Genomic DNA, 230,686 nt, shown 5'->3' with positions numbered 1-230,686 from the left:
TTCAGCTATGACTAATGATATTAGAGTAGTGAAAGGTGGTTCTTGGCAGGATACGGCTTATTGGCTGGATCCGGGACAAAGAAGATACAAGAGCCAGGATAAAGCTTACGGATGGATAGGATTCCGTGTTGCTCAGGATGCAAGAGCAAGCGAAAAAGGTAGAACAAGAAGATAATATTTATCAAAATAATTTCAAAAACCTTCCAGTATTCTGGAAGGTTTTTTTATTTTTGAACTATGAATATAGAACAGTTTTATCCTTTGTTTTTACAATCTGAAAAGATAACTATTGATAGCAGAAAAATAGGAAAGAATGATATTTTCTTTGCATTTTCCGGAGAGAATTTCAATGCAGCGACATTAGCCGAAAAAGCTATTGAAAATGGAGCCCTAGCTGTCATTGTTGAGCAGGAAGATTTTGAAAATAAAGATAATAATATTTTTTATGTTCCTTCAACCTTAGATTTTTTACAGGAATTAGCAATTCATCACAGAAACCAATTGCAGATTCCCATCATCGGGCTTACGGGAAGCAACGGTAAAACAACAACGAAAGAGATAATTCATGCTGTTCTTTCTGAGAAATTCAATGTTCAATATACTTTTGGAAATTTAAATAATCATATTGGTGTTCCTTTGACAATTCTTTCCATTAAACCTGAGCATGAGATGGCTGTTATTGAAATGGGAGCCAATCATCAAAAAGAAATCGAGCTTCTTTGCACTATTTCCCTGCCGGATTATGGATATATTACCAACTTTGGGAAGGCTCATTTAGAAGGTTTCGGAGGATTTGAAGGGGTGATTAAAGGTAAATCAGAGCTATATGATTATCTTAAAAAGAATCAGAAAACAATTATTGTTAACGAAAATGATCCTATTCAGGTCGAAAAAACTGAAAATTATATTCCCAAAATCACTTTCGGAAAAAATAATTCTGATTATCAGTTTGAATTATTCTCAGAAGGGAATTTTGTTGGCTTACAATATAAGGAAGTAAAAGCTGTTTCAAAACTCACCGGAGAATATAATTTCACGAATCTTTGTGCAGCAGCAAGCCTTGGACTTCATTTCGGAATTAATTTTGAAAAAATTAAGCACGCTATAGAAAATTATACCCCTACCAATATGCGTTCCCAGGTGGTAAAAAAAGAAGGGAAAACTTTAGTTTTGGATACTTACAATGCCAATCCAAGTTCTATGACTGCTTCTTTACACAACTTTATCACGTTTGAAGGTTCAAAAACAATCATAATTGGTGATATGCTTGAGCTGGGAGAAGAGAGCGAAAAAGAACATCAAAACATCTTAAAGCTGGCTCAGGAATTAGGCTTTAATGAAATTATTACAGTCGGAAGAAACTTTAAAAGTGTTAATTTTTCATCAGAATCGTTTGAAAATACGGCAGAATTAATAGAATATTTAAAGCTGAACAAAATCCAGTCGGAAAATATTTTATTAAAAGGCTCAAGAGGAGTGGCATTAGAGAAGTCGATCGAATTTATTTAGTCTTTGTATCCCAGAATTCTTTTACAATTAATTTGATATTTTTGAAGGTGCTTGGGAAAACTTCTTCTTCAATTTGGGTGGTGTTTTTCCAGGCAACTTCAGTGATTCCTTCTTCACTTTGTGGTTTTGAAGTGTCTTCACCATCGAAATTCATTTCAAACCAGTGTGTGCATTTCAATACTTTATCACCGTTTCTTTCTACATAAATGTGATACGTGGTATTGATAAATTGTACCAATTCAACATCTTTCAGGCCGGTTTCTTCCTCAATTTCCCGTACGGCAGACTCTTCACGCGATTCGCCTTTCTCCATTTTACCCTTCGGAAGATCCCATTTTCCTAATCTTTTGATAAAAAGAATATCACCCTCAGGATTATTTACCAATCCTCCGGCAGCTTCAATGATCCTAAAAAGTTTTTGGAATTCTGCCCAAATCTCTTCAATATTTTCACCAAAAACATTCAATTCCCTTACAGATGTATTTTCCAGAAGATCCAAAGCGATCTCCAGGGTTGTGACGTTTTCATAGCCAAGCGTTTTCTCGAGGTTTTCGGATTGCTTAGACAGTAATAATTTTTTTTCGTTCACAAAAACTTTATACATATATTTGTAAGAATTAAGAATTTAAATACAAAAATAAAGAAATGAATTTAGAAGGACGAAAGATTATTGTCAATAAATCATCTAAAGAGTTGTCAGAAATACTAAAATCGCCGGAAAATTACAAAGATTTTATGCCGGATGGTCTTCAAAAGTTTGAAACGAGAGAAGATGGATTTAAATTCGGGCTGCAGGGAATGCCGGAAATTGCTTTAAAAATTGATGAAGTGAACGATCAGAAAGCAGTTTTAAAGTCTGCAAGCTCAAGTTTAGACTTTTCATTAACAGCAACTTTGAACCCAATTAATGAAAATCAGACAGAAGTTCAGATGCTTTTTGAAGGTAAATTCAATCCTTTCATAAAAATGATGGTAGAAAAACCTTTGCAAAACTTCATTAATACGCTTACAGATAAAATCGAAGCTTACAAATAAAAAGAAATACTGCTTGAAAAAAGCGGTATTTTTTTTAGCATGTCTTTAGTCTTTCTATTTATTTGGTTTCTATTTTTCGTTAGCTTTATAGTGAATAAAAACGTATTAACTATAATAATAAAACAATTACCATGAAAACCAATCCTATTTCTGAAAGATTTACTATAATATTGCTGATATTAGCCTTATTAATGACCACGAACTTTTATTCGCAGGAAAATAAGGTGGTAAAGAATGTAATACTTGTCCACGGTGCGTTTGTAGATGGCTCCGGATGGCAGGGAATTTATGATATTTTGGTTAAAAAAGGCTACCATGTTGCTGTTACACAACATACATTAATGTCACTTGATGAGGATGTAAAGGCCGTTAATCGGATTATTGATCAACAGGATGGACCCTGCATCTTAGTTGGACACAGCTATGGAGGAGCGGTTATTACTAAATCAGGAAATAATCCTAAAGTTGTTGGTTTGGTGTATGTTGCAGCGCATGCACCCGATGAAGGAGAAACGGAAGCAGATAATGGAAAAGCATTTCCACCAGCTTACAAATCTTTGATAAAAGGTGAAGATGGGTTGGATTATATTGATCCAAACAAATTTCCAGGTGATTTTGCAGGTGGAGTGAAGCTGGAACAGGCAAATTTTATGGCTATTTCACAGACACCAACGGCAGATGTTGCTTTTCATGCTATCATAAAAAATCCGGCCTGGAAAACAAAACCAAGTTGGTATGTCGTAGCAAAATCAGATAGAATTATCAATCCTGATCTCGAAAGAATGTACGCAAAAAGAGCAAAAAGTACGACGATAGAAATTGAAGGAGCAAGCCATTGTGTATTCATGACACATCCCAAAGTGGTTGCAGATTTAATTATTTCGGCGTCTAAAATGAGCAAATAAAATTATACAATAATTCCTGAGCTGTGATCGTGAGAGCTTCCTGTTGCCGAAGAAAGGACATTAATTTCATTATTAAGCCTTAAAACTCCCATAAAAGCAAAAATCAGCGCTTCTTTATAATCAATGATTTCTCTTTCCGGAATAATAATTTCGGCGGTTGTTTTTCCTTTAATTTTTTGAATTAAATAATTATTATAAGTTCCGCCACCGGTAAATAGTATATTTTTCAGCTGATGTTCATTAATAACGGCCGAAATTTGCTGAGCAATATGTTCTGTGAAGGTTGCGAGAAGATCAATAGCTTCAATATTTTTAAATTCAAGAAAAATAAATTCGTTGCACCATTCAATTCCCAGAGATTTTGGATGCGACTGTTTGTAAAAGTCTAATGAATTAAGTTTAAATAATAAATCCTCGTCAACTTTTCCTGTTTTCGCCAAATCTCCGTTTTCGTCGAAGTTTTTATTAAATTTCTCAACTAATTTATTTAAGACAATATTGACAGGAGCAATATCGAAAGCTATTCTTTTATCATTAATTTTTAATGAAATATTGGAAAATCCACCCAGATTAAGGCATGCGTCATACTCGGAAAACAACAATTCATCACCGATAGGAACTAGTGGAGCACCGTTTCCGTCCATTAAGACGTCCTGGCTTCTAAAATCATAGATAACAGGTAAGTTGTTTTCTATTTTAATGGCTCGTCCGTCGCCAATCTGTAAAGTGAATTTTTTTTGAGGCTGATGAAAAACCGTATGTCCGTGAGATGCAATAAGATCTATATTGTCCAGTTGGTGTTTTTCAATGAAATTTCTGACTGATTTTCCTAAATAGAAACCATATTCAGAATGTAATTCTAATAATTTTTCTGCAGAAAGATGGATTGAATTTCTTAATTTTTCTTCCCAGTTTTTAGGATAGGGAATTGTTTCTGCCCGTAAGATGTCGAAATTCCAGAACTCTTTTTTTTCGAATCTTGCAAAACAAATATCCAAGCCGTCTAAGCTTGTTCCGGACATCAATCCTATCGCATGCAAAATCATGAGTTATTTTTGTTTTTCAGATAATTTGGAGGTAGTGAAGTCTCCGGAATTCTGGTAAAAAACATATTCCGAGAAGTCATCTTTTGCGGTCATTCCGTTGGCTCCTACCAATGTAGAACCGTCTTCCATTGTTACATAAACTGTATCGCGGGTGTAGATTCTTTTCTTTCTCTGATCCCAAAAAATGCTTTGCATTGCAAATTTCTGGCCTTCATTAGTGGTAATTCTTACGTTCCCCTTGGCCTCGTAGAATTTCTTATATTCGAAAATTCTGGCGTATTTGGCTTTTATTGTTCCTGGAACTTTTGGTTTTTTCTTATCAAAAAACTGAATGTCAATTCCTTTTCTAGCCACAGTATACGGGCTGTCTATCAATTCATATTTCTCAATAATCGGAGCTTTTGCCCTCATGGTCACAAACCCGGAATCTCTCTGGATGATATTCGCATTATTGATGATCTGCGACGGGAAATTTTTACTTTGTTTTCCTCCGGCTTTCGTAAGGTCTTCTTCACAGGAACTCATCACAAAAAATATAGCACAACTAAAAAGGTATGCTATATTTTTTTTATATGATATGTTTCTAAAAAACTTCATTTTAGTTGTATAGAGTCTTTCTGAACCATTTATCGGCAAAATTGAAACCAAGTTTCAGATTTATATAATTTTGGTTGATCAGATTATTTTTAAGTGTTCCTCTTTTTCCAACCTCAAGACCAATTTCCAGACCACTCATTCTCGTTATGCTGCTGGTTTTGAATGGAAGAAGCACCCCTGCAGAAACCCCAAATTTATTAATATCCTGTCCCGCGATTTTAAGATTTCCTTTTTCATAAAAAGCACCATATCTGTAAACAATCCTTGAGAAATAACTTCTGAAGTTGTTATAATTCGGTAAATACCAACCTCCGGCTGAAATTCTGTAAGAATCCTGAAGGTCTAAAGATGTCCCGAAATAAGCAATGCTTTCTCCTCTTTTATAGTCTCCCTGTAAAGATAAAAACCATTTGTTTTCCTCACCATAACCTACACCAAGGGATGCCTGTAGAGGTAAAAGGTTTTTAGAGCTTATACTTTTTCTTTCAATAATGGTTTCATTACTTTTTACTGATTTTGAAGCATCGGTATAAAAATAAGTACTGTTTGTATAATCAGTGGTCATGTTACTTGTGTTTCCAAAAGTAGTGGTAGCACCCACTGTCAATTTTCTGTCTGTACTTGTATTTAAATTTTGATAGCTTGCTCCCAGAGTAAAATTAAAGTTTCTGACATTATTTTTAGTCTCGTATCCGTTTACCAGTTCAGCATTAGACTGTGACAATTCATTAAGATCGTAAAGGTTTCCGAAATAATAATTAGCTCTTACTCCAACTGCAAATTTATCATTTACCTTGTAGCCTAAAGCAATTTGAGCCGTATTTAATGTTCCGCTTCCTTTAAATTCATTACGTCTGATATTTCCGTCTTCCAGATTTTCGTCATGAACAATCTCATAACTCTTTGAGCTGTAAGGCTGATAAGAAAGCCCCATTTTCAACTTTGGTGACAAAGGAAAAGCTATCGAAATATTTGATAAATACGTAGAATGTTTTGTAGACTTCGTATTGTTATAATTAGTTTTGAAGTAATTGTTTTCGTTGGTAGCTTCCAGTTTTATACTTGTAAGCTCGAAATTAGCGTTGTTCGCAGGGTTTGCGAAGTTGAAGCTGCTGGTAAAATCACTTATGTATGCTGTTGATATACCTCCCATAGAGGAAGTTTCAATCGTATTATCATATTTTACATCTCCAATTCCGTATGTTGCGTAAGGGGAGTTGCTTAAACTCTGCGCATTTAGGAAATATCCAACCGATATAAATGATAGTACAAAGATTTTTTTCATTCTTTATTTTTAAAACAATGCGCAAATATCTTAAATATTAATGAATTGTAAAAATTATATGAGGTTAAAGTTTGTTAAGGAGGATTAATAGTGAATTTTGCTTCGCTATGTATGATCAATTCACTTTGTTGTCGATTTTTGTAAGTTTAGAAATTCACAATTGATTTACGAACCAAAATTCACAATTGACAAATCACCCGTTCCAAATTTTCTTTATCTTTGAGCCATGAATTGGGAGAACATTGCCGGACAGGAAAGTCTGAAAAAGCTTCTTAGAGACAGTATCACCGAAAACAGAGTGAGCCACGCCCAGCTTTTCGTCGGAAAAGAAGGATATGGAACATTGCCGATGGTTTTGGCGTATGCAAAAGAAGTTTTGAGTCGGGAAAATGAGCACGCAGCTTCGAAAGTTGAGCATTTGAATCACCTTGATCTGCATTTCAGTTTTCCGGTTTTTACGGATAACAAAAATTCTTTAAGTAAAAATAAATTTGAAGAATTCAGAGAAATGATCCTCAATTCTCCCTATTCCAGCTATGATGACTGGACGGCTTTTCTGGAATCCGAAAACAAGCAGCTTTTCATTTCTGCGGATGAAATTGACGACCAGAATCAGAAATTTTCATTAAAAAGCTTTGAAGGCGGAACCAAAATCCTGATTGTCTGGAGAGCCGATAAAATGAATATTGCCGCTTCCAACAAATTCCTGAAATTTTTAGAAGAACCGCCTGCAAAAACGGTTATTTTACTCACTGCAGAGTCTGTCAACGATATTTTGCCAACAATTCTTTCCAGGACACAGATTGTGGAAGTTCCGAGAATTAATGATGAAGATCTGGAAGATTATCTGAAACGGAATTATACTATTTCGGAGGAAAAAATAAAGGAAATTATTCATCAGGCTCAGGGAGATCTCAATGATGCCGTAAAACTTTTGCAAACGGGCAACAAAAGCGATGAATTTGAAAAACTCTTTGTTCAATGGGTTCGCGATGCTTTTATGGTAAAAAAGAAACCTGAATTTTTAAAAAGTATCATTCTTTGGGCAAGAGAAATTGCTGGCTGGAACCGTGAAAAACAGAAGAATTTTTTAAATTACTGTTCTGAGATTTTCAGATTGGCTTTACTTCAGAATTACCAGTCGGAAAGTCTGGTGTACAAAAAAATTGATGCTAATGGATTCAACTGGATTGGGTTTTCAAAATTCATCAGCGGCGCCAATATTGAAAGTATTTTAGAAGAAATCAGCACCGCAGATCTACACCTTACCCGAAACGGGAATCCTAAAATTGTCTGGACAGATTTAGGAATAAAATTATCAAGATATATTCATAAGAACTCATAAAAAAACTCCGGCAAAAATGTCGGAGTTTTATTTTTAATTATTTAATTGAGTCTGAAATTCCTGCAATTCTTTTTCCATAAAGTCATGTTTATTAAGCTGAATTCTCATGGATTGAATATTTTTTACAGTAGTTTCCAGGGCTGTTTTAAACCACGGAAATTCCTGACTCAGCGAAGTAAGTTTTGCTAAAGCTCTTAGCGCCTCATTCGATTGTGAAAGCTTTACAGCATGCTCATATCTGAAAAGAGGACAATGATAATATTCTTCTGAGAGAATTTCCCATTGATCTAGACCTGCTTCTGCTGTTATTAAATAAGACATAGCAAAAACAGAAGAGTCAACATAGCCTTCAGAAAACAAGAAGCACTCAAAAACACTTTCCGTATCTTCTTTTTTAATTTTTTTATCTAAAACTTCGTGAAAGATCTTATGAGATTTTTCCTTCTCATCATGATTTTTTGACAAATGTAAAACCGTTGCATATTCCACTTTTACAATGTCTTCATCAGGAAAATCCTGATAGGCTGTTTCGATGTATTTCCGGGCCTCATCATCCTTTAATAAAGACCGATACATTTTTGAAATAGCCACAAGTTCTTTAGCGCTAAAATTTTCTTTTTTGTTCCGCTGTTCTTCAAAATATTTTAAAGAAAGAGTAGGATATCTGTCTTTTACATACCGTTCGATAATTTGCCAATCTTCCGGTTTTTGCACTTGAGAATCATCCCAAAATCTGTAAAGCAATGACATTCTGTCCCATTTAGACTGAATTCCCAACCATTCTGCAAACAGTTTTTCATAGACCATATGAGCCGGATAGATATTTCCTTTATCATCTTTTACCTCAATTTCAATACTTACATCAGGATCGGAGTAATATCTTTGAAAGGCTTCAATTATTTCATGATCAAACCTTTTTCCTGCTTCCATTAATGAAGCTATCTGCTCCTCATTTATGTTTGATTTGGTTTGATTTTTTGATTGCGACTGATTTTTTTTCTTTCCCCAAAAGAAATTTAGGAGGCCCATATTTATTTTTTTGGTAAATATAATATTAAAATTAAATTAAAAAATCAATCAATCGTTTGATTTGTAAAAAATCCGTTGTACATTTGCACCTTCAAAATGAGAGAATAAATGATTTCAAAAGAAGAAAATATATTATTTGCTGCAGAAATACTTTTTGCTGAAAAGGGTTTCGAAGGGACTTCCACACGGGAGATTGCAAAAGCAGCAAACGTGAATATTTCTATGATCTCATATTATTTCGGTTCAAAAGAAAAGCTTTATGAAAAATTGGTAGAATACAGGATGAATGAAGGGCAATTCTTTTCTAAAGATATTCTGGAAAGAACCGATATTAATGAATGGGAAAAAATAGAAAAGATCGTTGATCAGTTTTCAGGAAAGGTAAGGCATCATAAATGTTTTTACAGAATCATGCAGCGAGAGCAGCTCCACACGCAAAATCCTCACATTGTAGAATTCCTGAAACAGACGAAAATGGGATTCATTGCCATGTATTCAAAAATATTGGAAAGCGGTCTAAAAAAAGGAATTTTCACAAAAAATCCTCCGATTTATTTACTTCACTCCACCGTAAGCGGAACTTTATTTTATGCATCAAATGCTAAAGAAATGTATAAAGAATTCCTGAATAATACGGAAGATGAAGAAATTTTTGATGATAAATATTACACAGAACTTAACACTCATATTAAATATTTACTAAAAGACCTTTTAGGTTATGAAGAGAATAAATAACTCAGTTATTGCATTGGCCCTGTTTGTAGGGGTTGCAAATGCAAATGCTCAGGAGAAAAAAACACTCACTCTCGATGAAGCTGTACAGTTGGGTATCCAAAACAGCAAGAATCTGAAGATTGATGCCGCAAAAATCGAAGAAGCTACTGCAGACCTTCTGGAAGCCAAAAACAGACAGCTTCCGGAATTGAAAGTTTCAGGAAGCTATATGTATCTTCCGATAAAACCTACTATTGATCTTAAACTTCCTGGCGTTTCTGCCGAGGGAGGCCCGGAAGTACATCAGGTGCTTTACGGATCGGCCAATCTTAGTGTTCCCATTTACAGTGGTGGAAGGATTAAATACGGAATCCAGTCGGCAAAATATCTGGTGGAAGCATCAAAATTAAGCACAGAAAACGATAAAATTGCGATCGCTTACAATGTGGCTCAGGCTTATAATAATTTATTTAAAGCAAATCAATCCATTAAAGTTTTAGAAGAAAACCTTTCTGCTTCTCAAAAAAGAGACGAAACTTTTCTTAAACTTGAAAATAACGGAGTCATTGCAAGAAACGACAGGTTGAAAGCAAACCTTCAGACTTCAAACATCGAATTACAATTACTGGAAGCCAAAAACAACTATAATATTGCCAATATCAATATGGATTTGCTGTTAGGCCTTCCGGAAACTACAGAAATTGAAGTTGACCAAAATTATATTGAAGAAGCAGATGATGTAAAACCTGTTGATTTCTATGTAAATGCAGCAAAAGAAAATCGTAAAGATTTACAGGCGTTGGATATGCAGAGAAAAGCGGCAGAATTAGGAACAAAATCGGCAAAAGCAGAAAATTATCCTTCAATAGCATTTACGGGAGGATATGTTGCGGCGGATATTCCGAAGTTTTTAACAATATATAATGCTGTAAACGTAGGAGTTGGGATTTCATATAATCTATCAAATCTTTGGAAGCAAAATTCATCATTGAAGCAGTCAAAAGCGAGAGAAATGCAGTTGTCAGCAACCAACGAACTGTTAAATGACAATATTAAATTAGACGTCAACAGAGAATATCAAAACACAGATTACTCCAAAAAAAGAATCGCCGTTTTCGAAAAATCTGCTGAACAGGCTAATGAAAACTACAGAATTACAAAAAATAAATACGACAACGGCCTTGCAACCATGACAGAATTACTGGATGCAGACGCAGCCCAAATCGCAGCAAACGTTGGCGTAATCAATGCAAAAGCAGACGCAGCACTGGCGTACAGAAAATTATTACAAACTACTGGAACTTTAACAATTAAATAAAATAAGAACGATACCAACAATGGAAAATAATAATACAAAAGCGACTGAACCTAAAAAGAAAAAAAGTTTAGTTTTCCCTATCATTTTAGCGGTTGTATTAATCGGTGGAGGAATTTACGGGTACAAAACCTATTCTTACGGGCAGGTACACGAGGAAACCGACGATGCGCAGATTGCTTCAAACCTGGCTCCGGTGATTTCTAAAATTTCAGGATACGTGACCGAAGTAAAAGTAAAAGATAACGAGTTCGTAAAAAAAGGAGACACATTGGTTATTTTGGACAACAGAGACCAGAAAATGGCTCTTCAACAGGCTGAAGCCGCTCTGACAACAGCAAAAAGCAATATTTCAAACGCACAGGCTACAACCACAGCGACTTCAAAGAATATCGGTTCGTCCCAAGCTGCGGTAACCACGGCAAATGCACAGATAGAAGCAGCAAAAGTAAACGTTTGGAAAACTTCTCAGGACTTAAAAAGATATGCCAATCTTGTGAAAGACCACTCCATTACAGAACAGCAATATGAGCAGGCTTTGGCTGCAAAACAAACGGCTGACAGACAATTACAGGTATTAGTAGATCAAAGAAACCAGATTGCCCAACAAACCAACATCGCATCTTCTCAGACGGCGGCAAGCTCGCAGCAAATTAGCGTTGCAGGTTCCGTAGCTAAACAAAGAGAAGTTGATGTAGAAAATGCAAAATTAAACTTATCATACACGGTAATTACTGCTCCGGAAGACGGATATGTTGGGAAAGTTCCAATCCAGGCGGGACAGTATCTTCAGGCTGGTTCTCAGTTGTTTTCTTTGGTTAAAAACGATCAAAAATGGGTAGTGGCCAACTTCAAGGAAACTCAGGTTGATAAAATGGTGGAAGGGCAGAAAGTGAAAATCGAAATTGATGCTTTCCCTGATAAAGACTTTGAAGGAGTCGTAAGTTCATTCTCTCCAGCTACAGGTGCCACATTCTCTATTCTTCCTCCAGATAACGCGAGCGGAAACTTCGTAAAAGTAGTTCAGAGACTGCCGGTAAAAATTGATTTTGTAAATCTTGATAAGAATATTGCAAAAAAATTAAGAACCGGGATGAACGTAAAAGCAGAGGTTTCATTGAAATAAAATATAAGTGAATTGTCAATTTTTGCTGAAGCAAGTCAATTGTGAAATGTAAAAAGGAGTAGTAAAATTGATTATGAAATAGATGCCGGTTTTGTAGATGGGGTCAAAAACGATGTGGAAATGAAGATAATTTGACCATGAAGTTGAGCCGGTTTGCAGATGAACATCAAGAATGTTGTGGAATTGAAGTAGTAAAATTGATTATGAAGTTGACCATTGACAGTTCACTTTTTTAAATTAAGATTTTAGAGATTCGGAAAATAATCTGTATTGACAATTGATTTCATTATTTAGCATTAAAATGTGGATAATAAATCGACGGGTGAATAAGTTTTTTAACCTTAATCTTAGCCTAAATACAGACCAATCAAGAATAAGTTAGTTCGTAAAAAATATATTTTGATTTCCTAATTTCTGAATCTCGATTTCTTAATTCTAATACACTAAAAACAAACATGCAAGATTCATTAGTAGAATATGGAGCCCGAAGGGTAATCATCACGATTACGGCGATCCTTTGTGCGCTGCTTGAAATTGTGGATTCCACGATTGTAAATGTTGCCCTGAACGAGATGAAAGGTAACCTGGGAGCCACGCTTTCCGAAGTAGGTTGGGTGATTACGGCGTACGCAATCGGGAATGTTATTGTTGTTCCGATGACGAGCTGGCTTTCACAACAATTTGGACGGAGGAATTACTTTGCGGCTTCCATCATTATATTTACCGTATTTTCATTTTTATGTGGAAACGCGACCAACATCTGGGAATTGGTATTTTTCCGTCTGATGCAGGGAATCGGTGGGGGAGCCTTACTGGTAACTTCACAGACGATCATCACGGAATCTTACCCTGTTGAAAAAAGAAGTATGGCTCAGGCAATCTATGGTCTAGGGGTAATTATCGGTCCTACATTAGGTCCGCCTCTTGGAGGATATATTGTTGATAATTTCAGCTGGCCGTATATTTTCTATATTAACATTCCTATTGGTATTGCAGCAACTTTAATGACGCTTCAATTCGTGAAGAGCCCGAAATATTCAGAAAAACGTAAAGTTTCGGATGTGGATTGGATCGGGATTGCTTTACTGGCGCTTACCGTTGGTTCTTTACAGTTTATTCTGGAAAGAGGTCACGAAGAAGACTGGTTTGAAAGCGGAATGATCGTAACCTTCACCACCACAGCAGTTTTAGGATTCATCCTATTCCTTTGGCGAGAACTCACCTTCAAATATCCAATTGTTGAGCTTCGGGTTTTAAAGAACGGAAACTTAAGGATCGGAACCGTCATGTCCTTTGTCCTAGGGTTTGGTTTGTATGGTTCTACCTTTATCGTTCCGTTGTATACACAGAGTATTTTGGGCTGGACGGCGCTTCAGTCGGGAGCTTTGATGATTCCGGCAGCGTTGACAACTGCCTTCATGATGCCTATTATCGGTAGATTATTATCAAAAGGTGCGAAACAGCAGATTTTGGTTTCCCTGGGATTATTTATCTTCTTCGTTTACAGTTTCTGGGGCTATAAAATTTTAACTCCGGACACCAGCAAAGACGCCTTTTTCTGGATGCTGATTGTAAGAGGAGCAGGTTTAGGACTGTTGTTTATCCCGATTACTTCATTGTCATTAAGTACATTAAAAGGTCAGGAAATCGGTCAGGGCGCAGCTTTCACGGGGATGATGAGGCAGCTTGGAGGTTCTTTCGGGATTGCGGCGATTACTACGTTTATTGCTAATGCCGGACAGAAATACAGGTTGAATTTAATCTCCCATCTCGATGAAAATGATTTTGCTGTCCAGCAAAGATTACAGGCTCTGAAAGGCAGTTTTATGGCAAAAGGAATGACTCCAGATGCCGCAATGAATGCAGCCTACAAAATGCTAGATCTTACAGTAACAAAACAGGCAACGGTACTTTCTTATATGGATGTTTTCCTTTATTTAGGGGTTGTATTCCTGGTATGTATTCCGTTTATCCTGTTTATTAAGGAAAGAAAAAGCAAACAAAAAATAGATTTGAGTGAGGCAATGCACTAGATTTTATTTAAATTAATATAAACCTTCGATGATTCTCGGAGGTTTTTTTGTTTTTATTTCATAATTTATTTATTATTAATGAAGTATGTGAAAAACTTAAACAAATCCTCAAAAAAGCCTGCTTAAAATGAACAGGCCTGCAATAACCTAACTAAAATTAAGGAACCATTAACAAGGAAAAGTCCTGAATAATATTATATTGACATTTGTATTTTTAAAGCAATGAACCTGGGAAAAATTTCATTATAGGCTTTTATTAACCTCCCAATTGGGTAATTGTAAATAAAGCTCCGGCAGGAACCGTATAAGTAACCGGGCCCGAAGTACAGGATACAAGACAATGTACTGAACCCAGTTTTACAGTCTGGCCGGCTTCCAGATGCAGTGTAATGGTGTTGCCTCTAAAAGTTGTAGCCACTGTAATATTACTTAAGCTGAATACGAGATTCCTTTTTTCAGTAGTTCCGGTGTACACAAAAATACACCAGTTTACATTATTACTCGCGATATTGGCTCCTACAGCAGCTCCTATGGATATTTGATAATATCCTGTATAAGGTACTATATAAGCAGATGTCGCAGCATCCCAACTCCCGTCAAGCACATTGACATTATCAAAATTCCAGGCGTGAGTGTCACTTGTATCGGTTGTGAATGACTCTGGCGTAGTTTTTCTTCCTGAAGCCACTACCTTAGGGATAAAATCATTAAGGGAATTTCCCACCAGTTGAAGCCAGTTTACTCCATCACTATAATACATGCTGTTATTATACTTCATGGCTCCGGCTCCGGCTGCTGATGCTGTCTGAGTGGTATTTCCAAAAGCAATAGCTGAATTCCCTGTGGCAGATCTTGCATCCAGATGCACTGTTGGTGTTGCTGTATTTATTCCCACCTGCCCCGTCTGCCCCAAAAAGCTCCCGAAAATAAAAATTGAAAAAACTAAAATAAATATGTTTTTCATGATCTAAAATTTAAATGTTAAAACTATTTTTTAGTTTCCCAGCTGAGTAATTGAGAAAACAGCACCCGGAGCAACAGTATATAACCTGGTTCCGCATCCCACACAATGGGCAGAGCCTAGTTTTACTACCTGACCGGTATTGAGATATATCGTGAAAGAACCTCCTCTTACCCCTTGAGATATAGCAGGCAGATTTTGTGCGGTATAAACAAAGTAAATATTGTCCGTTGTGGTAGAGCCGGAATTCGGGTAGACAAAAACGGCCCAGCTTGAGGAATTTGAAACAGCATTTACCGTTATGTCTCCTCCTAACGAAATTTGATAGAAACCGGAGCTGGGAACTGTGTAGCTATTGGTGGCTGAGTCCCAGTTTCCATCATTCACCGATATTGTCTGAAAAGCCCATATCTGTGGGATGTTATTATTTGATGTGATGGCCTGGTCTGTATTTTTAAGACCTGCAGCGACAACTCTTGGTATAAAAACACCGGCTACTTTTTCCAGCATTGGCACCCAGATTATTCCGTTACTGTAATACAACTGCCCGTTATCATACTTCATGGCTCCGCTTCCGGCAGCGGCAGCCGTTTGGTTGGTATTCCCGAAAGCGATAGCAGAATTTCCTGTGACAGATCTTGCGTCAAGATTTACGACTGGGTTTGCGTTTCCGATTCCCACCTGAGCGGAAAAAATACCGGCGAGGAGAAGAGATAGAATTAAAGAGATTTTTTTCATTGGTTTTAAGGTATTATGCGTGACGTTATTTGTTTTAATAAGTATTTAGAAGTTTTATTTTGAAAAAGAAATAGCATTTTCGTTTTCGAAAAATAGAAATGATTTATTTTTTTAAATATTGAATTTTAATGTGTTAAAGAATTAATTGAAAAAAGATTTAAAAGAGTACCCTTAAAAAGGATACTCATTAAATAAACAGCTGACAATGATTATAAATCTTATCATTTTAATACAATGTTTTCATCCTTACTGTGGGGAACAATGGATTTGAAAACATGTCGTTATTGTATAGCATTCGTGTTATTAGAATCAGTCACCTATTCTTGTTATGATAAATTGAGTTCCGTTACCGAAAAGTGTCATTCCCGGTCCGCTGCAGTTGCCGGATACTCCTCTTCCTAAATTGATCAGGATTTGTTTTCCCGCCGGAAGTGAAGCTGAAGTATACGTAATGGTCCCGGTGTGTCTTGACCCGGCACCTGTGCCAGTAAGATGATCGGAGGTACTGTGTACCCTGCTGAAAGAAGAAGGAAGAGGGAAGTCATAAAAATATGAGCTAAGCGTGCATCCTCCATGGCTGGCTGCATATATTAAAGTAAACTGATATGTACCGGCAGGGAGTGTTACGAAATGAGTGGTAGGGTTATAAGTTAAACCTTCTATTGCATTTTTTGTCAGGGTCATTGGTATTTCCTGAGCTCCTCCTGCGCTTACTCCATTCAGAAAATTGGTAACATCAGTATTCAGGGCTAGCATTGTAGATTTTGGTATATCCAGCTCGTTGATGGATTGTTCTCTTTTTAAATATGAATATCCCGGATTCGGGCGGATAGCACCCAGCAAATCAATGTCTTCCGGATTTGGTGCGGGAAGTACGCCGTCAATCCTTACGTTATCACCACCGGTTGTGGCAAAAAATAAATACAGCTTGCTTCTTGCGGATCCAATACCAAAATGCGGACCTATATTCATGCTTCCGTCTGTATCTATCATGAAATCATCAAAAACCTGGGGCAGGGAAGGTAATCCGCCTGTAGCAGGGTTGTTTCCTCGGGTATCAAGATGGAAAGGACCTTGCGGATTGGAAGTTTTGATTCCTATTTTCTGGCTGAATAGTATATTAATACAGATTATGGAGGATAGTAGTAGTAATTTTTTCATCTCAATATAGATTATTAGTTAAAAATTAAGCTATTATTAAGCTCCCATTCTGTATATCATCAAATGTGTAGAATTTTTTAATAGTGTCATCCCTGGCCCGGTGCAGTTGCCTGCCTGTCCTCGTCCCAGCCTGATAATGAAATTATTGGTAGGATTTACGAGTTTCGCAGAATAGCTTATGGTTCCGCCATGATTAGATGCACCGCCTTCTAAATGTGAAGCATTACTCTGAACCCTTACTGCTGTTCCGTCATTAGGGAAGTCAACAAAATAAGAGCTTAAAGTACAGCCTGTGTTGTTGTGAACTCCTTCATAAACAAATGTGAACTGGTAAGTTCCCGCCGGAAGTGAAATCTGCCGAATGGTGTTGTCAAAAGTAAGGCCTGGAATCGAATTTTTTATCATAGCCATATTCACCACCTGATTACTACCGGGAGCTATGCCATTGAGGAAATTATTCACATCAGTACCCAATACGAAAAGTGCAGGTCTGGGAATAGAAAGACTCTCCACAGATCCTATTGACCGTATTAGACCTCCGGAAGTTATTCCCAGCAAAAAATCCTGTTGTGGATCACCTGCAAGCAGTCCACCGATTTGTGCCGGATCATTTACGCCGTCACCGACAACGTGTAGTTTTCTTGCGGGATTTGTAGTTCCAACCCCTACATAGCCGTTAGGGGCAGTGATGACAAAATCGTTGGCCTGTTGTGTAGTATTGGGTGCACCCGTCGCAGGATTATCTTTTCCGGCGTCGACATGGAACATACCTTGTGGATTATTTGTGTGAACGCCTACCTGTGCCTGCGACCATAATGTGAAGAATAAACCAATTGGTAATAATAGTTTTTTTTTCATGTTTAAGTTATTTTTGTTATGCGTGACATTGTTTTACAAAGGTATCTAGAGGAACCTTTTGATGAAAGAAATACACTTTTCATTTTCGGAAAACGGAAAGTTTTTTGTTTTTAACTAATTGATTTTTAATAGTTTTAATTTTTGATAATAACAAATAATAAATCTGTTTTTGGTGAAAAATTGTTCTGATTAAAAGTGTATTTAGTAATGAAAATTTTAAAAATGGCTTATTAAAACAACCTCTGCCTAAAAAAAGAATGCGAGATGATCCCGCATTCCTCCAAACTGACGATGGTTGATCAACTATTACAACAGTTGTCTATTAAGCTATTAATCCAACAGATGATACTTAAAACATGTATAAATCCTGTCACGGCTTACATCTTATTGGAAAACCGCCATGTGCTAGCTTTAATATTCCATTTACAGCCGGATATTTATTTTAATATTTAAAGTATTCAGAATGTTTCACAAAGGTATTTGCAGGTTTTGCTTAAATAAAGAAATACCCTTTTTGTTTTCGAAAAACAGACAGCTCTTAATGGATGACAAATAAAAAATGTCTGCACCTCAAAGGAGATGCAGACATGTGTAAATAATTAATAATTGTCTCGAGATTATTTTTTATTCTTCTTTATTTCTTCCTGCTCAATAAAAGAAATAAAAGTAGAAGGAGAGATTCCTGTAATGGATTTAAAAATTGTGGTGAATTTACTGTGTGAAGAAAAACCGCATTCTTCGGCCAATGCTCCCAGTTTATATTTTCTGTATTTCTCGGAAGTGTTAAGCTTATGGATGATATAGTTGATCCTCAGTTTATTGATATAGCTTTTGAAATCAGCATTTTTATATTTTTTTATGACATAAGAAATATACCGGATATTGGTGTTGAATTCTGTCGCAAGATATGAAAGAGAAACATTACTGTTGTTGAACATTTGTTCTTTTTCGAATTGATCAAGATCAGCCAGGATTTTAGCTTCTGTTTCTTTGTTGATGGCAATTTCAGTGTGTTTATTTTCCGATTCAATTTCTTTGGAAATGGTTTCTTCCTCATTTTCAGCTTCTTCAATATCAGAGGTTATTACTTTGGATTCCAAAACATATTCCTCTTTTTCTTTATAATGATCGATAATGCTTCTGAACCTTTGATACTCTGCTTTCTGCTTCTTTTTATTAATGATGAAAATAATAATCAGAATTAAAATTAATAGAGAAGCAATTCCAATAACAATATTTTTTATTTTGTTCCAACTTACATATTGATCTTTTTCTTTTTCAATTTTATTATTGTCTTTTGAAACATAATATGATATACCACCTGCGAGTTTTGCATTGGTTTTAGCATTTATTTTTCTGTAAAAACTTGCTTTTTGATATTGCTTGGTCTCATCATATAAATCGGCAAGGCATTGTGCTGCGAGATTTTTCATCCCTGCATTTTGTGATTTTTCGGCAAATTCTATTGTTTTTAAAAAAATCTTTTCCGCTTCGGTATAATTTTTTTCTTCAAGCAAGACCTCTCCGAGTCCATTATTAGCAAAAGCTGCGGCAGTGGTGGATTCCGGAAGAATTTTTATTGCCTTGAGATAGTATTCTTTGGCAAGTTTATAATTATGAATATTATTAAAATACAACTGACCGATCTCCAGATAATGATGCCCGATATTAAGGCTGTCTGCAGGTATCTTTGAAAGATATTCTAACGCTTCAAAATGGTATGCTATAGCCTTATCATTTTTGCCAAGACTCTGTGCCCATCCGGATAATGCGGTACAAAAACGGGATTTTACCAGTGCCTTTTTTATAGGATCTTTTATTTTACCGGCAGTTTTGAGACCTTCATTCAGATATTTTTCAGCTTTTTGATCTAACTTTAAAGTACCGTAGGTTTCGGCTAAAAGTCCAAGAGTTTTTGCCTGCAGTTCATAATTATCGGTATTGCTGAGAATATCTTTTGCCTTTTCACCATATTTTACAGATTTTTCAAGTTTATATTGCATTCTATAAATATTGGCTGTCAAAAGATAACCCCTGCCTTTTAGTTCAGGTGTTTTTGCTGTTTTCGTAAGCGAGTCTGCTATTTTTAAAGCAAGTGAAGGGTTTTGAGATGCAGTTTCATTAATCGTTTTTGCGTATATATCTTCAACAGGATCTTTAGATTTTTGAGCCCACATAACAGTGGAATATAGAAAAATGAAAAGAAGTAAATTTTTAGCCATAAATTGATTTAATATTTAAAATTTTATCGTTTGAGTTGATTTTAACAAATATAAATTAAAAATATAGCATTATGTTTAAACTATTTATTAAATGTGGTATGCTCTGAAAATGAATTTATTACTATTAAAAAAATACCTTTTTATCAAAATAAATCAAGACTGCTGACAGGCATTTGTCACAAAATACACGTATGTTTGGGCAAAATTTCGAAAATGAGTTATTGTTCAGCAATAGAAAGAATGCAGCCTGAAAGCAGGAAAGAACTTCATAAAAACTACCACGACAATCATTATGGTTTCCCGATTCATGATGATAATGAATTGTTTGGAAGGTTGATTATGGAAATCAATCAGGCCGGACTAAGCTGGGAAACGATCTTAAAAAAAGAACAAAGCTTCAGATTGGCTTACGATAATTTTGATATTCAAAAAGTGGCGGCTTATACAGAAACCGACCGCGAAAGATTATTAAGTGATCCCGGAATTATAAGAAATAAATTAAAGGTAAATGCAGCCATCGAAAACGCAAAAACCATCATCGGATTACAAAAAGAATTCGGTTCTTTTGAAAAATGGCTGGAACATCATCACCCCAAAACATTACAGGAATGGATGAAAATATTCAAAAAAACTTTCAAGTTTACAGGCGGCGAAATTGTGAATGAGTTTCTGATGAGTATTGGTTATTTGAAGGGTTCTCATGATGAAAGTTGTTCTGTTTATGATGAGGTTTTGAAGCATGAGCCGATGTGGAGGAAAGGGTAATTTTGTAAATCTTAAGAAAAAATCTATCAATATATATGAGATGCTTTGACTTCGCTCAGCATGACATTGCTACAACAGCAGTTAGTATTAGCGATGTCATGCTGAGCGAAGTCGAAGCATCTTAAACAGCTTAATATTTCACGCTTGTCAAAATCAATTTAATCTTAATTACAATAGTTACCCCACCGTCTTCGTATCTTCCTCCTTCAAAATCTTCTTCTCCTTCATTGAAAGCATCATCCTTTCACACTTATATTTTTCCCAGTCAAAATTATTCAGAAAGTCAAGGGCTGCAGAAAAACCGCGGTTAAAAAGCTCTTCTTTTTCCTCTCTTTTCATGAAGAAATTCAGCCAGTTGCTCGTCCCGCAATTCACGGTTTGGATGCTGAATAAATGATAAAAAGTATGTTTGGTTAGGAATGTTTTATCATTAAATCCTTTTAGCGTGCTGATAATATTTCCGGTGTAGGAGAGAGGTGATTTTAAAATTTCCTCGCTCGTTTTTCCTTTTTCAGATAAAATATCGGAATCGCTGGTCAATTGTACCCCAAACAAAGGCAGTCTCGGATAAAAAATATCCGCAGAATGAAACAGATCGATCGGGAAATTTGAAATACTGCCTCCATCGATGAAAACACCAACAGGATTGATGTCTTCCTGTTTCGTATTCATCCAGAATTTCCAGGCATACTTCACGGAATCATCATTTTTATCAATCCTTTTCTGCATCGGTTCAAAAAAGAAAGGAACCGACATTGAAGCACGTACAAATTCTGCCGGACTTACGTGTTTCAATTCCTCTTCAGACCAATACAGATTGGCCATTGATGGCAACTCAACCTTTATTTTAGCGTTAATATCCGTTGTGATTACGGTATATTCGGATTTTAATAAATAGAAAGGATCTTTTTTATAATATTCATTGTTTACGGCGCTTTCGTAGAATATTTTGTAGCGGATTTCGTCGATATGCTTTTGATTATTTACTTTGATTTCTTCAATGCTGTTTAACGCGATGGCGTAATATTCCATACCGTTTCCATAGCGGTAATTGAGGTTTAAATCCTTGCCACGCTGCACAAATTTTTCGTTTAGAGCAGCAACTGTTCTTATTCCGAAACCTTCCAGCACTTCTTTCATTTGATTCAGAAAAGTATTTCCCGGATTAAGCCCGGAATTTCTCTTTTTCAAATCAGAATAAAGCTTTGCGAGACATAAAGCCATGATAATAACGAGCAGCAACGGAATAGAGAAAAGAATTTTCGTTTCCCAGGTTGTCTGAGTAGGTAAAACGAAAGCCAGAACTCCAAAAAACGCAAGAACTACAACTATAATATAAATGTTGATTTTCAGGAAGTTTTTATTGTTCAGCATCGCATGAATGGTAGTTTTTACATACGGTTTCCCGTCCATAAAATCAGCGAAGTTCCAGTTGAAGAGGATGTCTTTGATGACTTCACTTTTGGCTTCTTCTTTGGTTTTGCAGGCTGCAATAAGCATTGTGTTGATGGCACCCGCACTGGTTCCAGCAACTTTCAGGAAACGGATCCCGAAAATTTCCAGTCCGTACAGATAGCCTACCAGTGCGCTTCCCCAAACTCCGCCTCCTTCTTGCACAAATTCCACATATTGGTTGCCTTCCGCATCCAGAATGTCAGAAAATTCTTTCGGCGAAATATTATTATGCAGCGCTGCCAATTTTTCTTTGGAAGCTTTTGAAAGAACATTTTCTTCCAGAATTTTTTGTAGGGTTTCGGGTTTCATGGCGGTTATTTTTTTAACACTGATAACACGAATTTTTTCGCTGATGACACTAAGCTTTTTAGTGTTTATATATGAAAAATATTAGTGTATTTTGTGTTTAATCTTATATAAAAATACAACGATTCATTAATTAATTTCACTATTTAAAATTAATTATATTTAAAATATTAACCAACCGTGTTTTTACTATATCTATAAGGGAAAATTACCACTGTTTTCTTCTGGCATAGATAAATGTGCAGATAACAACCAATGCCATAAGTCCCAACGTGAAAAAGTATCCATATTTATGGTGTAGTTCCGGCATATTGTCGAAGTTCATCCCATAAACTCCCGCGATGAATGTGATCGGTAAAAAATAAACCGAATAGATGGCCAGTACTTTCATTACCTGGTTCGCTTTCTGGTCTGAAAGTGCCAGGAACATGGAGATAAGGTTGGTAATCTGAATGTTCAGATGATCAAAATCCGCAACAACATCTTTGTGTTTATCTTTTAAATCAAAAACTTCGGAATCCGGTAATCCGAGAAGCTTAAACTTATCGACAGCATCAGTGGAGATGCTCAAAACCCTGGAATTTAATCCTGATTTTCTTTTTAATTTATATAATCTCTTGATTTGATTGGTATGGTTGGTATTTTTCAGGAAGATTTCGTTTTCGATGTTGTCCATTGTTTCGAGGAGGTTCACAGATTCATCATCGAAGCTTTTCATGATTAATAAAGCGATCCTTAAAGCAATATGTTCCGGTGTGATATCCTGAAGGGCTGAGATTTGCTTTTTTGTTTCGGAAATACTTTTGGTTCTCATTCGATGAATGGTAATAATGGTCTGCCCGAAAAGGAAAATCCCGATTTTTGTACTGATATCGCTGATGGTATTGAGGTTTTTGCGTTCAAGCTCAGTGCTTTCGCGCAGGAGGAAAAATTTTATATTCTCGTCTTCCTCATATTTCGGAAGGTGATTGGGGTCTAAAGTGTCTTCTAAAAGGAGATTGTTGATCTCATATCTTTCATGAAGAAATTTTAAATCTTCTGCAGTAGGTGCTTCTACGTCTACCCATTCGCATTGGGAATTTCTGTATATCGTGTCAATTGGCATAAAGTAAAAATACTAATATTTGAAAAAGTATGTATTAAATAAATTCTATATTTGTCAAAATTAAAAAACTATATGATTAAAAGTACAATAAAAGGAATCGGATTTCATGTTCCGGATAACGTTGTTACGAATGATGATTTAGCAAAATTAATGACCACCAATGATGATTGGATTACGGAAAGGACAGGCATCAAAGAAAGAAGACACAGAAAAAACAGGAATGATTCTCAGGAAACTACTGCTTATCTTGCCTTTAAGGCTTCGGAAAAAGCTATTGCCGGTGCGGGATTAACGGCTAAAGATATTGATTATATTGTTTTTGCAACCCTTTCACCGGATTATTATTTTCCGGGTTGTGGCGTTTTGCTTCAGGATATGTTGGGTTGTGATACTATCGGGGCTTTGGATGTGAGAAACCAGTGTTCAGGATTTGTGTATGCGATGAGCGTTGCCAATGCTTTTATCAAATCTGGGACGTATAAAAATATTCTGGTTGTGGGCGCTGAGGTTCATTCTTTCGGGCTTGATTTTTCTGATGAAGGAAGAGGCGTTTCCGTGATTTTCGGAGATGGGGCAGGAGCGGTTGTACTTTCTGCTACGGAAGATGAAAATGCGGGTGATATTTTAGCTGTAAACATGCATTCTGAAGGGAAATATGCTGATGAGCTTTGTACACAGTTTCCGGGTTCTAAATACGGATGGAGTGACAGAATGAGAAAAGAGCCTGAAAATGTGACAAATAAGGAAGTTTACCCAATTATGAACGGAAATTTTGTGTTCAAGCATGCAGTAACAAGATTCCCTGAAACGATGCAGGAAGCTTTAGATAAAGCAGGAAAAACCATTGAAGATGTTGATATGTTTATTCCGCATCAGGCGAATTTGAGAATTGCCCAGTTTGTTCAACAAAAATTTGGCTTGCCGGATGAAAAAGTATTCAATAATATTCAAAAATACGGTAATACAACGGCGGCTTCCATTCCGATTGCATTGAATGAAGCCATTGAAAAGGGAAAAATCAAAAGAGGGGATTTGGTCCTGCTTTCCGCTTTTGGAAGTGGTTTTACATGGGGAAGCGTTTTATTTGAATATTAATAAAATTCACTTAAATATTAAAATTCGCTTAAAATATTGTGGTTTAGGATATATTATGTAAATTTGCGCTATAAAATACAAACACATACATGATGAAAAAAACACTATTAACAAGTGTATTCTTATTTCCGTTATTTGCGTACGCACAAGTCGGAATCAACACAAACACTCCCCAAAAAACTTTACACGTCAACGGATCATTGCAAATTACTAATGAGCTGAACGTAGGTGGAAATGCTACAACAGCAGGAAACGCTGGAACTACAGGACAGGTTCTTTCATCGAGCGGTGCGGGCGCGGCTCCTACCTGGAAATCGATTAATTTTCTAAGCGGTACCATTTCGAATGCATACTATGTACAGGGAACCACCGCGGTAGATATTCCTCAGGGGGCTACAGCGGATGTACCGGGGGTAACAATAACACTGACGGTTCCTGCGGGGCTTACGCAAACTTTCCTGTTTACTATTTTAGGATATGCAACCCTAAATCCGGCTAATGGAACTGCTTCACAGGGAGTTTTCAGCCTGGTACAAAACGGGACAAAAATATCATCAGCTTATACATCTAAAGTGGGGAATGCCAGTGGACTAATTGACTTGCCTATTCCTGTAACTTTTCTGAAGGCAGTGACACTACCGGCGGGAACTTATACTTTTAAAGTTCAGTATAAATCCTGGTTCGGTGCTCACAGAGTAAATCATAATCCATCTAACTATGGCGGATATGACGGCGATTCTGAAGCAATGCTTACAAAGATGCAGGTATTGGTGTATAATAATTAAGTTTAATTAGTTTTCCTTTATATAAAGGAATTCAGGTATTGAAAATATAATGTTGCATTACAGATGCAGCATTTTTTATTTTTGGATATTTAAATTATTCTTAAGTAAAAGATAGTGAATATAGGAGAAAATGCAATAAAAGTAGGAAAAATCAATCCAATTGAGCTTAGCATTTTAATGGTTTTCAGCAGAAATTAATGGGTTAACCATTAAAATTATAAACGTCTTTTTTTTACAGACGTTTATTAACTATACCAAATTCTTAGTCAAATATTCATTTATTTATCAATTTCCGTTAAAAGTCTTTTTAGGAAATTTTCTATAATAATTTTAACCATAAAACCAATATGATAGAATAATTCCAATTTATGTGGAAATTTTAGTTTAATTATTAAATCAAAAATGATTAATCGTTTAATTATAGACAAGAATACTATAAATCTTATTAAATGTTAAATTATCAATATGATAAAAATCATAAAGCATGGCTTTAGAAGGTGCAATTCCCTTTAAACAGGGAGGAAAAGCAACTATGAGTAGCGAGCTAGGGTTCTAATATTATGTTAAAAATGCTTAAAGCAGCTTAAATGATTTGTTTCCCTAAGTATTTTTTTTATAATTTTGAGCCCGAAAACAACAAACAATAAAATGATGAAAAAATCTTTATCTGCCGCTATAATGCTGGCGGCTGCCACTTTTGGCTACGCGCAAGTTGGTATCAATACTAGTACTCCTTCTTCCACATTAGATATTACTGCTAAAAATTCAACTGGTACTTCCAAAAATGTTGATGGTTTGTTAGTTCCCAGAGTTGACAGAGAAAGAGCACAATCTATGTCTTCTATTCCTACCTCTACTTTGATTTACGTAAACAGCATAAATAAGGGAACACAGACAGGAAATGCAGTAAATGTAGATGCAGTAGGATACTATTATTTTGATGGAAACGTATGGGTAAAACTGAACGCTGGTTCGGGATCGGGAGCTTCTGTGAATATCTATAATTCAGACGGAACCCTTACAGCAAACAGAACAGTAACCCAAGGAGATAAAACTTTAACTTTTAATGGAACTGTTACCAATGCATTCTCAGTAGATGACAATACATTTTCAGTAGATGCTGCAAACGATAGAGTTGGGGTTGGAACAAATGCACCACAACATAAATTCCATGTAGTAGCAAACACATCAAATCTTAACAGGTTTTCATTAATCGATGCGCCGAGTTCTACTAATGGACATCCTATTCTAGCTTTAAGAAACACTTCACCATCTGCAACCGGAAACTTCTCTTTATTAGGATTCACGAATAGCGGACCTACTTCAGGTGGGGCAAACTGGGGAATCGGAAGTGTTTTAAGAGAAGATAGAAAAGAAGATTTCTTTTTTGGAAATTCTTTAGGTGCGGGATATCTTGAAAGAATGAGAATCAGTGCTGAAGGAAAAATAGGGATTGGTACTACTGCACCTACAAACACTCTTCATGTAAAAGCAGCAACTGATCCTTTAAAACTTGAAGGTATACAAAAAGGTAGCGGGACAACTTTGGTAATTGATGAAAATGGGGTAGTAAAGAAAGAAAATGTAGTAACCTCAAAAATGGTATTAGTAGTTAAACGAAATACAGATTTTAATGGTGCTGCAGGGGCTGCTAATGCTGTTCCATGGGATGGAGAAGTTTATGACCCGGAAAATGCTTTTACTCCAAGTGCTAGTGCAACTACTTATACAGTAACAAAAGCAGGTCTACACCAAATATACCTTAATATTACAGCTAAAGGTGATAGTTCATTTGCTCAGGGCGACCCTTGGTTTGCCAGAATTTGGAAAAATGGAGCCGTTATTGCAGCATCTGATGCCACAAAAGCTTTTGGAGCATCTACAGTAGTGGTTGCAGTAGATACTTTTGCAGCAGGAGATCAAATTGCAGTGGATTTTGGAAATAAACCTAATGGAGTTGTAAAAGATTTGACAAAATTATCAATTTTCAGATTTGAATAAGAATAATCTATTATAGAGAATAAAAATAAAGACTGTCTTTTGACAGTCTTTATTTTTTTATTTATATTAAAGCTCTTTCAACAGCTTTTCGGTATCAGTAGCATCCTGGCCTGTTTTTTTAGCCAGCTCGATAGACTTTTCAGCCCAAAGCTTTGCATTCTTTTTGTCCCCGATTTTGTTGTAAAGATTTGCCAGTGTATCTGTATTGGCGTAGTTCTCATCTTTCTTTACGGATTCCTGTGCCCATGTTACAGCTTTTTCAAGAGAAGATTTTGTATTTACATTTTCAAAGAAATTCCATGCTATTGAATTCAGTTCTTCAGAATTGGCAGCAGAAGTATCTTTATAAAGCTCAAGACTCAGTTTTTCATAAGTCGGGATATCTTTATCCTTCAAAGCTCTGCCTGCCTTTGCTCTTTTAAGTATTTTTTCAGCTTCATTTTTCGTCATGAATTTCTGAGCTTCAGTCATGAAATAACTGTCATTCCAAACTTTTGTATCCGTATTATAAGACTTTTTGAAAATAGTATTGATTTTGATATTTTTATCAAATGCATCATATCTTTCAGTAGAAAAAACTTTTGTGATTTCTGCTTTCTTAGACTGGAAAATTTTATACATCGGACTTTCTGTACCCTGGTTCTGAACGGCCATAAGCAACATCTGTACATCATCTTTATCCAATTCCGTTTTTCCACTGAAGTAGCGTTCCAAAACTCGTCCTGCAAATTCTGCATCATTGTAAACTGTAAGTTCGGCAAGGTTTTTCAGGAATTCGGTATTCTTTTCACCATTTTCGAATTTTTGCTTTAATGCTGTTAATCTTTTATTAGGATCTCCGGCATCTTTTGCAAACTGGATAAAATCGTTTTCTTCAACATATCCTAAAGTCCTGTGAACAATCTCACCGTTACCATCCACAAAAAGATAAGTAGGAAAGGCTTTTACATTATATTTTTTGGCGATTTCAATACCTTCACCTTTTTCCATATCTATTTTTGCATTCACAAAATGAGCATTGTAATAATCTCCAACTGCTTTTTGCGGGAAAACGTTTTTTACCATCAGCTTACAAGGCCCACACCACGTAGTGTATGCATCAATGAATACAAGCTTATTTTCTTTTTTGGCTTTTGCCAGAATAGTAGTGAAGTTGGTGTCTTCAAATTTGATTCCCTGTGCGAAGACCACTGCTCCGATGAAAAGGGAAGAAAGTATTGCTATTTTTTTCATAAAAACTTTTATTGATTGCAAATGTAATAATTAGTTGATATTATAGAATTGATAAAATAAAAAAGTTATCGTATGATTGGATAAATTTTTAAGAAATAAGTTAAATAGAAAAAAATATTTCCGCAACTAAGTTGAAATTCGGTAGATTTTGAAACATTTCAATGACAAAACCGCAGTAATACCGCGGTTTTACGAGTTGTTAGCGTTTTGAGACTGCTATTTATCTTTTAAGGTATCGTTTTTCATTTTTATGCTGTCTGCAGTTGCAGATTCAGAGTGTGCTGCAGCGCTATCTCCCATGCTGTTTCTTAAATATTCCTTATCTCTTTCGTCCTTAAATTCTTCTCTTTTTTCTTTATTTTGAGCGCAGCTTCCTAAAAATAGCAAACCCAATACAGCTCCTGCAAATAATTTTTTCATAGTAATTTTTCTTTTAATGTTTAGTATTAATCAAATATAATGATATTAGATAAAAGATAAAAGAAAATCTTAGATACAAAAAATCCGCAAAAAATAATTCTGTGGAAAATAATTTATGATTGATAAAGTTTATTTAAGGGTATTCAAAAAATTCTGAACTTCAGATACATATTCAGGAGCTTGGCTTTTTGCTGATTCGATGGCTTTTTCAGCAGATGCTTTGGCATTAGCTTTATCACCTGTTTTGTTATAAAGCTTTGCTAAAGTGAAATCATTCATAAAAACATTCAATTTACTATTAGATTCTTTTGCCCAAAGAATTGCTTTTTCAAGAGTTGATTTAGTGGTAATTTGACTATCTGCAACCATGTTTGCAATATATCCTAATGTCGAAGAATTAACACTTTTATAATCTTTATATTTTTCAAGGATTAATTTCTCAAAAGTTGGATAATCTTTTGTTTCGTACGCAATATCTATTTTTAAGCCTAGCAGTTGTTCATTTGCATTTTCTTTTCCCACAACTTTCTGCATTTCATCCAGATAATATTTTTCGTCTAAGGTGTTAGAAGCTTTGTTATACGCCTTTTTATAAATCTCTCTTATTTTGATATTTTTATTAAGTTCTTCATATTCTTTTTCAGAAATAGCCTTTAAAAACAATGGCTTTTTACTTTGGAAAAACTTATAAACAGGGTCTTCAGTACTAACGATACCCATTGCCATACTCATTGCTTCGCCTCTAGTCATAGTAGGGTAAACTGTATAATAGCGATCCCATATTTTCTGTAATAAAGCCCTGTCATTTACAGCCAGATCTGCAAGATTTCTTAAAAATTCCGGGTCTTTTTCTCCTTTTTCAAATCTCTTCTTAAGTGCAGCAATTTGTTTGCTAGGATCCTGCGCATCTTTCCCGAATTGGATGAAATCTTTTTCTTCCAGATAAAAATTGGCTGTGTGTACTACGTTCCCGTCACCATCAAGAAACAAATAAGTAGGATATCTGCTGATCTTGTATTTTTTAGCGATCGCAATTCCTTCTCCTTTTTCCATATTAAATTTTGCATTGATAAAGTTGGAATTGTAATAATCTCCAACTGTCTGAAGCGGAAATATGTTTTTTACCATAAGTTTGCAGGGAGCACACCACGAGGTGTAACCGTCAATAAAAACAAGCTTTTTTTCCTGTTTGGCTTTAGCAAGAATGTCTGAGAATTTTCCTTCTTCGAATTTGATTCCTTGTGCGGATAGAACTGTGCTAACGATAACTGTAGCAGTTAATAAGATTTTTTTTATCATTATGTGTGTTTATTATTGTTGCAAAGATAAATAGAATATTAATCAAAATATTAGATTGGATAAAAAAAATCCACAGAGCTTTCATCTGTGGATTTTCCATTTTAAGTTAAACGTTATATTTACTTAACAGGTGTTGTGGTTGCAGAATCCACTCTAGTCCTGACAGTGTCAGGAGTTGTCGTTGTTGTAGTCATGGTATCTGTCGTTGTAGGCGATACACTTTGTGTAGTTGTATTGTCTACTGCTGTCGAATCTGTACTACTTTTAGACATTGAGGATTCTTTTGTTCCGCAACTTACCGTGAATATTCCTAAACCAACGGCAATTATCAAAAACTTTTTCATAATAATATTTTGTTTTGGTGTATAAGAATAAAATCAATTATTATTCCGAATAAGGGTTAATAATTATTAAAGTATCAGCTAATTAGCTTAAAATTTTGTTAAGAAATAACATTTGAGATTAAGATTAAGTTAAGGCTGGCCTTTCAGATAAAATTCAGAATTAACAATTAAAATAAAAGCCCCGAAACCGAAATTCCGAGGCTGTATCAATCATTTATCAATGATCAATTATCATTTATTATCCCAGATACGGATACTTATAATCTTTTGGAGAAACAAAGGTTTCCTTGATGCTTCTTACAGACGTCCATCTCAGTAAGTTCATTTTAGAACCTGCCTTATCATTGGTTCCGGAAGCTCTACCACCACCGAAAGGCTGCTGACCAACAACTGCACCTGTCGGCTTGTCATTGATGTAAAAGTTTCCTGAAGCGTTTTCTAATGCTTTGAAAGCTTCATTGATCGCATAACGATCTTGTGCAAAAACAGAACCCGTCAATGAATAAGGAGAAGTAGAATCTACCAATTTCAAAGTTTCTTTCCAGTCCTGATCTTCGTAAACATATACAGATAAGATCGGCCCGAAAATTTCTTCTACCATGCTTTCATAATGAGGATTTGTTGTTTCGATAACAGTTGGATGTACAAACCATCCTTTAGAATCATCACATTTTCCGCCAATTGCAACCTCTGCTTCACCTGATGCATTAGCTCTGTCGATATATCCTTTACATTTTTCGAAAGAATTTTTATCGATTACAGCATTTACAAAGTTTGAAGGATCTTCAGGAGAACCAATTTTAATTGAATTAAGCTGAGTTTCCATTACTTTTTTCACATCAGCCCAAAGAGATTTCGGAACGTAAGCTCTTGAAGCCGCAGAACATTTTTGTCCCTGATATTCAAAAGCACCTCTTACCAAAGCGGTTGCCACAGCTTCTACGTTTGCAGAAGGATGAGCAATGACGAAGTCTTTACCACCGGTTTCACCAACGATTCTTGGATATGTTCTGTAGTTATGAATATTATCACCGATCATTTTCCACATTCCCTGGAAAACCTTTGTAGAACCTGTAAAATGAAGTCCTGCAAAATCCCTGTGTGCTAAAACTTTCTCAGCAGTTTCTTTTCCGTCCGTGAAAATCATATTGATAACACCTGCAGGAAGCCCAGCTTCTGTTAAAACATCCATGATCACTTTTGCAGAATAGATTTGCTTATCAGATGGCTTCCAAACCACTACATTTCCAAGCATTGCCATACAAGTAGGCAAGTTTCCTGAAATCGCTGTAAAGTTGAACGGAGTTACCGCAAAACAAAATCCTTCCAATGGTCTGTATTCTACACGATTCCAGATTCCTGAATCAGAAACTGGCTGCTCAGAATACATTTCCGTCATGAATTCTACATTGAATCTCAAGAAATCAATAAATTCACAAGCTGCATCAATTTCAGCCTGATGAACGTTCTTAGACTGTCCGATCATGGTAGCCGCGTTGATTACATCTCTATAAGGTCCCGCTAAAAGATCAGCTGCTTTTAAGAAAATCGCTGCACGATGTTCCCAGCCAAGCTCGTTCCATTCTTTTTTAGCCGCCAATGCCGCGTTGATAGCATCATCTACATGCTGCATGGTGCCTTTATGATAAAACCCGAAATCATGAGCATGATCCTGAGGCGACTGAAGCTGAACCGTATCACCAGTTTTTACTTCTTTACCATTGATAACCATGGGAATTTCTATCTTTTCAGCCCACATTTTCTTGTATTGAGCGATAAGGCTTTTTACTTCCGGAGTTCCCGGTGCATAAGAGTTTACCGGTTCGTTTACTGCAAATGGTACTTGCGAAATTGCTTTTGACATATTATGTTGTATTGTATTATTTTAATTTAAATGAATACAAATTTACAACAATTAATTTGGACAAAAAATCGATAGAGGCTATTTGCATTTTAGAATGCTTATATTTGATACATACTAAACTTAGAAAAAATGAAAAAGATATTTTTAGTCTTTTTGTTGTTATCACAAACCATTTTTGCACAACATAAAAAGAAAGTGGTGAAAGAAATTCCTTTAGCTCCACAAATCGAAGCATATAAAATTCCTGAAGATCAATTGTTGAATGGGACTTTAAAAGGCTCAAAATGGTATTTCGATCTAAAAAGTTATGAAGAAAAAGAGCTTTTTTTAGATAAAGACAAAACGAAACCTGATGTTTTATACTTTGTTGATGCTAACAAATTTCAGATGAATATCAATCAGAAGAATTGTAAAAGTTTAATAAAAGGCACCTATCAAATCATGAAAATGAATGATGGAAGTACAACTGTACAAAAGGGACATCAACCTTTTAAAATTACATCACCATATCAAAAATGTATTGCAAAATTATCCGGATTTTTATCAGGAGCGCTTGATATTTCTCTTAACGAAACCGGAGAAGTTATGGATATAAAAGAAGGTGAGTCTGAGCCTGCCATAACTCTTCCTGGGTTTTAATTCACATCAAAACTACATTTTCTCGTTTTCCAAAATTTTCAATACCAGTTTTTCTTCCTGAGTAAGGCCTGCTTTGCCATCATTTTCCTCTATTTTTTCTAATTCATCAAGATATTTTTTGATAGAATTATTTTCATAGAGATTAATAACTAAAGGATGCACGTAATATTTTCTGCAGACCGTGCTGGTATTTCCGAGATGGGAAGCAACAATTTCCAGTGCTTCTTTTACCTTTTTCTTATATTCCGTATGGGTTTCCGCATAGCCGATTTCTTTAAAAGCGATTAAAGCACTTACCGTTCCGGACCACGTCCTGAAATCTTTGGCCGTAAAATCTTCCCCGCTTATTTCCTTAATATATTCATTCACCATCCCGGAATCTACCGAATGACGGTTCCCTTCATCATCATAATATTGGAAAAGCTCTTTTCCGGGAATATCCTTACATTTTTGCACCAGTCTGGACAGTCTTTTACTTTTAAGATCAATATCATGCATGATTCCTTTTTTACCTTTAAAATGAAAAGTAATTTTCTGTCCGTTGATTTTTACATGCTTATCCTTTAAAGTGGTTAATCCAAAAGAACCGTACAATTTTTCGTAAGCGTTATTTCCGATTCTGATATTGGTTCTTTGCATTAAACTGACAATTAAGGCTAAAATTTTTCTCTTTTCGAAATTTCTTAAGGCAAGATCTTGTTCTATCTGAAGCCGGATATTGGGAAGTGCATACCCGAACTGAAGCATTCTGTAGAATTTTGTGTGATTTCTCAAAGCACTCCATAGAGGATGATACCGGTACTGTTTTCTTTTTTTAAGGTCAAATCCTGTGGCCTGAAGATGTCCATTATCCAAAGCGCATATCCATACGTTTTCCCAAGCCGGCGGAATGACCAGTTTGTTGATTCTTGCGATCTCGTCTTTGTCTTTGATTTTTTTGCCGTCTTTGTAATAAGAATACTTTTTTCCGGTTTTCTTACGAGTGATACCGGCCGTTTCTGCATCGGAGGTATAAATAAGATGTACCGCCTTTGCAGAAGCCTCCGGATCTTTCATAATCTTGACAATCTTTGAAGGTTTCAGATGGGAAATAATTTCTAAGTCTGAATTTTCCATAAAGATTTTTGGTTAAGAGTTCTTACCCCTTGAAAATAGCCATAAAATGATAGCTATTACGCCTACAACTAATATAATTCCCCACCACATCCCTGCTTGAAAGATTGTCTCTACTGCTTCACAACTCGTAAGTGTTAATAAACTTAATATCGTCACACTGAATAAGCTCCATTTTTTCATAATAATTATTTTTTAGGTGTTTATTATTCTAAATTCTCTGATGGTCGCTTCGCCAGTTTTTGATGGATTTTTTTATTTCATTCCCTGAAATATCTTCATGAAGTGCTTTGTACAACAATTCCTTGAATTCATCATCGTAAGCGAACCTCAACGCTGCAATCTGGTCAAATCTCAGTTTCTCTTCAGCTTCATCAGACCTCTGACCGAAAATTTCAAAATACCTTTGCTTAAATTCAAGTCTTACCAAACGGTTTTGAAGTCCCAAAGCATAATGCTGTCTGACCATAATTGACAAATATAAAAGCAGAAAAATAACAATTGAAAATAAAATCCAAATCAGTTGGTTCTGTTCATCATTAAAGATTTTCCAGATTCCGAGAACTTCCAGCACTATTAATAATGGAAGATAAATAAAATGATGCGGAGGATAAAATTTCCTGTGATTTTTATAATTCTGGCTTTCCATATAGTATAATATAGCAAGAACCTTTCCAATTTGTTAAATTTTTAATAATAATTGATCTTTGTGGTATTTAATTATTGCTGTTTTCCGTTAAATACTTAAAATTTTTCAATATTTATAATAGAAGGAGGTATATACTAAACAAATGATAATCATCCGTTTGTCATCCTGAAATATGGTATTTTTACTTTAAAACCATCTTTAAAAATACTTCGGAGAATTAAATATTATTTAAATATTCAAATTTTAAAAACAACAAGAAAATACGCCTTCAAATCTCAAAAATTCGTAACTTCCCGTCTCTAAAATATTAAAAAATGACTTCAAAGGAAAAAGTAGCTGCGCTTCGTGAAGAAATGCAGAAAAATAATGTTGATGCCTTTATAGTATATTCTGCCGATCCGCACATGAGTGAATATCTGCCCGAAGAATGGCAGGAAAGATCTTGGCTGTCGGGTTTTTTAGGTTCTGCAGGTTTTGTGGTTATTACTAAAGATAAAGCCGGACTTTGGACGGATGGAAGATATTACACCCAGGCTGCAACCGAACTGGACGGCTCAGGAATTGACCTTTTCAAAGACGGACTGGAAGATACTCCCAACTATATCGACTGGATCATTTCCGAAATTCCTGCAAACGGAAAAGTAGCGGTAAATGCGCTGGCAACTTCTCATGCCAATTGGGAACTTTTGACTCAAAAATTAAATTCAAAAAATATTACACTGGTTGACCTTCCTCTTTTAAAGGAAATTTGGAAAGACAGAGGAGCACCTTCAAAAAATCCAATCTTCGTGCATCCTGTGGAAAGAGCAGGAAAATCCGTAGCAGAAAAAATTGCGGCGATCCGTCAGAAAATGGAAGACCAGGAAGCAACCGTTCATATCATTTCAAGTCTGGATGATGTGGCATGGACATTGAATTTAAGAGGAAGCGATGTAGAAAGTAATCCTGTATTTTTAGGATATATTGTTATTACTAAAAACGATGCAATTCTTTTCACGGATCTTGAAAAAATGCAGGTAGAATCCAGAAAACAAATGGATGAGGCCTGGGTAAAAATGAAACCTTACGAAGAGTTTTATAATTGCCTGAAAGAATATAAAAACGAAAAAGTATTAGTTTCTCCAAACAGCAACCAATCTATTTTTGAAGCTTTAAAATCTGAAAATCAGTTTATTAAAGCTGCTGTTCCGGGCAATTTAATGAAAGCCCAGAAAAATGAAACCGAACTGGAAGGTTTTAGAAAAGTAATGGTAAGGGATGGCGTTGCAATGGTGAAATTCCTGTATTGGCTCACTCACAGTGCCGGAAAAGAAGCCATGAACGAATATTCCATCGGTGAAAAACTGAGAAACTTCCGTGCTGAAGGTGAGAATTTTGTAGGCGAAAGCTTCAACAGCATCATTGGATATAAAGGAAATGGAGCCGTAATTCACTACTCCGCAAAAAGCGAAGGAAGCAAGGAAGTTACCAATGACGGCAGTATTTTGGTAGATTCAGGAGGTCAGTATCTTGAAGGAACGACGGACATTACAAGAACATTGGCTTTGGGAGCGGTTTCGGAAGAGTTCAAAGTAAATTCCACTTTGGTTTTACAGGGGATGATCCGTTTATCAATGGTAAAATTCCCGAAAGGAACGCGGGGAGTACAGCTGGACGTTCTAGCAAGGCTTCCGCTGTGGATGAACGGGAAAGATTACAACCACGGAACAGGCCACGGTGTGGGAAGTTTCATGAATGTACATGAAGGTCCGCAAAATATCAGAAAAGATATGAACCCGCAGGAACTTTTGGTTGGAATGGTTTGCTCAAACGAGCCGGGCTATTATGTCGAAGGAGAATACGGAATCCGTCACGAAAACCTTATTGCTGTAAAAGAAGCGGAAACAACAGTTTCAGGTACTTTTTATGAGTTTGAAACACTGACGTATTGCCCTTTCTTTAAAGATACGATTGTAAAAAATATCCTTTCGGAAGAAGAAATAGCATGGCTAAACAATTATCATAAAACCTGCGAAGAAAAGATCGCTCCGTATCTGGAAGGAGAGGTTAAAGACTGGTTTATGGAGTTGGTAAGCCCACTATAAAGTGAATAATTAAAGGTTAATGTCAATTTTTATTATTGAGCAAAAACCTTGAAATTTTAAATAAAGTAAAAGCCTCGTGATGAAAGTTACGAGGCTTTTTTTATTTTATACAACCGTATTTTCACGGATAAAGTTCCAGGGATTCCCCTGAATGGTTAATATATGAGGCGATCTATCTTTGTGTCAACAAAAAGACATCATTTCATATCTTTATATACATTTAGTAAATTCAAAAGCGGTAAAATCACTTCATTTCTGAGGTGATTTTATTTTTTTTGAAGCTTTTTCCTGCTATCCACTCATACTCCTCACGCCAACGCTTTCCAACTCCTTTTCCCTACAGCTCTCCAACACATGTTCCGGGGTAACCGTTTCTATCAGGGCTAGGACGGCAGGACTAGTGGCTTCGGTGCCTCAGCCACCATTGAAACGACAGCCTTTCATCAAATGACCAAATTTGCTGCATGGAAATTCCCCTCCTCTGAAGGGGTGGCGAAAATTCGTAAGAATTTTTGACGGGGTGGCCTGAGACGGATAAATGCAGCCAGTTTATAAAACTTCCCCTAGATTCCTATGGAATGACAAACAGATGCTAAACTTTGAATAAAGACCGACAGTGATTGGTGGCTGAGGCACTCGAAGCCACCACCCCTGAAACCCTAGCCCCGATTGCAACGACATCCTTTTTTGCGATGGCAAAAGAGGCGGGGAAAAAGATATAGTGGAAAGCGGGAAACAGCTCCCAATAAAAATCACGACAATAGAAAAACGGTATGGTTCTTTGCCATTAAAAACCGTAAATTTGCAGCATGAATAACGATACCATTTGTGCGCTGGCTACGGCCAATGGGGTAGGAGCTTTGGGGATAATCCGGGTTTCCGGAAATGAAGCTTTGCCGATAGTTCAGAAGAGTTTTCCGGGAAAAAACCTGGAAAAGCAGAAATCACATACCATTCATTACGGATATTTCATGGATGGCGAAGAAGCGATTGATGAGGTAATGCTTTCGATTTTTCTGGCTCCGAAAAGCTTTACGACGGAAAATTCTGTTGAAATTGCTTTTCACGGTTCGCCACACATTGGAAAACGTATTCTTGAGACCTTAATAAAAAATGGCGCAAGAATGGCAAAGGCAGGAGAATTTACACTTCGTGCTTTTATTAACGGAAGAATTGACCTCTCCCAGGCTGAGGCCATTGCTGATGTGATTGCGTCTGAAAATGAAGCTTCGAGAAAAGTGGCTATCAGTCAGCTGAAAGGAGGAATCACCAATGAGATTTCATTGTTAAGAACAGATTTGCTGAATTTTGTATCGTTAATAGAGCTGGAACTGGATTTTGCTGAAGAAGATGTAGAATTTGCAGACAGAACAGCATTGAATCAACTGCTGAATAAAATCGAATTAAAATTAAATTCCCTGATCGAAAGTTTCCAGTACGGAAATGCAATCAAAAACGGAACCGCCGTTGCCATTATCGGGAAACCGAATGCCGGGAAATCGACTCTTCTGAATGCTTTATTAAAGGAAGAAAGGGCGATTGTAAGCAATATTGCAGGAACGACGAGGGATACGATAGAGGAGATCTTACATATTAAAGGTCATGCTTTCCGCCTGATTGATACAGCAGGATTGCGCGAAACGATGGATGAAATTGAAGCCATCGGGGTGAAAAAAGCCAAAGAAAAAGTGGAAAATGCCAATATTCTTGTTTATCTGGCCGATGCGGGGACCAAAGATTTTTCCGAAGATATTGAAATGATAAAATCGTTATTAAGAGAGGATTTGAAGCTGATTATCTGTGCCACGAAAATTGACGAAGTTATCCCTACTCAATATGAAAAAGCGGAAGAGATTTTCCGAAGTGAAATTGCACAAGATTTTGATTTTATAAAAATTTCAGCTGTTGAAAACCAAAATATTCAGGATCTGAAAAATGAACTGTCATCTTATGTTGAACAGTTAAAAGCCGCTGAAAATAATGTGGTCATTACCAATCAGCGCCATTTCGAAGCGTTGCAAAAGTCTTTGGATGCTGTGAATAAGGTGAAAGAAGCGATTACTTTCCAGATTTCTACTGAACTTTTAGCTTATGAATTAAGAAATGCCCTTGAACATCTCGGAGAAATTTCCGGTGAGGTGACCAATGATGAAGTGTTGGGGAATATTTTTTCTAAGTTTTGTATCGGGAAGTAATCTTTAAATTCAAACCACCATAATTCTACTTGAAAAGTGTGATTAACAAAGGATCTTCTGTGTTTCAATAGATAACTTTATTTACTCTTATTTACCATTTTTTTGTTACTAATTGTGATACTAAGTTTTCCAAAAATGGATTTTCTAAGGATTTTATGTTACTACAATTTGTAAACCCTTATTAATAAAGGGAAATTATTTTCTTATTTTTTTTATATAGATATATTATTGATATTTAGTGTAGTAATTAAAAATCAATAATGAGTTATCTAACTATTAAAACAAAATGTGTGGTATGTAATGAAGAATTTACAGCAAAAAGTAGTAAAGGTATCTATTGTTCTAAAAAATGTTTTAAAAGGAATTACAGACGATTACAAAAACTTAATTCTATCATTATTCCAAAGGTAAAACAAATCATTACTAAAGATGATTTACAAAATAAGAATTATCTCTCTGTAAAGGAATCCGTTATCTACTTTGAAATTTCCGAAGTAACATTAAGAAGAAAAATCAAAGAAAATAATCTAAATTATGTATGTATTAAAAATCGGTTTTTATTTTTAAAAAAGGATTTAAATAAGATTTTAACTACTTAAAATCTTTGTATTTTTCATAATTTTCAGGATTACCCCAAAAATCAAAAAGTATATCCCTTTGTTTTTCGTAAAACACCTTGGGATTCATGTAATCGTAAAATAAATGTTTTCTTTTTAAAATATTATAAAATCCTTTGGATGGTAGGTGAGTTTCATGTGGGTAATCTTTTTTTGACAATACGATTACAGTTAAATATGGACGATTGCATTTAATTTCATAGTTTAATATTGCAGATAATTCTCCTCTAAATTTATCATAATCTTCCTGTATATTAAAATCATAATTCAATCCTAATTTTATATTTAATTCATTATAGAATATCGTCTTATTATTTCTAGCTAAATCAATTAAAAATTCTCTAATACCTTTTACTTTTCGAGTCATAAAATTTCAAAATTCCTTTTTATTACATTCAAAAATCAGTTCTTTATTCAAAGATAATAAAAACTACATTTTAAAAATTTGAATATTGTAGAACATTGTTTAAAACTAATTTAGTAGATTTTGTAATATTCAATTTTAGAAGTTTTCCTCCTCTTCATCATCAAAATTTTCATCATCGTAGTAATCATAATCCTCCTCCTCCTCCTCCTCATAATTATATTTTTCTCTCTTTTTATTGATGTTCAAATCGGAATATTTTTGTAATCCTCCCAAAGGTTCAATTTTATATTCATCTTCTTGATTATTGAATATTTTTTCAGTAATTCCCTGTGTATCTTCCTTTTCAATATTTTTAATAGTTTCATCGAAGAAATCCACATCACTTAAATCTTTTGTTCTCATTATTCTATACTTAACTCCCGTACGTGGATCAAATTTTATTTGATATTCTATTAATGATTCACCACGTAATTCGTTAGTCCAGTTGGTAATCGTATCTTTAGATACATTAAACCTTAATTTAGCAGTTATCCTTTGTTGATAATACCCATCTTTATTTTCACTAAATGAATTAACATCTCCCCAAAAGAGTTTGGCTCCTTCTGTTAAATTAGGATGGTTGTAGATTTCAAAAGGTAAAATCAGTTTTCTACTGTCGGTTTTACCTTTAATCAATGGTAGTTTTACTGTTTTTAGTTTTTCGGATATTAGAATATATTTTCTATTATCAGTTGAATCTTTTTCCAAATATCCTTTTTCAATCAACGATTTTCTGTTTTTACTAATTGTATTTTGATGTAGATTCAGTAATTTTCCTACCCATTTATTACTTAGGTAGGTGTAACCTTTTTTACTGTTATACGAATAATCCAAGGCTAAAAGTAGTTTTTCACTTATAGATAATTCTTTGTTTGTATAGATTTCAGGGGGAACAGTTATATTGATTTCTCTTTTTTTATTGTCGATTTCTTCCATAATTTAAATAATTATTTTAAATTTGATTTTTAACCATTGTAATTAAACTACTATATTTAACCAGTACAATCAAAATATAAAATCACTTTTTTTCATTTTGCTTATTACTTAATTTCATTTTTATTATTACAAAATTTCATTTCAAAGATTAACTGATTTCATTTTCAATATTACGAAAATTCGGCGTATAATTAGATATAAATTAATAATAGAATTAAAGATTAAAATAAAAAGATAATAGAACAACTAAAGTTGTTTTTTCATTTTTGAAGTTACAGATTCTTTTTCCTTGAAAATTCGTTATTAATCATAGTTTATGAATATCCTTTGAATACTACCATAGTAGTAATAATTTAACTACTACTAACTATTGTAATATCCTCTACTACTAAAAATATCCTCTGTAAAATAACTAAAACTACTTTTATCCTTTGAAATTAAAATGAAAATTGAATTACCATAAGTCTCTACTACTCTTATTACCCAACTAATAACAGTAGTAGAGACTTATACTAATTAATAATTTGAAAAAATAATAGTAAGATTTTCCTTTGAATCAAAAAACAGAATGTTGTACATCGTAAAATTTTGTTTTGGTAGTAATTATCGTTTGAAGATAAAAAGTTGATGTAACTTAAAAAAAATGATGTTACATTAAATTATCCTGTTGGAAATCTTATTGAATTTTTATAGAATCAATTATGTTGATATTTTTATTATACAATTAAGATAAAAAGTAACTTTTGAATACAAAAAGTAATTTTAGGTTTGTTCATCAGGGATTTCTGTTGTTTTGTGTTACTAATTAGGGGGAATGTTACACCATAATTAGTAACACGAAAAAGAGAAAACGATGAAAGTTTACTTAATGAAAAGAAAAGGACAGATTTCCAAGAAGAATGTAGAAAAAGGGAAATCCCGAATGAATAGTTTGTATTTGATGTATTACGATGAGGATACTAAACAAAGAAGTAGGGAATGGTTAAGTCTTTATTTATATGATAAACCAAAGAATTTTTTAGAAAAGGAACATAATAAAGAAACCGAATTGTTAGCTGAAGCTATTAAAGCTCAAAAGGTTTTAGATTTCCAAAATAAAAAGAATGGTTTTGTGAGTAGTGTAAGTGGGAAAATTGGTTTCTTGGAATATTTTAAATCGTTGGTAGTTAAGAAATACGAAAGTAATGGTAATTATGGAAATTGGTATAGTACACACAAACATTTAAAAAACTTTTTGAAAGGAAAAGATATACAGATTTCTAAGGTAGATGAATTGTTTTTGGAGAATTTTAAAATATATTTATTGACTTCCAAAATATCCAATAGAAATGGAATGCTATCACAAAATTCTGCTTTATCCTACTTTAATAAAGTAAGAACCGCTTTGAAAGAGGCGTATTATAATAAGATGATTGTAGAGAATCCTACCAATAGAGTAAAAGGGATAAAAGAAAAGGAAACCGACCGACAGTATTTAACTTTTGAAGAATTACAAAAATTGGTTAAAACAGATTGTGATTATCCTACAATGAAAGATGCGTTTATTTTTAGTTGTTTAACGGGGTTAAGGTTTTCTGATGTTAAATCTTTACAATGGAAGAATATTTATTATGATAAGGAGAATGGATATTTAATAAAGTTTATTCAACAGAAAACTAAAGGAGTGGAATATCTACCAATAAACGAACAGGCTGTGGATATTTTAGGAGAAAGAAAAAATGATGATGATTTAATTTTTGAAAATCTGGTTTATAGTGCATACCACAACAAAATATTAAGAAAATGGGTAGAAAATGCTGGAATTGAAAAACATATAACCTACCATAGTTCACGACATACCTTTGCTACATTACATTTAACAATGAACACCGATATTTACACTGTAAGTAAACTTTTGGGACATCGATATTTGAAAACTACGGAGATATACGCAAAGGTTATTGATAAAAAGAAGATAGAAGCGGTTACCAAAATTCCAAAATTGGATTTATAGACTGTAAAAATCGTTGAATAGTACCAAAGTTTCATAATTACCATTGAATTATGAAATGTAATCGAAGAATCGAAATTGATTAACATTTTAAATTGAATGGTTATGAGTGTACAAAATATTTCCGTTGAGGAAACGATAAACCTTGTGAAAACAAGAGGTTTCGCCAATACTGTAGAAGCGTCGTTATATTTGAGTTTGAGTATTCATTATGTAAGAAAATTAGCGAGAGAGAAAGAAATTCCTTCCTCTAAACCAAATGGAAAATGTATGTATTTTAAAGTAGAAGATTTAGATAATTTCATTATGAATAATAAAAGATTATCAAACGAAAAAATAATGGAGAAAGCCACTAAATATCTATTTAAAGGATAACGAAGAAAATGGTGCTTTGGTAGATATTTTTGTATAGCACAATTTTTAACAAAGTAGATAGATTTTAAATCACTTTTGGTGTCAAATATCCAAATTGAAATTAAAAACGTTTTTTGAACGGAGAATACGGGTTAAATCAAATATTATCTCCTTTTGAGATGAGATAACTCAAATAAATATACAAACAATAGTAAAACAAACACAACATAAAAAAGTTGTATAAAATAATCAAAATATGTAGTTTTACTGGAAATAAAACAGTTAATAAAAAATATAAGAATAAAAAACAATTAGAAATTAATTAAAATAACGATATACCGCATTTAGCGAAACTATTTTCTGTCCTTGAAAAGTCGAAATTTATAGGTAACACAGAAAGAGTTTAGCAAATGCTCAGGTTAAGGCTTGAGCGTTGCTTTACTTTGTGTTACAGGGCTTCGACTCCCTCAAGGACAGGTAAAGACAAACGTCTCAAGCCTGTTTTTTTGTTTTCATACATCATTACGGGTTTCCATAAGGAATATTGAAGAATGAATTATAATATTAACCCAAATAAATTATGAAAACAAAATTAGGATTGATAGGTTTATTAATGATTTTTAACATTTTTATTGTTAATGGACAAACTTTAAGCAAAGAAGTTAGAAATGATTTCTGTATTAATGCGAAGTATAATTATTTTTATGGAGCAAATAGTTTCTTTGGATTGATGAATCTTACTTTGAAAAGAATTGGAATTAGTGATCCTTATAAAATGGATGAAGCAGTAAAAAATATTTGTAATAATGAATCATTACAAAATTCTTTTTTTGAAAGTGTTCACAATATTAGCAGAGGTTTGGATAAACAACAATATTTGAGTATGGGAATGAAATATAGTAACGTGGAAAAACTGACTGACTATATAATTTCGAAGAACAACTTAAAAAAACAAATTGATTTACCAAAAAATCCTGTATTTGAAGATGATTTAGTGAACGAATCTAATGTTATAAATAAGAAACAGTTACTACAATCCATATATCCTAAATCAATACTTCTTAATGATAGTACAGTTTTAAGAAAAGAAATCTTTGATGCAATAGGAGGTAGAGATAAAGAAATTGAATTTAAAACGACCATAGCAAAAGAGTACTCTTATACTGATGAAAAAAAAGAGGAAGACAGGGTTAAAATAATTTTGTATTCCACCAATGAAAAAGAAATAGTATTCTTTGATATTCTTATTATGTTGGATTTAGGAGAAAAAGGTTATCAAAGTATTGAAAATATGAGTTTTCTACACAGAAGACTATATCTCGATAAATCTAAAAGAAACATTAATGAATTTAAAACCGTAAAAGAAAACGGAAGAACATTTTTTGTTATAAACTACACAGATGAAAACAATAAAAGAAAATCCGATTTCTATACAATTGATTTAAAACTCATAAAAACTTTGATGAAAAATGAAGATGTAAAGACGGATTCAAATTCATCAAAAAGAAGTGAAACAAAAGAGTTTCCAGTATTTACTTACAACAAATTAATAGATAAATATGACTATGAAGACGGTGAAAGTATGTCTTCACAAATAGTGAAAGAATATGAGTTTTTATATGGTGTTGTAAAAAAAGTAATAAATAATAACGGAGATAATAATTACAAAATTCACATAATTAAAACTACTAAAGAATTTGATGATTTACACAGTGATATGCCTTCTTTTGTAAACAAAGATATTATAGTTAATTTAGAACCAGATGATTTGTATAATAAAAGTGGAAAGATAAAGGATGGATGGAAAGGAAGATTTGATTTAAGTTTCGATGATTACAAAAAACTAAAGAGTTTATTGGTGGAAGGAAGAAAAATTAAATTTTCTTATGTTGAAGGGGGAGCTGGTTCACTTGGAACCGCTACTTCTGGATTATTCTTTTTTAATTATATTGAAGAGATAGATTAAAAATTATATTGATTCTAAATGTAGAACATCTCCTAAAGTTAGTTATAAAATAAATATGTGTTTGTTAATTATCAGTGAAAAATAACGTTGTAGAATTTATTGATTTTATGATAATTATTGAAAGTCTTCTTTTGAAAAGAGGACTTTTTTAGTTAATTTTGGTAAAATTCAAAATATGACTATTAAACACTATTATGATGATTTAAAATCTTCTGACGATTTAATGAGTAGTAACTTACATCATAAGCTATCATCCGTATTAAGATATATAATTCCTTTGGTTAAAGATCCGGAACAAAAGAAGGAGTTAAATGACTTCTATAAAAAATGTGAAGAGTTTCCTTTTGCTAATAAAGGTAGTGAAGAATATATTGTAGTAAGTAGACTATCTTATGAAGTTTTGGAATATATAGAAGAAAATTTATTAAATTAATTATTTCTACGGAAAACCGTAATATTTATTTTAGTAATTAAGTTATAATTGTGATAAGTATATTTTTTTGATTTTAAAAACTATTTAATGAGTACAGATGCTACACCCAGTTGGTCTGGTTACATATTTCAAGGGGAAGTAGCTTTATGTAAGGCTATTGAAACTATAACTGCGTTAGGAGAAAATATTCCTGATAATTATTATTTAAAATTGGAACAGGATGAAGATTTTTCTTTAAAAACAAATTCTATTGAAGTTTTCCAAGTTAAGGCTTATTTAAGCAAAGATTCTGATAAAATAAGTAAGTATAAAGGTGTAATTGAAGAGTTAATTAATAAATATTACTACTCAAAAACAGTTGAAGTAGATCCCAATGATGGAAGAAAAAGAATAAAAACTTATTCTGATAAAGTTAGAAAAAAACCGATAAAATGTAGTTTAATTACCGATAAAAAAATAGTTGATTACCCCACAAATTTATCCACTTTTGATGATAGATTTAAGTTAGATACAAATTATTTTGATTCGGTACAAGGGATATATACTTTAGATAGCATCAATAGCAGACTTAAAGATGCAATTAGAAATTATCTAAATAATCCTAATTTAGTTGATCAGGATTTAGAGGATAAAGTTAGTTATTGTAGTAAAAAAATTTGTGACATAGTAAAAAAAAGACACTCTACTAAAGAAAAAGAATCAATCCCACTAAATACAATAAAAAAATGGATTGAAGATTCCTCTGTTTCTTTTACGGAAGAAATTTGTTGGTATGAGATTACTAAAATATTTTTAAATTCTATCGCAGATGGCATAGATGATTATGATTTAACTGATGGAGAAGAATTAGAAATTTATAACAAAATACAACAAAGTTTGTTTGAATTTGAGAATCTCAGTAATGTTGATATAGTAAATCTTTTAAAATTATATTTATCTCCACATAAAAAATTAGATAATAATAATTTAAGAAATTCCTACGGAAGTTTTATTGATGATATTACTGTTAGAAATATTATACTAAAAGGAATAAAAAAGATTAAGATTAGTCCTATATTTAAAAAGTTACAATATATAAAAACTATTGAAGGGAAGGTAAATCGTTATCAATTATTAATACATAATGAAGAATTTGATAATGATACCGCAGGTAAGAAAAAATTTCAAAAACATTGCGAAATGATATATCAAAATCCTTATACAAAAGATATCGACTACTTTGTTACAAAAGGTTTAAATAAAGAAAAAGATGAAGTTAAATCAAGATTGTTAGAAATTAAAGATATAGGTGATGATTTGGTTGATGATTCAAACTATTTTGGTTTTAAAACAATTGATATATCAATAAATGAATTAAATGATGAAAACAATAATTAGTAAAATAATTGAAGAAAGTGATTTAAAGACAATCTCAGTGAATGCAAATGTTGATTTTACTTATTATGATGATGGAAAAGATGATTTTTTCTTATTTCTGTTTTACAATCAAAATGAGCTGATAGAACTAAATAATAATGAAGTTGTAGATTTAGAATATACTATAAATAGAATCATTGTTGATTTAAAAAATAATGAGAATATCTCTAAATTTAAAGAAAGGAATATTGATCATAATTTATCTCTTATTCTTTTATTGGAGTTAGAAGAAGATGATAATATTGAGTTACGGAGAGAGTTAAATAAAGTTGAAGAGAACAGCTTGAACGCAAAAAAATATGTATTCCCGTATTTCAAAAACGATATTGAAAACTTACTACAGAAAATTGATGAAAAAAGTAACGTTGTAAATCTACTAAATGAAATAGCTGTAGATAATAGTAATTTACTAGATAAAGTTGATGAAAGATGGTATAAAACTTTAATGGGTTTCTTTATAAAAATTCCGTTTTTGAATTATCAATCAACAGAAGATAATCAATCATTAGAAAATTTATCATTAACAATTGAGGAGTCATTATCTTATAGAGAAAAACAACTTTTATCTGTAATAAGTGAGAATAATTTTGATAGTTTTTCAAATATCGAAGATTTTATAACTCAATTTAATTTAACTATTGAAACTAACGATGAAATATAGAATTTCAGAATTAAAAATTAAAAACTTTAAATGTTTTACTGATGTAAACTTTGATTTTGGTGGTGATAATTTAGTTGTATTTGATGGTCCAAATGGATATGGAAAAACGACTTCATTTGAAGCTCTTGAAATTCTATTAACTAAAGCTCCGCGAAAGATAGGTAAAGCAAAGTTAGATAAAAGATATACTTACGAAAATAGCCCAATACATAAATTTGAGGATAAGGAGATAGAGATTTCAGTACAATTAGTATCTTCTGATAGTAATCATATCAAAGTAAAAAGAGTTTTTCCAGCTGCAACCAATGGAAAGTCAAAGAAAAATAATATAAGTCAGATATATTCTGATTCTAAATTATTTATCAATGATGAGGAAGTTAGCTCGGAAAGTAGTTTAGAAGATGTTTTAGATTACAAAAATGTATACAACTTATTTAATGTATTAAACTATGTTGAACAGGATGAGAATACATATTTTTTAAAAGAAGATCCAAAAGAAAGGTATAAAGCATTAGTATCTCTTTTAGGAGGTGATGAAGAAAGGATATTATTAGAAAAAGTTGAAAGTTTTCATTTAAAACTGAAACTAAAAGTCGAACAAATTCAATCTTCGATTAATGATTTAAAACAGAATAATTCAGATTTATTAAAAAATCAGTTTGACGAAATTTCTTATAAAAAACTAATTGATAATAGTCTGAATGATTTTGTGTGGGATAATGAAGTTATTAAAAATACTGATATTAATCTTCATAATTCATATTTGAACGAAATAAATAAAATTGAGAACCTATTTAATAATAGACAAATTGTTGGAGAAATAGTTTTATTAGATAAAATAAATAAATATAGAAACGATATTGTTTTTATAGATTCATTTATTAATAGTTATTGGAGTGTACAGAACTATAATATTTTAGAGGATGAGAATAATAGAAAAAACAATAATAAAAAAACTATTGAAACTAATAATAAAATTCTTCAGTATATAGATAGTAATGATTATAATCAATTATTAAGTGGAGAAAATATTTTGTTTTTATCTGAAAAGGAGAAAATAAAAAATGAAGTGGAGGTTTTTAAGGTTAGTTTAAAACTACTTTTAACATTACGTGAGAGTTTATCACTTCAGAATCAAATATTATCTGACTTAAAGGATAAAAGAGAATCTTTGATTATTTTAAATAGAAACCATAAAGATTTTATCGATTTAAAAGAGGGAGAATGTCCTGTTTGCGGATATGATTGGCAAAGTAATGAGAAATTGATACAACAGATAGAAGAAACAGAATCAAAAATATTTAAACAATATAATGAAGATAACTCTAAGTTTGAAAAACAGAAAGAGGATTTGAATAAAAGATATTTAGAAAGTTTTAAAACGTTCATTATTGAAGAGAATGAATCTTTAGAAACCGAATTATCAAAATTAGTAGATTTTGATTTTTTCTCACGTTTAAAGGATCTTTATACCTCTTACAAAAGTCGTTTTGAAACTTTTTTATCATTGTTTAATGAGGAAGTGAGGAAACAAATAAATTCAATGGTTAATTTAAGGAACATTGAAAACAAAAATTTGATTAAAAACAATATTTTAGAGTTAATAGATAAAGAAAAACCCGTAGTTGAAACTGATTTAAGCTTTGATGAAATTATTACGGATTTTAATCTTTATTTCAATAACGATGCGGAAAAGCTGAATAAGTTATCTTTAGAAGAAATAAAACAAAAAAGAAATTATATTGAATACCAATATTTTAATTCTGTAAATGTGGGTATTAATAATTTAGAAGAAAGAAAACTAAAATTATATGGATTACAACAGGAATATGACGAAGTAAGAAAAAAGTTAGATGAAAAAATTAAGAATTATACAAAAAGTATCATTGAAAAAATTAGTATTCCTTTTTACATCTATACAGGAAAAATATTACAAAATCATAGTTTAGGCTCAGGGTTAGTAATAGATTTTGAAATGAAAAGAGGAGATTCTCAAATTTATATAAGACCAACACATAGAGATCAAGAGGTAACTTATACATTAAGTTCAGGACAATTGTCTGCAACAGTTATATCATTGATGTTGGTATTAAATAAAGTATTTAATCATTCTAAATTTGGAACGTTATTAATTGATGATCCATTACAAACTTTAGATGAAATTAATTCACATTCACTGGTAGAGTTGTTAAAACATAATTTTTCAGAACAACAAATTATCATCTCTACTCACGAAGACAGATATTCAAAATTTATTCGATATAAATATGATAAATTTAATTTATATAGCAGAAGTATAAGGATGAAAGAAGTAATATAGAGTAAAATTGCAGTCTATTTTAATTTAAGAAATAACATTTGAGTTTAATGAAAGTAGAAAAATTTATCAAATCTGTATTTTTTTTCTTTTTAGGAGTGGTTTTATTAATTGTGTTTATTCCTTTAATAGAATCAACCTTTAATGAATTTATTGAGAAAACCAATTTAGGATTAATAGGGAGTTCGTTTTATTTAGATATTTTCTTAATATTAGTACTATGGTTGTATTTTTCAATAAATATTAATGAATGTAAAACAGAAACTCCTAACAAAAAAGTTACATTTTTTTTATTATTAATATTAGCGATTTATATTTACGAAAGATGGTTCAACCATAATTATGATTTTACAACTTTTAAATTTTACAATAAGTTGGCATATTTTGATATGATATTTATTGTATTAACGTTTATTGATTTAGGAAGATATATAAAATTTTTAGCTGTAAAAGAATCTAAAATAAAATTAGAAAACATATTAGAAGAAGATTCTCCGATTGAAGATAAAAATGATGATGAATTAGAAGGATTATTCTCTAAAACAGTGAATAAGATTAAGAATACTATTGAGAGAAATAGTTTTAAAACATCTTATACAATCGGAATTAATAGTGAATGGGGAGATGGTAAATCTACCATTTTAAACATTTTAAAAAATAGTTTAAAAAATGATGAAGACAAGATATTAATAGACTTTAATCCGTGGATGGGATTTGATAAAAAAGTATTAATTAAAGATTTTTTTAATTCTATCTCCGAAGTATTAACAGAAAATAGTATTTCCAACGACATAAATGAGTATTCTAAGGAATTAATTAATGAAATTGACAATCCTATAATAAAGTTTATAAAATCGATAATTTACAAAGAAAAATCGCTTGAAACACATTTCAATGATATTAATAGTAAAATAAAACTGTTAAATAAAAAAATAGTAATTTTTGTTGATGATGTTGATAGATTAGATAATGAAGAAATTTTTCAACTATTAAAATTAATAAGAAATACTGCTAATTTTAGTAATACTTTTTTTGTAATTGCTTATGATAGAGATTACGTAATTAACAGTATAAGTAGTATTAATGATTATTCTGCTATTAATTATTTAGATAAAATAATTAATACGGAAATTACTTTACCATATTTTGATAGAAGTATTTTAAAAGAAATATTTAGAAGAAAATTGATAGATAAAATAGGAGTAAAATATGCTGAAAAAATTGATTATACGTTAAATGTAGAAATGGATAATCCCAATTTATTTAGCAATGCTGAAAATATATCAAATGACTTTACAGATTGGATTTCAAATATTAGACAAATTAAAAAGTTAACTAATTCTATTTGTATAAATTTTAACGGGTTATTTGATGAGATCAATTTTACAGATTTAATTTACATTGAATTGTTAAAACTTAAATATCCAACAATTTATAGATTGATTTATACACAAAAAAATAAAATTTTTAAAGAAGTTAAGGGAGAGCTATATATTTTAAGGATAAATGAAAAAAGTACTTTAGATGTTATTGTAGAAAAGGATATACAGAAAATAAATAAATTTGAAAGAGATGACACTATTGATAAAACAGTTTTTGGAGAGTTATTAATAGAATATTGTGAACAGTCGAAAATATCTGATTTAGAAAGAAGTAAAATATATAATCTATTTTTAAATTTATTTTCTATATATAATGATAGTGGAATAATGTTTACTAACATTGGTGGTAAGAAAGATGAACAATTATCCATTAGTTATTCATCTAAATTTGAAAGATATTTTGCGCAATCTATATTTAGAGGGAATATATCAGAGAAAGAATTTAATGAGTTTTTAAATTCCAATGATGAAGAAAGAAATAATGTAATTTATAAGTGGATTAATGAGAGAAAAGAAAAAGATTTAGTTTTTCGTTTATTGACTATTAAAGAATATGAAAATAAACATCAGTATGAATCTGTACTTAAAACTATTTTAAAAATAGAGAATATGGATTCAAAGACTAAAAAAGACATGAAAATAGGATTTGACGTTAATAATTTTAGAAGTAAGATACAATTTTTTAGTGGAGATGAAAGTATAGAAAGTTTATATGTTTCAGAAGAAAAATTTAAACAGTTTATTAAAAGCTTATTTACTAAAGCTAATTATCCATTTATATTTGAATCAGATGTATTGTCGATGATCCGTAAAAGTCGTTTTTCAGAAGCTAAATTTGCATTAACTAATGAAGAAATGAATGAAATTCTAAAAGGATATTTTTTAAATTATTTAGATTCAAAAGAGGAGTTTGATAATCACTTTTGGAGAATGTATAATAGTTGTAAAAAAATAAATAATGTGGATAGTAAAAATATATTTGTTGTAGATGAGGAGGTAAAGAAAAAAATTATTGAAAAGTTAAAAATAGATAAGAACTGTTATTTCCTTATGAAGTCACTTATTGACAAAATAATGAGTGCTGATATAGCTTCAATTAGAATAGAAACTATTAATGATATTTTTGATAATACAGATAATTTTGAAAATCTAATATTAAGTACAATAGATGAAAACACAGATGATTTTAGGAGTGAGTTTAAAAAATTCTATACATTAGTGAAAAACAATAATTGGGAGGAGATTTCCTTTGAATTTAAGAACTTTAAGTTTGAAGAAATATACTATACAAAACAATAGATTTTTACTAATTGGGATACTAATTCCGTAAAACATCACTAAATATGGTGTGAAATACTTTCTGTATCGGGAAATAATATACTTTCTTTAATTTTATTTTTTATTTTTTGACTATCAGATGATTAAATTATTTTAGCTTTTCTTTAACTAGATCTGAAAATTAATCTAAGAGGATATATGATAAGCCAAATGACGTAGGAAATATAAACCTAATTGCTAAATCGACGGTCATGCAATTGGTCTATTGTGTTTTGTTCCATTCTGTTCATATGTGAGCATGTATGATCTGCCTTCGGATCAATATTTTGTTCGGAAAGAAAATTATAAATTGAACAACTTAACTAATCCTATTTTTTACCATATGGTAATTTGGTGCTTTGCGCCATAGATTATCTTTACGTAATGGAAGCGATGATAAATCTTATCCTGCAATTTGGTGACCTGAACAAACAGCAGATCGAATTTTTAGTGAGCAAGGTTGAAATGCTCGAACTCAAAAAACATGATTACCTGTCGGAAGCCGGAAAGGTTCCCCGTTATGTGGCGTTCGTGCTGGAAGGCGTGTTTCGTTTTTGTTATTATAACAACAAGAGTGAAGAGATTACCAATTATTTTGTGGACGAAGGCAATTTTGTAGTCGATAACGAAAAGTTCGAATCACAGATCGCGGCCTCGGAATATGTGCAGGCTGTTACCGACTGCAAAGTACTTGTTTTTAATAAAAAGGATTGGGATGAAATTTCTAACACCATTGTTGGCTGGGAAATGATGAAGGCAAAGATGGTCAAAAAATGCCTTACGCTGGCCATGGAGCGGCGCAGCCCACTGGTTTCAGAAGATGCCACGACGCGTTACCTGTCGTTCATCAAAGCTTTTCCCAACCTCATCAACCGTATCCCGCTTTCCTACGTGGCCTCTTACCTGGGAGTCACCCAGCAGTCGTTAAGTCGTATACGCCGTAGTATCCATTAAAGGTATTTTTTACCATTTGGTAAATGTTTTTGTGTCACTATTTTCAATATTTGCATATTCATTAAATAATAATAAAGATGAGCAAAAAAATTGTACTGATAACCGGAACAAATAGTGGTTTTGGCTGGCTTACCGCCCACAGCGTAGCTGCCTTAGGGAACAAAGTATACGCCACGATGCGCAACACCCAGGGCCGTAATGCCGATAAAGCAGCTGCTCTTGCGGCAGTGGAGAACGTGACCGTTTTAGATGTTACTCTGACCGACGATGAGAGTGTGAAGCAGGCCGTTGACACCATTTTGGAAAAAGAAGGCACTATTGATGTGCTGGTGAACAATGCCGGTTATGGGATGACCGGTGTAGCCGAGAGCTTTACTACGGCCGATGTGCACACCACCTTTGATATCAACGTTTATGCCCCTTGGCGACTAATGAAACAGGTGTTACCTACCATGCGAAAACAGGCTGATGGGCTTATCATTAACGTAACCAGTGGCTTTGGGCGGGTATCGTTCCCTTTCGCCACCATGTATGCAGCCTCCAAATTTGCACTGGAAGGAATAAGTGAAGGTCTGCATTACGAGGTAAAGCGCTTAGGCATTGACGTGGCTATTGTAGAGCCGGGCGCTTTCCCTACCGAAATGCAGCAAAAGAACAACCCTGCATCTGATCAGGGAGTATTTGATGGATATAGCGCCATTGCCGATATTCCCAACAAAATGGTAACCGCATTGGGTGGAGAGATGCAGGCCAAGAACCCTAACCCGCAGGATGTTGCCGACACCATTGTAAAACTGATCGGTACCCCAAAAGGCACCCGACCGCTACGCACCGTAGTTGATCCCATAACAGGCCAATACATAGAAGCCGCCAATCAGGCTGTAGCCGAACAGTTTGCGAAAGGGCTGACGGTATTCGGGATGGGTGAGTTATTGTAAGACAAGATTAAACTATAACTTAAGCGTATTTTTGAGAAATCAATAATTTTAATTGAGTAAGAAACCCATAGTTTATTAATTTTATAATACACTAAGAATTTAGCAAGATTAACAGTAAAAACCTCCTAATTTTAGGAGGTTTAATGGGAACAAAAGTTTGTTTTGTAACGAACTGTGTTTTTAGAATCGTTAATGTGTATGATTTATCGTTGACCAGTATCTGGTATCCACCCTATTTCCAATGAAGGAAGAAGTTTTAAAAGCCAGTAATCTCCGGATCCTGCCGCATAATTGGTATCGGTTACACTAAAGTTGTTGGAAGATGCGGAATCACTTAACAATATGAATCCTCCGTCAGATTCCTGTAAGATATAAGAACCTGTGGACCCATTATTGCCTGTGGCTTTATGCCCGACTGCTTGTAGAATAAAAATTATGGATATATCATAATTATTTGTTGTTGACGTTTGCTTTTCCAGCATTTTGTAAGCTCTAATTTTGATTTGTGCTCCTTTAAAGCAGAAGATTTTGTATAAAATCATTTTCCGAAAAAACTGACTTTGAACGAAGCTCCAGCTAGTTCCAAAATCTTACAACCTATTACTCAAAATCATTTTTTTCTTGTAATATTCTTATTAGAATAGAATAGGTCTTCATTTGTTCAAGATCGTTCAATAAATACAGTATGAATTAGAATTTACTATTCAATCAGTTGAAAATCAATAACATTATAAACTAAAATAACTATCCGTTTTCAGGAAAATGACAAGGTATTAGCTTTCTGCATAACATTATGAAAACTACTTTTGTGGTCTTTAGCAGAAATCTTTCAAAATGAATTACAAATTTATTCATATCAAATCTAGTTTTTTGTTTGCTATCCATCCTTTAGAAGCTTATTAATCTGATTTTCGCAACAAATAAAATTTCAGCTTAATATAAATAAGAGTATAATTAATTAGTTTTTAAAATTATTATGAAAAACAACATCCTCCTTTTAATGTTTCTGATTGCAGGAAATGCGTTTGTAACAGGTCAGGTTGGTATTCTGACTTCCAACCCACAAGGCCCTTTACACATCGATGGTGCAAAAGATAATCCTACTACAGGAACTCCAACGGCCATTCAGCAGACAAATGATGTAATAATAACTCCTGAAGGACGTTTAGGTGTAGGTACTATTGCTCCGGATTCCTCATCTTCTGTTGAGGTTAATACAACCAGCAAGGGATTTCTTCCTCCACGTATGACTAATACACAAAGAGATGCTATCGCTTTACCGGCAACGGGATTAATGATTTATTCTATTACCAGCAAATGTCTGCAGACAAATATTGGAACCCCTGCCGCTCCAAATTGGGGATGTGTAGCAGTACAAGGCAGTACGGGTGCTGCGGTTGTACAGGTAAATTCTTATACTCCTAATACACCAGCTGGATCTGCAGCAAGCGAAACCTGTCTTGGGAGTATCTGTGTAAGACACAATGGTACCGTAAATGAGGGAAGTATTTTGCTAAGAAGTAATACAGGTGCCTCAATTCCTAATTCAAGTGTAGCAGGATTTCAAGTTGCTACCAGCGGGATCAATCAAGGTGATACTGAAATTGTAAATTTGACTACAACCTATACCCAATTCTATAGGGGAGGCGCCAGTGCTGGTGAATTTATCAACTATCAGGTATGCACAGGTACTGGTGAAAATTATAGGATTTTTTTGACAATGGTGGCATCGGTATTTAATCCAGGTGCAGGAAACGGAATGTATCTTTTAAATCTTGAAAGAATTAGATAGTACAACAAAAATATTAAATCATTAAAGAGTTCTCCGGAATAATGATATAATTTGAAAAGAAGATGTAAGAGGAGAATTAAAATAATAGAGCTTATACTGTAAGCTCTATTATTTTTTTAATGAAATATTCAGATATTTATATGCTCAGAACGTACGTATAGATATGGTTTTAACTTAAATCAAACCTATTTATATAAAAATTAATTAACTTAGGTACATGAAATATCTGATGTGTCTTTTCATAGCTATCGTGTTGAATATAAATGCTTTTGCACAGTCAAATCTCTCCGCAGAAGCAGAGCTTGCAAGAGCAAGCCTGTACCATCTTCAAAAAGATTATGGCAAGGCGATCCCGAGCTACGAAGCGGCCTTTAAAGTCAGAACTCCGGATGCATCTAATGCCTATAAAGCAGCGGGAGTTTATGCTCTCAGTGGAAATGCAAAAAGATCGGGATATTACCTACAATTAGCCTTAGATAATGGCTGGACAGAATCTCTTTGGTTAATGATTGATCCTTATTTTGAGTACATAAAAAATTCAGATCCGTTAATGTGGAATACACTTGTGGCAAAAGCCGTAAAGAAAGAAAGGGAGTATGAAAAGAAACTTAAAAATCCTGCCTTGAGGCGAAAAATAAACCTGATGGTAATTTCAGACCAACAGCTTCGGTATAAGAAAGTACAGACTAAAGATGCAAAAGAATTAGAGAAAATTGATCAGGATATTAGAGAATCGGATCAAAAAAACTGGCTTGAAGCAAAAAATATCGTCGGAACTTATGGATGGCCAAAGCTTTCAGACATAGGTAAGGACGGGCAGAATAATCTTTGGCTCATTGTGCAGCATGCAGACCATGATGTTTCCTTTCAAAGGAAAGTCCTGGAAAAAATGAAACCCTTGATCGAAAGCAAAGAAGTAAATCTGGAAAACTACGCATTTCTTTCTGACAGGGTTCTTTGCAATCTGAATTATTTACAAGAATATGGCACGCAGGTAAACTGGACTTCAAATGGAATGGCGAGTAGCTTTCGTGATATTAATCAGGAGTGGAATACGAATCAGGAAAGGAAAAAAATTGGATTGCCAAGCTTAGAAATTTATGCTCTTAGCTACGGTTTTGCCTACAAGACGCCGACAAAGCAGGAATATATTCAGGCTCGTAAACAGATAAAGGACACTGTAAAGGCATTGATTAATACAGCAAAAGCAGCCTATAAAGCTGGCGATTTTCAACGCACTTATGATAGCTATAACTCAGCTTCAACTTTTGCTGACGGCATGACCGACGAGGAAAGCCTGGAAGCAGCTAAACTTTTTTCTAGAATAGCCACAAAAGTTAAGGATAACCAGAAGTATAAAGATATTTCGTTGGATTTTCTGAATCTGCTTAATTTAAGAAACAAACTTGATAAAATATCTCTTCAAAAGATGCCTGAATTCGAAGTAATTCATCAGGATTCAAGATGGATGATGCTCTTTGAGACTAAATAGGGGATTGCAGAATCCTTTAATTTAGAATTTTGCTGTGATGCTGAGTTTATAAAACTTTTATGCTAAATTAATGAAGAAAGATAAAGAGACAAGCACTAAAAAAAGCCCGACACAGAATGCCGGGCTTAAAAATGTAAATTAATATAATTATTGAATAAAGCTTACATCTCCTTGATAATTTTGTGTTCCACTGCAATTGGTCAACTTTAATTTCCACATATATACTCCCGGAATATTAACGTAGGGGCCAGGATTGCCATTCGCATCAGGCGTGTATCTGCCGTCCCATCTGATCTGCCCATTATAAAACCCTAAACATGTTGTTTCATACTTGTAATAAACACGGGTTCCCCAACGATCATATACACTAAGCTCGTAGGCATAAGCATTGTACGCAGGAACAGCATATTGATTCATTAATGTATTATAAATTACAAACGGATTGCTAACAGTCATTCCAGTAGGTATAAATAAACCTGGAAAGGCTCCGGTAAAAACAGGTGGTTTCACTGTTGCAGTTTGGCTTCCACAAACACTGGTTACTGTCACGGTATAAGTATTGTTTCCAGTAACGGAAGAAGTATCGGATGTGCTGCCTGTACTCCAGGAATACTGAATGCTGTTGACAGCTTGTTGCATATGGAAGCTGTAATCTGAACCAAGCTCAGCTTCACTGCCGCAAAGCTTGATCCATGGATCAAACCTAACCGTGCCTGATCCCGTACAATTATTATAGGTTACACAGGCGAAAGCTCCCCTTACATTTTGAATAGCAGTAACATAAACCCATTGCTGGTTTTTGCAGCCATTATATTCATACACAATACGGTACTTTGTACTCCTTGTAGGAGTTACTGAAATCGTGTTAGTAGAAATGAACGGACCACCTATAGTTGATCCAGACCACGAGATAGTCCCATTACCGATAAAATTGCCGGTTTCATCATACCATTTATAGTTGGTTGCTGTACCATTGCCTGCAAAGGTAACGTTAGCTTTTAATGCAACGCTTGATCCGCAACAGATAACTTTATTGCTCGTATTGATGGGAGGATAATCAATTTTAACGATTTTATAGGTTTCTACCCAATTGCTGCCACAATTACGAACCTTAAGTGTAACTTTATAATAATGACCATTCTGTAAATTAGGTATAGCGGATTGTAGGTTAAAACTACCAACGAGTCCGGTTTGTATTATTGCCAAAGGAGGACTTCCAATCGGGTTACCGGAAGCATCACATTCCTGGGCCATCCAAAAATATTGAGTTTCATTTACAGTCCTGCTGCCACTAAAAAGAATCTGGTCATCAATATTGCAGACCACAGAAGGTCCGGTGATAACAGGTGTGGGAGGAACCGGTTTACAAAGCGCATCAATATAAGCATAACCAAAATGGCCACCATCTGTACAATCAGCCGTTGCAAAGTAGATGGTAAGTTGCTGTCCGATATATTGAGAAGGGATGTTAACGCACTGTGTTTGCCATTCCTTATAAGAAAGGTTATCTCCCATATAAGTCATTGACCGAAGAAAAGGATCAAATATGTTATTATTGCCGTTAACTTTGTAAGGAGTTCCTATCAGATTGCCTGGTGCTGTACTGCTGGCAAGATCATTAGTTGTACTGATCCAAAAACTAAAAAAACCATTAATTGAAGATTCAGAATGAGCACCTTGTAAAACTAAAGCATACATAAAGGATAAAGAACTTCCAGCTGTAAAAGTATATGACATAATTTCTGCCCCTCTTTGAGCTGTCGTGTTTCCCAGTTTGAAAGAATAGTTACCTTCTCCCACCATTGGGATGGCCGCTCCAACTACCGGATCATTACCAGCAGTCACAACTGCATGTTGAACAGGGGATAAACCAGCGGTAAAAGTTGACAAATTCAGTGTACCGGTTGTATTGTTGCCAACATAAGTCTGCCAGTTGCTCAAATTGTTTAATTCTGCATCACCATTTGGGCACTGTGCATTAATATATGTTAAGCCTAATAATATATAGGATAAAAGTAAAATTAATTTTCTCATGATTTTCAGGATTTATTGAACAATTAGTTTTTGAGTAACGGGTGACTGCCCTTGTACATTGAACTGAAGCAGATAGTTACCGGCAGGAAGATTGATATTATGCTGAACTGTGTGTTTTCCGCTTCCGACCTGTTTATTACGGAACACAGTATCTGCAATACGGCCATTCATATCCATAATCTGCAGGCTTGCTTCACCATTTTTTTCAACCTGATACGTAATGCTGATCATATGTCTAGCCGGATTAGGCGCCACAACCATCGGGAAAGCAGCGGACTGCTTTTCTACGGTCACGATTTTATATTCAGATTTCAAAAATCCGATGGTTCTGTCGATATAGTATACTGTAGCAACGTTGTTGCCCTGTTCATCACGAAAAAGATAATATGTATTGTCATAAAGGTAATCACTGTCTATATTCTTATCCCGCAATGTGTATCGGTCGAGGATCTCATAAACAGTAAGATTGTCACGTGTAAGCCCATCAAGAAGAATCTTTTTATTATCATAACGGGTGACCTGAGTATTGTGCCCTGTTGGAGCTTTTCTTGTAAGGTTATCATTTAGAAAAAGATCCGCAGAAAAATAATCCTGGTTGGCCATTACCGCTTTTACTTCATTGGCGTGAAGGTCAATCATAACTGAACTGGATGATTGATTCTTAGTAAAATTAGAAATATCACTTCGTTCCTTACTATACAAAGAGGTGATTACGTTTGAGGGTGTCTCATGTGAAGGCTCGACGGTTTTTACCTGCGCTTTTGCATGAGAATAAAATAAAGTGATGGCAGTGACGAGAAAAGACCGAGTAATTTTTTTTAAACATCTCTGTTTACCACCCATGGATAAACGGAAAGTTTCATCTGTTGCAGCTGAATCCAATAAAACAAAATGTTTTATAATAATTTCACAGTTGTTTGTTTTCATAGTATTAAATAATTTGTGAAATTAAATGTATCAAACAATTAAGCTGTGCACCAGTATAAACGATTAAATGGTGCCTCTCAGCTAGTAAATGCATTGTTTTTTCTCATAAGTGTGATTAAGTCACAGGTGTTTTTAAAGTTTAGAACTGCAATTTGTTGAATGTTATTTAGCATTGGAAACCATGATAGTACAAACCAGCAAGTGTTTACTTTCGGCGCGTAAGTGTAAAAATCCAGTAATAAGTGTCTGGTTAGTCCCGGTATTCTATCCGGAGCAGGAAATCGTTCTTTTTTCGCACAGATACTTCCAAAACAGAATTATCCGTCATCACCACCTGGCCGCCTTTTCCTTTCATATACTCTTTTAGATGAGAAAGATTAATTAAATGCTTATGATGGATCCTGAAAAAATTATATTCCAGAAGATGTTTTTCAAAATCAGAAAGTGTCTTGGATATCAGAATTTTTGTTTTATTATTAAGATGAAAAATTGTGTAGTTGGAATCTGCTTCACAATGAACAATATCAGCAATATCAATTAATGTAAAGCCCTGAGCAGTCGGTAAGGCAATTTTATTCTGTCCCGGATTGTTTATTAAAGCTTTTGTTTTTTTGATATTCTCCAATGCCTTGTTGACGGCAGTTACGAAATCTATTTTTTTAATAGGCTTTAAAAGATAGTCTGTCGCTCCGTTTTTAATCGCCTGAATGGCAAAGTTTTCAAAAGCGGTAATGAAAATAATTTCAGACTGAATCTCTTTAAATTTCGAAAGAAGGTCAAAGGCGTTACCATCCTTCAGCTGAATATCCAGAAAAAGAATATCGGGTGAATTTTTGGTGAGGAATATATACGCATCTTCCACACTTGCCGCCTGGAAGGCTATTTGGATCTCCGGAAACTCATTTTGCAGTAAGAGGGAAATGTAATCTCTGCCGTCCTGTTCGTCATCAATGATGCAGGCCTGTATTTTTGTTCTCATAGGGTGAAATGTATAGTTTTATCTGTGTTCCATGTGTTTTTTCAGAAAGGCTGTTGATTTCCAGAACAACGTTGGTATCAAAGAGCTGTTTGAAAGTATCGATCCTTTTTTGGGAAAGCTTAACCCCGAATGAATTATTTTTCGCCAGTGTTTCCTGTTTATTTTGAATTCCCACACCATTATCCTCAATAGCAATGGAAAGTGTAGAATCTGAGTAATCAAAATAAATATCAATTTTTCCTTTTCGGTCTTTAAGGCTGGGAATACCGTGTTTTATGGCATTTTCTACGAACGGCTGCACAAGCAGGGAAGGTATCTGCCATTCCGGATTTACACTTTCCGAAATGGTAATTGTATATTCGAGCTGATCTTTTAAGCGTAATTTTTCCATGTTCAGGTAAAGGGAAAGATATTCTGTCTCTTCTTTCACCGACATAAATGTTTTTTCGGAATAATGTAAAGTTTTCCTGATCATTTGAGAAAAAATATCCAGATAGTTTTCCGTTTCTTTATAATCTTTTTTATAGAGGAGAAACTGGATAGAATTGAGGCAGTTATAGATAAAATGTGGATTTATTTGTGCTTTAATGGCCTGCAGCTCAAGTTCTGCTATTTTCTTTTCGTGGATGATTTTCTTTAATTTTTTGTCCCGTTGTTTTTGAAGCGATATATTTATTAAAAATACTATTGGTAGAATCATCAGCAAAGCAGCCAATACCTTAAACCACCATGTCTGCCAGAAACGGGGCTTAATCTCGATAGGAACTGAGCTATACGTATACGATTGTTTTCCGCCATGACCTAATCCGAAAACTTTAAAAATATATTTCCCCGGAGGTAAAGAATTATATATAATTTCTGAAGAATTACTGATGTTCCAGTTGTCATTAAGGCCTTCCATTTTGTATCTGTAGGTTATTTTTCCCTGAGAAGTAAAATCCGGAAAGCTCAGATTAAATATAATATCATTATGCGGAGTCTCGGTTATCAGATTTTTGGTGATATCAAAATATTCCCGGGCTCCCATGATTACGGAATTGATGATTACTTTTTTATTAATAAACTTTTGCTGGGTCAATAGTTCTTTAATTGATAAAATGCCCAATCCATTGGATGTTCCTATATACAAAGTATCTTTTTTGATCACGCATCCGGCTACTTTATCAGATGGGAGGCCGTCTGTTTGGGTAAACAGGTTGATTTTAGGTTTATTTTTTGTGAGTTCGATCCTTATCAGTCCGGTATTGGTACTGGCCCAGAGTATATTAGGTTTTTCAAGATCTATTTTTTTTATTTGGTTTGTGGCCAATCCGTCTGCTTGAGTTATCTGCTGAAGGATTTTATGGTTATTGAATATTACAATTCCGTGGAGGTTGGTAGCGCCGGCGTATAAATTGTCTTTCAATTTTTTTAGATCGGTGAAATAATAGCCTTCCAGGAACAATTTCTTTTGCTTATTTTTTGCATTTACCTTATACAAATCTTTGAAAGTTCCTACAAACAGGCTGTCAGTCTGATAAGGCAATGCAGTGTAGCATCTTTCATTAAACAGGGTTCCGACAATTTGTTTCGATTGAAAATTATAGCGGCTTAGATTAGAATTGTTGCAGATAAGCACCTCATTATTGAGATAGGGGACAATATTTTTAATATTAAAAATTTGTAAAGTTTTGGGCGCAAATGATTTAAAACTAGAAAGATCCATTTGAGATACCCTTTGGGTCTGTCCAAAAAGAACAGTTTTGTTATTGGCATAGATTGCTCTGTGTTCATTTTTTTGAGAATGGTCCAAGACAAATTCTGTATATTTTTTATTTGGAGAATAGATGGCTGCTTTGGAGATGTTATAGCCAAGAAATACCGAATTGGAATTTGCAGCAATGCTCGTGATATTGGCAGTATTTTTTATATCAGAAAAATAGTTGATATAATTGGCGAAAAATTTTTGAGAAATAAAAAACAGACCGTTATCCCGGGAGGAAAACCACATGTTTTTGTCCGTGTCTATTAAAATATCATTGATTACATAGTCCTGAAGAAACAAATAAGGTTTCTTTGAGGGAGAAAAATTTGAAATCGGCTGATTAAAAAATAATATACCACCACTGTTTAAGCCTACTAAAAGCCTTTCATCATCATCAATATAAATACTGTGAACATTATTCTCTTTTTTTAGTTCTATGGTATGTATTTTCCTGAAAGTATTAGCCTCGAGGCGATATAAAAAAATCCTATTCCCCTTTTTGTTTACCGAAATGAGAATATTTTTTTCCATCTGGATGGGCCATTCTTCTTTGTCTGTGTCGATATTAAAAATTTGCTCTTTTTTTGTTAGAATATTATAAGAGAAAATTTTATTGTTATTATCTCTTAAAATTAGCTCTTGAGAGTTTATATCAAAATTAATGAGACGAAGCTGGTCTTTTGGAGAATTGAAATACAAAGGAATTGATTGTACCTTATCATTTTTATATTTGTAAATACGGCTAAAATCGGTAGTATTAAAAATAAAAGATTCATCTCTTTTCTTATTGTAAAAAGCATCAAAACCGCCGGCTCCGGTTTTTATTTTACGCAGCTCCGGATCTGTGTTTGTATTATAAATCACTCCTTTTTCTAAGTAAGCAATATTATTAAGGAAAGGAATTATGAAAATTTTGTTTTTTAATGGTAAAACGCTTAATACTTCTATATTTTTCAGTCCCTGTTTAGCATTATAATTTTTAAATTCAACCCCATCAAATCTGAAAAAACCATTATCACTGCCTATCCAGATAAATCCATCATCATCCTGGACCATACAATAGGTAACCGCACAATTCAGCCCATCTTCCTGATTATAGTTGATCATTCCCGGAATCTGAGAAAAGTACAACGGTTGGAAGAAAATTATAAATAAAATAATAGTGAAATGGCGAATATTTTTCATATTTGATGTTACAATAATAATCTTTTTTACATTAATAATTCTGTTTGATGTGATATAAAACTTAATTGATTTAAATATACTAGACTTTCTTTATGAATTGTACCTATTGTTTCATCTTTTTACCCCGAAAAATTGATGAGCCTTTCTGAAAAATATTAATTAAAAATAATAGAATGTTTAAAAATTTTTGTATCCGCTGAAGTTATTGATATAGGTCATCGTTTTCAATGATGGATTAGCCGAAATTAGCTTAAAAATAAAATATGGCTGATATCATACAATTAATGGAAAAAAATTTGGTCGAAGTATGGAACCAAAGAGACCCTGCGCTGCGATTGGAAGCAATAAAGTCTTTATACACAGAAAATGCAGTTTTGAATGAAATGGGGCAGGAAATAATTGGATATGAAGCAATTAACAGGCAGGTTGACAATCTCTTAAAAAGTTTCCCAGAAGAATTCAAATTTACACTACAGAATCCTGTGAGCTATAATAAGGATATGGGGAGACTTTCCTGGACGCTTGGAGAAAAGGGAAAAGATGCAGTTCAAAATGGGATGGATATAGCAATTTTTGAAGGTAACCGTATCAAATCTCTGTATGTTTTTCTGGAAAAGAAGGAATAGAGTAGAACGGGTATAATTTTTAGGTTAAATTAATGAAAATTAATCCAGATAATCCTGAGGATAAATAGTTTGATGATATTCTTCGTCCAGTTGTTTTAGAAGTGCTTTCCGTTCATCTGTCATTTCAGGGATAGGTGGAAATTCTCCCATTACTGTTGGTGTGCCTATTGTTTCGAACAATTTTTCAAGTCCGGCCGGCATTACTGTACAAAGCAGTTTTACGATGGATTGGGAATTATTTTTAAAACAGTGGACGGCACCACCCAAAGGAATATTTACAAAACCTCCCTTACCTATAACTTTTTTACCTGCTTCTGTCTTAAATTCTATTTCTCCCTCCACAACATAAAAAGTTTCCTGTATAAACGGGTGGGAATGAGGTGGCGGACCGCCTCCGGGAGGAACAATCATCTCAATCACGGCAAAATTATTGTCTGTTTCTTCACCTCGAACAACAATTCGATAGTTTCCTCCCGCAACACCCAAAAACTGCCCTTCCTGACCAGTATGTATTTTTATATCTTTTTCCATAATATGTAATGTTTCCAGGTTTTACTGCCGAACTGAAAGATGACAAGCCTTGCTCTGATATATAGGCCAGATCAAATATGAGAATTAAAATTAAATTTTTATCACTTTTTTATAAAGCTTTAATACTTTTTTTATTCTGCGTTTTACAAGCATTCGTTGGGTTGCCTGATTTATTTTTTCTAAGCAATATTCTGCGGAAGCTCCTTCCAATGAAGCATATTCGGTAGCGATAGTTTTGATTATTTCCGGATCATTGGTCAGTCTTGCAAAATTTTTAAGGCGTTTGTCTAGTTCAATCTTTTCATAAAAATTCATTCTGTTGAGATCAACCAGGTAGATACAATAATCATCGCCTTCTTTTTTTATTAAAAAATTACCCGGAGAATTGTCAAGAAATACAATGCCGTTGTTGTGCAGGCGGTGCATCATTGCGGTATATTCTTTAATAATTCTTTCCCGGTCTGAAAACGAATTATCAGCGAGAATATCAGCCAAGGTGCGTGAGTTTTCTAATTGTTCGCTTATGTAATAACTGGAGGTTAAGCCAATAAAATCATGATTTTCAATGTAAGCAATGGGTTTTGGAGTGTAAAAATTCTTGCTTATCAACATGTGAGCATACTCAAAAGACCTTCTGGCTTTAGACTTCCGGTAAAACTTGTAAACATGCCTGTTGATAATATTATGCTGTTTAAATGATTTAAAATTTACTTTAAAACCATCAAGATCAAAAAATTTAATAATATTTCTGGTGCCATTTCCTATCAATGTACCGTCATTTTTAAATTTGTTTAAAATCAGTATTATATCATCTTTGTATTGCGACAAACCATCAGCAAAGGTCAGTTTCATATTAATTATTTAAAATGTAAGGTTGTTTCAAATTCTCACGGATCAGGCTCATAATGCCCTCATTATCTACCTTTTGAGTATTGACGGAAAAGCTCCTGTTGTTGTAGGGTCTGTATTCATTTTCATTTGTCACCGAAAACAGGCCGATAGTGGGGGTTCCCGAGGCGCTCGCAAGGTGCATGACACCATTGTCTGCAGAAATAAACAGCACGGAACCGGCAATAAACCCGCCCATTTCACGGATATCAGTACTGTAAAATGACGGAATTGTAAAATTTAATTTTGAGATATTCTCTACCGGCAAAAGCTCAATAATATTGTAATCCGGAAAAGTCTGTTCCAATTTCTTGTAAAATTCCATCCACCATTCTTCAGAATAGCATTTATCGCCTGTGGCATTGGTATAAAGACAAATTGTTTCTTTATCATTTTTTACAAGATCGGCCAATTTCTTTTTGCCGTCTTCGAGTTCTGCTTTATCTAATTTAAGATCCAGAGACGGGACTTTAGCTGTGTTTTCAGACATTCCGAGTTTTGTGAGATATTCTCTCAGGTTGTAAATGGAATTTTTCGCATTATGCTGATAATCTGTATGTTTTGAAGCCGTATTTTCATCAAAATCTCCAAACATTTTGTATTTTGAATTCGCGAAAAGGGTTGATAATCTGCCGGATGAAGATCCATAACTGGCGTTAATCACCAGGTCGTATTTTTTTGTTTTAATAATTCCCCAGCCTTGTATGTATTTAAATAAATTTTTAAATGGCTTTTTAGGAAGCTGAATGGTCCGGTCGATATTCGTGTAGTTTTTGAAAATTGTAGGCGTTATTCCGCCTTTTACAAATAGGTCAATTTTACTATCCGGAAAAGTGGCGATTACTTCCTGAACCAGGGGAGTGAGTAATAATAAGTTACCTAATCTGTGATTGGGCCTGGAAATCAGTATTTTCTTTATTACCAGATCTTTCTGGTGATCTACTTCTGCATCTGATTTTCCAATGTTTTTAGTCAGATTTCGCATGATAGATCTTCTGACACTATTTATACTCTTATGAATTTTCATGAATTGTATATTTTCAAAGCTTACAATCCATAAAAGTATTCTATATCACTGAATTTTATTCTGTTTTTTAATCATAACTGTTTATTATTTTCATAGATAAAAGTAATGAAAATGATGCACGACATATCGTATTATTAACCGATTTTATTGCAAATCATGGATTGTTAAAAGAATAGTAGAACCTGTTTTTTATTCTGAGATTAAATCTTAATCAATTATTCTGAAGCGGATCTCTTCTCAGTTCCCGATCGACATCACTGATTTCCGGAAGATCGACCTCATAGCTTTCTTTGATGTATTGTGAAATCACCTTATCAGTCTGATCATTAAGTTTCCGTATGAAAAGCTGATTGTTGTTTTTCAGATATTCAATAAACACTTCCGGGTTTTGTCTGGCGTCGGCAACCGCTCTTTTGTCATCATTTACGATAATATCAGAAAAGCTGGTATTCATCAAAACCGTCTGGAAAAAAGAGTCTCCGGGTAAATATGTGTGGAGATAAAAGTCTTCAAAAATCGCCACTTTATCATTACGGCACAGAAAAGTACAGGTTTCACGGGTGAAAATCAGCCACTTGCCTCCGATATAGGGAGTCACATCCTTCATAAAATCCCTTTTGTAGATCAGGGAAGAAATTTTATAGGCCAATTCCGTGAAATGATTTTGGATCCTGCGGAGAGTGTCCGGTCTGTAAAACTTCTGGTCGTAATAGAACAGGTAATTTTTATTTTTGTTCTTTGAGAGAAACTTACGGATGATATTTTGAGATTTCAAAGGGTAATCTTCACCGCTCAGATTAATGAAAAAATCCCATTTTGAGCTTACTTTCAACAGAAATTCCATAGCGTTGATTTCAGCCTGTATGATGCTGAAACCTGCAGAATTGATATTCATACTATCCAATATAAAAGCGTTGGGAAACTGAATGATGAATTGTTGTATTTCTTCGGTAAATTCAGCTGTTGCCTTCCTGTCGATATGGATGAGGTAAAATTGGTCACGGGTATAGATTTTAGAGAAAAGCTCCTTAAACCTCTCCGGATAATCGTGTACCATAATAAAGTACGCAATTCGTATGATTGAGCCTTGAGAAGTTTCGGATAAACTCGTTTGAGGCTGTGTTTCGGGAGTGTAAGTCATTATTGAAGCTTTAAAATCATTCACTAAAATGCCAATAATTTAATTATGGTTAGAAATTTACATAGATATTTTTGAAAATCAATTAATTAAATAGTAGTAATTTAAATTTTTTAAAAATCAGATAATGAAAATGAGAGCAGATGATCCACTCTCATTTCATTTAAATTCTTAAACCGGTATCTACCCTTCGGCATGTTTTTTAACAGCCTCCGCCGTCATTGGAGTGAACAGATTTACTAAGTTACCGTCAGGATCTCGGAATAACAGCGATTTATTTCCCCACGGCATTGTTGTAGGCTTCTGAACAATATAAGGTTCCAGGTAATCTGCCAGTCTTTGATAGTCATTTTCTACATCATCCACCCTGAATTCGATGATGGCAGTATGATTTTCAGCAGCCCGGGCAACACTTTCGCCTCCAAAAAACTGCAGCGTTCTTGTACTGCCGATAGCCAGTGTGGCGCCATCTGTTTTTAGTTCGGCAAAATCAGGAGTGTACTGTATCATTTGATTACCGGTGATGTGTTCGTAAAATTTGATTAAAACATCAATATTTGAAGTGATAATACGAATGGAAGTTAGGTTCATTTTTGTTATTGTTTTAAAATTGTCCTCAAAAGTAAGTCTCAGCTATGACAAGGGTGTGTCAGTTGGGTAACAAAAGTTTTTGCTTATATTTGACTACGGCCGGTGGAAATCCGGTACTTGACCTTTCTTACAAAGTGAATTCAATGGTTACCGATTATAAAAAAATTGATTTATTTGGCAAAACATTCATTCAAAAAGTAGACTTAAAATCGCCTTTTGAATTTTCTTTTCCTGTTTCGGAGCAGGCTTGCTTTTTATATATGCTAAAAGGTGAGATGGACTATCAGTACGATGATGCACACATCAATATTCCTACCGATCATTCTTTGTTATTAAGCTGTATAGATTCCGGCAAGAAAATACAAAATGTGGGCAGTTACGATGGAGAAATGGTAATTGTTACCTTCCATCCCGATATTTTAAAGAAAGTCTACGAAAGAGAACTTCCTTTGATTCTTCAGCCCAATAATAAGGTGACCAACCAGTCCAGCGAGAAAATAAATAACGATTTTCTGATTCAGAAGTATATTGAAGGTCTTCTCTTTTATTTTGAAAATCCCTCTTTGGTTAATGATGATATTTTGATTTTAAAGCTTAAAGAAATTATCCTTTTACTTTCCCAGACCGAGAAATCCGAAACGGTCCAGGTAATATTATCTCAACTTTTTTCACCGGCCGCCTACACATTCCGGCAGATTATTGAAGCTCATCTTTTTTTTCAGGTCAATATTGAGGAGCTTGCCCGGAAAACTAATCTGAGTGTTTCTTCTTTTAAGAGGGAATTCCGGAAAGTATACAATGATTCCCCGGCGAATTATATTAAAAACAAAAGACTCGAAAAGGCCGCCGAATTGCTTACAATCTCCAGCGAACGTATTACAGACATCGCGTTTGATTGCGGTTTTAATGATTTGGCTAATTTCACTAAAAGTTTTCACGAAAAATATCATGTTACGCCTACAAATTACCGTCTTAAAACCAAGCAGTAATCAATAATTTTCTAAATCTAATTCTAAATCTTCCCTATAAAAATTACTAGTTCCCCGACACCTAAGTGAACCAAATTACCAAATAATTGGACGAATCCGCAAACTTATTCTTTATGAACTAGCGCAAATTTGCAGTATTCATTTAAAGAAATTAAAATTTAAAGTAATGGGATTATCAATTTTAGGTATTTTTCATACCGTTATAGGTATTATTGCAATTGTTGCGGCAGTTATTGGTTTCATCAAAAATGGTAAAATTGACCTCAGTCGGCTGACCGGGAAAATTTATTTTTATCTTACACTCGTTACCTCGCTTACGGCGTTGGGATTATCGAAGCACGGAGGTTTTAATGCCGGGCATATTTTTGCTCTTTTTATTGTGGTTTTAATTTTGACAGCGTATTTTCTTTATTTTAAAAAGAAAGGAAATAACAGGGCCCGTTTTTTTGAAAACATTCTTCTTTCCTTCAGTTTTTTCCTGTCATTGGTTCCCACGGTTAATGAGACTTTTACCCGTGTTCCGGTAGGGCATCCTCTGGCGAAAGCACCTACAGATCCTATTATCGGGCAGACCCTTCTTGTGCTTTTCGTATTGTTTATTGTGGGTTCTGTATTTCAGTTTAGGATGCAGAGAAAAATTAATAAATTAAATCAGAATATCATAAGTGTAGATTAATGATAAATTTTAGAGATATTTTAATCAATTTTAATTTAATAAAAATTTCCTAAGTCTTGATTCTGCAATAGTATAAAATTAAGAAAAATAGGCATAAAATATGCTTTGTATTTCTAAAATACACTATTATGGCGGCAAAAACAACTAAAAAAAATGAGCCGCAGAAAAAGCTTCAAACCGAGATCGGCAAAGAAGCAGTGGCTCATGACAAAACATCGCAAAACGAGATCAGCTCACTTTTAAAAAAAGCGAAAAAGGCAGCCTGGCCGGCAGATATCTCCCCAATGCTGGCAACTCTTGTGGACGAGCCGTTCAGTGATCCGGATTGGGTTTATGAAGTAAAATGGGATGGTTACAGAACCATCGCATATATTGATAACGGTAAGGTAGACCTGAGATCGCGGAACAATAAAATATTCACAGACAAATACTATTCAATAACAGAAATTTTCAAAAACTGGAATATAAAAGCGGTTATTGACGGGGAAATTACAGTCATCAATAAAAACGGTGTTTCCGATTTTGCAAGCCTTCAAAACTGGCGGAGCGAAACAGACGGAGAGCTGATATTTTACGCATTCGACCTGCTTTGGTACGATGGTAAAGACCTTACACAGTTGCCGCTATTGGAAAGACATGCCATCCTTAATCATATTTTCAGCCAGAATAATGATGACAGAATCAGAATCAGCACGATATTTAATACCGATGGAATAGAGTTTTTTGAAGCCGCTCAAAAGCTGGGGCTGGAAGGTATTATGGCAAAGAAAGCCAATGGTACGTATGATATTGGCGCTCGGTCCAAAGACTGGCTTAAAATTAAAACTGATAAAAGACAGGAAGTTGTAATCGGTGGTTTCACGAATAATGAAGGCTCTTCAAAAATTTTCAGTTCTTTGCTGTTAGGAGTGTATCAGGGGAAAGAATTTCATTACGTAGGAAAAGTGGGGACAGGTTTTTCCTCAAAAAAACAAAAAGAAATGATGGAAGAATTTAAGCCTTTGATTACGAAAAAAAATCCTTTTAATACAGAACCGGACATTAATAAACCTTCCCGCTTCCGCCCCAATCCTCCGAAAGCTACGGCAACCTGGCTCAAACCAGAGCTTGTATGTGAAGTAAGCTATGCCGAGATCACTGACGACGGAGTTTTTCGTCATCCTTCATTTAAAGGAATGAGATCTGATAAAAAAGCCAAAGAAGTACATCTGGAAGTAGAAAAAAATACGGAAAACATCATTGCAGATACCGGAAATACTCAATCTGAAGAAAAAAAAGACCATATTGTAAAAGCTTCAGAAAATAAAAGTGTAAAAACTTTGCTTAATCCAACTGAAAAAACACAGGTAAAAAAAGTAAAAGGCCACGAGCTGAAGTTCACCAATCTCGATAAAATTTTCTGGCCGGATGAGAAATTAAGGAAAAGAGATCTCATCAATTATTATTTTCAGGTTGCACCTTATATTCTTCCATACCTTAAAGACCGTCCGCAAAGCATGAACCGTTTCCCAAATGGGATCAACGGGAAAAGCTTTTATTTTAAAGATGTCACAGGCAAAGCCCCGGATTGGGTGAAAACCTTTTTATACCACAGTGAAACTGATGACCGCGACCGTCATTACCTCGTGGGAGACGATGAAGCGACCTTGTTATATATGGCTAATCTTGGATGTATCGAGATGAATCCATGGAGTAGTACCATACAAAAGCCGGATCATCCTTCATTCTGTATCATCGACCTTGATCCGGATAAGAATTCTTTTGATCAGGTTATAGAAGCGGCGCAGGTCACCAAACAGATTTTGGATGATTTGGGAATTCCTTCTTATTGTAAAACCAGCGGCTCGACCGGGCTGCATATCTATATTCCGTTGGGAAATAAATATACTTATGAGCAGTCCAAAGAGTTTGCCCGGGTGATTGTAACCTTGGTTCACAATGAGTTATCAGAATTTACAAGTATCGAACGTGCCATCAAAGACCGAAAAGGTAAAATGTATCTTGATTTTTTACAAAACAGGCCCCACGCGACAATTGCTGCAGCGTATTCTGTACGTCCAAAGCCCGGCGCGACAGTCTCTATGCCGCTGCATTGGGATGAGGTAAAGAAAGGTTTGAAGATGAGCGATTTCACGATTTTAAATGCTGTTGAACGTTTGGAAAGCGAAGGTGATATTTTTCAACCAGTTTTAGGAAAAGGAATTGATCTTGTCAATGTTATTAAAAAATTTTCTGAAGGATTTTAAATATTAATAAAATTTCCGGTGCTTTATTTTCTTTTAAACAAAGTTTTTTGGTTTATACCAGTTGTTATTCATTTTTTTGTTGTATGTTTGCATCAATTATAAAAACAGGTTACTGCCTTTGCTATTCTGTAATAGTCTAAATTTCAATTTTTTCTTTCAGTTTCGCTTTTTCAGCTACCAATTTCTACCCTCTTTCACTTGTGAAAAATGTTAGGATATTAAGAACCTTTTTTACAATGAGAGCGTACGTCATTGCAGGCTAATCAATATTATTTCAATGTGAATATCTATTGTCATAGTTTAAGCAAGCAAAATGATGAATAAAAAAGATCATTCTTTACTTGTTTATCCTTTACAATACACCAATTCAAATTCCTATAAAATGGATTTGCCACAAAATACCGGGGAGACCGGAAACTTTTATAATGAGTTTTAAAAATTTAAATTTAATCAATCCCATCATTCGTGCTGTCACCGAAGCCGGATATTCTAAGCCTACGGAAATACAGTATTCTGCGATTCCGCATATCTTGGCGGGAAATGATATTATAGCTTGTGCAAAAACAGGCACCGGAAAAACGGCTGCATTTGCCATGCCTATTCTGCAATTACTTAAAAAACATACCCCAGAACATAAGGAAATCCGAACGTTGATACTCACCCCAACACGTGAATTAGCGATACAAATCGAAGAAAATCTTGGTATTTACAGCAAATATTTACCATTATCACAGCTTTCCATTTTTGGTGGTGTTTTGGCAGGAGGCCAGCTTGCTGCTTTAAGAAAAAGAGTGGATATCCTGGTGGCAACTCCGGGAAGACTATTGGATTTGGTGAATCAGAGACATATTGATCTTTCCAAATTAGAAATACTGGTATTGGATGAGGCAGACAGAATGCTGGAAATGGAGTGTGTAAATGATGTAAAAAAGATTTTAAAACTTGTTCCTCAAAAAAGACAGACTTTATTTTTTTCTGCAACGATGTCTCCGGATATCAGAAAGTTTGCTGAAAGTATATTGAATAACCCTGTTGAGGTGACTGGCAATTCGGTATCGTCAAAATCACAAAGAACAGGAGCCGAAGGAATTGCAGTTTCGTTTGGTGACGGTGAAGAACTGACAGATTTAAAGAAAATTCAGAATCTGATAGGACTTAAGATGGCTGTTGCTCAACAAAAAACAACATTAATTTAAGTAACTAATACCAATAACTTTTATAAATACAGAATTAAAAAACAAGTTTAGTTTTCAATATTTCTGAGTTATAAAAAACAAACATTAATAACTTGGGTAATAAGCCCAAAAATAATAATTTTAATAACAATTACAATGCAACAAGGCACAGTAAAATTTTTCAATGAAGCAAAAGGCTTCGGATTTATTTCTCCTTCAGATGGGAGCAAAGACGTTTTTGTACACTCTTCAGGATTAATTTCAAGATCAATTCGTGAAAACGACGTGGTAACTTTTGAAGTACAAAAAGGAGAAAAAGGTTTAAATGCAGTTAACGTAAAGTTAGCATAATTTAAATCTTACAACTGTAATGATTTAATTAATTATAGTTGGAAACACTTCAAAACGTAAGCTACTTATTATAGTTATACGTTTTGTACAGACTTAGAAAATATAATTTTCTTTATATAGCACTCTTCATTGAGTGCTTTTTTTTGTTTCTTTAATTCTAATTAATAATATTACTTTTTCTTCCGTAAAGCAAAATTCTTTTAAAAGAATAAATAGCAGGAAGCGTTGGGAAACTCTTTGCAATACGCTGTTTGAATTCTGATGTAAATGTATTTTGCTGCTCCTCATTCAATCTTTCCAGATACGGAATCAGTGCCGATCCTGAAATAAAGTTGAATAAAGTTTCATGATCTTCCGCGATAATAGGGTATACTTTTTGTGAAATATCAAGGTTTTCAATACCGTTATAAAAGAGAATTTGCGCATATTCATCAACGGTTAATACTGCAGAAGGGCGGTTCCAACCGTTTAGGTGTGTACGGAAAGGCTCTTCATTGGCCATTTCAAAAAGGATTTTATTAAGAATATTTCCTGGTTGATATGGCATTTGTACCGCCAACTGACCATTACTTTTCAGTTTTGAAATCAGTTTTGGGAACAAATTCTGATGATCGTCAGACCATTGTAAAGCTGCATTGCTGAAAATAAGATCCCAGTTTTCGTCGCGGTCTAAAATCTCTTCAGTAGTCGCTTTCCGGAAATGAAGGCGATCATTTTCAAGAGCTTTTGATTTTTCAAGCATTTCAGCAGAAGAATCAACACCGAGAAATGTAGCCAGCGGGAATTTTTCCGCTAAAATTGCAGTCTGTTCGCCCGTTCCACAACCGAAATCAACCACTTTCATTTGTTTTTCATCTTTAATAAGATCGGCGATATCAAAAAAAGGTTTGAAGCGGATATTCTTGAATTGATTATAAATATCAGGATTCCAAGGCATAATTTTGTATTTTAATGACTCAATTTACTCATTTCAAATTGGAAAATATAAGTTTTTAACATTAAAAAAGACTTAAAATATTATTAAACAAATCAATAATATTAGAAATAATCATTCTCTTTGTCATCCTGAAAGGTTCTATACAAAGTTTTAGAATTACGTTGTTGAGATCCTTTCAGGATGACAAAGAGACGCGACAATCATTCGCTGAGCGAACGAAAAAATATCTACAATAATTTAAACAAAAACCTAGCGAACTCCACTTTTAAATTAAAATCAAAGAATCTGCGAGCTCTCCTTAATACTATTCATCACAAAAATGCTTTTTGTCTGCCCAATTCCTTCAATTTCAGATAATTTATTCACGAAAAACTCATGAAATTCATCCATATTCGGGGCCAGAATCTTGAGCATAAAGTCAAAATCTCCGCTGATATTATAAAATTCTACCACTTCTTTCAACTTTCCGACTTCTTCAATGAAGCGTCCTGCCGTTTTTTTATTATGGACATTCAGTGCGATCATACAGACCACCATCATTCCTTTATTCACCTTTTTCCGGTCTACAACCGCAGTATATTCCTTGATGACACCCAATTTTTCCATCCGTTTGATTCGTTCGTGAGTTGGAGTTGAGCTTAAGTTAATTTTTGCTGCAACATCCCGGACACTCAACTTCGCATCTTTCTGTAAAATGCGGAGGATAGAGAGATCTTTTTCGTCAAGACTATAATTTTCTGCTGCCATTTGTCCTGTTTTTTTAGGTTAATTTTTAAATAAAAGAATATTTGTCCTTTTAATTTTAAATTGGATGCAAATATGTTCCAAATTTAATATATAATTTTAATATATGTTCTATTAATTTTAATTTTGCAGCATAATTGAACTATATGGAAAGAAAGAATTTAATATTAATTTTAGCATCGGTGGGAACATTTGTGGAGGCTTTGGATATTGCGATTATTAATTTGACGATTCCTTCCATTCAGGAACAATTCGGTATCGGAGCGGAGACGGTTCAGTGGTTGCAGACGTTGTATGTGCTATTTTTTGGTGGTTTTCTGATTATTGGAGGAAAACTTTCAGATCAGATCGGTCGTAGGAAGATTTTTCTTTTAGGATCATTGATTTTTATGCTCACTTCTTTAGGTGCGGGATTGTCAACCAGCTTTGAAACATTGGCTGTTTTCCGGGCTTTACAGGGATTGGGAGCGGCTTTCATCATGCCTTCTGCGATGTCAATTGTGACCAATACTTTTAAAGAAGATCAGGAGAGAAACAGGGCGATCGGGATTTTCAGTTCGTTTGCAGCGATTGGTTCGGGAAGTGGGCTTTCACTGGGCGGAATTATCAGTACATATCTAAGCTGGCATTGGGTTTTTCTTATCAATGTTCCGGTTCTTTTAATTACGTTAGTTTTTGCTTTTCAATATCTTCCGAAGGATGAAACATCAGGAAAATCTCAGAAAACTGACGTTGCTTCGGGAATTTTACTGGTCTTGGGATTGCTTAGCTTGACTTACGGAACACACGAATTGATTCACATTAAGGAAAAAACTTTTATGGTCGTTTCTTCTTTAATTGTAGCTGTTTTGTTACTGTCAATGGTATTTTATCGCTTAAAATCTGTGTCTCAGCCTTTGATTGATTTAAAATTATTTAAACATAAATCGTTGAAGGTTTCCAATCTTACTTTTGTTGCGTTGGGAGCTTTTTTCATCGGATTTTTGTTCCTGATTTCATTGATGCTGCAAAAAGATATGAATCACAGCGCGGCTTCCGCGGGATTGATGTTGGTTCCGTTCAGTGTGATGTCTGCTTTGGTGGCCAAATTTGTTTTACCTCATATCTCTAAAAGATTAAATTCTTCCCAAATGGGAGTTTTCGGGTGGATTTTCATGCTATCAGGAGCTTTAATTTTACTGTTTTCGGTATATTTTGGTCACTCATTACCGTTGGTTTTATTGGGAGCGGCTTGTATTTCAGGGATAGGAATGACCTTTTGTTTTACGGCTTTGTCAGTGTTGGGAATTCAGGATGTGAATGCCTCAAGTTATGGTGTGGCTTCAAGCTTGGGGTCTACCAGTTACTTTTTGGGAGCGGGAATCGGGTTGTCTTTCATGACTTTAATGAGCCAGGTTTTCCCATCAACATTGGCGGTCGGGAATTTAAGTTTAATTATTCTCGTGGGATATGCCGTGTTTGCATTGGGAATGTTAGTGTACTTTATTTTAAAGAGTATTAAAATTAAGGAAGCAGAAATGGTTGTTTCAAATAATTAAGAATTCATAATATATAAAGAGGAATCGGTGTAATGTGCCGGTTCTTTTTTATTTTAGCTAAATGAAAATACAAATCATCAGCGACCTGCATCAGGAGTTTGGATATACTGATTTATCTTTTGATAATGCAGATCTTGTTGTTTTGGCTGGAGATGTGAATCTGGGGACAAAAGGAATTGAATGGATTAAAACAAAAATCCCCAATAAACCGGTGATTTATGTTCTTGGAAACCATGAATATTACAAAGGTTCTTATCCTAAAACTTTAAATAAAATAAAAGAATTGGCGCAGGATTCAAATGTTTTTCTGTTGGAAGATTCTTTTGTGGATATTGATGGAATTCGTTTTCATGGAGCAACTTTATGGACGGATTTTTCCATCTTCGGAGATCCGAGATATTATGGATTTGTATGTCAAAACGGAATGAATGATTATAAACAAATCAGGAGCGATCCTTCTTATTCAAAAATGAGGTCGGTTGATATTTTTAAAATTCATCAATTTTCAAAGGCCTGGCTTCAAGAGAGTTTGGAAAATTCAAAAGATCTCAAAAATATTGTTGTGACTCATCACGCACCAAGTATAAAATCGGTTCCCGAGCATTTCAAAGAAGATCCATTAACGTCGGCTTATGCTTCTAATCTTGAGGATTTTATTCTTGAACATCAGCCTTTGTATTGGATCCACGGACATATTCATACACCTTCAAGATACAAAATCGGAGAAACGGAAATTATCTGTAATCCTCATGGATATGTCGTAGAGAAATATAATGGCTATGAGAAAGAGTTGATTATTGAAGTTTAAATTTCAAGATTTTAACCTCTAAAAAAATATTTTTTCATTTTTTTTACGATTTAATGTAACATTATTCAACATTTGGTGTCTTATAGAAAAACGTAATAACTAATGAAAAGATTATTTTCATCAATCGCTTTACTGACGAACCTTTTGGTATTTGCTCAGGAGAAAAAAGATACCATAAAAAAGGAAAAGGAAATTGAGGCTGTTACGTTAACGGGCAGAAAACCAACGGTAGAATCCAAAATTGACCGCACTGTTTTTAATGTTGCCAACAGTTCTATTTTAGCCGGAAATACAACCTGGGATGTTTTGAGAATGACCCCTTTGCTGAGTATTGATAACAATGATGCCATAAAAGCGGAAGGAGAATCGGTAACGGTCTATATTAATGACCGAAAATCTGTTTTTACAGGCAAGGAATTAAAGGAGTATTTAAAAACAATTCCTGCCGATAATCTCATGAAAATCGAGGTGATTACAAGTCCGTCTTCAAGATATGAAACGGCCGGATCTGTCATTAATATCGTGTTGAAAAAGAGAGATGATGAAGGAATAAAAGGAAGCATAACCCTGAACAACAGACAACAGGCGAAGAATTCACAGTACACGAATCTTAATCTTAATTATCATAAGAAGAATTTTACCCAGACCTTTATCGGAAGCTACAGCGATAATACCTATCTTCAGAAAAGTGCCCTTCTGAGCGAGGTGTATGCGGATAATTCTGCCACGCAAATCAATACTGAAAGCACAGGCAGAAGCAAGAGCCCTTCTGTTTCTTCCACTTCAGAATTTGAGCTGAATGATAAGAATACAATGGGACTTATTTTGGAGTACTATCAGGGGAAGTCGATGAATTCTGCAGATGCAACCGGAATAACGCACGTCAATGATGTTTTTAATAATTCTTATTCTCAGAATCAATGGGCGTCGGGGCTTAGCCGTACTTTGGGAACCAATATTTTTTATAAATTTTATGATAAAGAAAAAAACAGGATTTTAGATATTAATGTAGGTTCCAATTACTACGGGCAATCCGAGGATAACAATTTTGTGAATAACAGAGTAGTTCTTACCAATCCTCCCACCATGAACGAGACCCGTGTTCTATCGGACAGCGAAAACAGAAATTATTATGTTAAAGTCGATTATACTCAGCCTTTAGGAAAAGAATGGGGTACGCTGGAAGTGGGTGGTAAAATGGATTTTAATAATAATGTTGTTCCTAATGATTTGTTTGCCACTCAAATTAACGGGCTTAGCGGCCATGATGTTTTTCATTATGAGGATAATATTAATTCATTGTATGCGAATTATAGTAAAACTTTCTTTAAAAAATTAGAGGCCAGATTTGGGATCCGTTATGAACATATCGATTATAAAATGCGTCAGGATGTAGCCGGTACAAGCAGAAAAGATTCTTACGGAACCTTTTTGCCCAATTTACTGTTAAAGTATTCTTTTTCTGATAAATATGATCTGAGTTTTACTTATAACAGAAGCCTGTGGCGCCCCTGGTACGCGGAATTTAATCCTTTTATGACTCCCAACGACAACGGATTTTTTAGCCGCGGAAATATGGAGCTGGAGCCGAATCCGAACCACAGATTATACATGAAACTGGGGCTTTTTAAGAAATATTTTATTTCAGCAAGATACATGTATACGGATCAGGATTACTGGACGAGCTATATTTTTGAAACCGATCCTGCAAATCCGGGGAAAAACAGAACAATTACCCAGCCGGATAATTTTAAAGGAAGAGTCGAGAAATATTATCTTTTTGCCAATACCAATCAAACATTTTTAAAAAATAAAATGAGCGTAAATGTCGGATTCGGATGGTATTATCTGGATAACAGCGATTTTAATCTAAAAAATAATCTGGAAGCAAAAGATTATATAAGTTATTGGGGAGGCTCTACAAATATTTCGTATACCAACCTTTTTAATAAAAATATTAATGTAAGCGCATGGGTAGAAATAGCCAATCAGAATAACGGGAATTCTTACGCCAACAAAACCAATTTTTTCCATAATATCTCTGTAACCAAAATTTTCCCGAAAACCCAGATGGAAGCCAGTTTACAGCTGATGAATATTTTCCAGAGACCTAATTTTGATGCGACAACATATAACCAGACCGGAACCATCAGAAATTCTATGAAATGGGATTGGTACGGTGTTTCGCTTTCATTTGTAAAACGTTTTGGAAATCAGAAGGTAAAAGAAAATACCAAAACGGATGTTGAGAAAAATGCGGGAGGAGCAAAGTAAATAAACTTAATTTTAATTAAATCAAAGTGTCTGAAACTTCAGATGCTTTTTTGTTAAGTTTAAAATCAATATCTTTTTTGATACTATCAAATGATATTTTGAAACCACCTTATACTTATTACAGACAAAATATTAGAATTAATTGCTCTGCACCTACAGCAAGCAGGGATTTGAAATGGGCTGTTGAAAATAAAATTTTAAATAAATCCGGTGAACAGAGGTTGAACGAATATCAATTTAATTAAAAAATGCCCAAATAAAAATCCGGGCATTCATTTAGAAATATAAATAAGTAAAATTACTTCAGTGTAAACTTCACCTTCGTCTTAATGGCGTCTGATGAATTCCCGATCAGTGCTTCAAAATCTCCAGGTTCTGCAACCCAGTCGTGCTTGTCGGCATCGAAGAAACTTAGAGCTGTTTTATCAATCGTAAAAGTCACTTCTTTTTCTTCTCCCGGATTTAAAAATACTTTTTCAAAACCTTTCAGTTCCTTTGCAGGACGCTGAACAGAAGATTTCAAATCGCTGATATACAGCTGGGCAACTTCCGCGCCGGCTCTTTTTCCTGTATTTTTAACCTTAACGGTAAATGTAATTTTATCGTCCTGAGAAATCGTTGTTTTGTCAGCTTTTGCCTTCCCGAATTCAAAAGTGGTATAGCTCAAACCATGTCCAAAACTGAATAATGGTTTAATTTTTTTCGTGTCATGCCAACGGTAACCTACCAAAATCCCTTCGTTATAGGTAATATTGATTGGATTATTCTGGTCTTTTCCTTTTCCAGCAGCCAATTCCTCTTTATTTCCGGGATATTCTCCCATTTGGTGGGCGGAATTATCTTCCAGTTTTACAGGGAAAGTAAACGGCAGTTTTCCTGACGGATTCGCATCTCCCGCCAATACGGAAGCGATCGAATTTCCGGCTTCAGAACCTAGATACCAAGCCTGAACAATCGTAGGAACTTCTTTTATCCAAGGCATTGCAACCGCGTTTCCTGAAACCAAAACTACCGCAAGATTTTTGTTTGCTTTTGCCAGCGCAGAAATCACATTGTCTTGATTATAAGGCAGTCCGTAGCTTTTTCTGTCATTTCCTTCACTGTCCTGGAAATCAGCTTTATTCAATCCACCCACGAAAATTACATAATCGGAATTTTTTGCTAATTCTACGGCTTCATTCAGCAATTCCTGTGGAGAACGCTCGTCTTTCAGGTTTTGACCCGATTTTACACCGTTGTACTCTCCGCCAATATCTCCAACATAACCTCTCGCATACTGTACATCTGCCTGTTTCCCGAATCTGGTTTTAATTCCGGCTAGAGGAAGGGTTTCGTATTTCACTTTTAAAGATGAAGAACCACCACCGACCGTCATGATTTTAATGGCATTTTCACCGATAACGGCAATTTTTTTAGCTTTATTAAGATCAATCGGAAGCACATTTCCCTGATTTTTCAACAAGACAATTCCTTCTTCACCGATTTCTTTGGCAACCGCTTTATGCTCTTCGGAAGCAATATTTCCGAAGGGTTTGTTCCTGTTCATCGTCGTTTTATAAGCCAGGCGAAGCAATCTTGTTACTTTATCGTCGAGCTCTTCGGTTCCCACTTTTCCTTCTTTAATTAATTTTAAATAAGGTTTAGCTAAATAATAATTGTCATAAGCATTAGAATTTCCCTCCGAAAGCCCGTTTGTCCAGCTTCCGAATTCAAGGTCTAATCCGTTGTGGATGGCCTGTTCCGTATTGTTTACAGCGCCCCAGTCGGAAACCACCACGCCTTTATAATTCCATTCTTTTTTAAGAATATCATTTAATAAATATTGATTCTGGCTCGCGTATTGCCCTTTGTACATGTCGTAAGCACCCATGATCGTCCAGGAATCACCTTCCGTCACCGCCGCTTTGAAGGGCGGAAGATAAATTTCATACAACGTCCTGTCGTCTACGTTCACATTGCTTGTATGACGGAACATTTCCTGATTGTTTAAAGCATAATGCTTCACCGAAGTTGCCACACCATTTGACTGCACTCCTTTGATATAGGGAACCACCATTTTTGATGTTAAAAAAGGATCTTCTCCCATGTATTCGAAGTTTCTTCCGTTCAGTGGAGTTCTGTAAATATTCACTCCGGGGCCCAGAAGAATGTCTTTTTTCCTGTATCGGGCTTCCTCTCCAAGGGCTTTACCGTAATTCCATGACATATTTTTGTTCCATGTTGCGGAAAGTGCCGTTAAAGCAGGGTAGGCAATGATAGAGTCGTTCGTCCATCCTGCCTGGTTCCATTCGTCCCACATTACTTCGGGGCGAACACCGTGCGGGCCGTCAGTGGTCCAGAATTCCGGAATTCCCAGCCTTGGAACTCCAGGTGAACTGAATTTTGACTGTGCATGGATCATAGCAATTTTTTCTTCCAGCGTCATTCTGGAAAGTGCATCCTGAATGCGTTGCTCAACAGGTTTTGAATCGTCTAAATAAACGGGTAAAGCAGTAGTATTTTGAGCCATATACGAAGCAGAAATAAGGGTAAATAAACTTACGATGGCGGTTTTCTTGAACATAAAAAGCCTTTTTTGATTGAAAACAAAAATAGCAAAAATATTTATTATCTCAAATTGAGAAAATGAAAAATTATACAAATGGTTATTAATAACCAATTTGTTACTGTTGAAAATTGGTTTAAACAGAAAAGGCACCATCTCAATCATTGAAATGATGTCTTTTTATGTTAATTGTCAATAGCCAATTATGTGAAAAGTCAATATACATGATGTTGGAAAATTCACTATTCATAATTGACTTTCTGACCCTTCACTTTTCTCAGTTCCAGCCTTTAATAGCGCCGCCTTTGAAAATTTCCTCCGCTTTTTTCGCTACTTCATCGGACTCATAAGCTTTTACAAAGTTTTTCACCTTTTCGGAGGTTTTATTGTCGTGTCTGGCAACAATTACATTAACGTAAGGTGAGTCTTTGTCTTCCTTAAGAATGCCCTGTTTATTGGCATCTAATCCGGCCTGAGCGGCAAAATTATTATTAATTATAGCTAAAGCAACTTCTTTGTCATCCAACACTCTGGGCAGTTGGGGAGCTTCAATTTCAAGGATTTTCAACTGTTTCGGATTGTCGGCGATGTCGGTTACTTTTGGTAATAATCCGATTCCTTCTTTTAATTTTAATAATCCGTTTTTCTGTAAAAGAAGTAAAGAGCGACCTCCGTTTGTAGGGTCGTTTGGAATGACAATTGTGCTTCCGTTTTGAAGCTCGCTGATATTTTTTATCTTTTTTGAATAGGCTACAATCGGGTATACAAAAGTATTTCCGACAACCGCTAATTTATAGCCTCTCTGTTTGGCCTGCTCGTTTAAATAAGGAACATGCTGAAACGCATTGGCATCGATATCTCCGTTATTCAAAGCTTCATTCGGCACGACATAATCATTGAATGCAACAAGCTCTACTTCAAGATTGTACTTTTCTTTCGCTACCTTTTTTGCTGTTTCTGCGATTTCCTGCTCCGGCCCGGAAGTGATCCCGATTTTAATATAATTAGGATCATCTTTTTTCGTTGAATTACAAGCTGTAAATAACAACAGGATTGCCGACAATAAACCTAAAGTCTTTATTTTTTTCATTGTAAATTATTTAAGTAAAAATTTTTTAAAACGATAAAAGGCTGATAAGCTAATTGCAAATAAGCCCTTTATCTGCACTATTTCACATTCACACTATATTCAAAAGTCAAAACGCTCACACGCTAAAACTCTCATATGCTCACACTCTCAAATTCTCTCACTCTCCAACAATTAACGATGATCAAACCTCTTCGCCAATCTGTCACCCGAAAACTGGATAATAAAAACAATAGCAACCAATAAACCCAATACAAGATTCATAATCACTGCATCATACCCGATGTAACCGTACTGATAGCCGATCTGCCCTAATCCTCCGGCTCCCACAGCACCACCCATCGCCGAATATCCGACCAGAGTGATTAATGTAATCGTGGCATTATTGATCAAAGAAGGAAGTGCTTCCGGCAACAGAACTTTCCGGATAATCTGAAACGGACTGGCTCCCAAAGCTCTCGCAGTTTCAATTAACCCATAAGGAATTTCCAGCAGGCTGTTTTCAACCAATCTGGCTATAAAAGGTGCTGCACCGATGCTTAATGGAACTAGCGCGGCATTCATTCCAATTGATGTTCCAACAAGGCTCCTCGTAAAAGGAATCATCCAGACGATCAAAATAATAAAGGGAATAGATCGAAAAATATTAACCAAAACAGACAAAACCCTGTTATAAATTACATTTTCCAAAAGTTGTCCTTTTCTCGTGAGAAATAATAGAATTCCCACAGGTAATCCCAAAACAAATCCGAAAAATCCTGAAACAAATGTCATAAAAACCGTCTCCCAAACTCCCTTCGATAAAAGGGAAATCACCGTATCACTAAGCATATCCTCTTACCGTATTTTGAATTTTATTCTGATTAAAATAATAAATGGCCTGCTGATTTTCTTCATCTTCACCCTGAAGCTGCAGCAGCAGTTTTCCGAAATTGGCTTCTCCAAGATATTCTACATCTGCTTTCAAAATCTTGTAAGGAATTTTATATTTATCATAAACTATGGAAAGTAAGTCTTCAACAGATAAATTTTCATTAAGTTCAACTTCGATAAGTGGAAATAATCCGTCTTGTGGTTCTTTTTGTAGTTTTTTATTCAGTTCCTGCGGTATAGTCATAACACGTGAGTTTAAAAATTGTTTGATGATTGGGTGGTCTTTATTTGAAATAATATCACTTAAAGTTCCTTTAATTAAAAGCTTTCCTTTATCGATCACAGCGACGTGATTACAAATGGATTTGATAACTTCCATTTCATGGGTAATAAGCAAAATTGTAATGCCCAGCTTTTGGTTGATATCCCTCAGTAATTGTAAAATTGATTGTGTGGTGGCGGGATCAAGCGCACTTGTCGCTTCGTCACAGAGTAGGAGATAAGGGTCATTTGCCAGAGCTCTTGCAATCGCAACTCTTTGTTTTTGCCCTCCCGAAAGGCTTCTCGGATAATCATTGGCCTTTTCTTCCAGTCCTACAATTTTCAGTAATTCATTAACTTTTTTGTTGATTTCACTTTTATTGGTATTATCTAATTCCAGTGGAAGCGCTATATTTTCAAAAACCGTTCTTGAAGAAAGAAGGTTAAAATGCTGGAAAATCATTCCAATCTTTTTTCTTTCTTTGGCTAATTGTTTAGTATTTAATTTCGTGAAATCTTTACCATTAATAATGATTTCGCCGGAATCCGGTTTTTCAAGAAGATTTACCGTCCGGATTAATGTACTTTTTCCCGCTCCGGAAAACCCGATGATTCCTACAATGTCACCCTGCTCAACATTCAGGGTTACATTGTCCAGTGCTTTAAAAGACTGTTTATTTTGATGAAAAGTTTTTGAAATATTCTTTATCTCTATCATTTTGATGGAATTCTATTAAACAAAAAAAGGCTCTACAACGTGGTAAAGCCTTTAAAAATATGTATATAAAAGTAAGGTCAACCACAGCAATATTGGAATTCAGGCATACAGCAATGCATCATCATTGTATTGATGCTGTATTTCCTCATTGAATTATTTTTAAAATCTACTTTCATTTTTTGTATATCTTGAATACGGTTGCAAATATAAAGCATAATTTTTTATTAGTCCACTGAAAAAGTAGACTTTTTAAAAATTAATTTAAATATTTTGATTAAATTATTGATTTTTAGACAGTTAATTTAATATGGTTAATTCAGGAAAAAAATAATAAGTTTCCGCCGAAATTATCATAGATCATTCGGTAGTTTTAATATAGATTATAAATTTGCTTAAAATAAATAACAAAAAATATGGAAAGAACAGAAGTGGTTTTAGCAAACGTAAGAGGTGAAGTTCAACTTTTCTCGGACGATAACAAAGCTGGTAAAATGGATATTTCAGTAATCGGAAAAAAATTAACTGTTTACCACACAGAAGTTAATCCTGAATACGAAGGCAGAGGTTTCGCGAAATTATTACTGGAAAGACTGGTTTCCTACGCAAGAGAAAACGACTTGAAAATTGTACCGTTGTGTCCATATGTTCACGCACAATTCAAGCGTCATCCGGAAGAATTTAATGATGTTTGGTTGAAAGAAGGAGAATAAGAATTATTTTGATGTAAATTAAAATCATCATTAATAAATTCATATCTTCCACACAATCAGCGATAGCCTGCAACGTTCAACTTAATTTGCATTAAGTCAAAAAAAATCCCGAATTTTGCAGCCCTCTCAATAATTCGAATTCATGAAACTTTGTATTGCCGAAAAACCCAGTGTTGCCAGAGATATCGCCAAAGTTTTGGGTGCTACCACGCCGAAACAGGGCTATATGGAAGGAAACGGCTATTGTGTGACATGGACTTTCGGACATCTCTGCACTCTCAAAGAACCTCATGATTACGGGCCTCAGTACAAATCCTGGAATCTGTTTTTACTGCCAATTATTCCCGCCAATTTCGGAATCAAATTAATTCCCAATAAAGGTGTTGAAAATCAATTTAAAGTCATCGAAAGATTGGTCGGAGAATGTGATGAGGTCATCAACTGCGGGGATGCTGGACAGGAGGGAGAACTCATTCAGAGATGGGTTTTACAAAAAGCAAAATGCAACAAACCGATTCAGCGATTGTGGATTTCGTCCCTTACCGAAGAGGCAATCAAAGAAGGTTTTGCGAATTTAAAACCCGCCGAAGACTATAAAAATCTATACCTCGCAGGAAATGCAAGAGCAATCGGGGATTGGCTGCTGGGAATCAATGCAACAAGACTTTTCACGAAAAAATTTGGAGGAAATAAAGCCGTTTTGTCTATCGGAAGGGTACAGACTCCAACTTTGGCGATGTTGGTTCAGCGTCAGAAAGAAATTGATGCTTTTACGGTTGAAGAATATTGGGAACTCAAAACAAAATACCGCGATGTAATTTTCAATGCGGCAATTGATCGTTTAAAAACGTTAGACCGTGCCGAAAAAGGCCTGGAATATTTAAAGGAAAACCTTTTTGAGATTGTTTCTTTTGAAATTAAAGAAGGAAAAGAGAAAAATCCGAGGCTTTTTGACCTGACCGGTCTTCAGGTAGAAGCCAACAAAAAATATGGTTATTCTGCGGAAAATACATTGAATTATATCCAAAGTCTTTACGAAAAAAAGCACGTGACTTATCCTCGTGTTGATACCACTTATTTATCGGAAAGTTTATATCCGAAAATAGGAGGAATCCTCAGGAAAATGACGTTTTATCAGGAGTTGGTTGCCCCTTTATTACAAGCACCGATTCCGAAGTCAAAAGCGGTTTTTGATGATACAAAAGTAACTGATCACCACGCGATTATTCCAACCGAAGTTCCACCTTCTCAAAATCTGAGCAGGGAAGAGAAATTGATCTATGATTTAATTGCAAAACGTTTTATTTCAGTCTTTTACCCCGAATGTAAAATTTCAAATACTTTGGTTGAAGCAAAAGTGGGAACTATTCCCTTCAAAACCAGCGGAAGACAGATTTTAGAACCTGGTTGGAGAGCCGTTTATGCCAAAGAACCAAAGGAAGAGCCGACCGATAAAGAAAAAGACAAGGAGGAAGAACAGACAATTCCGGAATTTAAGGTTGGCGAAACCGGACCGCACGATCCGATGATTCATCAGGGAAAAACTTCAGCCCCAAAACCTTACACGGAAGCTACACTTCTGAGGGCTATGGAAACTGCCGGAAAACAGGTGGAAGATGATGAGCTTCGGGAGTTATTAAAAAACAACGGAATCGGAAGGCCATCAACCCGCGCCAATATTATCGAAACTCTTTTCAAAAGAAAATATATTGAGAAGAAAAGGAAAAACCTGATCGCAACTCAAACCGGAATTCAATTAATTGACACCATTGAAGACGAACTGCTCAAAAGTCCGGAACTGACGGGTGAATGGGAATCTAAACTCCGTAAAATTGAAAAAGGCGAATATGAAGCCAATCAGTTTAAAGAAGAATTGATTCAAATGGTAACGGAGCTCACCAAAAAAGTTGTTGACGGTAAAGGAAAAGTGATCACATTGCAGGAAGAAGAAAAAGTGGTTGAAAAGAAAAAACGCGAGCCGGCCGTCAAAAAAGAACTTCAATCCTGGAAAGAAACGCAGTGCCCGAAATGCAAAAAACACAATTTAATGAAAGGAAAAACCGCTGTTGGATGTTCTGATTTTAAAAATTGTGGTTTTAAAGTTGGCTTCGAGATTTTCGGGAAAAAGATTTCGGATAAACAGTTGATGGACTTGGTTTTAAAAGGAAAAACTTCAAAATTAAAAGGCTTTAATGCACATCCTGACGGTTTGACGGAAGGGATTGTGTCTTTGGATGAGAGTTTTACTTTAGTTCTTAATTGATTTTATTACCATTAAATACTCTAATATAAATTGTATAAACAAGCATACAGATTCATGTTATCTGTGAAAAAATTCGTGCCCATTAGTGTTTAAAAATTAAATTTGTATTAAAGTAAAAATAATGACCCCAGAAAAAAAACAACTCATAATCGACAGCTTCAACCGTTCCGAAACCTTACAATTCTACAAAGCGGAACTATTGCAGGTGGAAAAAGATTTCATCTCCATGAAAATTCCGAAAATGGATTTAATGACCAGAAAAGCCGGAATGTTCAATGGGGCTATGATCGCTTCTTTGGTCGATGTTTCTTCAGGGTATGCTGCTGTAAGTCATTATGAAGAAGACTGTTATGTGGTAACTGTTGAATTAAAAGTGAATTATTTAAGACCAGCCATCGGCGATGCATTGATTTCAAAATCTTATGTTGTGAAAGGCGGCGCAAAAATCAGCGTAATAAGAACGGAAATCTATACTGTCGACGAAAAAGGAGAATCGGAAAGTCATGTGGCCACATCGCTGGTGACCATGATGAAAATAAAATAGACGAAAATCAAATGAAATTTCTCCGCAATGGAATAAGTTTTGCACAACAGTAGCTATAACATTAAAATTATAAACTATGAACTTAATTATTCGGCTACTCGTAACCGCAATTGTTGCGTATCTTTTAACGAAAATTTTACCGGGTGTACATTTTGAAGGTTTTTCAGGAGCCATTATTTTTGCTATTGTTTTAGCACTTTTAAACCTGATTGTTAAGCCTGTTCTAAGCCTTTTTGGATTACCGTTAACCATTATCACGTTAGGATTATTCGCTTTGGTAATCAATGCGTTAATTATTCTGATTGCAGATTATTTCATCGACAGTATGGTGGTAGACGGCTTCTGGTGGGCGCTGATTTTCAGTATCTTACTGTCAATTATTACATCTCTCGCCAATTCGATGTTCTCGGATAAAGATTGAAAAAATTAAAAAGTTAAATTCATATATGTTCAATTCGCCAGTCAGTTTGATTGGCGAATTTTTTTTGGAGCTTTTTCCAGCTTTCCGCTACAATCTTTTTTTTCAAAAAAGGATTTCCACTGCAATCTGGGCTAGGGTCTTTGTCGTTACTTCAATTTATCTCATCAATACAACCCTCTGTTTGTCATCCAGAAAGGATCTCAACAGCCTAATTTACGATGTCCAGATCCTTTCTGGATAACAAAAGAGTGGGAAATATCTATAACAGAAAAAAATCTTACAATCATATCATCTGCAAAAACATTTATCCTATTTCTATCCAAAAAATAAAACTTAAATATTAACTTTGGCAATCTTTGAATTAATATCAACATATGAAACTTAAGTACAGTCTGCTGGCTTTGGCAGCTCCGCTCTTAATGAATGCACAACAAGTAATGACGCCTGAAATTCTTTGGACTTTGAAAAAAGTGGGAGTACAGGCAGTTTCACCGGATCAGTCTTCGCTTATTTATAAAATAGGACAGGTAGATCTTAAAACAGAAAAAACAAAAAACGAGAACTATTTATTAAATGTTCTGAATAATCAATCCACAAAAATAGACTTTGGTAAAAAAGCTCTTATTCAGTGGGATAAAAATGGAATTTACGCTCAGGAAGGCGACAAAATTTTCCTTTCCAAAGACAGCGGAAAAACATGGGCAGAATTTTATACCATCGGTGAGGCTGACAATGTGGTAATTTCTCCGGACGGTAAAAAAATCGCTTTCAGCAAGCAGGTTTTGGTGGAAAAAGTAATGGGAAAAGACAAATATTCCGATACTCCGAAAACCACCGCACAAGTATATACAGACCTGAATCACAGACACTGGGATTATTTTAATGAAGGAAAATACAACCATGTTTTTGTGGTAAATACGTCAGATAAAGTAGATACTGCAAAAGATCTATTGGAAGGAAAAATGTGGGATTCTCCGCAAAGACCTTTTGGTGGCGCAGAAGATTTCATCTGGAGCCCGGATTCTTCACAGCTTTTATATGTCACAAAACCAAAAAGCGGTAAAGAATACGCAACCAGCACCAATACAGATATTTTCGCTTACGATTTAGCTTCTGGACAGACAAAAAACCTGACGGAAACGAATAAAGGTTACGATGTAAATCCAAAATTCAGTCCGGATGGAAAATCTCTGATCTGGCAAAGCATGGCTAGAGACGGCTATGAAGCAGATAAAAATGACATCAAAATCTTAGATTGGAAATCAGGAAAAACTTCAAATCTTACAAATGGTTGGGACGAAAGTGTTTCAGGAGATGTTTTCTGGGGCGGTGATTCAAAAACAATTTATTTTACGGCGGCTTTCAGAGGAACAAAACAATTATTTTCTTTAGATCCGAAAAATGCTAAAGTTCAGCAGATCACAAGAGGTGATTTTGACGTGAATGAAATTTTTACAGATAATAAGAATTCGCTTTTAGTAGGAAGAACTGATGTAAACCATGCCACAGATCTGTTCTCTGTAAACTTGAAAAACGGAGAAATGAAGCAGGTTACCGAAGCTAATAAAGAAACCTACGCCAAATTATCGCAAGGAAAATCTGAGCTTAAAATGGTAAAAACTTCGGACGGAAAAGAAATGGGCGTGTGGTTTCACTATCCTCCAAACTTCGACCCGAACAAAAAATATCCCACTTTAGTATATTGTCAGGGAGGTCCGCAATCTGCTTTGACTCAATTCTTTAGCACAAGATGGAACTTTGCGTTAATGGCAGCAAACGGCTACATCGTTGTAGCTCCAAACCGTCGCGGAATGCCGGGTTGGGGAACAAAATGGAACGAAGAAATTTCAAAAGACTGGGGCGGACAACCGATGAGAGATTATCTGGAGGCAACGGATTATGCGAAAACTTTACCGTATGTTGACGGAGAAAGAGTAGCGGCTGTTGGTGCAAGCTACGGTGGTTACAGCGTATTTATGCTGGCCGGAATTCACGAAAACAGATTCAAAACATTCATCGCCCACGATGGATTATTTGATATGAAATCATGGTATCTGACAACGGAAGAGCTTTGGTTTGCGAACTGGGATTTAGGCTCACCATGGGAAAAGCCGCTGCCAAAGGCTTATACAGAATTTAATCCAAGTAATTTTGTTGATAAATGGAACAAACCAATCATGATTGTTCAGGGCGGAATTGATTTCCGTGTACCTTACGAACAAGGTCAGGAAGCTTTCCAGGCAGCAAAATTAAAAGGTCTGAAAACAAAATTCGTCTATTTTCCGAATGAAAATCACTGGGTTCTCCACCCACAAAACGGTTTGGTTTGGCAAAGAGAATTCTTTGACTGGCTAAAAGAAACATTGTAAAAATCCCCTTTCTCTGGGGGTGGTTAACATAATCATCGACAATAAAAATATCAATAGGAGCGGGCTTTAGCCCGCTTTTTGTTTTATAGTAATACAGTGGCTTTAGCCAAAATTCATATATTTGAAACATGCAAAACAGGATTTCCTCATTTCCTCCAATTATTGACGAAGATTCTAGAATATTAATTTTAGGATCAATTCCAGGTGTAAAATCTTTGGAAAAGCAACAATATTATGGTCACCCACAAAACAAATTCTGGAAAATTATTTTTGAATTATGTAATGAAAAATTTACAGAAGATTATACTGAAAGGATTAAAATTTTAAAGAAACACCATATTGCACTTTGGGATGTTATTGATTCCTGTGAACGGAAAGGAAGCCTTGATTCTGAGATTAAAAATGAAGAAGCCAACCAGATTGATAAGTTACTGGAAGAGTATCAAAACATTAAAGCTATTTTCTGTAACGGAGGAAAATCGTTTAAAAACCTGCAAAAGATTTTAGGAAAAAATTATAAAATTCCTGTATTTTTGTTGCCTTCAACAAGTCCGCTTCATACGGTTTCTTTTGAGAAGAAATTAGAAGAATGGAAAATAATTAAAACGCATTTATGAAAAAATTAATTCTATTTTTTTTAGCTTTTACTTTTAGTAATATTTTTTCTCAGCAATATCATTTTGATTATTTTATAGAAAAGCAAATAAACAAAGTCAAACCTGATAAAGAAAGAATTATTTCTAACTCTTTTTATGATTCCAATAATAAATTTAAATTAACTTTAGATACTTATAATGAAATAACAAGAGGATTTATATTTGATAAAAATACAAATCTAAGACATTGTTTTAAAGTAAGAAGGGATAATGGCTCGGTGAGTTTTCAATATGTTCACACGAATGATTTTAGCAATAAAAAAAACAATAAAGATTATTCTAAAGATGATATTTTAGAAATAAAGAGAATTGATTCTTTACAATATTCAATTATTGTATTCAAGAATGAGAAAAGGAAGAGAAAAAGATTTACAGCAGTAGTTAATTTGGAAAAATCAGATTTTAATAATCTTGATATACAGGCAGATTATAACAGATGTGACGAAATAGGTAAAGAGATAGGTAAACTTTTAGATCAAAGATTTAATTATAATATAAAAAAGCTTCAAATAAATTATTCATCAGGATATATTTTTGAGACAACAATATCAAGAATACAAAAAGTTGATCTGTCATTAAAACTTCCTGAAAAATTAATAATAAAAGAATTTGATTTTTTTGGGGAATTTCAAGACTGATCTATTCCCCAAAAAATATTGTTAACTATTTCTCCACCGTATAAACCTCCTCATAAGGCTGTATCAACACCCATCCATTCCCGGAAAATTTCATCTGGAATTCTTCACCGCTTCCTCTCCCGATCAGGCTTTTAAATGACACGTTGGTCTTCAGTTCAGGGCTAAGGTTTCCGGACCATGCTACTGTAGCATTTGGGTCTGTAAAAACAGGTGCGTCAGGAGTTACCATTAACGTCAATGGCTCTCCGTGGGTAGTAATAGCGATATGTCCCGTACCGGAAAGTTTTACCTGGAAAAGGCCTCCGGACATTACTCCGGCAATACTTTTTAGCATGGTAATATCACTTTTTACACTTTGTTCGTGCGCCAGGACATCATTTCCGTTTACACAAACTGTTTCATTATTTAGATATAAAATACGGACTTTCTTTCCTTCATCTGCAACATACAATTTCCCCGTTCCTTCGGCTTTCATTAGTTTTGAACCTTCACCACTAAGGGCTTTTTTCAATAAATTCCCGATACCTCCGGAAAGCATTCCCTGTCTTTCAAAATTGATGTTTCCAATGTAGCCTACCATGCTTCCGGCTTTGGTCCACACAGATTGATTGTTCAGGTTGATCTCCAGAAGCGCAGGCTTTTCCAGCTCGAAATAATCTCTCTCCTGAGGATTTTCTTTCGTCTCGTTTACGAAAGCTTCAATTGAATATTTGCTCATAGTATATTTTTAACTTGCAAAATACAATTTTTTGTCTTTAAATATTGCCGTAATATCACGGTTTTTTATTTCATTTAAAATTAATTTCACATCAATGTAAATAATACTTGACAAAGGGGTTGCAGATATCGTATATTTGCAGTCCTAAAATTACCTTGTAATTTTAATAATTTTTAAACCGTAATTTAAAAAAATGAAAACATCAGATTTTAATTTTGATCTTCCTGCGGAATTATTAGCAGAACACCCATCAGAACACAGAGACGAAGCGAGATTAATGGTTTTGGACAGAAAAACCCAGACCATCGAGCACAAACTGTTTAAAGATGTGGTAGATTATTTCAATGAAGAAGATCTTTTTATCTTTAATAATACGAAGGTTTTTCCAGCCCGTCTATATGGGAACAAGGAAAAGACAGGTGCTAAAATTGAAGTATTCCTTTTAAGAGAGCTGGATAAAGAAACCCGTGTTTGGGACGTATTGGTAGATCCTGCAAGAAAAATCAGAATCGGGAACAAGTTATTTTTCACTGAGGATGAATCTTTGGTAGCGGAAGTTATCGATAATACAACTTCAAGAGGAAGAACATTGAGATTCTTATTCGATGGTTCTTACGAAGAATTCAGAGCTAAATTAAAAGAATTGGGCGAAACTCCGCTTCCCAAATATATCAAAAGAGCCGTAGAGCCGGAAGATGCTGAAAGGTATCAGACGATTTATGCTAAAATAGAAGGAGCTGTAGCTGCGCCTACTGCCGGACTTCACTTTTCAAGACATTTGATGAAAAGATTGGAGATCAAAGGAATCAACTTCGCAGAAATTACCCTTCACGTTGGTTTAGGAACCTTCAACCCGATTGAAGTGGAAGATCTTTCTAAACATAAAATGGAATCAGAAGAAGTTGTAATCGACGAGAAAAATGCAGATATCATCAACAGAGCGGTGGATCAGCACAGAAGAGTTTGCGCGGTAGGAACCACTACAATGAGAGCGTTGGAAACTTCAGTTTCTTCAAACAAAAAAATCTCTGCATTCCACGGTTGGACAAACAAATTTATTTATCCGCCTCACGATTTCGGAGTGGCTAACTGTATGATCACAAACTTCCACACGCCAAAATCTACATTAATCATGATGATTGCAGCGTTTGCAGGGAGAGATTTCATAATGCAGGCATATGAAGAAGCCGTAAAAGAGAAGTATAAATTCTACTCTTACGGAGATGCAATGTTAATTCTCTAAAGATATTAGATAAAAGGCAGCAGGTCGCAGTTTAGCGCCTGCTACCTATTATCTGCAACCTATTACCTATAATGAAAGATATTCGTACTTTATCACTAGACCAGCTCAAAGACTATTTTCTTACTTTGGGGGAAAAGCCGTTTCGTGCTAAGCAGGTTTACGACTGGTTGTGGAGTAAAAATCTCCATTCTATTGATGAAATGACGAATCTTTCGAAAACTCTTCGCGAGAGAATTGCCGAAGAGTATACCATTAATCCTGTTTCTGTTGACCAACTTCAAAAAAGTACGGACGGAACCATCAAAAACGGAGTGAAGCTTCATGACGGCCTATTGGTGGAATCTGTATTAATTCCTACAGAAACAAGAACTACAGCCTGTGTTTCATCGCAGGTAGGATGTTCATTAAACTGCGAATTCTGCGCAACAGCGAGACTCAAAAGAATGAGGAATCTTGAAGTTGCAGAGATCGTGGATCAGGTAGCTTTGATTGACAGCCAGAGTAAAATGTATTTCGACAGACCGCTTTCCAATATCGTTTTTATGGGAATGGGAGAGCCGATGATGAATTACAAAAATGTAGTTGAAGCCATCAGAAAAATTACCCAGCCGGAAGGTTTGGGGATGTCTCCGAGAAGAATCACTGTTTCCACTTCCGGAATTCCCAAAATGATCAAAATGCTGGCTGATGAAGATTTAAGAGTGAAACTGGCCCTGTCGCTTCATTCTGCCATCGAATCAAAGCGTAACGAGATCATGCCTTTCTCAGATAAATTTCCTTTAACGGAAATTATGGAGTCCCTCCAATATTGGTACAAAAAAACAGGCTCTGTCATCACTTTCGAATATTGTGTCTGGAAAGATATTAATGATAAAGATGAAGATATTAAAGCCTTAATTAAATATTGCAAGCAGGTTCCTTCTAAAGTTAATTTAATTCAATACAATCCTATTGGCGACGGAAAATATGACCGATGCAACAAAAAGGCAGAAGAAGACTACATCCGTCAGCTTGAAAATGCAGGAATCGTCTGTGTCGTTAGAAAAAGCCGTGGTGGAGATATTGATGCCGCCTGCGGACAGCTAGCCAATAAAACCGCAGATTAAAATTTCATTAAAAAAAATCAAAAAAATATTTTTCAGGTTTTCTTAAATCCTAACTTTGTGTAAAACTAGTAATAATGACAGATTACTTTTTAGGCGAAGATGGATTAGAAAATATTTACGCCTGGTCTATTCCTGTTCATGCCATAATCATCTTAGCTGAAATGATTTACAGCCATATTTCTGAGGCTAAATTATATAACGGAAAAGACGTAGCCACCAGTATTTACCTTGCGTTGCTGAACTTCGGATTAGATTTTATAATGAAGGTTTTTGCAATGGGAGTGATGTTTTTCTTTTACAATCACAGCTTTTTTTCCTGGGAATTTACGGTTTGGTATTGGCTCATCTGTTTTATCATTACAGATTTTGCATATTATGTCTTACACTATGTGGATCATCATTCCAGGGCATTCTGGGCGGTACATATTACCCATCATAATTCCGAATATTTCAATTTGACAACAGGTTTCAGAAGTCCTGTTCTACAACCTCTTTACAGGTATTAATATAAATCGCACTAATCTTTTTGAAAAAATAGTCACGAAATAAACTTTGTTTTTACAAATATTTGTGGATATTAGTGAAAAAATTAGTGTTGTCCGTGTTTAAATATATCTAATTTTACTCAATGAAAAAGTTTTTTCTAATTTTCTCAATATTCATTTCCATACTTTCTTTTTCCCAAAAAACAGAGATTTTTAAGATCAGAAAATACAGAATCAATTACTTAAATGATAAAATTCAGGAGACTTCCGGCTTGAATATTCTTAATGGAAAACTTTACACTTTCAACGATGGTGGAAACGCTGCCGAGCTTTTTGAGCTGGATAAAACTACGGGAGAAATTATCCGTACCTTTAAGACTAATTTAATTAATACCGACTGGGAAGCATTGACCAGCGACGGTGAAAATTTTTATATCGGAGATTTCGGGAATAATTCAGGAAACAGAAAAAATTTGTTGATTTATAAAGTCCCTTATGAAAATCTTAATGATGTTAATATTCACAAGTTTCCTGCCTCTGAAAGGGCTATGGATGGAGTTTCTATCAAATTTTATTATCCGGAACAAAAAGATTTTACAGCAAAAAATCTTGATACCGATTTTGATGCGGAAGCAATGATTTATTTAAACGGAAACATCCATTTTTTTACGAAAGAATGGTCTTCAAAATCAACGGTACATTATAGCATCAATCCTGAAATTTCAGAACAGCAGGAAGCAAAGAAAATAGAATCTTACAAGACAAACTTTATCGTTACAGATGCTTCTTATTTTGATAAAAAGCTATATTTAATAGGCTATACAAAGAAAACGGAAGTATTTTTGGATATCTTTAACGAAGCCGGGCCGGGAATCTTCTTTAAAGAAAAACCTAAGCATTATTATTTAGGAAGTACTTTGTCACTCGGACAAATTGAAGGAATAGCCGTTGACCATACCGGGATTTATATTTCAGGGGAAACATTCAATTCGCCATTGGGAAGTACAAAAGCGAGCCTTTATTTTATTCCAAAAGAAAAACTCAAAGATTAATTTCTCTTAAAATTGCCCGAAAAAAATTATCTTTGTGGGAATTAATAATTTATCCATCATCCATAGATTGTGGCGAATACTGTAGAAGAAATCAAGCAACCGATCAATGAAGAAATGAAGCTTTTCGAACAAAAGTTTTATGAATCCATGCAGAGTAAAGTACCTTTATTAGATAAAGTCACGCGGTTTATCGTTACTACAAAGGGAAAACAGATGCGTCCCATGTTTGTATTTCTTTGTGCAAAGCTTATCGGGAATGTCAACGAAAAGACTTATCGCGGGGCTTCAATGATTGAGCTTATTCACACAGCGACGTTGGTACATGATGATGTGGTGGATGAAAGTTTTAAAAGACGAAATTTTTTCTCTATTAATGCATTATGGAAGAATAAGATTGCTGTTTTGGTAGGGGATTATCTGCTGTCGAAATCGGTTTTATTATCTACTGACCATAAAGATTATGACCTGTTGGGTGTGATTTCCAGAACAATCCGTGAGATGTCCGAAGGCGAGCTTCTTCAGTTGGAAAAAGCCAGAAAACTGGATATTACAGAAGATGTTTACTACGAAATTATCCGTCAGAAAACGGCAACTTTAATTGCTGCCTGCTGTGAAATCGGGGTTTTATCAAATAATGCCGATGAAGCCTTGGCAAAAAAAATGATGGATTTCGGGACTTTTACAGGAATGGCTTTCCAGATTAAAGATGATTTGTTTGATTATTTAACTTCAAATGTGATCGGAAAACCGGTAGGAATTGATATTAAAGAGCAAAAAATGACACTGCCATTAATTCATACCTTAAAAATCGCCAGCGAAAAAGATAAAAAATACTATTTCAACACAATAAAGCGGTACAATAACGATCAAAAACGTGTAAAAGAGTTAATTAATTTCGTTAAAACTTCCGGCGGACTGGATTACGCCATTAAAATCATGAAAGAATTTCAGCAGAAAGCCAAAGATATTCTTAATGAATTTCCTGATTCTGATGCCAAAAGATCTTTACTTATTATGCTGGATTACGTAATTGAGCGAAAATTTTAAATTAAATAATTTTTATCGTTACAATAATAACGGCCAACACGATGCAAAATAAAGCGGTTAAAAATAAATAATCCGCAATTTTCTCAAACTTCTCGGAACGCTCTTCACTTTTTGTTCTTATTGCAAGAAAAGATAAAAAACAACTGATCGCAAAACCCAGGCAGGAAATTCCCGCAAACTCGTCCAAATGCGTACTCTGACTAATTTTAGAGATTTTCAATGAAGTAATAATTACTAATGAAAATCCTAAAAGATTGCTCGATGCATTAAGAATATGCGTAGATTTATTTCCCATGATTACAAATTTATTCTAAAATAAGCACTATTTTTTTTATTATCAAATTTTTAAAAAAGATTATTAAAAATTAAAATTAATTTAAAAAGTGTATATTAGCAAAATACTTCAAGAACAAAAAATTTTTTTATTAGGCTATGCAAACAACCTATATTGAAACACAGCAAATTTCTTTTCAAGATTTTAAAAATCAGATACTTGAAGACTATAAGCTGGGAAGGATTTCTCGCGAAATGTCTTATCTGGGGAGAAGAGAAGTATTGACAGGAAAAGCTAAATTCGGAATTTTTGGGGATGGCAAAGAGCTTCCTCAATTAGCTATGGCGAAGGTTTTCAAGAATGGAGACTTCCGTTCAGGATATTACAGGGACCAGACCTTTTCATTGGCTGTAGATGCGTTATCCGTTGAAAGTTTCTTTGCACAGCTGTACGCAGATACCAGCGTTGAAAGAGAGCCTGCATCGGCCGGAAGACAGATGAACGGCCACTTTGCCACAAGAAGTTTAAATGAAGACGGAAGCTGGAAGGATTTAACAGCTCAAAAAAATATTTCTTCAGATATTTCCCCTACAGCAGGGCAAATGCCGAGATTATTAGGATTAGCACAAGCTTCAAAAATATATAAAACCGTAAAATTCGAAGGCTCTGAGAAATTCTCAAAAGAGGGTAACGAAATCGCTTTCGGGACAATTGGGGATGCCTCCACAGCGGAAGGTCATTTTTGGGAAACTTTAAATGCTGCCTGTGCGCTTCAGGTTCCTATGATTGTTTCAATCTGGGATGATGGCTATGGAATTTCGGTTCCTACGATGAAGCAGAGGGCGAAAGCGGATATTGCTGAAATGTTGAGTGGTTTCCAGAGAAAAGAGGGCGAATTTCAGGGATGTGAAATTATTCAGGTAAAAGCTTGGGATTATCCTTCATTATTGGATGCTTACGCAAGAGCAGAGCAGTTTGCAAGAGTTGAAAGTGTTCCTGTAGTGGTACATGTCATTGAAGTTACACAACCTCAGGGTCACTCGACTTCCGGATCTCACGAAAGATATAAAAACGAAGAACGTCTGGCTTGGGAAGCTCAGTTTGACGGGTTGGTGAAATTCAGAGAATGGATTTTAAATTATTCAATCGAAATTGACGGAAAAGAAGAAATTATTGCTTCTATTGAGGAGCTTGACGCTATCGATGAAGAAGCGAAAAAGACGGTAAAAGCTGGACAGAAAAATGCCTGGGAAAATTACCAGAAAACAATTACGGATTTAATTCATTCGGTATTACCTTTAGTTGAAAATCTTAAAGGTCAAAATGCTGAAATTGAAAATTATATTAATCAATTCAATAAATTAGTTTCAAAAGCTAAGAAAGATGTTTTCCATGTGGTAAGAAAATCTTTACTGGCAACCAGAGGAACAAATTCTGCAGAAAGAAATCAACTGATGCAGAAATACAACGAAATTTTTGAGGTTGAAAAAGACAATTACTCTTCTCATTTATATTCTCAGTCTCAATGGAAGGCTGAAAATGTAAAGGAAGTAAAGCCTGTTTTTTCTGAAAATTCAGAAGAAGTTGACGGAAGAGTAGTGGTAAGAAATAATTTCGATAAAATTTTTGAAAAATATCCTCAGACTTTGGTTTTTGGTGAAGATGCCGGAAATATCGGTGACGTAAACCAGGGATTGGAAGGCATGCAGGAAAAATATGGCGAAGTTCGTGTTGCAGATACGGGAATCCGTGAAGCTACGATCTTGGGTCAGGGTATTGGGATGGCAATGAGAGGGTTGAGACCGATCGCTGAAATCCAGTATTTAGATTATATTTTATATTGTTTACAGGGAATGAGTGATGATCTGGCAACGGTTCATTACAGAACAAAAGGTGGTCAGAAAGCTCCTGTAATCATCAGAACGAGAGGCCACAGACTGGAAGGAATCTGGCATTCGGGTTCTCCGATGGCTGGGATTCTGAACCTTTCAAAAGGTATTCTGGTGTTGGTTCCAAGAAACTTAACGATCGCTGCAGGATTCTACAATACGATGCTTCAGGCAGATGAGCCGGCTGTTATTGTTGAATGTCTGAACGGATACAGATTAAAAGAAAAACAACCTGACAACTTAGGTGAATTCACTGTTCCTGTCGGGAAAATAGAAGTGACGAGAGAAGGGAAAGACGTTACGTTGGTTACTTACGGATCAACCTGGAGAATCGTAATGGAAGCAGCTAGCGAATTGGAAAAATTAGGAATTTCTGCGGAAGTTATTGATGTTCAGTCATTAATTCCTTTCGATTTATCTCACGACATTGCAGAAAGTGTGAAGAAAACCAACAGATTAGTTGTAATCGACGAAGATGTGGAAGGAGGAACTTCGGCGTTTATTTTGCAACAGATTTTAGAGAAACAAAAAGCTTTCAGATATTTGGATTCTGATCCATTGACAATCGCTGCCAACGACCACAGACCTGCGTATGCAAGCGACGGAGACTATTTCAGCAAGCCATCTGTAGATGATATGGTGGAAAGAATTTACGCACTGTTTAATGAAACAAATCCTCAGAAATATCCTGCGATATTTTAATTGGGATTTTAGATATTTTAAAACCGCTTTCTTTTTGGAGGCGGTTTTTTGTTTATACATAATTTGTATATTTAGATTAATTAAAATAAACTATTTAAATGATACAAGATCAAATCTTCTTAGAAGACCGCCACAAAAATTTTGTAAAAAAAGTTTCAGAAAATGAAATTGTTTATGCCTTGAAAAATGATGACGGTTTTGCTACGTCTGTATCCAATGAAATAGAAGATGAAGAAGGAAATCCTAATGAAATCATTTGCTTTTGGTCCGATAAAGCTAGGGCAAAGTCCTGTATAAAAGATAATGGAGTGAATATGAAATTAAAGAATTACATTTATCCGAGTTTTTAGAAAATTGGTGTATTGGGATGCATAATGACGGATTGTTAGTAGGAATGGATTTTGACCACAATTTGTTTGGTTATGAAATTGAGCCTTTAGATTTAACCTTAGAAATCATAATTAGATTGAACTTATATAATAAACAAGTTATGTTTAAAAAATTTGATAGAATTGAAAATTTGGAAATTCAGATTAGGAATATTCTTGAAAATTAAAGCCATCAAACAACAACCTTTTTTATCTTCTTACTTTCCAAAATCGTTTTACAATCCTTTTGTTTCTCCGGATCATAAACATGATATTTCGTCTCCCATTCTTCCAACTGATACAAAATCGGCAACAGCGCCAATCCCTTTTCTGTCAGTGAATATTCCACTCTTGGAGGGATTTCCTTAAACTCTTCGCGGATTACCAATCCATCGGCTTGCATTTCCCGCAATTGATCGGTCAGAACCTTTCTGGAAATAACATTGATGCGAACGGCAAGCTCTCCGAAACGTAGTTTTCGGTCCTTAATTACCAATACAATAATGGGTTTCCATTTGCTTCCCAGCGCAGACATTGCTTTGCCTAGAGGACAGCTGTATTCCATTAATTCATTCTTTTTCATACGTTACTTTTACGTTACTAATGTAAGTTACTGTAAAGTTACCACTTTTTTTCTACATAAGATACAAATACGAACTATTATTAGTTACTTTGTGTAACAATTATAAAAATAAATTTAAAAATGAGTACAGAATCATTATTTAAACCGTTTCAATACAAGAATTTACAGCTTAAAAATAGAATAGTAATGGCTCCAATGACAAGAGCCCAATCTGACAACGGAGTTCCGACTCAGAAAATTGCAGATTATTATGCAAGAAGAGCAGCTTCGGAAGTAGGTTTGATCCTTTCTGAAGGAACCGTGATCAACAGACCGGCATCAAAAAATATGCAGAATATTCCTGATTTCTACGGAACAGAAGCATTAAACGGATGGAGAAACGTAATCGATGCCGTTCATGAAAACGGCGGTAAAATGGGCCCTCAGATCTGGCATGTTGGTGACACGAGAAGTTCCGCAGATTATCCTTTAATTGACATGGAAAAAGCTTCTACAATGACGTTGGAAGATATTCAGGATACGATTGCGCAGTTTGCGGCTTCTGCAAAATCTGCAAAAGACTTAGGATTTGATGTTATTGAAATTCACGGAGCTCACGGATATCTGATCGACCAGTTTTTCTGGGAAGTTACCAATACAAGAACGGATGAATATGGCGGTAAAAATATCAAGGAAAGGAGCCGTTTTGCGGTTGATGTGGTAAAAGCAATCAGGGCTGCGGTAGGAGAGGATTTCACTATTATTATTCGCCTTTCTCAATGGAAACAACAGGATTATTCATCAAAATTGGCGAGTAATCCGCAAGAAATGGAAGATTGGTTGTTGCCTTTAAAAGAAGCGGGAGTAGACATTTTCCACTGTTCACAAAGACGTTTCTGGGAATCTGAATTTGAAGGTTCCGACCTGAATTTTGCAGGTTGGGTAAAGAAAATTACCGGGCAGCCAACCATTACAGTAGGTTCCGTAGGTTTGCAAGGTGATGTGATGGGAGCTTTCGCCGGGCAGGGAAGTGAAAAAGCAGATTTAACCGAGCTGACAAGAAGAATGGAAAGAGGAGATTTTGACCTTGTTGCGGTTGGTCGTGCATTATTACAAGATCCGCTTTGGGCGAAAAAAATTAAAGAACAAAATACAGAAGCAATTTTAGATTTTTCAGCAGAAAGTTTGGGAGTGCTTTATTAAAAAAGTAATTGTTAATGGTGAATCTGCTTCGTCGTCAATTTGATTTACAACTTTTTTAAATTGGCATCAACTATTCACTTACGAGGTAAAATTCACTATTGACAATTTCATATATCTTGATTTACCTATTTAAATTTTTAAACGAAACCGCCTTAAGAAATATCTTAAGGCGGTTTTTTTAACAGATTTAAATATCTAATTTGTCATCATCTAATGACAAGTGTGATCTTTACAGGCCAATACTTTTGGTTGGCTTCAATTGCTTTTTGATGCTTTTCGGAAGAGCATCTTTATGGACCAAAATGGCGGTTGATTTGTATTCAATATAAGGTTTTGTGGCATATAGATAACCTTCGAAATCGTTGGTCACACCCCAGGAATTTTTCACCATATAATATTCTTTTCCTGTCTGATCTTTTGCCAGTCCTACGATATGCATTCCGTGATCATCCGTTGTAGAAAGGTTGTTAAGCGCTTTCTGACGCATATCTTCTGTAATCGTTTTATCTTTTTTCGGTTCTGTGAATAAAGTTCCTTGGTTTTCTGCATTGATTTGGTCTAAATCCATATCAGGAACATAAGCCACCCCGTTTTTATAAGAAAAATACGGTTCGGAAACGTCTGTTGCCCAACCCACCGAATATCCTTTGTTTACAGCATTATCAATGATTGTCGTCAAATCTTTCATCGGAACGTTCCAGTCGGAATCATGGCTCCAGTTATCAGGAATCGGAACTACAAATTTTTGATAGTATGGATAATCTTTATAAGAGGAAATTTCTACATAATCTTCAGCGTTAATCCCTACAACTTCCTTAGCAAATGTGTGAGGAGTGTAATTTTTTCCTCCATAAGTAAAATTAGAAGGAACTTTTCCTAAATATTCATCTAAAATTGCATCTACGGCAGACATCCAATTATCAGACAGTTTGCCTTTTTGAGAGGCCTGAACCAAGCTGTCTAAAACAGGCTTTAATTTACCCTGCATTTCAGAGAAATTATTGATGGTCTGTCCTTGTTTCAACCCTGTGTAAGCGTCTTGAGGAACTGCTCCGTATTTTTTGTACATATTGATGACGTCATGCAATTCACCTCCATCTCCCCAGTTGATCGCTCCATTATTCAGCACATACAATTTTGCTTTATCGTGATAAGAATATCTTGCAGTGAAAATTTCTGCCAAGTCTACAGGCTTTTTTCCCATTCTCTGCATTTCAGATTCAAGGAAAGAATTCCCGGAATAGCTCCAGCAAGTTCCTGAAGAACCCTGGTTTTTCACAGAAGTTGCCCCTACATCTTTCAACGTGGTAAACTGGAAATTAGCATTTTGAGATTGATTGTTTTTTAACTTGTTGATTAAGTCATCCTGAGCAAACATCATACTTCCTGCAGACAAAACAAAAAGTAATGACGCAATTTTAGTTTTTTTCATTACTATAAAGATTATTTAAATGAATAGTCGTTATTATTACAGATGTGTTACAAAAAGGAAAGTTAAATTTAATATTCGGTTTTTTTTAAGCTTTAGAAAGCGGAGAAGATGCCGAGAAAGCTGGCTCTAAAAGGTTTTTACGCTTATTTATTGGTTGTTTTTTAAATTATTTTAAAAAAAATCAGATTTCTATCCAACCTTTCTTTAAATTTCCGCATCTATATATGTATAATGCCTGATTATGGAAATAGAGCTACTGTTAGAATGTCAACGTAACGACCGCAATGCCCAGCGGAAGGTTTACGAAAAGATGGCGGGAAAACTGTATTCGGTCTGCAAACGGTATCTGAAAAATGATGAAGATATTGAAGAAGCCCTGGCTGATAGTTTTTACAAAATTTTCACAAAGATCCATCAGCTTCAGAATCCTGATATTTTTGAGGCTTGGGCGAGGAAAATTGCTGTCAATGAATGTTTACAAAAATTAAGAGCCAATAAAGCACTTCATATTTCCCTGGAGGAATATCATCTGGAAAATTCCGATTTTACATTGGAAAATGCGTCGTTTGAAAAAGATATTTTAAGCCTGCTAAACTTTCTTCCAGAAGGTTGCCGGGCGATATTTAATCTGTTTGCGATTGAAGGCTATCCTCATAAGGAAATTGCCCTGATGCTTTCTATCAGCGAAGGAACATCGAAATCCCAGCTCAATTTTGCCAGAAAAAAACTTCAGGAACTTTTGGTACATCAAAATATTTAAACTTTAAACAATGGAAAATAATCACGATATAGATAAAACTTTCAATGAGGCTTCTAAAACGGAAGAACCTGCGACTTTTCCTGGGTTTGAAAAAGTTTGGAATACTATTGAAGAAAAATTAGATAAAAAAAAGGAGAAGAAAAAAATTCTTCCGGTATGGCTTCCTTACGGAATTGCTGCCAGTTTACTTATTGGATCCGGAATTTTTTACTTTAATAATAAGGAAGAAAATACAGGAATTGTAAAGCCTGCTATCGCTGAAACTAAGTTTGAACCTAACTTACCGACAGTTTCAGTTCCTTCAGATATTCAAAAAGTTGATAGTATGGTGAAGGCTAATATTCAAAATGAAACGTTACCACCACCTGTAAAAATAGCTTATCATCATGTTCCAAAGTCTTATGAGTTACCTAAGCCGGCTTATGAAATGCAGATTCAGGAATCCCGCGAAGATGCAGCACCGGTTGTGGAAAGTAAAATGATGGATACATTGAAGAGGCAAAATATCGAAGAAGTAATAACAACGGGAATCAGGAAAGAAAAAGCATCCATGGTAGCAAGTTCAGAGACAATAGCTTCTTCGGCAATAAGGAAGAAAGGTTCTGCTCTGAGTGGTGTTGCTGACACCGCTGAAGTCACCTATCCGAATAATGTATTTGACATAAAAAATCAAGCGCGTGAACTGGAAATCCTGGCTTATAATAAGGCATACAAAGCAAAACAGGCAATACCTACCTCAAATATTGGTAATAAAATAGGAAACAATGCGTATATAAATTCAGTTCGTGGAGCGGTTCCGGGGGTGGCTGTCAATTCAATTTCAGGGTCGGGTTCCGGAAAAGCTGATATTTTCAACAGTTCTCAAAAGCCAGGAATGGATCCTTTGATTGTTATTAATGGAGTTGTGGCTGATATGGAAACTTTTAGAAAGCTGGATTCAAAAAAGATTAAAAATATTTCTGTTATTAGTAAAGAAAAAGCTTCCGGTCTCTTTTCCGGAAAGGCTCAAAACGGAGTTGTTGTTGTAGAAACCAAAGGCATTTCAAAAGAAGAAAAAAGAAAAATGGAAATCCTTCTTAAAAATGAATCCCCAAAATAATAATTTGAATTACGAGAAAATTAAATAAGATCTATAAATTACTTTAAAAAAACAGCAGGCATTCCTTTGAATGTCTGCTGTTGTATGATGAAGCTTATTAAAGTAAATTAATTTAAAATGAAATAAAAACCCCTCCTTTAGCGGGAACTATCTTCTCTTTCATCACCTGCAAGGTTTTGCCTTGACTTAAATAAGGGAGAAAGGAGGGGAAATAATTTACAATAATCTTAGTTTTGGAATTTCACAAAATCCAGATAAAAGGCAGGATTTCCAATATTAAATCCAGTCGGTACAGTAGCATTAGTTTTTACAGCTACAACCGAATAAGTACCTGGAGTAGAAAAATAAAGTACTCGGTTTTGATCTCTCGGAGACATCATCTGAACATCTGCAACGTTACAGTAAGTTCTCCAAATTTCACCTACTCCGTCAATATAAAACCCATAATCATTACAGTTTGATTGTATTGTCACCCCACAACGGAAAAAATACCATCCTTTTGCAGGAATTGTCACTGAAATTCCTGTCTGAAGAAGGCCTCCCGGACTTGCAGTAAAAGGATTGACCAAAGTACCTGTGTAGGAAGTCCAGCTATTGGCAAATGCTGTTGTCGTTGTGGATGACCATGTAGCCAAACCGTTAGCATCACTCGTCAAAACGTAACCCAATTGCTGTGTTCCGTCTTTGATTTGTAAAGCACCGCTTGTAGTTCCGTTGTCAATAACGATTTTTGCATTTGATGCTCCTGTAGGAACTGTGTTGGTCCCTACTAAAACTTTTCCTGTACCGTTGATGCTTAAATTATTTCCTGCAGTAGCAATGTTGGTTGGCTGGGATAGTGTACCTCCCAACCTCACATCCGTACCGGAGAGTGTAAGGCCGTTGCTGGCTGTTATTGAAGAACCTAGTGGCATTATTTCCCACGTAGGATTAGCTCCCGTAAGACCAGTGTTAATTACCTGTATGCTCTGATTGGCAGGAACTAAAACACTTGCGTTTCCATTGATTGTTTCCGGTGCTGCAGAATTTACCGTTATAGTGAAATTTGTGTTATTCTTAATCGTATACATACGGCCCTTGAAGTTTCCAACCCCGCTGATAGCCGAAGGAAGATTGAATACAGCGTTGGAAGTACCGTTATATGAGACATGAAAATCTGTTGCCGTTAAATTATAATTAGTACTGGTTACTGCATTGTATTTTGCAGCTACAGACCCGTTGATATCCATTGTCGATCCCGGATTTGGAGTATTTACCCCGATATTTCCGGTTTGAGCAAAGGCAATGCAAGAACTTAGCAATGCTATGGACTGCCATACTTTTGTAAAATTTTTAGACATTTATTTTTGTTTTTAATAGCTTAGATTCTTTCAATTCAAATTAATAATGATCTGAAATGATGCAAAAGTTTAGGTTATTAGTTTATAATTAATATTGAATTTTATTGTCAATTTGTTATTATATTAACAAATATTAATAATTGTTTATTAATCATAATGTAAAATTATAGAATCTGGTTTAGAAAAAACAATCTATCTTGTAGAAAAAAATAATATGCATTGTAGAAAAAATTCTACAAAATGTGAATTATTATATTTTTGTTAATTAAGCTATATAAGTCTGGTAAAGCTTGATGAGATCTGCTATGTTATTAGTTTTTAGTTTTTTATGAATTCTTTTTTTGTAGGTGCTGATGGTGGGCATCTGGATATTCATCTTATTTGAAATTTCCAAATTGCCGTTTCCTTCCACCATGAGGATGAAAATTTCGTATTCCCTTTCGGATAAATTTTTAATAGAATCCAGCGGCGATTCGTTGAGGAGCTGATTAATAATACCGGATGGATAGTAGTATCCGTCTGATAAAATTTTATTCACCGCATCTGATATTTCATCGGATTTGCTTAGCTTGCTGATGTATCCATTGGCTCCTTCTTTGAGGTATTGTACTGCTATTTCTTCTTCATAAGCCGAGAAAATCAATATTTTGATATCAGGATCAAGCATTTTGATTTCGGAAATCATTTTTTTGTTTTTACTTTCGGGCATGTTAATGTCCAGGATGACAAGGTCGTACTTTTGTCTGGAGATTTTCTCCAGTGTTTTCGGATAATCTTCGGCCTGGTCTATGGATACATTTTGAATTCTGGACTCTAAAATAATACTCGTCCCCACCAGTACTATATCATGATCGTCAGCAATAAGAATTTTTCTAAGCATTTTTTTTATTTATTAAAATCAATTTGAAAGAAGTTCCCTGTAATTTGTTTTTTTCGAAGATAATTTTCCCATCGATCATTTGCAGCAGCTGCAATACGAGATGTAAGCCCATGCCGTATTTTTGCAATAATAACTTTTCGTTTTCGATATTATCCTGCAGTCTTGTATAATATTCTATTTTCTTTTGTTCCATGCCGATGCCGGTGTCTGTGATCAGTAAAGAAATATGTTCATCTTCATTGGTGCTTTCAATGGTAATAGTTCCGTTTTTTGTGTACTTCACAGAATTGTCAATTAAATTATGAACAATTGCAGACAGTATATTTTTACTGATCCATATCGATAAAGCTTTATCTACATTGTTGATGATGACCGTACCGTTGTTTTTTGCTATTTCATCAAAAAGTATTTTTTTATCTTCAATAAGCTGATGTAATGAATAAAGTTCAGAATCATCCAGTCTGTGATGAGTGTAGATATCGGCATATTCTTTTAAGGTCATCGTAAAATTGTACAATTGATCAGATGATTTATGAATGGAATTAAGAATTTTCCCCGTGAGCTGTTCATTAAAATTCTCCGCATCCAATACTTCTTTTGCTGTAAGTGCAATGAATTTGATGGGCGTTGTGATGTCGTGGGTAATGGTACCGATAAGCTTTTTCTGCTGTTCAACTTCTTTATGGAGTTTTGCCTTGGTTATTTCTAATTTTTCTACTGTATCGGAAAGACTTTTGGTGCGGGAGGCAATCGTTTTTTCCAATTCCTGGTTTTTCTTTTTCAAAAAATTAATTCTCCATTTTACCAGGAAATACAATAACAATAATAATAAGGAAGAGGTTACTATTTTAAACCATAATGTCTGATAAAAATATGGTGGAACAATAATATTTATTTTTTTATAGATAAATTTCCCTTCATCAGAAACGAGCATTTTTACCATTAAAGAATGATTGCCATACCCGAGACTTGAGATAGAAAATTTCCTGTCTTTTCCTATCGGCTCCCATTTTGCATTGGGTGAATTGCCTAATTTTGCTTCTATTACTACATTATCCAGGTTGGAATAATACGGAACATCAATGAAAATATCTATACGATTAACATCCTGATCCAGAGACAGATTATTTTTAAAATATTGCTCCTTATTATTGACAACGGCCCTTTCTATATAAAGGTTTTCAGGATAATACGACTTTACTTTTAAGGGATTAAAAAAAACAAGCCCATTCAGGGAAGGAAGTACAAAATCACCATTCTCTAATATATTGCCACAAATATTACTGCCTCCATTGAATTCGTTAATATTAAAACCTGCATCCTTGGAATACTTGTAATAATACACCTTGGATCTCTTATTCTCAGCATATTCCAGCAACTGGCTTTCAAGAATTTTGTACAAACCGTTGTTGGTGGAAATCCAAAAAAAGCCATTTTTATCCTCTAAAATTGTATGTGGGGAAGAAATATTATTGTCCGGATCATAAGGCATTTTGATAAGACGATTATTCTTCAGCAAATACAAGCCTTTTCCTAAAGTCAATACCCAGAAATTGCCATCTTTTGACCGGATAATATTTCGGATAAATAATTGTTGCTTGCCAATTAGATTATAAATTTTATTAGTCGTTAATGATATTTTATATAAATTTTTTACAGTTCCGACCAGCAGATGATATTTATCAAATTTTATAAATTTTGTAGGTTCGTTTTGGAAAAATATTTTCTTTTCCAGAGATTGCAAAGATTTGTCCTTATATACAGCCAATATCCCGTTGACTACCATAGCTTTTTCATTTCTTATGTCTTTAAGCAAAGCATAATATTTTTGGCCGTCGGAAAAAAGATCTTTTATAATAAGATTCTTTTTGGTGATAATATCTTTATAAAAGGTTGATTTTTGATAAACTTTCAGGTTATTTCCACTTAATGTAATAATATTTCCGTCAGCATCATAATCTAGAAAATAAGAAGAAGCATCTTTAAACTTTTTATCTTCCACAAGTCCGTTTCGGTTATAAATTTCTCCAAAAGTGGTAATTACGGAAGAATTGCCGTAGGGAATGGTGGAATAAAAAACAGATTCCGGCTTTGAAGGCGGCCTTTTTATACAGGTAAAGTCGGGAAAACTAATAACCTGCAATCCATTGATACTGCTTCCCAGATAAATTTTATTATATTTTTTATCGTAATAAATACTGACAAAATTTTCGTCTTTTACATTATTCAGGCGAATTAGTTTTGTTGTTTTCAATTGTCCGTTCTCATAATTGCAGGTGTAGATTGTACTGTTATTCACGATAAAGACCTGATTGTTGATCTGGCTCCATAAAATCCTGCTTTTGGGGTCGGTGAGTAGCGGATTATGATGAGAATTTACAATTTTACCTTTTTTTATTCCCAAAACGGTCTTTGACTGATAGTCTGTATAAAACAGCATTTCATCAATCGCGAAAACCCTGGGAACATTTTCGTATATAGTTTTAACATCTAAGTTTTGTTCAACCTTTGAAGTAAAATCTTTGTATGTCAAAGAATTTTTATGGATATAATACCTGCCTTCTTTAAAATTCATATAAAAACTTGTTCCGGTCGCAGCATAGGTGAAGTTGGAGCAATATAGAAGATAGTTTGTATTATTTTTAAGGATAAATATTGGATAATTTCTTAAAACATTTGAGACTTTAGGATTTTTTCCGTGAATCAGCAGGTTTTGTTTAAATTCTGTTTTTACGAAAATGCTGTCTTTTTCAACATTACCGTAGAAATAAAGAAACCGCTGGGTATTTAATGGAAAATTTTTATAAACCAGAAAGCTGTTGCCATCGTACCTTGCAATGCCGTTTTCTGTGCTCAGCCATATAAAACCGTATTTATCTTTCGTGATATCTTTCAGGCTATTTTGCGGAAGCCCGTTATCAGTATTGTAAAACTGAATGCTGGATTTCTGACTGTCAATAGGAATAAAAAGTAATAAGAAAAATATAAAAAGTATATTATTTTTCAAGTCTGGTTATTTTGATGATACCGCAAAAGCATTTAAGATTATAAAACTAATATATTCGTCTTGAATCTGCAAGGAAATAATGCCTAGAATAAAAATAAATTTAACGTAATTTAATTATTTATAGAATAATTTTCAAATAAGGAATAAGGTATTTCACAATTAAATAAAAATAAACTTTCAAATATTATTGAAAGTTCAAAAATTATGATTACATTTGTATAAGAAATTAAAAGAAGATAAAATGAAACTTTCAGAAGCAAAAGAAAAATACATTCAGACCTGGGGAACATTTGCTACCAATTGGGGGATCAATCGTACGATGGCGCAGGTTCATGCATTGCTTTTGGTGAGTGGCAAGCCGCTTTCTACGGATGAGGTGATGGAGCAGCTGGAAATTTCAAGAGGAAATGCCAATATGAATTTGCGCGCGCTGATGGATTGGGGGATTGTAAAAAAAGAATTCGTAAAAGGGGAGAGAAAAGAATATTTTGTAGCTGAAAAAGATGTGTGGTATTTATTCAAACAGATTACCAAAGAACGCAGGAAAAGAGAGATTGAGCCGGTAATTTCTTTCCTTGAAGAATTAAAAAATATTGAAGATAAAGATTCTGACGAGGCCAAAGAATTTATAAAATTAATGGACGATTTCAGCTCTGTCACAGGAAAAATCAACAATATTATGGATCTGGCGATAAAGAGTGATGATCACTGGCTGGTCGGTAAAATAACCAACTTATTAAAATAAAGGACTTGAAAATCCTTTTTTATTTCAAATAAACTTTCAAAAATTATTGAAAATATAATAATTATGAAAAATTTAATCATTCATTTATTTCTGATTTTTTATTTCGGAGGAAAAACTAAAAGAATAAACTTTTAAAATTTATTGCTATGGAAAATTTTGCTAAAAATGACTTTTATTTTCAAGTGACGATTTTTGTGATTATTTCAATGATTGTTTTAATTGCATTTATTGTAGGAAACGAAAAAATGATTTGGCTTTTTTATTTTGGAGTGGGAGTTTCTCAATCAGTGAGTTATTTAATAAGATGTTCTTACGAATATAAAAAATCTTTATTATTTAAAATTTATGGATTTTTTATTATACCAATTTATCTTTCTTTAATAGGAATGATAATTTTTGCAGAAATGCAATTTATGTCTTTTCTAATTGTGATTCCAATGTTAGCATTGTATTATAGTCCATTTATGGCGCTAATATTTGTTTATGATAATTATAAAACTTACAAATCTTTAAAAATAAACAAATGAAAACCCTCAAAAACCACACCCTCATCTACGACAACGAATGCCCAATGTGCAACATCTATTCTAAGGGTTTTATAAAATCCGGAATGTTGGAAGAAAATGGGAGAGAAGCCTTTACGGAACTGAGTTTTAAGAATAAAAACCTTATAAATTTCAACCGGGCAAAAAACGAAATTGCATTGGTGGATCATGCTAAAAATCAAGTTATTTATGGGGTGGACAGCCTGCTTTTGATTATCGGGAATTCCTTTCCATTGTTGGAGAAAGTTGCCAGAATTCAACCTCTGTATTGGTTTTTCAAAAAGCTGTATTCTTTTGTTTCTTATAACCGGAAACAGATTATTCCATCAGGAAAAGATTACACAGAACAGTCTTGTGTTCCTGATTTTAATTTGAAATACAGGCTTACTTACATTGCGTTTGTCGTACTTTTTTCATCTTATATTTTGAGTTTGTTTACGGCAAAATTAGATTTGAATTTAAGTCAGAATTTTCTTAGAGAATTTATGATTTGCATAGGCCAGATAGTATGGCAGACGATATTTTTAAAAGTATATTTAAAAGAAAAAATCTGGGATTATCTTGGAAATATGATGACGGTTTCTTTGATTGGAACATTCCTTTTAATCCCTGCATTATTTTTAAATATAAGTTCAATTTTTTCAGTTATTTATTTTGGAATCGTTGTATTCATCATGTTTTTAGAGCATTTGAGAAGATGCGGAATTTTGAAATTGAATTTTCTTCCGACCATAAGCTGGATCACGTACAGAACCTTAGTTTTAATCCTGTTAATATATCTTTATGTCTAAAATTTTTATAAAAACAACAATAGAAGCGGATATCAAGACGGTATTCGACTTAGCAAGAAATATTGATTTACATCAGGAATCAACTTCAAAAACCAATGAAAAAGCAATTGCTGGAAGGGTTTCAGGCTTAATTGAGGAAGGAGAAACAGTGACCTGGAGAGCAAAACATTTAGGTTTTTATCAAACTCATACATCAAAAATCGTAAGCATGGAAAAGCCACACCAGTTCACGGATGTTATGTTGAAAGGAACTTTTAAATCATTCAAAATCAGCATACTTTCACACAAGAAGGCAAAAACACGGTAATGACAGATATTCTGGAATTTGAATCTCCATTTGGAATCATTGGAAAAGTTTTTAATAAGCTTTTTCTTAAAAATTATCTTATAAGATTTCTCTTGAAGCGAAATAATTTAATTAAAACAACCGCAGAAAGTTAATTTAACAGTTAGTATTCGCAATCTCATGTTGAGCCTGTCGAAGCATCTCAACATTCAATCAATTTGCAATAATCAACAAAAAACCAAACAAATGAAAATAATTATCGCAGCCGGAACCGGTTTCCTCGGACAAAACCTGGAAAAATATTTTACTAAAAAAGGAAATGAAGTTTATATTTTAACCCGCAATCCAAAAAGTAGAAACGAAATTTTTTGGAATGCAAAAACTTTAGGGGAATGGAAAGATTTGCTTGAAAACGCTGATGTTTTAATCAACCTCACAGGAAAATCAGTTGATTGCAGATACATTGAGAAAAATAAAAAAGAAATTTATTCTTCAAGAATTGAAAGCACAAAAGTTCTTCAACAAGCTGTTGATAACTGTATTAATAAGCCAAAAGTTTGGTTGAATGCAAGCTCAGCAACCATTTATGTTCATTCAGAAATACATCTAAACACAGAAGAAAACGGAATTATCGGCGATGATTTTTCAATGAATATCTGTAAAAGCTGGGAAAAAGAATTTTTTACTATTAAAAATGAAAATGTGCGGAAAGTTGCTTTGCGAACTTCAATCGTTTTGGGCAATAACGGAGGAGCTTTTCCGAAATTAAAATTGATAACAATATTAGGTCTGGGTGGGAAGCAGGGAAGAGGAAATCAAAATGTAAGCTGGATTCATATTGATGATTTTTGTAAAGCTGTTGAATATATTATCAATCATGAAAATATTGTTGGAGCAATCAATATAACAGCTCCAAATCCTTTATCTAATGAAGAATTCATGAGAAAATTGAGACAACAAATGAAAGCTCCTTTCGGGTTAAATGCTCCGGTTTGGCAACTGGAAATCGCTTCAATATTTCTAAAAACAGAAACAGAATTACTATTAAAAAGCAGAAATGTCTATCCCGAAAAATTAATGAAAAGTGGATTTGAATTTTCTTATCCAAATATCGAATCTACATTTAAAAATTTAACTTAAACTAAACCTCATTCTCAATCTAAAATTTTTGTTCTTTTTGTGGTTAAATAAATGATGATTAAATTAGCGAAAACTAAACTTAATGTTCATCAGACAAAAAACTAAAATCATATTCCTGTCATCACTTTTACTTTCTTCAACATTTTTTTCGCAGGCTCACAATGTTTCAGAAGGCTATCAAAAACCGACGGATCCGCTTGTTATTCAGAATCTTGAGAATTGGCAGGATTTAAAATTCGGACTGTTTATGCATTGGGGAACGTACAGCCAGTGGGGGATTGTTGAAAGTTGGAGCTTATGTCCTGAAGACGAATCCTGGACACAGCGTAAACCCGAGTACGGAAAATCTTACACTGAATATGTAAAAAATTACGAAAATCTTCAGACAACTTTCAATCCGACACAATTTAATCCACAAAAATGGGCTGATGCAACGAAAAAAGCAGGAATGAAATATGTGGTGTTCACAACAAAGCATCACGATGGTCTTGCGATGTTTGATACACAACAGTCTGATTATAAGATTACTTCCTCAAAAACACCTTTTTCCAAAAATCCGAAAGCGGATGTTACGAAGGAAATTTTCAATACATTCAGAAAAGACGGCTTCAAAATCGGAGCCTATTTCTCAAAACCAGATTGGCATTCTGATGATTATTGGTGGCCGTATTTCCCACCAAAAGACAGAAATGTAAATTATGATCCGAAAAAATACCCTGAAAGGTGGGAAAATTTCAAGAAATTCACATTTAATCAATTAAATGAAATCACTTCAAACTACGGTAAAATCGATATTCTTTGGTTGGATGGAGGTTGGGTTCGACCTTTCAATACAATTGATCCAAAGGTAGAATGGCAGCGAACCATCAAGGTCGAACAGGACATTGATATGGATAAAGTCGGGACAATGGCCCGCAAAAATCAACCTGGAATTATCATCGTAGACCGTACTGTTCCTGGAAAATGGGAAAATTATGTGACACCCGAACAGGCCGTTCCGGAGCATGCGCTTCCGATTCCGTGGGAAAGTTGCATCACAATGGGAGATTCGTTTTCTTATGTTCCTAATGACAATTATAAATCGTCTCAGAAAATCATTGAAACGTTAATTAAAATCATTTCAAGAGGCGGAAATTACCTGATGAACATCGCTCCCGGGCCAAACGGGGACTATGATGCCGTGGTTTACGAAAGATTAAAAGAAATTTCGGGCTGGATGGATAATAATCAATCGGCGGTTTTCGCAACAAGAGCAATTGCTCCTTATCACGATGGGAGTTTTTATTATACTCAAAGCAAAAATGGGAAAACGATTAATATTTTTCACTTGGATGAAAAAACAAATTATCAAGCTCCATCAACGTTAAGTTTTATAATTCCTGGCAATTTTAAACCAAAATCATTAAAAGTCTTAGGAATCTCAAGTAAAATTCAATGGAAAAAATCTGGGAATTCAATTGAAATTAATTTACCAAAAGAGAGAAGTCAATTAAAATATTCAACAGTAATTCAAATAACGCAATAATGAAATTGAGATTAAAATTAATTGGAATTTCATTGTTGAGTTCGGTTTTTATTTCTGCTCAAAAACCTTTGTATAAAGACCCAAAACAGCCTGTTGAAGCCAGAGTACAGGATTTATTGAAAAGAATGACGCCCGAAGAAAAATTCTGGCAGTGCTTCATGATTCCCGGAGATTTGGATAATGTTCCGAAAGGTCAGTATTCACACGGAATCTTTGGATTGCAGGTCAGCGCAGGAAATCACGGAGACGGAGCAGCGGGACAACTATTAAAATATAATGCGAATGAAGACGCGGAAAGATTAGCCAAAAAAATCAATGCGATTCAAAAATATTTTGTGGAAGAATCTCGATTGGGAATTCCAATTATCCCTTTTGATGAGGCTTTACACGGATTAATGCGTGAAGGTGCAACTGCTTTTCCACAAGCAATCGGTTTGTCGGCAACTTTCAATCCTGAATTGATGAAAGAAGTTTCGACAGCGATTGCAAGGGAATCGAGATTGAGAGGAATTCGTCAGATTTTGACGCCCGTTGTCAATTTGGCCAGCGACGTTCGATGGGGTAGAACGGAGGAAACTTACGGAGAAGATCCGTTTTTGACTTCCGTGATGGGCGTAAATTTCGTTAGTTCTTTTGAAAATCAGGGAATTATCACCACTCCGAAACACTTTTTAGCGAATGTTGGAGAAGGTGGAAGAGACTCATATCCAATTCATTGGAGTAAAAGATATTTGGAAGAAACGCATTTGATTCCTTTTCAAAAAGCCTTTAGACAAGGCAAAAGCAGGTCGGTAATGACTTCATACAATCTGCTTGACGGTAGACCTTCAACGGCAAATCAGTGGTTATTGACAGAAAAATTAAAAAAAGAATGGAATTTCAAAGGTTTTGTGATCAGTGATGCAAGTGCGGTTGGCGGAGCGAATGTGTTGCATTTTACGGCAAAAGATTATGATGATGCTTCTGCACAGGCGATCAATGCAGGTCTTGACGTGATTTTCCAGACAGAATATAAGCATTACAAATTGTTTATTCCGCCGTTTTTGGATGGAAGAATTTCACAGGAAAGAATTGATGATGCGGTTTCGAGAGTGTTGAGAGCGAAATTTGAACTAGGTTTGTTTGAAAATCCTTACGTTTCCGATGCAGCTATTTTGGAATTGAAGAAATTAAATCACAAGCCTTTAGCTGAAAAAACAGCCATTGAATCTTTTGTTTTGCTTCAAAATAACAATCAAACGCTTCCGATTTCGGGAAATATTAAAAAGATTTTGGTTGTCGGAACAGATGCTGTTGATGCAAGATTAGGTGGTTATTCCGGACCGGGAAATAAGAAAGTAAGTATTTTGGATGGAATTAAAAATTTCATTAAAAATAAAGATATTGAAGTAAATTATTCAAAAGGAATTGATTGGAATTTGAAAAATTTTACGACAATTCCAAGTGAATTTCTATCTTCTGAAAATCAAAAAGGTTTAAAAGGAAATTATTTTTCCAATTCTGATTTAAAAGGAAATCCAGCTTTTGAAAAACAGGACGAACAATTAAATTTCAAATGGACATTATATTCCCCAAATCCCGAAAAACTGCAACCCGACAATTACAGCGTTCGATGGACGGGAAAATTGGAAGCTCCAAATTCAGGAAAATATCAACTTGGTTTAAGAGGAAATGATGGCTTCAGATTGTATTTAAATGGAAAATTATTGATTGACAATTGGGAAAAACTGAGTTATTCAACGAAAACGGTTGACATAAATTTTGTGAAAGGACAAAAATCTGATATCGTTGTTGAATTCCATGAAAATAGGGGTGAGGCAAATATTGAATTAATATGGAATTATGGCTTAAATGACTATCAAAAAGATTGTAATGATGCTTTAAAACAAGCTCAAAATGTAGATTATATTATCGTTACAGCCGGAATTCATGAAGGTGAATTTCAGGACCGTTCGTCCTTAAGTCTGCCTGGAAATCAGGAACAATTTATTCATGAAGTTTCAAAATTAAATAAACCGGTAACAGTTGTTTTAGTCGGTGGTTCTGCCATAAAAACTACAAATTGGAAAGATGAAGTCGGAGCAATTTTAGATGTTTGGTATCCCGGAGAAGAAGGTGGAAATGCGGTTGCAAAGGTGCTTTTCGGGGCTGAAAATCCTTCAGGAAAACTACCAATTACGTTCCCAGTTGAAGAAGGGCAATTACCTTTAACGTATAATCATCATCCGACAGGACGTGGAAATGATTATCATGATTTGAGTGGCGAACCGTTGTATCCGTTTGGTTTTGGATTGAGTTATACGACTTTTGAAATTTCTGATTTACAATTAAATAAAAACAAATATTCTGAAAATGACACCATTATTGCAAAAGTAAATGTGAGAAATACAGGTTCAAAAGCTGGAAGCGAAGTTGTTCAGTTATATGTAAAAGATTTGCTGGCTTCAGTTTCAAGACCGATTATTGAGTTGAAAGGTTTTCAAAAGGTACATTTAAAACCTAATGAATCCAAACAAGTTACAGTTGAAGTTCCTGTAAGAGAATTGCAGTTTTTAGATGAGAAGATGAACTGGATCGTAGAAAAAGGAGCTTACAGAATTATGGTCGGAAATTCATCTAAAAATTTACCTTTGAAACAGAATATTGAGGTTGAATGATTTAAATTTATTGTATTAAAAATATTAAAAAACTTGTTTAACTGTGTGTTTAAGGCAAATCCAATCTTGGTATGATATATGTAATATTAACACTGAACTAGAATGAGTTGAAACTGAACAGTCATTCAAAAAAGTAAATGTTATGAAAAAGTTATTTATATCAACGATTTTATTAGTGGTGTTATCAACGAGCGCATTTGCCCAGAAACATCCGCCTCGTCCACCAGCTCCGCCACATCCGTCGAAGAGCGAATTGTATAACAGCAAAGCCCGAGAATTGGACAAAAAGTACAATACTGAAAAGAAAATGATCATGAATCATCCGCTGGCAACCAAAAGAATGAAAAGTGATCAGCTAAAAGCTTTAAATGCAAGATATCAGAACGAGAAAAAATTGCTTAGAGCTACTAAATAGAATGAAAAATTATTGTTAAAATCAAAATTCACAAATCTGTTTAGTTTTGCGAAATATTTAAAATAAGTTAATATCTATTAAAAGAGAATGCATTTTGTGTTCTCTTTTTTATTTAAAATAGAACGAAATCCACATAATCATGCATTCTCAGATGAATTACCAGAAAAGTGTTTCATCCAATATTTTTCCTTAAATTCGCATAAAAATTTTAAACTAATGAACTACGATATTATTGTCATCGGAAGTGGTCCTGGTGGATATGTTACAGCGATTAGAGCGGCACAATTGGGTTTTAAAACTGCAATTATCGAGAAAGAAAATTTGGGAGGAATCTGCCTGAACTGGGGATGTATTCCGACTAAAGCTTTGTTAAAGTCCGCTCAGGTTTTTCATTATATTAATCATGCTGAAGATTATGGTTTGAATAAAGTGGAAGCAAGTTTTGAATTCCCGAACGTAATCCAGAGAAGCCGTGGCGTTGCCAACAAAATGAGCAAAGGAATTGAATTCCTGATGAAAAAGAACAAAATCGATGTGATTTTAGGGACTGCGAAAGTTCAGAAAGATAAAAAAGTTTCTGTTACAGATAAAGATGGAAAAGTAACTGAATATACAGGAACTCACATCATTATCGCAACAGGAGCTCGTTCAAGAGAATTACCGAACTTACCTCAGGATGGTAAAAAAGTAATCGGATACAGACAGGCATTGTCTCTTCCTGAGCAGCCAAAATCTATGATTGTTGTAGGTTCCGGAGCGATCGGGGTGGAGTTTGCCGATTTCTATAATACGATGGGAACGAAAGTAACTGTTGTTGAATTTATGCCAAATATCGTTCCTGTAGAAGACGAAGAAATTTCTAAACACTTAGAAAAATCTTTGAAAAAGACAGGTATCGAGATCATGACAAACGCTTCTGTAGAAAGCGTTGACACAAGCGGAGAAGGCGTAAAAGCTACTGTAAAAACTGCGAAAGGAAACATCACTCTTGAAGCTGATATTTTATTGTCTGCTGTTGGGATCGCTGCCAATATCGAGAATATTGGTCTTGAAGAAGTTGGAATTCAGACAGATAAAGGTAGAGTTTTAGTAAACGAATGGTACGAAACTTCAGTTCCTGGCTACTACGCGATCGGAGATATTATCCCGACTCAGGCTTTAGCACACGTTGCTTCTGCGGAAGGGATTACTTGTGTTGAGAAAATCAAAGGAATGCATGTTGAAAAAATCGACTATGGAAATATCCCTGGATGTACGTACTGTCACCCGGAAGTTGCTTCTGTTGGTCTTACTGAAAAGCAGGCTAAGGAAAAAGGCTACGAAATCAAAGTGGGTAAATTCCCTCTTTCCGCAAGTGGAAAAGCGACTGCAAACGGAAATACGGATGGTTTCATCAAAGTTATTTTCGATGCTAAATATGGTGAATGGTTAGGTTGCCACATGATTGGTGAAGGGGTTACAGATATGGTTGCTGAAGCTGTTGTTGCCAGAAAATTGGAAACTACAGGTCACGAAATCATCAAATCAATCCACCCGCATCCAACGGTTTCTGAGGCTATTATGGAAGCTGCAGCTGCTGCTTACGGTGAAGTGATTCACATTTAATTTCAAATAAAATATAGATATAAAGGCTCAGATTTTTCTGAGCTTTTTTATTAAAATTATTTTAAAATTCAACATATTTATAAAAATTAATCTATTTCTTTCATTCTGTTTGCTTAAATTTATTCTATGGATTTTGGAAAAGTTGGTCTTGTTTTATCTGGCGGTGGCACAAAAGGAATTGCACATGCCGGAGTTTTAAAATTCTTAAATGAAAAGGATATTAAAATAGACGTTCTGTCATGTTGCAGTGCAGGTTCTATTGTAGGTTGTCTGTATGCAGTCGGAAAAACTCCTCAAGAAATCTTAGAATTCTTCAATTCGGTGTATTTTTTCAACTGGAAACATTTTGCTTTCAATCAACCGGGATTGGTTTCTTCAGTGATTTTCAGGAATTATCTGCATCCTATTTTTGGTGATATGAAATTAGGCGATTTGGATAAAGAAGTGAAAATTGTTGCCACTGAACTGGTGGGCGGAACAGAAAAAATATTTGACAAAGATTTCAAAGTGGTAGATGCAATTATTGCTTCCTGCTCAATTCCCGGAATCACAACACCTTATATTATCGGCGATGAAATGTACTGTGACGGCGGGGTTTTGAATAACTTTCCGGCAGATATTATCAGGGAAGATTGCGACAAATTGATAGGTGTTTTCGTTTCTCCGCCGCATGATATCAGTATTAATGACCTGAAGTCTATCAAAGCCATCGTTTCCCGCTCATACGACTTGCTTTCTTACAGGGTTGAAAAAATTAAGTTTGAATATTGCGACTGGTTCATTTCTTCCCAAGAATTGTCTATTTATGGAACTTTTGAAAGAAGAAAAGATCGTTTGGAGCAAATTTTTAATATTGGTTATAATGCAGCTAAAGATAGCTTTGACGAAAGCAGTTTTTACTTAAAACAATTAGGAACATAAAAAAACTCCCAATTTCCTGAGAGTTTTTATTTTATTTTTTTACAACCTGTCCGTCCTGATTTACAATCGTTTTCCCAGTCTGGTCACTCACCATCAATGTATAAGGTGGCATCGTTCCTTCTGTTAGGTAATTCCTCCAAACCTGGTAGGTATAGCCTTTATTGGTAAATTGGTAATAATAATTACCACCGCTACCGTCCGGAATCAATTCCCCATTACTGATAATCATACTGGGCTTTGACGTGATTTTTGCGTTTGCAGACCATGATTGGTAAAGATACTTTCCGTTGGGCTGCTGGTCAATTCTTATCTTAAACTTTTTAGTTTTAATAATAACCGTTTTCGGCACTTTCTGATAGAGTTCTATACCACTATTTAGTGTATAGACTGGGTTTTTATCAATATTATTGGCGTAAATCAAAGAAATTTGTGCAATACAAAATGTCCCGAATAAAATTTTTTTAATCATTTTTTCTAATGCTTATTGTTGATGCTTTCATCTCATCAAATTTAAAGCCATTATTGATTAATTCCCGTAACTTCAGTTTGAGTGTAGTTTGTAAATGCTTCTTCCAGGCTCCCGAATTTCCCTTTAAATTCATCAATTGGGCAATCCTGAAGAATATTTCCTTTGTGAATAAGAATCACGCGTGAGCAAAGCGCCTCAACTTCCTGCATGATGTGGGTAGAAAGTAAAACCGTTTTTTGCTGCCCAATTTCTTTTATCACATTTCTGATTTCTATGATTTGATTAGGGTCAAGGCCGTTTGTAGGCTCATCCAGAATCAATAAATCCGGTTGATGAATAATGGCCTGAGCAAGACCAACTCTTTGCTTGTATCCTTTGGAAAGCTGTCCGATTTTTTTAGATTTTTCAGGAGTAATTCCCACCAGATCAATCACTTCATCTACTCTTGAATCCGGAATTTTATGAATATTGGCCACAAATTGCAAGTATTCTTTTACGTACATTTCCAGATATAGCGGATTGTTTTCAGGAAGAAAGCCTATTTTTTTCTTAGCTTCAATCTGGTGTTCCGTGATATTTTTTTCATTAAAAATAATTTCCCCTTCATCAATTTTCAAAGCACCGACAATAGATTTCATTAAAGTAGATTTTCCGGCTCCGTTAGGGCCAAGAAGACCGATAATTTCGTTTTTTTCAATAGAAATATTAATATTGTTCAGTGCGGTTTGTTCACCAAATTTTTTGGTTAAATTATTTATTTGAAGAGACATATTTATAAGTTCTTTTTGCAAAAATAAAAATAAAAAAACTCATTCGGCTGAATGAGTTTAGTTAATATTTTAAAAATAAATTATTTTCTTGATTTTTTGTCCTTATTGGCAGAAGGAGACGCCGTTGAAGCTGTGCTTGATGATTTTGCGCCATTGACGTTATTCATGGTTGCAGGTTTATCATACAAGGCAGATTTTCCGTTTGACTTTCCAAAAATCTTATCAACCTGTTTTTTATTCAAAAACTGTGATTTCCCAACATATTTTTTGTTTTTATTGATATATTGGATAAACTGTACTGTCGGCTGGCCGAAGTTTTTTTCATAATGCAATTCGACGATATCATTGGGAAGCTCCAAGACGATATTGCTGTCTGGAGTATCAATAAAACCGTTTGTAATAAGCTGATATAAGCCGGAAACATCTCCGTTTAAATTCTGGAAAGAAAAGGATCTGAACGTGTTAAGATTTGCCGTGTTAAGATCCTGATAATTGATAGTGAATTTATCTTCTTTTTTATATAAACCTACGGAATTATCTTTACCAATTTCCACTAAACTTTCGTTTTTCAACACTTTGATCTGTGAGAAAACCGACATACCGAACATGCAAGTAAATAGTAGAATTATTTTTCTCATTTGATTGAATTTTAATTGGTGCATCTAAAATTAGTAATAAAATATGACAAAACAATTTTATTCGTAGAGCAAAAGTAACACTTTTTTTTAATATTTATCCATGTTAGAAATCCGATGTTATGCATTCCATTCTAATCAAATCTTGTTTAAATATTTGATTTTTATGGTTTTATAATAATATTTAATGAAAAAGAGGATAAATTATTTCCATAAACATTAAGTTTCTTGTAATCGTATTGAAAATCAATATGATAAAGGGAAATTCTCTAGGGAATAAAAGGAAATTTAAAGTAAATGTTAATTTTATTTCAATAATTTCAGAGCACCTAATTTATTTTAGATTACCTGAATTAAAGATTTGAAAACCAGCGATCTCTTCTTGGAGAGCTGTAGAACATCATAAACACTATAGATTAATAGTTTTTTCATTATTTGTGCGTTAAAATTAGAGGTCAAAGGTATCAAAAAATAATTATTATTAATTTAATATTAAACAAAAATATTTTACAAAAAAAACGGGAACCGGCTGTAAGCCAATTCCCGAATTCATCGTGTTTTTAGAATCTTTATAATCCTGAGGGTGGTGCTGTTGCTGTTTTTACTTTATTTCCTTCCATATCTTCATATACACCTGGAAGTGTCTGAATAATACTTTTATTAATGACAAGACAGCTGATTGTCCATGTTCCGTTTTTTCCTGATAATGGCATAGAACCATAGTAATCTGCACTGATGTGCCACGTTCCGCCCGATGAAACTGCTGATATATTAAGTGGACTAAAACCCATCTGACCTTTTACTCCCAAAAAAGTTCCGCTTGGTTCACTAGGGTCAATAAAAGAGCTTCCAATCACTGCAACAGTATAATCACTGGAATTTATTTTGGTGTTATAATCCTTCACCCAGTCACCATCTACATTTTTTAATTCAAAAGTGATATAGCTTATAGGAAATGTGTTTCCGGTAGATGATTGAGCTATCTTCAATTCACCGGTTGAGTTATCTCTCACGATTGTAGAATAAGAGCCGTTTTGGCCTGTTGCTGAAGCTTGACCTAATATCATATTTCCATTAACGTCCAGCGCAGCTTTAGGGGCAATGGTCCGAATGCCAACCCTGTTATTGGCGGCATCTACGGAAAGTGTTGTATCATCCACGGAAAATCCATTAACAATATCGGATTTGAAGTTCAATGTTTTGTCACCCTGCGTTACTGTTCTGTTGCTTTTTAAAGTGCCGTCTGCATTATAGATATTTGTGTTTGATCCACCATTGCCCGTCAATTTTACCCAAGCCGAGCCATCGAAATAATAATATCCTACCGTATCAATATTTATTGCATTTCCATTTTGAGATCCGCTGGAAACATTGTTGATATAAATAAGGGTAGAAGTTTCAATATTCTTCATACTTTGAGCCCTTTGCCTGTCTACCCGGGGAATAAGGAGACCATCAGTATTAGGTGATGTGCCTTTCGGATTTTTTGCAGTTACATCAAGAGTTGCAGCAGGAGATTGTGTATTGATCCCAACCTGTGCGTTTGTAAAACTATTGCACCCACAGATTGCAATAATTATAAAAAAAATTTTTTTCATTCGATTTTATTTAATTGTGAACCAACAACTTCTAAAACTGTGCCGTTTAATGTAAGTGATTGTTTTTTAATGGGTTAAAGGTTGTTAATTGTGATATTTTATATTAAAAAATTTACCAATAATACACTTTTGTGTGATAATTATAAAAAGAAACAGCAAATTATAAGAAATTCTCTATTGTGTGAATCCTTGCTTATTTTTCAGAAAATTTAAACGGCAATCCATTCAAAGAGAAAGGTCTTAAAATAAGTACTTATCTTTACCCACATGTCAATTAGCAAAAACATCTCGCCTATTATTATTTACTTCAATCCAAAGGTTAGATTATAATGAGATAATTTATTTTATATTTATGTTAACTTTGAAAATTGCATACTGAAAGCGACAATATTTACCTTTGCATTTTAATTTTATAAATGAATAAAATACTCATCATTGACGACGAAGAAAAAATCAGAACACTTCTTTCAAGGATAATCAGCCTGGAAGGATTTGAAGTTTTTCAATCTTCCGACCTGAAGAATGCAAAAAAAAGGCTTGAAGCTTCTGAGATTGATGTAGTTATCAGTGATGTAAAACTTCCGGATGGCAGCGGTGTAGAATTTTCTAAAACGATTAAAGAAAAATATCCTTCCACAGAAGTCATTCTTCTGACGGCATACGGAAATATTCCAGACGGTGTTCAGGCGATCAAAAACGGAGCATTCGATTATATTACCAAAGGTGATGACAACAATAAAATAATCCCGCTTGTTTACAAAGCCGTTGCTAAGGTTGCTCTAAATAAAAGGCTTTATCAGTTGGAAAAACAACTGGATGATAAGCAGTCTTTTGAAAATATCATTGGCAAATCCAAGCTTATAGAATCTGCAATTAATTCTGCAAAAAAAGTTGCTGTAACCGATGCTACCGTACTTTTAACCGGAGAAACAGGTACAGGAAAAGAAGTTTTTGCACAGGCAATTCATAATGCAAGCAATCGGAGCAAACAAAATTTTGTAGCTGTAAACTGCTCTGCTTTCAGCAAAGAATTATTGGAAAATGAATTATTCGGGCATAAAGCCGGAGCTTTTACCGGTGCCATGAAAGATTCTAAAGGGATCTTCGAAGAAGCCAATAACGGGACCGTTTTTCTGGATGAGATCGGGGAAATGCCTTTGGATCTGCAGGCAAAATTACTGCGTGTCCTGGAGTCGGGGGAATTTCTGAAGGTTGGTGACAGCAAACCCACGAAGGCGAATGTAAGAATAATTGCGGCCACAAACAGAGACTTGCAACAAGAAATTGATAATGGAAGCTTCCGGGAAGATCTATATTACAGGATCAATATTTTTACTATTATGCTTCCTTCGCTTAGGGAAAGGATTGCTGATATTGAAGATCTGGCCTACAGTTTTCTCAAAAAATATACCTCAAAAATCGGAAAAAAAATTTCATTAATTTCTTCTGATTACTTAAATATTTTAAAGCAGCATTCCTGGAAGGGCAATATCCGTGAACTTCGGAATATTATTGAAAGAAGCGTAATTCTGGAAGATAGTTTGGAATTGACGGTCGATAGCTTACCATTCGATTTACAACAGATTTCTACAGCTCAGCCTTCATCGGATAAAGCTTTTTCGGCATTTTCGATGGCAAGTGCGGAAAAAATCCATATTCAGAAAATCCTGAATTATACCAAAGGAAATAAAGCAGAAGCCGCCCGATTACTGGAAATAGGAATTGCCACGCTCTACCGTAAGATCGAAGAATACAAAATCTCATAAAACTATTATCATATTGATAATGAGCCTATCAAAATGATAGGCTTTTTTATTGCTTAAAAATTTAAACCAAAACATAACGTTCTGATTATTAATTTTCTCGCTGGTTTTATCCTTAAAAGGAACATAAATTGGCATTAGTGATTCAAAACAATTATAAAATGAATCACACAGAAGCAATACAGGAAATCATCAAGGTGGTCCCTGAATCGGAAGAAGAATTCAAAGAAACTTACAAGACCGGCAATTCTTTTATGGTCATTAATGTTTTCACCAAACAAATCCGCAGGTTGATCCGTAACGAAGACAAAAACACACTGGTAAGCTGTCTCAAAAAAATGAATGAGATCTACGCAAAAGGTGATCAGACCCTGAAAAATGCCGTAGAATCTATTTTTGTCTATTCTTTGGACAGCCTCACTTTTACCTGTAATAAGACATACAAAAATTTAATTTTCAAAAAAATCCCTGCGGATCTGCAAAAAGCTTATTTGCGCCAGGTGTATAAATCAGGAATGTAATCGTATGAAAATCAGAAAACAAGGTAGCTGGAAGCAGTGGAAATCCTCCCGAACTAGGCATAATCTCGAGATTTTAGCAATCAATCTGGCTGTAATTGTAGCCGTATTTGCCTTTGCAGCAATCATCCAACTCAAATAAAGCTTTAAAAAATGACAACAATAGTAATCATGACAGGAGTAGCTCTGTTTGTACTCTTTTTTCTCACCGTAAAATACTTTGAAAAAATATGACAGCATTATTCATCATCGCCATCGCTGTATTTGCATACATGTGTTATGTGCTCATAAAACCGGAAAAATTTTAATCTAAATTAATAATTAAATGAATTCAGAGATTTTAGGAATATTATTGATGTTCTTTCTGGCCGTATTTCTTGCAATACCGTTGGGAAGATACATCGGCAGAATATTTAGTAACGAAAAAACTTGGCTTGATAGTATTTTCAACCCTGTTGATAAAATATTTTTTAAACTGGCAGGAATCAATCCTGATACGGAAATGAGCTGGAAACAGCATCTTATTGCTTTGCTGACCATTAATCTCGTCTGGTTTCTTACAGCCATGTTTGTACTGACCAATATGGGCTGGCTCCCCTTGAATCCCGACAGCAACCCGTCGATGAGCGGAGATCTTGCATTTAATACAGCAGTAAGCTTTGTCACCAATACCAATCTTCAGCACTATTCCGGGGAAACGGGAATGTCTTATCTGGGGCAGCTTACCTTAATGCTTTGGCAGTTTATCAGTGCCGGTTGCGGAATTGCCATTGCTGCAGTCGTATTTTTTGCAATGAAGGAAAGAAGTACGGAAAAGCTTGGTAATTTTTACTTCTTTTTTGTGAGAAGCTGTACCAGAATTCTGTTGCCGATTGCAGTCGTGGTTGCCTCATTGCTGGTATTCAACGGAACTCCAATGACTTTTGAAGGTAAAGATTCAATAACTAATTTACAGGGAGATAAAGTTGAGGTAAGCCGGGGACCCGTTGCGGCATTTGTAGCCATAAAACACTTAGGAACAAACGGCGGTGGATTTTTTGGTCCGAACTCTGCTCACCCTCTTGAAAATCCAAATTATTTTACCAATATCATCGAAATGACAACCCAGATGCTTATTCCGCTGGCTATGGTGTTTGCAATGGGATATATCGTTAAAAGAAGAAAGCTTGCATGGACGGTTTTTGGAGTTATGACGATAGGTTTTCTCCTTCTTACAATCCCTACAATTATTTCTGAAGTAAACGGAAATCCCAACATTTCAAACATGGGAATCTCACAGACCATGGGTAATATGGAAGGAAAAGAAGTTCGTTTCGGTTCTGTAGCATCTGCATATTGGAGCATCGCAACAACGGTTATTTCTACGGGAAGCATCAATGCTATGCATGACAGCTTCATGCCTCTGAGCGGGATGAACCAATTGCTGGGAATGATGGTAAACTGCTTCTACGGCGGTGTCGGAGTCGGTTTTCTGAATTTCTATATCTTCATTATTCTGGCAGTATTCATCAGTGGACTGATGGTGGGAAGAACACCGGAATTTTTAGGCAAAAAAATTGAAGCCAGAGAAATGAAAATTGCAATGATCATCGCACTTCTGCATCCATTTTTAATTCTTACAGGAACAGCCATTGCAAGCTACACTTATTCTCAAGATCCGGAAACGTATGCAGGATGGCTCAATAATCCGGGATTTCATGGCTTTAGTGAAATGCTGTATGAGTTCACCTCATCCAGTGCCAATAACGGAAGCGGTTTTGAAGGATTGGGAGACAACACGCCCTTCTGGAATATTGCCTGTGGAATCGTAATGCTTATGGCAAGATATTTACCAATAATTGGTCCGGTTGCTATTGCAGGAAGTCTGGCAGCAAAAAAATACATTCCCGAAAGTGCCGGAACCTTAAAAACTGATACTCCGACTTTTGGATTAATGGTCTTCGCGGTCATTGCCATTGTAGCGGCATTGTCTTTCTTTCCGGCATTGGCATTAGGTCCCATCGCTGAATATTTTTCACTTTAATTTTTATTGATAATGAAAGGAAATAATAATAATTTGTTTCAGGCAGAACTCGTAAACGAGGCATTGAAACAATCTTTTATAAAACTAAATCCGGCCAAAATGTTTCGTAATCCGGTAATGTTCATGGTCTGGATAGGAACTCTTGTGATGGCCGGTGTCTGCATTTGGATTGCAGCAGGAGAGGGAAGTCAGGGAAGTTTAATCTATAATATTATAGTAACGGCAGTTCTGTTTATCACATTGCTTTTTGCAAATTTTGCAGAAGCCATTGCAGAAGCGAGAGGAAAAGCACAGGCAGATTCTTTAAGGAAAACAAGAGAAGAAACCCCCGCCAAATGGATTAAATCTATTGACGAAATTATCACTGTTCCTTCTTCCCAGCTTAAAAAAGGAGATGTATTTTTTTGTGAAACGGGAGATATCATTCCGTCAGACGGAGAAATTATTGAAGGACTGGCAACCATAGACGAAAGCGCAATCACCGGCGAAAGTGCCCCAGTAATCCGTGAAGCCGGAGGTGATAAAAGCAGTGTAACAGGAGGTACAAAAGTACTTTCAGACATGATAAAAGTAAAAGTCACAACAGAACCTGGGGAAAGCTTTCTTGATAAAATGATCGCACTGGTTGAAGGCGCTTCAAGGCAAAAAACTCCGAATGAAATTGCTTTAACCATACTTTTGGCAGGATTTACACTGGTGTTTATCATTGTTACGGTGACTTTGAAACCGTTTGGAGATTATGCTCATACACCGATTACAATTGCCGCTTTTATCTCATTATTTGTTTGTTTAATTCCTACTACCATCGGAGGATTATTATCAGCGATCGGAATTGCCGGGATGGACAGGGCTTTAAGAGCAAACGTCATCACCAAAAGCGGTAAAGCGGTAGAAACAGCAGGAGACGTGGATGTTCTTTTATTAGATAAAACCGGAACCATCACGATCGGAAACAGAAAAGCCACTCATTTTCATCCCGCAAACGGAATTGATGAAAAACATTTTACAAAAGCAGTGGTTCTGGGCTCAATGGCAGATGAAACACCGGAAGGAAAATCAATCATTGAACTGGCGGGTATTAATCCGTTAAGCTTTGAAATTAATAATCCTGAATTCATAAACTTTACTGCAGAAACAAGAAGTTCCGGAATCAATTATGAAAATATCAGGATCCGTAAAGGCGCTTCCGATTCTATTAGAAATCTTGTTGAAAGAGCCGGGAATTTATTTCCGAAAGAAACTGAAGAAACGGTAAGAAATATTGCAAGTAACGGCGGAACGCCTTTAGTGGTTTCCGAGAACGAAAAAGTATTGGGTGTTGTGGAGCTGCAGGACATCATCAAACCCGGAATCCAGGAACGTTTTAAGCGTTTGAGAAAAATGGGTATCAAAACTGTAATGGTTACCGGTGATAATCCTCTGACGGCAAAATATATTGCAGAAAAAGCAGGCGTAGATGATTTTATCGCCGAAGCAAAACCTGAAGACAAAATGAATTATATTAAAAAAGAACAGGCTGAAGGAAGGCTTGTCGCCATGATGGGTGACGGCACCAATGATGCTCCGGCTCTCGCGCAGGCCGATGTGGGCGTGGCCATGAACAGCGGAACACAGGCGGCAAAAGAAGCTGGAAATATGGTGGATTTGGACAATGATCCTACTAAATTGATTGAGGTGGTAGAAATCGGGAAACAATTATTAATGACAAGAGGAACGCTCACTACGTTCAGTATTGCGAATGATGTTGCCAAGTATTTTGCTATTGTTCCGGCCTTGTTTATTGCGTCTATTCCGGCCTTGCAGGGATTGAATATTATGAATCTGCATTCACCCGAAAGTGCCATTCTTTCAGCTGTAATCTTCAATGCTATTATTATTCCGATGCTGATTCCTTTAGCTTTAAAAGGGGTTGCTTACAAGCCAATCGGGGCAAGCGCACTGCTTAGAAGAAACCTTTTGATTTATGGTTTGGGAGGAGTTTTAATTCCTTTCATCGGTATCAAAATTATTGATTTAATCGTGTCATTGTTTATTTAAAATCAACAAAAAATGAAACAGAATATTTTTCTTGCGATAAGACTTACGTTAGTTTGTTTATTATTCTTTTCGGGAATTTATACCTTACTGATCTTAGGAATTGCACAATTCTCTCCAAACCGTGGGAAAGGTGAAATCCTTACATTTAATAATAAAAAATATTATGCCAATATCGGGCAAAAATTCGCTGAGGACCGTTATTTCTGGTCGCGTCCTTCTGCAGTAGAGTACAATGCAGCCGGAGCGGCGGGCAGCAATAAAGGTCCCACAAATCCTGATTACCTGAAAACCGTTCAGGAGAGAATTGATCATTTTGTAAAACATAATCCTGAGGTGCAGAAGTCTCAGATTCCTTCTGATCTGGTAACGGCAAGCGGAAGCGGACTTGATCCCAATATCTCGGTTCAGGCAGCGAATGTTCAGGTGAAAAGAATTGCCAGAATCAGAAATATTAATGAAAATAAAATTCAGGATTTAATAATATCCAATACTGAAAAACCATTTTTAGGATTATTCGGAACACAAAAAATCAATGTCCTGAAACTTAATATTGCCCTTGACAACCTGAAATAATTATAAAAAAAATTAATTTTAAAGAATGAAACCAATCATATTAACAATAATTTTGATGTTAGGAACATCCGGCCTTTTATTTGCGCAGGAAGAGACCCAAAAGCCATTAAAAATATCGGGTTATGCAGAAATATATTATCAGTATGATGCAAATAATCCCGAAAACAATTCTCGTCCTTCATTCGTTTACAGCCACAACCGTAACAACGAAGTGAATCTGAATCTGGGATTTGTAAAAGCCAACTATGAAACCGAAAAATTCAGGGCAAATGTCGCATTGGCAGCGGGAACTTATATGAATGCCAATTATGCAGCGGAGTCCGGAGTTTTGAAAAATATCTATGAAGCCAATGTTGGTGTGAAAATTTCAAAAACTAAAAATTTGTGGATAGATGCAGGAATAATGCCTTCCCACATTGGTTTTGAAAGTGCCATAAGCAAAGACTGCTGGACTCTGACAAGAAGCATTCTTGCCGAAAATTCTCCTTACTTTGAAAGTGGGGCTAAAATTTCCTACACCAGCAACAATGGGAAGTGGCTTGTAAGTGGTTTGGTTCTTAACGGATGGCAGAGGATTCAGCGCGTAGATGGAAATTCAACCGTTGCTTTCGGGCATCAGCTGACCTATAAGCCAAGTGAAAAAATTACCTTGAACAGCAGCTCTTTTATCGGAAACGATAAACCGGACAGCATCAGACAGATGCGTTATTTCCACAATCTGTATGGTGTTTTCCAGTTTTCCAATAAGTTTGGATTAACCGCCGGATTCGATATCGGAGCCGAACAGAAAGCAAAAGGAAGCGAGCAGTACAACGTCTGGTATTCCCCGGTGATTATTGCAAAATACAGCCCAACAGAAAAACTGAGTTTTGCCGCAAGAGGAGAGTATTATAGTGATAAAAACGGAGTTATCATCACAACAGAAACTCCACACGGCTTTCAGACTTTCGGGTATTCCCTGAATGCGGATTATCATATTCTTCCCAATCTTATCTGGTGCGCAGAGATTAAGAATCTGAGCAGTAAGGACAATATTTTTATTAATAGAGATAATGATTTCCGGAGAAGTAATTTCTCTGCGGTAACATCACTTGCCGTTAATTTTTAATTGTTCCATATATATTCGAATCCCTTACATAAAATTTGGTAGGGGATTTATTAACTTTGACTCAGATAATCTGTTATGGATGAAAGAAAATCTGCACAGGACTTCCTTAATTTAATCAAAAAATCAAGGCGGGGAAAATTCAAAATCTACATCGGGATGAGTGCCGGTGTAGGAAAAACATACCGTATGCTTCAGGAAGCGCATTCTCTTTTTTCAAATGGAATTGATGTGAAAATCGGCTATATAGAAACTCACAACAGAAAAGAAACCCAGGCTTTACTGGAAGGGCTGCCAATCATCCCGAGAAGAAAATTATTTTATAAAGGAAAAGAACTGGATGACCTGGATGTTCAGGCAGTGATCAGTCTACGTCCGGAAGTGGTTATTATTGATGAGCTGGCTCACACCAATATCGAAGGAAGTAAAAATGAAAAACGATGGCAGGATGTTCTGGAGATTCTGGAATCGGGGATTAATGTGATCAGTGCCGTGAATATTCAGCATATCGAAAGCCTTAATGATGATATAAAAAATATTACCAATATTGAAGTAAAGGAAAGAATTCCCGATAGCGTATTGGCCCAGGCTGATGAGGTGGTGAATATCGACCTTACGGCGGAAGAATTGATTGACAGGCTGAAGGTGGGGAAAATCTATGACCAGTCAAAAATAAACGCAGCGCTCAATAATTTTTTCAAGAGTGAAAATATCCTTCAGCTTCGGGAGCTTGCCCTGAAGGAAGTCGCTTCCCAGGTGCAGCGAAAAGTGGAAACCGAAGTTTCACAGATTAAAAATATCAGAAAGGAAAAGTTTCTGGCCTGTATCAGCTCCAATGAAAAAACAGCTAAAAATGTGATCCGGAAAACGGCAAGGCTCGCCAATTACTACAACAGTCAGTGGTATTTGCTTTATGTGCAGACTCCCAGAGAAAGTGCAGATAAAATCGCATTGGATAAGCAGAGATATCTTATTAATAATTTTAAATTAGCAACAGAATTGGGAGCAGAAATCATAAAAGTAGAAGGGACAAATGTTGCTCAAACTATCATGGAACAATGCGAGGCACGGAAAATCACCACCGTCTGTATCGGGAAACCACATCTTAACCTCTGGAAAATAATTATGGCTACAGACACATTCAATACACTTCTGAACAGGCTGTCAAAAGAAAATTTAGACTTAGTAATATTGTCGTAAATGAAAATTAAAGCTAAACTTAATATCGGGGTAGGTCTTTTGTTCCTGATGATCATTGTATTGTCGGTTCTCAGTGGATTATACATCAATCAATTAAAAAAAGATACCCATAATATTCTGGTTGCCAACTACAACACCCTGGAATATTCCAGAAATATGCTGTTGGCCTTGGAAGATATTGATACTGATCCGGTTGCCTATCAAACCTTCAAACAACACCTTGTCAAACAGCAAAATAACGTAACTGAAATAGGTGAAAAAGAAGCTACAGAAAATGTCGCGAAGCATTTTGAACTTTTAAAAAAGGAACCGCAAAATAAAACCGCTTTATCCTCACTTAGAAAAGATATTGCTGAACTTATGCGTCTGAATATGGTGGCTATACAGTATAAAAGCAATCTGGCGGATACGACCGCTCAAAAAGCCATTGTTGTCATATCCGTCGCCGGAACACTCTGTTTCCTGATTGCCTTCATATTAATGGTAAATCTGCCCTCCAACATTGCAGATCCCATTCGGCAGCTTACGGCGAGTATCAGGCAAATCGCGGATCAGAATTATAAGGAAAGAGTACATTTTGAAAGTCACAGCGAATTCGGGGAATTGGCCAGATCCTTTAATACTATGGCTGAAAAGCTTCAGGAATACTCAGAGAGTAAGCTGGATAAAATCATTAAAGGAAAAAAAAGGGTAGAAACCCTCATCGACAATATGCATGATCCTGTGATAGGAATTGATGAGAATAATAAAGTACTTTTTGTAAATGATGAGGCCCTGAAAATTACAAATCTTAGAAAAGAGAATTTTGTAGGAAAACTGATACAGGATGTTGCTGTAACCAATGATTTGGTACGGGAGGTCATCAGGCAAATTATTCAGCCTGAAATTGCGGATTCTGAGAAAAAAACAATAAAAATTTATGCTGATGGAAAAGAAAGTTATTTCGAAAAAGAGATCATAGACATTAATATTTTTCCGACGGGAGAAGAACAAAGTCAATTCATCGGTAAGGTTATAATGCTTAGAAATATCACCCCTTTTAAAGAGCTTGATTTGGCCAAAACCAATTTCCTGGGAACAGTTTCCCATGAATTCAAAACGCCTATTTCATCCATACAAATGGGGCTCCAGCTTCTTGAAAATGAGAAAATAGGAAATCTTAATGATGAGCAGAAAAATCTGATAACCGGAATTAAAGAAGATTCTGACCGTCTTTTGAAAATTACAGGAGAATTACTAAATATTACCCAGCTTGAAAGCGGCTCTATCCAACTTAATATACAATCCTCAGACATTCGGAATATCATAGAATATGCCGTAAATGCTAATAAAACAACATTAGATCAAAAACAGATTCAACTTAAAATAAATATAGAAGAAGGGCTTACCACAGTTCTTGCAGACAGTGAAAAAACATCCTGGGTTCTTAATAATTTATTGTCAAATGCCATTCGGTACTCTTATGAAAATTCAGATATTGAGATCGATGTCCAAAATGAAAATGACAGGGTAAGATTTTCCGTAAAAGACTATGGATGCGGAATAGACAAGAAATATATTGAAAAAGTTTTTGACAGATATTTTAAAATTCCTGGTTCAAAAAAAGAGGGGACTGGCTTGGGACTAAGCATCAGTCAGCAATTTATAAAAGCTCAGGGTGGCGAAATTTTGGTGGAAAGTGAATTGGGATTTGGTTCTAGCTTTTCCTTTATTTTAAAAAGTGAGTGATCTATAATTAAACATGAATCGAAGTTGAAATAGTTGATCTTTACTTCGGTTGTCTTTTACCTTCACAAGATTTTACAAATAATATAATAGAATGTTTGGAGTAGCTAAGTGCTTTTTCTTTTAAGGTTGAAAGAAAAACGAATTACTTATATTTGCCCCGCAAAGCAAATTCAAATGTTCAAAAAAGTATTCATTGTATTTATCCTTGGCTTTTATGCGGTTTTTTGTTCGGCTCAACAGGTTCGGCCCACAAAATCATCTGAAATTTATCGCGAACTCAAAACCCTCAAAAATATTCCGAAAGTTTTATACCTTGCGGCTCATCCCGATGATGAAAATACAGGATTACTCTCCTGGTTAATCAATGACCAAAATGTAGAAACAGGCTATTTATCTTTAACCAGAGGTGATGGTGGTCAGAATTTATTAGGGACAGAACAAGGTGCTGCATTAGGTTTAATCAGAACACATGAGCTTTTAGAGGCAAGAAAATTAGACGGTGCTCAACAGTTTTTTACCCGGGCGATTGATTTCGGGTTCTCTAAAAATACCACCGATACCTTTAAACAATGGAATGCAGACAGTATTACAGCTGATGTAGTTTGGGTAATCCGTAAATTCCGTCCTGATGTGATCATTTGTCGTTTTCCTCCTACTGCTGCGGCAGGACACGGACAACATGCGGCTTCGGCTGTGGTTGCGGAAAAAGCTTTTAAGCTGGCAGGTGATAAAACGGCTTTTCCAGATCAACTAAAGTATGTTAATGTATGGCAGCCAAAACGCGTGTTATGGAATACTTTCCGATTTGGTGGAGTTAATACGACAGCGGAAAATCAATTGAAAGTTACCGTTGGGCAATATGATGCGCAACTGGGAATGGGCTATGGTGAATTGGCAGGATTAAGCAGAAGTTTACATAAAAGCCAGGGTGCGGGAACACAGTCTGTAGCCGGGATACGAACTGAATATTTTGCCCACGTTATTGGCGAGCCTGCCAAAGCAACACTTTTTGATGGAGTAGTTAAAACATGGACTGCAAAAGGAAACGCTGATATCGACCAGTCATTGGATAAAATTATTTCCGCTTTCAATTTCAATAATCCAGACCATAGCTTACCTGCTTTGCTCGTTTTGCGAAAAAAGATAATGGCGTTAAAAGATACAGACCTGAAAAGGGATAAAATTAAATCTCTTGACAATATCATTTTAAGCTGTGCCGGGTTTATGGGCGAGGCAGTTACCAATCAGGCTGAAGCTGTTGCCGGGGATCATTACAATTTCAGGTTAAATCTGGTCTCCAGAGCTACAGATCCTGTCGTTTTAGAAAATGTAAACTGGTTAAGCAAGTCAGAAAACTTCAACAGAAAACTATCAAAAGATTCTTTAATTACCATTCAGCATGACATTCAGATTCCTGCTGATGCACTCACAGAACCTTACTGGTTAGCAAAGCCAGCCACGAATGCAGCAACTTTTTCTGTTCCAAATGATACTTTAGTCGGTTTGCCTGAGGCAGAATCACCACTGAATGTTTTGCTTGGCTTAAGAATCGGTTCAGAGAAGTTTCAGGTTAAACTTCCTTTATCTTTCAAGAAATTAGATCCTGTGCGTGGTGATGTGGTCGAAGCCTTGCGCATTGTTCCTGCATTGGAACTGAAATTTACACAGCCTCTTTATTTAGTTAAAGAAAATGCAGATTTACATTTGAGTTTAAATTTTAAGATTAATTCCAACAAACAGTTCAGTAATGGTAAAGTAAATCTGATGTATAACGGAGAACAATTAGGCGGCGCTGATTTAAATTCGATCAGTGGAAAAGATTTTACCATCGATTATGTTATTCCAAAAACTAAGCTTGCCTCAATACATTCTGCTCGTTTGCAATTGGATGCAAATTATGTTGCAGATGGAGTAACTTATAATAAAAAACAGGTATTAATTCAGTACCCGCATTTACCTTCCTTACAATATTTTGCGCCTGCAACGGTAACCGTAATGAAAGGTGATATTCAGGCAAAGGTTAAAAAAGTAGGTTACATACAAGGTGCGGGCGATTTCATTCCCGAGTTCTTACGCATTGCAGGTATTCAGGTAGATGTCCTGAAAGACGAGGATTTTTATGGCAACTTAGATGAATCCGGCGCAAACGGTAGTCAGAATAAGCTATCGCAATATGATGCCATCGTGCTTGGTGTTCGTGCCAATAACACAGAGAAAAAGTTAGGACGCTGGATGCCCTTTTTATGGTCTTATGTAAAAGGCGGTGGTAATCTGGTGATGCAGTATAACACCAATCAGGATACAACAGTTGACCAATTGGGGATGTACAATTTCAGTATTGCCAATAAACGCGTTACCGAAGAAAATGCTGAGGTTAAATTTTTAAATCCAAATCATAAATTACTGAATTTTCCAAATAAAATTACCGCAAATGATTTTAACGGTTGGGTACAGGAGCGTGGCGCCTATTTTCCTGATCAATGGGATGCAGCGTATGAGCCGCTTTTTGAAATGCACGATACGGATGAAGCGCCTCTGCAGGGATCAACTTTATATGCCCAATACGGGAAGGGTAATTTTATTTATACACCGTTGGCATTTTTCAGACAGCTGCCTGCGGGAAATGTTGGGGCTGCACGTTTATTTTTAAACTTTTTATCTGCACAAAAAAACTGATGAACAAACAACTTAAAAATTGGAATACCTGGTACATACTATTGGCAGTTGCATTAGTATTGCAGATCGTATTTTATTATTTGTTTACTAAATTCTGGGCATGAGTACAATAGATTGGACAGTTCTTATTTTTACATTGGTTGCTGTGGTTGTTTACGGCGTATTTATCGGTCGTGGTCAAAAAAGCAACGAAACCTACCTGAAAGCAGATAATAAAATGCCTTGGTACATCGTACTTATAGGCATTATGGCAACGCAGGCAAGTGCTATTACGTTTCTTTCGGCGCCGGGTCAGGCTTACACAGACGGGATGCGTTTTGTGCAGTATTACTTTGGTTTGCCGTTGGCGATGATTGTTATCTGTATTACTTTCATCCCGATCTTTCAACGCTTAAATGTCTACACCGCCTATGAATATTTAGAAAACCGTTTTGATAAAAAAACAAGGGTACTCACTTCACTGCTTTTTCTTTTTTCCAGAGGCTTATCGACAGGAATCAGCATTTATGCTCCGAGTATCATCTTATCAAGCGTTTTAAACTGGAATATTTATTTAACTAATGTTTTAACAGGTGGCATTCTATTGATTTACACCTATATCGGCGGTGCAAAAGCGATCGCTCACACCCAAAAACTACAGTTTCTTATTATTCTGGGAACCATGGCTTTTGCAGGGTATCTGCTTATTCAAAATATGCCGAATGGAATTGGTTTTAAGGATGCGCTTTATCTGGCGGGGAAATCCGGAAAGCTTAATGTAATCACCACAGAATTTGACTGGAAAGATAAATACAATATTTGGAGCGGGTTAATTGGTGGTTTTTTCCTTGCACTTTCTTATTTCGGTACCGACCAAAGTCAGGTCGGGAGGTATATTACTGCGAAAGACAATACCAATGCAAAAATGGGCTTGCTGTTGAACGGCTTGGTTAAAATTCCGATGCAGTTTGCTATCCTCCTGATCGGTGCTTTGCTTTTCGCTTTTTTTTCTCTAAAACCGGCTCCGATTTATTTTAACGAACGCTCTTATCAGCATTTAAAGGAAACAAAACCCGAACAGGCTGCGGTTTTTGAAAAAGAGCATCAGAATTTACAAATGAAATTTAATGCAGAATCGAAAGAAATTCTACAATTGAAAGAAACTCAATCTCCTCAACTCACAAAAACTATTCAGGATTTTAAAAACACACAAGCTCAGGTAAAGGCACTTCACGGTAGGGTAGAAGAGGCGATCAATCATTCAAACTACAATGCGGAGAAAACGGATACTAATTATATTTTTCTGTATTTCGTGAAAAATACCTTGCCGGTAGGAATGATCGGCTTACTGTTTGCCGTCATTTTTCTGGCCAGCTGGGGCTCAATTTCCGCAGCTTTAAATTCCCTCGCGGCCTGTTCACTAAAAGATGTTCATCTGATATTCAAAAAAGAAACTCCTGATGATGCAACCGAATTGAGATACAGTCGCTTACATACTTTAGCCTGGGGGATATTCTCAATTGGCGTAGCCATGTTTGCCACTCAAATGGGTTCCCTTATTGAAGCGGTTAATATATTAGGTTCTCTTTTCTACGGCCCGATATTGGGGATTTTCCTTGTCGCCTTTTACTTTAAAAAAATTAATGGTTCAAATGTATTTATTTCTGCAATTTTATCAGAAATTACGGTTATTGCCGTTTATCAATTCGATATCGTTTCTTTCCTTTGGCTCAACGTAATCGGGGCAGCGGCAGTCATTATATTTTCTACAATAGGATTGATTTTTTATAAGCCGAAAGCATTATCTTCGTAAAAGAATTAAAAATAAAAATTTATGAAAGCAATAATTAAATCTGCTGCTATGGTTGTAGTTGCAATGACAATTTCAGTCAATGCATTTGCACAGGAAGCTAAAAAACCTGCGAGCCCTGCGGCTACTGCAACTGGGAAAATTAAGGATGCAACTATTACCATAGCCTATAACAGTCCTTCAGTTAAGGAACGTACAATCTGGGGCGATTTGGTAGCATATAACAAAGTTTGGCGTGCGGGTGCCAATGAAGCAACTACTTTTCAAACCGATAAAGACATTACCGTTCAGGGTAAATCATTGCCTGCTGGTAAATACAGCTTTTTCTTAATCCCTAAAGAAAGCGGAACATGGACTGCGATTTTTAACAAAGAGTCAAAACAATGGGGTGCATATAAATATGAGGAATCTAAGGATGCTTTGCGTGTTGATGTAAAAACAAAAGCTTTACCGGCAAAACAGGAAACTTTAATGTATAAAGTAAACAGCAATGGATTCACGATGGATTGGGATAAAATCTCAGTTCCCGTAGAGATAAAATAATTTGAATATGAGAAATTAAAATCCCGTTGATTCGGGATTTTTTTTTGTTTAAAATTGATATCCGCTTACAGGCAAATTTGCTTTTAGATTATTACTTTTAAAATTGAACATCAACCGATTAATTATTTAAAATTTGACGATAAAGAATTGTCCTGTTTTAATTTTGCCATAAAAATTTACCAAGAGATGATTCTGAATAATTCTTAATCCATAACATACTTCTATTTCTGCCATTATCAGATCAGAAAGCTCATTGTTTTCCAATGATGAAAGGTCTTCTTCCGGCGTTGTAAAGGACATGATATTAAACAGTATTAATCTTGTGCAAATCTATATCAATTATCCGCAAGAAAAGGAAAGTGTTTGTACATATTAATTTACATTGAATGTCAATATTTATGTATAATCCCTTTTTTAGAGCATTATATTATTACAATATAAGTATCTACTATTATTAAAATTGAGTTTTTTAAGGGAAAAGTAATATTTGCAAATAATTTATAATCAATTAATTATGGTTTTATTGTGATGCTGTTTCTATTATTAATATTAACTAATTATGACTTATTTGTTAATAAAAAATAGTTCATAAGCAGTTTTTAATTAATTTTTTTAATCCATATTGAAATTATGTAAATTATAATTTGAAATAAAGTGTATTTTTGGAAAAAATTATTCACATATTGTTGAATAAATAAATCATAGTATTTAAATGAAAATTACTTTAAAAGAAAATAAACAAGATAGCAAGAATATTTACCGAGTTTTCAAATTCCTATATTTTGACTTTTGGCCTACTTAAGTTTTCAGGTATGAGAAAAAACTATTTCAAGTCCAAAAACTATAATTAAAATATTAATCATGATTATTCAAAAAAAAGAAATATTAGATGCATATATGCATTCAGTAGCCGAAAAAGCATCCTTTTCAATAGGTTACCCTTTTGCAACAGACTTCAATTATGAAGAACTTCACAGTTTACTCCGCTATCCTCTTTTTAATTTGGGAGATCCTTTTATGGAAAGTAATTATGGGGTAAACTCATTTACGATGGAGAGAGAGGTTATAGGTTTTTTTGCGGATCTGTTCCAGGCTCCTAAGGATAATTACTCAGGATATATTACCAGTGGGGGAAGTGAAAGTAATCTTTATGGTTTATACATGGCCAGAGAATTATATCCTGATGCCATTGTATATTATTCATCTGAATCTCATTACAGCATACCAAAATCCATCCGTTTGCTAAGTATGAAATCTATTGAAATTGGTTCTAACCAAAATGGAGAGATCAATTATCACGATTTATTTTCAGCTATTGAACAAAACCGCCATCTTCCTGCTATAATTGTTGCGAATATTGGAAGTACCATGACGGAGGCTAAAGATGATATTTCCAAGATCAAAAACATTGTACAAAGCTTGCTTGTGGAGTCACATTATATCCATTGTGATGCAGCATTAGCAGGAGCTTATCTTCCTTTGTTAGAGGGAGCTCCAAAATTTGATTTTTCAGCTGGTGCAGATAGTATAGCTTGCAGCGGGCATAAATTTATAGGATCTCCGATTCCCTGCGGAGTCATAGTTGTTAAAAAAGACAATAAAGAGCGTTTATCTCATTATATTTCTTATATCGAATCCATAGATTCTACTATTACAGGAACCCGGAATGGACTTAGTTCGGTATTTCTCTGGTACGCTATTAAGCATTTTGGAAAAGAGGGATTGCTGAAAAGAGCATCGGAATGTATCTCTTTGGCAAAATACACTCATCAAACGCTCCTTGAGAACAATATTGACAGTTATTATAACGAGAATGCAATTACCGTGTTGTTCGAAAAGCCGTCTGGAGTATTATGTCAAAAATGGCAGCTGGCGACAAAATCAGGATACTGTCACTTAATTTGTATGCCTGGAATTTCGAAAGGCCAAATTGATGCTTTTCTTGAAGACTTCCTGAATGAAAGAAAAAGCAATAAGGCTAACTCTTAATTTTCAATTTTCAATTTTAAAACAAAATTCATTTATAATCTTAACACAATTTATTAATTATGCAAAACGCAACAGAACAATTATCTACAAAAGTACAACATGCAGACCCTATTATCATTACTAAACCGGAGCCATGGCAATGGGATATCTTAGCAAAAGCTTTTCTTAATGATCCTACTTTAAATTTTTGGCTTGGTGAAAAGACTAGTGAACAAACCCTCAGTGATTATTTTGAAGCCATGATCAAAGATACCTTGGTTTCCGGCGGGGCAGTATTTGCAAGTCCTGACCAAAAAGCTGTTCTAATCTGGACTTGGCTTGGGCGTGATCCTGAGGATAGCAATGAGTTTAAAAAGAAATGGCAGGATGTGCTTGATCCGGACGGGGTGAAGCGATATTATTGGCTTTATGACGAAGGCGAATTAGATCTTGATCCAGATACGCTTGAAAGAAGTTTTGAGCCTGCATACATGGGTGTTCATCCTGATTCACAAGGAAAAGGATATGGTGGCCATCTTTTAAAATCGAGTCTTAACTATTTTGAAGAAAGAGGCTATGAAGCACCTTACATCCTGGCAAGCACAAGACGGTCTGCTAAATTGTATTGTCCTCTGGTTGGGTTTCATCATCATAAAGAAGTATTTGCTGCAGAATCAGATTCGGAACCTGTAGCAGTGTATTTAAAGAGAAACAAATAAGAGAATTATATTGTCATCAAGAATTTTCAATATTTAAAGAAGGAAGCTGTTTCGAGAGAAGCAGCTTCTTTTATTTGTAATTTTATTAATCTTGGAAAAATTATACCAAATAGTTCATCTGTCATCACCTCCAAGGTTTGAAAATAACGAAGGAATAATTACTAAAATTGGAATTAACAGAATGATAAAAATGGTGTAAGCAAGATATACATCAAATTGAGTATGTATTGGATAGAAACAAGAATGACTTGAGTGAAGTAGAGAAACAATTGTTGTTTAAAGAGTTGCAAAAAATAATACGGTAAATCTCAAAAAACGATTAAAATAAATTTTATTTGCAACAGGAATCGCTGTATGTAAGTTTACTTATCGTTTTAACGTAATGTGTAAATTTGAAAATTAGAAAGAATTCAAAAAAAGTTTTTATGAAATTCACGATTGAAAACGGAAACAATATATGCTCTATTGGAATGAGTAATATTGGTAGCTATATAAGATTTAATTATCCGCTGACTGTAGTCTGGCACGACTGCCGGGGTTCTGTTGGAAAGTATTTTTGCGTTTTACCCTATAATGAAGAATATCGGAATACGGTCAGGGAGAAAATCCATGAAAATTTAAATCAGGATTTTACAAATAACATCCAGGGCTTGTGTAAAATTTTAAAACCTTTGTTTCCAATATTTAAGAATGGAAATTACATCTTACAATTTTATAATAACAAAGAAAAAGAATTTTTTGAATACAAATCTTCAATTGACAATTTTGAAAAATCAAGATACGAAGATTTGGAGGTTGTATTTCCAAATGAAATAACAGATATTACAAAAGCAAACGATGTAATTAAAAATCACAAACAATTTTTAAAAGAGGTTAAAATATCAAAAGAGTTTTATCCTTCTAATTTATTAGAATATTCAACAAGTGGCATCTATGAAGGTTTTGAATCTTTGTACGCTACGCAACCTCAACAAGATATTGACGGAGACAGAGTTAAATATTTTGAAAATATAATTAAAAATGGAGAAAGACCATTTGCAATAATATTTAATGCTTATTTTGAGGTAAATGATTACTATTCATCAAATTTTATTTTGGATGGACATCATAAATTATTAGCTTATAAAAAGTTAGGAATATATCCACCACTAGCAACGATTACCTATAGCCCTGAAAATGTTGACGAAGTTGAATTCGATGCTAGAAAACTGGCCGAGTCGCTTTATCCGTGGCAAACTAAGCACATAATGGAACATTGGGAAGATAAAGATTTTTTAGATGAAGGTGCTGCGCAAGACGGTTTGGCAAAAAGTGAAATTATTATTAAAGCAAGTTCAAAAAGCAAAAACAGTAGTTTTTTAGATTGGCTTAATAATATATTTGAATAAAGCATTTCTAACTTAAATTAATGACTGAAAGGCTCAAAAAACGATTCAAAATACATATTTTAGTGCGGTAAAATTGCTTATGACAGACCAAGAACTTGAGGTGTTATTAACAGAAAGAGTTAAGATGTTTGACTTGAAAAAGACTGCATTTATAACTCTAAACAAAATATTCTCTGACAACTCAGAGGACAAGGATTTTTTCAATGGTTTTATTCAAGACGAAATTATTACAAAGTTTGATGGTTTTGAATATGTAATTGACAGAAGACATGGAGATTCTATTATCAGAACTAGAATAGGTCTTTACGTTGAAAGTCAAGATTGGCTTGACAGTATAGAACCAATAGGCTATTACGAACTTGAAACGAATCTGAATGGAGATGTAATAGATGACTGGTTTGTAATTGAAAAAGAAAAATACTTGAAGGACATCGGAATAATTTCGCACTTTCAAATGATGAATGAAAATCTGCCAATTGAGTATTTAAGAAGAAATCATATTCAATACGAATTTGTTTCTTATATTTCTATGGTCGGGACACTATTTGTAAGTAAGCAATACGAAGGTGCTGGAAGATTCATTATGAGAGCATATAGCAATCTAGCAGCTGTTGACTGTGCGAAATTTGAGAAGGACTATTTAAAGAAAGCAAAAGTATTTTTGAAAATGATAAGTGGTTATTTAGTAAAAAATAACTTATTGACAGACAGCTTGAAAAAAGAGTTAAGCGAAATAAAAAAATAACTAACATAAGTTTTGTATTATGACGACTGAAGTGCTTCTATGAAATATTTATACAAACTTCAATGGAGTATTGATTGCGCTTTGAATATTGGTTTTCCACTCATCATCAGTAATAGAATTTTGAATATGAACCAATGATTAAAATAGAATATCCCGATTAGCATCATTACAGGCACTGCAGTAACTTAACCTTTTTATTTTCCAACCAAAAAAGATAGAATAGCATCTATAACATTAAAAAAACAACAAAAATAAATTGCGACATGTTCTGTCGTCAGGCAGCAGTATCTTTGCTTCAGGATGATTTGGACGGATGAAAAAATATCTGAATCTGATAACATTCATATTAAATCTCTGTAATAAATCATTATAATGTGATGTAAAAGAGATACTTTTGCAAAGATTTAAAAAAATAAGCTATTAACCATAATAAACACGGGAATGAAGAAATTCTATACAGGTGCATTTTTCCTATGCACAGTCTTGGGTCTAAGTGCCCAGGAAGTTCTCTGGCAGAAAGACATCAAATCTTCGACACAGGATTTTTTAAGCCAGGTAACCACCACCATTGACCAGCAGTATTTAATTACAGGAAGCTCAATTCAGAGCGATAAGCTTCAAGCTTCAGGCAGTAAGCAGAATAACGGGTACGACTATCATTTGATAAAATTAAACCAACAGGGTGAAGAAGTCTGGGAAAAGTATTTCTCAGGTGGGAATCATGATTTCTTATCAGCAACAGTCAATACTCAGGATGGTGGCTTTTTAGCAGCAGGAACTTCGTATTCTTCAAAAGGGCTAGACAAAAAAGAAGAATCCAAAGGCGGTTCAGATATTTGGCTGATTAGACTCAATGAATTCGGTGATGAATTATGGCAGAAAACCATTGGCTCAGCTTCAGATGAAGAAGCAAGAGCTGTAATTCAGGCAACTGACTTTGGATTTTTTGTTGCGGGTAATGTTCAGAATTCGGCAAAAGGTTACGGTTCAAAAGATGTTTTAATTGTAAGACTGGATAAAAACGGAGGCATAACCTCTCAAATTATATTAGGTGGAAAAGGACTTGATGAAGTAGAGAAAATGATTCCTACCAAAGATGGCGGAGCTTTATTGGGAGTTTATTCCAGGAGTACAATTGGAGGATCCAAGAAAACTGAAAACTTCGGTGAAGGAGATTACTGGATTATTAAGCTTAATAAAGACGGAAAGGTAGAATGGGAAAAGAACTATGGAGGAAAAGGTGATGATCATCTAAGAACACTCGCTTTAACATCTACAGGCTTTTTAGTCGGAGGAGAATCGAGATCGGAGAGATCAGGAAATAAAACCGTGGGAATTGAAGAAGGAACAGACCTTTGGCTTATTTCACTTAATGAAAAAGGTGAAGAAATCTGGCAGAAATCTTACAATTTCAAAAACAGGGATGTTTTGATGGGAATGAGTGTAATTACAAAGAGCCAGGAACAAAGAGAAAAGAATCAAGACATTACCACAGGGATATTGCTTGGCGGTTACACCCAGGCAGAAGGAAGAATAGAGAATGAAGATGAAACATTTTGGATGCTGTATATGGACCAGAATGGAAATGAACAGTGGAGAAAGCATGTAAAAGGAGAATCCAGAAAAAAGGAGGAAAGGTTATCTGATATTAAACTCAATAGAGACGGTTCCATTATTCTGGCAGGAACAAGCGCAGAAGAGCTTGGAAAAGAAAACTGGAAGATTGTAAAGCTTGGAGATAAGCAGATTGACCAGCTGATCGAAAAGCAGGATATTAAGATTTATCCAAATCCTGTATCGGATTACACTTATGTAGAAATTGGTTTTGATTTTAAGGAAGCAGATATTTTGCTGTATGATATGTCCGGAAGACAGTTGCAAAGTTTGAAAACCAAAAACAAGGTAACGAAGATAAATACCCAGCCTTTAATCCAGGGAGCTTATCTGATTACTATAAAAACAGATACCAATAAAACAGCGAGTGCTAAATTGATTAAGAAATAAACAAGATGAAGAAACTCTTATCTATAGCGATTTTGATTGTCGCTATTGCAAATTATAAATCACAAAATGGACAAGGAAGCTATACTTTTCAGTTAGCTTCAAGTATAAAAGCCCCTCAAACTTCTGATTTTATAAGACACGGTAATATACCTGTTAATAAATTTGTAGGAGAGCCCAATCTTGATATTCCTTTATTTAATCTGAAAGCTAATCAATTGGGAGACAATCTCTCTGTTTCAATAGGGTATAACTTCTCGGGATTTATTCCAAGCAAAAGACCAGATATTGCGGGATTGAATTGGTTTCTTAATGTAGGCGGAGTTATCACTAGGCAGGTAAATTCAATTCCTGATGATCAAAAAGGTGAAAGTGCAACCAATGGACCTTTTCATGGTATGAACAAAGATGGCTTAATAGTGGGACTTCGAAGTAAAAATAATTGTTTACCATTACACCCTAACATTGGTATTTTTAGTTTTAGTTCTTCTGTAGGAGGATTCAATGTTATGGATTTAGACTATAAGTTAAACGGGTGCGATATATATACAGCGTACGAGGGTGATGCGGATACATTTTCATTTAATTTTGGAGGTTATTCAGGAAAATTTTTCTTAGGGAATGATAACCAGATTAAAATCATTGGTGAAAGCGTTAAAGGATTCAAAATTGACATTTCTAATGTAGCTACACAGCCTTATACTAACATATGTAAACCATTATCTTCAGAAATTAAAATAACAGATGATAAAGGAAATGAATATTTTTTTGGTGGATTATCAAAAAATTTAGAATACAACGTACCGTTAAGACATGTCATTAATGAACCTGAGACTAAAGCTGGTCTACCGGTAATTAATGCTTGGTATCTTAGACAGATCCAATATAGTAACGGGGAAACTGTCAACTTTAATTATAAAGATGATTCTATACTAAGTAACGGGTTCTGTAATGGTTCATCAAATACTATTGATTGGCATGGAATAGTTACTAATCCGACAATTCAAGAAAGAAGAAAATTTGTAATTTATAATAAATCTTATAATCAAGATGTATCATGCGTTTCCAATCCTGGAGCGACGGGAGATTTAAATTATAGTACTTGTGGGGGAAGTGAAGTCGTATACTCTGTTACCAAAAAAGCAATTTTAGAAAATATAGGCACGAGTAATTATAATATAAATTTGAAATATTCTTTACAACCATATATTTTTAATAATGAACAATCTGATGTAAGCTATTTCCAACAAATTAAAAATATTAAGTTAGATTCTATAAGCCTTTATAGCGCTGCAGGTAGATTCATTAATAAGTTTGAATTGGATTATCAGTTGTTTGGAGGCAATACAAATGCTGGATCATATCCAAGATTATTTTTGAAAAGTATAAAAGAAAGTAATAAACCTCCGTATACTTTTAATTATAATATTTCTAATGAAAATTTACCCAAAGCAACTTCAAAGCAAATTGATCACTGGGGGTTTTATAATGGAAATACAGGAAATGAATATCTCCCCTATCCTGTACCGAATCAGGTCACAGATCAATTAGGGGATTATTATTTTACCAATGATGTAAGGTATCCAGATTTTAATTTTTCATCTAAAGGAATCCTTACCGAAATCACATATCCTACCAAAGGATCAACGGTTTTTGAATTTGAAGCCCCGACCTATGATTATAGAATTGAAAGAAAAAGAATTAATGGTTTCCTTCCTTCTCTTCTTAATTATTCTGGCACCGCAGGGGGAGTAAGAGTAAAAAAAGTAAGTGATTACACAAACGGCGTCTTAGCTAAAGAAAAATTATATCAGTATTCTAACGGAATTCTTTTGCAATGGCCACGATATGTGATGTTATTATATAATGGAGTTAACTCCTTTGTTTGGATGAGATCGTCTTCTATGAATTTAAATACCCTAGAGTCATCTATTATAAATTATGGAAGAGTAGATGAAATTGAAACAAATAAAGGTATGATAGTTCAGACTATTCAAATTATCAAAGTCATCCTGATAGAAATGATTTTAATATTGTTGTAAATTCCAATAATCCATTATCTGTTGCTACTAATGTAGATTTAGCCAAAAATTATATTGGCTTATACTATAATGATTTAAGTTTAGAAAGAGGTAAGTTATTATATGAATCTGTTTATGATAATTTAGGAAGAGTTCTTAGACAAACATCGTTGACATATAATATGAATCCAAACAGATTTGAGGAATATTCTTCAGTGGTTCATTTATCTGGTCCTGCAGCCCAGGCTAACAAAAAATATTTTTATCAGACGAATCTTACTAAAAAGGAAACTCACGATTATTTTTATGATAGCGGGCAGCCAAGAGAAACAGTTACTACAGAAAACTTTACCTACAGCGGAACACCGGATTTTCAATTGACCAATAAACAAACGATTTCTTCCAATGGCTCGGTAAATGTACAGCAAATTAAATATGCTGTCCAAGATGGAAATTCTTTAATGATCAGTAAAAATATGATTTCCCTTCCCATAGAAAATACGTTGATAAATAAGAAAGATATAAATGATGCTGGTAAGATCATCTCTCGCCATAAGAATGTTTATCCAGCTTCACTTCCTACATCCCAAACAGGGAATTTGGTATTGCCAACTTCTGTATTATCTTATGATCTTCAGAATATTAATACTACAGTTACCGATATTTCTTATGACAAATATGATTCAAGAGGTAACTTACAACAGTACACCACCAAAGACGGGATTCCCACAACTATCATCTGGGGTTACAACCAAACACAGCCAATTGTTAAAATAGAAGGTGCAAAGTTATCAGATATCCCACAATCAATGATTGATACTATTATTAATGCCTCCAACACGGATGCTTCAGCGGGAAGAAACAATGACGAAACAGCATTATTAACAGTATTAGATTCATTCAGGAACAATACGGCTTTATCAGGTTACCAAATAACTACCTACACTTATGATCCGTTGATAGGGGTAAGAAGTATAACTCCTCCATCAGGAATAAGAGAAGTTTACCTCTATGATACCGCCAACAGGCTTATGGAAATCAGAGAAGGAAACCAGACAGGCAAGCTATTAAAAGAATTCAAATACAATTATAAAAACTAATAAACTGATGAAAAAAATCTTAATTCCTATAGGAACTTTATTGGTATCAGGTTTTGCTTATGCCCAAAACCAGTCAAGTTCCACGGAAAATTACGTTTATTCAAAAACCTATTTAGATTATAACGGAACCACGCCTACCAAAACTTCAGAAACCGTACAGTATTTCGATGGTTTAGGAAGACCCAAACAAGTGGTTAATATCAAAGCATCACCACTGGGGAAAGACGTTGTCAGTCCAATTATTTATGATGGATTTGGGCGTCAGACCAGAGATTATCTTCCCGTACCACAGCAGGGAACAAATAATGGAGCAATATATTCTCAAACACAGGGTTTAGTAGATTTTCCTATTGGAGATCCCACCAATACCTATATCAATGAAAAAGCATTTTCCGAGAAAGTATTGGAAAACTCACCTCTGGATAGGGTTTTGCAACAGAAACAAGTTGGATCGGCATGGCAAACCAAACCTGTACAATTTGGCTACGATGCTAATATTGATGGTGAAGTAAAGAAATATATAGCAACATTTAATTATACTACATTTACATCAAGCCTTAGCCTTTCTTCAACAGGATATGCAGCAGGCCAGTTGTATAAAAACACGGTTACAGACGAAGATGGCAACCAGACTATAGAATTCAAAAACGGACGGGGACAGGTTTTGCTGGTAAGGAAAGTGAACGGAACAGAAAATGTTGACACTTATTACGTTTATAACGATTACAATCAATTGGCGTTTGTAATTCCGCCGTTGGCTACTTTAGCAGCAGATCCTAATACGGTGCTTAATGATTTGTGCTATCAGTATATATATGACGGCAGGAACAGATTGGTTGAAAAGAAGCTTCCGGGCAAAGGCTGGGAATATATGGTGTATAACAAGGCTGATCAATTAGTGATGAATCAGGACACAAACCTTAAATCTCAAGGCAAGTGGCTGTTTACAAAATATGACCAGTTCGGGAGAATTATTTATACGGGAATTACCAATAATACAAGCTCAAGGCAAACTCTGCAAACCGTTGTTACAGCTGCTATTTATACATTTGAAATTCGTAGTGCCGGTTCTTTTACCATAAGCGGAATGCCAATTTATTATACGAACCATGCTCTTCCAGGAAGTTTGTCACAGGTTTTAAGCATCAATTATTACGATTCTTATCCAGCATATACTTTTAATCCTTCTTTCCCAACGGATATTTTAGGAGAACCTACTTTAACAGGTACTCCTACAACGGAAGGATTAAGCACCAAAAGCCTTCCAGTGATGAGTCTGGTAAAGAATATCGAAGATGATAACTGGACGAAGAATTACACCTATTACGATAAAAAAGGAAGAGCTATTGGGTCTTATTCCATTAACCACCTGGGAGGTTACACAAAAATGGAATCAAAACTTGATTTTGCAGGAGTTGTTTTAAATACAAATACTTATCACCTGAGAAAACAAGGTGAAATCGGAGTAACAGTAAAAGAACGTTTTGTATATGACAATGGAAACAGATTGACACAGCATTACCATCAGGTTGACAGTAAACCCGAAGTTCTTTTAACAGAAAATTCTTATAATGAACTTTCCCAGCTTATCAATAAAAAAGTGGGGAACAATCTTCAAAGTATTGATTATGCCTACAATATCCGTGGCTGGATGACCGATATTAATAAGGCCCAGATGAGCCTGCCTGATTTGGGAGGTAAATTATTTTCCTATAAGATCAGGTACAATGAAAAAGTGGGAATTACCAATCCGGATCCTGCTCAATTTACAGGAAAAGATGTTGTAGCGAGATATAACGGAAATATTGCAGAAGTAGACTGGAGAACCTCAGAGTTCAATTCATCGCTGACACCAAAAAGATATGGTTATGTTTATGACAAATTGAACAGGCTAACTGCAGGATATTATCAAAACCCGGATAATCCCTACAACAAAGAAAGCACGGAATCTCTGTCCTATGACCTGAATGGTAATATCTCGAGTCTTTACAGAACCTCAATTCCTGAATTTGGCAATACTACATCTACGGTAATTGATAATCTGGAATATGTTTATAATGAGGGGAACAAAGTTTCAATGATCAATGATCACTCACAAAACCCTTCAGGCTATGAAGGCGGCGGAGGCAGTATTCATTATGATTTGAACGGGAATATGGATATCATGCCGGATAAGAATATTAATAAGATCACTTACAACTTTTTGAATCTTCCTAAAAAGGTAGAATACACAGGAGCAACAGTTGGGATCGATTACCTGTACAATGCCGCAGGTATCAAGCTTCAGAAAAAATCACCAAGGACAGAATGTGGCATAGTGAACTGTAACAGCTGGATTGATGTTACGGATTACCTTGACGGTTTTCATTATTTATCTGCTTTAGGTTCAGGAACCGGTGGCGGAGGGGGTGGCTCCAGCGATATGCGTTCTTTTTCAGAACAGACATCAAGGGCAATGGAAATGCAGGCATATACTGTGGATCAGTTAAATACCACCAATACGGTAACCACATTAGCTCAAACACCTGATCTTCAGTTTTTCCCGACAGCAGAAGGATTTTACGATTATAAAAAAGATCTGTATATTTACCAGTATAAAGATCACCTAGGTAATGTAAGGGTAAGTTTTACAAAAACCGGGACAGGGCTTTTACAAGTGGTGGACAATAATGATTATTATCCATTCGGGATGAACCATTTTGGAACCGGAAGTGCAATGTTTGGGCCGGGAAGTTATAACAATTACAAGTACAATGGCAAAGAATTGCAAGAGACGGGAATGTATGATTATGGAGCAAGATTTTATATGCCGGACTTGGGTAGATGGGGTGTCGTAGATCCATTGGCGGAAACTTCTCGTCGTTGGTCGACTTATACTTATGCGTTTAATAATCCTATAAGGTTTATTGATCCGGATGGAAGACAAGGAGAAGATTGGGTAAAAAGAACAGGTCAAAGTAATTGGGAATACAATAGCGATATAACTTCTGCACAGCAAGCTAGTGATGCTGGATATGTTGCTTATGCTGATGGTCGTGGAGATACTAATAGTAGCTATACGACGACATTGTCTAGAAATGGAGCTGATACAGGTGTGAAACAAGAAGTTGTTTTAGGTGAGGGTGGAAATTATACAGTAAACGGGGAGTCTTTTATTGCAAAAGATAATGCACCTTATGTAAGTTCAAGCGAAGTAGATAAATTAGGAAAAGTCCTTTCTGCCCAGTTATATATCCCTGCATTTATTATGTCGGGAGGAACCGGATCTGCAGTAGGAGATTATCTTATAGCAGCTGGACAACGAGGATTAACAGATCTTTCTACACAAACCTATTTCAAAGGTGGTATAAAAAATGTTGATGGAAGACAATTACTTATAAATACTTTAGTAGGAGGAAATGGAAGTGAAAGTCTTCAAGTCGCAGGTAAGATTGGATTAGCAAATTTCTCCCTTAATATGACTAATAATTTTGGAACTTCTTTGTATAATGGTACATTCAAACAAGATGCAACGATAAATACTGCAAAAATATTTACTGGAACATTGGGGACTGCTGCCGGAATAGTAGGAGGAAATACTTTCACTAATACTTTGCTACCAAGCATTTATATGAATGGGACAGATAAATTATTAAATGATGCAAATGAGACATATAATAAAAATCGTTAGGCTGCTAAAAAATAATTATCATATAATTCTTGCGTTTGCTACATTATTATTTATTATTATAGCATTCTTTTTATCTCATTTTAATCTAAAGGATGCAAAAAAAAATTCAAAATATACTGTTGCTTATATAACAAGTGACTGGCATCAAAAAAATAATAATGGTGTTGGTACAGATTTTTCGTATTATATAGATGGAAAAAGAATTGACAGAACTTGTGCTAGTAGTTTAAAAAAAGGAACCAAGTATATTTTGTTATATGATTCTATACACCCTAAAAATTATATAATGCTTTATAATCATAAATTACCTAATAATATAAAAGCCCCCTCAAATGGATGGAAATTTAAAGATCTTCCTATTAAAATTGACTCTAATGAATTAAAGGCTTATTTTAAAGAATTAGATATTCCATAATATAAAAAGAAACTGTCTCAAAATGAGACAGTTTCTTTTTATTATTTGGTAGTGTCTATTATTTATTCAGAAATATATAATCTCCTCTTAAAAGAGCCTTTACATATCCTTCTAAATTTTTCTGCATTAGTGAATTGGTAATAATAAATTTTGTTGAAGCAAGATTTTCTTTATCATTTAATATTTTGAATACATTGATTATACTTTTTAAATCCTCTTTAGTATTACGTGCAAAATTATTATAAATAGTATCTGTAAACTGACTAAAATGTATACTTTTCATAATCTCCTGCTTTTTCTTATCGTCCCAGTTATTTTCTTTAGCGGTTTGTTCTACTTTATTTTTACAATAGCTATTAAAATAATTTTCGAATTCGGTTACTTTAATAAGTTCATCAATCAAAATTTTATTGTCCTCTGTAGGCATCGACGGCGGTGGCGGAGCTTGTGCAAGAGCAAATGAGGCAACAAAAAAGGTTAATAGTAATAAAATATTTTTCATAGTTATATATTGGAAAATGTTTTTCTTGTTTTGCAATCACGAATGTACGTATCAATCAAATCGTAGAACGTTTGTTTTTTACTCTCTTCAAGCTGTTCCAAATCTTTTATTCTGTCTACCGTTCTTTTATCAAAAGAAACCTGGTTGGTTCCACCGACCAAATAATCCAAACTTACACCAAGAGCGTCTGCAATCTTTTTGGCAGCATCAACAGAAGGAATCGCTTCACCTCTTTCATACTTACCAATCATTACACGAGACACTTCACTTTTATCTGCCAAATCGCTTTGTGAAAAGCCGTTTTTGTCTCTTAATGCAGTTATAACACTTCCTATATTCATCTCTAAAAAGATATAAAAGTTCTTAATAATTAAATATTATGTCAAAAATATGAAATTAAAGGATATAAAAAAACCTGATAAGATTTTGTAGATTGAAAACAAAAAGATGCTTTTGTATCTGATAGTAACATTAAAAAAAATAAAATATTTTTCATTTATGGAAATCTCCGCAATCAAAGAACGTTTAAGTTTATCCGAAGTCCTGAAGCATTACAATCTTGCGCCAAAAAACAAGCAATTCATTTACGGTATCGAGTCGAAAGAAAATCCATTTCAAAAGAGATCAAGTTAATTAATGAAAAGTTGCCAATGCAACAGATAATATCTCGCGATAAGCTAGATGAAGATGACTACAAAGAGATTAAAATGTTCACAAAAAATCGAACAGTTAGAATTGGAGCTTCAGCAAATCGTCTCCGAAACCAAATAACTTGATATCAAGACAAAAATAGAAAATGCGTTAGATTCGATGGAAAACCTTTCAAACCTTTACCAGCAGGGCGATCTGCTAATAAAAAGAACGATTGGGTGTTTGATATTTCCCCAAAAAGTCGAATTTGACGGGAAAAATTTTCAAACACCTAAAATGAATATTGTCGCTCAGTGTATCTGTCAGTATAACAATGGATTAGGAAATAAAAAAAACCGACACCGAAGAGTAAAATCTTCAAATGTCGGTCTTGTGACCTCGACAGGATTCAAACCTGTAACCTTCTGAGCCGTAATCAGATGCGCTATTCAGTTGCGCCACGAGGCCGTTATTTCCTTGGTGTTTTAAGGTTTGCAAATATAGCACTTTTTTACTTTCTTTGAAAGATGAAACCAAGAATTTTAATATTAATCGCGTTTTTAAGCCTAATTTCCTGTAAAAGAGAGCAAAAAAATTCATCCTCACAATCAGTTTCAATATCCAAACTGGTCCGGTATGAAGATCAAAATAATATTTTCCGTTTAAAATCGGGGAATTTCACTTATGATTTTAAGAAAAATCAAATTCCATTCAAGAAAATTATTATCCTGAATGCAAGTATGATGGGATATATTTCAGAGCTGAATGCTGAAAATCTCGTGATCGGGGTTTCAAGTCCGGAGTATATTTATTCAGAACGAATTCATAATTTATTACTACGAGGTAAAATTCAAAACGTAGGAAATGAACAGAAATATGATGTTGAAAAAATTATTTCTTTAAAACCAGATGCTATTTTCACCAATTATATTGCGAGCTTTGATAATACCTATCAGTTATTGAAAAACAACGGAATCCAGGTCATCTTTCTTGATGAATATATGGAACAGAAGCCACTGGAAAAAACCGCCTATATTAAGCTTTTTGGTAAGCTTTTCGGAAAAGATAAGCAAGCAGAAAGTAAATATCAGGAAGTTGAGAAAAATTATAACGAATTAAAGGCGTTAGCTTTAAAATCGAAAGAAAAACCAACAATTTTAGCAAATGAAATGTATGGAAGTGTTTGGTATCTCCCGGGTGGGAAAACTTCTGTGGCCAACTATATTGTTGATGCAAATGGTGATTATGTCTTAAAAAATAATTCGGATGAAAAAGCCGTAACCATGAGTTTTGAAGAGGTTTTTGCTAAATCAGACGACGTCAAATATTGGATTAATGCAGGAAATCACACGTCAAAAAAGGAAATGTTGAACATGAATCCTTATTATGGAAAATTAAATGTTTTTAATAAAGGAAAAATTTATGTCTTGACAGGAAAAGCAAAAGAAAAAGCCAACGATTTTTTTGAAAGCGGAGTTGTAAGATCTGATCTTGTTTTGAAAGATTATATTAAAATTTTTCACCCCGAGCTTTTACCGGATTATCAGTTAACTTATATGAAAGAACTGCAATAACTCAGACTAATTGCTTATTTTTGCCATTCCTTTGATAAAATTATGTGGAAAAAGATTAAACAATTTATATTCATTGTTCTGATTCTGAACGTTATATTTATTATTTGGGGGAGATTTTTCAATCCGCCAATCACCATTACGCAAATCGGAGGTTTGTTTGAATACGGAAGGCTTCAAAGAGACTATATTTCCTATGAAGAGATGGGAAGTAATGTTAAAAAAGCTGTCATTGCCTCTGAAGATCAGAAGTTTTTCACCCACAACGGCTTCGATTATACAGCAATCGAAAAAGCAATGAAAAACAATGAGAAGGGGAAAAAATTGAGAGGTGGAAGTACGATTTCTCAGCAGACTGCAAAAAATATTTTCCTTTGGCAAGGAAGAAGCTGGCTTAGAAAGGGGTTAGAGGCGGTCTATACTTTTATTATTGAGAAAGTCTGGAGTAAAGATATTATCCTTGAAAGATACCTGAATTCTATTGAAATGGGGCAGGGTGTTTTCGGCGTTGAAGCGGCCTCACAGTATTATTTTGGTAAGTCATCTAAAAATCTCACCACTTCCGAAGCGGCCTGGATTGCGACAGTTTTGCCGAACCCGAAGAAGTATGATCCCAAAAATCCATCATCTTATCTGAGAAAGAAGCACAACTGGATCATGAGACAAATGAGGAATGTGAGTTTGAAATAGTATCTTTGTACTAATGAAACTCTTTAATTCCGGTACAAATTTTGAGTCTGTTCTTAAAAAATATTTTTCTTTTAAGAATGAAACCCTTGCTTTAGATCCCTTTGCTGAATTTCTGGAAAGTGTAAAAAGAGCAGATTTTACTGATGTGCTTAATTTTTTTCGCAACAATTCTCAGTTAACTGAAAATTTTAAATATTATCTTGATAATATTTTCAATGAAAAGCCATTTAATTTATCGCTGACTGAAGCCAATATTTTGTCTGAAAATGCCTTTATTCCTGAGCTTAAAAAAAGAATTCTTAATAAAGTTTTACCTCCTGTCGTCAATGAAAAAACCATTTGGTTTATGATTGACAATGTGAGTTTAAGACCAAAAAAAGATTTAGAGTTTTTCCATAATCTCCCGGAAAACGAAATTGATGATTTTTTTACTCTTCTCGGAATTTCTGATTTTATTATAAGACCAAACGTAAAAAAGGAAATGCTTTTCGCTATGAATATCCTTTCATGGCGGGTTACCGGAGCAGCAATGGAAGTAGAAGTAGTCAGAATGGCTCCCGAATATCGGAATTTTGACAATCCCTTTTTGGCGCTACAAAATGAGCTTGAAGACCTTGCTGAAGAACTGGAAAAGAATCCTGAGCTTCAATTAGATTCAAAAGACAGCCGGTACAAGCAGATTAAAATCTATGTTGAGCAGTGTTTGGAATTTGTCAGCATTGCCTTTAAAAATTCCTCTAAATATGGTATTTCAGGGAAAATTAATCAATCTCTTTTAAAGATTCGCCAGCAGGTTCAAAGGATTTATGAAATTGTTCAATTACTGGTTATTGATAATGAAAGAGATGTTTTAATTAATTCCAAACAGTTGGTTTTTAATATTTTAAGATATAAATCGCATAAAAATAATATCTCAGATCTTATCAACGACAGTACGAGAATGATTTCCCATCTCATCACCAATCATACTGCAGAAACAGGTGCGCATTATATTACTTCTACCCGGAAAGAATATATGACAATGTTTTACAAAGCCAGTGGTGGAGGGATAATTGTTGGTGCACTTTGTGTTTTAAAACTACTTTACGGATACATTCCCGGAAGTGATTTTTCCCATGCATTTTTGTATTCGATGAATTATGCGATGGGATTCATAATGATCTACCTGATGGGATTCACGCTGGCAACAAAACAGCCTGCAATGACTGCTGCAACTATGACCAAAGTACTGGCAGAAGAAGGAAATAACAAAAGCAACCATACCGAATTTGCGCATTTGGTCTCAAAATTATTCCGCAGTCAGTTTATTGCGTTTGTAGGGAATGTTTTACTATCTTTTCCTATTGCTTTATTAATAATTTACGGGTTGGATGTATTTTTCTCACATAATTTAGCGGTAGAAAAATCGGATAAATTGTTAAAAGATTTAGATCCATTTAAGTCAAAAGCGATTCTCCATGCAAGTATTGCTGGGTTTTATCTTTTTATATCGGGGATTATTTCAGGAAATATTGGAAATAACTCTGTTTTTTATCAAATTCCAGAGAGGATAGCAAAAAATCTTTCTATCAGAGAATTATTCGGAAAAAAATTCGCAAAAGGTTTATCAAAATATTATGCTAAAAACTGGCCGGGAATTGTTTCTAACTTTTGGTTCGGGGTTTTTCTGGGTGCAACGGCTCCTGTTGGATTATTTTTTGGATTAGATTTAGATATCCGTCACATTACTTTTGCCGCCGGGAATTTTGCAATCGGGCTTTATGGTAAGGATTTTTCTGTTGACTCTTATACTTTTTGGATCTCTTTTATTACCGTTTTTTTGATTGGTTTCTTTAACTTTTTAGTGAGTTTTAGCTTATCAATGTTTTTAGCTTTCAGATCCAGAAAACTGAACTTTGGACAAGTAAGCGAGATTTATAAAGAAATTTTTAAATACATGATTAGAAATCCATTGAAGTTTTTCTTCCCATTACGTTCCCGATTGGACAAAAAAGCGGATGATCTGATGAATACAATTTCTACAAAATCTGAAGATCATTAAAAAAAGTTACATTTTTGAATAATACTATTTCTTTGATCAGACGATCTTAAGATCATTACATTTATCAGTACCGAACTTATCTTGAAATTTCTTCAGATAAAAGCTTTTACGCATCTGGAAATCATGCTTTAATAGGGGAGATTTAATTTCAATAATAACACAATCATTCTCAATATTTACACTTTTGATTTCACAAAAAAGACTTTCGTCGAGATATTCTTCAAGGAAATCTTTTATTTCAAATGCTATCAATTTATCTTCAAAACCATAGATTCTTGCAAAAGATTTTACAAGTTCGGAGGATTGGTATTCGCGTTTTTTCTTCTTCATATTAAATTTCAAAAATTATGCTTTCCTCATTAATTTTTTTCACAACACTTTCTGTGCGTTCTCTATGCGTATCCGTAATAAAAATCTGTCCAAAGTTTTCCTGATTTACCAGTTCGATTAATTGTGAAACACGGTTGTCATCCAACTTATCAAAAATATCGTCCAACAAAAGAATAGGAGTTTTCTTGGTTAGCTCTTTTATCAAACTCATTTGAGCTAATTTTAATGATATTAAAAAGGATTTTTGCTGTCCTTGTGAACCGATTTTTTTTATTAAAACAGAATCCATTTCAAAAAGAAGATCATCCTTGTGAATGCCTTTTGAAGTATAAGTGAGCATCCTGTCTTTGTCTAGGCTTTCTTTTAAAAGATCCTTAAACTTCCTGTCAGGATGGGTAGAATCAAAATCTTCCAGCAAATGTGATTCATACAGAACGGAAACTTTTTCTTTTCCACCGGAAATTATCTGATAGAAATTCTTAACGATAGGATTTAATTTTTCAACAAAATCTCTTCTTTTAATGAAAATTTTTGTTCCGAATTTAGTGATTGGATCATCATAAATTTCCAGTGAATCTTTATCCCAAACCCGGTTTTTAGCGAAATATTTTAATAAAGCATTCCTTTGCTGAACGGTTTTTTGATATTGTATTAAATCAAAAAGATACTCAGAATCTGTTTGAGAAATCATGGAATCCAGGAATTTTCTTCTGCTTTCCCCGGAATCGGAAATCAGATTTGAATCATAAGGTGAAATCATCACACTTGGCAGATAACCAATATGATCCGCTAATCTGTCATAGCTTTTATCATTTTTCTTAATGATCTTTTTTGATTCTTTCGGTTGTGAAATTTTAATAATATCTTCACTGTCATCATTCTGAATTTCAGCATCAATGGTGAAAAAGTCTTCTTCACTTTTTATATTATTAAAATCCGTATTTCCCAAAAAACTTTTACCTACCGACAAATAATGAAGTGCATCCAGAATATTGGTTTTCCCCGCGCCGTTATTCCCTACGAAACAATTGATCTGTGGAGAAAATTCAAATCTTTTTTCAGAATGGTTCTTAAAATTATACAGGGAAAGTTTCTTAATAATCATTCGTCAAAAATACTTTATTATTAATAAAAATAAAAAAGGAAGTGCAGAACAGGTTTCTACGCCAAATGAAAAATATGCATCATTTCTTTCGTTTTCAGAAAAATAAATCAAAATATTTGTAATAATACTTGAAATAAAAAACGAAATAGAATAATTTAAACCCAAATAAAGAATAGATAGAATATTACTCACAAAAATAAGCGTATAAGCAATATATTTTGTATTCTGAACGCCAATTAATTTTGGAAAAGTTTTCACCGTATCGCTTTTCATATCACGAATATCGAAAGGTAATACCAAGGCTGTTATGAAAAAAAAGCTTATCAAAAATATAGGAAAATTAAATTCAGGTAAGGTAAGCCAGCAATTGACCAAGGCCCAAACCAAACCGACGTAAAATACTTTCAGTAAAGGAATCTTCCGTATATAAACATCAAGAAAAAAACTGTTGTAAAGTAATCCCAACACTACAATAATAAACCATTTTATCAATCGTATACCATTATGATTGTGAATTATTAAAAATGCACAAATTACACCTGCAACTACATTTAAGATTAAAATTTTAAAGAAATGCCGGGTGTGTTGATATTTCGTATATAGGTAACCACTAAAATAAGTTATGAAAATAAGCAGAACTGTGGGATAACGGAACGTATTTTGCTCCTCCATGAAAAATACTGCAAACAGAGTCCCCATTAAAGATACGTAAAGTTGACTGTCAATAACGGATTTTTTCAGTATTTTTAATGAATTCATTTATCAAAAATAACACATATGAAAAGATTTTCCAAGATTTTTGTGCTTTTGCTTCTGTTGCTTAATTTTTCGGCTGTTTGGGCTCAGAAATATTATGATGAACAATGGAAAAAAGTAGTCGAAAATACTCAGAAAGGTGCTTATAAATCTAATCTTCCAATCATTTTAGATATACAACAACAAGCGATGAAAGAAAATAATACGTTGCAGCTTATCAGGTCTCTGAAAGCAGAATTCACCATTGTGAACCGGACTAGAGATGATGAAAAAAACAATCCTGTATCGCTGTTTTTCAGTAAACTGCAGGATAAGGAAAAGCAATTGAAAGGTGAAGAAAAAATTGTATATAAGGTTTTGGTAAATAATTTTTTTATAGATTATTACAACCAGAATTCATGGAAAATCAACGGGAGGACAAATCTGAATTCTCAGGATGTTTTGCAGATTGAGACCTGGAGCAAGCTGGATTTCAAAAATTATTTAGCGAAAAATTTTCAAGAGCTGGATCAGCAAAAAACTGAAATGGGAAAAGTTTCTTTAATCAAATACAAGGAACTTTTTACCAATATAAAGGATATTAGTTATTTTCCTACGCTGGCAGATTGGTATGCCCTTAAAAAAGTTGATTTTTTATCAAATAACGGGCTTTTTACAAAAAATGAATTAACAGAAAACAGAAAACAGATTAACAGTATTTTTGATGACTTGATTGCTCAAAATAATGGTAATTCCAAATTATATTTTCAACATGAAAAACTTCAGGAAAACTGTGATTTTAATCAATGCAAAGATAAGCTGGAGCAGCTTGAAAATCTTTTAAAATCTAATACGGAAGGCGATTACAAAGTATTGATCATGTCTGAAATGATGGATGAACTTATCGCCAAGAAAAAGGAAAAAGAAGCATTGGAAATCGCCGGCCAGGCAAAAAATCAATACCCAAAATCTTCTTTTATTGAGAATATTAAAAACAAAGAAGAGCAGATTAAAATGTCTTCTTTAAATATCACTTACGAACAACAGACTCAGAATAATCTGCCTATCCACTTTAGTGCACAATACAAAAATCTTTCGGAGTTTACTTTGAATATTTATGAAGTAAAAGAAGATTATAAATCATTTTTGCAATATTCCAGGAATTCTTACGCTGATATGTTCGGTAAAATGAAAAAGAATTTGGTAAGAAAGGAAACCTATCAGCTTTCGGATCCGCGAGATTATCAGATACACAGAACTTCATTGGAAATAAAGCCACTTCCGTCCGGAATTTATGTTGTTGAATACCTCACGAATGAAGGTGATAACGATAAATATCAGAACTTTTATTTCTTTGTTTCAAACAATAAAATTATCTATAAATCAAAAGTTGACAGAGATTATTCACAAAATGAATTGAAACTGGTGAATAATGAAAATGGAAAACCTGTTGCTAATGAAAATCTTGTGTTTTATGAATTTGTACAAAACAATACGCTCAACAAAACAGAAGGAAAAACAGATGAAAAAGGAGTTTTTAAATTTCCATCAACATCAACTAAAGAATATTACAGGACTTATTTAATTCAACAGCCTAAAACCCATGACTTCCAAATCATGCAGGTTTACGGTGAGAATTATGATGCTGAATACAACCCGAACAAAGAAACACGAACCAAAGCTCAAATCTTTACAGACAGAGCCATTTATCGTCCCGGACAAACGGTTTATTTCAAAGTAATCAATACAAGAATCAACAAAGATGTAGAATCCGTAGCCTCAGGCTTAAAACAAAAAATTACTTTGACGGATACAAACGGGCAGGAAGTTTCGTCTCAAAGCTTTACAACCAATGAATTTGGTTCTTATCACGGGAGTTTTATCCTTCCAAAAGGAAAGTTGAACGGTGTTTTTTATTTTAATACGGATGGCGATACTCAAGGCTATAAAGATATCAGGGTAGAAGAATATAAAAGACCAAAATTTGAGGTCACTTTTGAGCCTGTAAAAGATGAATATAAATATGGTCAAACCATTGAGCTGAAAGGAAAAGCTACCATGTTTTCCGGCGTTGCACTGAGCAATACCAAAGTGAATTATGAAATTAAAAAACATAATATCAGATGGAAATATTTCTGGTGGTATCCGCAGCAGGATGATAATGAAAATTCTATTTTAGGGGAAGCTCAGACAAATGAAAAAGGAGAATTTGTGATCCGTTTAGATCTTAAAAAAGATGAGAAACTGGAAGGAATCCAGATTGATAATTATGAGATTAATGCTTCCGTTACAGACATCAACGGCGAAACCCAATCAGCGCAAACTCAGTTGAAAGTGGCTTCTGTAACTCATTACATAAAAGCTGATGAAATCAACAATGTTTTTTCCGATGAAAATATAAAATTAAAGGTTGAAACTAAAAATTATAACGAACAGAATCTTAAGAAATCCTATCAGGCAAAACTTTCAAAACTGGAAGCGCCGAACAGGATTTTCAGGAATAACTTCAAAACGGTAATTCAGGATTTGTCGAAATTTTCAAAAGAAGAGTTTATCAATAAATTCCCGCATGATTTTTATGACAAAAATGATGAGATCAAAAACTGGAAATCTACAGTAATTTCATCAAAAACAGAGCAGTCTGAGAGTTTGGACTTAGGTAAGTTGTCAGCAGGTGATTACCAGCTCGAATTGTATAATATTGAAGGAAAAGACACTATAAAAACTACCCAGAATTTCAGTGTTTGGGATAAAAAATCATTACAGCCGGATCAGAAAACTTTCCTTACGGTTTTGGAGCCTAAAAATGAATTTTCAAGAGGTGAAAAAGCGAAAATATATGTTTATTCCGCAATTCCTGATGCGTTGGTGAATGTTTTCGTTCAAGACGGTTCGGGAAAAACGGTTTCAGAAGTTCATAAGTTTAAAAATGGAGTTTTGGAATACAGTGTTGATATTCCGAAGGAAAAAGCTGTCACAACTTTAAATGTTCAGTTCCAATTGGTTGCCTATAATGATATCCAGACCAAAACCGTTAATTTAAAAATTAAAAATACAGAACAGCCTTTAAAAATTGAAACCATTACTTTCAGGGATAAGCTTGAGCCTAATTCGAAAGAAAAATGGTCTGTAAAGGTTTTAGGAGGTGAAAAAGAGAAGGTAAATGCGGAGGTTTTAGCGAATATGTATGACATGTCTCTGAACCAGTTTGCGGTGAACAGTTTTAGTTGGCAAAACTTATATGTTCCATATTCATTGGTAACTTCTTATGATGTGAGACAGAATCTTTTATCTAAATATTACCAGAAAAGAATAAAATATTCTAATGGAAATTATGTTGAAGTTCCGAATTTTAACTGGTTTGATGAAAATGGACTAATCGTATTACAAGGGGCTGCAGCAGGAATCAAAATCCGTGGTGTACGTACTGAGAACGCTGCTCCTGCACCTATGGCTATGGCTGATCAGGCTGTAGAAGAAGTTGTAATGGTTGGGTATAAAACAAAAAAAGTATCAGCAGTAACAGCAGCAAATAGGGTTGATGTAGATGAAGAGAAAGATAAATCTCTAGAAAAAGTCCTTGTCCGTCAGAACCTCAACGAAACCGCATTCTTTTATCCGGACTTAAAAACTGATGCAGAAGGAAACGTAAACTTCGAATTCACTTCTCCGGAAGCTTTGACAAAATGGAAATTAATGTTCCTTGCTCACACAAAAGACGCAAGAGCAGCTACATTGGAAAAAGAAGTGGTAACGCAGAAAGAATTTTCCGTAACACCGAATTATCCGAGATTTTTAAGAGAAGGCGATGAGCTGAATCTTCAATCGAAACTATCAAATTTAACGGATAAAAAACTAAACGGTTCGGCAAGTTTACAGATATTGGATGCTTTTACCAATGAGGATATTTCTTCAAAATTTGGCTTAAGCTCAAGCACTCAGAATTTTAATTTGAATGAAAACGGAAACTCTGCATTAACATGGAAAATAAAGGTTCCTGATAATGTTTCATCCATAATTTTAAAAGTTGTTGCCAAGGCCGGAAACTATTCGGATGGTGAGCAGCAGGCGGTTGCAGTGCTTCCGAACAGAATGTTAGTGACGGATGCGGTTCCTGTTTTTGTAAAAGAAGGTGAAACAAAAACTTTTGTTTTAGATAATCTTAAAAATACCAATTCAACAACAGTTTCTAATGTTTCCAATACTTTAGAATTGACAACCAACCCGATTTGGGAGATCATGTTTGCGCTTCCAAGCCTTAAAAATGATCAGAACAATTCTGCCGATGTGATCTTTAATAAATGGTTTGCCGATGTTTTAGCTTCCGAAATTTTTAAAGCTAATCCGAAAATGAAAACTGTCTTTGAAGAATATCAAAGCAAAGGATTATTAACTTCAAATCTTGAGAAAAACCAAGAACTAAAACAATTGTTGTTGGAAGAAACACCGTGGGTTCTGGAAAGTAAAAATGAAGAAGAGCAAATGGCAAAACTAGCACTGCTATTTGACGCCAATACAATGAAAAATTCCATTAACCAGGATTGGGATGATTTCAAAAAACTGCAAAATCCGGACGGTGGATTCTCGTGGTATTCCGGCTATCCAAGCTCTTACGGCACATCTTTATACATTCTTAAAAATTTAGGAAAAATCAATTCCTGGTTGAAGGGTAATGTAAATGATTATCAAAGTTCAGTGCAAAAAGAATTGGTGAAAAAACTAATTCAGTATGTTGACAATGAAATCGACAAATATTATGATGTAAAAAAAGAAAATGTCTGGACCAACTGGGCGCTGGATTATCTTGACACCCGAAATTACTGGGAAAAAGAATATCCGTTAAAAGGAAAAGGTGCAACGTTGAAAAGTTTGGTAAAACAAAAAGCAAAAACGGCAAAACTTACCGATTTCACATTCTTCGGATTACATCGTGCAGCTTTATTGATGAGCAATTATGGTTTGAAAGATGTTTCCGATAAATTAATGAATTACTTAAAAGAAACTTCAACAGACACAAAAACCCAAGGCGTTTATTGGAAGCAGAACCTTAATGACTGGGGTTGGTTCAGTTCGAAAGTCGTGAATCAAGCGGGAGCTTTGGAAGCTTTCAACATATTAAAACCAAACGATCAGAAATTCCTTGAAGACATGAAAATCTGGCTGATAACACAAAAAGAAGTCAATTCATGGGGAAGTTCAAGAGGAACGGCGGAAGTGATTTTCACGATCCTAAACTCAGGAAAATCATGGACAAGCACTGAAAGTGACAAAGCAACGATTATCTGGGGCGGGAAAGAACTGCAGCCACAGACTCAGGCAACAGGTTATGTAAAATCTACCGTAAAAACCGATATTTTGGATAAAAATCTTTCGACGGTTACTGTTACAAAACCAGGTCCGGGAGTGATTCAGGGTGGCTTATTCTGGCAATATTATGAAGATCTTGATAAAATAAAATCTTCCGAAAATTACATATCCATCACCAAAGAATTGTACAAAAAGATCAAAACGGTGAACGGTGAAGAATTACAAAAAATATCACCTGAAACGCCATTAAAAGTTGGAGATAAAGTAACCGTAAGAATGATCCTGAACACCGACAGAGCAATGGAATTTATCCACATCAAAGACATGAGAGCCGCCGGATTCGAGCCTGTGGATGTGCTTTCCGGTTATCAGTGGAAAAATAATTTAGGATATTATCAATCCACAAAAGATGCGTCTACCAATTTCTATATCCAGTACATGCCAAAAGGAAAATATGTATTTGAATATGATTATGTGACCAACGCATCCGGAAAATTCTCAAACGGTATCACCACGATGCAGAACTATTACGCACCGCAGATGAACGCCCACACGAAAGGAACGAATGTTCAGATTTCGGAATAAAATTTAATTTATTATAATGAAAAACTCCTCACGGCTTGTGGGGAGTTTTTGTTTTAAGATTGCCAGGAAGACACGGTTTTTATCAGCCATCCATCCGGGATGCGCTTAATCAGATAAGTATAACCCATCCAGATATTATCAACAATAAACAAATAAGAATCTTCTTTATCCTGACATTTGAATAGTTTACTATAGTGGGGCATATATCTATTCATAAAATTAATCTTCATATAAGCTGCAAATTCTTGTGAAGTAAGAACTATAATTTTATTACCGACAGGAGTGATTTGTTTAAGATATCCATTGTCGGTAATCATTACTCTAAAATCAAATGAATCTGAAAATTTTTTTTCTTTTTCAAAAAAATATAACGAAGGATTTTTAAAGTCTTTTTCAAACGTTTTGAAGTTTATAATGAATTCAGATTCTCTAATATCTGAACCTTCAGTTACAGGATAATCTCCATATAAAATTCCTTGTAAAAGTCTTGTGAAGTCATTGTTAGCTTCTTTATATTTAGGATTTTTATCTTCATAATCATAAATTCCATCATTGTCCGTATCATACGATAGGGGATTTGTAAAAAGTTCCAGATTTTCTTCCAAATCATTAAAGCCGTCCTTGTCAGAATCCTTTATGATTTCATTCAAATTGATACTTATGAGAGCATTGTTTTTTACAGTTTCATATTTTTCTTGTGGACCTGGAAAGTTCATAGGTTCTGCCATTCGAACAATATCTGCCTCTATCTGAATATGATATTTATCTTTCCATAAAGGGAATTGAGAATTATTTTTAAAAACATAATTAAAATTTTTAATGAGACCGGTATAAAAGTTTTTCCATGTTTTACCTTCATCATTTGAAATGGCTATATAATATTTGCTTTTATAATAATCTTCTGTTTGATAAAGAACAGCAATAGAATGATCAAGCTTTCCTGATTTAATAATTAGCGGCTCAGGGATATTACCAATTGTTTTTAAAAATTCAATTTTTTTGATTGAATCTTTCGCTTTATATTGCTTATAATCATCTTCAATTTTGTTACTTTTAAAAAAACTCTCTACTTTAATTTCTAAAGCATCAACAATGTTTTTTGAGTCTGCATATTTTTTTAAATATTTAATAGAAATAAAATCAAATGGAGGTTTTGTTGCAGCTCTCTTTGAAATAGGTTTAAATCTATATTTTGAATAAGAATCTTTGATACTGTCGTTAGATTTTTTCAAAAGATCACATTTACAAACTTCCGTTTTTTGAGCTTTTGAAAAAGCAAATAGGCAAATTAATAAAAAAAAAAGTTGATTTTTCAAGGTCTAAGTTTTGTTTTAAACGAATTCTAGTTGGTTTTATTATAATCGTTTCTAATAGAGACAATCAATGAAAAATAAATTTCCAATTCACAATCTTAAAAACAATCATTACACAATTCACCATCGCAACAGCAATAATTAAATCCATAATAAATTGATATTTAGTTAATTAAATTCTTTTTAACAAATGATAGGAAATCATTAAAAAAAACTAATATATTTGTTTTTTAACAATTAAATAAACTATGGAAAACGTTTTCGACGCTAAAGATGCTCAGAATTACATTGATAGGATAAATAACCTGACACCGGAAACTCAGGGATTATGGGGCAAAATGACGGTTGATCAGATGTTGGCGCACTGCAATGTATCTTATGAGATGGTTTATGAGCCGGAAAAACATAAAAAACCGGGTGCAATCGCAAAATTTATTTTAAAAACATTTGTGAAATCCAAAGTAGTTGGGGACAAAGCTTATCCACAGAATGGTCCTACTGCACCTCAGTTTATTGTCGCAGACAGAAAAGATTTCGAAGAAGAAAGGAAAAGACTTATTGGATTTATTCAGAAAACACAACAATTGGGAGCTTCTGCTTTTGATGGTAAAGAATCTTTTTCTTTCGGGAAACTTAAAGCTCAGGAATGGAATAATATGTTTGCAAAACACTTAAACCATCATCTGGCACAATTTGGAGTTTAAAAAACTTTTACATTAAAAATAAAACAAATATGAATAAAATTTTGTTGTTCCTCATTTTCCTGTCAAATTTTGCTTTCGCGCAAATGCCCAATATTTCAACGGTCTGGCTAAATAACAGCAAGCCGTACATCGGAACAATTGGAAGCAGAAACCAGGAAATTAAACTTAAAATCAATATTTCAGAGCAGAATAAAAAAAATGATCAGGAGTATTTTGTTTCGGGATATACGCTTGTAGATAAAAATTACACCAAATTTGAAGGGAAATTAACTATTACCAAATACAAAGACGGCAAGAAAAAAAGTAGTGTTTTCGGGGAATATGAATTGGCTGAAGAAAACAAAGGAAAACATTCCGGGATTTTTAAAGGCAAATTTGTCTATACCTTCAAATGGAACAAAGACACCGAAAAAATTGATGCCCAATCTATTGAGTTCATTGGTAATTGGAAAAGCTATGATGGAACTTTAGATTTTAAGACCCGTATTAAAAATTAATAACATGATAAGGAGAATCTCGGCTGTTGTCGGTGGTCTTGTCGCCGGCTCCATCTGCGTGGGTGCCGTAGAATGGCTTGGTCATAAACTGTACCCGCTTCCGGCAGGCATAAAACCTGATGATGTGGAAGCTTTCAAAGAATATGTGGCAACGGCCCCTTTTATGGCTTTGCTTTTTGTAATTCTGGCTTATGCTGTTGGGGCTTTGGTTGCAGGTTTTATCTCAACCAAAATTGCAAACGACGGCAAAAGCAGATCTGCTGTTATTTGTGGCGCTTTATTTTTAGCGGCAACAATTTACAATATGGTTGTTTTACCAACACCTATCTGGTTCTGGGTACTGGGAATCGCGGTTTGGGGATTAGTTTGGGTAGGATATAAACTGGCATTAAATAAGACAAGAGTATGAAATTAGGTGCATTTTCAATCAGTTTAAGTGTAAAGGACCTTCAGAAATCAAAGGATTTTTATGAAAAATTAGGGTTCAGCACGATGGGAGGAAATATGGAGCATAATTATCTTATCATGAAAAATGGAGATCATATTATCGGTCTTTTTCAGGCGATGTTTGATGGGAATATGCTTACTTTCAATCCGGGATGGGATCAGAATGCTCAAAACCTTGATTCTTTTGAAGATGTTCGTGATATTCAGAAACATTTGAAAGAGCAAGGCATTGCGTTGGAAAAAGAAGCTGATGAAACCACTTCCGGCCCGGAACATATTTACCTTAAAGATCCGGACGGCAATATGATTCTTATCGATCAGCACAGATAATTTTAAAATAACAATTATGAAAATTTTAAAGTGGACAATCATTGTTTTAGCATCAATCTTAATCTTTTGGCTTGTTGTAGCCTTCTTTGTTTCAGGAGATTGCAAATATGAAAAATCAATTTCTATCAATGCTCCCGTGGAAAAAGTATGGCAAAATACCAATACTTTAAAAGCGATGGATCAATGGAGCCCCTGGAATGATCTTGACCCGAATATGAAAAAAGACTGGACTGGAACCACCGGACAAACCGGAGAAAAAGTTTGTTGGGAAAGTAAAAAAGAAGAAGCGGGAAAAGGCTGCCAGGAAGTGAAAAAAGTAGACCAGACCAATAAAAGAATTGATACGGAAATTGTTTTTCTTACACCTTACAAAAGTGAAGCCAATGCTTATGTAACCGTAGTTCCGGAAGGGAAAGGCAGCAAAGCAACCTGGGGATTCACTTCAACGATTCCTTATCCTTTTACGGTAATGAAATTATTCATGAATCTGGAAGAGGCTATTGGAAAAGATTATCAGGAAGGTCTGACAAGACTGAAAAATTTATCAGAAAAGCAATAAGGCAGTAAGTCAAAGACTAAGCAGTAAGTCTAAACCTTAGACTTAACCTAAACCTAAAATTAAAACTAAAAAAATACAATTATGGCATTAGTAAACGTTTATTTGACATTCAACGGAAATTGCAGAGAAGCATTTGATTTTTATAAATCGGTTTTCGGGGGTGAATATCCTTATATCGGAACTTTCGGGGAAATGCCTCCCATGGAAGGTAAAGAAACTCCTGAAGAAGACAAAAATAAAATTATGCACGTTTCTCTTCCTATTTCTAAAGAAACAATTTTGATGGGAAGTGATACCGGTGGAGAATGGGCCTCAAGTTATAAGCAGGGAAACAATTTTTCAGTTTCTATAAATGCAGAATCCAAAGAAGAAGCAGATAAGTTATTCAACGGACTTTCTGCCGGAGGAATGGTAACAATGCCTATGGTAGACACTTTTTGGGGCGCTTACTTCGGAATGTTTACAGACAAATTCGGGATCAACTGGATGGTAAACTACGACGATCCTGCAAAAATGCAACAGCATCCGTAATCAAAATTTTTGAATATAATTTAAAACAGGCCGGCAGATTTTCTGTCGGTTTTTTGTTATTAAATTTAAGGTTTAGGCTAAGTTTAAGATTTAGTTTAAAGCTTACTGCCTATTGCCTAAAGCGTATAAAAATTTTCATAAAAAAATAATTTTCCTTATTATTGATAATTAATATTGAATTTAAATATTTGATAGATTTTAATAATAAATTTACTTTAAAAATGAAAATTCTAAAAACGCTGGCTTTAAGTATTTTCACGTTGGGGACAACATTATCGTATGCCCAGAAAAGTGACCTTGGAGCCTGGTATATGTACTTTGGGAACAATAAAATCAGTAAGAAACTCAACTGGCACAATGAGATACAGTACAGGAATTTTGATGCAGGCGGAGATCTTGAGCAGCTTTTGATTCGTACGGGGGTTGGATATGATTTAACGGAAAATAATAACAATATCTTATTGGGATACGGATTTATTTTAAGCAAACCTTATGTAAATGGCGAAAAAACTGAAAATATAGAACACAGGATTTTCCAGCAGTATATCACAAAACAAAAATTCGGACGTTTTAATATTCAGCATCGTTACAGATTGGAAGAACGCTTTTTGGAAGATGATTTCAGGATGAGGTTTCGTTATTTATTAGGATTTAATATTCCGATTAATAACAAAGAAATGCTTCCAAAGACTTTTTACGGTTCTGTTTATAACGAGATCTTTCTTCATTTTGACAGTCCGGTTTTTGATAGAAACAGGGTCTATGGAGCTCTGGGATATGTTATCAATAAAAACATGAGAATCGAAGCGGGTTATATGAACCAGATTCAGGAAAATAAAAACCGGGGACAAATTCAAATCGGTTTTTATAACAATATTCCGTTTACTAAGAATTAGAAAAATTACTCTCCCCCTGGAGAGGCGGCAAATTTGAAAAATTTTGACGGGGTGGTTAAATAATTTGCTTTAAAATAAACTAGTAACAAAATAACTAAAAACTTCACACACATGCACTCAGGGAAAAAATTTGGAGCAGTAGAATTCATAATCTGGACAAGGAGAAGTATCTACTGTCTGGCGGTTTTATCAGCAATTCCCACGATTTTATACTATTGTGGATGGCAGTTTCTTTCCTTTCCGTGGCAGCCGATTGCGATCATGGGAACGGCAGTTGCTTTCATTGTCGGATTCAAAAATAATGCGAGCTACAGCAGACTTTGGGAAGCGAGACAGATTTATGGAGCAATTATTAATGACAGCCGGAGTTTCGGGTATATTCTCAGGGATTCGATTTCTGCAAAAAATCCTGAAAAGGTAAAAGAAATGTTTCTAAGACATTACGCCTGGCTGACGGCGCTTCGTTTTCAGCTTCGTGAGCCAAGAGCCTGGGAAAATATGACCACAGCTCAGTTTGATGAGTATGCGAGAAAATATGATATTCCGGAAAAACTTTCAAAGCTTGAAGATGAATTGAAAAATTATCTTCCTGAAACAGAGCGTCAATACATTTTAAGCAAAAAAAATAGGGCGACTCAATTAATGGCCAGCCAAAGCAAAGTCTTGTCTGAACTTTACGGTAATGGAGAAATCAATGATTTTCAGTGGACGCAGATCAACCAGCAGTTAGTAAAATTTACAGATAATCAGGGAAAAGCCGAAAGAATTAAAAACTTTCCTTATCCAAGAAATTTTTCTTCAATTACGACTTATCTGTTGTTATTATTCATCTTTTTTGTGCCTTTTGGTTTATTAAAAGAATTTGACAAATTAGGAGAGGGAACTATTGTAGAAGGTATTTCTTTATGGTTCAATATTCCGTTTTCTTTGCTGGTGACCTGGTGCTTTTATACCTTGGATAGCGTAGGGGAGGCCTCTGTAAACCCTTTTGAAGGCAGCCCGAATGATGTTCCGATCACACAAATCAGCCGAACTATTGAAATTGATATGCGAGATATGCTGGATGAAGCTGATCTTCCGCCGGCAATTACCGCAAAAAATAATATTGTTCTTTAAGAATAAATTAAAAGTAAAAAATTTTCTTTAAATATTTAACTTTAATAAAATTATAAATAAATGATTCACAATTATGTCATAATATCAATCGCGGTGTTATTGTCTGTGATGATATTGGTAATGATAGGGCAAAAGTTAAAAGTTGCATATCCCATTTTCCTGGTGATTGCAGGGCTTTTAATAAGTTTGATCCCCGGAATGCCACATATTGAAATAGAGCCGGACCTTGTTTTTCTGATCTTTCTTCCCCCGATTTTATTTGAAGCAGCCTGGTTCACTTCATGGCAGGATTTTCATAAATGGAGAAAGCAGATCTTTTCGATGGCTTTCGGATTGGTTTTTTTAACTTCAATTGTCGTAGCTTATCTGTCTTCATCCATTATTCCGGGGTTAACGGTTGCAATGGGATTCTTGCTGGGTGGAGTCAACTCTCCGCCGGATGCCGTTGCGGCAACTTCAGTATTGAAGCACATGAAAATTCCTAAAAAAATCACAACCATTCTGGAAGGAGAAAGCCTGATTAATGATGCATCGAGTTTAATTGTATTTAAATTTGCCTTAGCCGCGGTGATTTCCGGACAATTCATTTTTGGGGAAGCGGTGAAAGACTTTTTCTCAATGGCCGTGGGAGGAATTGCGGTAGGAATTGCAACAGGACTTTTGTTTGGAGCTTTATTGAGGATCATCCCGTCCAATTCAAATATTGACACAATTATCACGCTTATCGTTCCTTACATCATGTATGTCGGAGCGGAACATTTTCACTTTTCCGGTGTATTGGCGGTGGTTGCGGGAGGTTTGCTGATGTCTTATAATTCACATTGCTATTTAAGCCATACTTCAAGAATTCAATCCGGAAACGTCTGGAGTGTCTTGATTTTTTTAATGAATACAATTATTTTCATTTTAATAGGATTAGAATTACCGATTGTTGTTGCAGCAATGAAAGACTATACCATTTCCGAAGGTATTTTTTACAGTATCGTAATTGGAGGTGCCATTATTGGGACAAGAATTCTGTATAGCTATGCCTTGCTCTATTTCCCTAGAATCTGCTCCAAAGAATTAAGAATGAAAGTTCCAAAACCGGATTGGCGGGAACCATTCATTATTAGTTTTGCAGCAATGAGAGGGGTAGTTTCCTTGGCTGCAGCGTTGTCAATTCCTGCTTTTTTACCAAACGGCGAAGCATTTCCCCACCGAAATATCATTTTATTCGTAACTTTCGTTATCATATTAATCACTTTGGTTGGTCAGGGTTTATTATTAACACCAATTTTAAAGTTTTTAAAAATAAATGATGCAGGAAGTGAGCTTCCAGAAGAAAAACAGGAAGTAATTTTAATGAGAAAATTAAAAGAAACAGCCTTACAGAAGTTAGAAACTGATTTTTCAGATTTAGCAGAAAAAAACAGTCTTGTTCAACATCAGAAACATAAGCTGGAAAATGAAATGATGATGATGGCTGATAAGGCACAATGTATGGCTTCTACAGGCGATTATGTAACGGCAATGAATGAAAATAAAGATGTGATGAGGCAGATTATCCAGGCCCAAAGAAATGAGCTGCACCGCATGAAACGAGAGAAAATTTTCGACGATCATGTGATGAGAACGATCGAAATGCAGCTGGACTTTGATGAAGCAAAAATCACAGGTTTCTCGCACGCATAGATATAGTTTTTACCACAAAAGTCCATTAAATCGTTTGTGACTTTACGGCTAAATATTTTCGTTAAAACCAATTAAAAATAAAAATATGAGCAACCCAATCATCGTAGAATACAAAGTAAATGCACCGATAGAACAGGTCTGGAAAGCATTAACCGACAAAAACGAAATGAAGTTATGGTATTTCGATATTTCAGATTTTGAATTGGAAGTTGGAAAAATATTTAATTTTTATGAACCCGGAGATGAGAAACAATTTCACCATCAGGCAGAAGTTTTAGAAATTATTCCTAATCAGAAGCTTAAACATTCCTGGACTTATCCTGAATTCTCAAATGAAAAAACAACAGTATCGTGGGAACTCCAATCTGAAGGTGAACAAACTTTAGTGAAATTAACTCATGATAATATTGATAATTTTAAAGATTTAGGTGAAAATTTTTCACGAGAAGCCTTCACGGAAGGCTGGAACGGAATTATCGGTCAAAGTTTGAAACAATATATAGAAAGCAAATAACTTAAATTAAATTTAAAAAATAAATAATGGCTAAAAATGTATTGTTCCTCGTTTTTAAAGATGTAAATATTACAATTTAGTCAACATAGTAACGAAATTAGCAAAGCGGAATAAATTTTGCTAATTTTGGGGAAATTTAGAAATTCAATGAAAAAAAATATTATAGCTGGATTTGCAGCAATTTTGTTGTTGGCGTCATGTAAAGATGACAAAAAAGTTTTGGATTCTTTGGCAGACTATAACAATTCGATGGAGCAGAAGGGGTATCATTTCGGGGATAAATTGACGTTGCCAAAAGAAGTTACCGATGATGCGGCAAGTATCTCTATCAGCTTTGGAGACAAGGAAACTTCAGACTTGACGATTGATCCTAAATTCTTCACGTTAGGTGACAATGCGGTTACTTTTAATATCAAAACAAAGGATGGCGAAACGCTTACTCAGGATGCAACCATCAACGTTTTTGCAAAAAATCCCGAAAAAAATATTTCTTACCAAGTCGTAGCAGAATATCCCCATGATCCTAGAAATTTCGTGCAGGGATTCCAGATTGAAGGCAATACAATTTATGAAAGTGACGGGCAAAATGGCTCTTCTCAGATTCTGAAATATACGTTGGGAACAACAACGCCTTTGGCTTCTACAAAACAGGCTCAGGAAGATTTTTCCGAAGGAAGCGCAATTGTGGGTGATAAAGTTTACCAGTTAACATGGCAAAGTAAAAAAGGATATATTTATGATAAAAATTCGTTGAAATTATTATCTGAATTTGCTTATCCAAATGTTTTGGGAGAAGGTTGGGGACTGACTTATGACGGTAAAAACCTTATCGCATCAGATGGAAGTAAATTGCTGTATTTCCTGGATGTTAATAATCCTTCGAAAATGGTAAGATATATTGCTGTAGCAGGAAGTTCTCAGGCATACGATCAACTGAACGAGCTTGAATTTCATAACGGCTTTATCTACGCTAATGTTTGGCAAAAACCAATTATTTTAAAAATAAATCCTGCCAACGGAGAGGTTGTGGGAACATTTGATTTCACTGACATTGCAAAGCAGAATACAAAAGGAAGTGATGATGTTTTGAACGGAATTGCTTTTAAAGGTGAAAATATGCTGGTGACAGGGAAAAACTGGTCAAAAATTTATGAAGTAGCAATTAAATAAATTAAAATTAATTGCAAATCTTTTGAAAAAATAAAATAGTAAATTGGAGCGTTCCTTTTGGAGCGCTTCTTGGTAAAATAATTTGAGAATATTATATTTCATATTTGCATTGATTTTCTGTTCGGTTTCGGCGCAGAAAATCCTTCCTTTAGACACTTTAAAGTTGAAGGAAGCCAAGGATATGCTTGCCGACGATTACGGAAATTTGTACATCTACACCAATAAGAATTTCAGTTTAACAAAGTATGATTCGTTGGGAAAACAGATCGGGAAAATGATGCTGACCGTTCCGTATAAAATCCAGTCTGTGCAAAATCCTTTAAGTGTTCCTTTATTTTCGGAAAATGCGCAGGAAATGAAATTTGTTGATCAGAATTTAAATGAAATTCAGAAGGTTGATTTTAAGCAAAAATTTGGTTTTATTAAAATGGCTTATGCCGAAGATCTGCAGCAATTATGGCTGTTGGATGAAAGTACAAAACGCCTGATTCAGTATAATTTCAGGAATGAAACAACTATCAATTCTTATCCTTTTGATGCCAGTTTTGATGATTTAATGGATCTTTTGGTGTATGAAAATAAAATTTATGTTTTAACGAGAAAACGTATCTTGGTTTACACATTTAAATTTGAAAAAGTCTTTGAAGCACAGGTTGAAAATGGCAAGCGTTTTAGAAGAGAGAATGAATTTATTTTGGTAATAACCGACAATTCTATTTTAAGATATGTTCCGGAAAAAGAAATGGTGAAAATTTTTGAAGATCCCAATGCACAAATTGTGGATAAAAATACCCTTTCTTATTTTGAAATCAAAGCGAACAACCTCTATCTTTACAGCCTCGAAAAAAGTAGAGAAACTAAACAGCAAACGGAGGAACCCGACCCTAAACAAAAAGACACGGAACGAGACGTAAAAAAATCAGAGGAAAAGCGTGCAGAACCGGACACTCCGGAAGGTAAGCTGGAGAAAAAAACTCAGGAAATAGAAGATAAAAATCCTGCGGAAAGTTCTTTGCAGAAGCTGGTTGAGGATACTTCCGAAGTTCAGGCTGCCGGTGTTTAGTTGGTGTTTATCAAAATCAATAATACAGTAAGGAATATAATATGCATATTGCAGTTACAGGAAATATCGGAGCCGGGAAAACTACCCTGACGACGATGCTTGCAAAACATTACGGTTGGGATGCCCAGTTTGAAGATGTAGACCACAATCCTTATCTGGAGGATTTTTACGCTGATATGAGTAAGTGGAGCTTTGCTTTGCAGATTTACTTTTTGGGAAGCAGATTTCGGCAGGTAAAAGAGATCAGGGAAAGCGGAAAAAATATCATCCAGGATCGTACGATCTATGAAGATGCCCATATTTTTGCGGAAAACCTGAATGACATGGGGCTTCTTTCCGACAGGGATTTTACTAATTATGAAGCTGTTTTCAGTTTGATGAAATCCTTTGTTTCTGCACCCGATTTATTGATTTATCTAAAATCTGATGTTCCTAATCTGGTGAAAAAAATTTACAAAAGAGGAAGAGAGTATGAGGCATCAATCAGTATTGAATATCTTTCAAAACTTAATCAGAAATATGAAAAATGGATTTCCAGCTATACGGAAGGAAAACTGTTGATCATTGAAGTTGATGACTTGGATTTTGTGGAAAAGCCGGAAGATTTCGGGTTTATTTTAGAAAAAATAGAGGCCGAGCTGAATGGTTTGTTTTAACAAAGTTTTATCATAAATTAAGTTTTTTGTAACTTGAATTCTTTCTAACTTTGTTAAGAGCAAGTTTAATTTTTTAAATATAATTACAATGTTGGTTAAGGTTTTACATAATGGGAATTGCTCAAAATCGAATGCGGTTTTGGAGTATTTGGACGAAAACGGAGTACCGTTTGAGATCATCAACATTGTGGAGGATCCGCTAAGTGTTTTGGAAATTAAAACTGTTCTGAAAAAATTGAATCAAAGTGTTTTTCATATGATCAGAAAAACAGAAAAATTATATCTTGAAAACTTTGCTAACAAAAATTTATCCGAAGAAGAATGGATAAAGGTCTTGTCTGAAAATCCGTCCCTGATACAGAGGCCAATTCTGATCAAAGGTTCGGTGGCGATGTTGGGAAGACCTATTGAGAACGTGAAGTATTTTATTGAAAAATAATAAACGATATTAAAATTTTAAACTAGAAAAGTCAGCGGTAAAGCTGACTTTTTTTGTTACAATAGAATGACACCTTCTATTTTTGCGACTTCTTTATAAATATAAACAACCTGGTTGGCATCCAAAACAAATGCGTTGATATTGCAGGCCGTATATTTTCCGTTTTTACTTTCGCGGTTTCCTAATGTAAATTTTATACCATCGAAAACCCTGTAAATTTCGGTAAGTTTCGACTGATCTGTTGGAATGATAAATTTAAATAAATAATCTTCCGGAAAATCGTGGTGATCTTCCAATTTTTCCCTCAAAGAATTGTAAAAATCTTCAGGGCTCGCATGTTGATTTCCTTGTAATATATCCATCTACAAATATTAATTATATATATAAATATAGCGAAAATTTTTCTATTTTCCAAGTGGTCCAAGAAGTGACTTGGAATTCTGGATTTCGTAATCTTCGATAATATTAAACATCCCGTTGACAAGCTGTTCGGATGCCAATTGGCTTAAACCGCCGGAGTTCACTGTTGTTTTATTTCCTCCAAGAAGGCTTCCCAATAGATTGCTTCCTGATAAAGCGGTGTTGATGCTTTTCACAATCCCGTATTGATTCAGTTGCTCATCTACTTTTGGAGCAATGGCAGCCACTAGTTGTTGGGATGTTTTTTCTTTCAAAATCTGCGTAGCCATACCTTTCTCGCCTTGGATAATTCTTGTAACATCCTGAGCACTTAGGCTATTAACAGCGTTTACCAAAATCGGTTTTGAGATATTTACGGTATAAACGGCCGCATCAGCAATATATGCTCTTTCTTTTGCTACCAAAGACGGGGCAACTTTTTCCAGCATCGAATTAATGTCCCGAAGCTCTTTCGGTAGTGCCTTATCTACCATATTATTTTGCAGGAAAGCCTCTCTGTTGCTGTAAATATTCACTCCTTTGTCGATTCCGTTTAGAAGAAGTCTTTTGATGATTGATAATCCCAAATCCGAGGTCGCCAATGTAGTGCAAGACTGCACGGCGGTATTAATAACCGCGCCTGTCCCGATAAGTAAGGCTGCAGCGATGATGTATTTTTTCATTGATATTGATTGAACTTTATATACTTTCAAATAGTGAACCAAATTTAGTTACAATAATTAGTTTAACAAAATATTAAAGGTTAACACGTTTTTGGAGAATTTTAAAGTAAAACGGCTGATCTGTTGATTATGGTCTTTTATTTAAAATACAGTTAATATTAGAAAAGTATTGTTAAATCCTTGTTTTTGTTGATTTTTTACTTAATGGTAGATGTTTTTATAGAATTTTTAGGAAATATTAACTATATTACATATAATTTTATAATTTTGGACTAATGTCTTTTTTTGAGAAATAGCATTTCAACATAAAATAGCATCCAAAAAGGTAATACACCTTATTTTCAAGATTGATTGTACGAATAAAATGTAAACTATATGAAACAAAGTGATTTAAAGTATTCATGTCTCATTGCTGTTTTATACTTCGGTATGAATGTCAATGCGCAGACTACACCAAATGATACTGTTCCAAAAGAGCAGAAAATTGAGGAAGTAGTAATGATCGGTTATGGGTCGCAGAAGAAAGAGAATGTGACGGGGAGTATTGCTACAGTTAGTGCTAAAGATATAGCAGATAGACCCAACTCTAATCCAATAAGTTCAGTTCAGGGTAAAGTTGCTGGGGTGCAGATTCAGAATTCCGGTGCTCCGGGAGGATCTCCAAGAGTTGATATTAGGGGTGTTGGTTCAATTAGTGGAAAAACAGTATTTATTGTTGATGGGATGATTACTACTGATATTTCATTTTTGAATCCTCAGGATATTGAATCAATGAGTATCTTGAAAGATCCATCGAGTTTAGCAATTTTTGGAGCCCAGGCCTCCAATGGCGCGGTTATAATCAAGACCAAGACAGGTAGAGGAAAAAAAACTACTTTTAATTTCAATTCTTATATTGGTGTAAAAAAAGTAACAAATGTTCCTAAAATGGTTAATGCTGATCAGTATATTGAATTATATAATGAAAAGCTTCGTAACGAAGGAATAACCGATCCCACAAAATTTATATCAAGATCCCAATTTCCAGCAGACACAAACTGGTTTAATGAGATTTTAACAACTGGAATCATCAGCTCATCTGATATCTCTGCTTCGGGGAGTACGGGTAAATTAAATTACTTTCTAAGCTTAGGTTATTTAAAAGATGAAGGAACTTTGGAAGCAGGTAGAGGGTTTAATTCTGGAAATGATTTCGGAAGACTCAATACAAGGATTAATCTTTCTTATAAAATTACTGATAACTTGACTATTGGTGATAGTTTTAGTTGGGCAGATATTCACAATAATAATGCTAATAATCCTCTGTTAACAGCTTATAATGCACCGCCGGTTTTTTATCCGATAAGCCCTTCTACAAATAATTATGATTATATTACTTTAGTAAGCCTTACCAACCCGCGAGCAATGCTTGATTTATTCCGTTCAAAAACGAAGCAGCAACGTATGTTGAATAATATTTGGGCAGAATACAAATTCTTTAAAGATTTTACACTAAGAGTAAGCTATACTTCTGATAATACAAATACAAGTAAATTTGAATTTACGCCTACAGCAACTTATATTCCTCAACCTAATAGAACCCTGTTAATAACCAGAGATTCTAGAAATAGAGATTATGTATGGGATAATACTTTATCTTGGAAGAAAAAATTAGGTCAGCATAACATTGAGTTGTTAGCAGGTTTTTCCCGTACTCAAAATTATTACAGAGAACAGTATTGGGAAGCGAGGGATATTGTCTTTAATGGAAAAGATAGTAGTTTAGACATTTTTAGCGGAAATGAAATTTATGGAACTACGTCGGACACTGGAGCTAGAAATGTTGTACCTTATAAAAAAAGAATAGAATCTCAATTTGCAAGATTAAATTATGACTATGCAGGAAAATATCTCTTAAATGCATCAGTGCGTAGAGATGGAGCAACTGGTTTTTCTTCGGACGACAGATATAAAATATTCCCTGCGATAAGTGTAGGTTGGGTTATATCCAAAGAAGGATTTATGAGCAATCAGAATGTCTTTAATTTATTAAAATTAAGAGCAAGTTGGGGTAAGCTTGGGAATCCAGATGTTCCTAGAGAATATGATAACCTGACTACTGTTCTTGATACAGGAGCCTATTTTGGAGGAGTTGGAAATCCGGCACAGACAGTTACTAAAATTGTAGATCCTACAATTACTTGGGAGACAACGATAGGACGTGATTTGGGTATTGAAATGGCGTTGCTTAATAATAAATTGAAAATTGAAGCTACTTATTTTGATAAAGATTCTAAAGATGTAGTATATGGTATTAACCAACCAACAACATCAGGCGCAAGCAACTGGAATAGCTATGTAACCAATGCATATTCTTTCAATAACAGAGGTTTCGAAGCATCGGTAAGCTATGATGCAAAGATAAATGACAATATTAAGTTCAGTGTTTTTGGTAACATTACAACTCTAAAAAATAAAATTACGAGTGTATATGCAGATTCTTATAATGAACCAGGTGTAGGATTATTTGGGAATTCAATTATCAGACTTCAGGAAGGCCAGGCTGTAGGATCATATTATGGATATAATGTGATCGGAGTTTTCCAAAATCAAAATGAGGTTGATGCTGCTCCAACTTATTCATCTGTGAAGAAAACAGTAGGAGGATTTATGTTTGAAGATAGGGATGGAAATGGTGTTATTGATGCAAGAGATAAGACATTCTTAGGAAGCCCGGTTCCGAAAGCGACCTATGGTTTCGGGTTTAATGTAAATATCTATGACTTTGATTTTGCGATGGATTTCCAAGGCGTATTTGGTAATGAAATCTATAACTTCAATAGAGAGCAGAGATTTGGAAATGAAAGTTGGGATTTAGATTTCTATAATAACAGATGGCAAGGTGAAGGAACATCAAACTCATATGCTATGACAACAAATGACCAACAGATCATCTTACCTAGTAGTTTTTATGTTGAAGATGGAAGTTTCTTTAGAATCAGAAATATTCAGGTTGGATATAACCTTCCAAAAAATGTCTTAGGTAATAAAATTCAAAAATTACGTTTTTATGTAAGTGCTCAAAATCCATGGACAAGCTTTAAATACAACGGTTTTTCACCAGAAATCTTGAATTCAGATAGAGTACAAATGGGTATAGATAACAATATTTATCCAATATCTGCAATTTATACAGTTGGAGTAAATGCAACTTTTTAATTTAATTTTATTATGAAAAAAATAATATTTTCCATATTCATGCTTTCTGCAGTTGTAAGCTGTAATGATTATTTAGATATTCCTGTTGAAGGAAGAACAGATGCTTCCGATTTTTTCAAGACAGAAAGTGATGCTATACAAGCTACGAATGCCATTTATAATTTCTTGAGAAGCTGGGAAAACTCTGCCTTTCCATACCAATATCTTTTTGGTGTACCAGCTGATGATGTAGTAAAAGGCTCAACACCGGGTGATGCATCTTTTATAAATGCTTATGATCAATTTAGTTATACATCGAGTGATGATGGTGTTAAAGGATATTGGGCAGGACAATGGCAAGCTATAGCACGTTCTAACCAAGTAATTTCAAAGGTTCCGGCTATTGAAATGAATACAGCTTTAAAAGATAGACTTTTAGCTGAAGCAAAATTTTTAAGAGCTTATTTTTATTTTAATTTAGTAAGACTGTATGGTGGGGTTCCCATCTTCGATGGGCTTCAGGAAAATTATAATGTTCCTAGAAATAGCGTAGATGAAGTTTATGATTTTATAATTTCTGATTTAACAGCTGCTGCAGCTGTTTTACCACAGTCATATGGAGCATCTGATTTAGGTAGAGCAACGAAAGGAGCTGCTCTTGGAATGCTTTCTAAAGTATATCTATACAAAAAAGATTGGCAAAAAGCCTATGATACTTCGAATCAGGTTATTGCAATGGGATATTCGTTAGATCCTAATTTTAATCATTTATTCAGAGTTGCGGGAGAATTTGGCCCTGAATCTGTTTTTGAGGTTGATTGTGCCTGCACAGGACAGTATAAAGGGAGTCAATATTCCCAAGTACAGGGTGCAAAGGATCAATTCGGTTGGGGATTCTTTACACCGTCAGCAGCATTGGAAAGTGCTTTTGAACCTGGTGATATCCGTAAAGAATTAACAATTCTTAGAAATGGAGAAACTACCCCTGAAGGAGATCTTATTAACGCAAACCCATCTTCTGTAAATACCTATAATCAAAAAGCTTACGTTCCTCAAAGTCAGCAAAATTCAGCATGTGATGCTGGATCTGTACAGAATATAAGGATTCTGCGATTTGCTGAAATTTTATTAATTAATGCTGAAGCGGCTAATGAATTAGGAAATACGGCAACAGCTATTACTAATCTTAATAAAGTAAGAACCAGAGCCCAGCTTGCAGGAACTACAGCATCTACACAGGCAGCACTAAGAACTGCAATCTGGCATGAACGTAGAGTAGAGTTGGCCATGGAAGGAGATCGTTTTGTTGATCTAGTAAGAACCGGACAGGCAGCAACTGTTCTCGCACCATACGGATTTACACCAGGTAAAAATGAATTATTCCCAATTCCTTTTGTTGAGATAAATCAAAGTAATGGTGTTCTTACGCAAAACCCAGGTTACTAAAAATTAATCAATAAACTTTAGAGGAGAATGAAAGTTCTCCTCTTCTTTTAGGGATGAATTTTAAAATAATGTATTATGAAAAGGATTGTACTATCAATTGCTGTTGCGTCATTACTTGCAGTCTCCTGCAAAAACTCGCAAACCCTCAAACCCTCAAACCCTCAGGCTCAGACGGTAAAAAGTAATATTACCGACGAACAGCTTATGGACAGAGTCCAGAAAGATGCTTTAAAATATTTCTGGGATTATGCAGAACCAAACTCCATGTTGGGCAGGGAACGTTATCATGAGGACAATATTTATCCGGAAAACGACAAGCATGTCATCACAACCGGAGGCTCAGGTTTTGGACTGGCTACAATTTTAGTGGGTGTCGAAAGAGGATTTATTCCAAGAAAAGACGCTGTAAAAAGGTTGACCACAATGATGGATTTCCTTGCAAAAGCAGACCGTCACAAAGGAGCTTGGTCACACTGGATCAATGGAGAAACAGGAAAAACTGTTCCTTTCGGGAAGAAAGACAATGGCGGAGATCTAGTGGAAACCGCATTTTTAACTTCCGGGATTTTAATGGTCCGCGAATATTTCAAAAACGGAAATACAGAGGAAAAAGCCCTTGCCCAAAAATGCGATGAACTCTGGAAAGGAATTCAATGGAACTGGTACACAAAAGGTGGCGAAAAAGTCCTTTACTGGCATTGGTCACCGGAATATCAATGGGAAATGAACTTCCCGCTGGAAGGCTACAACGAATGCCTGATTACCTATGTTTTGGCCGCCTCGTCGCCAACATACCCAATTGATGCCGAAACGTACTACAAAGGCTGGACAAGAAACGGGAAATACCTTACGGATAAAGAAAAATACGGACTCCCAATGTATGTAAAGCACAATGGTGCAGAAGAATACGGTGGACCCTTGTTCTGGGCTCACTATTCTTACATCGGCTTGGATCCCACAAATTTATCCGATAAATTAATCAAAAATTACTTTGAATTAAACAAAAATCAAGTCCTTATCGACTACAAATATTGTGTTGAAAACCCAAAACAATGGAAAGGCTATGGACCAAATTATTGGGGATTAACAGCAAGTTATTCAAGAAACGAAGACGGAAGTGCAGGCTACAATGCTCATTTTCCACAAAATGATCACGGCGTAATAACTCCGACAGCGGCACTCAGCAGTTTTCCTTACACTCCGAAAGAATCCATGGATTTTTTAAAGTTTATTTATACTCAAAAGCCTGAATTCATCGGATCTGCAGGGCCTTACGATGCAACTTCAATTCATTATAACAATTGGACGACACCGAGATATTTAGCAATCGATCAGGGAACTATTGCTCCGATGATTGAAAACTATAGAACAGGATTTTTATGGAAATTATTCATGAATGCACCTGAAATACAGCAAGGATTAAAGAAATTAAGTTTTAAATCTGAAAAATATAACATTAAATAATTTTTAGGAGCTTAATCCCGCTTTCCGCACTCGCTATTTTGTGGGTTTCGGGCGGCGGCAAAGCCGCCGCCCGAAACCCACAAAATGAGCTCAAACAAATGCTGCAATCGGGGCTAATTAATAACAGACAAAGCCTTGTCAAGGTTTTAAACCTTGACAAGGCTGATAATCAATAGAAACGGGTTAAAACCCGTTTAACAAAAAAGAATAATTAAATTGGCTTTAGCCAAAACTTAAAAATTCATATGAAGTTAAAACTAAAATTAATCCCACTTCTACTGCTTCCATTTTCCTTAAGCCTCAATGCTCAGGAAATCAAGGCAGAATTAAACAAAGAAATCAAAAGGCAGGAAAAAATCTCCTACATTTTAGATTACCCTCAAAAGGTAAAAGGAAATGTCCCTTTGATTGTTTTTCTTCACGGGTCTGGAGAAAGAGGAACTAACTTGGAGATCGTAAAAGCACACAGTCCTTTCACGTATAAAAACCTGATCAAGGAACCTGTTGCTATTTTAGCGCCTCAATGTCCGGAAAATATGTGGTGGGATACGGTTACGGTATATCATTTAATTAAAGAAATTCAGAAAAAATATAAAATTGATGCTTCCAGAATTTACCTTACGGGGCTTTCAATGGGAGGTTGGGGAACATTAAAACTGGCGATGGAGCATCCCGAAATGTTTGCGGCAGTAGTTTCAGTTTGTGCTCCTACAGATCGAGTAATGGAAGCCAATATCGATCAGTACAAAGATTTAAACATGAAAATTTTTCATGGCGGAATGGACGATATTGTGTTACCTGAAAATGCATTCAGGTTTTACCAAAAATTACACCCGATCAATCCAACCGCAGAACTGACCATTTTCCCGAACGACAACCACAATTCCTGGGATTCGACCTACTCAAATCCCGCACTATACGAATGGATGCTGTCAAAGAGAAAAGAGAAATAATTCATTTAAAATTAATAATAATGATAAATAAATCCGCGATCTTGGCTGAGTATAAACTGAAGGTTTACGAACGTAGTTCAGCCCTTGCGAACAAAAAATATCAACAATAATTGCAGTAGAAAAATTAATATTAAAAATACAAATTGTAAATGTTGCTATCAATTGCTGAGTATAAACTGAAGGTTTACGAACGTAGTTCAGCCATTGCGAACAAAAAAATATTCACAACAATTTAAAAAAAACTTAGCAAACTTTGCGTTAAAAAAAGTATTAGTTAAAAAAATAGAAATATAATTAAAGAAGATAGATTTATGAAAAAGTTAATTGTAATCGCGACTTTAGCGCTTTCCCCTGTGTTTTCGGCGCAGGAAATGATAACAAAGCCCGTTCAGTCATATCAGACGGCTCAATATCAGGCTAAAAAGAAAGCTTTTGTAGACAATCTTTTGTCTAAAATGACATTAGATGAAAAAATCGGACAGCTGAATTTACCAAGTTCAGGCGATTTTACTACAGGACTGGCTAAAAGTTCCGACATCGGAAAAAAAATCGAACAAGGATTAGTCGGAGGACTTTTCAACATAAAAGGAGCTGATAAAATCAGGGCTGTTCAGAAAGTTGCCGTTGAAAACAGCCGTCTGAAAATCCCTTTGATTTTCGGAATGGATGTTATTCACGGTTATGAAACCACTTTCCCGATTCCATTAGGCTTAGCCGCTTCATGGGACATGAATTTGGTTCAGCAATCCGCAAGAGTTGCCGCAAAAGAAGCATCTTCGGACGGAATCAACTGGACGTTCTCCCCAATGGTGGACATCTCCCGCGAACCAAGATGGGGAAGGGTTTCCGAAGGTTCCGGTGAAGATCCGTATTTAGGAAGCGAAATTGCTAAAAATATGGTTTACGGTTATCAAGGCAAAGATTTGGCTCAAAGCAGTACGATTTTAGCCTGTGTAAAGCACTTTGCATTGTACGGAGCCGGTGAAGCGGGTAGAGATTACAACACCGTTGACATGAGTCACGTAAGAATGTTCAACGAATATTTTCCACCATATAAAGCGGCTGTTGATGCGGGTGTAGCTTCTGTAATGGCTTCTTTCAATGAAGTTGACGGAGTTCCGGCAACAGGAAGCAGATGGCTTCAAACCGAAGTATTAAGAAACAAATGGAATTTCAAAGGTTTCGTGGTAACCGATTACACAGGAATCAACGAAATGGTAGACCACGGAATGGGAGATCTTCAACAGGTTTCAGCATTAGCTTTAAAAGCGGGTATCGACATGGATATGGTGGGTGAAGGTTTTTTAACTACCTTAAAAAAATCCTTATCAGAAGGGAAAATCACGCAGGCTGAGATCGATATGGCGGCTAAAAGAATTTTGGAAGCAAAATACGATTTGGGCTTATTCGATGATCCTTATAAATATGGCGATGCAAAATTAGCGGCAAAAGAGGTCTACAATATGGAAAACCGTAATATTGCGAGAAATGCTGCAGCCCAGTCGATGGTGTTGATGAAAAATGAAAATCAAGTGCTGCCTTTGAAAAAATCGGGAACTGTTGCGGTGATCGGGCCATTGGTAAATAATTCGCTAAATATGCCTGGAACGTGGAGTGTTGCAGCTCAGCATGATAAAGCAGTTAATTTAATGCAGGGCCTTCAGGCAAATTACGGGAAAGACGTAAAATTCATCTCTGCTAAAGGCGCCAACATCGATTACGATGCAAAATTAGAAGACATCTACGCAGCTCACGGTAAGAAAACCGACAGAGACAACCGTTCAAAAGAAGCGTTGTTGAAAGAGGCGGTTGACGTAGCCAACAAAGCAGACGTTATCGTTCTGGCTATCGGGGAATCTGCGGAAATGAGCGGTGAATCTTCTTCAAGAACGGAAATTACCATTCCACAATCCCAGGTAGATTTATTAAATGAATTAAAGAAAATAGGAAAACCAATTGCAATGGTACTTTTCACGGGGCGTCCGCTAGCGCTTACGAATGTGAAAGATACTCCTGATGCCATCTTAAATGCTTGGTTTGCAGGTTCGGAAGCAGGAAATGCCATCGCTGATGTTCTTTTCGGAAAAGTAAACCCTTCAGGGAAATTACCAATGACCTTCCCAAGAAGCTTAGGACAGGTTCCTATTTATTATAATGCTAAAAATACGGGTCGCCCGCTGGATCAGGCTTTGGTTGATAAATGTGAATACCAGAGATTCCGTTCCAATTATATGGATGAGTGTAATACACCGCTGTATCCGTTTGGTTATGGGTTGAGCTATACGAAGTTCAACTATTCTGATATCACGGTTTCTAATGCAAATCCAAAAGGTAATCAAACCATTCAGGCTTCTGTAACGGTTACAAACTCTGGAAATTATGACGGAGCAGAAGTAGTTCAGCTGTACATCAGAGATATGGTGGGAAGTATTACAAGACCGGTAAAAGAATTAAAAGGATTCCAAAAAGTAATGCTGAAAAAAGGGGAATCTAAAAAAGTTACCTTCAATATTACACCGGAAAACCTAAAGTTCTACAACGGAGACCTGAAATATGATTGGGAAGCCGGAGAATTCGACATCATGATCGGAACCAATTCCGAAGATGTAAAACATTCCAAAATCAACTGGAGCAAATAATATTTAAAAAACCACTCAATTCGGGTGGTTTTTATTTTTATTTAAAGCATAGATCCCTACTTTGGCATAATTTTTATAATATTGTGATAACTATAATTAAACAAAATGAAAAAAACAATTTTATTTGGTGCAATGTTCCTGGGTTCTTTAGCTTTCGCGCAAAAGACTCCGCCATTGGGAGGTGATTCTGATGCTCACGGCTGCAAAGGTTCGGCAGGATATACATATTCACAAATCAAAAATGACTGTGTAAGAGTTTTTGAACAGAAAATAAAACTTGATGAAGTAAACTCAGATAAAAGTTATACTACAATGACGGCAGTTATTTTCAGTAAGAACATGAAAAAAGCTGAAATTTTTATTCCGGACGGAGCCGCGAAAAGCATTATCCTTACAAGACAGGGAAAAAGTAAAATCTGGAAAAGCGGAAGCCATATTAAAGAGAGCTATGTTTTAACACCTTACAAGAAAACAGGCTATCAGATTAAAAAAGATAACGTTGTAATTTACCAATAATACTTCAATATACATTGAAAGCCATTCGGAAGAGTGGCTTTTTTACTTTTATATTTAAATGTAATGATTTAAATTCGTTAATTGTCATAATAAGCAGAAAGACAAATCATTAATCAAGAAATTATGATACTAAAATACCTGCTCATCCTTTTTCTATATTTTCCTGTTGCATTTTATACCCAACAAACACAGCAGACTCTGGTAAAAGATAAAGAAAGCCTGTATGATATTCAGGATAGTGTGATGATAAAAACCCGCGACGGAGCAATGATTTCTGCAATGGTTGTAAAGAAAAAAGACGTTCTGCAACCGCTTCCGGTGATTTTTCAGTTTACAATTTATGTCCGTGATACGGGAAGAGATCTTCAAAGCTTGAAAGACGCTGCAGATAGAGGATATGTGGGCGTTATTGCTTATACGCGCGGAAAAAGATTCAGTCCAAATGAAATCTTTCCTTATGAATTTGATGCCAATGATTCTTACGATGTAATTGACTGGATAAGCAAACAAAAATGGTGCAACGGAAGTGTAGGAATGTACGGTGGAAGCTACAACGGTTTTACGCAATGGGCTGCCTGTAAAACACTGCATCCTGCTCTTAAAACAATCGTTCCGTATGTTGCAAACCGCCCTGGAATGGGGCTCCCCACGGAAAATAATATTTTTATCAATCCTAATTATGAATGGTCTTTTTATGTAGGAAACAACAAATATCTGGACAATGAAACAGGAAATGACAGGCAGCGTTTTAGAAAAATGATGTTCAAGTGGTGGGAAACTGGCACTGCTTATAATAAAATGGACAGTATTGACGGCAGCCCCAATCGTTTATTCCAACGTTGGATTGCCCATCCGGATTTTGATGAATATTGGCAAAAAATGGCACCTTACAAAGATGATTTTAAGCAGATTACCATTCCTGTTCTCGCTTTTGACGGCTATTACAATGATTCTCAGAACTCAAGTTTGTATTATCTCAAAGAATTACAAACATACAGTCCGGAAACTCCATTTTACTTAATAATTGGTCCGTACAGCCATTTCGGGACGCAAATCGGAGGCGAAAAGACAGTAAACGGATATAAAGTCGACAGTGTTTCGCTTATTGATATCAAGAAAATTACCTACAATTGGTTTGATTTTATCTTGAAAAACGGAAAAAAACCTGATGTTCTCAAAAATAAGATCAATTATGAAGTGATGGGAGCCAACGAATGGCGCAGCGCTGCATCTTTTGAAAGCATGCACAATGAATTCCTGAAATTTTACCTTTCAGCACAAAAACGAAATGACTATTATTTCCTGAACCCCAAATCACCGGATAAAAAATCGTACTTGTCTCAAACCGTAGATTTTGCAGATCGTGAAAACAGCAACAATGATTACTATCCCGATCCCATAGAAAAGAATGAAATCAATAAAAGCAATGGATTTATTTTTATAAGCGATCCCTTAAAAAAGCCTATGATTATCAATGGTTCTTTTTTAGGAACGTTAAATATTGCTATTAATAAAAAGGATGTAGATTTAGGAATAACATTATACGAATTAACACCTGAAGGGAAATATTTTCACTTATCATACTATATTGGAAGAGTCAGTTATGCAAAAGACATTACAAAGAGAAATTTAATCAAACCCAACGAGAAAACATCAATAGAATTCACCAATACCCATTTCATAAGCAAACAGCTTCGAAAAGGAAGCAGAATTGTGGTTGCCATTAACGTAAATAAAAATCCGTTTTCCCAGCTTAATTACGGAACCGGAAAAGATGTAAGTACGGAGACTATAAAAGATGCTTCGATTCCTTTGGTAATTAATTGGTATAATGATAGTTATATAAAAATTCCGATTTTAAATGAATAACTCTTTTTAGTTAAATTTATCAAGTTTTTCAATCAATAGGAACAGGCTTTAAACAATTTAAAAAAAGAGAATTATTATTTGACTTTGATCAAGGCTTAAAACCACCTCCACAATTTTTCTCTCTCAGCGAAAAACCTTATTTTTGCATATCTAAAAGTAAAAGAAAGAATGAATTCCTACAAAAATCCATTGGAAGAGCGCTACTCCAGTGAAGAAATGTTATTTAACTTCTCACACAATAACAAATTCCAGAATTGGAGAAAACTTTGGATTGCTCTTGCTGAAATCGAAAAAGACCTTGGTCTTGATATCACAGACGAGCAAATCGCTGAGTTGAAAGCTAATGCTGAAAACATTGATTACGATAAAGCAGCGGAATATGAGAAAAAATTCCGTCATGATGTAATGGCTCACGTTCACGCCTATGGTGATGTGGCGCCTTCAGCAAAGGGAATTATTCACTTGGGAGCAACTTCGGCGTTTGTAGGAGATAATACAGATTTAATTCAGATCCGTGACGGACTTTTAATTTTAAAGAAAAAGTTGGTGAACGTGATGAAAAATCTTTCGGATTTTGCTATTCAATATAAAGATTTACCGACTTTAGGATTCACTCACTTCCAACCGGCTCAGTTGACTACTGTTGGAAAAAGAGCGACACTTTGGTTACAAAGCTTAGTTCTTGATATTGAAGAACTTGATTTCTTCTTAGAAACTCTACGTTTCAGAGGCGTAAAAGGAACGACAGGAACTGCTGCAAGTTTCCTTGAGCTTTTCAATGGTGATTATTCTAAAGTGAAACATTTAGATAAAGAATTGTCAAAAAGATTCGGTTTTGAGAAAGTTTTCGGAGTTTCCGGGCAGACTTACGACAGAAAAATTGATGCTAAAGTGGTGGCTTTATTAGGAAATATCGCTCAATCTGCACATAAATTTACCAACGATTTACGTCTTCTTCAAAATCTTAAAGAAATTGAAGAACCATTCGAGAAAAACCAAATCGGTTCATCTGCAATGGCTTACAAGCGTAATCCAATGAGAAGTGAAAGAATCGGAGCGTTGGCAAAATATGTAATGTCTTTGACGACAAGTTCTGCAATGGTCGCTTCAACACAATGGTTTGAAAGAACTTTGGATGATTCTGCAAACAAGAGATTAACAATTCCACAGGCGTTTTTAGCGGTTGATGCCATTCTATTAATTTGGAATAACATCATGAACGGAATCGTGGTTTATCCAAACAGAATCAACAAACATATTATGGAAGAACTTCCTTTCATGGCGACAGAATATATCATCATGGAAGAAGTGAAAGCTGGCGGCGACCGTCAGGAAATCCACGAAGTGATCAGGGTTCATTCCATGGAAGCTTCTAAAAAAGTGAAAGAAGAAGGTAAAGAAAATGATCTGATCGAAAGAATCTTAAACGACGATTCTCTGAAATTAGATAAATCAAAATTAAAAGAAGTTTTAGATCCTAAAAACTTTATCGGTTTTGCGCCGATTCAGACGGAAGAATTCATCGCAAATGAAGTCCAGCCGATTATTGACGCAAACAAAGACCTGATAGGTTTGGAGGCTGATCTTAAAGTATAAAATCAATATGCAGTCTTTTCGGCTGCATATTTACTTTGTCAAAGTTTTAAATCTTTGACAAAGTTGAAAAAGTATCTTTAAAGCCAGGAAATATTATAATTTAATCTGAATGAAAAAAATACTTCTCATCATTTCATTGATTCCAATACTTTCTTTTTCTCAGCAGAAAGAAGTTTTAAAGTATTTTAAATCAAAAGATTCTTTGGTTGGGGTAAAAAACCAGGATGGAAAAATTATCGTTCCTGCACAATTCAAAGTTTTTTCATATTTAAAAGATGGAGAATCGGTTGAAGGCGAAACCATTTACTTTGACGGTTTTAAAAATGATGAAGTAAAAGAAAAAAATGCATGGGGATATGTCTATGATAAAAAAGGAAATTTCCTATACAGACCTTTCTTTTACGACAATGGAGCAGATTATTTTTCCGAAGGCGTAAGAAGATTTGTCAAAAACGGGAAAGTCGGTTTTGCAGACAGAAACGGAACAATTATAATTGAAGCCAATCATGATTTTGCATCGCCTTTCAATTATGGATATGCTGCATTTTGTGACGGCTGCGATTGGGAAAAAACCGATGATGAACATAAAGCCATCGTTGGTGGAAGTTGGGGAGTAATGAATTTCAAAGGAGAAATCATTCAACCCATTACAAAATCCGGAAATGCTGTAGAAATTGACGGAAAATATTATCCGTATCCATTCAAATACAGTGAAAAAGAGAAGAATATTCTTCAGTTTTTCGAGAAACAAAATAAAAAGCTTTCAGAAATAAATTATGTCAATCATTACAACAAAATAGCTGAAAACGAAAAGAAATTATTCTTTGAAATCGTCGAGCGACCAAAAGAAAATTTTCCATTTTACCAAGTAAATGCCTATGATTACAGAAAAATGGAAGCAGGATTATCGGATTATAAATTTTTAGTTTCAGAAGACGGTAAAAATGTTTTCGCCCTGGAATTTGAAAGTGAAAAAATTCCTTTTGATAAATGGCTGAAAAAAGAAATGAAAGAAGCCGAAGAATATCAAAAAGAACATCCCGACAATCCGAATAAATTAAGTAAATAAGTCTAATAAAATAATATCTGACATCTAATGTCTAATAACAAAAGAATTTTCGTAGAAAAAAGAGGAATTTTCGATGTAGAAAGTCCAAAAATTTTTGATGAAGTAAAAGCGGTTGTTCCGTCAGTCAAAAATGTGAAAGTGTACAATGTATACGATATTTTCAATTTGAATGACGGTGAATTCGAAAAGGTTGTCAACAGCACTTTCGTAGATCCGGTTACTGATATTTTGCATGAAGAAAATCCTGCGGAAGGAATCCATTTTGCAATGGAATTTTTGCCTGGTCAGTACGATCAGCGTGCGGATTCTGCGCAACAATGTATCGCTTTACTGACTGAAAATGAAAAGTCTAAGGTAAGAAGCGGAAAATTAATCGAATTTGAAGGTGTTTCCGAATCTGATTTAGCAAAAATAAAAGACCTTTTGATCAACAAAGTAGAATCTCAGGAAAAAGATTTATCAGTTTTAAATATTCCTGCAGAAGAAACGCCGTCAAAAGTTTTGATTCACGAAAATTTTATCAATTTCGATGATGCTCAACTTGAAAATTTCTATAATAATCATGGTTTTGCATTAGGGTTAGATGATTTGAAATTTATTCAGGAATATTTTAAATCAGAACAGAGAAATCCTACAGAAACGGAACTTAAAGTTTTAGACACGTATTGGAGTGACCACTGCCGTCATACAACGTTCGAAACGGAATTGTCAAATATTGAATTTGAAGGACAGTTTAAACATACATTGGAAACCATTTTCAATGATTATATCGAAAAAAGAAAATTCTTAGGACGTGAGCTTAAACCAATTTCTTTAATGGATTTGGCGACTGTTTGCGGAAGATATTTCCATAAAACAGGCAATTTGGAGAACTTAGTGGTTTCTGATGAAATCAATGCTTGTACGATCCAGATCGAAGCTGAATACGACGGTAAAAAAGAACCATGGTATTTATTATTCAAAAATGAAACCCACAATCACCCAACGGAAATTGAACCTTTCGGAGGTGCTTCAACGTGTTTAGGTGGCGCGATCAGAGATCCTTTGTCCGGACGTTCCTACGTTTTCCAGGCGATGAGATTGACGGGTGCTGCTGATGTTTTGGAACCGGTTGATCAAACGTTGCCGGGTAAATTACCTCAAAAAACAATCACAAAACAGGCGGCAAACGGATATTCTTCTTACGGTAACCAAATCGGTTTGGCAACTACGATGGTTTCTGAAATCTATGATGAAGGCTACAAAGCAAAAAGAATGGAGGTTGGTTTCGTAACTGGCGCAGTTCCTGTGGATTGGGTGAGACGTGAAAAACCAGAAGCTGGTGATTCTATCATCATTTTAGGGGGTGCGACTGGTCGTGATGGTGTTGGTGGAGCAAGCGGAAGTTCAAAAGAACAGGACGAAACTTCGATTCACACAATGAGTTCTGAAGTTCAGAAAGGAAATGCTGTTGAAGAACGTAAAATCCAAAGATTATTCAGAAATCCTGAGGTGACGAGGTTGATTAAAAAATCTAATGACTTTGGAGCTGGGGGAGTTTCCGTAGCCATCGGTGAAATTGCTGATTCTTTGGAAGTTAATTTAGATGTTTTACCTTTAAAATATGAAGGTTTGAACGGAACTGAGCTTGCTATTTCTGAATCTCAGGAAAGAATGGCGGTTGTGGTTGAACCAAAAGATAAAGAACAGTTCATCAAATTCTGTGAAGCTGAAAATATTGTAGCTGTTGAGGTTGCAAAAGTGACAGATTCAGGAAGAATGCAGATGTTCTGGAAAGGGGATAAAATTGTTGACCTTTCAAGAGAGTTTTTAGATACAAACGGTTGTTCTAAAAGTCAAGAGGTTAAAATTACTCACCTTAATGAAGTAAAAGAAGAAACTCAATCATTCAATGAAGAGAATTTCTTAAAAATCTTAGCAGATAAAAACGTTGCTTCTCAAAAAGGTTTGTTGGAGATGTTTGATTCATCAATTGGTGCGACCACGGTTGCGATGCCTTTGGGTGGAAAATATCAGCAGACTTTGATGGAAGGAAGTGTTCAGACATTGCCGATTATCGGAGCAAAAAATATTGAAACGGTTTCTTTGGCGAGTTGGGGTTTTGATGCGGAGATTTCTAAGCAGAATTCTTTGCTGGGAGCTTCTTATGCAGTCGTTGAGAGTGTTGCAAAAATTGTTGCGATGGGTGGCAATTACAAGAATATCAGATTAAGTTTCCAGGAATATTTTGAAAAATTAGGTCAGAATCCTGAGAAATGGGGCAAACCTTTAGCTTCTTTGTTGGGAGCTTATGATGCACAAATTAATCTTGGTTTGGCAGCGATCGGAGGAAAAGATTCAATGAGTGGAACGTATCAGGATCTGAATGTTCCGCCAACATTGATTTCTTTCGCATGTGCAAACGGAGAAAAGGCAACTATTATCTCTCCTGAATTTAAAGGTGAAGGAAATAAAGTATATTTCTTCAATCATATTGCTCAGGAAAACGGACTTCCGAATTATGACAGTTTAAAAGAAATTTTTGAATTAATTTTCGAAAATATCAAAGCCGGAAAAATCGTTTCTGTGAAAACAGTGAAAGAAGGTGGAGTTGCCGTTGCTTTAGCGAAAATGAGCTTCGGAAACAGATTAGGTGCAGAAATTACAGTTGATGAAGGCGTTTTACTAAACAAAAATATCGGTAGCTTAATCATCGAATCTAAAGAAGAATTAAGTGCTGCAAATCTTCAATTCATCGGAGAGGTTAAAAATTCAAATGTTATCAAAATTAATGATGCTGAATTTACGATTGAGAAATTATTAGCTGCAAACACCAATACATTTGAAAACCTTTTCCCAACGGTTGAAAAAGAAAAAATTACGGTTGAAATCGATGAGAAATTAAACTCAATCAACCCAAGAAATATCATCATTAAAAAACACGGAATCGCTCAGCCAAGAGTTTTCGCACCGGTTTTCCCGGGAACAAACTGCGAATATGATACGCTGAATGCTTTTGCAAAAGAAGGCGCGATTGTCAACAGTTTGCCTTTAATCAATATCAATCACCAATTGCTGGACAAAAGTATCGATGCTTGGGTGGAAGAAATTAAAAAGTCACAAATTTTAGCTTTCTCAGGTGGTTTCTCAGCAGGTGACGAGCCGGATGGTTCTGCAAAGTTCATTGTTAATGTCTTGAAAAACGAGAAGATGAAAAATGCTGTTCACGAATTATTAGACAGAGATGGAATGATTATCGGGATCTGTAACGGTTTCCAGGCCTTAGTTAAATCTGGATTATTGCCTTATGGAAGAATCAAAGATTTGGATGAGAATTCTCCGACGTTGGCTCACAATGCAATCAGAAGACACATTTCTCAGATGGTGAATGTAAAAGTTCTGAACGATGAATCGCCTTGGTTGAAAGGAATGAAAGATCAGGTTTTCACCATTCCGATTTCTCACGGTGAAGGTCGTTTTATGGCTTCAAAAGAGGAAATTCAGAAGCTGTATGAAAACGGACAGATTGCAACACAATATTTAGATTTAGATGGAAACATCGCTCACGGAATGCCGTTCAATCCAAATAACTCATTGTTCGGAATTGAAGGAATTACGAGCCCGGACGGAAAAATCTACGGTAGAATGGGTCACCCTGAACGTTTTGCGGAAGGTTTAATGAAAAACATTCCAACTGCGAATTACCACAATATTTTCAAAAATGGAGTGGAATACTTTAAATAGTTAACAGCTCCGGAAATTTGCTATTGGCTTTCAAACAAACCTAACGGGTTTTTAAAACCCGTTAGGTTTCACAATAAACAGAATTTGTAATTAAAATACGTTTGAGCACTTCAAATAAAAATAATAAGAAAACGGCTGTCATCAATGGCAGCCATTTTTTTGATTTGTATGGTTTCTACGAAGAAGTTTCTCGGGTTTTGATGAAAAATCAGGATTGGAAAGTCAGAACTTTGGATGGCTTTAATGATATTCTGTATGGCGGTTTCGGAGTGTTTGAAAACAATGAGGAAATTGAAATTATCTGGAAAGAATCTCAAAAATCAAAAGAAGATTTAGGCTTTGATGCAACGAAGAATTCTATGAAAAAAAAATTAAACAAGGAAAACCTTTTAATATTGAATTAATTCAACAAAAACTGAATGAATTGATTGACGGAAACGGGCAAACCTTATTTGGAATTTTAATTGAAATTATAGAATCACACAAAAATATTACACTAATTTTGGATTGATTATTTTCACTGAAACAAACTGTTAGTATTAGAAATGTCATGCCGAGCCTGCCAAGCATCTGAAAGTCTAATACCGCTTAAAACCAATTTTATCAATGCCCTACCTATTTTCCTACGGAACATTACAAAAAGAAGAGGTTCAAATAGAAACTTTTGGCCGGATTTTACAAGGAGAAAAAGATATTTTAAAAGGTTATAAACTCAAAATGTTAGAAATCACAGATCCCGAAGTTTTAAGAAAAAGCAATCAAAAATATCACCCGATTTTAGAATTTTCAGGAAATGCGGATGATGAAGTTGAGGGTGTTTTATTTGGAGTGACTGACGAGGAAATTCTTCAGGCTGATGAATATGAAGTTGATGATTATAAAAGAATTGAAACGGTTTTTAAGTCTGGGAAAGTAGGGTTTATCTATGTTGGAAAATAGTTTTTAAACACAAATAAACACTAATGCTTTCATTAATAATACAAATAGATCTGTGCAAATTTGTGAAATCTGTGTTGATTTAATTCTACGAAATGAATTTATAGATGATAATTCATTTTAAGATTGCTTCGTTTCTCGCAATGAAAGATGATTAGTAAAGTATTAAAAAATTTATATGGATAGTTAATTTGCATGAAAGATTATTTGCTATATAAATTACAGAATCACAAAAAATATTAGCTAATTTTAGAGAATAATTTGTTAAAATAAAAATATCTTCTTAAAACTAAAGAAGATATTTTATTTGTATAATTTTTATTTTACAATCCAAATGGAGCAGAAGTGGCTGTGCCTGTCCTAGATGTATTTAAATCGAATGTTTCGGTAGGCAATGTGTTTATTAAAGAATTATTGATTACCAATACATTAATCGTCCAGTTACCATTGATTCCACTTGGAGGGTTTCCTCCATCATAATCCGCTGAAAGCCTCCAAGTTCCATTAATTGGAGTGGCATTAAAGTTTAATGGATTATAAGTAGAATTTGCAGGAACACCTTCCCCTACACGTAGACCTTTTGCTTCAATTCGTCCACCAAATTTCAAACCTGTAATAATAACTGTATATTTTGATGCAGAAATTTTTGTATCAAAATCTTGTAGCCAGTCTCCCTCTACATTATTTATTTCATAAGTAAGATTGGTAAAGGATCTTGCATTATTACCTACTCTTACTGCCATAACTTCTCCTGTTGCTTCATTTCTTACCAATGTCGCAACGCCACTTGAAGGGGCTGTCGATGCAGTATTGAGGTATAATTTTGAACTTTTGGAAGTATTGACATTCGATTTGGGAATCATACCAATCCCAACATCACCTCCATTAGAGTTTAAGTTAAGAGTGAGCCCGCTTCCGCCTTTAAAACGTGACTGAATATAGGATCCTTTGGATGAATCAGCCTGAGTTCCCATATCTAGTGAATAATCTTTAGTACCGTCAACCCTTAATGTTGCTTTTTTTTCATCGGATGAGTTTCCTTTAGGATCATAACCTGACCCTTTAATGTCAAGCATAGCGTGTGGAGTTGAAGTGTTAATACCAACCTGGGCATTTGCACAAAATGGAATAATTGCAAATGCAATTATAATAATTATTTTTTTCATCGTGTAATTTCTTCTTCTTTGGTCAAAAGCTATGCCAAAAGGGCCAAAAAGGGAATCAAAGAAATTAATTATTAATATACTTCCAATATACCAAAATCCCCACAACAACCGCAACAATCGCCATCAGAAGTACCGCTCCGGCAGAAATATCTTTAATAAAACCAATCCTTTTGTCAAATTCGGGTTGGATGATGTCGCAAGCTTTCTCGATTGCGGTGTTGAAAATTTCCGCAGCTAAGACTCCAAAAGAAACAATTAAGATCAAAACTGTATCAATGGTAGTAAGTTTTAAATAAAAAATTAGAAATAGGTTGATAAATAAAGCAAGAGTTTCAATCTGGAAATTTCTTTCATTTTTGAACATTAAAAATACACCTCGAAAAGCATTAAAAAAACTTTTATGGATGGGCAGTTTTTGCATTATGGAAAGATTATTTACAAATATAATTAATTGCTTGAAGAAAATCCTTACCTTTAGTCCTTTATGATATTTAAGATATCAAAAAGTTGAGGTAGAAGTGTATGTAAAATCTTTTGATGGTTGTTAATAACTCTCTGGATTATTCTTTTCCATCTATTTTCTATTTATTATATTTGTAAAAATTATTTTTAAATCTATGAAATTTATCATTTCAAGTGGTGAACTGCAGAAGGCTTTGCAAACTGTAAGTGGCGTAATATCAAGCTCTCAATCGAGACCGATTTTAGAAAACTATCTTTTTGAATTAGACGGAAACAATGTTACCATTACAGCATCTGATGGGGAAACAACTCTTGTGACTTCTTTGGAGGTAAAGTCTGATGACACAGGAAAATTTGCTGTTCCTGCCAAGATTTTTCAGGATTTTATCAAGACTTACGGAGAGCAGCCGTTGACATTGGCCGTAAAGGATAATGCGGAAGGCACCGGAAGTCAGCTTGAGATTTTAGATGAAAAAGATAATTTCGCGGTAGCATTGGACAATGCAGATGATTATCCTGAACTTCCGGAATTTGACGCTTCCCAAAGTGTTACAATGCCTGCCGGAGTTTTGTCTGAAGCGCTTACAAATACACTTTTCGCAACAAGTAATGACTCTCTTCGTCCTGTAATGACGGGAGTTTTGTTCCAGTTTGGGGAAAATGAAACCAATTTTGTTTCTACGGATTCTCACAGATTGGTTGTTTATAAAAGAACGGATCTGATGAATGCCGAACCAATGGAATTCATCATGCCGAAAAAACCTTTGAATATTTTCAAAAATATTTTAGCAAGCTCAAACGAAGACGTTACAATCGACTTCAATGAGAATATGGCTAAATTTACTTTTGGTAAACATATCTGGATCTGTAGACTGATCGACGGAAAATATCCAAACTATACAGCGGTAATCCCAAAAGAAAATCCGAATGTATTGACAATCAACAGGAATCTTTTGTTGGGAGCAATAAAAAGAGCTTCCATCATGTCAAATAAATCTACAAATCAGGTGAGATTTAAGTTGTCTGCAAATATACTTCATCTTCACGCGGAAGACACGGAATACGCAAACAAAGCAGATATGCAGATTCCTTGCGACTATAATGGAGAAGATATCAACATTGGTTTTAGCTCTAAATTTTTAACGGAGATGTTAACAATTCTTGGCTCTGACGATATCACTATGAAAATGTCTCAGCCAAACAGACCGGGAATCATTGAACCTCTGGATGGTCTTGAAGAAAACGAAAATATCTTAATGTTATCAATGCCGGTGATTGGCTTGTAAGATTAAAGAAATAAATAATAAGGAGGTTTTGATTTTCAAGACCTCTTTTTTGTTGAGAAATTAACATCTTAAAGTCGCTCATAAATTTCTCTATTTCTCAAAAAAACACGACCTTTGTTGGCTCAAAAACCGTGCAACTGAAATTGTACAAAAACTCAATTAAATTTTCAAAATATATCAGATGAAAATATCAAACAACTGGCTGAAAGATTTTATCAAAACGGAACTGAAAACGGAAAGAATCGGTGAGTTCCTTACGGATATAGGTCTTGAAGTTGAAGGGATAGAAAAATTTGAAAGCATAAAAGGCAGCCTGGAAGGAATTGTTGTAGGTAAGGTTTTAACCTGCGAAAAACATCCGAATGCAGACAAATTAAGAAAAACAACAGTAGATGTAGGAAACGGAAAGGTGTTGAACATCGTTTGTGGAGCTCCGAATGTTGAAGCCGGGCAAACAGTTCCTGTGGCAGTTGTAGGAACTAAAATCTATGATAAAACAGGAAACTTTTTTGAAATAAAAGAAGCAAAAATCAGAGGTGAGGTTTCTCAGGGGATGATTTGTGCAGAAGATGAATTGGGTCTGAGTGACGATCATGGTGGAATCATGGTTTTAGATGAAGAAAAATATGAAGTTGGAAAAGATTTCGCTGATTATTATGAATTAACAAACGACGAAGTTTTTGAAATCGGTCTAACGCCGAATAGAACGGACGCCATGTCTCATTACGGTGTTGCAAGAGATTTGTACGCATTTTTGTCAACAAATCAACAAAAATCTACTTTTGAAAAAGTTTCTTCGGAAGTTTTGAATAACGAAGATTCTCATGATTTTAGTTTGGAAGTTGAAGATGCAGAACTTACTCCAAGATATATAGGAGCAGTCATAGAAAATGTGAAAGTTGCAGATTCTCCGGATTGGATGAAAGAGAGATTAAAGGCCATCGGATTAAGCCCGATCAACAATATTGTAGATATCACAAACTATATTCTTCATGGTTTGGGACAGCCTCTTCACGCTTTTGATGCAGATAAAATTGCAGGTAAAAAAGTGAAAGTGGGAACTGTAAAAGAAGGAACAAAATTCACAACGTTAGATGGTGTTGAAAGAACTTTAAATGGTTCTGAAATCATGATTAAAGACGGGGAGGATAATCCGATGTGCATCGCAGGAGTTTTCGGGGGCGCGAATTCGGGAGTTTCTGAAGAAACAAAAACTATTTTCTTAGAAAGTGCTTATTTCAATCCGGTTGCGGTGAGAAAAGGAGCAAAATTCCATGGATTGAATACCGATGCATCTTTCAGATTTGAAAGAGGTGTTGACCCGAATATTACCAGAACAGCTATTACTCACGCTATTAAACTGATTCAGGAATTAGCTGAAGGAAAGTTGGTAGGTGAGTTGTTGGAAGAATATCCGAAAAAAATTGAAGATAACTATGTGATCATCAGATTCTCAAAAATCGAACAGATTTTAGGAACAAAAATTCACAGGGAAAAAGTAAAAGAAATTTTAAAATCTCTTGATATTCAGGTTTTAAATGAAATTCAAAACGGTCTTGAAATCTCTGTTCCGGCTTACAGAGCGGATGTGACAAGAGAAATTGACGTTATCGAAGAGATTTTAAGAATCTATGGATATAATAAAATTGACGCCCCGCAAAAAATTTCGTTCACCCCTGTAAAATTGAGTGCGCAGGACCAGGATGAATTGGAAAACAACTGGGCAAGAACTTTACAAGGCCTTGGTTTCAATGAAGTGATGAACAATTCGTTGACGTCCTTAAAAGATGAAACAGATGCCGTGAAATTATTGAATCCTCTGAGCAATGATTTAGCATTCATGAGAAAGTCACTATTGGAAGGGCTTTTGGAAAATACTATCTATAATATCAATAGGAAAAGTCAGGATATCAAGTTTTTTGAATTCGGAAAAATTTACCATAAAAAAGAGAAATACGAGGAAAGAAAACAGTTGGCACTTTTGGTTACGGGAAGAGAAGTCAGTGAAAACTGGTTACAGCCAAAATCTGCTACAAGTTTTTATAACTTAAAAGCTTATGTAAAGGTATTACTGCAAAGATTAGCAATTGATTATAAGGAAGTTCCTTTGTCTGATGAAAGATTCTCTGATGCTCTTGCTTATGAAGTTGGGGGGAAAACTTTAGTAAGAATCGGGAAAGTGGCACCTCAGATGTTGAAGGATTTCGATATTGACCAGGAGTGTTTTTATGCTGAAATTGAGCTTGAATATGCTCAGGAATTACGTTCCAATAATGAACTGGTATTCAAGGATATTCCTAAATTCAATAAGATCAGAAGAGATTTAGCTTTATTAATTGATAAGAATGTAAATTATCAGGATCTTTATCAGACCGCTAAAAAGAATAAATCTCCTTACATTAAAAATATTAATTTATTTGACGTTTACGAAGGAAAAAATCTTCCTGAGGGTAAGAAGTCCTATGCCATGAGTTTTGAGCTTTTAAATGAAGAAAAAACGTTGGAGGAGAAGGAAATTGCAACTGTAATGGATTCCTTAATTAAATCTTTTGAAAAAGAATTCAATGCAGAATTAAGAGGTTAATAAACCAACATTAAAATTTATATAGGAACGGACTTTTAAGGTCCGTTTTTTGTTTTAAAGAATATTTGTCGAATTAACATTTCAAAGAAAAAATGAATTCTAAGGATTTATATATTGTAGCGAATCCTTACAATTTATTTTAAAATTTAAGTTAATGGGATAAATATTTTATCTGTTTTAAGTTTAAAATAATTAAAATAAAACCAAGAACCACAACTGTTAAAAAATAATAAAACTTGCTGAAAGCGTTTTAAATAATAGAATTTATGTAAATTTGTTTTAATAAAAATAAAAAAATGAAAAATCTTTTTTTAGGAATATGCACAGCCGTTGTCTTGGCATCATGTGGAACAATGTCAAGCTCATCCGCTTCAAAAGTGGGGAAAACGCAGCCTTCATTAGCTGGAACAAAATGGGCTTTAGCTGATAATGTGAAAGGAAAAGTTCCTACTTTGAATATTGATGGGGAAAAAATCAACGGAAATGCAGGATGCAACAATTACTTCGGAACCGCGAAAGTTGATGCTTCTACCGGTAATTTTTCTGCCGGGCAAATGGGATCTACAAAAATGATGTGTGATAATATGAATGTTGAAAACAACTTCATGGATATGATGGGAAAAGCTAATAAATATGTAGTTTCCGGAAATACTTTAGAATTATATAAAGACAATCTTCTGTTATTGAAATTCAATAAAGCTGAATAAAACAAAAGGAACTCAACTGAGTTCCTTTTTTATGTTTGAATGTTAATTATTCTTCCTCTTCGTCGTCGTACTTAGCCAATTCTTCATCACACCATTTGAATGCAGCTTCTACTACCTTTGTAGCTTCATCTGCCATCGTTTCTTCATCATCACCTTCAAGATCATCCAACCACTCAACTTCTTCTTCCTCAACGTTTAAGATAAATCTTGGATATTCTGTATGAACTACGAATAAATCTTCTGGAAATTCCGAATTATCTGCTAATAAAAACTTTGGTAATTTCATTTTTTTAATGTTTTAACTTTCTCAAAGATAATAAAATTATTGATATTTGTTCCTGTCTATCCTAATTTTTTGCAAAACTTTATACCTTGTCAGCGTAGTGTTCTGGAGTGTGTCTTTTGGCTTGAAAGTGAGTTCAGTATTAGCGTTTATCGTACTGATTAATTCTGCAATCTGTATTTTGTCAAGGTCTTCTGTGGTTTCCAGGTAAAACTTTAAAGGAACTTTATCTAATTTCTCCGATTGTAAAAACTGTTTCATCTCTTTTCTGTTCTCAAGATAATTTCCTCTGGAGAGCCATGTGAAAAAAATTCCGGATAGAATGCTTAATAAGCCTATTGCGTAAACCTTGCTGTTAAATATTTGGAATAATTTTCTAAAATAAATCAGCCATAACGGAATACTGAAAGGAACCATTAACCTGTAATCTATTGCATTGACCGGATAAAAATATTGTATAAAAAATGAACATATTATCCCTGAAATACTTATAAAAACGAAGAAAAATTCAGATTCTGAAAGCTTATACTTTACAAAAAGATAGATCATTAAAATAATATTCAGAAGACCAATCCCGTAAATCCCGTAATTGACCAATCCGCCGCCCGGATTTGCGATATGTATGAACGGATTAAAAGTAGTGCATAATCCCTGAAATAATTCTCTCAATAATTTTGAAGTAGGATAAAGGCCTACTGTTAAAGCATCCTTCACATAGTTTTCATTAAAATAATCAATAAATAAAAATTTATATAAAACAACAAAAACGAATGATATTATTCCTGATATTATAAAAATTGATGAATATTTCTTTTTCCAGAAAATGAGTCCGTAAAGTCCGGTTCCTCCAATAATAAAAAGTGCACTATACCTGATATTATATAAAGCAATTAAGCTTAAACTAAGATATAAAATAGCTTTTCCTTTTTCCAGTTTTCCTGTAATAATCAATGATGCGACATATAAAAACAAAATAACAAAAGGTATAATCAACGCCTCACTCATGGTGTAGGAATAGATAGAGATAAAGCTGAACAAAGCACTTAGAACAATCGATTCTTTAAAGAAAAACTTTTTTTTCCAGGTGAAAAATATAATGAAAAGAAAGGCAAGGATTCCGATAACTTTACTGCTCCAGAATTCATCAAAACCAAAGAATGTAAAGAATTTTATTGCTGCCGGATAACCCAGCGGAGTAGTGGTATTATCAATTTCAGGAAGGTTGTGTGCAAATCTCATGTATCGGATGGAATCAGGATTTGTCCTTCCTTTTTCATTGAGTAAAAAACGCAAAATGGTCATCACTAAAGTAATGATGACCAATGATATTTGAATATATTTTTTTTTAAATTTTATCAAGGTTTCAGTTGTTTAGTTATAGATTGCAGCTTTCGCATCAAATTTATAACTTATAATTTATAACTCACAACTCATAACTTAGAAACTATTTTGAAAACATTTTCGCTACTTTTTCGGCTTTTTTGCTTTCAGAATAATCGTAGAATCCTTCCCCGGATTTTACTCCCAATTTTCCTGCCATTACCATGTTTACCAACAATGGATTCGGAGCATATTTTGGGTTTTTGAAGCCGTCGTACATTACATTTAATATCGCCAGACATACGTCAAGACCAATGAAATCTGCCAATTGAAGCGGTCCCATCGGATGAGCCATCCCAAGTTTCATTACCGTATCGATTTCCTCAACACCCGCAACACCGTTGTAAAGTGTTTCGATAGATTCGTTGATCATAGGCATTAAGATTCTGTTGGCCACAAATCCGGGATAATCATTCACCTCCACAGGAACTTTTCCTAATGTTTTGCTCATTTCATAAATAGCATCAAAAGTTTCTTTAGAAGTAGAATATCCTTTAATAATTTCAACCAATTTCATGATTGGAACTGGATTCATAAAGTGCATCCCGATTACTTTGTCTGCTCTTTTTGTAGCCGCCGCTATTTTTGTAATAGAAATTGATGAAGTATTAGTTGCCAAGATGCAGTTTTCAGGAGCAAATTCATCCATCTGACCGAAAATTTTTAACTTCAATTCCTGATTTTCAGTAGCAGCTTCTACAATAAGGTCTGCATTTCCAACAGCATCTTTCAATGCGGTGAAAGTCTTGATATTTCCTAATGTTTCCGCTTTTTGTTCTTCTGTAAGGTTTCCCTTTGCAATTATTCTGTCAAGATTGGTGGTAATGGTCTTTAATCCTCTGTCTAAAGCATCCTGAGATACATCTACCAAATTTACGGTAAATCCGCTTTGCGCGAAAGTATGTGCAATCCCATTTCCCATGGTTCCCGCCCCGATAACTACAATGTTTTTAATCATTTTTCCTTATTTAATTAAATTTATTTTTTATATAAAGTTAAGTTTCTTGCATTTGAAAGATCAGCTTTTTTCACCATTTCATTTTCACTGAAGTTCACAATTCCGTCCCTGTTTTTGCTTCTGGAATTATTCTGGCTGTCAATAGCTGTTTTCAGACCTCTTACAAAGTTTGTTTTTTGTGTTTTTGAAAGCTTGTCCATCCCGATATACAGGTTATATTCTCCTTCTCTTCCCAAGCCGCTTTGTTTGTAAACTTCCAGTGCTTTTATTTTATTCTTTTTCTGAAATTGGTTCACAAAATCCATCACAGGTTTATCAGACGGTGTTCCGCAGCAAATGCTTGAATAGCCGATCTGTAAGTAGTTTTCACTCTTTTGCGCAAAGAATAATGTACAGCTGAATAATCCGATTGTTAATAATATTTTTTTCATTTTAAATTGTTTTTAAAATTAAGCTTAAAATTTTACTTATTAAAATAATCCCAGACAGTCTTTGAAATATCCGAAATCATTTTACAGTTTACAGCATCCGATTCCATTGAGTTGCTGACGAATACAGATATTGCATAATGCTTGCCATTCGGTAAAGTAATGATGGCAATTTCGTTTTCTGCACCTGTCAGACCTGCATCATTCTTTCCGGAAGCTCCCGTTTTTCTTGCGACAGGAGTGTTTTTTGGAAGTTGCTCAACTAATTTATTTAATCCGGTGGAAGTTGACAGCATTACTTTCATCAGATAATCCGTGGATTTTTTTGACAATAATTTTCCGTCATAGAATTTTTTCAAAACATCAACAGTTGACCTCATGGTACTGTAATTTTCGTATTGCGCATTCCAGTCTTTGTGCATAGCTTCTTCATTATATTTGATCTGAAAGCCTTTCACGCCTTTAGAATCCATGAATTTCTGAACGGTTTTTGTGCCTCCTAGCAATTTCAGCATGATATCGCAGCCGTTGTTATCGCTTTTTGTAACCGTGTATTCAAGAATTTCGCTTAAAGGAACTTCAACGTTCCCATTAGGATATTTATCTCGGAGTGGAGACCAAGTATTTTCTAGCAAATTCGATTTATTTAGTAAAATTTTCTGATCTAATGATAGTTTTCCTTTATCTACAAAATCCAAAACAGCCGTTGCAATATGAAACTTAAAAACACTCTGCATCAGAAGTTTTTTCTCGCTGTTTTTATTGTATTTAAAGCCGTTTTCAAAGCCAAGAACGGAAACCCCGACTGTCGCTTTTTTGTCTTTAATAATGGAATTGATTTTTTGTTCTAAAACTGATCGCTGAGCGAACGTAAACACTGAGATCAAAAGAAATAATAATCCTAATTTTTTCATAATAACTGTTTAATAATCTTATTTTAACCACAAAAGGGACAAAAGCTATTGAATATTTTTTATTGTTAATAGAACCCAAAGTTTTCAAGAGAATAAATCAAAGATTTTTAAAAAAACTTATGTATCTTATTTGTAAATTATTGATGAACTTAAAATATTGATTATTAAATCTTCATCTCTTTTTTGGTTAAAATAAAAAGTTTAAAAATAAATCCCTCTTAGAAACTAAAAGGGATTTGCAATTTAAGATTTTTATTTATTTTACTTCAAAATAATTAAGATTTACTCCGTCATTTTCAAAAAATATCCTGATTTTATTTTCTCCTTTTTTGAGGTTGATTCCTTTTGCAGAAACGGTTTTCCAGGTTTCATTTCCTCCGGTTGAGTTTAGTGAAAAGGTTGCCAATCGTTGTCCCGAAGCATCTTCAATCCTGATTTTTGCATCATTGTTGCTGGAATAATTTATGTCAAAAATGTAGGTATTGTCGGCCTTTACGTTGATGGTGTACTGAAGCCATTCTCCTGTTTCGGTTTTTCCTACATAGTATTGATTTTCATTTGTTTTATAGATATCAACACCGTCATTTCTCAACTGATTTCCTGAATTCCATTCCGATCTTTTTGCCGGATCGCTCACCCAAAGATTAATAAAATCTTTATCTGAATATGCCGCGCCCATTCTTCCCAAATCATAATCTGTTGCGAAAATTTTTCCCGGAGCCTGATGTTTTTTGAATGGTTTTGTTGAGCCGTCTGTCGTTTGCCTGAACATGGCATCAATCACATCATTTTTAATCTCAACATTACTGAATTTATAGTTGTCAGCAATTTTCATTAAAGCTTTTGTTGCAAATTCTTTAGATGGTTTTTCACCTCCGTTTTTCCAGTAATCCAATAATTTCTGATATTCCGGAGTGATTTTTACATTGGTAATTCCTGCGATATTGTCGATCTTTTTCATAGGCCAGAAGGCAAAACCGATATTGTGTTTATCCAATAATTGGATGAGCTCCGTAAACCAGACGTTAGAATTTTCGCCTGTTTCTCCCAACCAAATCGGAATATTATGCTTTTCCCTTAAATCTAATGCAAATTTTAATGTTGCATCATCATTATAGCTCCAGTATTTATGAAAGCTGAACACTAGATTATTGTCCCAAAGCGGAGTCAGTCCGTTATAATTATTTCCCCATCCATTTCCTTCAAGAATAATAATGTGCTTTTTGTCGACCTGACGAATTGCCTCCGTAATATCTTTTTGTAATTTCCAAAGGGGTGCATTCGACATTTCGTCTGTTCCGTTCGGATTTTTTCCTGTGAAATTGATATTTGGTTCGTTGATCAGGTCATAACCGCCGATCCAAGGTTCATCTTTATATCTTTCCGCCAATTTTTTCCAGAGTGCAATTGTTTTTTGTTGATTTTCTTCGCTTTCCCAAAGTGACGGTTTTGATTTGTCATTATCTGAAATATTTACATCATTTCCCTGTCCACCCGGAGCTGCATGAAGATCCAGAATTAAATACATTTTGTTGTCTGCACACCATTTCAAAAGGTCATCGGTCATTTTAAAGCCCTCTTCCAGCCAGGTATTTTTTCCTTTTATAGGCTCTTTTTCGATGGGTAAAGTGTATAAATTATAATGCATCGGAAGCCTGATAGAATTAAATCCTGCTTTTTTCAAAAAGTCAATATCCTGTTTCGTAATTCCGTTTTTTAAATAAGCTTTATAAAAATTATTCATTCCTTCTTCACCGATCAATTCTGCAATTTTTTCTTTGATTTTGTATTGTGGGCCTGCAAAGTCAGCAGTTTTCAGCATATAACCTTCCTGCAGCATCCATCCTCCTAAACCGAGACCTCTCAGCTGAACATTCTCGCCTTTATCATTGACGATTTTTTGACCATTTGTTTTTAAAAGCTGTGATGTCCCAAATTGAGACAATAAAAACGCGGATAATAGGATGGCTCTTTTCATAGTAGTTTTAATTATTTAAATATGGGGTTGTTTTAAGAATTATTGTTTTAAGTATTCACAAATATATTTAAAAATATTGAAGTGAAATGAAGAATTTAATAAATTGATGAAAATATAAAGCGAGCTCATGAGCCCGCTTGTAAATATTTTAAATAATTAATGTAACTGATATGAAATAACTGTTAATGAAAAACCTATGAGTATTTGTGGAATAATTTCTTTAATTTTTAAATTTCTAAAGTAATAGAATCCGATTATTAAAAATAAGATTCCTGTAATGATGGTGCTCATTAAATCAATATAAACTAAGAAATTTTCAAACATTTCAATTTGATTATATAATTGAAATATAATTTCAAATATGGTAATTAATAAGAATAATGTATTGAAGTAATTGATTACTTTATGATTGATTATAAACTTTATAAAGCCTGCTACACCAAAAATTCCTTTAAAAATTGTTATAAAAACATTCCAGTTATTAAAAGGTGATAATTGAACAAAACTTTTATAAGGCTGATAAATGCTTTTTGTGATATTATAGTCATGAATTATAAATGTATAGCTGACGTATAAGCACATTAATGCCAGATATAAAATTAAAACGGGCAAAAAATACTTTTTAATATCTTCCATTAAGAGATCAATTTCATAATCTCCAACGCCACCTTCAAAGCTTCCGTTCCATCTCCAATAGAAACTTCCACATTTTTGTTTTCGTTAATAGAATCTGCAAAAGAATTTAATTCATCTAAAATCGCGTTATTAGGCTGAATATTAGGGTATTCAAATAAAATCTGGTTCTTTTCCCCTTCTGCATTTTCAATAATCATATCAAATGGAGTAGGATTTTCCGGAGCATCTTTCATGCGGATTACTTCTGCTTTTTTCTCTAAAAAGTCGATGGAAATATAAGCATCCTTCTGGAAGAAACGGCTCTTTCTCATGGCTTTCATAGAAATTCTGGAAGTCGTAAGATTAGCAACACATCCGTTTTCAAATTCAATTCTTGCACTGGCAATATCTGGAGTTTTACTTACTACACAAACGCCACTTGCATGAATGTTTTTAACCTTAGATTTAGCAATGCTTAATAAAATATCCAAATCATGAATCATTAAATCCAGCACCACAGAAACATCCGTTCCACGCGGATTGAATTCTGCAAGCCTGTGGATTTCAATAAACATTGGATTTTTAATGAATTCTTTAGTAGCAATAAAGGCTGGATTATATCTTTCAACATGTCCAACCTGAGCTTTGATATTGTTTTCTTCACATTTCTGAAGAATTTCCTGTGCCTGTTCGAGGGTATGGGTTACTGGTTTTTCAATGAAAAAATGAAGTCCTTTTTCAATGGCTTTTAAGGCATAATCATAATGGTAAATTGTTGGCGTAACAATGTCTAAAACATCGATCTGATCAAGCAATTCATCAAAATTTTCAAAATATTTATACCCGAATTCGGCTTCCAGTTTCTTTCCGTTTTCTACATCTTTATCATGAAAACCTACAAATTCATATCTATCTGATTGATTAAGAAGTCTCAAATGTATCTTTCCCAAATGTCCGGCGCCTACCAAACCTGCTTTTAACATAGTTATATTAAATTTTTGTAAATATAAGAATTTTAGGGGTTAGGCAATAGATGATACCTTTTAGGTTGATAAATCATATTTGTTTTTCTATTTTTGTAGCAACTAGCGCTTCAACCTAATAACTACTATCTAATGACGCAAGATTCGTTTGTACATAAGGGAAAAAGAAAGATTTTGGTAGAATATCTCCGAAATAGAATCGGAATTTCGGACGAAAATGTGCTTTCTGCGATGAATGAAGTTCCCAGACATCTTTTTATTGAAAGTATTTTTGAGGATTTTGCTTATGAAGACCGGGCTTTTCCAATCTTGGCGCATCAGACTATCTCTCACCCTTCAACGGTTGCGGAACAATCTGAACTTTTGCAGGTAAAAGCCGGCGAAAAAGTTCTTGAAATTGGGACGGGTTGTGGCTATCAGACTGCTGTTTTACTGGCGATGAAAGCTCATGTTTATACCGTGGAAAGGCAAAAAGACCTGTTTGATTTTTCAAAAAAGAAATTACGTGAAATGCACCTTTTTCCGAAATTTCAGAGCTTTGGGGATGGCTTTGCAGGGCTTCCGACTTTTGCTCCGTTCGATAAAATTATCGTGACTTGTGGGGCTTCCGTGTTGCCGACAGAATTATTAAAACAGTTGAAAGTTGGTGGAAAAATGGTCATTCCATTGGGGCCAACCGACGAACAGGTTCTCTACAGATTTACAAAAATTTCCCAGACCGAATTTGAGAAAGAAGAATTTGGAGCATATAAATTTGTTCCGATGTTGGGGAATACAAATCAATGATCTGCTTTATCAATAGGAGCGGCTTTAGCCAAAGATTGAAGATTAATTCTTAATTTTAAAAGATAATAAATTGAAAATGAGTTCCGATATTCAAAAATATACCAGTTCACAAACTGAGCCTGATCAGGAAATTTGTTCAAAATTATCTGAAATTATTGATGAAAATTTACCTAATGCAGAATCAAAAATCTGGCATGCTCATCCTGTTTGGTTTTTGGAAGGAAACCCGATTGTTGGATACAGCAAGCAGAAAAAGGGAATCCGGCTGATGTTCTGGAGCGGAAAATCTTTTAATGAAGATCTTTTAAACGTTCATGGTGAGAAATTTCAGGATGCTTCCGTATTTTATAATGATGTTTCTGAAATTGATGAAGAAGATATCAAAAGATGCCTGAAAAAATCGGAAAAAATTCAATGGGATTATAAAAATATTGTGAAAAGAAAAGGCGAACTGATTCAATTAAAAAAGTAACAACCGTTATTTCTTTACAAACCTTATTGATTAATATTCTTAACAGTTTACAACTTTAATGGTTTAAATCTTTCTTTAATTTTAATAAACTTTAAGTCGGGTTCGGAATGAATATTGGATTCAAAAAAGGACCTAATCACCTAAATCTTATTATTATGGACACGAATAGATTTAAATCATCACACGATTTCAGTAATATTCAGAAAAATCTACATAATAACCCAGGCTATAGTGTAGAAAGTTATTCCCAACAAGTTAAAGATTACATCAACGACATGAAAAGCCAGAACAAAGAAGCCACAAAGCATGGTTTTATGACGCAGGCGCAAAAATCAGCGAAAGAAGTTTGGGAAGAAATCCAGGAGATGGCTTCTGAGGCTTGGGATAAACATAAAGATTCACATGAGAATCAATAATTTTTAATATTAAAGTTAGAGACCTCACTTTTTTGCGGAGTGAGGTTTTTTATTTGAATTTAAAATTAATCACAAAAAAAAATGAAAATATTTATAAACAGAAGAATTCCCGAGGTTGGAATTAAAATGCTGGAAGATGCAGGACTGGAAATTTTTATTCCTGAACATGAAAATCTGTCGCACGATGAATGGATGAGCTATTGTAAAAGCCACGATGCCATTCTAAGTGTGGGAATGGATTTTAAATTTGATAAAGATTTTTTCAACGAATGTCCGAACATCAAGGCAATTGCCTTATATTCCGTAGGTTTTGACCATGTTGATATTAAAGAAGCTAACCAGAGAAATATTCCTGTAGGAAATACACCGGATGTCTTAAGTAAAGCGACTTCGGATGTTGCCTTTTTGCTGATGCAGGCTGTGGCGAGAAGAGCCAGCTATAATTTTGAAAAAGTGAAAGATGGAAATTGGGGAGATTTTGAGCCGTTACATGCGTTGGGACAGGAATTATATGGAAAAACGCTGGGTATTTTCGGGTTGGGAAGAATCGGTTTTGAGATGGCAAAAAAGTCGAAGGCGGCTTTCGATATGGATATTATTTACCATAATCGCCATAAAAATGAAGAGGCGGAAAAAGAATTGAATGCAAAATATGTGTCTTTTGAAGAATTAGTCTCGCGATCAGATGTTTTGAGTGTTCATGCCAATTTCAAACCTGAACAGAAAGAACTTTTTAATGCTGAGATTTTTAAGAAAATGAAACCGGATTCGATATTTATTAATACGGCAAGAGGTGGTTTCCACAATCAGAAAGATCTTTATGAAGCTCTCATTTCAAAGCAGATTTGGGGTGCCGGTCTGGATGTCACCAATCCTGAGCCGATTTTCAAGGATGATCCCATTTTGGAGCTTTCCAATGTTTGCGTTCTTCCACATATCGGTTCTGCAACCATTGAGGCCCGAAATGCTATGGCAAAATTGGCCGCGGAAAATCTAATAGCCTTTTCAAAAGGACAAAAAATGCCGGCATGTGCAAATCCTGAAATTTATTCTGATAATAATTGATCACTTGGAATTATTTTTGTTTAAATTAATATAACATTAAATACTATTATTATGATACCTGAAAATAGCGAACAAGAGCAAGACAGAAAATTGGAACAGATGGATTACAGTCCCAATGAAGATATTTTCAACCAGGAAGAACATATTCCGCTCGATGGGGACGGAGTTCCGTTTGAGGATGAAGATTTTGAAGAAGAGGATAAAATAGATAAAGGACTCGATATTCCCGGCATTGATGAAGATGCAGGGACTGATGATATAGCATCAGAGGATGAAGAAAACAGCTATTGGGGTCTCAGCGATAATGAAGATGATCACGAAGAAGAAAATGATGATGTTTTAACTTAAGATTTAAACATATACTATATTGAACCTTACTGAATCTTCAGTGAGGTTTTTTTTGTGGTATTTTTTAATTGGCTGTTTTACAGTAATTTAAGTTTAAAACCACTAATTTAACATAAATAATTTTCTATCTTTTAAATCTTTTGATTAAAATTATTAAATTTATCATTTACTAGTGATTAATTTTATAAACTTATGATAAGATTTTTACAATTTTTTTTCTTATTCATTGGTGTTTTAGGGCTTTCACAAGCTCCGACGCAGGTGAAAGTAAAAGACGCCTTAGGAAATGAAAGCTTCAATGTTACCTGTACCAACGATCTTGATGCGAACGGGTGCATAGCTCTTCATGTGGAATATCCAGTATTGAAGCAGACTACAAGCTATGAAGTAACGCAGGAAACATACAATCCGCCAGTTGCCATGAACCAGGGAACGTCGCTCAATGCCAATTATGATGATCTCTTTGCGGCAAAACTGGATTTACCGTTTAAATTTTGCTTTTATAATCAATATTTTGAATCTCTTATAGTGGGTTCAAACGGGATGATTACGTTTGATCTGAGCCAGCTTGGAAACATCAATTATCCCAATATCCAATGGCCGAATCCGAGCACAAGTCTCCCAAAAAATTCAATTTTCGGAGTTTATCATGATTTGGTTTTTTCTTCCGGAGATCAGTCTGAAATTTACTATTCAACGATAGGTACTGCGCCCTACAGAAAGTTTGTCATTAGCTTTTATGAAGGAAGGGTAGCCGGCTGTACAGATCGTTCATCGTCCCAAATCGTTTTGCACGAAACTACCAATATCATTGATGTTTTTGTTGATAAAAAATTAACGCCCTGCCCAACAAGAAAGTTTGAAAATGCCTTAATTGGTGTCATCAATAACGACGGCACACAAGGTATTTCTCCTGCCAGCCGAAATACAGGAGTTTGGCAAGCTTTGCAGGAAGGTTGGAGATTCAATCCGCTTGGAAACGTGATCCAGCCGCAAGTAACATGGACGAATTCTGCGGGACAAACGATAGGAACAGGAATTCAGGCAACAATTTGTCCTACCCAAAATGATGTTTACACGGCCAATGTGAAGTTTAATATTTGTGGAAACAGCGATCTTACATTATCGGATGATTTTCCATTAACATTTGATCCTACTTATCCGGCAGCAAAAAATTACACCCAGAATTTCTGCGGAAATACTTCAGTAAACCTTACATTAAATAGTTTTCAGGCGAATTTAACTTCTCAAAATCCGGCAAATTTCACCTTTAGTTTTCACTCAACTTTGCTGGATGCACAGAATAATATTAACCCTTTACCGAACAATTTTGTTTTAAATGCAAACACTGTTTTATACGTAAGAATCCAGAATCCCAACGTACCGACTTGCTACAGAGTTGCGGTTTTAACATTGAATTTGTTAAGTAAAAGTTTGCTGAAAGATATGGTAGAACTGTGCGATACTAATAACGATGGGGTAGAGCAGAATTATAACTTAAGCTTATTAAACACCGAACTTTTCACACCGGGAACGACAGGTATTACTTATTTCAATACTCAATCCGATGCGCAAAATAATATAAATCCCATTACAACAGCCAATATTACGACGGCTACAAACCTTTGGGTAAGGCTTCAGGAAGGAAATTGTACCTATATTTTAGGCCCGATTCATTTCCAGTTCAAGCCGGGAGTAAATATGAACTCGCCTATTAATTTTACCTATTCAATTTGTGATATTAACGCTGATAATCAGGAACCTTTTGATTATCCGTTGACTATCGGACCATTGATTTCTACTCAAACGGGAGCCATTTTTACAGCTTATAATACGTATAATGAAGCTTACACAGGATCAGGAACGGTTTTAAATACTATTAAAGAAGGCATTTACACGATTTATGTAAGAGTTGAAATCCAGAACGGCTGTTTTGCGGTGGCAACGGTAAATATGAATATTACTTTCAATAAAATTGTCGCTAATGAAAAGAATGAATACATCTGTTTTAATGGGACGGATGATATCAGTATTAATTTAAATACCCTTTCCGCTACGATGCTGATTTCCCCGGCTACAGTTCCGGTGACGGAATTTTACGCGACTTCAGCGGCGGCGAATTTAGGTGCAAATCCAATCAGCCCGAACCAAACGATAACAACCAATGGAAATCTTGTAACCCAGACGTTTTTCGTTCGTTTTGAAATTTCGGATGACTGTTATACCGTAAGACCCATACGAGTAAATTTGGTGCATCCGGTGATTGTTCAGTCTAATTTTGAGGTTTGTGATTTTAATAATGATAATTCAGAAAATGTACAATTATCACAATATTCATCAGCAATTGTAGGAACCCAAAATGCATCGACAATTTTCTATCCGACTTTAGCAGATGCAACAAACGGAACCAATCCGATTACCAATGTTACCGTTACAGGAAACCAACAGGTTTTTGTTAAAATTAATTCTTATAATTGCCAGCAGATTTATCCGGTTAATTTAAGCTTAACTTCAACTCCGGCTGTAAGTTCTCCGGTTACCATTACATTGAATAATATTTGTGATAACAATAATGACGGCAATGAAATTTATAATTTAACATTAGCTCAACCTCAAATTTATACAGGTTCAAATGTGAGTTTTACCTATTATTCCAACTATGATCCTACAACGCATACTTTTTCCAATCAAATAACAAATCCGACACAATTTGTGGTTTCCGGTGGGAGCGCAACGGTTTTTGTTAAGGTTAAATTTAATAATGGCGAATGTTTTTCAGCGGCTCAGGTAAATATCCAAATGACATTTTTACCGCCGGTTGTTTTGAACAGTGCGACGTTGGAAACGTGTGATGAAGATTTTAATTTAAGTGAAACTTTCCAGTTGAATGATGCTATTCCACAGTTGTTTCTTCCTTCGCAAAATACGCAGCCATTGTCTGATATGACGATTTCATATTACAACACTTCGGCAGAAGCGAACGCAGGAAATCCGGCCAATCAGATAGGAACTACCATTACAACAAGCATTTCTTCAGTTCAGGTTTGGGTAAGGTTTCAGTCGCAGACCACGGGTTGTTATTCCGTTGCGCCGATTCAGTTGAATACATATTTCCCTCCGAAAGCGATTAATTCCACCCTTACGGTTTGTGATGAAAACCTGGATGGATCTTATGAAGTTAATTTGTTGAATTTTACCAATATTATGGTTGATATTCCGAATCCGGCAAATACATTTACTTTTTATTTAACCCAACAGGATGCCCAAAACGGTACAAATCCGATTGCAAATCCGGCGAACTTTACAGCAAATCCTTTTCCTACACAGATTTGGGTGAAAGTTCAGAACATTCCAGGTTGTGATGATATCGCTACGGTGAATTTTGTGTCCGGAAATAAAGTGACTTTACAAAACGGAGGGCCTTTCCAACTTTCCGTTTGTGATATCGGAAATGATGGAATTGAGAACGTTAATTTAACACAATTCCAGACACAGATATACACAGGAACGAATGTTACTTTCACCTATTATCCGTCTTTGGCTGATCTTAATGCAGGAACAAACGCCATTGCTACGCCTTCTAATTTTAGTTACAATCAAAGTACGGGCTCAAATATTGTGTATGTAAAAGTGAGTGTTCCCGGTTTTTGCTCGAATGTTGCAGAGATTCATTTATCTTTAAAACAAACCCCTGTCTTTGATATTCCGACGCTGTATTTCTGTCCGGAAGGTTCTTTGGAGTATACCGTTCATATTGAAGGACATACCATCATAAGCTATGTCTGGACAAATCCTTCAGGTCAGGTCATTTCCACTACAGATACGATTACGGGAATCACCACTGTTGGGACTTATACGCTTACCGTAACGGCCAGCAACGGCTGTACTTACACCGAAACTTTTGAGATTAAACATTATGATGTTCCGGTTATCCAACAGCTTGAATTTAACGGAAATAATGTCACCGTCCACGCAACAGGCTCCCAAACAATTTTATATTCGATTGACGGAATTACTTGGCAGGCAACCAATACATTCTACAATTTACCCACCGGAATCACCACGTTCTACGTAAAATACGCCAACAGCGATTGTATCGTAAAGCAGCAGGGTGTAGTGTTGGATATTAAAAATGCCATCACACCAAACGGAGACGGCTTCAATGATAAATGGATCATCAAAAATCTCCATGTTTTCGGAGGTAAAATGTCTAATGTAAAAGTCTTTGACCGTTACCAGTCTTTGATTTTCGAACAAAGTTCAAGTTCAGAATTTGTATGGGACGGAACCATAAAAGGCAGGGCCATCCCAACATCAAGCTACTGGTACGTGATCACCCTTCCGGACGGAAGAACCTTCACCGGCTGGCTTCTTGTGAAGAATAATAATTAAAATTTTAAACATAGAATAAATAAACCTCATTGAATTTCGGTGAGGTTTTTTATTTTTGAAAATTAAATTGAACACTTAGTATAGCCCCATCGAAATTCCCCTCTTCCGGAGGGGTGGAATTTTTTACACCGTTGATTTCCGGGCTGCTGAATTTTCACCGTTTATTTGCACGGATTTTCTAATTTGAATATCTTTAAAACTTTGAATTTAAAATTAACTTTAAACGTTAAACATAGCATCTTAAATCGAAATATGACATTCCAGGAACAGATACAGCAGGGCATTCCAAGCCAGTTACCACAGCCGAAACCATACGAAACCAATATCAACCACGCTCCGAAGCGTAAGGAGATTTTAGGGGAAGAAGAGAAAAAATTAGCCTTAAAAAATGCTTTACGTTATTTCGAACCTCAATTTCATGCAGAATTATTGCCTGAATTTAAAGAAGAATTGGAAAAATACGGAAGAATTTACATGTATCGTTTCCGTCCGGATTATGAGATGAAGGCCAGACCAATCTCAGAATATCCCGGAAAATCAGAACAGGCAAAAGCCATTATGCTCATGATTCAGAATAACCTTGATTATGCAGTGGCTCAGCATCCGCACGAACTGATTACTTACGGTGGAAACGGCGCTGTTTTTTCCAATTGGGCGCAGTATCTTTTGACCATGAAATATTTGTCGGAAATGACGGATGAGCAGACATTAGTGATGTATTCCGGGCATCCGATGGGATTATTCCCGTCTCACAAAGATGCGCCGAGAGTAGTGGTGACCAACGGAATGATGATTCCGAACTATTCTAAACCCGATGATTGGGAAAAATTCAATGCGTTGGGTGTTACGCAATATGGGCAAATGACGGCGGGAAGCTATATGTACATTGGTCCGCAGGGAATTGTTCATGGAACTACGATTACAGTTTTAAATGCATTCAGAAAAATAAATAAAGAACCAAAAGGTGGTTTATTCGTGACTTCAGGGTTGGGTGGAATGAGTGGAGCTCAGCCGAAAGCCGGAAATATTGCAGGTTGTGTTACCGTTTGTGCAGAAGTGAATCCGAAGATTACAAAAATCCGTCACGAACAGAAATGGGTGAATGAAATCCATGAAAACCTTGATGAATTAGTACAAAGAGTAAGAAAAGCCCAGGAAACTCAGGAAACTGTTTCTCTGGCTTATTTGGGAAATATTGTTGAGGTTTGGGAAAAATTTGATCAGGAAAATGTAAGAATTGATATTGGTTCAGACCAGACTTCGCTTCACAATCCTTGGGCGGGCGGGTATTATCCTGTCGGACAAAGCTTTGAGGAATCCAATAAAATGATGGCAGAAAACCCTGACTTATTCAAGGAAAAAGTTCAGGAAACGTTGAGAAGACACGCTGCAGCGATCAATAAACACACTGAAAAAGGAACCTATTTTTTCGATTACGGAAACGCCTTTTTACTGGAAGCTTCCAGAGCCGGTGCAGATGTAATGTCTGACAATCCGACTTTGGGAAGGGAATTCAAATATCCGAGCTATGTTCAGGATATTATGGGTCCTATGTGTTTTGATTACGGTTTCGGGCCGTTCCGTTGGGTTTGTACAAGCGGAAAACCGGAAGATCTACAGAAAACCGACGAAATTGCCTGTCAGGTTTTAGAGGAAATGATCAAAACATCTCCTGAAGAAATCCAACAGCAGATGAAGGATAATATTCAGTGGATTAAAGGAGCGCAGGAAAATAAATTGGTTGTCGGCTCACAAGCCAGAATTTTATACGCCGATGCGGAAGGAAGAATGAAAATTGCCGAAGCTTTCAACAGAGCCATTAAAAACGGTGAGATCGGGCCTGTTGTGTTGGGTAGGGATCACCACGATGTTTCGGGCACAGATTCGCCGTACAGGGAGACTTCCAATATTTATGATGGTTCGAGATTTACGGCAGATATGGCTATTCACAATGTGATTGGTGACAGTTTCCGTGGGGCAACCTGGGTGAGCATCCACAATGGTGGCGGTGTTGGCTGGGGAGAAGTGATCAACGGTGGTTTCGGGATGTTGTTAGATGGCAGCGATGATGCCGACAGAAGATTAAAATCTATGCTATTCTGGGACGTGAACAACGGAATTTCAAGACGAAGCTGGGCCAGAAATGAAGGTGCTGTTTTCGCCATCAAAAGAGCCATGGAAATGGAACCGAACCTGAAAGTGACGCTTCCAAATTTTGTGGATGAGGATTTGTTTTAAAACAATAATTTAAATAACATATCATGATTGGAATAATTGACATTACTGCATCACATAAATTTAATAAACAAGCAATTGTAACTAAGTTTTTGGTAATATTTGTACCAATTTTCCCTACCGGACATTATTTTATTGATAAAAAAAATTCGGCGGAATATAAAGCTAAGAAATGTAGGGAGAATCTTTTGAAAGGATATCTCTTGACATCAATTCCCTTTGTATTCCTTATCTCGATAGGTGTTACGAGTGGATCAAATTTTTCCCCCGTTCCATTATTTATAATTTACGGAGTAATTGTTACAATGTTTTCACTTTTATATAATGTTCGATCCAAAGATGAAGTGGAAGAAGAGAGATTGTTATTTCAAAAATCTATTACTTTAAATGCATTACCTGAGTATTTAGTATTAAAGGAACAAATTAAAATTAGAGACTTTATTGTTACTAAATTAAAAACCTATTTAAGAGATTATGATATGGATTGGATAGACAATGTGAAAACAGGCAATTATGATTCATTTTCATTACCTCTATATTTTGCTGCAATGGGTTATGAAAAGGAAATAAATAAAACAGATGAAAATTTGAAAAACTACAAAATCTTAAAGGATAGGTACAGCGAAGAAGTCAAAAATAAACAGCTTGCCACACAATAATTTTTTGTCCTCAACAAAGGATCTTCAGACGAAGCTGAGCACGAAATGAAGGCGCTGTTTTCGCCATCAAAAGAGCCATGGAAATGGAACCGAATTTGAAAGTGACGCTTCCGAATTTTGTAGATGAGGATTTGTTTTAAAACCACTTTGTCAAAGTTTAAAATCTTTGACAAAGTTTTGATATAGGAAAACCTGCCGTGAGGCAGGTTTATCACTTTATGATAGAACGAATTTATAATTCATACTTATCGTTTTTTTGGTATTTCACATATTACAATTCAGTGAGATCGGTGACAGTTACAATTATAATCTGTATTTAGACATATCTTTTCCTCTCATTTCTCCAATTCGAATTGCAATTAACGATAGATATTTAATAATAGCTTCAAAAGATTTTTCATAATTCTCATTATTCACAATTATCTTGTCATTCAATTTGTAGTTTAACCAAGGACAATTTTTAATTAAGAATCTGTCTGCAATACCTCCTCGATGTAAAATATTATTTCTTTTTTGACTTAATTCAAAAATAGTTTTTGCTAATTCTTTATCCACCTTACCACTCAATCCTATCGGTGCTAATAAAGTTTCAAATCTAGTTACGCCATATTGAATTCCAATTGCTATGTTTTTTTCATAAAGTTGGAAAATATAATCGTTTTTTTCATCCTCCTCAAGTGATAAAAATTCACCTAAAGAAATTTTTAAATTTTTAAATTCATTTATCGTATTTATATTGTTATTTTTTATAAAAGTGGTTATTAAATGTTTAATACAACCTTCTAAAAATGAATAATGCATTAGTGACGCTTGTGCGTATAAAAACGGGAAGTTGGCTTCAATCTCATCTTTAGCAATTTTAGATAGCCTTTCCGCATTATAATGTTTGTTTAAATTATCTTCATTTTCTCCGTCAATATCCATTAATAGCTTGGAAATCTTCGAAGTTGTTGCTACCATCTTAATACCACTTGTAGATATTGAAATAATATCATGTAAGTAAGTTAAATCATCTACGAGCTTTTGAAGTGTATCTCCTAAATCTTCATAATTGTATTTCACGGTTATTCTTTAATTATACTTAATAGAGAATTGGCACAATATGTCAATCCAAACTATAATTCAAATATAAAGAAACTAAAGAACATTTTATTAAGGTTTTCCATATCAAAATCTCCATACAGAAATAAACCATTTCACTCCATCCAACCCCTCCAAAGCTTTAAAACACCCTTGCAACAAACCACCCAACCCCTCAGTTTATTTAAAACAAGCCTGTTTATAACTTCCCAAGATCTCAGAAAACCACCCGCAACTTGCCGAAAACCTCCCAAGCTCTCAGGAGATTTATTTCAGGGCTGTTTGTAACTAAATAAATTTTTATATATTTGATTTCTAATTTATTAATACAAAAACACAAACAAATGAAAATCGCACTCACTATGTTGAGTACTAAAGATCTTGCGACTTTAGCTCAAAGAATTATTTCAAATTCTCAATCAGGAAAATATACTGTGATCACCAATCATCCGCTTGTAGCGTCTTTACAGACTTCGTACACGGAGTATGACAAAGTTTACACAAAACAAGCCTTCAGTGGAAAAGGAAAAGATGTGGCGGCTGCAGACCGTGAAAGGGATCTTGCGTATTCCAATTTCAAAGCGTTTTTGAACGGTTACCGAAAGCTTCCTTCGGCTCCCAATGTTCAGTTGTCGGAAGACCTATACGGAATATTTAAAACTTTCGGACTGGATATCGACCGCTTAAGCTATTCTTCACAGACGGCACAGATGAAAAAGCTGATCGAAACATTAGAGCTTCCGGAAAACCAACAGAAAATTACGGCACTTTCTATCAACACAGCTTTTGCGGAAATGAAAACTAAGCAGGCAGATTTTGAAGACATTTTTGCACAGCAGGCGGAAGCCAATGCAGACCTTCGGCAGATGACAAGCGCTTCGGCCATTCGTAAGGATCTGGAAAAAGTATTAAAATCTTATATTAACCTGATCACGGCGATGAAAGACGTTCAGGGTTGGGAACTGCTGTATTCTGATATAAATGAACTGGTAAAGGCTGCGAAAAATTCTTCTGTGGCAAAAGGCAGTCAGGACAATGGAAGCCCGACAGCAACAAAGGTTGAATAATAAAACAAAAAAAGAAATTCTAAATCATTAACTCAGCTTCTCGCTGAGTTTTTTTTATTAACATCCATCTAAACCACACAGTTTGTCATCCTGAAAGGATCTAAGCTTAATATTAGATAAAAGCATGGAAAGATTCCTGCCTAGATCCTTTCAGGATGACAAACTTGTGGAAAATAATTTATGATGATAATAATATAATGATAATAAATATTACCATTAAAAGTAATATTTTTGAAGCCTAAATAACAACAATGAAAAAACTGGGAATCATCGGCTGCGGCTGGCTTGGAAATCATATAGCAGAAAAATTATCAGATCGATACGAAATTTTTGCAACCACGACTTCTCAACCCAAATTAGAAGATTTTACCTCAAAAGGATATCACCCGACGTTGGTTGACTTTCCGGACGATTTATCCGAAACAATGACAGCATGGGAAGTTGCTTCAGAATTAGATTCAATTATTATTACTGTTCCGTTTTCGGGAATCAGAGGAGCGCAGGTTTCCATGAAGGAAAGACAGGAAAACCTGTTGAGGTTTCTTGGAGATTACAAAGGTCAGTTATTTTTGATGAGTTCAACCGGAGTTTATCCTGATAC

At 34.9% G+C, this 230,686-nt stretch carries 196 protein-coding genes, 1 tRNA gene and 2 pseudogenes (2 of these 199 running past the window's edge); 130 read left to right on the top strand and 69 right to left on the bottom strand.

Annotated elements, in window-relative coordinates; genetic code table 11:
* Together gldJ and ATE47_RS10075 are read left to right on the top strand one after the other, a co-directional pair.
* On the top strand, window positions 1–175 hold the 3' end of the coding sequence (gene gldJ / locus ATE47_RS10080) for a gliding motility lipoprotein GldJ (protein WP_062161851.1). It extends 1,427 nt beyond the left edge of the window; the window shows 175 of its 1,602 coding nt (coding positions 1,428–1,602); the start codon falls outside the window, past its left edge; its stop codon occupies window positions 173–175.
* A gap of 62 nt (window positions 176–237) precedes the next feature.
* The gene (locus tag ATE47_RS10075) at window positions 238–1,509 is read left to right on the top strand and encodes a UDP-N-acetylmuramoyl-tripeptide--D-alanyl-D-alanine ligase (protein WP_062161850.1); all 1,272 of its coding nucleotides are present in this window, start codon (window positions 238–240) and stop codon (window positions 1,507–1,509) included.
* Here ATE47_RS10075 and ATE47_RS10070 read toward each other — a convergent pair.
* A complete protein-coding gene (locus tag ATE47_RS10070; protein WP_062161849.1) occupies window positions 1,502–2,113 on the bottom strand; it encodes an NUDIX hydrolase in 612 nt (203 codons plus the stop codon). The two genes, ATE47_RS10075 and ATE47_RS10070, sit on opposite strands and share 8 nt — an antisense overlap.
* A gap of 41 nt (window positions 2,114–2,154) precedes the next feature.
* On the opposite strand from ATE47_RS10070, the gene ATE47_RS10065 reads away from it, so the two are divergent.
* Both ATE47_RS10065 and ATE47_RS10060 read left to right on the top strand, forming a co-directional pair.
* Window positions 2,155–2,544: a hypothetical protein gene (locus ATE47_RS10065; protein WP_062161848.1), complete on the top strand. Its 390-nt coding sequence runs from the start codon at window positions 2,155–2,157 to the stop codon at window positions 2,542–2,544.
* Between the two features lie 131 nt (window positions 2,545–2,675).
* On the top strand, window positions 2,676–3,449 hold the full coding sequence (locus ATE47_RS10060) for an alpha/beta hydrolase (protein WP_062161847.1): 774 nt from the start codon (window positions 2,676–2,678) through the stop codon (window positions 3,447–3,449).
* A 2-nt stretch (window positions 3,450–3,451) separates the two neighbouring features.
* On the opposite strand, the gene ATE47_RS10055 is transcribed toward ATE47_RS10060, so the two are convergent.
* The 3 genes from ATE47_RS10055 to ATE47_RS10045 are packed head-to-tail and all read right to left on the bottom strand — an operon-like array spanning window position 3,452 to window position 6,377.
* Window positions 3,452–4,495, bottom strand: coding sequence for an anhydro-N-acetylmuramic acid kinase (locus ATE47_RS10055; RefSeq protein WP_062161846.1), 1,044 nt, complete (start codon window positions 4,493–4,495; stop codon window positions 3,452–3,454).
* A 3-nt stretch (window positions 4,496–4,498) separates the two neighbouring features.
* The gene (gene lptC / locus ATE47_RS10050) at window positions 4,499–5,092 is read right to left on the bottom strand and encodes an LPS export ABC transporter periplasmic protein LptC (RefSeq protein WP_062161845.1); all 594 of its coding nucleotides are present in this window, start codon (window positions 5,090–5,092) and stop codon (window positions 4,499–4,501) included.
* A 1-nt stretch (window position 5,093) separates the two neighbouring features.
* The gene (locus tag ATE47_RS10045) at window positions 5,094–6,377 is read right to left on the bottom strand and encodes a hypothetical protein (protein WP_062161844.1); all 1,284 of its coding nucleotides are present in this window, start codon (window positions 6,375–6,377) and stop codon (window positions 5,094–5,096) included.
* A gap of 226 nt (window positions 6,378–6,603) precedes the next feature.
* On the opposite strand from ATE47_RS10045, the gene ATE47_RS10040 reads away from it, so the two are divergent.
* Window positions 6,604–7,722, top strand: coding sequence for a DNA polymerase III subunit (locus tag ATE47_RS10040; protein WP_062161843.1), 1,119 nt, complete (start codon window positions 6,604–6,606; stop codon window positions 7,720–7,722).
* A gap of 33 nt (window positions 7,723–7,755) precedes the next feature.
* On the opposite strand, the gene ATE47_RS10035 is transcribed toward ATE47_RS10040, so the two are convergent.
* A complete protein-coding gene (locus ATE47_RS10035) occupies window positions 7,756–8,751 on the bottom strand; it encodes a hypothetical protein (RefSeq protein ID WP_062161842.1) in 996 nt (331 codons plus the stop codon).
* 108 nt (window positions 8,752–8,859) lie between these two features.
* Between ATE47_RS10035 and ATE47_RS10030 the strand changes: the two genes are divergently transcribed.
* The 4 genes from ATE47_RS10030 (at window position 8,860) to ATE47_RS10015 (ending at window position 13,939) form a co-directional block, all read left to right on the top strand.
* Window positions 8,860–9,486 (top strand): TetR/AcrR family transcriptional regulator, encoded by a 627-nt coding sequence (locus ATE47_RS10030; protein ID WP_062161841.1) that lies wholly within the window; start codon window positions 8,860–8,862, stop codon window positions 9,484–9,486.
* Window positions 9,470–10,783 (top strand): TolC family protein, encoded by a 1,314-nt coding sequence (locus tag ATE47_RS10025; RefSeq protein WP_062161840.1) that lies wholly within the window; start codon window positions 9,470–9,472, stop codon window positions 10,781–10,783. Before ATE47_RS10030 ends, ATE47_RS10025 begins: the two co-directional genes overlap by 17 nt.
* A gap of 19 nt (window positions 10,784–10,802) precedes the next feature.
* Window positions 10,803–11,906, top strand: a complete 1,104-nt coding sequence (locus ATE47_RS10020; protein WP_062161839.1) for an HlyD family secretion protein — start codon at window positions 10,803–10,805, stop codon at window positions 11,904–11,906.
* 455 nt (window positions 11,907–12,361) lie between these two features.
* A complete protein-coding gene (locus tag ATE47_RS10015) occupies window positions 12,362–13,939 on the top strand; it encodes a DHA2 family efflux MFS transporter permease subunit (protein WP_062161838.1) in 1,578 nt (525 codons plus the stop codon).
* A 256-nt stretch (window positions 13,940–14,195) separates the two neighbouring features.
* On the opposite strand, the gene ATE47_RS10010 is transcribed toward ATE47_RS10015, so the two are convergent.
* The 5 genes from ATE47_RS10010 to ATE47_RS09990 all read right to left on the bottom strand — a co-directional run bounded on the left by ATE47_RS10010 (window position 14,196) and on the right by ATE47_RS09990 (window position 19,879).
* Entirely contained in the window at window positions 14,196–14,903 is a 708-nt protein-coding gene (locus tag ATE47_RS10010; RefSeq protein WP_062161837.1) for a hypothetical protein, read from the bottom strand.
* A 30-nt stretch (window positions 14,904–14,933) separates the two neighbouring features.
* Window positions 14,934–15,638: a hypothetical protein gene (locus ATE47_RS10005; protein ID WP_062161836.1), complete on the bottom strand. Its 705-nt coding sequence runs from the start codon at window positions 15,636–15,638 to the stop codon at window positions 14,934–14,936.
* Between the two features lie 309 nt (window positions 15,639–15,947).
* Entirely contained in the window at window positions 15,948–16,799 is an 852-nt protein-coding gene (locus ATE47_RS10000; RefSeq protein WP_062161835.1) for a hypothetical protein, read from the bottom strand.
* 36 nt (window positions 16,800–16,835) lie between these two features.
* Complete coding sequence (locus tag ATE47_RS09995) at window positions 16,836–17,657, bottom strand: hypothetical protein (protein WP_062161834.1); 822 nt, start codon at window positions 17,655–17,657, stop codon at window positions 16,836–16,838.
* A 617-nt stretch (window positions 17,658–18,274) separates the two neighbouring features.
* The gene (locus tag ATE47_RS09990) at window positions 18,275–19,879 is read right to left on the bottom strand and encodes an AraC family transcriptional regulator (protein WP_062161833.1); all 1,605 of its coding nucleotides are present in this window, start codon (window positions 19,877–19,879) and stop codon (window positions 18,275–18,277) included.
* A 213-nt stretch (window positions 19,880–20,092) separates the two neighbouring features.
* On the opposite strand from ATE47_RS09990, the gene ATE47_RS09985 reads away from it, so the two are divergent.
* Window positions 20,093–20,644, top strand: a complete 552-nt coding sequence (locus tag ATE47_RS09985) for a DNA-3-methyladenine glycosylase I (RefSeq protein WP_062161832.1) — start codon at window positions 20,093–20,095, stop codon at window positions 20,642–20,644.
* Window positions 20,645–20,821: 177 nt separating this feature from the next.
* Here ATE47_RS09985 and ATE47_RS09980 read toward each other — a convergent pair whose 3' ends face one another.
* Entirely contained in the window at window positions 20,822–22,408 is a 1,587-nt protein-coding gene (locus ATE47_RS09980) for a patatin-like phospholipase family protein (RefSeq protein ID WP_062161831.1), read from the bottom strand.
* Window positions 22,409–22,613: 205 nt separating this feature from the next.
* On the bottom strand, window positions 22,614–23,510 hold the full coding sequence (locus ATE47_RS09975; RefSeq protein ID WP_062161830.1) for a magnesium transporter CorA family protein: 897 nt from the start codon (window positions 23,508–23,510) through the stop codon (window positions 22,614–22,616).
* 72 nt (window positions 23,511–23,582) lie between these two features.
* On the opposite strand from ATE47_RS09975, the gene ATE47_RS09970 reads away from it, so the two are divergent.
* The 3 genes from ATE47_RS09970 (at window position 23,583) to ATE47_RS09960 (ending at window position 27,391) form a co-directional block, all read left to right on the top strand.
* Window positions 23,583–24,605 (top strand): 3-oxoacyl-ACP synthase III family protein, encoded by a 1,023-nt coding sequence (locus ATE47_RS09970; RefSeq protein ID WP_062161829.1) that lies wholly within the window; start codon window positions 23,583–23,585, stop codon window positions 24,603–24,605.
* A gap of 92 nt (window positions 24,606–24,697) precedes the next feature.
* A complete protein-coding gene (locus ATE47_RS09965; protein ID WP_150114815.1) occupies window positions 24,698–25,390 on the top strand; it encodes a hypothetical protein in 693 nt (230 codons plus the stop codon).
* A gap of 648 nt (window positions 25,391–26,038) precedes the next feature.
* Window positions 26,039–27,391 carry a hypothetical protein gene (locus ATE47_RS09960; protein WP_062161827.1) on the top strand — a complete coding sequence of 451 codons (1,353 nt, stop codon included), beginning with the start codon at window positions 26,039–26,041 and terminating at the stop codon, window positions 27,389–27,391.
* A 66-nt stretch (window positions 27,392–27,457) separates the two neighbouring features.
* Here ATE47_RS09960 and ATE47_RS09955 read toward each other — a convergent pair whose 3' ends face one another.
* The 5 genes from ATE47_RS09955 to pruA all read right to left on the bottom strand — a co-directional run bounded on the left by ATE47_RS09955 (window position 27,458) and on the right by pruA (window position 32,551).
* Window positions 27,458–28,624: a thioredoxin family protein gene (locus ATE47_RS09955; RefSeq protein ID WP_062161826.1), complete on the bottom strand. Its 1,167-nt coding sequence runs from the start codon at window positions 28,622–28,624 to the stop codon at window positions 27,458–27,460.
* A 216-nt stretch (window positions 28,625–28,840) separates the two neighbouring features.
* Entirely contained in the window at window positions 28,841–29,044 is a 204-nt protein-coding gene (locus ATE47_RS09950) for a hypothetical protein (protein WP_062161825.1), read from the bottom strand.
* A 129-nt stretch (window positions 29,045–29,173) separates the two neighbouring features.
* The gene (locus tag ATE47_RS09945) at window positions 29,174–30,343 is read right to left on the bottom strand and encodes a thioredoxin family protein (protein ID WP_228376261.1); all 1,170 of its coding nucleotides are present in this window, start codon (window positions 30,341–30,343) and stop codon (window positions 29,174–29,176) included.
* A gap of 119 nt (window positions 30,344–30,462) precedes the next feature.
* Complete coding sequence (locus ATE47_RS18905; protein ID WP_082632565.1) at window positions 30,463–30,687, bottom strand: cytochrome C551; 225 nt, start codon at window positions 30,685–30,687, stop codon at window positions 30,463–30,465.
* A gap of 238 nt (window positions 30,688–30,925) precedes the next feature.
* Window positions 30,926–32,551, bottom strand: a complete 1,626-nt coding sequence (pruA, locus tag ATE47_RS09935) for an L-glutamate gamma-semialdehyde dehydrogenase (RefSeq protein ID WP_062161823.1) — start codon at window positions 32,549–32,551, stop codon at window positions 30,926–30,928.
* Window positions 32,552–32,680: 129 nt separating this feature from the next.
* On the opposite strand from pruA, the gene ATE47_RS09930 reads away from it, so the two are divergent.
* The gene (locus ATE47_RS09930) at window positions 32,681–33,190 is read left to right on the top strand and encodes a hypothetical protein (RefSeq protein ID WP_062161822.1); all 510 of its coding nucleotides are present in this window, start codon (window positions 32,681–32,683) and stop codon (window positions 33,188–33,190) included.
* Between the two features lie 12 nt (window positions 33,191–33,202).
* On the opposite strand, the gene ATE47_RS09925 is transcribed toward ATE47_RS09930, so the two are convergent.
* Together ATE47_RS09925 and ATE47_RS09920 are read right to left on the bottom strand one after the other, a co-directional pair.
* Window positions 33,203–34,306: a DNA topoisomerase IB gene (locus tag ATE47_RS09925; protein WP_062161821.1), complete on the bottom strand. Its 1,104-nt coding sequence runs from the start codon at window positions 34,304–34,306 to the stop codon at window positions 33,203–33,205.
* A gap of 208 nt (window positions 34,307–34,514) precedes the next feature.
* On the bottom strand, window positions 34,515–34,952 hold the full coding sequence (locus ATE47_RS09920; RefSeq protein WP_062161820.1) for a DUF6526 family protein: 438 nt from the start codon (window positions 34,950–34,952) through the stop codon (window positions 34,515–34,517).
* Between the two features lie 314 nt (window positions 34,953–35,266).
* Between ATE47_RS09920 and ATE47_RS09915 the strand changes: the two genes are divergently transcribed.
* The 3 genes from ATE47_RS09915 (at window position 35,267) to ATE47_RS09905 (ending at window position 39,830) form a co-directional block, all read left to right on the top strand.
* Entirely contained in the window at window positions 35,267–37,036 is a 1,770-nt protein-coding gene (locus tag ATE47_RS09915; protein WP_062161819.1) for an aminopeptidase P family protein, read from the top strand.
* A gap of 809 nt (window positions 37,037–37,845) precedes the next feature.
* Entirely contained in the window at window positions 37,846–39,231 is a 1,386-nt protein-coding gene (gene mnmE, locus ATE47_RS09910; protein WP_062161818.1) for a tRNA uridine-5-carboxymethylaminomethyl(34) synthesis GTPase MnmE, read from the top strand.
* A gap of 260 nt (window positions 39,232–39,491) precedes the next feature.
* Window positions 39,492–39,830, top strand: coding sequence for a hypothetical protein (locus tag ATE47_RS09905; protein ID WP_062161817.1), 339 nt, complete (start codon window positions 39,492–39,494; stop codon window positions 39,828–39,830).
* On the opposite strand, the gene ATE47_RS09900 is transcribed toward ATE47_RS09905, so the two are convergent.
* Both ATE47_RS09900 and ATE47_RS09895 read right to left on the bottom strand, forming a co-directional pair.
* Window positions 39,823–40,215, bottom strand: coding sequence for a hypothetical protein (locus ATE47_RS09900; protein ID WP_062161816.1), 393 nt, complete (start codon window positions 40,213–40,215; stop codon window positions 39,823–39,825). The two genes, ATE47_RS09905 and ATE47_RS09900, sit on opposite strands and share 8 nt — an antisense overlap.
* Window positions 40,216–40,350: 135 nt before the next feature.
* Window positions 40,351–41,190, bottom strand: a complete 840-nt coding sequence (locus ATE47_RS09895; protein WP_062161815.1) for a helix-turn-helix domain-containing protein — start codon at window positions 41,188–41,190, stop codon at window positions 40,351–40,353.
* Window positions 41,191–42,058: 868 nt separating this feature from the next.
* Between ATE47_RS09895 and ATE47_RS09890 the strand changes: the two genes are divergently transcribed.
* The 10 genes from ATE47_RS09890 (at window position 42,059) to ATE47_RS09845 (ending at window position 54,918) form a co-directional block, all read left to right on the top strand.
* Complete coding sequence (locus ATE47_RS09890; protein WP_228376260.1) at window positions 42,059–43,183, top strand: site-specific integrase; 1,125 nt, start codon at window positions 42,059–42,061, stop codon at window positions 43,181–43,183.
* Window positions 43,184–43,285: 102 nt separating this feature from the next.
* Window positions 43,286–43,555 (top strand): helix-turn-helix domain-containing protein, encoded by a 270-nt coding sequence (locus tag ATE47_RS09885; protein ID WP_185097082.1) that lies wholly within the window; start codon window positions 43,286–43,288, stop codon window positions 43,553–43,555.
* 559 nt (window positions 43,556–44,114) lie between these two features.
* Window positions 44,115–45,500 (top strand): hypothetical protein, encoded by a 1,386-nt coding sequence (locus tag ATE47_RS09880; RefSeq protein ID WP_062161812.1) that lies wholly within the window; start codon window positions 44,115–44,117, stop codon window positions 45,498–45,500.
* Between the two features lie 175 nt (window positions 45,501–45,675).
* Window positions 45,676–45,933: a hypothetical protein gene (locus tag ATE47_RS09875; protein ID WP_062161811.1), complete on the top strand. Its 258-nt coding sequence runs from the start codon at window positions 45,676–45,678 to the stop codon at window positions 45,931–45,933.
* 87 nt (window positions 45,934–46,020) lie between these two features.
* Window positions 46,021–47,310, top strand: a complete 1,290-nt coding sequence (locus tag ATE47_RS09870) for an ABC-three component system protein (protein WP_062161810.1) — start codon at window positions 46,021–46,023, stop codon at window positions 47,308–47,310.
* Window positions 47,291–48,010, top strand: coding sequence for a hypothetical protein (locus ATE47_RS09865; protein ID WP_062161809.1), 720 nt, complete (start codon window positions 47,291–47,293; stop codon window positions 48,008–48,010). Before ATE47_RS09870 ends, ATE47_RS09865 begins: the two co-directional genes overlap by 20 nt.
* The gene (locus ATE47_RS09860) at window positions 48,000–50,330 is read left to right on the top strand and encodes an AAA family ATPase (RefSeq protein ID WP_062161808.1); all 2,331 of its coding nucleotides are present in this window, start codon (window positions 48,000–48,002) and stop codon (window positions 50,328–50,330) included. The genes ATE47_RS09865 and ATE47_RS09860 overlap by 11 nt, the downstream gene beginning before the upstream one ends.
* A gap of 47 nt (window positions 50,331–50,377) precedes the next feature.
* Complete coding sequence (locus ATE47_RS09855; RefSeq protein ID WP_062161807.1) at window positions 50,378–53,008, top strand: KAP family P-loop NTPase fold protein; 2,631 nt, start codon at window positions 50,378–50,380, stop codon at window positions 53,006–53,008.
* 402 nt (window positions 53,009–53,410) lie between these two features.
* Window positions 53,411–53,980: a Crp/Fnr family transcriptional regulator gene (locus ATE47_RS09850; RefSeq protein WP_062161806.1), complete on the top strand. Its 570-nt coding sequence runs from the start codon at window positions 53,411–53,413 to the stop codon at window positions 53,978–53,980.
* A gap of 77 nt (window positions 53,981–54,057) precedes the next feature.
* Complete coding sequence (locus ATE47_RS09845) at window positions 54,058–54,918, top strand: SDR family oxidoreductase (protein WP_062161805.1); 861 nt, start codon at window positions 54,058–54,060, stop codon at window positions 54,916–54,918.
* A 203-nt stretch (window positions 54,919–55,121) separates the two neighbouring features.
* On the opposite strand, the gene ATE47_RS09840 is transcribed toward ATE47_RS09845, so the two are convergent.
* Window positions 55,122–55,400, bottom strand: a complete 279-nt coding sequence (locus ATE47_RS09840) for a hypothetical protein (protein ID WP_150114813.1) — start codon at window positions 55,398–55,400, stop codon at window positions 55,122–55,124.
* Window positions 55,401–55,894: 494 nt separating this feature from the next.
* Here ATE47_RS09840 and ATE47_RS09835 point away from each other — a divergent pair, with 494 nt between their 5' ends.
* Window positions 55,895–56,710 carry a hypothetical protein gene (locus ATE47_RS09835; protein ID WP_150114812.1) on the top strand — a complete coding sequence of 272 codons (816 nt, stop codon included), beginning with the start codon at window positions 55,895–55,897 and terminating at the stop codon, window positions 56,708–56,710.
* A gap of 217 nt (window positions 56,711–56,927) precedes the next feature.
* Complete coding sequence (locus tag ATE47_RS09830; protein ID WP_062161802.1) at window positions 56,928–58,202, top strand: DUF6624 domain-containing protein; 1,275 nt, start codon at window positions 56,928–56,930, stop codon at window positions 58,200–58,202.
* Window positions 58,203–58,349: 147 nt separating this feature from the next.
* Here the strand turns inward: ATE47_RS09830 and ATE47_RS09825 are convergent, their stop codons facing one another.
* The 4 genes from ATE47_RS09825 to ATE47_RS09810 all read right to left on the bottom strand — a co-directional run bounded on the left by ATE47_RS09825 (window position 58,350) and on the right by ATE47_RS09810 (window position 65,071).
* A complete protein-coding gene (locus ATE47_RS09825) occupies window positions 58,350–60,236 on the bottom strand; it encodes a hypothetical protein (protein ID WP_062161801.1) in 1,887 nt (628 codons plus the stop codon).
* A gap of 12 nt (window positions 60,237–60,248) precedes the next feature.
* On the bottom strand, window positions 60,249–61,163 hold the full coding sequence (locus ATE47_RS09820; RefSeq protein ID WP_062161800.1) for a T9SS type A sorting domain-containing protein: 915 nt from the start codon (window positions 61,161–61,163) through the stop codon (window positions 60,249–60,251).
* A gap of 250 nt (window positions 61,164–61,413) precedes the next feature.
* Complete coding sequence (locus tag ATE47_RS09815) at window positions 61,414–62,142, bottom strand: LytR/AlgR family response regulator transcription factor (RefSeq protein WP_062161799.1); 729 nt, start codon at window positions 62,140–62,142, stop codon at window positions 61,414–61,416.
* Window positions 62,111–65,071, bottom strand: a complete 2,961-nt coding sequence (locus ATE47_RS09810) for a sensor histidine kinase (protein WP_082632561.1) — start codon at window positions 65,069–65,071, stop codon at window positions 62,111–62,113. Before ATE47_RS09810 ends, ATE47_RS09815 begins: the two co-directional genes overlap by 32 nt.
* Window positions 65,072–65,334: 263 nt before the next feature.
* Here ATE47_RS09810 and ATE47_RS09805 point away from each other — a divergent pair, with 263 nt between their 5' ends.
* Window positions 65,335–65,697: a nuclear transport factor 2 family protein gene (locus ATE47_RS09805; protein ID WP_062161797.1), complete on the top strand. Its 363-nt coding sequence runs from the start codon at window positions 65,335–65,337 to the stop codon at window positions 65,695–65,697.
* A 39-nt stretch (window positions 65,698–65,736) separates the two neighbouring features.
* Here ATE47_RS09805 and ATE47_RS09800 read toward each other — a convergent pair whose 3' ends face one another.
* From ATE47_RS09800 to ATE47_RS09780, 5 genes are all read right to left on the bottom strand, one after another.
* Window positions 65,737–66,228 carry a cupin domain-containing protein gene (locus tag ATE47_RS09800; protein WP_062161796.1) on the bottom strand — a complete coding sequence of 164 codons (492 nt, stop codon included), beginning with the start codon at window positions 66,226–66,228 and terminating at the stop codon, window positions 65,737–65,739.
* Window positions 66,229–66,318: 90 nt separating this feature from the next.
* Window positions 66,319–67,080, bottom strand: a complete 762-nt coding sequence (locus ATE47_RS09795) for a lipopolysaccharide kinase InaA family protein (protein WP_062161795.1) — start codon at window positions 67,078–67,080, stop codon at window positions 66,319–66,321.
* 1 nt (window position 67,081) lies between these two features.
* Window positions 67,082–68,143, bottom strand: coding sequence for a glycosyltransferase family 9 protein (locus tag ATE47_RS09790; RefSeq protein ID WP_062161794.1), 1,062 nt, complete (start codon window positions 68,141–68,143; stop codon window positions 67,082–67,084).
* 211 nt (window positions 68,144–68,354) lie between these two features.
* Complete coding sequence (locus tag ATE47_RS09785; protein ID WP_062161793.1) at window positions 68,355–69,284, bottom strand: beta-1,6-N-acetylglucosaminyltransferase; 930 nt, start codon at window positions 69,282–69,284, stop codon at window positions 68,355–68,357.
* A gap of 180 nt (window positions 69,285–69,464) precedes the next feature.
* Entirely contained in the window at window positions 69,465–69,872 is a 408-nt protein-coding gene (locus ATE47_RS09780; protein ID WP_062161792.1) for a VOC family protein, read from the bottom strand.
* A gap of 89 nt (window positions 69,873–69,961) precedes the next feature.
* Between ATE47_RS09780 and ATE47_RS09775 the strand changes: the two genes are divergently transcribed.
* The 5 genes and pseudogenes from ATE47_RS09775 to ATE47_RS09755 all read left to right on the top strand — a co-directional run bounded on the left by ATE47_RS09775 (window position 69,962) and on the right by ATE47_RS09755 (window position 75,309).
* Entirely contained in the window at window positions 69,962–70,861 is a 900-nt protein-coding gene (locus ATE47_RS09775) for a helix-turn-helix domain-containing protein (RefSeq protein WP_228376259.1), read from the top strand.
* Window positions 70,862–71,027: 166 nt separating this feature from the next.
* Complete coding sequence (locus tag ATE47_RS09770) at window positions 71,028–71,537, top strand: hypothetical protein (protein WP_062161791.1); 510 nt, start codon at window positions 71,028–71,030, stop codon at window positions 71,535–71,537.
* A gap of 128 nt (window positions 71,538–71,665) precedes the next feature.
* Window positions 71,666–73,783, top strand: coding sequence for a DNA ligase D (gene ligD, locus ATE47_RS09765; RefSeq protein ID WP_082632560.1), 2,118 nt, complete (start codon window positions 71,666–71,668; stop codon window positions 73,781–73,783).
* A 425-nt stretch (window positions 73,784–74,208) separates the two neighbouring features.
* Window positions 74,209–74,853: pseudogene (locus tag ATE47_RS09760) on the top strand (DEAD/DEAH box helicase); the annotation flags it as partial.
* A gap of 261 nt (window positions 74,854–75,114) precedes the next feature.
* On the top strand, window positions 75,115–75,309 hold the full coding sequence (locus ATE47_RS09755) for a cold-shock protein (RefSeq protein WP_062161790.1): 195 nt from the start codon (window positions 75,115–75,117) through the stop codon (window positions 75,307–75,309).
* A gap of 157 nt (window positions 75,310–75,466) precedes the next feature.
* Here ATE47_RS09755 and ATE47_RS09750 read toward each other — a convergent pair whose 3' ends face one another.
* Both ATE47_RS09750 and ATE47_RS09745 read right to left on the bottom strand, forming a co-directional pair.
* Complete coding sequence (locus ATE47_RS09750) at window positions 75,467–76,246, bottom strand: methyltransferase domain-containing protein (protein ID WP_062161789.1); 780 nt, start codon at window positions 76,244–76,246, stop codon at window positions 75,467–75,469.
* Between the two features lie 276 nt (window positions 76,247–76,522).
* A complete protein-coding gene (locus ATE47_RS09745) occupies window positions 76,523–76,993 on the bottom strand; it encodes an Lrp/AsnC family transcriptional regulator (protein WP_062161788.1) in 471 nt (156 codons plus the stop codon).
* 143 nt (window positions 76,994–77,136) lie between these two features.
* Here ATE47_RS09745 and ATE47_RS09740 point away from each other — a divergent pair, with 143 nt between their 5' ends.
* The 3 genes from ATE47_RS09740 to ATE47_RS09730 all read left to right on the top strand — a co-directional run bounded on the left by ATE47_RS09740 (window position 77,137) and on the right by ATE47_RS09730 (window position 81,610).
* A complete protein-coding gene (locus ATE47_RS09740) occupies window positions 77,137–78,528 on the top strand; it encodes an MFS transporter (protein WP_062161787.1) in 1,392 nt (463 codons plus the stop codon).
* Window positions 78,529–78,589: 61 nt separating this feature from the next.
* Window positions 78,590–79,336: a metallophosphoesterase gene (locus tag ATE47_RS09735; protein ID WP_062161786.1), complete on the top strand. Its 747-nt coding sequence runs from the start codon at window positions 78,590–78,592 to the stop codon at window positions 79,334–79,336.
* 102 nt (window positions 79,337–79,438) lie between these two features.
* Window positions 79,439–81,610 (top strand): outer membrane beta-barrel protein, encoded by a 2,172-nt coding sequence (locus ATE47_RS09730; RefSeq protein WP_062161785.1) that lies wholly within the window; start codon window positions 79,439–79,441, stop codon window positions 81,608–81,610.
* A 298-nt stretch (window positions 81,611–81,908) separates the two neighbouring features.
* On the opposite strand, the gene ATE47_RS09720 is transcribed toward ATE47_RS09730, so the two are convergent.
* The 4 genes from ATE47_RS09720 to ATE47_RS09705 all read right to left on the bottom strand — a co-directional run bounded on the left by ATE47_RS09720 (window position 81,909) and on the right by ATE47_RS09705 (window position 87,094).
* Entirely contained in the window at window positions 81,909–84,173 is a 2,265-nt protein-coding gene (locus tag ATE47_RS09720; protein ID WP_062163507.1) for a glycoside hydrolase family 3 C-terminal domain-containing protein, read from the bottom strand.
* A 259-nt stretch (window positions 84,174–84,432) separates the two neighbouring features.
* On the bottom strand, window positions 84,433–85,245 hold the full coding sequence (metQ, locus tag ATE47_RS09715) for a methionine ABC transporter substrate-binding lipoprotein MetQ (RefSeq protein ID WP_062161783.1): 813 nt from the start codon (window positions 85,243–85,245) through the stop codon (window positions 84,433–84,435).
* Window positions 85,246–85,416: 171 nt separating this feature from the next.
* A complete protein-coding gene (metI, locus tag ATE47_RS09710; RefSeq protein ID WP_062161782.1) occupies window positions 85,417–86,073 on the bottom strand; it encodes a methionine ABC transporter permease MetI in 657 nt (218 codons plus the stop codon).
* On the bottom strand, window positions 86,066–87,094 hold the full coding sequence (locus ATE47_RS09705; protein ID WP_062161781.1) for a methionine ABC transporter ATP-binding protein: 1,029 nt from the start codon (window positions 87,092–87,094) through the stop codon (window positions 86,066–86,068). The genes metI and ATE47_RS09705 overlap by 8 nt, the downstream gene beginning before the upstream one ends.
* Before the next feature lie 413 nt (window positions 87,095–87,507).
* Here ATE47_RS09705 and ATE47_RS09700 point away from each other — a divergent pair, with 413 nt between their 5' ends.
* The 7 genes from ATE47_RS09700 to ATE47_RS09670 all read left to right on the top strand — a co-directional run bounded on the left by ATE47_RS09700 (window position 87,508) and on the right by ATE47_RS09670 (window position 94,695).
* Window positions 87,508–87,804, top strand: a complete 297-nt coding sequence (locus ATE47_RS09700) for a GNAT family N-acetyltransferase (RefSeq protein WP_062161780.1) — start codon at window positions 87,508–87,510, stop codon at window positions 87,802–87,804.
* A 142-nt stretch (window positions 87,805–87,946) separates the two neighbouring features.
* Window positions 87,947–90,067 carry a type IA DNA topoisomerase gene (locus ATE47_RS09695; RefSeq protein WP_062161779.1) on the top strand — a complete coding sequence of 707 codons (2,121 nt, stop codon included), beginning with the start codon at window positions 87,947–87,949 and terminating at the stop codon, window positions 90,065–90,067.
* 121 nt (window positions 90,068–90,188) lie between these two features.
* On the top strand, window positions 90,189–90,611 hold the full coding sequence (locus ATE47_RS09690) for a PaaI family thioesterase (protein ID WP_062161778.1): 423 nt from the start codon (window positions 90,189–90,191) through the stop codon (window positions 90,609–90,611).
* 76 nt (window positions 90,612–90,687) lie between these two features.
* Window positions 90,688–91,032 carry a phage holin family protein gene (locus ATE47_RS09685; protein WP_062161777.1) on the top strand — a complete coding sequence of 115 codons (345 nt, stop codon included), beginning with the start codon at window positions 90,688–90,690 and terminating at the stop codon, window positions 91,030–91,032.
* A gap of 374 nt (window positions 91,033–91,406) precedes the next feature.
* Window positions 91,407–93,401, top strand: coding sequence for a S9 family peptidase (locus tag ATE47_RS09680; RefSeq protein WP_062161776.1), 1,995 nt, complete (start codon window positions 91,407–91,409; stop codon window positions 93,399–93,401).
* 128 nt (window positions 93,402–93,529) lie between these two features.
* A complete protein-coding gene (locus tag ATE47_RS09675) occupies window positions 93,530–94,018 on the top strand; it encodes a DNA-deoxyinosine glycosylase (protein ID WP_062161775.1) in 489 nt (162 codons plus the stop codon).
* Window positions 94,015–94,695, top strand: coding sequence for a hypothetical protein (locus ATE47_RS09670; protein WP_062161774.1), 681 nt, complete (start codon window positions 94,015–94,017; stop codon window positions 94,693–94,695). Before ATE47_RS09675 ends, ATE47_RS09670 begins: the two co-directional genes overlap by 4 nt.
* Window positions 94,696–94,720: 25 nt before the next feature.
* On the opposite strand, the gene ATE47_RS09665 is transcribed toward ATE47_RS09670, so the two are convergent.
* Entirely contained in the window at window positions 94,721–95,413 is a 693-nt protein-coding gene (locus ATE47_RS09665; RefSeq protein ID WP_062161773.1) for an AIM24 family protein, read from the bottom strand.
* Between the two features lie 193 nt (window positions 95,414–95,606).
* Here ATE47_RS09665 and queA point away from each other — a divergent pair, with 193 nt between their 5' ends.
* From queA to ATE47_RS09640, 5 genes are all read left to right on the top strand, one after another.
* Complete coding sequence (gene queA, locus ATE47_RS09660; RefSeq protein ID WP_062161772.1) at window positions 95,607–96,656, top strand: tRNA preQ1(34) S-adenosylmethionine ribosyltransferase-isomerase QueA; 1,050 nt, start codon at window positions 95,607–95,609, stop codon at window positions 96,654–96,656.
* Window positions 96,657–96,727: 71 nt separating this feature from the next.
* The gene (gene rlmN, locus ATE47_RS09655) at window positions 96,728–97,762 is read left to right on the top strand and encodes a 23S rRNA (adenine(2503)-C(2))-methyltransferase RlmN (RefSeq protein ID WP_062161771.1); all 1,035 of its coding nucleotides are present in this window, start codon (window positions 96,728–96,730) and stop codon (window positions 97,760–97,762) included.
* A 74-nt stretch (window positions 97,763–97,836) separates the two neighbouring features.
* Window positions 97,837–98,268: a sterol desaturase family protein gene (locus ATE47_RS09650; protein WP_228376257.1), complete on the top strand. Its 432-nt coding sequence runs from the start codon at window positions 97,837–97,839 to the stop codon at window positions 98,266–98,268.
* A gap of 122 nt (window positions 98,269–98,390) precedes the next feature.
* Window positions 98,391–99,299: a hypothetical protein gene (locus ATE47_RS09645; protein WP_062161770.1), complete on the top strand. Its 909-nt coding sequence runs from the start codon at window positions 98,391–98,393 to the stop codon at window positions 99,297–99,299.
* Between the two features lie 69 nt (window positions 99,300–99,368).
* Window positions 99,369–100,346: a polyprenyl synthetase family protein gene (locus ATE47_RS09640; protein ID WP_062161769.1), complete on the top strand. Its 978-nt coding sequence runs from the start codon at window positions 99,369–99,371 to the stop codon at window positions 100,344–100,346.
* A gap of 1 nt (window position 100,347) precedes the next feature.
* On the opposite strand, the gene ATE47_RS09635 is transcribed toward ATE47_RS09640, so the two are convergent.
* Window positions 100,348–100,641, bottom strand: coding sequence for a hypothetical protein (locus ATE47_RS09635; protein ID WP_062161768.1), 294 nt, complete (start codon window positions 100,639–100,641; stop codon window positions 100,348–100,350).
* A gap of 137 nt (window positions 100,642–100,778) precedes the next feature.
* Here ATE47_RS09635 and ATE47_RS09630 point away from each other — a divergent pair, with 137 nt between their 5' ends.
* Together ATE47_RS09630 and ATE47_RS19530 are read left to right on the top strand one after the other, a co-directional pair.
* Window positions 100,779–103,211 (top strand): alpha-ketoacid dehydrogenase subunit alpha/beta, encoded by a 2,433-nt coding sequence (locus ATE47_RS09630; protein WP_062161767.1) that lies wholly within the window; start codon window positions 100,779–100,781, stop codon window positions 103,209–103,211.
* Window positions 103,212–103,309: 98 nt separating this feature from the next.
* Window positions 103,310–103,767, top strand: a pseudogene (locus ATE47_RS19530) (DUF2750 domain-containing protein).
* 5 nt (window positions 103,768–103,772) lie between these two features.
* Here the strand turns inward: ATE47_RS19530 and ATE47_RS09620 are convergent.
* The gene (locus tag ATE47_RS09620; protein ID WP_062161766.1) at window positions 103,773–104,162 is read right to left on the bottom strand and encodes a winged helix-turn-helix transcriptional regulator; all 390 of its coding nucleotides are present in this window, start codon (window positions 104,160–104,162) and stop codon (window positions 103,773–103,775) included.
* Window positions 104,163–104,282: 120 nt separating this feature from the next.
* Here ATE47_RS09620 and ATE47_RS09615 point away from each other — a divergent pair, with 120 nt between their 5' ends.
* Window positions 104,283–105,344, top strand: coding sequence for an NADH:flavin oxidoreductase (locus tag ATE47_RS09615; protein WP_062161765.1), 1,062 nt, complete (start codon window positions 104,283–104,285; stop codon window positions 105,342–105,344).
* 229 nt (window positions 105,345–105,573) lie between these two features.
* Here ATE47_RS09615 and ATE47_RS09610 read toward each other — a convergent pair whose 3' ends face one another.
* Window positions 105,574–106,776, bottom strand: coding sequence for an aminopeptidase C (locus ATE47_RS09610; RefSeq protein WP_062161764.1), 1,203 nt, complete (start codon window positions 106,774–106,776; stop codon window positions 105,574–105,576).
* A gap of 241 nt (window positions 106,777–107,017) precedes the next feature.
* Between ATE47_RS09610 and ATE47_RS09605 the strand changes: the two genes are divergently transcribed.
* Together ATE47_RS09605 and ATE47_RS09600 are read left to right on the top strand one after the other, a co-directional pair.
* The gene (locus ATE47_RS09605) at window positions 107,018–107,536 is read left to right on the top strand and encodes an RNA polymerase sigma factor (protein WP_062161763.1); all 519 of its coding nucleotides are present in this window, start codon (window positions 107,018–107,020) and stop codon (window positions 107,534–107,536) included.
* A gap of 10 nt (window positions 107,537–107,546) precedes the next feature.
* The gene (locus tag ATE47_RS09600) at window positions 107,547–108,635 is read left to right on the top strand and encodes a hypothetical protein (RefSeq protein WP_062161762.1); all 1,089 of its coding nucleotides are present in this window, start codon (window positions 107,547–107,549) and stop codon (window positions 108,633–108,635) included.
* A 227-nt stretch (window positions 108,636–108,862) separates the two neighbouring features.
* Here ATE47_RS09600 and ATE47_RS09595 read toward each other — a convergent pair whose 3' ends face one another.
* The 3 genes from ATE47_RS09595 to ATE47_RS09585 form a co-directional block, all read right to left on the bottom strand.
* Complete coding sequence (locus tag ATE47_RS09595; protein ID WP_062161761.1) at window positions 108,863–109,975, bottom strand: hypothetical protein; 1,113 nt, start codon at window positions 109,973–109,975, stop codon at window positions 108,863–108,865.
* Between the two features lie 265 nt (window positions 109,976–110,240).
* Window positions 110,241–110,855, bottom strand: a complete 615-nt coding sequence (locus ATE47_RS09590) for a response regulator transcription factor (RefSeq protein ID WP_062161760.1) — start codon at window positions 110,853–110,855, stop codon at window positions 110,241–110,243.
* Entirely contained in the window at window positions 110,848–113,862 is a 3,015-nt protein-coding gene (locus ATE47_RS09585; RefSeq protein ID WP_062161759.1) for a sensor histidine kinase, read from the bottom strand. Before ATE47_RS09585 ends, ATE47_RS09590 begins: the two co-directional genes overlap by 8 nt.
* A gap of 241 nt (window positions 113,863–114,103) precedes the next feature.
* Here ATE47_RS09585 and ATE47_RS09580 point away from each other — a divergent pair, with 241 nt between their 5' ends.
* From ATE47_RS09580 to ATE47_RS09535, 10 genes are all read left to right on the top strand, one after another.
* Entirely contained in the window at window positions 114,104–114,607 is a 504-nt protein-coding gene (locus ATE47_RS09580) for a GbsR/MarR family transcriptional regulator (protein WP_062161758.1), read from the top strand.
* Between the two features lie 146 nt (window positions 114,608–114,753).
* The gene (locus ATE47_RS09575) at window positions 114,754–115,134 is read left to right on the top strand and encodes a hypothetical protein (protein ID WP_062161757.1); all 381 of its coding nucleotides are present in this window, start codon (window positions 114,754–114,756) and stop codon (window positions 115,132–115,134) included.
* Window positions 115,131–115,943 (top strand): DCC1-like thiol-disulfide oxidoreductase family protein, encoded by an 813-nt coding sequence (locus ATE47_RS09570; protein ID WP_150114810.1) that lies wholly within the window; start codon window positions 115,131–115,133, stop codon window positions 115,941–115,943. Before ATE47_RS09575 ends, ATE47_RS09570 begins: the two co-directional genes overlap by 4 nt.
* Window positions 115,936–116,250 (top strand): SRPBCC family protein, encoded by a 315-nt coding sequence (locus ATE47_RS09565; protein ID WP_335338414.1) that lies wholly within the window; start codon window positions 115,936–115,938, stop codon window positions 116,248–116,250. The genes ATE47_RS09570 and ATE47_RS09565 overlap by 8 nt, the downstream gene beginning before the upstream one ends.
* 225 nt (window positions 116,251–116,475) lie before the next feature.
* Window positions 116,476–117,369 (top strand): TIGR01777 family oxidoreductase, encoded by an 894-nt coding sequence (locus ATE47_RS09560; protein WP_062161755.1) that lies wholly within the window; start codon window positions 116,476–116,478, stop codon window positions 117,367–117,369.
* A gap of 82 nt (window positions 117,370–117,451) precedes the next feature.
* Window positions 117,452–118,894: an alpha-L-fucosidase gene (locus ATE47_RS09555; protein WP_062161754.1), complete on the top strand. Its 1,443-nt coding sequence runs from the start codon at window positions 117,452–117,454 to the stop codon at window positions 118,892–118,894.
* Window positions 118,894–121,551: a glycoside hydrolase family 3 N-terminal domain-containing protein gene (locus ATE47_RS09550; RefSeq protein ID WP_062161753.1), complete on the top strand. Its 2,658-nt coding sequence runs from the start codon at window positions 118,894–118,896 to the stop codon at window positions 121,549–121,551. The genes ATE47_RS09555 and ATE47_RS09550 overlap by 1 nt, the downstream gene beginning before the upstream one ends.
* A gap of 142 nt (window positions 121,552–121,693) precedes the next feature.
* A complete protein-coding gene (locus tag ATE47_RS09545) occupies window positions 121,694–121,966 on the top strand; it encodes a hypothetical protein (RefSeq protein WP_062161752.1) in 273 nt (90 codons plus the stop codon).
* A 216-nt stretch (window positions 121,967–122,182) separates the two neighbouring features.
* A complete protein-coding gene (gene lpdA / locus ATE47_RS09540) occupies window positions 122,183–123,571 on the top strand; it encodes a dihydrolipoyl dehydrogenase (RefSeq protein WP_062161751.1) in 1,389 nt (462 codons plus the stop codon).
* A gap of 126 nt (window positions 123,572–123,697) precedes the next feature.
* Complete coding sequence (locus ATE47_RS09535; protein ID WP_062161750.1) at window positions 123,698–124,492, top strand: patatin-like phospholipase family protein; 795 nt, start codon at window positions 123,698–123,700, stop codon at window positions 124,490–124,492.
* 31 nt (window positions 124,493–124,523) lie between these two features.
* Here the strand turns inward: ATE47_RS09535 and ATE47_RS09530 are convergent, their stop codons facing one another.
* From ATE47_RS09530 to ATE47_RS09515, 4 genes are all read right to left on the bottom strand, one after another.
* Window positions 124,524–124,961, bottom strand: coding sequence for a hypothetical protein (locus tag ATE47_RS09530; protein ID WP_062161749.1), 438 nt, complete (start codon window positions 124,959–124,961; stop codon window positions 124,524–124,526).
* 50 nt (window positions 124,962–125,011) lie between these two features.
* Window positions 125,012–125,731, bottom strand: coding sequence for an ABC transporter ATP-binding protein (locus ATE47_RS09525; RefSeq protein ID WP_062161748.1), 720 nt, complete (start codon window positions 125,729–125,731; stop codon window positions 125,012–125,014).
* Window positions 125,732–125,811: 80 nt separating this feature from the next.
* On the bottom strand, window positions 125,812–126,369 hold the full coding sequence (locus tag ATE47_RS09520; RefSeq protein WP_062163506.1) for a hypothetical protein: 558 nt from the start codon (window positions 126,367–126,369) through the stop codon (window positions 125,812–125,814).
* A gap of 566 nt (window positions 126,370–126,935) precedes the next feature.
* Complete coding sequence (locus tag ATE47_RS09515) at window positions 126,936–127,964, bottom strand: hypothetical protein (RefSeq protein ID WP_062161747.1); 1,029 nt, start codon at window positions 127,962–127,964, stop codon at window positions 126,936–126,938.
* 416 nt (window positions 127,965–128,380) lie between these two features.
* Between ATE47_RS09515 and ATE47_RS09510 the strand changes: the two genes are divergently transcribed.
* The 12 genes from ATE47_RS09510 (at window position 128,381) to ATE47_RS09460 (ending at window position 143,919) form a co-directional block, all read left to right on the top strand.
* Window positions 128,381–129,730 (top strand): sigma-54-dependent transcriptional regulator, encoded by a 1,350-nt coding sequence (locus ATE47_RS09510; RefSeq protein WP_062161746.1) that lies wholly within the window; start codon window positions 128,381–128,383, stop codon window positions 129,728–129,730.
* Window positions 129,731–129,888: 158 nt separating this feature from the next.
* On the top strand, window positions 129,889–130,248 hold the full coding sequence (locus ATE47_RS09505; protein WP_062163505.1) for a DUF7674 family protein: 360 nt from the start codon (window positions 129,889–129,891) through the stop codon (window positions 130,246–130,248).
* 227 nt (window positions 130,249–130,475) lie between these two features.
* Window positions 130,476–130,553, top strand: coding sequence for a potassium-transporting ATPase subunit F (locus ATE47_RS18895; protein ID WP_082632651.1), 78 nt, complete (start codon window positions 130,476–130,478; stop codon window positions 130,551–130,553).
* Between the two features lie 17 nt (window positions 130,554–130,570).
* Window positions 130,571–132,268, top strand: coding sequence for a potassium-transporting ATPase subunit KdpA (gene kdpA / locus ATE47_RS09500; RefSeq protein ID WP_062161745.1), 1,698 nt, complete (start codon window positions 130,571–130,573; stop codon window positions 132,266–132,268).
* A gap of 12 nt (window positions 132,269–132,280) precedes the next feature.
* Window positions 132,281–134,305 (top strand): potassium-transporting ATPase subunit KdpB, encoded by a 2,025-nt coding sequence (gene kdpB, locus ATE47_RS09495; protein ID WP_062161744.1) that lies wholly within the window; start codon window positions 132,281–132,283, stop codon window positions 134,303–134,305.
* A 12-nt stretch (window positions 134,306–134,317) separates the two neighbouring features.
* Window positions 134,318–134,878, top strand: a complete 561-nt coding sequence (locus tag ATE47_RS09490) for a K(+)-transporting ATPase subunit C (RefSeq protein ID WP_062161743.1) — start codon at window positions 134,318–134,320, stop codon at window positions 134,876–134,878.
* Window positions 134,879–134,903: 25 nt separating this feature from the next.
* Window positions 134,904–135,986: a porin gene (locus ATE47_RS09485; RefSeq protein WP_062161742.1), complete on the top strand. Its 1,083-nt coding sequence runs from the start codon at window positions 134,904–134,906 to the stop codon at window positions 135,984–135,986.
* Between the two features lie 75 nt (window positions 135,987–136,061).
* Window positions 136,062–137,183, top strand: coding sequence for a histidine kinase (locus tag ATE47_RS09480; RefSeq protein ID WP_062161741.1), 1,122 nt, complete (start codon window positions 136,062–136,064; stop codon window positions 137,181–137,183).
* Entirely contained in the window at window positions 137,184–138,911 is a 1,728-nt protein-coding gene (locus ATE47_RS09475; RefSeq protein ID WP_062161740.1) for a sensor histidine kinase, read from the top strand. It begins immediately after the preceding gene.
* Between the two features lie 174 nt (window positions 138,912–139,085).
* Window positions 139,086–141,587: a PIG-L family deacetylase gene (locus tag ATE47_RS09470; protein ID WP_062161739.1), complete on the top strand. Its 2,502-nt coding sequence runs from the start codon at window positions 139,086–139,088 to the stop codon at window positions 141,585–141,587.
* A gap of 100 nt (window positions 141,588–141,687) precedes the next feature.
* A complete protein-coding gene (locus tag ATE47_RS09465) occupies window positions 141,688–143,379 on the top strand; it encodes a sodium:solute symporter (RefSeq protein ID WP_062161738.1) in 1,692 nt (563 codons plus the stop codon).
* A gap of 21 nt (window positions 143,380–143,400) precedes the next feature.
* On the top strand, window positions 143,401–143,919 hold the full coding sequence (locus tag ATE47_RS09460; RefSeq protein ID WP_062161737.1) for a DUF2911 domain-containing protein: 519 nt from the start codon (window positions 143,401–143,403) through the stop codon (window positions 143,917–143,919).
* Between the two features lie 126 nt (window positions 143,920–144,045).
* Here ATE47_RS09460 and ATE47_RS19245 read toward each other — a convergent pair whose 3' ends face one another.
* Window positions 144,046–144,219 carry a hypothetical protein gene (locus ATE47_RS19245; protein ID WP_181898004.1) on the bottom strand — a complete coding sequence of 58 codons (174 nt, stop codon included), beginning with the start codon at window positions 144,217–144,219 and terminating at the stop codon, window positions 144,046–144,048.
* 561 nt (window positions 144,220–144,780) lie between these two features.
* Between ATE47_RS19245 and ATE47_RS09455 the strand changes: the two genes are divergently transcribed.
* From ATE47_RS09455 to ATE47_RS09415, 9 genes are all read left to right on the top strand, one after another.
* Window positions 144,781–145,908: a histidine decarboxylase gene (locus ATE47_RS09455; protein ID WP_062161736.1), complete on the top strand. Its 1,128-nt coding sequence runs from the start codon at window positions 144,781–144,783 to the stop codon at window positions 145,906–145,908.
* Between the two features lie 59 nt (window positions 145,909–145,967).
* Window positions 145,968–146,606 (top strand): GNAT family N-acetyltransferase, encoded by a 639-nt coding sequence (locus ATE47_RS09450; protein WP_062161735.1) that lies wholly within the window; start codon window positions 145,968–145,970, stop codon window positions 146,604–146,606.
* A 425-nt stretch (window positions 146,607–147,031) separates the two neighbouring features.
* Complete coding sequence (locus tag ATE47_RS09445) at window positions 147,032–147,994, top strand: hypothetical protein (protein WP_062161734.1); 963 nt, start codon at window positions 147,032–147,034, stop codon at window positions 147,992–147,994.
* Window positions 147,995–148,073: 79 nt separating this feature from the next.
* Window positions 148,074–148,739: a hypothetical protein gene (locus ATE47_RS09440; protein ID WP_062161733.1), complete on the top strand. Its 666-nt coding sequence runs from the start codon at window positions 148,074–148,076 to the stop codon at window positions 148,737–148,739.
* Between the two features lie 441 nt (window positions 148,740–149,180).
* The gene (locus ATE47_RS09435; RefSeq protein WP_062161732.1) at window positions 149,181–150,743 is read left to right on the top strand and encodes a T9SS type A sorting domain-containing protein; all 1,563 of its coding nucleotides are present in this window, start codon (window positions 149,181–149,183) and stop codon (window positions 150,741–150,743) included.
* A gap of 5 nt (window positions 150,744–150,748) precedes the next feature.
* Window positions 150,749–152,782 (top strand): hypothetical protein, encoded by a 2,034-nt coding sequence (locus tag ATE47_RS09430; RefSeq protein ID WP_062161731.1) that lies wholly within the window; start codon window positions 150,749–150,751, stop codon window positions 152,780–152,782.
* Between the two features lie 161 nt (window positions 152,783–152,943).
* Window positions 152,944–153,861 (top strand): hypothetical protein, encoded by a 918-nt coding sequence (locus ATE47_RS09425; RefSeq protein ID WP_062161730.1) that lies wholly within the window; start codon window positions 152,944–152,946, stop codon window positions 153,859–153,861.
* Between the two features lie 7 nt (window positions 153,862–153,868).
* Window positions 153,869–157,531, top strand: a complete 3,663-nt coding sequence (locus ATE47_RS09420; RefSeq protein ID WP_062161729.1) for a DUF6443 domain-containing protein — start codon at window positions 153,869–153,871, stop codon at window positions 157,529–157,531.
* On the top strand, window positions 157,506–157,946 hold the full coding sequence (locus ATE47_RS09415) for a hypothetical protein (protein WP_150114809.1): 441 nt from the start codon (window positions 157,506–157,508) through the stop codon (window positions 157,944–157,946). The genes ATE47_RS09420 and ATE47_RS09415 overlap by 26 nt, the downstream gene beginning before the upstream one ends.
* 58 nt (window positions 157,947–158,004) lie before the next feature.
* Here the strand turns inward: ATE47_RS09415 and ATE47_RS09410 are convergent, their stop codons facing one another.
* On the bottom strand, window positions 158,005–158,448 hold the full coding sequence (locus tag ATE47_RS09410; protein WP_062161727.1) for a hypothetical protein: 444 nt from the start codon (window positions 158,446–158,448) through the stop codon (window positions 158,005–158,007).
* Window positions 158,449–158,450: 2 nt separating this feature from the next.
* Entirely contained in the window at window positions 158,451–158,789 is a 339-nt protein-coding gene (locus ATE47_RS09405) for a helix-turn-helix domain-containing protein (RefSeq protein ID WP_062161726.1), read from the bottom strand.
* Between the two features lie 469 nt (window positions 158,790–159,258).
* Between ATE47_RS09405 and ATE47_RS18890 the strand changes: the two genes are divergently transcribed.
* The gene (locus tag ATE47_RS18890) at window positions 159,259–159,507 is read left to right on the top strand and encodes a hypothetical protein (RefSeq protein ID WP_082632555.1); all 249 of its coding nucleotides are present in this window, start codon (window positions 159,259–159,261) and stop codon (window positions 159,505–159,507) included.
* Here ATE47_RS18890 and ATE47_RS09395 read toward each other — a convergent pair.
* Window positions 159,473–159,546: transfer RNA gene (locus tag ATE47_RS09395), tRNA-Arg, on the bottom strand. The genes ATE47_RS18890 and ATE47_RS09395 overlap by 35 nt on opposite strands.
* A gap of 59 nt (window positions 159,547–159,605) precedes the next feature.
* Between ATE47_RS09395 and ATE47_RS09390 the strand changes: the two genes are divergently transcribed.
* The 3 genes from ATE47_RS09390 to ATE47_RS09380 are packed head-to-tail and all read left to right on the top strand — an operon-like array spanning window position 159,606 to window position 163,380.
* Entirely contained in the window at window positions 159,606–160,652 is a 1,047-nt protein-coding gene (locus ATE47_RS09390; protein ID WP_062161724.1) for an ABC transporter substrate-binding protein, read from the top strand.
* Window positions 160,653–160,694: 42 nt separating this feature from the next.
* Window positions 160,695–161,339: a monofunctional biosynthetic peptidoglycan transglycosylase gene (mtgA, locus tag ATE47_RS09385; RefSeq protein WP_062161723.1), complete on the top strand. Its 645-nt coding sequence runs from the start codon at window positions 160,695–160,697 to the stop codon at window positions 161,337–161,339.
* Between the two features lie 13 nt (window positions 161,340–161,352).
* A complete protein-coding gene (locus ATE47_RS09380) occupies window positions 161,353–163,380 on the top strand; it encodes a recombinase (RefSeq protein WP_062161722.1) in 2,028 nt (675 codons plus the stop codon).
* Window positions 163,381–163,416: 36 nt separating this feature from the next.
* Here ATE47_RS09380 and ATE47_RS09375 read toward each other — a convergent pair whose 3' ends face one another.
* From ATE47_RS09375 to ATE47_RS09365, 3 genes are read right to left on the bottom strand one after another with little or no spacing between them, the layout of a single operon-like run.
* Entirely contained in the window at window positions 163,417–163,710 is a 294-nt protein-coding gene (locus tag ATE47_RS09375; RefSeq protein ID WP_062161721.1) for a hypothetical protein, read from the bottom strand.
* 1 nt (window position 163,711) lies between these two features.
* Window positions 163,712–164,815 (bottom strand): DNA replication/repair protein RecF, encoded by a 1,104-nt coding sequence (gene recF / locus ATE47_RS09370; RefSeq protein ID WP_062161720.1) that lies wholly within the window; start codon window positions 164,813–164,815, stop codon window positions 163,712–163,714.
* 3 nt (window positions 164,816–164,818) lie between these two features.
* Window positions 164,819–165,574, bottom strand: a complete 756-nt coding sequence (locus ATE47_RS09365; protein WP_062161719.1) for a hypothetical protein — start codon at window positions 165,572–165,574, stop codon at window positions 164,819–164,821.
* Window positions 165,575–165,592: 18 nt separating this feature from the next.
* Here ATE47_RS09365 and ATE47_RS09360 point away from each other — a divergent pair, with 18 nt between their 5' ends.
* Complete coding sequence (locus ATE47_RS09360; RefSeq protein ID WP_062161718.1) at window positions 165,593–171,442, top strand: alpha-2-macroglobulin family protein; 5,850 nt, start codon at window positions 165,593–165,595, stop codon at window positions 171,440–171,442.
* Window positions 171,443–171,495: 53 nt separating this feature from the next.
* On the opposite strand, the gene ATE47_RS09355 is transcribed toward ATE47_RS09360, so the two are convergent.
* Window positions 171,496–172,674, bottom strand: a complete 1,179-nt coding sequence (locus ATE47_RS09355; RefSeq protein ID WP_150114808.1) for a hypothetical protein — start codon at window positions 172,672–172,674, stop codon at window positions 171,496–171,498.
* A gap of 329 nt (window positions 172,675–173,003) precedes the next feature.
* Here ATE47_RS09355 and ATE47_RS09350 point away from each other — a divergent pair, with 329 nt between their 5' ends.
* The 14 genes from ATE47_RS09350 (at window position 173,004) to ATE47_RS09285 (ending at window position 183,351) form a co-directional block, all read left to right on the top strand.
* A complete protein-coding gene (locus ATE47_RS09350) occupies window positions 173,004–173,459 on the top strand; it encodes a DinB family protein (RefSeq protein ID WP_062161716.1) in 456 nt (151 codons plus the stop codon).
* Between the two features lie 29 nt (window positions 173,460–173,488).
* Window positions 173,489–173,956, top strand: coding sequence for a hypothetical protein (locus ATE47_RS09345; protein ID WP_062161715.1), 468 nt, complete (start codon window positions 173,489–173,491; stop codon window positions 173,954–173,956).
* A gap of 4 nt (window positions 173,957–173,960) precedes the next feature.
* On the top strand, window positions 173,961–174,365 hold the full coding sequence (locus tag ATE47_RS09340) for a hypothetical protein (protein WP_062161714.1): 405 nt from the start codon (window positions 173,961–173,963) through the stop codon (window positions 174,363–174,365).
* Window positions 174,362–174,733, top strand: coding sequence for a VOC family protein (locus tag ATE47_RS09335; RefSeq protein ID WP_062161713.1), 372 nt, complete (start codon window positions 174,362–174,364; stop codon window positions 174,731–174,733). The genes ATE47_RS09340 and ATE47_RS09335 overlap by 4 nt, the downstream gene beginning before the upstream one ends.
* Window positions 174,734–174,749: 16 nt before the next feature.
* Complete coding sequence (locus ATE47_RS09330; protein ID WP_062161712.1) at window positions 174,750–175,292, top strand: SRPBCC family protein; 543 nt, start codon at window positions 174,750–174,752, stop codon at window positions 175,290–175,292.
* Between the two features lie 81 nt (window positions 175,293–175,373).
* On the top strand, window positions 175,374–175,823 hold the full coding sequence (locus tag ATE47_RS09325) for a VOC family protein (protein ID WP_062161711.1): 450 nt from the start codon (window positions 175,374–175,376) through the stop codon (window positions 175,821–175,823).
* A gap of 221 nt (window positions 175,824–176,044) precedes the next feature.
* On the top strand, window positions 176,045–176,719 hold the full coding sequence (locus ATE47_RS09320; protein ID WP_062163504.1) for a DUF2490 domain-containing protein: 675 nt from the start codon (window positions 176,045–176,047) through the stop codon (window positions 176,717–176,719).
* A 111-nt stretch (window positions 176,720–176,830) separates the two neighbouring features.
* Window positions 176,831–177,835, top strand: coding sequence for a bestrophin family protein (locus ATE47_RS09315; RefSeq protein WP_062161710.1), 1,005 nt, complete (start codon window positions 176,831–176,833; stop codon window positions 177,833–177,835).
* A gap of 60 nt (window positions 177,836–177,895) precedes the next feature.
* On the top strand, window positions 177,896–179,509 hold the full coding sequence (locus ATE47_RS09310; protein WP_062161709.1) for a Na+/H+ antiporter: 1,614 nt from the start codon (window positions 177,896–177,898) through the stop codon (window positions 179,507–179,509).
* Window positions 179,510–179,594: 85 nt separating this feature from the next.
* Complete coding sequence (locus ATE47_RS09305) at window positions 179,595–180,023, top strand: SRPBCC family protein (protein ID WP_062161708.1); 429 nt, start codon at window positions 179,595–179,597, stop codon at window positions 180,021–180,023.
* 147 nt (window positions 180,024–180,170) lie between these two features.
* Window positions 180,171–181,193, top strand: coding sequence for a glutaminyl-peptide cyclotransferase (locus ATE47_RS09300; RefSeq protein ID WP_062161707.1), 1,023 nt, complete (start codon window positions 180,171–180,173; stop codon window positions 181,191–181,193).
* Window positions 181,194–181,275: 82 nt separating this feature from the next.
* The gene (locus ATE47_RS09295) at window positions 181,276–182,256 is read left to right on the top strand and encodes a hypothetical protein (protein WP_062161706.1); all 981 of its coding nucleotides are present in this window, start codon (window positions 181,276–181,278) and stop codon (window positions 182,254–182,256) included.
* Window positions 182,257–182,297: 41 nt separating this feature from the next.
* Window positions 182,298–182,912 carry a deoxynucleoside kinase gene (locus tag ATE47_RS09290; protein ID WP_062161705.1) on the top strand — a complete coding sequence of 205 codons (615 nt, stop codon included), beginning with the start codon at window positions 182,298–182,300 and terminating at the stop codon, window positions 182,910–182,912.
* 88 nt (window positions 182,913–183,000) lie between these two features.
* Window positions 183,001–183,351: an ArsC/Spx/MgsR family protein gene (locus ATE47_RS09285; protein WP_062161704.1), complete on the top strand. Its 351-nt coding sequence runs from the start codon at window positions 183,001–183,003 to the stop codon at window positions 183,349–183,351.
* A gap of 56 nt (window positions 183,352–183,407) precedes the next feature.
* Here the strand turns inward: ATE47_RS09285 and ATE47_RS09280 are convergent, their stop codons facing one another.
* On the bottom strand, window positions 183,408–183,713 hold the full coding sequence (locus tag ATE47_RS09280) for a DUF493 family protein (RefSeq protein ID WP_062161703.1): 306 nt from the start codon (window positions 183,711–183,713) through the stop codon (window positions 183,408–183,410).
* A gap of 42 nt (window positions 183,714–183,755) precedes the next feature.
* On the bottom strand, window positions 183,756–184,433 hold the full coding sequence (locus tag ATE47_RS09275; protein ID WP_062161702.1) for a DUF4197 family protein: 678 nt from the start codon (window positions 184,431–184,433) through the stop codon (window positions 183,756–183,758).
* 375 nt (window positions 184,434–184,808) lie between these two features.
* On the opposite strand from ATE47_RS09275, the gene ATE47_RS09270 reads away from it, so the two are divergent.
* The 12 genes from ATE47_RS09270 to ATE47_RS09215 all read left to right on the top strand — a co-directional run bounded on the left by ATE47_RS09270 (window position 184,809) and on the right by ATE47_RS09215 (window position 203,824).
* A complete protein-coding gene (locus tag ATE47_RS09270; RefSeq protein ID WP_062161701.1) occupies window positions 184,809–187,631 on the top strand; it encodes a SusC/RagA family TonB-linked outer membrane protein in 2,823 nt (940 codons plus the stop codon).
* 12 nt (window positions 187,632–187,643) lie between these two features.
* Entirely contained in the window at window positions 187,644–189,056 is a 1,413-nt protein-coding gene (locus ATE47_RS09265) for a RagB/SusD family nutrient uptake outer membrane protein (RefSeq protein WP_082632553.1), read from the top strand.
* Between the two features lie 75 nt (window positions 189,057–189,131).
* Entirely contained in the window at window positions 189,132–190,520 is a 1,389-nt protein-coding gene (locus tag ATE47_RS09260; protein WP_062161699.1) for a glucoamylase family protein, read from the top strand.
* A 245-nt stretch (window positions 190,521–190,765) separates the two neighbouring features.
* Window positions 190,766–191,473, top strand: a complete 708-nt coding sequence (locus ATE47_RS09255; protein ID WP_062161698.1) for a prolyl oligopeptidase family serine peptidase — start codon at window positions 190,766–190,768, stop codon at window positions 191,471–191,473.
* Window positions 191,474–191,784: 311 nt separating this feature from the next.
* On the top strand, window positions 191,785–194,112 hold the full coding sequence (gene bglX, locus ATE47_RS09250) for a beta-glucosidase BglX (protein WP_062161697.1): 2,328 nt from the start codon (window positions 191,785–191,787) through the stop codon (window positions 194,110–194,112).
* A gap of 105 nt (window positions 194,113–194,217) precedes the next feature.
* Window positions 194,218–194,628 (top strand): hypothetical protein, encoded by a 411-nt coding sequence (locus tag ATE47_RS09245; protein ID WP_062161696.1) that lies wholly within the window; start codon window positions 194,218–194,220, stop codon window positions 194,626–194,628.
* 123 nt (window positions 194,629–194,751) lie between these two features.
* Entirely contained in the window at window positions 194,752–196,497 is a 1,746-nt protein-coding gene (locus tag ATE47_RS09240) for a CocE/NonD family hydrolase (RefSeq protein ID WP_062161695.1), read from the top strand.
* Between the two features lie 168 nt (window positions 196,498–196,665).
* Entirely contained in the window at window positions 196,666–198,093 is a 1,428-nt protein-coding gene (gene purB, locus ATE47_RS09235; protein ID WP_062161694.1) for an adenylosuccinate lyase, read from the top strand.
* A gap of 109 nt (window positions 198,094–198,202) precedes the next feature.
* The gene (locus tag ATE47_RS09230) at window positions 198,203–199,162 is read left to right on the top strand and encodes a WG repeat-containing protein (RefSeq protein ID WP_062161693.1); all 960 of its coding nucleotides are present in this window, start codon (window positions 198,203–198,205) and stop codon (window positions 199,160–199,162) included.
* Window positions 199,163–199,189: 27 nt separating this feature from the next.
* On the top strand, window positions 199,190–202,885 hold the full coding sequence (locus ATE47_RS09225; protein WP_062161692.1) for a phosphoribosylformylglycinamidine synthase: 3,696 nt from the start codon (window positions 199,190–199,192) through the stop codon (window positions 202,883–202,885).
* A gap of 101 nt (window positions 202,886–202,986) precedes the next feature.
* Window positions 202,987–203,289, top strand: a complete 303-nt coding sequence (locus ATE47_RS09220; protein ID WP_228376346.1) for a hypothetical protein — start codon at window positions 202,987–202,989, stop codon at window positions 203,287–203,289.
* A 202-nt stretch (window positions 203,290–203,491) separates the two neighbouring features.
* Window positions 203,492–203,824 carry a gamma-glutamylcyclotransferase family protein gene (locus tag ATE47_RS09215; RefSeq protein WP_062161691.1) on the top strand — a complete coding sequence of 111 codons (333 nt, stop codon included), beginning with the start codon at window positions 203,492–203,494 and terminating at the stop codon, window positions 203,822–203,824.
* A gap of 320 nt (window positions 203,825–204,144) precedes the next feature.
* On the opposite strand, the gene ATE47_RS09210 is transcribed toward ATE47_RS09215, so the two are convergent.
* Together ATE47_RS09210 and ATE47_RS09205 are read right to left on the bottom strand one after the other, a co-directional pair.
* Window positions 204,145–204,987 carry a hypothetical protein gene (locus ATE47_RS09210; RefSeq protein ID WP_062161690.1) on the bottom strand — a complete coding sequence of 281 codons (843 nt, stop codon included), beginning with the start codon at window positions 204,985–204,987 and terminating at the stop codon, window positions 204,145–204,147.
* A 64-nt stretch (window positions 204,988–205,051) separates the two neighbouring features.
* Window positions 205,052–205,408, bottom strand: a complete 357-nt coding sequence (locus ATE47_RS09205) for a diacylglycerol kinase family protein (protein ID WP_062161689.1) — start codon at window positions 205,406–205,408, stop codon at window positions 205,052–205,054.
* 196 nt (window positions 205,409–205,604) lie between these two features.
* Between ATE47_RS09205 and dnaN the strand changes: the two genes are divergently transcribed.
* From dnaN to ATE47_RS09190, 3 genes are all read left to right on the top strand, one after another.
* A complete protein-coding gene (dnaN, locus tag ATE47_RS09200) occupies window positions 205,605–206,735 on the top strand; it encodes a DNA polymerase III subunit beta (RefSeq protein ID WP_062161688.1) in 1,131 nt (376 codons plus the stop codon).
* Window positions 206,736–206,916: 181 nt separating this feature from the next.
* Window positions 206,917–209,319 (top strand): phenylalanine--tRNA ligase subunit beta, encoded by a 2,403-nt coding sequence (pheT, locus tag ATE47_RS09195; RefSeq protein WP_062161687.1) that lies wholly within the window; start codon window positions 206,917–206,919, stop codon window positions 209,317–209,319.
* A 296-nt stretch (window positions 209,320–209,615) separates the two neighbouring features.
* Complete coding sequence (locus tag ATE47_RS09190) at window positions 209,616–210,026, top strand: META domain-containing protein (protein ID WP_062161686.1); 411 nt, start codon at window positions 209,616–209,618, stop codon at window positions 210,024–210,026.
* Between the two features lie 46 nt (window positions 210,027–210,072).
* On the opposite strand, the gene ATE47_RS09185 is transcribed toward ATE47_RS09190, so the two are convergent.
* The 8 genes from ATE47_RS09185 to ATE47_RS09150 form a co-directional block, all read right to left on the bottom strand.
* Entirely contained in the window at window positions 210,073–210,312 is a 240-nt protein-coding gene (locus ATE47_RS09185) for a hypothetical protein (protein ID WP_027380779.1), read from the bottom strand.
* Window positions 210,313–210,348: 36 nt separating this feature from the next.
* The gene (locus ATE47_RS09180) at window positions 210,349–211,668 is read right to left on the bottom strand and encodes a hypothetical protein (RefSeq protein WP_150114807.1); all 1,320 of its coding nucleotides are present in this window, start codon (window positions 211,666–211,668) and stop codon (window positions 210,349–210,351) included.
* 85 nt (window positions 211,669–211,753) lie between these two features.
* The gene (locus ATE47_RS09175) at window positions 211,754–212,644 is read right to left on the bottom strand and encodes a 3-hydroxybutyryl-CoA dehydrogenase (protein WP_181898057.1); all 891 of its coding nucleotides are present in this window, start codon (window positions 212,642–212,644) and stop codon (window positions 211,754–211,756) included.
* Between the two features lie 23 nt (window positions 212,645–212,667).
* Complete coding sequence (locus ATE47_RS09170) at window positions 212,668–213,078, bottom strand: hypothetical protein (RefSeq protein WP_062161683.1); 411 nt, start codon at window positions 213,076–213,078, stop codon at window positions 212,668–212,670.
* Window positions 213,079–213,110: 32 nt separating this feature from the next.
* Window positions 213,111–213,989, bottom strand: a complete 879-nt coding sequence (gene bla-A / locus ATE47_RS09165; protein WP_062161682.1) for a CGA/CIA family class A beta-lactamase — start codon at window positions 213,987–213,989, stop codon at window positions 213,111–213,113.
* A gap of 256 nt (window positions 213,990–214,245) precedes the next feature.
* Entirely contained in the window at window positions 214,246–215,967 is a 1,722-nt protein-coding gene (locus tag ATE47_RS09160) for a cellulase family glycosylhydrolase (RefSeq protein ID WP_062161681.1), read from the bottom strand.
* Window positions 215,968–216,123: 156 nt separating this feature from the next.
* The gene (locus tag ATE47_RS09155) at window positions 216,124–216,603 is read right to left on the bottom strand and encodes a hypothetical protein (RefSeq protein WP_062161680.1); all 480 of its coding nucleotides are present in this window, start codon (window positions 216,601–216,603) and stop codon (window positions 216,124–216,126) included.
* Window positions 216,603–217,565: a Gfo/Idh/MocA family protein gene (locus tag ATE47_RS09150; RefSeq protein ID WP_062161679.1), complete on the bottom strand. Its 963-nt coding sequence runs from the start codon at window positions 217,563–217,565 to the stop codon at window positions 216,603–216,605. The genes ATE47_RS09155 and ATE47_RS09150 overlap by 1 nt, the downstream gene beginning before the upstream one ends.
* A 132-nt stretch (window positions 217,566–217,697) precedes the next feature.
* On the opposite strand from ATE47_RS09150, the gene ATE47_RS09145 reads away from it, so the two are divergent.
* From ATE47_RS09145 to ATE47_RS09110, 8 genes are all read left to right on the top strand, one after another.
* Entirely contained in the window at window positions 217,698–218,351 is a 654-nt protein-coding gene (locus ATE47_RS09145) for a protein-L-isoaspartate(D-aspartate) O-methyltransferase (protein ID WP_062161678.1), read from the top strand.
* 76 nt (window positions 218,352–218,427) lie between these two features.
* Window positions 218,428–218,823: a DUF1801 domain-containing protein gene (locus ATE47_RS09140; protein WP_062161677.1), complete on the top strand. Its 396-nt coding sequence runs from the start codon at window positions 218,428–218,430 to the stop codon at window positions 218,821–218,823.
* Between the two features lie 155 nt (window positions 218,824–218,978).
* Window positions 218,979–219,239 carry a hypothetical protein gene (locus ATE47_RS09135; protein ID WP_062163503.1) on the top strand — a complete coding sequence of 87 codons (261 nt, stop codon included), beginning with the start codon at window positions 218,979–218,981 and terminating at the stop codon, window positions 219,237–219,239.
* Between the two features lie 81 nt (window positions 219,240–219,320).
* The gene (locus ATE47_RS09130) at window positions 219,321–220,304 is read left to right on the top strand and encodes a 2-hydroxyacid dehydrogenase (RefSeq protein WP_062161676.1); all 984 of its coding nucleotides are present in this window, start codon (window positions 219,321–219,323) and stop codon (window positions 220,302–220,304) included.
* Window positions 220,305–220,355: 51 nt separating this feature from the next.
* Window positions 220,356–220,652 carry a hypothetical protein gene (locus ATE47_RS09125; protein ID WP_062161675.1) on the top strand — a complete coding sequence of 99 codons (297 nt, stop codon included), beginning with the start codon at window positions 220,356–220,358 and terminating at the stop codon, window positions 220,650–220,652.
* A 192-nt stretch (window positions 220,653–220,844) separates the two neighbouring features.
* Window positions 220,845–225,044, top strand: coding sequence for a T9SS type B sorting domain-containing protein (locus ATE47_RS09120; protein ID WP_062161674.1), 4,200 nt, complete (start codon window positions 220,845–220,847; stop codon window positions 225,042–225,044).
* Between the two features lie 252 nt (window positions 225,045–225,296).
* Window positions 225,297–227,282, top strand: a complete 1,986-nt coding sequence (locus ATE47_RS09115) for a urocanate hydratase (protein WP_062161673.1) — start codon at window positions 225,297–225,299, stop codon at window positions 227,280–227,282.
* Between the two features lie 23 nt (window positions 227,283–227,305).
* On the top strand, window positions 227,306–227,938 hold the full coding sequence (locus tag ATE47_RS09110) for a hypothetical protein (RefSeq protein ID WP_062161672.1): 633 nt from the start codon (window positions 227,306–227,308) through the stop codon (window positions 227,936–227,938).
* 303 nt (window positions 227,939–228,241) lie between these two features.
* Here the strand turns inward: ATE47_RS09110 and ATE47_RS09105 are convergent, their stop codons facing one another.
* On the bottom strand, window positions 228,242–229,000 hold the full coding sequence (locus ATE47_RS09105) for a hypothetical protein (protein WP_062161671.1): 759 nt from the start codon (window positions 228,998–229,000) through the stop codon (window positions 228,242–228,244).
* Window positions 229,001–229,362: 362 nt separating this feature from the next.
* Here ATE47_RS09105 and ATE47_RS09100 point away from each other — a divergent pair, with 362 nt between their 5' ends.
* The gene (locus ATE47_RS09100) at window positions 229,363–230,085 is read left to right on the top strand and encodes a DUF6261 family protein (protein ID WP_062161670.1); all 723 of its coding nucleotides are present in this window, start codon (window positions 229,363–229,365) and stop codon (window positions 230,083–230,085) included.
* 251 nt (window positions 230,086–230,336) lie between these two features.
* Window positions 230,337–230,686 carry the 5' end (the start) of a hypothetical protein gene (locus tag ATE47_RS09095; protein WP_062161669.1) on the top strand. Its footprint extends 409 nt past the window's final position, so only the first 350 of its 759 coding nucleotides appear in the window; it begins with the start codon at window positions 230,337–230,339; the stop codon falls past the right edge of the window.

The sequence above is a fragment of the Chryseobacterium sp. IHB B 17019 genome (assembly GCF_001456155.1).
Taxonomy (GTDB): Bacteria; Bacteroidota; Bacteroidia; order Flavobacteriales; family Weeksellaceae; genus Chryseobacterium.
Note: the sequence above shows the minus strand (reverse complement) of the source record. Positions and strands in the feature narration are given on the sequence as shown.

Excerpts from the sequence above, each read along its gene's own strand:
- ATE47_RS10075 (WP_062161850.1), top strand. The coding sequence starts at position 238 with ATGAATATAGAACAGTTTTATCCTTTGTTTTTACAATCTGAAAAGATA.
- ATE47_RS10070 (WP_062161849.1), bottom strand. The coding sequence starts at position 2,113 with ATGTATAAAGTTTTTGTGAACGAAAAAAAATTATTACTGTCTAAGCAA.
- ATE47_RS10065 (WP_062161848.1), top strand. The coding sequence starts at position 2,155 with ATGAATTTAGAAGGACGAAAGATTATTGTCAATAAATCATCTAAAGAG.
- ATE47_RS10060 (WP_062161847.1), top strand. The coding sequence starts at position 2,676 with ATGAAAACCAATCCTATTTCTGAAAGATTTACTATAATATTGCTGATA.
- ATE47_RS10055 (WP_062161846.1), bottom strand. The coding sequence starts at position 4,495 with ATGATTTTGCATGCGATAGGATTGATGTCCGGAACAAGCTTAGACGGC.
- lptC (WP_062161845.1), bottom strand. The coding sequence starts at position 5,092 with ATGAAGTTTTTTAGAAACATATCATATAAAAAAAATATAGCATACCTT.
- ATE47_RS10045 (WP_062161844.1), bottom strand. The coding sequence starts at position 6,377 with ATGAAAAAAATCTTTGTACTATCATTTATATCGGTTGGATATTTCCTA.
- ATE47_RS10040 (WP_062161843.1), top strand. The coding sequence starts at position 6,604 with ATGAATTGGGAGAACATTGCCGGACAGGAAAGTCTGAAAAAGCTTCTT.
- ATE47_RS10035 (WP_062161842.1), bottom strand. The coding sequence starts at position 8,751 with ATGGGCCTCCTAAATTTCTTTTGGGGAAAGAAAAAAAATCAGTCGCAA.
- ATE47_RS10030 (WP_062161841.1), top strand. The coding sequence starts at position 8,860 with ATGATTTCAAAAGAAGAAAATATATTATTTGCTGCAGAAATACTTTTT.
- ATE47_RS10025 (WP_062161840.1), top strand. The coding sequence starts at position 9,470 with ATGAAGAGAATAAATAACTCAGTTATTGCATTGGCCCTGTTTGTAGGG.
- ATE47_RS10020 (WP_062161839.1), top strand. The coding sequence starts at position 10,803 with ATGGAAAATAATAATACAAAAGCGACTGAACCTAAAAAGAAAAAAAGT.
- ATE47_RS10015 (WP_062161838.1), top strand. The coding sequence starts at position 12,362 with ATGCAAGATTCATTAGTAGAATATGGAGCCCGAAGGGTAATCATCACG.
- ATE47_RS10010 (WP_062161837.1), bottom strand. The coding sequence starts at position 14,903 with ATGAAAAACATATTTATTTTAGTTTTTTCAATTTTTATTTTCGGGAGC.
- ATE47_RS10005 (WP_062161836.1), bottom strand. The coding sequence starts at position 15,638 with ATGAAAAAAATCTCTTTAATTCTATCTCTTCTCCTCGCCGGTATTTTT.
- ATE47_RS10000 (WP_062161835.1), bottom strand. The coding sequence starts at position 16,799 with ATGAAAAAATTACTACTACTATCCTCCATAATCTGTATTAATATACTA.
- ATE47_RS09995 (WP_062161834.1), bottom strand. The coding sequence starts at position 17,657 with ATGAAAAAAAAACTATTATTACCAATTGGTTTATTCTTCACATTATGG.
- ATE47_RS09990 (WP_062161833.1), bottom strand. The coding sequence starts at position 19,879 with ATGGCTAAAAATTTACTTCTTTTCATTTTTCTATATTCCACTGTTATG.
- ATE47_RS09985 (WP_062161832.1), top strand. The coding sequence starts at position 20,093 with ATGAGTTATTGTTCAGCAATAGAAAGAATGCAGCCTGAAAGCAGGAAA.
- ATE47_RS09980 (WP_062161831.1), bottom strand. The coding sequence starts at position 22,408 with ATGAAACCCGAAACCCTACAAAAAATTCTGGAAGAAAATGTTCTTTCA.
- ATE47_RS09975 (WP_062161830.1), bottom strand. The coding sequence starts at position 23,510 with ATGCCAATTGACACGATATACAGAAATTCCCAATGCGAATGGGTAGAC.
- ATE47_RS09970 (WP_062161829.1), top strand. The coding sequence starts at position 23,583 with ATGATTAAAAGTACAATAAAAGGAATCGGATTTCATGTTCCGGATAAC.
- ATE47_RS09965 (WP_150114815.1), top strand. The coding sequence starts at position 24,698 with ATGAAAAAAACACTATTAACAAGTGTATTCTTATTTCCGTTATTTGCG.
- ATE47_RS09960 (WP_062161827.1), top strand. The coding sequence starts at position 26,039 with ATGATGAAAAAATCTTTATCTGCCGCTATAATGCTGGCGGCTGCCACT.
- ATE47_RS09955 (WP_062161826.1), bottom strand. The coding sequence starts at position 28,624 with ATGAAAAAAATAGCAATACTTTCTTCCCTTTTCATCGGAGCAGTGGTC.
- ATE47_RS09950 (WP_062161825.1), bottom strand. The coding sequence starts at position 29,044 with ATGAAAAAATTATTTGCAGGAGCTGTATTGGGTTTGCTATTTTTAGGA.
- ATE47_RS09945 (WP_228376261.1), bottom strand. The coding sequence starts at position 30,343 with ATGATAAAAAAAATCTTATTAACTGCTACAGTTATCGTTAGCACAGTT.
- ATE47_RS18905 (WP_082632565.1), bottom strand. The coding sequence starts at position 30,687 with ATGAAAAAGTTTTTGATAATTGCCGTTGGTTTAGGAATATTCACGGTA.
- pruA (WP_062161823.1), bottom strand. The coding sequence starts at position 32,551 with ATGTCAAAAGCAATTTCGCAAGTACCATTTGCAGTAAACGAACCGGTA.
- ATE47_RS09930 (WP_062161822.1), top strand. The coding sequence starts at position 32,681 with ATGAAAAAGATATTTTTAGTCTTTTTGTTGTTATCACAAACCATTTTT.
- ATE47_RS09925 (WP_062161821.1), bottom strand. The coding sequence starts at position 34,306 with ATGGAAAATTCAGACTTAGAAATTATTTCCCATCTGAAACCTTCAAAG.
- ATE47_RS09920 (WP_062161820.1), bottom strand. The coding sequence starts at position 34,952 with ATGGAAAGCCAGAATTATAAAAATCACAGGAAATTTTATCCTCCGCAT.
- ATE47_RS09915 (WP_062161819.1), top strand. The coding sequence starts at position 35,267 with ATGACTTCAAAGGAAAAAGTAGCTGCGCTTCGTGAAGAAATGCAGAAA.
- mnmE (WP_062161818.1), top strand. The coding sequence starts at position 37,846 with ATGAATAACGATACCATTTGTGCGCTGGCTACGGCCAATGGGGTAGGA.
- ATE47_RS09905 (WP_062161817.1), top strand. The coding sequence starts at position 39,492 with ATGAGTTATCTAACTATTAAAACAAAATGTGTGGTATGTAATGAAGAA.
- ATE47_RS09900 (WP_062161816.1), bottom strand. The coding sequence starts at position 40,215 with ATGACTCGAAAAGTAAAAGGTATTAGAGAATTTTTAATTGATTTAGCT.
- ATE47_RS09895 (WP_062161815.1), bottom strand. The coding sequence starts at position 41,190 with ATGGAAGAAATCGACAATAAAAAAAGAGAAATCAATATAACTGTTCCC.
- ATE47_RS09890 (WP_228376260.1), top strand. The coding sequence starts at position 42,059 with ATGAAAAGAAAAGGACAGATTTCCAAGAAGAATGTAGAAAAAGGGAAA.
- ATE47_RS09885 (WP_185097082.1), top strand. The coding sequence starts at position 43,286 with ATGAGTGTACAAAATATTTCCGTTGAGGAAACGATAAACCTTGTGAAA.
- ATE47_RS09880 (WP_062161812.1), top strand. The coding sequence starts at position 44,115 with ATGAAAACAAAATTAGGATTGATAGGTTTATTAATGATTTTTAACATT.
- ATE47_RS09875 (WP_062161811.1), top strand. The coding sequence starts at position 45,676 with ATGACTATTAAACACTATTATGATGATTTAAAATCTTCTGACGATTTA.
- ATE47_RS09870 (WP_062161810.1), top strand. The coding sequence starts at position 46,021 with ATGAGTACAGATGCTACACCCAGTTGGTCTGGTTACATATTTCAAGGG.
- ATE47_RS09865 (WP_062161809.1), top strand. The coding sequence starts at position 47,291 with ATGATGAAAACAATAATTAGTAAAATAATTGAAGAAAGTGATTTAAAG.
- ATE47_RS09860 (WP_062161808.1), top strand. The coding sequence starts at position 48,000 with ATGAAATATAGAATTTCAGAATTAAAAATTAAAAACTTTAAATGTTTT.
- ATE47_RS09855 (WP_062161807.1), top strand. The coding sequence starts at position 50,378 with ATGAAAGTAGAAAAATTTATCAAATCTGTATTTTTTTTCTTTTTAGGA.
- ATE47_RS09850 (WP_062161806.1), top strand. The coding sequence starts at position 53,411 with ATGGAAGCGATGATAAATCTTATCCTGCAATTTGGTGACCTGAACAAA.
- ATE47_RS09845 (WP_062161805.1), top strand. The coding sequence starts at position 54,058 with ATGAGCAAAAAAATTGTACTGATAACCGGAACAAATAGTGGTTTTGGC.
- ATE47_RS09840 (WP_150114813.1), bottom strand. The coding sequence starts at position 55,400 with ATGCTGGAAAAGCAAACGTCAACAACAAATAATTATGATATATCCATA.
- ATE47_RS09835 (WP_150114812.1), top strand. The coding sequence starts at position 55,895 with ATGAAAAACAACATCCTCCTTTTAATGTTTCTGATTGCAGGAAATGCG.
- ATE47_RS09830 (WP_062161802.1), top strand. The coding sequence starts at position 56,928 with ATGAAATATCTGATGTGTCTTTTCATAGCTATCGTGTTGAATATAAAT.
- ATE47_RS09825 (WP_062161801.1), bottom strand. The coding sequence starts at position 60,236 with ATGAGAAAATTAATTTTACTTTTATCCTATATATTATTAGGCTTAACA.
- ATE47_RS09820 (WP_062161800.1), bottom strand. The coding sequence starts at position 61,163 with ATGAAAACAAACAACTGTGAAATTATTATAAAACATTTTGTTTTATTG.
- ATE47_RS09815 (WP_062161799.1), bottom strand. The coding sequence starts at position 62,142 with ATGAGAACAAAAATACAGGCCTGCATCATTGATGACGAACAGGACGGC.
- ATE47_RS09810 (WP_082632561.1), bottom strand. The coding sequence starts at position 65,071 with ATGAAAAATATTCGCCATTTCACTATTATTTTATTTATAATTTTCTTC.
- ATE47_RS09805 (WP_062161797.1), top strand. The coding sequence starts at position 65,335 with ATGGCTGATATCATACAATTAATGGAAAAAAATTTGGTCGAAGTATGG.
- ATE47_RS09800 (WP_062161796.1), bottom strand. The coding sequence starts at position 66,228 with ATGGAAAAAGATATAAAAATACATACTGGTCAGGAAGGGCAGTTTTTG.
- ATE47_RS09795 (WP_062161795.1), bottom strand. The coding sequence starts at position 67,080 with ATGAAACTGACCTTTGCTGATGGTTTGTCGCAATACAAAGATGATATA.
- ATE47_RS09790 (WP_062161794.1), bottom strand. The coding sequence starts at position 68,143 with ATGAAAATTCATAAGAGTATAAATAGTGTCAGAAGATCTATCATGCGA.
- ATE47_RS09785 (WP_062161793.1), bottom strand. The coding sequence starts at position 69,284 with ATGACTTACACTCCCGAAACACAGCCTCAAACGAGTTTATCCGAAACT.
- ATE47_RS09780 (WP_062161792.1), bottom strand. The coding sequence starts at position 69,872 with ATGAACCTAACTTCCATTCGTATTATCACTTCAAATATTGATGTTTTA.
- ATE47_RS09770 (WP_062161791.1), top strand. The coding sequence starts at position 71,028 with ATGGGATTATCAATTTTAGGTATTTTTCATACCGTTATAGGTATTATT.
- ligD (WP_082632560.1), top strand. The coding sequence starts at position 71,666 with ATGGCGGCAAAAACAACTAAAAAAAATGAGCCGCAGAAAAAGCTTCAA.
- ATE47_RS09755 (WP_062161790.1), top strand. The coding sequence starts at position 75,115 with ATGCAACAAGGCACAGTAAAATTTTTCAATGAAGCAAAAGGCTTCGGA.
- ATE47_RS09750 (WP_062161789.1), bottom strand. The coding sequence starts at position 76,246 with ATGCCTTGGAATCCTGATATTTATAATCAATTCAAGAATATCCGCTTC.
- ATE47_RS09745 (WP_062161788.1), bottom strand. The coding sequence starts at position 76,993 with ATGGCAGCAGAAAATTATAGTCTTGACGAAAAAGATCTCTCTATCCTC.
- ATE47_RS09740 (WP_062161787.1), top strand. The coding sequence starts at position 77,137 with ATGGAAAGAAAGAATTTAATATTAATTTTAGCATCGGTGGGAACATTT.
- ATE47_RS09735 (WP_062161786.1), top strand. The coding sequence starts at position 78,590 with ATGAAAATACAAATCATCAGCGACCTGCATCAGGAGTTTGGATATACT.
- ATE47_RS09730 (WP_062161785.1), top strand. The coding sequence starts at position 79,439 with ATGAAAAGATTATTTTCATCAATCGCTTTACTGACGAACCTTTTGGTA.
- ATE47_RS09720 (WP_062163507.1), bottom strand. The coding sequence starts at position 84,173 with ATGTTCAAGAAAACCGCCATCGTAAGTTTATTTACCCTTATTTCTGCT.
- metQ (WP_062161783.1), bottom strand. The coding sequence starts at position 85,245 with ATGAAAAAAATAAAGACTTTAGGTTTATTGTCGGCAATCCTGTTGTTA.
- metI (WP_062161782.1), bottom strand. The coding sequence starts at position 86,073 with ATGCTTAGTGATACGGTGATTTCCCTTTTATCGAAGGGAGTTTGGGAG.
- ATE47_RS09705 (WP_062161781.1), bottom strand. The coding sequence starts at position 87,094 with ATGATAGAGATAAAGAATATTTCAAAAACTTTTCATCAAAATAAACAG.
- ATE47_RS09700 (WP_062161780.1), top strand. The coding sequence starts at position 87,508 with ATGGAAAGAACAGAAGTGGTTTTAGCAAACGTAAGAGGTGAAGTTCAA.
- ATE47_RS09695 (WP_062161779.1), top strand. The coding sequence starts at position 87,947 with ATGAAACTTTGTATTGCCGAAAAACCCAGTGTTGCCAGAGATATCGCC.
- ATE47_RS09690 (WP_062161778.1), top strand. The coding sequence starts at position 90,189 with ATGACCCCAGAAAAAAAACAACTCATAATCGACAGCTTCAACCGTTCC.
- ATE47_RS09685 (WP_062161777.1), top strand. The coding sequence starts at position 90,688 with ATGAACTTAATTATTCGGCTACTCGTAACCGCAATTGTTGCGTATCTT.
- ATE47_RS09680 (WP_062161776.1), top strand. The coding sequence starts at position 91,407 with ATGAAACTTAAGTACAGTCTGCTGGCTTTGGCAGCTCCGCTCTTAATG.
- ATE47_RS09675 (WP_062161775.1), top strand. The coding sequence starts at position 93,530 with ATGCAAAACAGGATTTCCTCATTTCCTCCAATTATTGACGAAGATTCT.
- ATE47_RS09670 (WP_062161774.1), top strand. The coding sequence starts at position 94,015 with ATGAAAAAATTAATTCTATTTTTTTTAGCTTTTACTTTTAGTAATATT.
- ATE47_RS09665 (WP_062161773.1), bottom strand. The coding sequence starts at position 95,413 with ATGAGCAAATATTCAATTGAAGCTTTCGTAAACGAGACGAAAGAAAAT.
- queA (WP_062161772.1), top strand. The coding sequence starts at position 95,607 with ATGAAAACATCAGATTTTAATTTTGATCTTCCTGCGGAATTATTAGCA.
- rlmN (WP_062161771.1), top strand. The coding sequence starts at position 96,728 with ATGAAAGATATTCGTACTTTATCACTAGACCAGCTCAAAGACTATTTT.
- ATE47_RS09650 (WP_228376257.1), top strand. The coding sequence starts at position 97,837 with ATGACAGATTACTTTTTAGGCGAAGATGGATTAGAAAATATTTACGCC.
- ATE47_RS09645 (WP_062161770.1), top strand. The coding sequence starts at position 98,391 with ATGAAAAAGTTTTTTCTAATTTTCTCAATATTCATTTCCATACTTTCT.
- ATE47_RS09635 (WP_062161768.1), bottom strand. The coding sequence starts at position 100,641 with ATGGGAAATAAATCTACGCATATTCTTAATGCATCGAGCAATCTTTTA.
- ATE47_RS09630 (WP_062161767.1), top strand. The coding sequence starts at position 100,779 with ATGCAAACAACCTATATTGAAACACAGCAAATTTCTTTTCAAGATTTT.
- ATE47_RS09620 (WP_062161766.1), bottom strand. The coding sequence starts at position 104,162 with ATGAAAAAGAATGAATTAATGGAATACAGCTGTCCTCTAGGCAAAGCA.
- ATE47_RS09615 (WP_062161765.1), top strand. The coding sequence starts at position 104,283 with ATGAGTACAGAATCATTATTTAAACCGTTTCAATACAAGAATTTACAG.
- ATE47_RS09610 (WP_062161764.1), bottom strand. The coding sequence starts at position 106,776 with ATGAAAAAAACTAAAATTGCGTCATTACTTTTTGTTTTGTCTGCAGGA.
- ATE47_RS09605 (WP_062161763.1), top strand. The coding sequence starts at position 107,018 with ATGGAAATAGAGCTACTGTTAGAATGTCAACGTAACGACCGCAATGCC.
- ATE47_RS09600 (WP_062161762.1), top strand. The coding sequence starts at position 107,547 with ATGGAAAATAATCACGATATAGATAAAACTTTCAATGAGGCTTCTAAA.
- ATE47_RS09595 (WP_062161761.1), bottom strand. The coding sequence starts at position 109,975 with ATGTCTAAAAATTTTACAAAAGTATGGCAGTCCATAGCATTGCTAAGT.
- ATE47_RS09590 (WP_062161760.1), bottom strand. The coding sequence starts at position 110,855 with ATGCTTAGAAAAATTCTTATTGCTGACGATCATGATATAGTACTGGTG.
- ATE47_RS09580 (WP_062161758.1), top strand. The coding sequence starts at position 114,104 with ATGAAACTTTCAGAAGCAAAAGAAAAATACATTCAGACCTGGGGAACA.
- ATE47_RS09575 (WP_062161757.1), top strand. The coding sequence starts at position 114,754 with ATGGAAAATTTTGCTAAAAATGACTTTTATTTTCAAGTGACGATTTTT.
- ATE47_RS09570 (WP_150114810.1), top strand. The coding sequence starts at position 115,131 with ATGAAAACCCTCAAAAACCACACCCTCATCTACGACAACGAATGCCCA.
- ATE47_RS09565 (WP_335338414.1), top strand. The coding sequence starts at position 115,936 with ATGTCTAAAATTTTTATAAAAACAACAATAGAAGCGGATATCAAGACG.
- ATE47_RS09560 (WP_062161755.1), top strand. The coding sequence starts at position 116,476 with ATGAAAATAATTATCGCAGCCGGAACCGGTTTCCTCGGACAAAACCTG.
- ATE47_RS09555 (WP_062161754.1), top strand. The coding sequence starts at position 117,452 with ATGTTCATCAGACAAAAAACTAAAATCATATTCCTGTCATCACTTTTA.
- ATE47_RS09550 (WP_062161753.1), top strand. The coding sequence starts at position 118,894 with ATGAAATTGAGATTAAAATTAATTGGAATTTCATTGTTGAGTTCGGTT.
- ATE47_RS09545 (WP_062161752.1), top strand. The coding sequence starts at position 121,694 with ATGAAAAAGTTATTTATATCAACGATTTTATTAGTGGTGTTATCAACG.
- lpdA (WP_062161751.1), top strand. The coding sequence starts at position 122,183 with ATGAACTACGATATTATTGTCATCGGAAGTGGTCCTGGTGGATATGTT.
- ATE47_RS09535 (WP_062161750.1), top strand. The coding sequence starts at position 123,698 with ATGGATTTTGGAAAAGTTGGTCTTGTTTTATCTGGCGGTGGCACAAAA.
- ATE47_RS09530 (WP_062161749.1), bottom strand. The coding sequence starts at position 124,961 with ATGATTAAAAAAATTTTATTCGGGACATTTTGTATTGCACAAATTTCT.
- ATE47_RS09525 (WP_062161748.1), bottom strand. The coding sequence starts at position 125,731 with ATGTCTCTTCAAATAAATAATTTAACCAAAAAATTTGGTGAACAAACC.
- ATE47_RS09520 (WP_062163506.1), bottom strand. The coding sequence starts at position 126,369 with ATGAGAAAAATAATTCTACTATTTACTTGCATGTTCGGTATGTCGGTT.
- ATE47_RS09515 (WP_062161747.1), bottom strand. The coding sequence starts at position 127,964 with ATGAAAAAAATTTTTTTTATAATTATTGCAATCTGTGGGTGCAATAGT.
- ATE47_RS09510 (WP_062161746.1), top strand. The coding sequence starts at position 128,381 with ATGAATAAAATACTCATCATTGACGACGAAGAAAAAATCAGAACACTT.
- ATE47_RS09505 (WP_062163505.1), top strand. The coding sequence starts at position 129,889 with ATGAATCACACAGAAGCAATACAGGAAATCATCAAGGTGGTCCCTGAA.
- ATE47_RS18895 (WP_082632651.1), top strand. The coding sequence starts at position 130,476 with ATGACAGCATTATTCATCATCGCCATCGCTGTATTTGCATACATGTGT.
- kdpA (WP_062161745.1), top strand. The coding sequence starts at position 130,571 with ATGAATTCAGAGATTTTAGGAATATTATTGATGTTCTTTCTGGCCGTA.
- kdpB (WP_062161744.1), top strand. The coding sequence starts at position 132,281 with ATGAAAGGAAATAATAATAATTTGTTTCAGGCAGAACTCGTAAACGAG.
- ATE47_RS09490 (WP_062161743.1), top strand. The coding sequence starts at position 134,318 with ATGAAACAGAATATTTTTCTTGCGATAAGACTTACGTTAGTTTGTTTA.
- ATE47_RS09485 (WP_062161742.1), top strand. The coding sequence starts at position 134,904 with ATGAAACCAATCATATTAACAATAATTTTGATGTTAGGAACATCCGGC.
- ATE47_RS09480 (WP_062161741.1), top strand. The coding sequence starts at position 136,062 with ATGGATGAAAGAAAATCTGCACAGGACTTCCTTAATTTAATCAAAAAA.
- ATE47_RS09475 (WP_062161740.1), top strand. The coding sequence starts at position 137,184 with ATGAAAATTAAAGCTAAACTTAATATCGGGGTAGGTCTTTTGTTCCTG.
- ATE47_RS09470 (WP_062161739.1), top strand. The coding sequence starts at position 139,086 with ATGTTCAAAAAAGTATTCATTGTATTTATCCTTGGCTTTTATGCGGTT.
- ATE47_RS09465 (WP_062161738.1), top strand. The coding sequence starts at position 141,688 with ATGAGTACAATAGATTGGACAGTTCTTATTTTTACATTGGTTGCTGTG.
- ATE47_RS09460 (WP_062161737.1), top strand. The coding sequence starts at position 143,401 with ATGAAAGCAATAATTAAATCTGCTGCTATGGTTGTAGTTGCAATGACA.
- ATE47_RS19245 (WP_181898004.1), bottom strand. The coding sequence starts at position 144,219 with ATGTCCTTTACAACGCCGGAAGAAGACCTTTCATCATTGGAAAACAAT.
- ATE47_RS09455 (WP_062161736.1), top strand. The coding sequence starts at position 144,781 with ATGATTATTCAAAAAAAAGAAATATTAGATGCATATATGCATTCAGTA.
- ATE47_RS09450 (WP_062161735.1), top strand. The coding sequence starts at position 145,968 with ATGCAAAACGCAACAGAACAATTATCTACAAAAGTACAACATGCAGAC.
- ATE47_RS09445 (WP_062161734.1), top strand. The coding sequence starts at position 147,032 with ATGAAATTCACGATTGAAAACGGAAACAATATATGCTCTATTGGAATG.
- ATE47_RS09440 (WP_062161733.1), top strand. The coding sequence starts at position 148,074 with ATGACAGACCAAGAACTTGAGGTGTTATTAACAGAAAGAGTTAAGATG.
- ATE47_RS09435 (WP_062161732.1), top strand. The coding sequence starts at position 149,181 with ATGAAGAAATTCTATACAGGTGCATTTTTCCTATGCACAGTCTTGGGT.
- ATE47_RS09430 (WP_062161731.1), top strand. The coding sequence starts at position 150,749 with ATGAAGAAACTCTTATCTATAGCGATTTTGATTGTCGCTATTGCAAAT.
- ATE47_RS09425 (WP_062161730.1), top strand. The coding sequence starts at position 152,944 with ATGAATCCAAACAGATTTGAGGAATATTCTTCAGTGGTTCATTTATCT.
- ATE47_RS09420 (WP_062161729.1), top strand. The coding sequence starts at position 153,869 with ATGAAAAAAATCTTAATTCCTATAGGAACTTTATTGGTATCAGGTTTT.
- ATE47_RS09415 (WP_150114809.1), top strand. The coding sequence starts at position 157,506 with ATGAGACATATAATAAAAATCGTTAGGCTGCTAAAAAATAATTATCAT.
- ATE47_RS09410 (WP_062161727.1), bottom strand. The coding sequence starts at position 158,448 with ATGAAAAATATTTTATTACTATTAACCTTTTTTGTTGCCTCATTTGCT.
- ATE47_RS09405 (WP_062161726.1), bottom strand. The coding sequence starts at position 158,789 with ATGAATATAGGAAGTGTTATAACTGCATTAAGAGACAAAAACGGCTTT.
- ATE47_RS18890 (WP_082632555.1), top strand. The coding sequence starts at position 159,259 with ATGGAAAACCTTTCAAACCTTTACCAGCAGGGCGATCTGCTAATAAAA.
- ATE47_RS09390 (WP_062161724.1), top strand. The coding sequence starts at position 159,606 with ATGAAACCAAGAATTTTAATATTAATCGCGTTTTTAAGCCTAATTTCC.
- mtgA (WP_062161723.1), top strand. The coding sequence starts at position 160,695 with ATGTGGAAAAAGATTAAACAATTTATATTCATTGTTCTGATTCTGAAC.
- ATE47_RS09380 (WP_062161722.1), top strand. The coding sequence starts at position 161,353 with ATGAAACTCTTTAATTCCGGTACAAATTTTGAGTCTGTTCTTAAAAAA.
- ATE47_RS09375 (WP_062161721.1), bottom strand. The coding sequence starts at position 163,710 with ATGAAGAAGAAAAAACGCGAATACCAATCCTCCGAACTTGTAAAATCT.
- recF (WP_062161720.1), bottom strand. The coding sequence starts at position 164,815 with ATGATTATTAAGAAACTTTCCCTGTATAATTTTAAGAACCATTCTGAA.
- ATE47_RS09365 (WP_062161719.1), bottom strand. The coding sequence starts at position 165,574 with ATGAATTCATTAAAAATACTGAAAAAATCCGTTATTGACAGTCAACTT.
- ATE47_RS09360 (WP_062161718.1), top strand. The coding sequence starts at position 165,593 with ATGAAAAGATTTTCCAAGATTTTTGTGCTTTTGCTTCTGTTGCTTAAT.
- ATE47_RS09350 (WP_062161716.1), top strand. The coding sequence starts at position 173,004 with ATGGAAAACGTTTTCGACGCTAAAGATGCTCAGAATTACATTGATAGG.
- ATE47_RS09345 (WP_062161715.1), top strand. The coding sequence starts at position 173,489 with ATGAATAAAATTTTGTTGTTCCTCATTTTCCTGTCAAATTTTGCTTTC.
- ATE47_RS09340 (WP_062161714.1), top strand. The coding sequence starts at position 173,961 with ATGATAAGGAGAATCTCGGCTGTTGTCGGTGGTCTTGTCGCCGGCTCC.
- ATE47_RS09335 (WP_062161713.1), top strand. The coding sequence starts at position 174,362 with ATGAAATTAGGTGCATTTTCAATCAGTTTAAGTGTAAAGGACCTTCAG.
- ATE47_RS09330 (WP_062161712.1), top strand. The coding sequence starts at position 174,750 with ATGAAAATTTTAAAGTGGACAATCATTGTTTTAGCATCAATCTTAATC.
- ATE47_RS09325 (WP_062161711.1), top strand. The coding sequence starts at position 175,374 with ATGGCATTAGTAAACGTTTATTTGACATTCAACGGAAATTGCAGAGAA.
- ATE47_RS09320 (WP_062163504.1), top strand. The coding sequence starts at position 176,045 with ATGAAAATTCTAAAAACGCTGGCTTTAAGTATTTTCACGTTGGGGACA.
- ATE47_RS09315 (WP_062161710.1), top strand. The coding sequence starts at position 176,831 with ATGCACTCAGGGAAAAAATTTGGAGCAGTAGAATTCATAATCTGGACA.
- ATE47_RS09310 (WP_062161709.1), top strand. The coding sequence starts at position 177,896 with ATGATTCACAATTATGTCATAATATCAATCGCGGTGTTATTGTCTGTG.
- ATE47_RS09305 (WP_062161708.1), top strand. The coding sequence starts at position 179,595 with ATGAGCAACCCAATCATCGTAGAATACAAAGTAAATGCACCGATAGAA.
- ATE47_RS09300 (WP_062161707.1), top strand. The coding sequence starts at position 180,171 with ATGAAAAAAAATATTATAGCTGGATTTGCAGCAATTTTGTTGTTGGCG.
- ATE47_RS09290 (WP_062161705.1), top strand. The coding sequence starts at position 182,298 with ATGCATATTGCAGTTACAGGAAATATCGGAGCCGGGAAAACTACCCTG.
- ATE47_RS09285 (WP_062161704.1), top strand. The coding sequence starts at position 183,001 with ATGTTGGTTAAGGTTTTACATAATGGGAATTGCTCAAAATCGAATGCG.
- ATE47_RS09280 (WP_062161703.1), bottom strand. The coding sequence starts at position 183,713 with ATGGATATATTACAAGGAAATCAACATGCGAGCCCTGAAGATTTTTAC.
- ATE47_RS09275 (WP_062161702.1), bottom strand. The coding sequence starts at position 184,433 with ATGAAAAAATACATCATCGCTGCAGCCTTACTTATCGGGACAGGCGCG.
- ATE47_RS09270 (WP_062161701.1), top strand. The coding sequence starts at position 184,809 with ATGAAACAAAGTGATTTAAAGTATTCATGTCTCATTGCTGTTTTATAC.
- ATE47_RS09265 (WP_082632553.1), top strand. The coding sequence starts at position 187,644 with ATGAAAAAAATAATATTTTCCATATTCATGCTTTCTGCAGTTGTAAGC.
- ATE47_RS09260 (WP_062161699.1), top strand. The coding sequence starts at position 189,132 with ATGAAAAGGATTGTACTATCAATTGCTGTTGCGTCATTACTTGCAGTC.
- ATE47_RS09255 (WP_062161698.1), top strand. The coding sequence starts at position 190,766 with ATGAAGTTAAAACTAAAATTAATCCCACTTCTACTGCTTCCATTTTCC.
- bglX (WP_062161697.1), top strand. The coding sequence starts at position 191,785 with ATGAAAAAGTTAATTGTAATCGCGACTTTAGCGCTTTCCCCTGTGTTT.
- ATE47_RS09245 (WP_062161696.1), top strand. The coding sequence starts at position 194,218 with ATGAAAAAAACAATTTTATTTGGTGCAATGTTCCTGGGTTCTTTAGCT.
- ATE47_RS09240 (WP_062161695.1), top strand. The coding sequence starts at position 194,752 with ATGATACTAAAATACCTGCTCATCCTTTTTCTATATTTTCCTGTTGCA.
- purB (WP_062161694.1), top strand. The coding sequence starts at position 196,666 with ATGAATTCCTACAAAAATCCATTGGAAGAGCGCTACTCCAGTGAAGAA.
- ATE47_RS09230 (WP_062161693.1), top strand. The coding sequence starts at position 198,203 with ATGAAAAAAATACTTCTCATCATTTCATTGATTCCAATACTTTCTTTT.
- ATE47_RS09225 (WP_062161692.1), top strand. The coding sequence starts at position 199,190 with ATGTCTAATAACAAAAGAATTTTCGTAGAAAAAAGAGGAATTTTCGAT.
- ATE47_RS09215 (WP_062161691.1), top strand. The coding sequence starts at position 203,492 with ATGCCCTACCTATTTTCCTACGGAACATTACAAAAAGAAGAGGTTCAA.
- ATE47_RS09210 (WP_062161690.1), bottom strand. The coding sequence starts at position 204,987 with ATGAAAAAAATAATTATTATAATTGCATTTGCAATTATTCCATTTTGT.
- ATE47_RS09205 (WP_062161689.1), bottom strand. The coding sequence starts at position 205,408 with ATGCAAAAACTGCCCATCCATAAAAGTTTTTTTAATGCTTTTCGAGGT.
- dnaN (WP_062161688.1), top strand. The coding sequence starts at position 205,605 with ATGAAATTTATCATTTCAAGTGGTGAACTGCAGAAGGCTTTGCAAACT.
- pheT (WP_062161687.1), top strand. The coding sequence starts at position 206,917 with ATGAAAATATCAAACAACTGGCTGAAAGATTTTATCAAAACGGAACTG.
- ATE47_RS09190 (WP_062161686.1), top strand. The coding sequence starts at position 209,616 with ATGAAAAATCTTTTTTTAGGAATATGCACAGCCGTTGTCTTGGCATCA.
- ATE47_RS09185 (WP_027380779.1), bottom strand. The coding sequence starts at position 210,312 with ATGAAATTACCAAAGTTTTTATTAGCAGATAATTCGGAATTTCCAGAA.
- ATE47_RS09170 (WP_062161683.1), bottom strand. The coding sequence starts at position 213,078 with ATGAAAAAAATATTATTAACAATCGGATTATTCAGCTGTACATTATTC.
- bla-A (WP_062161682.1), bottom strand. The coding sequence starts at position 213,989 with ATGAAAAAATTAGGATTATTATTTCTTTTGATCTCAGTGTTTACGTTC.
- ATE47_RS09160 (WP_062161681.1), bottom strand. The coding sequence starts at position 215,967 with ATGAAAAGAGCCATCCTATTATCCGCGTTTTTATTGTCTCAATTTGGG.
- ATE47_RS09155 (WP_062161680.1), bottom strand. The coding sequence starts at position 216,603 with ATGGAAGATATTAAAAAGTATTTTTTGCCCGTTTTAATTTTATATCTG.
- ATE47_RS09150 (WP_062161679.1), bottom strand. The coding sequence starts at position 217,565 with ATGTTAAAAGCAGGTTTGGTAGGCGCCGGACATTTGGGAAAGATACAT.
- ATE47_RS09145 (WP_062161678.1), top strand. The coding sequence starts at position 217,698 with ATGACGCAAGATTCGTTTGTACATAAGGGAAAAAGAAAGATTTTGGTA.
- ATE47_RS09140 (WP_062161677.1), top strand. The coding sequence starts at position 218,428 with ATGAGTTCCGATATTCAAAAATATACCAGTTCACAAACTGAGCCTGAT.
- ATE47_RS09135 (WP_062163503.1), top strand. The coding sequence starts at position 218,979 with ATGGACACGAATAGATTTAAATCATCACACGATTTCAGTAATATTCAG.
- ATE47_RS09130 (WP_062161676.1), top strand. The coding sequence starts at position 219,321 with ATGAAAATATTTATAAACAGAAGAATTCCCGAGGTTGGAATTAAAATG.
- ATE47_RS09125 (WP_062161675.1), top strand. The coding sequence starts at position 220,356 with ATGATACCTGAAAATAGCGAACAAGAGCAAGACAGAAAATTGGAACAG.
- ATE47_RS09120 (WP_062161674.1), top strand. The coding sequence starts at position 220,845 with ATGATAAGATTTTTACAATTTTTTTTCTTATTCATTGGTGTTTTAGGG.
- ATE47_RS09115 (WP_062161673.1), top strand. The coding sequence starts at position 225,297 with ATGACATTCCAGGAACAGATACAGCAGGGCATTCCAAGCCAGTTACCA.
- ATE47_RS09110 (WP_062161672.1), top strand. The coding sequence starts at position 227,306 with ATGATTGGAATAATTGACATTACTGCATCACATAAATTTAATAAACAA.
- ATE47_RS09100 (WP_062161670.1), top strand. The coding sequence starts at position 229,363 with ATGAAAATCGCACTCACTATGTTGAGTACTAAAGATCTTGCGACTTTA.